General features: G+C 63.6%; 177 protein-coding genes, 6 tRNA genes, 3 rRNA genes and 2 pseudogenes (2 of these 188 running past the window's edge). 71 read left to right on the forward strand and 117 right to left on the reverse strand.

The features are described 5' to 3' along the window. The 3 genes from nadC to R1T44_RS16330 form a co-directional block, all read left to right on the forward strand. On the forward strand, positions 1-168 hold the 3' portion of the coding sequence (gene nadC / locus R1T44_RS16320; protein ID WP_054556845.1) for a carboxylating nicotinate-nucleotide diphosphorylase. It extends 696 nt beyond the left edge of the window; only the last 168 of its 864 coding nucleotides appear in the window; the start codon falls outside the window, past its left edge; its stop codon occupies positions 166-168. Between the two features lie 110 nt (positions 169-278). After that, positions 279-938 (forward strand): class I SAM-dependent methyltransferase, encoded by a 660-nt coding sequence (locus R1T44_RS16325; protein WP_284727261.1) that lies wholly within the window; start codon positions 279-281, stop codon positions 936-938. Between the two features lie 134 nt (positions 939-1,072). Further along, complete coding sequence (locus R1T44_RS16330; protein ID WP_284727262.1) at positions 1,073-1,867, forward strand: SDR family NAD(P)-dependent oxidoreductase; 795 nt, start codon at positions 1,073-1,075, stop codon at positions 1,865-1,867. A 192-nt stretch (positions 1,868-2,059) separates the two neighbouring features. On the opposite strand, the gene R1T44_RS16335 is transcribed toward R1T44_RS16330, so the two are convergent. The 4 genes from R1T44_RS16335 to R1T44_RS16350 form a co-directional block, all read right to left on the reverse strand. After that, positions 2,060-2,581 (reverse strand): GNAT family N-acetyltransferase, encoded by a 522-nt coding sequence (locus tag R1T44_RS16335; RefSeq protein ID WP_052384567.1) that lies wholly within the window; start codon positions 2,579-2,581, stop codon positions 2,060-2,062. A 93-nt stretch (positions 2,582-2,674) separates the two neighbouring features. Next, complete coding sequence (mtnC, locus tag R1T44_RS16340) at positions 2,675-3,355, reverse strand: acireductone synthase (RefSeq protein WP_043333776.1); 681 nt, start codon at positions 3,353-3,355, stop codon at positions 2,675-2,677. Next, positions 3,352-3,948: a 1,2-dihydroxy-3-keto-5-methylthiopentene dioxygenase gene (locus tag R1T44_RS16345; protein WP_052384566.1), complete on the reverse strand. Its 597-nt coding sequence runs from the start codon at positions 3,946-3,948 to the stop codon at positions 3,352-3,354. Before R1T44_RS16345 ends, mtnC begins: the two co-directional genes overlap by 4 nt. Continuing rightward, positions 3,945-4,610: a methylthioribulose 1-phosphate dehydratase gene (locus tag R1T44_RS16350; protein ID WP_317292300.1), complete on the reverse strand. Its 666-nt coding sequence runs from the start codon at positions 4,608-4,610 to the stop codon at positions 3,945-3,947. The genes R1T44_RS16345 and R1T44_RS16350 overlap by 4 nt, the downstream gene beginning before the upstream one ends. Before the next feature lie 359 nt (positions 4,611-4,969). Between R1T44_RS16350 and tsaA the strand changes: the two genes are divergently transcribed. Continuing rightward, entirely contained in the window at positions 4,970-5,710 is a 741-nt protein-coding gene (gene tsaA / locus R1T44_RS16355) for a tRNA (N6-threonylcarbamoyladenosine(37)-N6)-methyltransferase TrmO (RefSeq protein WP_284727272.1), read from the forward strand. A gap of 187 nt (positions 5,711-5,897) precedes the next feature. Continuing rightward, positions 5,898-6,476 (forward strand): NADPH-dependent FMN reductase, encoded by a 579-nt coding sequence (locus tag R1T44_RS16360; protein WP_043333775.1) that lies wholly within the window; start codon positions 5,898-5,900, stop codon positions 6,474-6,476. 161 nt (positions 6,477-6,637) lie between these two features. Here the strand turns inward: R1T44_RS16360 and purC are convergent, their stop codons facing one another. The 4 genes from purC to dapA form a co-directional block, all read right to left on the reverse strand. After that, entirely contained in the window at positions 6,638-7,354 is a 717-nt protein-coding gene (gene purC / locus R1T44_RS16365; RefSeq protein WP_043333774.1) for a phosphoribosylaminoimidazolesuccinocarboxamide synthase, read from the reverse strand. Between the two features lie 194 nt (positions 7,355-7,548). Beyond that, on the reverse strand, positions 7,549-8,331 hold the full coding sequence (locus R1T44_RS16370) for an MBL fold metallo-hydrolase (protein ID WP_043333823.1): 783 nt from the start codon (positions 8,329-8,331) through the stop codon (positions 7,549-7,551). Between the two features lie 155 nt (positions 8,332-8,486). Then, positions 8,487-9,425, reverse strand: coding sequence for a hypothetical protein (locus tag R1T44_RS16375; protein WP_054556839.1), 939 nt, complete (start codon positions 9,423-9,425; stop codon positions 8,487-8,489). After that, positions 9,425-10,309, reverse strand: coding sequence for a 4-hydroxy-tetrahydrodipicolinate synthase (gene dapA / locus R1T44_RS16380; protein ID WP_043336386.1), 885 nt, complete (start codon positions 10,307-10,309; stop codon positions 9,425-9,427). The genes R1T44_RS16375 and dapA overlap by 1 nt, the downstream gene beginning before the upstream one ends. A gap of 447 nt (positions 10,310-10,756) precedes the next feature. Here dapA and R1T44_RS16385 point away from each other — a divergent pair, with 447 nt between their 5' ends. Beyond that, entirely contained in the window at positions 10,757-11,233 is a 477-nt protein-coding gene (locus tag R1T44_RS16385) for a peroxiredoxin (protein ID WP_054556838.1), read from the forward strand. Between the two features lie 134 nt (positions 11,234-11,367). Here R1T44_RS16385 and R1T44_RS16390 read toward each other — a convergent pair whose 3' ends face one another. Beyond that, positions 11,368-12,459 (reverse strand): AI-2E family transporter, encoded by a 1,092-nt coding sequence (locus R1T44_RS16390; RefSeq protein ID WP_043336373.1) that lies wholly within the window; start codon positions 12,457-12,459, stop codon positions 11,368-11,370. After that, positions 12,456-12,722: a sulfurtransferase TusA family protein gene (locus R1T44_RS16395; protein WP_043336423.1), complete on the reverse strand. Its 267-nt coding sequence runs from the start codon at positions 12,720-12,722 to the stop codon at positions 12,456-12,458. The genes R1T44_RS16390 and R1T44_RS16395 overlap by 4 nt, the downstream gene beginning before the upstream one ends. Positions 12,723-12,977: 255 nt before the next feature. On the opposite strand from R1T44_RS16395, the gene R1T44_RS16400 reads away from it, so the two are divergent. Next, positions 12,978-14,480: a M48 family metalloprotease gene (locus R1T44_RS16400; protein WP_284727263.1), complete on the forward strand. Its 1,503-nt coding sequence runs from the start codon at positions 12,978-12,980 to the stop codon at positions 14,478-14,480. A 109-nt stretch (positions 14,481-14,589) separates the two neighbouring features. On the opposite strand, the gene nadA is transcribed toward R1T44_RS16400, so the two are convergent. The 12 genes from nadA to purL form a co-directional block, all read right to left on the reverse strand. Further along, positions 14,590-15,648: a quinolinate synthase NadA gene (nadA, locus tag R1T44_RS16405; RefSeq protein ID WP_248380794.1), complete on the reverse strand. Its 1,059-nt coding sequence runs from the start codon at positions 15,646-15,648 to the stop codon at positions 14,590-14,592. A 317-nt stretch (positions 15,649-15,965) separates the two neighbouring features. Beyond that, positions 15,966-16,040, reverse strand: a tRNA-Lys gene (locus tag R1T44_RS16410). 16 nt (positions 16,041-16,056) lie between these two features. Then, positions 16,057-16,131: transfer RNA gene (locus R1T44_RS16415), tRNA-Lys, on the reverse strand. Positions 16,132-16,167: 36 nt separating this feature from the next. Then, positions 16,168-16,242, reverse strand: a tRNA-Lys gene (locus R1T44_RS16420). 279 nt (positions 16,243-16,521) lie between these two features. After that, a complete protein-coding gene (gene rluB, locus R1T44_RS16425; RefSeq protein ID WP_043336411.1) occupies positions 16,522-17,382 on the reverse strand; it encodes a 23S rRNA pseudouridine(2605) synthase RluB in 861 nt (286 codons plus the stop codon). 332 nt (positions 17,383-17,714) lie between these two features. After that, positions 17,715-18,800: an SMC-Scp complex subunit ScpB gene (scpB, locus tag R1T44_RS16430; protein WP_317292301.1), complete on the reverse strand. Its 1,086-nt coding sequence runs from the start codon at positions 18,798-18,800 to the stop codon at positions 17,715-17,717. Beyond that, complete coding sequence (locus R1T44_RS16435; protein WP_284727264.1) at positions 18,797-19,819, reverse strand: segregation and condensation protein A; 1,023 nt, start codon at positions 19,817-19,819, stop codon at positions 18,797-18,799. Before R1T44_RS16435 ends, scpB begins: the two co-directional genes overlap by 4 nt. A 126-nt stretch (positions 19,820-19,945) precedes the next feature. Then, positions 19,946-21,160 carry a nucleotidyl transferase family protein gene (locus R1T44_RS16440; RefSeq protein ID WP_043336371.1) on the reverse strand — a complete coding sequence of 405 codons (1,215 nt, stop codon included), beginning with the start codon at positions 21,158-21,160 and terminating at the stop codon, positions 19,946-19,948. A gap of 131 nt (positions 21,161-21,291) precedes the next feature. Beyond that, a complete protein-coding gene (locus R1T44_RS16445; protein ID WP_284727265.1) occupies positions 21,292-23,082 on the reverse strand; it encodes a DEAD/DEAH box helicase in 1,791 nt (596 codons plus the stop codon). 233 nt (positions 23,083-23,315) lie between these two features. Further along, positions 23,316-24,137: a crotonase/enoyl-CoA hydratase family protein gene (locus tag R1T44_RS16450; protein WP_131432728.1), complete on the reverse strand. Its 822-nt coding sequence runs from the start codon at positions 24,135-24,137 to the stop codon at positions 23,316-23,318. 213 nt (positions 24,138-24,350) lie between these two features. Then, a complete protein-coding gene (locus R1T44_RS16455; protein WP_284727266.1) occupies positions 24,351-25,997 on the reverse strand; it encodes an FMN-binding glutamate synthase family protein in 1,647 nt (548 codons plus the stop codon). A 438-nt stretch (positions 25,998-26,435) separates the two neighbouring features. Beyond that, a complete protein-coding gene (gene purL, locus R1T44_RS16460; RefSeq protein ID WP_284727267.1) occupies positions 26,436-30,350 on the reverse strand; it encodes a phosphoribosylformylglycinamidine synthase in 3,915 nt (1,304 codons plus the stop codon). Between the two features lie 172 nt (positions 30,351-30,522). On the opposite strand from purL, the gene mltF reads away from it, so the two are divergent. Together mltF and R1T44_RS16470 are read left to right on the forward strand one after the other, a co-directional pair. Beyond that, complete coding sequence (mltF, locus tag R1T44_RS16465) at positions 30,523-32,016, forward strand: membrane-bound lytic murein transglycosylase MltF (RefSeq protein ID WP_082388806.1); 1,494 nt, start codon at positions 30,523-30,525, stop codon at positions 32,014-32,016. Positions 32,017-32,098: 82 nt separating this feature from the next. Beyond that, positions 32,099-34,054, forward strand: coding sequence for a GGDEF domain-containing protein (locus R1T44_RS16470; protein ID WP_284727268.1), 1,956 nt, complete (start codon positions 32,099-32,101; stop codon positions 34,052-34,054). 108 nt (positions 34,055-34,162) lie between these two features. Here R1T44_RS16470 and tadA read toward each other — a convergent pair whose 3' ends face one another. Further along, on the reverse strand, positions 34,163-34,609 hold the full coding sequence (gene tadA, locus R1T44_RS16475) for a tRNA adenosine(34) deaminase TadA (RefSeq protein ID WP_213114018.1): 447 nt from the start codon (positions 34,607-34,609) through the stop codon (positions 34,163-34,165). Positions 34,610-34,816: 207 nt separating this feature from the next. Here tadA and R1T44_RS16480 point away from each other — a divergent pair, with 207 nt between their 5' ends. Next, positions 34,817-35,662, forward strand: coding sequence for an acyl-CoA thioesterase (locus R1T44_RS16480; protein ID WP_317292302.1), 846 nt, complete (start codon positions 34,817-34,819; stop codon positions 35,660-35,662). Positions 35,663-36,479: 817 nt separating this feature from the next. Here R1T44_RS16480 and rrf read toward each other — a convergent pair. The 5 genes from rrf to R1T44_RS16505 form a co-directional block, all read right to left on the reverse strand. Next, positions 36,480-36,595 (reverse strand): 5S ribosomal RNA (gene rrf, locus R1T44_RS16485). Between the two features lie 137 nt (positions 36,596-36,732). Then, positions 36,733-39,618, reverse strand: a 23S ribosomal RNA gene (locus R1T44_RS16490). Positions 39,619-39,860: 242 nt separating this feature from the next. Then, positions 39,861-41,401 (reverse strand): 16S ribosomal RNA (locus tag R1T44_RS16495). The 16S, 23S and 5S rRNA genes sit together here, the layout of an rRNA operon. Before the next feature lie 609 nt (positions 41,402-42,010). Continuing rightward, on the reverse strand, positions 42,011-42,997 hold the full coding sequence (cobA, locus tag R1T44_RS16500; RefSeq protein ID WP_317292303.1) for a uroporphyrinogen-III C-methyltransferase: 987 nt from the start codon (positions 42,995-42,997) through the stop codon (positions 42,011-42,013). Then, complete coding sequence (locus tag R1T44_RS16505; RefSeq protein ID WP_284726934.1) at positions 42,966-45,830, reverse strand: molybdopterin-dependent oxidoreductase; 2,865 nt, start codon at positions 45,828-45,830, stop codon at positions 42,966-42,968. Before R1T44_RS16505 ends, cobA begins: the two co-directional genes overlap by 32 nt. Before the next feature lie 842 nt (positions 45,831-46,672). Between R1T44_RS16505 and R1T44_RS16510 the strand changes: the two genes are divergently transcribed. Genes R1T44_RS16510 through nirD form a run of 3 tightly spaced genes read left to right on the forward strand, consistent with a single transcriptional unit; the run spans position 46,673 to position 51,230 of the window. Next, a complete protein-coding gene (locus R1T44_RS16510; protein ID WP_317292304.1) occupies positions 46,673-48,115 on the forward strand; it encodes an NAD(P)/FAD-dependent oxidoreductase in 1,443 nt (480 codons plus the stop codon). Beyond that, positions 48,112-50,769, forward strand: a complete 2,658-nt coding sequence (gene nirB, locus R1T44_RS16515) for a nitrite reductase large subunit NirB (protein ID WP_284726932.1) — start codon at positions 48,112-48,114, stop codon at positions 50,767-50,769. Before R1T44_RS16510 ends, nirB begins: the two co-directional genes overlap by 4 nt. After that, positions 50,766-51,230, forward strand: coding sequence for a nitrite reductase small subunit NirD (gene nirD / locus R1T44_RS16520; protein WP_284726931.1), 465 nt, complete (start codon positions 50,766-50,768; stop codon positions 51,228-51,230). The genes nirB and nirD overlap by 4 nt, the downstream gene beginning before the upstream one ends. Positions 51,231-51,703: 473 nt before the next feature. Here nirD and R1T44_RS16525 read toward each other — a convergent pair whose 3' ends face one another. From R1T44_RS16525 to R1T44_RS16550, 6 genes are all read right to left on the reverse strand, one after another. Further along, the gene (locus tag R1T44_RS16525; RefSeq protein WP_199852415.1) at positions 51,704-52,633 is read right to left on the reverse strand and encodes a branched-chain amino acid ABC transporter permease; all 930 of its coding nucleotides are present in this window, start codon (positions 52,631-52,633) and stop codon (positions 51,704-51,706) included. Positions 52,634-52,706: 73 nt separating this feature from the next. Then, a complete protein-coding gene (locus R1T44_RS16530) occupies positions 52,707-53,594 on the reverse strand; it encodes a branched-chain amino acid ABC transporter permease (RefSeq protein WP_225347307.1) in 888 nt (295 codons plus the stop codon). 107 nt (positions 53,595-53,701) lie between these two features. After that, the gene (locus R1T44_RS16535) at positions 53,702-54,883 is read right to left on the reverse strand and encodes an ABC transporter substrate-binding protein (RefSeq protein ID WP_284726943.1); all 1,182 of its coding nucleotides are present in this window, start codon (positions 54,881-54,883) and stop codon (positions 53,702-53,704) included. Positions 54,884-55,128: 245 nt separating this feature from the next. Then, complete coding sequence (locus R1T44_RS16540; RefSeq protein WP_457851508.1) at positions 55,129-55,926, reverse strand: ABC transporter ATP-binding protein; 798 nt, start codon at positions 55,924-55,926, stop codon at positions 55,129-55,131. Between the two features lie 8 nt (positions 55,927-55,934). Beyond that, positions 55,935-56,768 carry an ABC transporter ATP-binding protein gene (locus R1T44_RS16545; protein WP_284726930.1) on the reverse strand — a complete coding sequence of 278 codons (834 nt, stop codon included), beginning with the start codon at positions 56,766-56,768 and terminating at the stop codon, positions 55,935-55,937. A gap of 656 nt (positions 56,769-57,424) precedes the next feature. Next, the gene (locus R1T44_RS16550; RefSeq protein ID WP_043334655.1) at positions 57,425-58,807 is read right to left on the reverse strand and encodes an L-serine ammonia-lyase; all 1,383 of its coding nucleotides are present in this window, start codon (positions 58,805-58,807) and stop codon (positions 57,425-57,427) included. Between the two features lie 264 nt (positions 58,808-59,071). Between R1T44_RS16550 and R1T44_RS16555 the strand changes: the two genes are divergently transcribed. The 3 genes from R1T44_RS16555 (at position 59,072) to R1T44_RS16565 (ending at position 61,733) form a co-directional block, all read left to right on the forward strand. Continuing rightward, the gene (locus R1T44_RS16555) at positions 59,072-60,082 is read left to right on the forward strand and encodes a LysR substrate-binding domain-containing protein (RefSeq protein WP_284726929.1); all 1,011 of its coding nucleotides are present in this window, start codon (positions 59,072-59,074) and stop codon (positions 60,080-60,082) included. Between the two features lie 153 nt (positions 60,083-60,235). After that, positions 60,236-60,970, forward strand: a complete 735-nt coding sequence (locus R1T44_RS16560; RefSeq protein ID WP_107335965.1) for a hypothetical protein — start codon at positions 60,236-60,238, stop codon at positions 60,968-60,970. Positions 60,971-61,406: 436 nt separating this feature from the next. Beyond that, positions 61,407-61,733: a S24/S26 family peptidase gene (locus R1T44_RS16565; protein WP_317292305.1), complete on the forward strand. Its 327-nt coding sequence runs from the start codon at positions 61,407-61,409 to the stop codon at positions 61,731-61,733. A gap of 210 nt (positions 61,734-61,943) precedes the next feature. Here the strand turns inward: R1T44_RS16565 and rpoD are convergent, their stop codons facing one another. The 3 genes from rpoD to rpsU form a co-directional block, all read right to left on the reverse strand. Continuing rightward, positions 61,944-63,782, reverse strand: coding sequence for an RNA polymerase sigma factor RpoD (rpoD, locus tag R1T44_RS16570; RefSeq protein WP_043334650.1), 1,839 nt, complete (start codon positions 63,780-63,782; stop codon positions 61,944-61,946). A gap of 326 nt (positions 63,783-64,108) precedes the next feature. Beyond that, positions 64,109-66,205, reverse strand: a complete 2,097-nt coding sequence (gene dnaG, locus R1T44_RS16575) for a DNA primase (protein WP_284726928.1) — start codon at positions 66,203-66,205, stop codon at positions 64,109-64,111. 228 nt (positions 66,206-66,433) lie between these two features. Continuing rightward, the gene (gene rpsU / locus R1T44_RS16580; RefSeq protein WP_024951433.1) at positions 66,434-66,649 is read right to left on the reverse strand and encodes a 30S ribosomal protein S21; all 216 of its coding nucleotides are present in this window, start codon (positions 66,647-66,649) and stop codon (positions 66,434-66,436) included. 425 nt (positions 66,650-67,074) lie between these two features. On the opposite strand from rpsU, the gene tsaD reads away from it, so the two are divergent. Continuing rightward, positions 67,075-68,115, forward strand: a complete 1,041-nt coding sequence (tsaD, locus tag R1T44_RS16585; RefSeq protein WP_043334645.1) for a tRNA (adenosine(37)-N6)-threonylcarbamoyltransferase complex transferase subunit TsaD — start codon at positions 67,075-67,077, stop codon at positions 68,113-68,115. Between the two features lie 192 nt (positions 68,116-68,307). Here tsaD and folK read toward each other — a convergent pair whose 3' ends face one another. Together folK and folB are read right to left on the reverse strand one after the other, a co-directional pair. Beyond that, entirely contained in the window at positions 68,308-68,847 is a 540-nt protein-coding gene (gene folK / locus R1T44_RS16590; RefSeq protein ID WP_284726927.1) for a 2-amino-4-hydroxy-6-hydroxymethyldihydropteridine diphosphokinase, read from the reverse strand. Continuing rightward, complete coding sequence (folB, locus tag R1T44_RS16595) at positions 68,844-69,221, reverse strand: dihydroneopterin aldolase (RefSeq protein ID WP_284726926.1); 378 nt, start codon at positions 69,219-69,221, stop codon at positions 68,844-68,846. Before folB ends, folK begins: the two co-directional genes overlap by 4 nt. A 160-nt stretch (positions 69,222-69,381) precedes the next feature. On the opposite strand from folB, the gene R1T44_RS16600 reads away from it, so the two are divergent. Continuing rightward, positions 69,382-70,002, forward strand: coding sequence for a glycerol-3-phosphate acyltransferase (locus tag R1T44_RS16600; protein ID WP_284726925.1), 621 nt, complete (start codon positions 69,382-69,384; stop codon positions 70,000-70,002). 182 nt (positions 70,003-70,184) lie between these two features. Here R1T44_RS16600 and R1T44_RS16605 read toward each other — a convergent pair whose 3' ends face one another. The 8 genes and pseudogenes from R1T44_RS16605 to R1T44_RS16640 form a co-directional block, all read right to left on the reverse strand. After that, the gene (locus R1T44_RS16605; protein WP_216060519.1) at positions 70,185-71,429 is read right to left on the reverse strand and encodes a polynucleotide adenylyltransferase; all 1,245 of its coding nucleotides are present in this window, start codon (positions 71,427-71,429) and stop codon (positions 70,185-70,187) included. Between the two features lie 91 nt (positions 71,430-71,520). Beyond that, positions 71,521-71,847 (reverse strand): thiosulfate sulfurtransferase GlpE, encoded by a 327-nt coding sequence (glpE, locus tag R1T44_RS16610; protein ID WP_054557228.1) that lies wholly within the window; start codon positions 71,845-71,847, stop codon positions 71,521-71,523. A gap of 78 nt (positions 71,848-71,925) precedes the next feature. Next, a complete protein-coding gene (locus tag R1T44_RS16615) occupies positions 71,926-72,765 on the reverse strand; it encodes a symmetrical bis(5'-nucleosyl)-tetraphosphatase (protein WP_284726924.1) in 840 nt (279 codons plus the stop codon). A gap of 71 nt (positions 72,766-72,836) precedes the next feature. Next, positions 72,837-73,217 carry a Co2+/Mg2+ efflux protein ApaG gene (gene apaG, locus R1T44_RS16620; RefSeq protein ID WP_284726923.1) on the reverse strand — a complete coding sequence of 127 codons (381 nt, stop codon included), beginning with the start codon at positions 73,215-73,217 and terminating at the stop codon, positions 72,837-72,839. A 185-nt stretch (positions 73,218-73,402) separates the two neighbouring features. Further along, positions 73,403-74,191 (reverse strand): annotated as a pseudogene (gene rsmA, locus R1T44_RS16625) (16S rRNA (adenine(1518)-N(6)/adenine(1519)-N(6))-dimethyltransferase RsmA); the annotation flags it as partial. 194 nt (positions 74,192-74,385) lie between these two features. Further along, positions 74,386-75,402, reverse strand: coding sequence for a 4-hydroxythreonine-4-phosphate dehydrogenase PdxA (gene pdxA / locus R1T44_RS16630; RefSeq protein WP_043334631.1), 1,017 nt, complete (start codon positions 75,400-75,402; stop codon positions 74,386-74,388). Positions 75,403-75,429: 27 nt separating this feature from the next. Beyond that, positions 75,430-76,713 carry a peptidylprolyl isomerase gene (locus tag R1T44_RS16635; protein WP_043334629.1) on the reverse strand — a complete coding sequence of 428 codons (1,284 nt, stop codon included), beginning with the start codon at positions 76,711-76,713 and terminating at the stop codon, positions 75,430-75,432. A gap of 82 nt (positions 76,714-76,795) precedes the next feature. Continuing rightward, a complete protein-coding gene (locus R1T44_RS16640; RefSeq protein WP_107336741.1) occupies positions 76,796-79,180 on the reverse strand; it encodes an LPS-assembly protein LptD in 2,385 nt (794 codons plus the stop codon). 381 nt (positions 79,181-79,561) lie between these two features. On the opposite strand from R1T44_RS16640, the gene R1T44_RS16645 reads away from it, so the two are divergent. From R1T44_RS16645 to speD, 4 genes are all read left to right on the forward strand, one after another. After that, complete coding sequence (locus R1T44_RS16645; protein ID WP_284726922.1) at positions 79,562-80,809, forward strand: aminoglycoside phosphotransferase family protein; 1,248 nt, start codon at positions 79,562-79,564, stop codon at positions 80,807-80,809. After that, positions 80,809-81,660 (forward strand): nucleotidyltransferase family protein, encoded by an 852-nt coding sequence (locus R1T44_RS16650; RefSeq protein WP_284726921.1) that lies wholly within the window; start codon positions 80,809-80,811, stop codon positions 81,658-81,660. The genes R1T44_RS16645 and R1T44_RS16650 overlap by 1 nt, the downstream gene beginning before the upstream one ends. Before the next feature lie 178 nt (positions 81,661-81,838). Further along, entirely contained in the window at positions 81,839-82,264 is a 426-nt protein-coding gene (locus R1T44_RS16655) for an OsmC family protein (RefSeq protein ID WP_043334623.1), read from the forward strand. A gap of 313 nt (positions 82,265-82,577) precedes the next feature. Beyond that, complete coding sequence (gene speD, locus R1T44_RS16660; RefSeq protein ID WP_043334620.1) at positions 82,578-83,372, forward strand: adenosylmethionine decarboxylase; 795 nt, start codon at positions 82,578-82,580, stop codon at positions 83,370-83,372. Between the two features lie 121 nt (positions 83,373-83,493). Here speD and R1T44_RS16665 read toward each other — a convergent pair whose 3' ends face one another. The 4 genes from R1T44_RS16665 to R1T44_RS16680 form a co-directional block, all read right to left on the reverse strand. Continuing rightward, positions 83,494-84,378 (reverse strand): ion transporter, encoded by an 885-nt coding sequence (locus tag R1T44_RS16665; RefSeq protein WP_082388934.1) that lies wholly within the window; start codon positions 84,376-84,378, stop codon positions 83,494-83,496. Positions 84,379-84,519: 141 nt separating this feature from the next. After that, on the reverse strand, positions 84,520-85,287 hold the full coding sequence (locus R1T44_RS16670; RefSeq protein WP_284726920.1) for a hypothetical protein: 768 nt from the start codon (positions 85,285-85,287) through the stop codon (positions 84,520-84,522). 79 nt (positions 85,288-85,366) lie between these two features. Continuing rightward, positions 85,367-88,456: a bifunctional [glutamate--ammonia ligase]-adenylyl-L-tyrosine phosphorylase/[glutamate--ammonia-ligase] adenylyltransferase gene (glnE, locus tag R1T44_RS16675; RefSeq protein ID WP_284726919.1), complete on the reverse strand. Its 3,090-nt coding sequence runs from the start codon at positions 88,454-88,456 to the stop codon at positions 85,367-85,369. Positions 88,457-88,558: 102 nt separating this feature from the next. Continuing rightward, positions 88,559-88,930, reverse strand: a complete 372-nt coding sequence (locus R1T44_RS16680) for a diacylglycerol kinase (RefSeq protein ID WP_043334615.1) — start codon at positions 88,928-88,930, stop codon at positions 88,559-88,561. Positions 88,931-89,217: 287 nt separating this feature from the next. On the opposite strand from R1T44_RS16680, the gene nhaB reads away from it, so the two are divergent. Both nhaB and R1T44_RS16690 read left to right on the forward strand, forming a co-directional pair. Next, positions 89,218-90,750 (forward strand): sodium/proton antiporter NhaB, encoded by a 1,533-nt coding sequence (nhaB, locus tag R1T44_RS16685; protein ID WP_043334613.1) that lies wholly within the window; start codon positions 89,218-89,220, stop codon positions 90,748-90,750. Between the two features lie 198 nt (positions 90,751-90,948). After that, a complete protein-coding gene (locus R1T44_RS16690; RefSeq protein ID WP_284726918.1) occupies positions 90,949-91,926 on the forward strand; it encodes an MDR family oxidoreductase in 978 nt (325 codons plus the stop codon). A 304-nt stretch (positions 91,927-92,230) separates the two neighbouring features. On the opposite strand, the gene dacB is transcribed toward R1T44_RS16690, so the two are convergent. From dacB to R1T44_RS16705, 3 genes are all read right to left on the reverse strand, one after another. Further along, positions 92,231-93,781: a D-alanyl-D-alanine carboxypeptidase/D-alanyl-D-alanine endopeptidase gene (gene dacB / locus R1T44_RS16695; protein WP_249330404.1), complete on the reverse strand. Its 1,551-nt coding sequence runs from the start codon at positions 93,779-93,781 to the stop codon at positions 92,231-92,233. Between the two features lie 67 nt (positions 93,782-93,848). Next, on the reverse strand, positions 93,849-94,178 hold the full coding sequence (locus R1T44_RS16700) for a DMT family transporter (protein ID WP_043334608.1): 330 nt from the start codon (positions 94,176-94,178) through the stop codon (positions 93,849-93,851). Between the two features lie 4 nt (positions 94,179-94,182). Next, positions 94,183-94,632, reverse strand: coding sequence for a PACE efflux transporter (locus tag R1T44_RS16705; RefSeq protein WP_215823498.1), 450 nt, complete (start codon positions 94,630-94,632; stop codon positions 94,183-94,185). A gap of 141 nt (positions 94,633-94,773) precedes the next feature. Here R1T44_RS16705 and R1T44_RS16710 point away from each other — a divergent pair, with 141 nt between their 5' ends. Beyond that, positions 94,774-95,700: a LysR family transcriptional regulator gene (locus R1T44_RS16710; protein ID WP_317292306.1), complete on the forward strand. Its 927-nt coding sequence runs from the start codon at positions 94,774-94,776 to the stop codon at positions 95,698-95,700. A gap of 6 nt (positions 95,701-95,706) precedes the next feature. Here the strand turns inward: R1T44_RS16710 and trmB are convergent, their stop codons facing one another. Further along, entirely contained in the window at positions 95,707-96,396 is a 690-nt protein-coding gene (gene trmB, locus R1T44_RS16715) for a tRNA (guanine(46)-N(7))-methyltransferase TrmB (RefSeq protein ID WP_054557238.1), read from the reverse strand. 478 nt (positions 96,397-96,874) lie between these two features. Here trmB and R1T44_RS16720 point away from each other — a divergent pair, with 478 nt between their 5' ends. From R1T44_RS16720 to R1T44_RS16735, 4 genes are all read left to right on the forward strand, one after another. Beyond that, positions 96,875-98,749, forward strand: coding sequence for a beta-ketoacyl synthase (locus tag R1T44_RS16720; RefSeq protein WP_284726941.1), 1,875 nt, complete (start codon positions 96,875-96,877; stop codon positions 98,747-98,749). Between the two features lie 227 nt (positions 98,750-98,976). Beyond that, positions 98,977-99,486 (forward strand): pantetheine-phosphate adenylyltransferase, encoded by a 510-nt coding sequence (gene coaD / locus R1T44_RS16725; protein WP_317292307.1) that lies wholly within the window; start codon positions 98,977-98,979, stop codon positions 99,484-99,486. Positions 99,487-99,496: 10 nt separating this feature from the next. Further along, complete coding sequence (locus R1T44_RS16730) at positions 99,497-99,754, forward strand: YfhL family 4Fe-4S dicluster ferredoxin (protein ID WP_043334597.1); 258 nt, start codon at positions 99,497-99,499, stop codon at positions 99,752-99,754. A 551-nt stretch (positions 99,755-100,305) separates the two neighbouring features. Beyond that, entirely contained in the window at positions 100,306-103,236 is a 2,931-nt protein-coding gene (locus tag R1T44_RS16735) for a sensor domain-containing diguanylate cyclase (RefSeq protein ID WP_284726915.1), read from the forward strand. Between the two features lie 107 nt (positions 103,237-103,343). On the opposite strand, the gene R1T44_RS16740 is transcribed toward R1T44_RS16735, so the two are convergent. Next, on the reverse strand, positions 103,344-103,625 hold the full coding sequence (locus R1T44_RS16740) for a hypothetical protein (protein ID WP_234368090.1): 282 nt from the start codon (positions 103,623-103,625) through the stop codon (positions 103,344-103,346). A 273-nt stretch (positions 103,626-103,898) separates the two neighbouring features. On the opposite strand from R1T44_RS16740, the gene R1T44_RS16745 reads away from it, so the two are divergent. The 4 genes from R1T44_RS16745 (at position 103,899) to R1T44_RS16760 (ending at position 108,955) form a co-directional block, all read left to right on the forward strand. Beyond that, on the forward strand, positions 103,899-105,233 hold the full coding sequence (locus tag R1T44_RS16745) for an MATE family efflux transporter (RefSeq protein ID WP_279839802.1): 1,335 nt from the start codon (positions 103,899-103,901) through the stop codon (positions 105,231-105,233). A 168-nt stretch (positions 105,234-105,401) separates the two neighbouring features. After that, on the forward strand, positions 105,402-106,712 hold the full coding sequence (locus tag R1T44_RS16750; protein ID WP_284726914.1) for a short-chain fatty acid transporter: 1,311 nt from the start codon (positions 105,402-105,404) through the stop codon (positions 106,710-106,712). Between the two features lie 272 nt (positions 106,713-106,984). After that, a complete protein-coding gene (locus tag R1T44_RS16755; protein ID WP_043332919.1) occupies positions 106,985-107,509 on the forward strand; it encodes an acyl-CoA thioesterase in 525 nt (174 codons plus the stop codon). A 150-nt stretch (positions 107,510-107,659) separates the two neighbouring features. Then, a complete protein-coding gene (locus R1T44_RS16760) occupies positions 107,660-108,955 on the forward strand; it encodes a methylated-DNA--[protein]-cysteine S-methyltransferase (protein WP_317292308.1) in 1,296 nt (431 codons plus the stop codon). Positions 108,956-108,968: 13 nt separating this feature from the next. Here R1T44_RS16760 and R1T44_RS16765 read toward each other — a convergent pair whose 3' ends face one another. Further along, positions 108,969-110,420, reverse strand: coding sequence for an aminotransferase-like domain-containing protein (locus tag R1T44_RS16765; protein WP_317292309.1), 1,452 nt, complete (start codon positions 110,418-110,420; stop codon positions 108,969-108,971). 157 nt (positions 110,421-110,577) lie between these two features. Here R1T44_RS16765 and R1T44_RS16770 point away from each other — a divergent pair, with 157 nt between their 5' ends. The 6 genes from R1T44_RS16770 (at position 110,578) to R1T44_RS16795 (ending at position 114,648) form a co-directional block, all read left to right on the forward strand. Beyond that, entirely contained in the window at positions 110,578-111,180 is a 603-nt protein-coding gene (locus tag R1T44_RS16770) for a LysE family translocator (protein ID WP_317292310.1), read from the forward strand. Positions 111,181-111,313: 133 nt separating this feature from the next. Next, entirely contained in the window at positions 111,314-111,919 is a 606-nt protein-coding gene (locus tag R1T44_RS16775; RefSeq protein WP_284726911.1) for a glutathione S-transferase family protein, read from the forward strand. Between the two features lie 44 nt (positions 111,920-111,963). Further along, positions 111,964-112,407: a GNAT family N-acetyltransferase gene (locus tag R1T44_RS16780; RefSeq protein ID WP_107335943.1), complete on the forward strand. Its 444-nt coding sequence runs from the start codon at positions 111,964-111,966 to the stop codon at positions 112,405-112,407. A gap of 86 nt (positions 112,408-112,493) precedes the next feature. Beyond that, a complete protein-coding gene (locus R1T44_RS16785; RefSeq protein ID WP_284726910.1) occupies positions 112,494-112,898 on the forward strand; it encodes a DoxX family protein in 405 nt (134 codons plus the stop codon). Then, complete coding sequence (locus R1T44_RS16790) at positions 112,898-113,482, forward strand: DNA-3-methyladenine glycosylase I (protein ID WP_284726909.1); 585 nt, start codon at positions 112,898-112,900, stop codon at positions 113,480-113,482. Before R1T44_RS16785 ends, R1T44_RS16790 begins: the two co-directional genes overlap by 1 nt. A 50-nt stretch (positions 113,483-113,532) precedes the next feature. After that, positions 113,533-114,648 carry a metal-dependent hydrolase gene (locus tag R1T44_RS16795; protein WP_317292311.1) on the forward strand — a complete coding sequence of 372 codons (1,116 nt, stop codon included), beginning with the start codon at positions 113,533-113,535 and terminating at the stop codon, positions 114,646-114,648. 85 nt (positions 114,649-114,733) lie between these two features. On the opposite strand, the gene R1T44_RS16800 is transcribed toward R1T44_RS16795, so the two are convergent. From R1T44_RS16800 to R1T44_RS16810, 3 genes are all read right to left on the reverse strand, one after another. Next, positions 114,734-116,053 (reverse strand): sodium ion-translocating decarboxylase subunit beta, encoded by a 1,320-nt coding sequence (locus R1T44_RS16800; protein WP_131432760.1) that lies wholly within the window; start codon positions 116,051-116,053, stop codon positions 114,734-114,736. 70 nt (positions 116,054-116,123) lie between these two features. Beyond that, positions 116,124-117,959: a sodium-extruding oxaloacetate decarboxylase subunit alpha gene (oadA, locus tag R1T44_RS16805; RefSeq protein ID WP_284726908.1), complete on the reverse strand. Its 1,836-nt coding sequence runs from the start codon at positions 117,957-117,959 to the stop codon at positions 116,124-116,126. 203 nt (positions 117,960-118,162) lie between these two features. Further along, entirely contained in the window at positions 118,163-118,429 is a 267-nt protein-coding gene (locus R1T44_RS16810; RefSeq protein WP_284726907.1) for an OadG family protein, read from the reverse strand. A 256-nt stretch (positions 118,430-118,685) separates the two neighbouring features. On the opposite strand from R1T44_RS16810, the gene R1T44_RS16815 reads away from it, so the two are divergent. Then, positions 118,686-119,744, forward strand: a complete 1,059-nt coding sequence (locus tag R1T44_RS16815) for a tRNA dihydrouridine synthase (protein ID WP_317292956.1) — start codon at positions 118,686-118,688, stop codon at positions 119,742-119,744. Positions 119,745-120,074: 330 nt separating this feature from the next. Here R1T44_RS16815 and R1T44_RS16820 read toward each other — a convergent pair. The 9 genes from R1T44_RS16820 to R1T44_RS16860 all read right to left on the reverse strand — a co-directional run bounded on the left by R1T44_RS16820 (position 120,075) and on the right by R1T44_RS16860 (position 128,292). Further along, a tRNA-Arg gene (locus R1T44_RS16820) sits at positions 120,075-120,151 on the reverse strand. A 96-nt stretch (positions 120,152-120,247) separates the two neighbouring features. Beyond that, a tRNA-Arg gene (locus R1T44_RS16825) sits at positions 120,248-120,324 on the reverse strand. Between the two features lie 22 nt (positions 120,325-120,346). Next, positions 120,347-120,439, reverse strand: a tRNA-Ser gene (locus R1T44_RS16830). A gap of 463 nt (positions 120,440-120,902) precedes the next feature. Then, entirely contained in the window at positions 120,903-121,094 is a 192-nt protein-coding gene (gene csrA, locus R1T44_RS16835; protein ID WP_043332937.1) for a carbon storage regulator CsrA, read from the reverse strand. Positions 121,095-121,452: 358 nt separating this feature from the next. Further along, a complete protein-coding gene (locus R1T44_RS16840) occupies positions 121,453-122,700 on the reverse strand; it encodes an aspartate kinase (protein WP_284726905.1) in 1,248 nt (415 codons plus the stop codon). A gap of 109 nt (positions 122,701-122,809) precedes the next feature. After that, positions 122,810-125,413, reverse strand: coding sequence for an alanine--tRNA ligase (gene alaS, locus R1T44_RS16845; RefSeq protein ID WP_054556500.1), 2,604 nt, complete (start codon positions 125,411-125,413; stop codon positions 122,810-122,812). 242 nt (positions 125,414-125,655) lie between these two features. Next, a complete protein-coding gene (locus R1T44_RS16850; protein WP_378080276.1) occupies positions 125,656-126,300 on the reverse strand; it encodes a regulatory protein RecX in 645 nt (214 codons plus the stop codon). A 172-nt stretch (positions 126,301-126,472) separates the two neighbouring features. Then, entirely contained in the window at positions 126,473-127,540 is a 1,068-nt protein-coding gene (gene recA, locus R1T44_RS16855) for a recombinase RecA (RefSeq protein ID WP_043332943.1), read from the reverse strand. A gap of 215 nt (positions 127,541-127,755) precedes the next feature. Next, positions 127,756-128,292: a CinA family protein gene (locus tag R1T44_RS16860; protein WP_378080278.1), complete on the reverse strand. Its 537-nt coding sequence runs from the start codon at positions 128,290-128,292 to the stop codon at positions 127,756-127,758. A 166-nt stretch (positions 128,293-128,458) separates the two neighbouring features. Here R1T44_RS16860 and mutS point away from each other — a divergent pair, with 166 nt between their 5' ends. Next, positions 128,459-131,038, forward strand: coding sequence for a DNA mismatch repair protein MutS (gene mutS / locus R1T44_RS16865; RefSeq protein ID WP_284726904.1), 2,580 nt, complete (start codon positions 128,459-128,461; stop codon positions 131,036-131,038). Between the two features lie 299 nt (positions 131,039-131,337). Next, on the forward strand, positions 131,338-131,661 hold the full coding sequence (gene fdxA / locus R1T44_RS16870; RefSeq protein ID WP_043333067.1) for a ferredoxin FdxA: 324 nt from the start codon (positions 131,338-131,340) through the stop codon (positions 131,659-131,661). 1,262 nt (positions 131,662-132,923) lie between these two features. Here fdxA and eno read toward each other — a convergent pair. From eno to pilM, 12 genes are all read right to left on the reverse strand, one after another. After that, the gene (gene eno, locus R1T44_RS16875) at positions 132,924-134,213 is read right to left on the reverse strand and encodes a phosphopyruvate hydratase (RefSeq protein ID WP_043332946.1); all 1,290 of its coding nucleotides are present in this window, start codon (positions 134,211-134,213) and stop codon (positions 132,924-132,926) included. A gap of 102 nt (positions 134,214-134,315) precedes the next feature. Next, positions 134,316-135,167 (reverse strand): 3-deoxy-8-phosphooctulonate synthase, encoded by an 852-nt coding sequence (gene kdsA, locus R1T44_RS16880; RefSeq protein WP_317292312.1) that lies wholly within the window; start codon positions 135,165-135,167, stop codon positions 134,316-134,318. Positions 135,168-135,298: 131 nt separating this feature from the next. Beyond that, positions 135,299-136,939 (reverse strand): CTP synthase, encoded by a 1,641-nt coding sequence (locus R1T44_RS16885; protein ID WP_043332948.1) that lies wholly within the window; start codon positions 136,937-136,939, stop codon positions 135,299-135,301. A 194-nt stretch (positions 136,940-137,133) separates the two neighbouring features. Next, entirely contained in the window at positions 137,134-138,549 is a 1,416-nt protein-coding gene (locus R1T44_RS16890; RefSeq protein WP_043332950.1) for an FAD-dependent oxidoreductase, read from the reverse strand. 77 nt (positions 138,550-138,626) lie between these two features. After that, positions 138,627-143,078: a glutamate synthase large subunit gene (gene gltB, locus R1T44_RS16895; RefSeq protein WP_043332951.1), complete on the reverse strand. Its 4,452-nt coding sequence runs from the start codon at positions 143,076-143,078 to the stop codon at positions 138,627-138,629. 507 nt (positions 143,079-143,585) lie between these two features. Continuing rightward, positions 143,586-144,692: a 3-dehydroquinate synthase gene (aroB, locus tag R1T44_RS16900; RefSeq protein WP_317292313.1), complete on the reverse strand. Its 1,107-nt coding sequence runs from the start codon at positions 144,690-144,692 to the stop codon at positions 143,586-143,588. 69 nt (positions 144,693-144,761) lie between these two features. Further along, positions 144,762-145,304 carry a shikimate kinase AroK gene (aroK, locus tag R1T44_RS16905; RefSeq protein WP_240548638.1) on the reverse strand — a complete coding sequence of 181 codons (543 nt, stop codon included), beginning with the start codon at positions 145,302-145,304 and terminating at the stop codon, positions 144,762-144,764. Next, on the reverse strand, positions 145,304-147,361 hold the full coding sequence (locus R1T44_RS16910; RefSeq protein WP_284726903.1) for a type IV pilus secretin PilQ: 2,058 nt from the start codon (positions 147,359-147,361) through the stop codon (positions 145,304-145,306). The genes aroK and R1T44_RS16910 overlap by 1 nt, the downstream gene beginning before the upstream one ends. Before the next feature lie 152 nt (positions 147,362-147,513). Next, complete coding sequence (locus R1T44_RS16915; RefSeq protein WP_216060542.1) at positions 147,514-148,065, reverse strand: pilus assembly protein PilP; 552 nt, start codon at positions 148,063-148,065, stop codon at positions 147,514-147,516. Next, complete coding sequence (locus R1T44_RS16920) at positions 148,062-148,694, reverse strand: type IV pilus inner membrane component PilO (RefSeq protein ID WP_043332958.1); 633 nt, start codon at positions 148,692-148,694, stop codon at positions 148,062-148,064. Before R1T44_RS16920 ends, R1T44_RS16915 begins: the two co-directional genes overlap by 4 nt. Continuing rightward, positions 148,691-149,281 (reverse strand): PilN domain-containing protein, encoded by a 591-nt coding sequence (locus R1T44_RS16925; RefSeq protein ID WP_064503256.1) that lies wholly within the window; start codon positions 149,279-149,281, stop codon positions 148,691-148,693. The genes R1T44_RS16920 and R1T44_RS16925 overlap by 4 nt, the downstream gene beginning before the upstream one ends. Then, entirely contained in the window at positions 149,278-150,342 is a 1,065-nt protein-coding gene (pilM, locus tag R1T44_RS16930; protein WP_107335932.1) for a type IV pilus assembly protein PilM, read from the reverse strand. Before pilM ends, R1T44_RS16925 begins: the two co-directional genes overlap by 4 nt. Before the next feature lie 247 nt (positions 150,343-150,589). Here pilM and R1T44_RS16935 point away from each other — a divergent pair, with 247 nt between their 5' ends. Together R1T44_RS16935 and R1T44_RS16940 are read left to right on the forward strand one after the other, a co-directional pair. Beyond that, positions 150,590-153,106 (forward strand): penicillin-binding protein 1A, encoded by a 2,517-nt coding sequence (locus R1T44_RS16935; RefSeq protein ID WP_284726902.1) that lies wholly within the window; start codon positions 150,590-150,592, stop codon positions 153,104-153,106. A 224-nt stretch (positions 153,107-153,330) separates the two neighbouring features. Next, positions 153,331-154,092, forward strand: coding sequence for a DUF481 domain-containing protein (locus tag R1T44_RS16940; protein ID WP_043332961.1), 762 nt, complete (start codon positions 153,331-153,333; stop codon positions 154,090-154,092). Between the two features lie 174 nt (positions 154,093-154,266). On the opposite strand, the gene R1T44_RS16945 is transcribed toward R1T44_RS16940, so the two are convergent. After that, the gene (locus R1T44_RS16945; protein WP_284726901.1) at positions 154,267-155,535 is read right to left on the reverse strand and encodes a malic enzyme-like NAD(P)-binding protein; all 1,269 of its coding nucleotides are present in this window, start codon (positions 155,533-155,535) and stop codon (positions 154,267-154,269) included. Between the two features lie 568 nt (positions 155,536-156,103). After that, complete coding sequence (gene rpmE, locus R1T44_RS16950; protein WP_054556509.1) at positions 156,104-156,316, reverse strand: 50S ribosomal protein L31; 213 nt, start codon at positions 156,314-156,316, stop codon at positions 156,104-156,106. Positions 156,317-156,557: 241 nt separating this feature from the next. Here rpmE and R1T44_RS16955 point away from each other — a divergent pair, with 241 nt between their 5' ends. The 13 genes from R1T44_RS16955 (at position 156,558) to tatC (ending at position 169,572) form a co-directional block, all read left to right on the forward strand. Further along, a complete protein-coding gene (locus R1T44_RS16955) occupies positions 156,558-158,816 on the forward strand; it encodes a primosomal protein N' (protein WP_284726900.1) in 2,259 nt (752 codons plus the stop codon). Positions 158,817-159,056: 240 nt separating this feature from the next. Further along, positions 159,057-160,742, forward strand: coding sequence for an arginine--tRNA ligase (argS, locus tag R1T44_RS16960; protein ID WP_043332965.1), 1,686 nt, complete (start codon positions 159,057-159,059; stop codon positions 160,740-160,742). A 3-nt stretch (positions 160,743-160,745) separates the two neighbouring features. Then, positions 160,746-161,399, forward strand: a complete 654-nt coding sequence (locus R1T44_RS16965) for an SPOR domain-containing protein (RefSeq protein WP_043332968.1) — start codon at positions 160,746-160,748, stop codon at positions 161,397-161,399. Between the two features lie 331 nt (positions 161,400-161,730). After that, positions 161,731-162,252: an ATP-dependent protease subunit HslV gene (gene hslV / locus R1T44_RS16970; protein WP_043332970.1), complete on the forward strand. Its 522-nt coding sequence runs from the start codon at positions 161,731-161,733 to the stop codon at positions 162,250-162,252. 1 nt (position 162,253) lies between these two features. Further along, positions 162,254-163,579 carry an ATP-dependent protease ATPase subunit HslU gene (gene hslU, locus R1T44_RS16975; RefSeq protein ID WP_043332972.1) on the forward strand — a complete coding sequence of 442 codons (1,326 nt, stop codon included), beginning with the start codon at positions 162,254-162,256 and terminating at the stop codon, positions 163,577-163,579. Between the two features lie 333 nt (positions 163,580-163,912). Then, complete coding sequence (locus R1T44_RS16980; protein WP_284726939.1) at positions 163,913-164,281, forward strand: DUF971 domain-containing protein; 369 nt, start codon at positions 163,913-163,915, stop codon at positions 164,279-164,281. Between the two features lie 147 nt (positions 164,282-164,428). Continuing rightward, on the forward strand, positions 164,429-165,175 hold the full coding sequence (ubiE, locus tag R1T44_RS16985; RefSeq protein WP_043332974.1) for a bifunctional demethylmenaquinone methyltransferase/2-methoxy-6-polyprenyl-1,4-benzoquinol methylase UbiE: 747 nt from the start codon (positions 164,429-164,431) through the stop codon (positions 165,173-165,175). A 7-nt stretch (positions 165,176-165,182) separates the two neighbouring features. Further along, a complete protein-coding gene (locus tag R1T44_RS16990) occupies positions 165,183-165,851 on the forward strand; it encodes a ubiquinone biosynthesis accessory factor UbiJ (protein ID WP_131432768.1) in 669 nt (222 codons plus the stop codon). Then, entirely contained in the window at positions 165,848-167,476 is a 1,629-nt protein-coding gene (gene ubiB / locus R1T44_RS16995; RefSeq protein ID WP_043332979.1) for a ubiquinone biosynthesis regulatory protein kinase UbiB, read from the forward strand. The genes R1T44_RS16990 and ubiB overlap by 4 nt, the downstream gene beginning before the upstream one ends. Positions 167,477-167,677: 201 nt before the next feature. Next, positions 167,678-168,013: a phosphoribosyl-ATP diphosphatase gene (locus R1T44_RS17000; protein ID WP_043332980.1), complete on the forward strand. Its 336-nt coding sequence runs from the start codon at positions 167,678-167,680 to the stop codon at positions 168,011-168,013. A 109-nt stretch (positions 168,014-168,122) separates the two neighbouring features. Further along, positions 168,123-168,377 carry a Sec-independent protein translocase subunit TatA gene (gene tatA, locus R1T44_RS17005; protein WP_043332981.1) on the forward strand — a complete coding sequence of 85 codons (255 nt, stop codon included), beginning with the start codon at positions 168,123-168,125 and terminating at the stop codon, positions 168,375-168,377. Between the two features lie 5 nt (positions 168,378-168,382). Next, on the forward strand, positions 168,383-168,781 hold the full coding sequence (tatB, locus tag R1T44_RS17010) for a Sec-independent protein translocase protein TatB (RefSeq protein ID WP_043332982.1): 399 nt from the start codon (positions 168,383-168,385) through the stop codon (positions 168,779-168,781). Beyond that, positions 168,781-169,572, forward strand: a complete 792-nt coding sequence (gene tatC, locus R1T44_RS17015; protein WP_317292314.1) for a twin-arginine translocase subunit TatC — start codon at positions 168,781-168,783, stop codon at positions 169,570-169,572. Before tatB ends, tatC begins: the two co-directional genes overlap by 1 nt. A 159-nt stretch (positions 169,573-169,731) precedes the next feature. On the opposite strand, the gene elbB is transcribed toward tatC, so the two are convergent. Then, the gene (elbB, locus tag R1T44_RS17020) at positions 169,732-170,418 is read right to left on the reverse strand and encodes an isoprenoid biosynthesis glyoxalase ElbB (RefSeq protein ID WP_284726899.1); all 687 of its coding nucleotides are present in this window, start codon (positions 170,416-170,418) and stop codon (positions 169,732-169,734) included. 654 nt (positions 170,419-171,072) lie between these two features. Here elbB and hemB point away from each other — a divergent pair. After that, positions 171,073-172,092, forward strand: a complete 1,020-nt coding sequence (gene hemB / locus R1T44_RS17025) for a porphobilinogen synthase (RefSeq protein ID WP_284726898.1) — start codon at positions 171,073-171,075, stop codon at positions 172,090-172,092. Positions 172,093-172,140: 48 nt separating this feature from the next. Further along, the gene (gene ppk1, locus R1T44_RS17030; RefSeq protein ID WP_131432772.1) at positions 172,141-174,426 is read left to right on the forward strand and encodes a polyphosphate kinase 1; all 2,286 of its coding nucleotides are present in this window, start codon (positions 172,141-172,143) and stop codon (positions 174,424-174,426) included. A gap of 206 nt (positions 174,427-174,632) precedes the next feature. Here ppk1 and R1T44_RS17035 read toward each other — a convergent pair whose 3' ends face one another. Beyond that, positions 174,633-176,774 (reverse strand): PhoX family protein, encoded by a 2,142-nt coding sequence (locus R1T44_RS17035; RefSeq protein ID WP_317292315.1) that lies wholly within the window; start codon positions 176,772-176,774, stop codon positions 174,633-174,635. A 255-nt stretch (positions 176,775-177,029) separates the two neighbouring features. Further along, on the reverse strand, positions 177,030-178,190 hold the full coding sequence (locus R1T44_RS17040) for a 3-deoxy-7-phosphoheptulonate synthase (protein ID WP_317292316.1): 1,161 nt from the start codon (positions 178,188-178,190) through the stop codon (positions 177,030-177,032). A 718-nt stretch (positions 178,191-178,908) separates the two neighbouring features. Here R1T44_RS17040 and R1T44_RS17045 point away from each other — a divergent pair. Next, the gene (locus tag R1T44_RS17045) at positions 178,909-179,463 is read left to right on the forward strand and encodes a sigma-70 family RNA polymerase sigma factor (protein ID WP_043332989.1); all 555 of its coding nucleotides are present in this window, start codon (positions 178,909-178,911) and stop codon (positions 179,461-179,463) included. After that, positions 179,442-180,152, forward strand: coding sequence for an anti-sigma factor (locus R1T44_RS17050; RefSeq protein WP_107335921.1), 711 nt, complete (start codon positions 179,442-179,444; stop codon positions 180,150-180,152). The genes R1T44_RS17045 and R1T44_RS17050 overlap by 22 nt, the downstream gene beginning before the upstream one ends. Positions 180,153-180,329: 177 nt before the next feature. Here the strand turns inward: R1T44_RS17050 and folM are convergent, their stop codons facing one another. The 5 genes from folM to trxA form a co-directional block, all read right to left on the reverse strand. After that, positions 180,330-181,043, reverse strand: coding sequence for a dihydromonapterin reductase (gene folM / locus R1T44_RS17055; RefSeq protein ID WP_317292317.1), 714 nt, complete (start codon positions 181,041-181,043; stop codon positions 180,330-180,332). 123 nt (positions 181,044-181,166) lie between these two features. Next, a complete protein-coding gene (locus R1T44_RS17060) occupies positions 181,167-181,961 on the reverse strand; it encodes an FAD-binding oxidoreductase (protein WP_043332993.1) in 795 nt (264 codons plus the stop codon). Between the two features lie 86 nt (positions 181,962-182,047). Next, positions 182,048-183,517: a 4-hydroxy-3-polyprenylbenzoate decarboxylase gene (gene ubiD / locus R1T44_RS17065; protein ID WP_317292318.1), complete on the reverse strand. Its 1,470-nt coding sequence runs from the start codon at positions 183,515-183,517 to the stop codon at positions 182,048-182,050. A 170-nt stretch (positions 183,518-183,687) separates the two neighbouring features. Next, entirely contained in the window at positions 183,688-184,947 is a 1,260-nt protein-coding gene (gene rho, locus R1T44_RS17070) for a transcription termination factor Rho (RefSeq protein WP_043332997.1), read from the reverse strand. Positions 184,948-185,543: 596 nt separating this feature from the next. Then, positions 185,544-185,870 carry a thioredoxin gene (trxA, locus tag R1T44_RS17075; RefSeq protein WP_043332999.1) on the reverse strand — a complete coding sequence of 109 codons (327 nt, stop codon included), beginning with the start codon at positions 185,868-185,870 and terminating at the stop codon, positions 185,544-185,546. A 406-nt stretch (positions 185,871-186,276) separates the two neighbouring features. On the opposite strand from trxA, the gene ppx reads away from it, so the two are divergent. Then, entirely contained in the window at positions 186,277-187,836 is a 1,560-nt protein-coding gene (gene ppx, locus R1T44_RS17080) for an exopolyphosphatase (protein ID WP_394805760.1), read from the forward strand. 41 nt (positions 187,837-187,877) lie between these two features. Here the strand turns inward: ppx and tilS are convergent, their stop codons facing one another. From tilS to rpsB, 18 genes and pseudogenes are all read right to left on the reverse strand, one after another. Beyond that, positions 187,878-189,404, reverse strand: a complete 1,527-nt coding sequence (tilS, locus tag R1T44_RS17085) for a tRNA lysidine(34) synthetase TilS (RefSeq protein WP_317292319.1) — start codon at positions 189,402-189,404, stop codon at positions 187,878-187,880. 159 nt (positions 189,405-189,563) lie between these two features. Then, positions 189,564-190,517, reverse strand: a complete 954-nt coding sequence (gene accA / locus R1T44_RS17090; RefSeq protein ID WP_043333001.1) for an acetyl-CoA carboxylase carboxyl transferase subunit alpha — start codon at positions 190,515-190,517, stop codon at positions 189,564-189,566. Between the two features lie 276 nt (positions 190,518-190,793). Next, positions 190,794-194,294, reverse strand: a complete 3,501-nt coding sequence (gene dnaE / locus R1T44_RS17095) for a DNA polymerase III subunit alpha (protein ID WP_303571048.1) — start codon at positions 194,292-194,294, stop codon at positions 190,794-190,796. Positions 194,295-194,779: 485 nt separating this feature from the next. After that, positions 194,780-195,424 (reverse strand): annotated as a pseudogene (gene rnhB / locus R1T44_RS17100) (ribonuclease HII); the annotation flags it as partial. Positions 195,425-195,525: 101 nt separating this feature from the next. Beyond that, positions 195,526-196,677, reverse strand: coding sequence for a lipid-A-disaccharide synthase (gene lpxB / locus R1T44_RS17105; protein WP_317292320.1), 1,152 nt, complete (start codon positions 196,675-196,677; stop codon positions 195,526-195,528). A 2-nt stretch (positions 196,678-196,679) separates the two neighbouring features. Continuing rightward, on the reverse strand, positions 196,680-197,447 hold the full coding sequence (gene lpxA / locus R1T44_RS17110; RefSeq protein WP_043333008.1) for an acyl-ACP--UDP-N-acetylglucosamine O-acyltransferase: 768 nt from the start codon (positions 197,445-197,447) through the stop codon (positions 196,680-196,682). After that, the gene (gene fabZ, locus R1T44_RS17115; protein WP_043333010.1) at positions 197,444-197,887 is read right to left on the reverse strand and encodes a 3-hydroxyacyl-ACP dehydratase FabZ; all 444 of its coding nucleotides are present in this window, start codon (positions 197,885-197,887) and stop codon (positions 197,444-197,446) included. Before fabZ ends, lpxA begins: the two co-directional genes overlap by 4 nt. A 193-nt stretch (positions 197,888-198,080) precedes the next feature. Further along, positions 198,081-199,118, reverse strand: a complete 1,038-nt coding sequence (lpxD, locus tag R1T44_RS17120) for a UDP-3-O-(3-hydroxymyristoyl)glucosamine N-acyltransferase (RefSeq protein WP_043333012.1) — start codon at positions 199,116-199,118, stop codon at positions 198,081-198,083. Between the two features lie 92 nt (positions 199,119-199,210). After that, positions 199,211-199,723: an OmpH/Skp family outer membrane protein gene (locus R1T44_RS17125; RefSeq protein ID WP_043333014.1), complete on the reverse strand. Its 513-nt coding sequence runs from the start codon at positions 199,721-199,723 to the stop codon at positions 199,211-199,213. 145 nt (positions 199,724-199,868) lie between these two features. Next, positions 199,869-202,205 carry an outer membrane protein assembly factor BamA gene (gene bamA / locus R1T44_RS17130; RefSeq protein WP_172978726.1) on the reverse strand — a complete coding sequence of 779 codons (2,337 nt, stop codon included), beginning with the start codon at positions 202,203-202,205 and terminating at the stop codon, positions 199,869-199,871. Between the two features lie 245 nt (positions 202,206-202,450). Next, positions 202,451-203,806, reverse strand: a complete 1,356-nt coding sequence (gene rseP / locus R1T44_RS17135; protein WP_043333016.1) for a sigma E protease regulator RseP — start codon at positions 203,804-203,806, stop codon at positions 202,451-202,453. Positions 203,807-203,894: 88 nt separating this feature from the next. Continuing rightward, positions 203,895-205,097, reverse strand: a complete 1,203-nt coding sequence (ispC, locus tag R1T44_RS17140) for a 1-deoxy-D-xylulose-5-phosphate reductoisomerase (RefSeq protein WP_394805779.1) — start codon at positions 205,095-205,097, stop codon at positions 203,895-203,897. A 53-nt stretch (positions 205,098-205,150) separates the two neighbouring features. Next, a complete protein-coding gene (locus R1T44_RS17145) occupies positions 205,151-205,954 on the reverse strand; it encodes a phosphatidate cytidylyltransferase (RefSeq protein WP_054556524.1) in 804 nt (267 codons plus the stop codon). Further along, positions 205,954-206,697, reverse strand: coding sequence for a polyprenyl diphosphate synthase (uppS, locus tag R1T44_RS17150; RefSeq protein ID WP_043333020.1), 744 nt, complete (start codon positions 206,695-206,697; stop codon positions 205,954-205,956). Before uppS ends, R1T44_RS17145 begins: the two co-directional genes overlap by 1 nt. 54 nt (positions 206,698-206,751) lie before the next feature. Next, positions 206,752-207,309, reverse strand: a complete 558-nt coding sequence (frr, locus tag R1T44_RS17155) for a ribosome recycling factor (RefSeq protein ID WP_043333023.1) — start codon at positions 207,307-207,309, stop codon at positions 206,752-206,754. Between the two features lie 4 nt (positions 207,310-207,313). Continuing rightward, entirely contained in the window at positions 207,314-208,051 is a 738-nt protein-coding gene (gene pyrH, locus R1T44_RS17160; RefSeq protein WP_225347344.1) for a UMP kinase, read from the reverse strand. A 116-nt stretch (positions 208,052-208,167) separates the two neighbouring features. Beyond that, positions 208,168-209,037 carry a translation elongation factor Ts gene (tsf, locus tag R1T44_RS17165; protein WP_043333025.1) on the reverse strand — a complete coding sequence of 290 codons (870 nt, stop codon included), beginning with the start codon at positions 209,035-209,037 and terminating at the stop codon, positions 208,168-208,170. Between the two features lie 178 nt (positions 209,038-209,215). Beyond that, positions 209,216-209,950, reverse strand: a complete 735-nt coding sequence (gene rpsB, locus R1T44_RS17170; protein WP_043333027.1) for a 30S ribosomal protein S2 — start codon at positions 209,948-209,950, stop codon at positions 209,216-209,218. A gap of 315 nt (positions 209,951-210,265) precedes the next feature. Here rpsB and map point away from each other — a divergent pair, with 315 nt between their 5' ends. The 7 genes from map to R1T44_RS17205 all read left to right on the forward strand — a co-directional run bounded on the left by map (position 210,266) and on the right by R1T44_RS17205 (position 218,445). Then, positions 210,266-211,057 carry a type I methionyl aminopeptidase gene (gene map / locus R1T44_RS17175; RefSeq protein WP_317292321.1) on the forward strand — a complete coding sequence of 264 codons (792 nt, stop codon included), beginning with the start codon at positions 210,266-210,268 and terminating at the stop codon, positions 211,055-211,057. Between the two features lie 5 nt (positions 211,058-211,062). Continuing rightward, entirely contained in the window at positions 211,063-213,774 is a 2,712-nt protein-coding gene (locus R1T44_RS17180) for a [protein-PII] uridylyltransferase (RefSeq protein WP_043333097.1), read from the forward strand. A 195-nt stretch (positions 213,775-213,969) separates the two neighbouring features. Beyond that, complete coding sequence (gene dapC / locus R1T44_RS17185) at positions 213,970-215,169, forward strand: succinyldiaminopimelate transaminase (protein ID WP_317292322.1); 1,200 nt, start codon at positions 213,970-213,972, stop codon at positions 215,167-215,169. Positions 215,170-215,253: 84 nt separating this feature from the next. Then, positions 215,254-215,610, forward strand: coding sequence for an ArsC family reductase (locus tag R1T44_RS17190; RefSeq protein ID WP_317292323.1), 357 nt, complete (start codon positions 215,254-215,256; stop codon positions 215,608-215,610). A gap of 40 nt (positions 215,611-215,650) precedes the next feature. Continuing rightward, positions 215,651-216,676: a 2,3,4,5-tetrahydropyridine-2,6-dicarboxylate N-succinyltransferase gene (gene dapD, locus R1T44_RS17195; RefSeq protein ID WP_077377814.1), complete on the forward strand. Its 1,026-nt coding sequence runs from the start codon at positions 215,651-215,653 to the stop codon at positions 216,674-216,676. Between the two features lie 159 nt (positions 216,677-216,835). After that, positions 216,836-218,035 carry a succinyl-diaminopimelate desuccinylase gene (gene dapE / locus R1T44_RS17200; RefSeq protein ID WP_303593610.1) on the forward strand — a complete coding sequence of 400 codons (1,200 nt, stop codon included), beginning with the start codon at positions 216,836-216,838 and terminating at the stop codon, positions 218,033-218,035. After that, positions 218,032-218,445: a hypothetical protein gene (locus R1T44_RS17205; RefSeq protein ID WP_043333036.1), complete on the forward strand. Its 414-nt coding sequence runs from the start codon at positions 218,032-218,034 to the stop codon at positions 218,443-218,445. Before dapE ends, R1T44_RS17205 begins: the two co-directional genes overlap by 4 nt. Before the next feature lie 96 nt (positions 218,446-218,541). On the opposite strand, the gene R1T44_RS17210 is transcribed toward R1T44_RS17205, so the two are convergent. Beyond that, the gene (locus R1T44_RS17210) at positions 218,542-219,006 is read right to left on the reverse strand and encodes a cold-shock protein (protein WP_043333039.1); all 465 of its coding nucleotides are present in this window, start codon (positions 219,004-219,006) and stop codon (positions 218,542-218,544) included. Positions 219,007-219,590: 584 nt separating this feature from the next. On the opposite strand from R1T44_RS17210, the gene R1T44_RS17215 reads away from it, so the two are divergent. Then, a complete protein-coding gene (locus R1T44_RS17215; protein ID WP_279835865.1) occupies positions 219,591-219,842 on the forward strand; it encodes a SlyX family protein in 252 nt (83 codons plus the stop codon). A gap of 145 nt (positions 219,843-219,987) precedes the next feature. On the opposite strand, the gene trxB is transcribed toward R1T44_RS17215, so the two are convergent. From trxB to R1T44_RS17230, 3 genes are all read right to left on the reverse strand, one after another. Then, the gene (gene trxB, locus R1T44_RS17220; RefSeq protein WP_043333042.1) at positions 219,988-220,944 is read right to left on the reverse strand and encodes a thioredoxin-disulfide reductase; all 957 of its coding nucleotides are present in this window, start codon (positions 220,942-220,944) and stop codon (positions 219,988-219,990) included. Positions 220,945-221,423: 479 nt separating this feature from the next. Beyond that, the gene (locus R1T44_RS17225) at positions 221,424-222,026 is read right to left on the reverse strand and encodes a peroxiredoxin (protein WP_043333044.1); all 603 of its coding nucleotides are present in this window, start codon (positions 222,024-222,026) and stop codon (positions 221,424-221,426) included. A gap of 285 nt (positions 222,027-222,311) precedes the next feature. Next, a complete protein-coding gene (locus tag R1T44_RS17230) occupies positions 222,312-222,677 on the reverse strand; it encodes a CPXCG motif-containing cysteine-rich protein (RefSeq protein ID WP_153636610.1) in 366 nt (121 codons plus the stop codon). Between the two features lie 347 nt (positions 222,678-223,024). Between R1T44_RS17230 and acnA the strand changes: the two genes are divergently transcribed. Then, positions 223,025-225,784 (forward strand): aconitate hydratase AcnA, encoded by a 2,760-nt coding sequence (acnA, locus tag R1T44_RS17235; RefSeq protein ID WP_317292324.1) that lies wholly within the window; start codon positions 223,025-223,027, stop codon positions 225,782-225,784. Between the two features lie 118 nt (positions 225,785-225,902). Here acnA and R1T44_RS17240 read toward each other — a convergent pair whose 3' ends face one another. The 4 genes from R1T44_RS17240 to ald all read right to left on the reverse strand — a co-directional run. Further along, on the reverse strand, positions 225,903-227,582 hold the full coding sequence (locus R1T44_RS17240) for an NAD-dependent malic enzyme (protein WP_043333048.1): 1,680 nt from the start codon (positions 227,580-227,582) through the stop codon (positions 225,903-225,905). 311 nt (positions 227,583-227,893) lie between these two features. Then, on the reverse strand, positions 227,894-229,138 hold the full coding sequence (locus R1T44_RS17245) for a YeeE/YedE family protein (protein WP_244995037.1): 1,245 nt from the start codon (positions 229,136-229,138) through the stop codon (positions 227,894-227,896). Between the two features lie 250 nt (positions 229,139-229,388). Next, positions 229,389-230,402 (reverse strand): tryptophan--tRNA ligase, encoded by a 1,014-nt coding sequence (locus R1T44_RS17250; protein WP_317292325.1) that lies wholly within the window; start codon positions 230,400-230,402, stop codon positions 229,389-229,391. A gap of 185 nt (positions 230,403-230,587) precedes the next feature. After that, on the reverse strand, positions 230,588-230,686 hold the 3' end of the coding sequence (gene ald / locus R1T44_RS17255) for an alanine dehydrogenase (RefSeq protein ID WP_215823535.1). Its footprint extends 1,023 nt past the window's final position; the window shows 99 of its 1,122 coding nt (coding positions 1,024-1,122); its start codon lies beyond the right edge, outside the window; it ends in the stop codon at positions 230,588-230,590.

Genomic DNA, 230,686 nt, shown 5'->3' on the forward strand with positions numbered 1-230,686 from the left:
AAGGCGCATGCCAAGCCGGCCGTGCTGGAAGCCTCCGGCAACGTCAGCGAGGCGACCCTGCCGGGTATCGCCGCCACCGGCGTGGATTGCATCTCGATCGGCGCACTGACCAAGGACGTGACCTCCATCGACCTGTCGATGCGCATCTACACTGTCGAGACCCGCTAGCCAACGACAGGTGAATGCCTTCCTGCTGGCCAGCTCCTGTCCTGCAGAGGTCGCCGCTGACGCCGGCCCTTCTGTCACGACACATTGCCATGCCGCCAGGGAGGCGCCCCATGTCCCCGCCATCTCCTCATCAGCCGCCACCTGAAGCCCCCAGAGCATCAGGCGGCGACTGGCAGACGCGCCGCTGGAGTCTCTACGCGCCGATCTATGACCGTGTGGCCGCCCGCATCCTGCGCTCCGCGCGGCGTGATGCCATCGCGACTCTCGATATCCAGGCGGGCACCCGCGTGCTGCTGCTCGGCGGCGGCACCGGGCTCGACCTGCCCTTCCTGCCCCGTGACATCGAGCTCGAGGTGATCGACGCCTCCCCCGCCATGCTGCGCCGCTGTCGCGAGCGTGCCGAGACGCTTGGCTTCGATGCCAACGTCAAGCCGGGCGACGCCATGGCGCTCGACTTCCCCGATGGCTATTTCGATGTCGTCATCGCCCACCTGATCATCGCCGTGGTGCCCCAGCCCCAGCGCGCCTTCGATGAAGCGCTGCGCGTGCTGGCCAGCGATGGCGAGCTGTCGCTGCTCGACAAGGGCCTGCGCGGCAATCGCCCGGCCGGGCGACTGCGGCGTCTGCTCAATCCTCTGGCCCGGCTGGTGGCGACCAACCTCAATGTGCCGCTGGACAACCTGCTGGAGGGCCATGCGGTGCAGCGACTCGAGGACCGCGATCTCGGCCCCGGCGGGGCGTTGCGCCACATGCATCTGCGCAAGATCTGACCTGCACTGCCGCTCCCCCTTGCATTGCGCGTTCGGCATCGCCACGCAATGAGAACACCCGGATGACGAAAGCGACACGGCTCGAGGCACCCGCCCGGGCTCTCGTCGCCGTCGCTCCCTGCAAGGAGGTTTGCATGCAGATTGATCTACGCGGCCGCAGCGCCATCATCAGTGGTTCCACTGCCGGTATCGGCTTCGCCATCGCCACAGGGCTTGCCCGCGCAGGCGCCAGCGTCACCTTGACCGGCCGCACCCAGGCGCGTGTCGATGAGGCCGTCGCCAGCCTCAGAGACAAGGCGCCCGGCAGCGAGGTACAGGGCGTGGCCGCGGACCTGGGCACACGCGAAGGCTGCGACACGCTGATTCACGCCGTGCCGGACACCGACATCCTGATCAACAATGTCGGCATCTTCGCCCCGCAGGATTTCTTCGACACCGACGACGACACCTGGGAGCAGTTCTTCCAGGTCAACGTGATGTCGGCGGTACGCCTGTCCCGCCATTATGCGCGCGGCATGAAGGAGCGCGACTGGGGCCGCATCCAGTTCCTGTCCAGCGAATCGGCGCTCAACATCCCCAGCGAGATGGTCCACTACGGCATGACCAAATCGGCGGTGCAGTCCGTCTCGCGCGGGCTCGCCAAGGTGCTGTCCGGCACCCAGGTGACCGTCAACGCCATCCTGCCGGGGCCGACCCGTTCCGAGGGCGTGCTCGAGATGCTCAAGCAGAATGCCGAGGAGCAAGGCAAGGCACTTGAGGAGGTCGAGGCCGACTTCGTCAAGCAGGCCCGCCCGACCTCCATCCTGCAGCGCTTGGCAAGCCCCGAGGAAGTCGCCAACATGAGCGTCTACGCTGCCTCCGAGCAGGCCAGCGCCACCACCGGCGCCGCACTGCGCGTGGAAGGCGGCATCGTCGACACCATGGCGTGATCGCTGACCTGTCTGCCGGCCTGATCGATCTGATCTGTCTGCCGGCCTGTTCTGTCTGAGCATGAGGCCAGGGCTTGAAGTCCGGGCTTGATGACCGAACAGAACGCGATGGACATCGTCCCAGATGCAAGAAGCCCCCACCGGGCGACCGGTGGGGGCTTCTTCATGTTAAGCATCACAGTGCTGTGCGCTTCACTCGTCGAGACGTTTCTCGAAGCGCTCGCGCTTGAGACAGATGCCATCGCGCTTGACGTGCTCAAGCCCCAGGCTGTGCCAGCCACGGCGGGCCAGGCCCGGCGACAGCGTCAGGCTGGCCTCCAGACTCATCACGCGCACCTTGCGCTCGCGCAGGTCGCGCTCGGCCGCCGCCAGCAACTGGCTGCCGATGCCCTGCCCCATCAGACTCGGATAGACGTAAAGCATCTCGATGCGCGCCAGCGGCCATTCGGGGGCGTACTCGCAGAAGCCGATGCAGCGGCCATCACGCTCCGCCACCAGCACCTCGAAGCGATGCTGACGCGCGGCCCAGCGTTCGGCGTCGCGCGGGACACGCGCGGCCCACTGCTGGCGCTGCGCCAGATCATAATGACCGGCAGCGCCCTGCATGACGGCCTGGTAGAACACTTCGGCCTGATCCGCGGCATGCTGCGGCTGCGCCGCCACGATATGAACACGTTCCCTGGCCACTTCACGGCTATCGGTCTGGCTGTGCAATCGTTCGTCCTCCTTGTGTCCTCGAACGAGGACGATGTATTCATGGAAAATCTGACAGGCTCACGGCTGACACCTGTCACTGAAGCGTCCTGCTCAGCCGCTGAAGGACACCTCATCGAAGCGGCTGGCCCGGGGGTGATCTCCCGTGACCATGTCCGGCTCCCGCACCAGCTGCCAGGTATGGAAGCCGGCGGCAGCGGCGGCGTCCAGCTCGGCGACGACATCTGACAGGAACAGGATCTCCGCGCCCGGAATGCCCAGCTGACCGGCGATGCGGCGATAGCTCTCGGCTTCCTGCTTGGGGCCCGTGGTGGTGTCGAAGTAGCCGGCAAACAGCGGAGTCAGATCGCCGACATCGGAATGCCCGAACAGCAGCTTCTGGGCCTGGATGGAGCCTGAAGAGTAGACATACAAGGACAGTCCGCGTTCCTTCCAGTCACGCAATCCCTTCACGGCATCGGGATAGACATGGCCGGTGAAGTCACCGTCCGCGTAGCCCTGTGCCCAGACCATGCCCTGTAGCGCCTTGAGCGGCGTGGCCTTGCGGTCGGCGTCGATCCAGCCTTCCAGAATGGCGATCACGGCCTCGAGATCGGCCGCGGGCGCCTCGGCCAGCTCGCGGGTGGCGGCCAGCTGCTCGGCGACGTCCTCACGCTCGGCGTTGGCACGCACGAAATCGCCCAGATTGGCGCGCGCATAGGGGAACAGCACCTGATGCACGAAGCGAATCGAGCCGGTCGTGCCCTCGATGTCGGTGACGATGGCGCGAATCATGCGGACTCCTGGGAATGCGGGGCTGCGGTCTGGGTAAAGTGCTCGGCCAACGCTTCATGACGCGGGAAGCGGGCGGCGATGTCATTGTCGGTGAAGTTGGCGATCCAGCCTTCCGGATTGGTGAACAGGCGGATGGCGGTGAAGTCCGGCGTCGGCCCCATGTCGAACCAGTGCGGCGTGCCGGCCGGCACGGCGATCAGGTCATCCTTCTCGCAACCGACCGCCAGCACGCGCTCGCCCAGATGCAGATAGAAGATGCCGCTGCCGCGCACGAAGAAGCGCACCTCGTGCTCCGCGTGGCGGTGCTCATCGAGGAACTTGCCGCGCAGGGCGTCGCGGTCAGGATGGTCCGGCGTCAGGCCGATCACGTCGGCGGTGACGAAACCGTTCTCGGACTTGAGACGCGCGACATCATCGGCGTAGGCCGCCAGCACCTGCGTCTGGTCGGTGGGATCACTCATCTCGCAGCCCGCCGTCCAGCGCTCGAAGCGAATGCCTTCGGCCTCGAGTTCGCTGGCGATCTGCGCGCCATCATTGGTGATCAACTGCGGACGCGAGGCGTCCTGCTCGGCGTAGATGGCCAGAAAGCTCATCGCTGTCTCCTCAGTTCCAGTTCACAACCCATCAGGAAATCGAGCGCTTCGACATGACGGCGACAGGCCGACATGCTGCTGGCCCAGGTGTAGAGGCCATGGCCGCGGATCAGGTAGCCGTGAAGACCGGCATCGGCGGCCAGGCGGGCGCGCACGTCCAGCGCCAGCGCATCGATATCCTGAGTATTGTCGAAGACGGCCAGACGTACCGCCGTCTCATGACTCTTGACGCCTTCCAGCGCCTTGTTGAGTTCGAAACCCTCCAGGCTCAGGGTGTCGCCCTCATGGCACAGCGACAGCACGGTGGCGGCCCTGGAGTGGGTATGCAGAATCGCCTGCGCGTGGGGCAGGTCTTCGTAGAGCTGACCATGCAGGCGCGCCTCGTCAGAGGCCTTGCGGGAAGTGCCCTGCAGCCTGACGGCAAAATCGCTGACCAGAATGTCGCCACTGGTCAGGCGGCCCTTGAGGCAGCCCGAGGCGGTGACCGCCATCAGGCGATCACTGAGACGACAGGAGAAGTTGCCACCGGTGGCCGGCACCTGCCCGGCAGCGTCCAGCGCCTGACCGGCCTCGATCAACTGTTGGCTCGCCAGTGCAAGGCGGTCGAGGTCCAGTGTCGACGGCAGGCCGTCGGCAGCGGTAATGGCGATAGGGTCTGACATGATCAAAGTTGCCCTCAAGAGTCGCGCGGGGCATTCACGCCCCGTCGCCAGCATCACGATTCAGCGCCACGTGGCGCTGCTCTCGCGGCAGACTACACAAGCCGACCCAGTGAGACCAGTCATGCCGCGCGACGACGGGCATGGCATCATGGCGACCTGGAATGTCACACGACATTCTGCGCCATCATCACTTCAGCCTCTGCCACGGTCTTGCCATGTCCTCTTCCGATCAGCCCGCCAGCCCCCACCCGACCGCCGACACGGCCGAGCACCCGATGAACGATGCCGCACTGGCCAGGCGCCTGCCGCTGCTGCCCCCTCATCTGCGTGAGCAGGCCGCGGCGCTGGGCCAACAGGCCATGCAGCCGGTGGGCATCATCGAAAGCTGCTACCCGGACAAGTTCGGCATTCCCCGCCAGCCGGGGCTGGCGCGCCACGCCACCGCCATCCTGCACCTGCTGCCACCCTTCGATGACCCGGACTGCGTGCGCGACATCGAGGGCTTCAGCCATCTGTGGATCCACTTCCTGTTCCACGCCAGCCCCACACGTTGGATGCCCTTGATCCGCCCGCCGCGCCTGGGAGGCAACGCGCGCACCGGCGTCTTCGCCTCGCGCAGCACCCATCGTCCCAACCGGCTGGGGCAGTCGGTGGTCGAACTGGCAGGCGTCGAGACGGCGGCCAACGCCACGCCGGATGGCAAGCAGTCGGGCAAGCGCAACGGCGTGCGCCTGCTGCTGCGCGGTCATGACCTGCTCGATGGCACACCTGTAATGGACATCAAGCCGTATCTGCCGTGGGTCGATGCGGTGCCCGAGGCGCGTGCCGGCTATGCGCCTGCGCCACCGCCGCGCCACGCCGTCGTCTTCAGCGCACCGGCCGAGCAGACACTGGCGGCCCGGGCCGACAGCGCCACGCTGCGCGCGCTGATCGAGGAAGTGCTCGCCCAGGACCCGCGCCCCGCCTATCACGCCGCCAGGCCCGCCGATGGCAAGCGCCAGTATGGCGTACGGCTGGTGGACGTGGATGTGCGCTTCACGGCCCGCACACAACCCGATGGCTCCTTGACGATGGAGGTCGCGGCCATCGTGGCCGTCTGATCAAGCCCCTGCGCGAGTCAGGGCAGCGCCTTGTCCAGTAGGGGTCAACGCCTTGCATGAAGCGGATCGAAGGATTGCGCGCGCCAGATCAAGACAATGCCAGATTGAATTGGCAAACCGTCACGAGACCTGACCATACTTGGCGTGCGTTCCTTCATCTCCACTCGTTTCACCGGGAGTCCGCCGCATGAGTATCCGTCTGCTTGCCTTTGCCGCCAGTACCCGCAAGGCCTCCGTCAATCGACGCCTGATCGAGCGCCTGGCGCACCACGCCCGGCAGGAAGGTGCCGAGGTCAGTCTGCTCGATCTCAACGACTTCCCGATGCCGCTCTACGATGGCGACAGCGAAGAGGCCAATGGCCGTCCCGCCAGCGCCGACCGCCTGCAGGAGATGCTGGCCAGCCATCAGGGGCTGCTGCTGGCGACGCCGGAATACAACGGCTTCTTCAGCCCGCTGCTCAAGAACACCTTCGACTGGCTGTCACGCCCGGCGGCGGATGGCCAGAGCGGCATGGACGCCCTGCGCGGCATGCCGGTCGGCATCGTCTCGGCCTCACCCGGTGCCATGGGCGGCATGCGGGCGCTGCCCTTCGTGCGCCTGTACCTGAACAACCTCGGCATGCTGGTCGCGCCCCAGCAGATCGCGGTCTCGCGTGCCGCCAGCGCCTTCCACGAGGATGGCAGCCTGGATGACGAAGGCCAGGACCACGCCCTCGCGGCTGTCGCCCGCCAGGTGATCGACCTGGCCAGCCTGCGCGCCTCCTGAAACGCCACGCCTCTTTCCTCACAGCTACATTCCCGGCCAGACACTTGGCGCCTGCCAAACAAGAACGGCCCCCTGCCATTGGCAGGGGGCCGTTCCTTGATGCGCTGTCTGTGACGTCAGAGCGTCAGTGCATCACCTCAGACTTAGACCCAGATTCAGGCTCAGGCCGAGAAATCGATACCGATACGGCGACCGACTTCCTCGTAGGCTTCGATCACGCCGCCCAGGCCCTGACGGAAGCGGTCCTTGTCGAGCTTCTCGCGCGTCTCGGCATCCCACAGACGGCAGCCGTCCGGCGAGAATTCGTCACCCAGCACGACTTCACCCTTGAAGACGCCGAACTCGAGCTTGTAGTCGACCAGCAGGATGCCGCCGTCGAGGAACAGCTGCTTGAGGATGTCATTGACCTGGAAGGTCAGTTCCTTGGCGCGTGCCAGGTGCTTGGGCTCTGCCCAGCCGAAGGTCTCGACCAGCGACTCGTTGATCATCGGGTCGCCCTTCTCGTCGTTCTTGAGGAACAGCTCGAAGGTCGGCGGATTGAGCTCGATGCCTTCCTCGACCCCCAGACGACGCACCAGTGAACCGGCGGAGATGTTACGCACCACGCACTCCACCGCCATCATGTCGAGACGCTTGACCAGACATTCGTTGTCGCTGACCAGACGCTCGAAGTGGGTCGGGATACCGGCCGCCTTGAGTTTCTCCATGATGAAGGCATTGAACTTGTTGTTGACCATGCCCTTGCGATCCAGCTGCTCGATACGCTTGCCGTCGAAGGCGCTGGTATCGTCGCGGAATTCCAGCAGCAGAAGATCCGGGTCGTCAGTGACGAAGACGGATTTGGCCTTGCCAGCGTAGAGCTCTTCACGCTTTTCCATGAGATTCCCCCTGATGACGCTAGACGCGTCGAGTGTTGAGGCGGTCGACGATGAATCGATCACGCTTGAATCTGTCACGCCCAGTCGAGAAGGACTGTGGCGTTGGTGTATGGCGTGATTCGAGAGCTGTCCATCTGGTCAGCTCATCCAGAATCACAAACGCCCGATCGCGAAGCGACCGGGCGTCATGAATATCAGGCGATGGCCTGCCAGCCAAAGCCGCTGTCCTGCGCGGCGATGATCAGGCGACTATCGTCATCCGCAAGCCAGGGGGCCAGTGCCTCCCGGGCCAATGACGGATGGTTGTTGCTCTCCGACAGGTGCGAGGCCACCAGCCGCTGCAGGCGCGCCAGCCCCAGATAGGGCAAGGCGGCACACGCCTGGGCATTGGCCAGGTGACCGAGCCGCCCCCCGACCCGCCGCTTGAGGCTGGGCGGATACGGCCCGCTGGCCAGCATCTGCGGATCGTGGTTGAACTCCATCACCAGCGCATCGCAATCGGCAAAGCACTGCAGCACATGCTCACTGACGTGGCCGAGATCGGTCAGCACGCCGAGGCGACGCGTGGCCGTCTCACCGCGCCGGTTGAAGACGAACTGCACCGGCTCACGCGCATCATGGGGCACCGTGACCGGCAGAATCTCGAGATCCTTGATCGCGAATTCCTGCTGCGGCGTGATCAGATGCCGACTCGGCAGCGCACCGAGCTTCTTGGCACGCCCGGCAAGCCAGGTGCCGGTGGTCAGATGCACCGGCACACCATGACGACGCGCCAGCGGCCCCACGCCGCTCAGGTGATCACCATGTTCATGCGTGACCAGCACGGCGTCCAGCTGCGAGGGATGCACCCCGAGGCGCGCCAGGCGGGCCTCGGTCTCCTTGAGGGTGAAGCCGCAATCGACCAGCACCAGTGCCTCGCGAGTGCGGATCAGCGTGCCGTTGCCCTTGCTGCCGCTGCCCAGCGACGCCATCGCCATCACGCCCTGGGCGCCGTCACTCGGCCCACGGGCGGCCGTCAGGCCAGCCGCCAGCGCCCCACTGCCTGCCACCGGGAGGGGGATCTGAAACGACGCAGCCGCCTCACCCGACGAGTCGTCAGATGAGGCGGCGCAAGGCGTGTCGAGCCACATGCTCAGCGCAGTGTCGACGCCACGGCGTCGAGCAGCTCACGCGCCAGTGCCGGCGTGGTCTCTTCACCATCGGCACGGGTCGCCGTGACCAGGGTGTGGTCATTCTCGGCGCGCAGCTTGAGTACCATCGGTACCGGATCACCATCGCCACCGATACCCAACCAGCCGCCATCACGCTCTTCACGCGGGATGTAATCGACCATGAACTCGCCACGCGAGCGGTCCTGATCGGTCAGCGTCTGGTAGTCGGTGTTGAAGTTCTTCTGCAGCTGATAGAGCAGCTCGGCCCAGCTGCGCTCGGTGTCCAGCGCCAGATCGACCTGCCAGGTGCCATCGCGGCCTTCCAGGCGCACGCGGTCATCACGGCTGAGCGACTGGGCCGCCAGCGAGACACCACTATCGGCGGAAGACGCGGCCAGATAGCCGCTCAGCGCGTTCAGGCAGCTGCCGGCGACATCGCCGCCCTGCTGACAACGCACTTCGGAGGCATCGGCACGCAGCCCCTGGCTGACGCTGATGATGCCCTGGGCCGTGGTGATCTCGCCCTTGCCGGCATCGATGCTCTGCACATCAAGGCCCTGATCGCGCACGAAGGACTGCAGACGCGTCCACACCGCTGCCGGCGCGGCGTTCACGGCCAGCCAGCGGGCATCGCCGCTCTGACGCATGGCGACGAACTCACGCCCGCCCTGCTCGCTGGTCGCCAGCGGCTGGGGACGCGGTGCCTCGAAGTCGTCGCTGGCCAGGAAGTCACTGCTGGCCTGCGGCACTGGCATGGAATCCTGGTAATCACCACGATTGATCGTGTCCGGCAGCTCCAGCGGCGGCGCGATGCTGGCATCGGCATACTCGCTGTTGCGATCGTAGTAGTAGCCATCACTGGAACAGCCTGCGACCGCGAGCGCCGTCAGCAGGGCCAGTGGCACGAAACGCTGACTCATCAGTTGAGCACCTCGGCCAGTTGCAGTGCTTCCTCGACCGTGGAGTGATACTGCTCGGACAGCCAGGTCAGCGGCAGACGCACGCCGGATTCCGGCGACAGGCCCATGCGGTGCATAGCGAACTTGACCGGGATCGGGTTGGACTCGACGCCCATCGCGGAGTGCAGCGGCATCAGGCGCGTGTTGATCTGGTGAGCGCGCTCGGCATCGCCGGCCACGGCGGCTTCACACATCTCGTGCATCAGGCGCGGCGCGACGTTGGCCGTCACGGAGATATCGCCGTGGCCGCCCATCAGGATGAAGTCGCAGGCCGTGGGGTCATCGCCGGAGTAGAGCGCGAAGTCAGTGCCCTTGAGGCGGTCGATCAGTTCCTGACCGCGCTCCAGGTTGCCGGTGGCATCCTTGAGGCCGACGATGTTGTCGAGCTCGGCGAGACGGAAGACCGTCTCGTTGTAGATATCGGAGCAGGTACGACCCGGCACGTTGTAGAGAATGACCGGAATACCGGCTTGCTCGGCGACGGCCTTGAAGTGCTGGTAGAGCCCTTCCTGGGTCGGCTTGTTGTAGTACGGCGCCACGGAGAGGCAGTAATCCGCACCGACTTCCTTGGCGTAGCGAGCCAGTTCGACCGCTTCGGAGGTGGCGTTGGCACCCGTACCGGCGATGACCGGAATCTTGCCGGCGACCGTCTCGACCACACAGCGGATGACATCGAAGTGCTCCGCGAAGGACATGGTGGTCGGCTCGCCGGTAGTGCCGGCGGCGACGATGGCATCGGTGCCATTTTCGAGGTGGAAGGCGACCAGCTGGCGCAGGGCGTCCCAGTCGATCTCGCCGGTGGCCTTCATCGGGGTCGCCAGTGCGACAATGCTACCTGTGATCATCCCTCGAATTCTCCTCTGGTGCCTGATGCGCCAGGCGTGTCCCTGCGCTGTTGAAACAACGGATCTCGGGGACAGACATCTGACATAAATTGGTTGACGCGGGACTCTGATTGCGTGGGCACGCCGACACGCGAGTCGCGTCAAGGGTGATGATGTTACAAAGACCATCGAAGCCTGTACAGACGCCATCTGCACCGGTTGTGCAAAGCGGTGGATTCCCTCGCCTGTCCGTGGGGCAGATGCACGGCGGATGGGCGCGATGGCGCCGGTCGCCAAGACGGTGAAACACAAGAGTTCTGCCCTGTCTTTGACAAGTCAGGACGCCCTGCGTGTAATGCAGGACACACCGCAGAAGCGGGCAAGCGCGATGCCCATCACTGCCGGTTTTTTTCATCATTCAGCACTGTCAGCCGCCACATGGCCGTCAGTCATCGCCAGGAGAGCACGATGAGCGTCAGCCTCGGTCAGCCAATTCCCGACTTTACCGCCCAGGCCACCAGTGACACCGAAGTCACTCCGGCCAGCCTCAAGGGCAAGCAAGCCGTCATCTATTTCTACCCGAAGGACCACACGCCGGGCTGCACCACCGAAGGCGGTGACTTCCGCGACAACCTCGAGGAATTCGAAGCGGCCAACACCGTGATTCTCGGCGTTTCCCGCGACAGCCTGCGCACCCACGAGAACTTCCGCGCGAAACAGGGCTACCCGTTCGAGCTGATCAGCGACCCGGACGAGACCCTGTGCAAGATCTTTGACGTCATTCACATGAAGAAATTCATGGGCAAGGAAAGTCTCGGCGTGGTGCGCTCCACCTTCCTGATCGACGCCGACGGCAATCTGGCGCGCGAATGGCGTGGCGTGAAGGTCAAGGGCCATGTCGAGGAAGTGCTGGAAGCCGCCCGCGAGCTCAACGCTGACCGCTAGTCTCGAATGGCAGCAGCTCGAGTGGCAGCTGTCCGTGTGACAGCAGCTCGTGGAGAAACAGCTGGGCAGAGAGCGCCTGTGCGCCAGCCGCCTCAACCATGAAAAAGCCCCGCCGATTGGCGGGGCTTTTTCGATCAGGCGCTCTTGTCCGCGACCCGATTCTCCTCGGCGCGCGCCCGGCGCGGCCAGGCATAGAGCAGCGACTTCATCAGGGTCGCCAGCGGGATGGCGAAGAACACCCCCCAGAAGCCCCAGATGCCGCCGAAGAACAGCACCGCGAGGATGATCGCCACCGGATGCAGATTGACCGCCTCCGAGAACAGCAGCGGCACCAGCACGTTGCCATCGAGCGCCTGGATGATGCCGTAGGCGATCATCACGTACATGAAGGTGTCGCCCAGCCCGTAATGGAAACCGGCGACGGCGGCGACCGGCAAGGTCGCCCCTGCCGCGCCGATGTAGGGGATCAGCACCGAGAAGCCGACCACGATCGCCAGCAGCGCCGAATACGGCAGCCCGAAGGCGACGAAGGTGACGTAGCTGACGCCGCCGACGATGACGATCTCGATCACCTTGCCGCGCACGAAGTTGGCGATCTGGTCATCCATCTCGTTCCAGACCCGGCTCATCAGCAGGCGCTTGCGTGGCAGCAGCGCCAGCGTGAAGTCCACCAGCCGCTCGCGGTCCTTGAGCATGAAGAACACCAGGATCGGCACCAGCACCAGGTAGATCACCACACCCATCAGGTTGCCCAGCGACGCCAGCGACAGCGATACCGCGCGCTGCCCGAACTGGGTCAGCTCTCGCCCGGCGGCGCCGACCCATTGCTGGACCTGCTCCGGCGTGATCAGGCCGGGGAAGCGCTCCTGCAACTCGCCCAGCCAGCGCTGCCCGGAGGCGAACATGCCGGGAATCTCCTGGATCAGATTGGCCAGCTGATGCCAGACCAGCGGCAGCAGGATCAGCGCACTGGCCAGCATGATGCCCATGAACACCAGCGTCATCAGGCTGACCGCCGCCAGGCGCGGCAGGCCACGGCGCTCCATCCAGCTGACGCCGCTCTGCAGCAGGAAGGCGACGATCAGGGCGGTGAAGAATGGCGCCAGCATGCTGCCGAGCAGAATGACGGCGGCGAACACCAGCACCAGCACCAGAAACAGCACCACCGCTTCTTCGTCGGAGAAATAGCGTTCGATCCAGCCACGCAACAACGTCTTCATGGTCATGACGGATCTTCCTCGCACAGCGCCTTGATCACGAAGCGATAATCGCCCTCTGGCGTCTCTTCACGCGAGACCAGCGCGTGATCGCTCAGCGCCAGATAGGCAGGGATGTCGCCCCAGGCGCCGGCGTCACTGGCGAGGACCTCGAGTTGCTCGCCGGCACTCATGCCAGCCAGTTTGAGCTTGGTGCGCAGCAGCGGCAACGGACAGTGCAGGCCGCGCGCATCCAGCGTCTGCAGGTGGGTATCGGCCGTGGAGTCAGCCATCGGATTCGCAGTCTCAGCGCCAGGTCGTTCGAATGCCATCTGCCCTTCCGTTCTCGTTATGATGTTCTGCCGCACGCCATGGAGGGTGCAGCTTGAAAACGCCCCGATTTAAGGGCACCTTGCCTGACAAAGCAACTTTCCGCCCTGCGCGGCTGCGTCCTGCCCGGACTCGCGCAGGGCCGTCAACGCCAGTGCGGCGCCCGGCAATCCTGCGAGCCGACCGCACCTTGCGCCATATCGAAGAGGATTGCCTGCATGTCGTTGCTGCCCCCCTTGAGCGGACGCGTCCGCATCGGACGCCGCGGGCTTGCCACCCTGTCGAGCGCCCTGCTCGGCCTGTTGCTGATGGGCGCGCCGGTCGCCAGTGCGCCGGCCGCATCCCACAACGACTATGGACTGCCGGACCTGGGGAGTGCGAGTGGCGGCATCTCCAGCAACGATGAATATCGTATCGGTCGCGCCTGGCTGCGTCAGTTCCGCGCCCATGTGCGTGAATGGGATGATCCCATCACTCTGGACTGGATCGGTAGCATCGTGCGTCGACTGGCGCCGTGGAGCGAGCTGGATGAGCGCAATTTCATCATCACGCTGGTCGCCAGCAGCCAGCTGAACGCCTTCGCCGTGCCCGGCGGCGTGGTCGGCGTCAATACGGGGCTGTTCGCCTTCGCGCCGGACCGCGACGCCTTCGCCTCGGTGCTCGCCCACGAACTGGGCCACCTCTCCCAGCATCACTTCGCGCGCAACATGGAGCGCCAGGCCGAGACACGCCTGCCGACACTGGCCGGCTTCCTCGCCGGCATGGTGATCGCGGCAGGCGGAGGCGGTTCAGCGGGCATCGCGACCATGGCCGGCACCCAGGCCGCTGCCATTTCCGACCAGCTGGCCTATTCGCGCCGCTTCGAGCAGGAGGCCGACCGCGTCGGCATCGATGCACTGTCACGCGCCGGCTTCGACCCCGAGGCCATGCCGCGCATGTTCCGCGCCATGCAACGCATGGCCAGCCTGCAGGGCGGCAACGCACCGGAATTTCTGCTCACGCACCCGGTGACCGAGGCGCGCATCGGCGACACCCAGGCGCGTGCCGACGCCATGCAGAAGGTGACACCCGACCCGCTCGCGCAGCTCGCCTACGCGATGATCCGTGCCCGCGCCTTGCTGGCGCTCAACCTGCGCCAGCCCGAGCAGGGGCTGACGACACTGCGCGAAGACAACCCCGACCCCGACGCGATTGCCTACTATCAGGCGCTGGCCGCGGCGGAGCACAACCAGGTCGACAAGGCACTGGCCGCGCTGGATCGCCTGCATGACAAGCATCCTGACCTGACCCTGATCAGCGCCAGTGCGGTCGAGGTCGCGCGGGATGCCCGGCGTTATGAGGAGGCGACCCGCCGCGCCAGACGCCTGCTGCGCCTGCAACCCGACTACCTGCCGACCCGACTGGCCATGGCGGAAGTCGCGCTGCAACAGGACCCCGCCGCCGCGCGCCAGCAGCTGGAGGACATGCGTCGCGATCATCCCGATGACCCCAAGGTCTGGAGCCTGGCCTCCGAGGCCAGTGGGCGCAGTGGCCACACCGCCGAGGCCTTCCTGTATCGCGCCGAATTCGACCAGCTGGAGGGCCGCATGGACAAGGCCTTCGCGCAGCTCAAGCTGGCCGACGAGGCCGCGCGCAAGAACGGCGACTTCAGCATGGCCAACCGTATCAGTTCACGCCGGGAGGACTTCAAGCGCTATCGCAACGCCATCGAGGAGTTCTGAGGCAGCCCCCGCTCGCTTCACCAGGCAAACAAAAACCGCCGCCCCGGGAAATCGGGAGCGGCGGTTCTGGTTCATGCAGACATCAATTGGTGGCGATCAGCGTCAGCGCTCAGCCGCGATTGAATTCCAGCATCCGCGTCAACGGCTTCAGGGCGCGCTCACGCAGGTCATCATCGACGAAGACTTCCTCGGCATTGGCTTCCGATGGATCGCGACGCAGCACGGCGGCCAGATTCTCCAGGCCGTTCATCGCCATCCACGGGCAGTGCGCACAGCTCTTGCAGGTCGCGCCATTGCCGGCGGTCGGCGCCTCGTACAGCTGCTTGTGCGGCGCAGCCTGCTGCATCTTGAAGAAGATGCCACGATCGGTCGCGACGATCAGCTGCTGATTGTCGAGCTCGACGGCGGCCTTGATCAGCTGCGAGGTGGAACCGACCACATCGGCCAGCTCGACCACCGACTGCGATGATTCCGGGTGCACCAGCACCGCGGCGTCCGGGTAGACCTTGAGCAGGTCACTGATGCCCTGGGCGCGGAACTCGTCGTGGACGATACAGGCGCCGTCCCACAGCAGCATGTCGGCACCGGTCTGCTTCTGCACGTAAGCGCCCAGATGCTTGTCCGGCGCCCAGATCAGCTTCTCGCCCCGGGCATGCAGGTGCTCGATGACATCGACGGCGATCGAGGAGGTCACCACCCAGTCGGCACGCGCCTTCACGGCCGCCGAGGTATTGGCGTACACCACCACGGTGCGGTCGGGATGAGCATCACAGAAGGCCGCGAACTCGTCTTCCGGGCAGCCGAGGTCCAGCGAGCAGGTCGCCTCCAGCGTCGGCATCAGTACGCGCTTCTCCGGCGACAGGATCTTGGAGGTCTCGCCCATGAAGCGCACGCCGGCGACGATCAGTGTCGAGGCGTCATGGCGGGCGCCGAAGCGTGCCATCTCGAGCGAGTCGGCCACGCAGCCGCCGGTTTCCTCGGCCAGCTGCTGGATGGCGTCGTCACAGTAGTAATGCGCGACCAGTGCGGCATCACGCTCGATGAGCAGCTGCTTGATCTCGTCGATCAGCGCGGCATCTTCGGCGGCGGGGCGTGTCGGGCAGTAAGCGCGGGCCAGATGCTCGCGCACCTGCTCACGGACGGCATTGTGGGCCTCACGACCCGGCATGGCATTAGTCAGGCTGTTCATGTGTCTCTCACCTAGCCCACAGGGGCTCCCCCTGTGCTGAGTGGGTCAGGACTCGGCCCGGACACGAACGGCCCGTGGCGGCCCTGCCAGCGCTGCAGCTGGGCTCCCCAGACTGCGGCGTGTGCCTTGGGCGTCTATCGCCCGCAGCGTCGTCCGCACTGGGCGGACATGAGCCTTGGCTCGCCCACAAGGATACGCCTGGCGCGATCGCGGCTCCAGTCGACTTGGGGGCAACGGACTCTTTCCTTTCGCGTAACAAAAATTGCCCCGCGCCAATGAAGGCACGGGGCAAGATCTGGTGGGTCGTGAGGGATTCGAACCTTCGACCAATTGGTTAAAAGCCAACTGCTCTACCACTGAGCTAACGACCCAAAACTGGGTGGCGGATGGTGGGTCGTGAGGGATTCGAACCTTCGACCAATTGGTTAAAAGCCAACTGCTCTACCACTGAGCTAACGACCCGCCGCCGGGTGCTTTGCAAGAGACCATTCCAGAGAATGGTGGGTCGTGAGGGATTCGAACCTTCGACCAATTGGTTAAAAGCCAACTGCTCTACCACTGAGCTAACGACCCTTGCGAAGCGGGACGTAAGATACCGCCGATCCCGTTTCGACGCAAGCCTTTTGCAAAAAAACTTCAAGCAAATGACCAGCTTGTCCGCTGGCACCTCGCGAAACGCCCGCGCCAGCGCGTGGCCAGCGCCTGCGCCAGCCCCTGTGACAAAGACACGCAAGCCCGCGATGGGCGCGGGCTTGCGGGTTACCACTTAGGTCGCACGAGCTTGTGGCATGTCCACGAGCTTATGCCATGTCAGTGAATGACGGCATGTTGCCGCCCTCACCGACTGCGCCATCAGCGCGGCTTGCGCGTACGCTGCGGCGGCTTCTTCATGGCGCGCACCGGACGACGCTTCTGCTTGTCGCGGCTCCAGCGATTCTGCTCGTCCGGCGTCAGGGCCGGCGCCTTGCGATGCTCGAGACCTGCCAGCGTGGACAGTTCATCGATCTCGCTCTGCTCCATCTCCACCCACTCACCGGCGCGAGCGCGCTTGTCGAGGAAGATGTTGCCGTAGCGCACGCGCTTCAGGCGGCTGACGGTCAGGCCCTGGGAATCCCACAGACGGCGAACCTCACGGTTGCGGCCTTCCATGATCACGACGTGGAACCAGCTGTTGATGCCTTCGCCACCGAATTCCTGCACATCGGTGAAACGTGCCGGGCCATCTTCGAGCATCACGCCATTGACCATGTTGACGACGTGCTCGCGCTTGACCTCACCCATGACACGCACGGCGTACTCACGCTCGATCTGGGTCGACGGGTGCATCAGACGATTGGCCAGCTCACCATCGGTGGTGAACAGCAACAGACCGCTGGTGTTGATGTCGAGACGACCGATCGCGATCCAGCGCTCGCCCTTCAGACGCGGCAGACGCTCGAAGACGGTGCGGCGGCCTTCCGGGTCCTTGCGCGTGCACAGCTCGCCTTCCGGCTTGTTGTACATGATGACGCGACGCGCCGTCTCTTCCGCGCCCTTCAGGCTCTGCGGGCGATCGTCGAGGCTGACCTGGTCACGCGGGCCGACGCGATCGCCCAGCTGGGCGACCTTGCCGTTGACCTTGACGCGACCGGCGCTGATGGCGACTTCCATCTCACGGCGGGAGCCGAGACCGGAGCGCGCCAGCACCTTCTGCAGTTTCTCGTCCTCGACCAGCTTGTCGCCCTTGGCCTGCGGCGGCAGCGGACGCAGTTCCGGCGCGTCGGCGGCGGCCGACTTCTTGCCGACATTGGCCTTGCTGCCACGCGTGGACTTGCCGGTATCACGGGTCGGGCGGGCCTGCTCGCCACGCTTGTCGGCAGCATCCGCCGCGCTTTTGTCCGCGACATTCTTGTCCGCGAAGGCCTTGCCGGTCACGGCCTTGCCACCGGCGTGCTTGCCGCCAGCCTGCTTGTTGCCTGCCTGGCTGCTGCCGGGGCGAGAGGTCTTGCGCTTATCAGAGTCTGTCTTGCTCATGACATGAACCATTTCATCTATAGGAGTTTCGCCTACGCAGGGTCGTCATCATCGACGGTCCCGGCAGCGGAGGAGTCGTGCGGCTGCGCATCGGCAGCGTCGTCATCCTCGTCTGCACCGCGCAAACGTTGGCTGAGGCGCGCTTCGAGTGTGGCGAAGTCGAACCCCGAGCCGGTGGACGCCATCCCGGCGTGGTCATTTTCCGCCTGTGAGGCGGAGGGTGCTGCTGTGTTCGGTGTGTCAGCCGAGGCGCCGGAGGTGTCGAGTGCGCGCATCTTCAGCGCCTCTTCCAGCTGCTCGGCGGTGACGTCCGGCGGTTGCCAGTCGTCGGGCACCGGGGTGCCGGTGCCGGTGTCGGTCTCAAGATCTGACTCAAGCCCTGTCTCAGCGCCTGACTCAGTCTTTCCCCCAGTCTCTGCGTCAGGTGCTGACTCAGGCGCTGTCTCATGCTCTGGATCAGCCCCCGCATCAGCGCCGTCTGCCGGTGCCTCCTCCGCCTCGCCGTCCGGGTCATCCGGCAATGGCAAGGTCTGAGAGGGCGGCACATCATACAGGTCTGCCTCGAGCTGTTCGAGTCCTTCGAAGCCTTTCAGTTCATGCACCGGCGGCAGCTCTTCCAGCGTCTTGAGCCCGAAGTCATCGAGGAACTGACGCGTGGTGGCGAATACCGCCGGACGCCCCGGCACATCACGGTGACCGACCACTCTCACCCAGCCGCGCTCGACCAGGGTACGCATGATCGAGGAGCTGACCGTCACGCCACGCACCTGCTCGATATCGCCGCGGGTCACCGGTTGACGATAGGCCACCAGCGCCAGGGTCTCCAGCAAGGCGCGTGAATAACGTTGCGGGCGCTCTTCCCACAGCCGCGATACCCAGGGGGAATACTGCTGGCGAACGCGCAGCCGCCAGCCACTGGCGGTCTCGATCAGCTCCAGCGCGCTCTTGTCGGCCGGGTGACGCGCTTCCAGCTTGCCCAACGCCTCGCGCAGCGCAGGCCTGGTCGGGCTTGAATACTCATCGAACAGACCGGCCAGGCGCTCTAGCGTCAGCGGCTCGCCGGCGGCCAGCAGGGCCGCTTCGATGATCTGGTCCAGCGGGACATCGCGCAAACTCATGACGCCGCGTTCTCCTGCTCGTCGGATGGGGGTAAGGAAGGTGACGTCTGCGCATCATCGGACGCTGCGTCATCGAACGCCCCCTGATCGGCCGCCACCTCGTCTTCGTCGGCGAATTCCAGCGCCAGCCAGTCCTCGTCATCCTCGGGGTCCGGTTCCGGCGTGCGGGCGCGCACGTGAATCGGTGACAGGGGGGCGTTCTGGACGATCTCGATCATCGACTCCTTGGCCAGCTCCAGAATCGCCATGAAACTGACCACCACCCCGGCACGCCCTTCCTCGAGCGTGAACAGCTTCTCGAAGGGCGTGAAGTGCTCATGGGTCAACAGATTCATGATCGCCAGCATGCGCTCGCGGGTCGACATCACTTCACGCGAGATGGTGTGCGCCTGGACGAGGTCCGCCTGACGCAGGAGGCCGGACAACGCGCCGAGCAATTCCGACAGGTCGACATCAGGGTGCACCACGCGCGTCTCGAGTTCGGGCAGGTCTGCCGTGGCCACGAACCAGTCGCGGCCCTGACGCGGCATCTCGTCCAGCCCTTCGGCGGCCAGCTTGGTCTGCTCGTATTCCTGCAGGCGACGAATCAGCTCGGCGCGCGGGTCCTCTTCCTCGTCGTCATCACTCGCCTTGGGCTGACGCGGCAGCAGGCTGCGCGACTTGATCTCCGCCAGCATCGCGGCCATCAGCAGGTATTCACCGGCCAGATCGATCTGCATGGCGTGCATCAGCTCGACATACTCGATGTACTGATGGGTGATGGCCGCGACATTGATGGCGAGGATATCGAGGTTCTGGCGACGGATGAGGTAGAGCAGCAGATCCAGCGGCCCCTCGAAGGTCTCGAGAAAGACACGCAGCGCCTCCGGCGGGATGTACAGGTCCTGCGGCATCTCGGTGAGCGCGGTGTCGTTGACGCGCGCCAGCACCGTCGACGCCGCCGCCGGGGGCGTGACGAGAGGTGCGGGCTGATGCCCATCGGTGAGGGCAAAACTGGCGCCATCGAGCAGGTCGCTCATGACATCTCCTGCAGGAGGCGGGTGAAGGTGGGTCTGGGGGACGGGCATTCTAGCGGCTCGCGCCCCATCCCCCAAGTCTTTACGCCGCCGGTGATACGCCGGGGCCGCGCTCGGCGCCGCCCGCCTCTAGCGATAGGTCAGGCCGATCACGCGCCGCAGCTCATCCAGGGTGTCACGCACGGTGTCACGGGCCCGCTCGGCGCCTTCTGTCATCATGGTGCGCACCTTGCCATGCTCCCCTTCCAGCGCCTCGGCACGCTCACGAATCGGCGTCAGCGCCGCGTCGACATGCTCGATCAGACAGCCCTTGCAGTCCAGGCAGCCGATGCTGGCATCACGGCAGCCCTCCTCCGCCCACTGGCGGTCCGAGGCGGGCGTGAAGCTTTCATGCAGCGTCCACAGCGGGCAGCGCTGCGGGTCGCCGGGGTCCTTGCGGCGCACGCGCGCAGGGTCGGTGGGCATCTCGCGCACGCAGGCCGCGATATCGTCGCGCCCACTGCGCAGGAAGATGGCGTCTTCCCGTGCGGCCTTGTGTGTCTTGAGCTCCATGCCCAGCAGCGGCTCGACCTCGCCCTGCCAGTGTTCCGGCTCGCCGAGGATGCGCCGCCCGCCACCTTCCAGATAGCCGAGCAGGCGCTCCTGCTGGTTGCGGTTGAGCTTGCTGGTCTCGGCCAGCAGGCCACGCGCGCGCTCGAAGGCCTCGAGATCGCCCTCTTCCTGATAGTCGCTCAACCATTCGCGATACAGGCGACCGCTCTTCTTGCCCAGGCGCGCGATGGCGCGCTCGGCCTGCTCCTCGAAGCCGGCATCGCGGCCATAGCGATGATTGAAGCGTCGGGCGACCTCACGGGTGAACTCGATATGCGCACGCTGCTCGGGGCCGGCGGGCACCACCTGCCCCCGCAGCGCCAGAATGTCGGCCGCCTGCATCAGGGGCGCACCGAGCATGGCCAGACTGGCGCCCTGCTGCTCACCGAGCCCGGCGACCATCTCGCGGTAGCTGGGCAGACGCTCCAGCCAGGCCTTGGGCGTGACGCTGGCCAGGATCATGTGCACGTCGGTCAGCTCCGGCACCCACGACTGGATGAACAGGGTAGCGACCTTGGGGTTGACCCCACAGGCGAGACAGTCGATCACCATCGCCCAGCTGTATTGCTCGATCTCGTGAGGCGCGTGACCGCTGACCGCCAGCGCGTTCCAGTCGGCGACCAGAAAATAGGCATCGTGATGGTATTGCAGCTCGGTCCAGCGCCGGATCACTGATTGATAGTGTCCGAGTTGCAGGTGTCCGGTGGGGCGTAAGCCGGACACCAGCCTGGCCGAGGTATCGGTGGCACTCACCTTGTGAGTTCTCCCTGAGGCGTATGAAGCCGCCAGTCTAGCAACCCGAGGCCCCGATCAGCATCCCCGCGACGTCGTGTCCCTGACAACATGCGCCACGCGACCGGATCAAGCAGCGGCCAGCGCGCCGCTCAGCCGGCGGCGATACCGGTGCGATAGCGCCCGGCGTAGTCGAACAGCTTGTCGCGGATCTGCCAGTAACGCCCGCTCTTGCGCCCGATGACGAAGTCCGGCGCCTTGAGACGCTCCTCGCCCGCCAGCACCTCGGCGATGTCCTTCGGCGCCCAGTCACTGCCCGGCGCGCGCAGATGACGCGCGAGGAAGCTCAAGCGGAAGGCGTGACGCTGGGCGGAGGTCTCGAGCGCGAACCACTCGGACAGATCGGTGCCATCCTCGTCGTAATAGGTCACCTTCAAGCGTGGCAGGCCGCGCCCGTTGCGCGCCTCCTCCAGCTGCCAGCCGCTGACGCGCAGCACCCGTGCGTCACGCAGCTTGAGCGCATCGCGCAGCTTGTCATCCGGGTCGACCAGCCGTGCCTGACAGGCGTGACAATGGCGTGCGGCGATGTCATTGGCCTCGCCACACTGCGGGCAGGCCTTGGCGCGATAACGGAAGTCGCACTGCACCAGCGGCCTGCCCTCGCCCTCCGGCGACTCGACCAGCCCCTGACACCGGCGCCCGAAGTGCTCGACCACCAGCTCACCATCCTTGCGTCCCCAGAACAGATTGGCATTGCCGCATACCGGGCACTCGACCTGGACGATCTCGGTGTCGCCGGCCGGCTTCGGCGTCGCTACCTCCGGCGCGTAGAGGTCCCAGGGATTGCCGGCGTAGTCGAGAATCAGACAGTCCGTCTTGCCGGGACTCAGGCGCAGGCCGCGCCCGACGATCTGCTGATAGAGACTGACGGATTCGGTGGGCCGCAGGATGGCGATCAGGTCGACATGCGGCGCATCGAAGCCGGTGGTGAGCACCGCGACATTGACCAGATACTTGAGCTGCTGCGCCTTGAAGGCATTGATCAGCCGCTCGCGCTCCTCGCCGGGGGTCTCGCCGGTGATCAGCGCCGCCTCGCCGTCAGGCAGGAGTGCGGTGACTTCCTCGGCATGCTCGACGGTGGAACAGAACACCATCACACCGCGCCGCTCGCGTGCCTGGGCGACGATATCCAGCACGATGCCCGGCGTCGCGCGCGAGCCCTGCACCACCTCGTTGAGCTCCGCCTCCTGGAAGCTGCCACCGATGCCGGGTGCCAGCTGCGAGAAGTCATAGCGCGCCACTGCGACATCGACGCGCCGCGGCTCACTCAGAAAGCCCTGCCGCACCATCAGGCGCAGTGGCTGCTCGAAGACGCAATCACGGAAGAAGCAGTCGTCATCCCCGCGCACCATGCCGTGATAGTGACGATGGAAGATGAAGCCCTGACCGAGACGATATGGCGTCGCCGTCAGCCCCAGCACCTTGAGGCGCGGATTGTGCTCGCGCAGATGATTGATGACCTTGCGATAGCTGGCGTCCTTCTCCAGCGAGACCCGGTGACACTCATCGATCACCAGCAGCGTGAAGGGCGCCGCCTGAGCATCAGTCGTCGGCTCAGCCGGCGTGAAGGCATCGAGGTTGCGCACCACTGACTGCACCGAGCCGAACACCACCTGACGCGAGGCCTGCTTGCGCTTGAGGCCGGCACTGAAGATGTCGGCGTCCTTGCCATAGGATTCATACTTGGCGTGGTTCTGCTCGACCAGCTCGCGCACATGCGCCAGCACCAGCACACGGCCACGCGCGATACGCGCAAGCTCCGCGATCACCAGTGACTTGCCGCTGCCGGTGGGCAGCACGATCACCGCCGCCTCATCACTGCGGCGAAAGTGCTCGACGGTACGCCGCACGGCCTCCTGCTGATACGGACGCAGCTCAAACATGCAGCGCCGTCCAGCGAGACACACGAGTGGGAGCGCAGCCGGCAGGCAGGCCCAGGGAAGTGAGGGCTGACAGGGACGTGAGGGCTGACAGTGACGTGATGGCTGACAGGAACATTGACATCAAGGGGCCGCCGAATCGCAGGAAGGGACAATGCCCCCATTATCCGCATCAGCGACTGCAGCGGCAAAGTGGGTGTGGATAACCTGAGCCCGTCAGTCTTGGCCCGTCAGGATCAGAAGCGCGGCGCGCGTCCCTCGAGCTTGGCCTTGATGCACTCGGTCTGCTCCGCGCGCCCCAGCAGCGAGGACTGCAGCTCTGCCTCAAGCGCCAGCGCCTCGGCTTCCGGCGCAGCGAGGGCCTCGTCATAGAGACGCGTGATGGCGCGGATGGCGCTGGGAGAGCGCCCGGCAATCTGGCGCGCCAGGGCCAACGCCTCCTCCTGCGGGCTGGAGATGATGCGCGTGACCAGGCCGGCGCTCTGCGCCTCGTTGGCCTCGACCTTGCGCCCGCTCCACGTCAGCTCGTGCAGCCAGTCCGGTCGTACGCCACGCGCAGTGACGCTGATGCCCATGTCCGGAATGATGCCCCAGTCGATCTCGAGCACCGCCAGGCGCGCATCAGGATCACACAGCCGGATGTCCGCCCCCAGCGCGATCTGCAGGCCGCCACCGAAGACATTGCCATGCAAGGCGGCGATGACCGGCACCCCGACATCTCGCCAGCCCAGCGCCAGCTGCTGCACGGTATTGCGCTGCGGCGCACAGCCATTGGCCCCCGCGACCAGCAACTGCGGCACGCGAGCGGCGTCGCCCATGATGGCGGCGATATCCAGCCCCGCACAGAAACTGGGCCCCTCGCCCGACAGCACGATGGCGCGCAGGCCTGATTCCCGGGCGCGGGCATGCAACTCCTGCTGTACCGCCAGCAGGGCATCGATCATCTTCCAGTCGATGCCGTTGTGCTTGTCAGGACGATTGAGGCGCACGTCGGCGACATGCTCACTGATCGAGAGGGTCACATAACGTTCAGGCGTGAGGTGGGTAGCGTCAGACATGGCGGTCTCCCTGCGACGGATAACGAGCAAGCACGCGCTCGAACGATTTCACGACAGTGCCGAGCGATGACACTCATCCAGTGATAAACCCAAAAGGCGCAGGCAACCACACTGCGTTCGTCGAGCTGCCCGCGGGCATGACTCGCTACGTCTCAGTGTGACTGCCTGCGCCCGGTTGTTGAACGGTCGTTTGGTCGCAGAGGTGACGATTGTCTACTCGCGCTTGGCGCCCGACACCTCTGACAGTGATCGCGGCTGGAAGCTCTCGGCCTGGGCCATCGCCCAGACACGGCGATAGAAGGGATAGTCATCCCCTTGCGTCAGCAGCGCGCCCTTGGTCAGGAAGGGATGCAGGTGCGAGAACAGCTTGACCTCATTCTCGGAGACACGATGCACCAGGTGGTCCGGGGTGATCTGCCAGGGCGTGTGCAGGCCCGCCGCCGACAGGATCTCGGCCAGCGCATGCAGGGTGTTGTGATGGAAGTGACGCACCTGATCGGCCTTGTCTTCCACGACCAGCGATTTCTGGCGCAGATCATCCTGGGTGGCGATGCCTGTCGGGCACTTGTTGGTGTGACAGCTCAGTGACTGGATGCAGCCCAGCGCGAACATGTAACCGCGTGCGGCATTGACCCAGTCCGCGCCCAGCGCCATCACGCAGGCGATATCGAAGGCACTGATGATCTTGCCGCTGACCCCGATGCGCACCTCATCACGCAGCCCTGCGCCCACCAGCGAGTTGTGGACGAACTGCAGCCCTTCACGCAGCGGGGTGCCGAGGTGGTCGGTGAATTCGGTCGGTGCGGCGCCGGTGCCGCCCTCACTGCCATCGACGACGATGAAATCGGGCACGATCCCGGTCTCGAGCATCGCCTTGACGATGGCCATGAACTCCCACGGCTGACCGAGGCACAGCTTGAAGCCCACCGGCTTGCCACCCGACAGCTCGCGCAGGCGCTGGATGAAGCTCAACAACTCAAGCGGTGTGGAGAATTCACCGTGGTTGGACGGCGAGATGCAATCCTTGCCCATCGGAATCCCGCGCGTCTCGGCGATCTCCTCGCTGATCTTGCTGGCTGGCAAGACGCCCCCGTGGCCGGGTTTGGCACCCTGGCTGAGCTTGATCTCGATCATCTTGACCTGCTCGCTGGCCGCCTGGCGGGCGAACTTCTCGCCATCGAAGCGCCCTTCCTCGTCGCGGCAGCCGAAGTAGCCACTGCCCAGCTCCCAGATCAGATCGCCCTCGAATTCGCGGTGATAGGGGCTGATGCTGCCTTCGCCGGTGTCATGGGCGAAGTTGCCCAGCCTGGCGCCCTTGTTCAGGGCGCGGATGGCATTGGCGCTCAAGGAGCCGAAGCTCATCGCCGAGATATTGAACAGCGAGGCATTGTAGGGATGCGAGCACTGGGAGTTGCCGACGTTGAGACGAAAGCCCTTGGGGTCCGGCACGCTCGAGGTCTGCATGGAGTGACCGATGAACTCATAGCTGTCGGAATAGACATCGAGCAAGGTGCCGAAAGGCTGGGAGGAATTGTGCTGACGGCCACGCGCATAGACCAGCTCGCGCTGCTTGTGGGAAAACGGCAGCTGATCGGTGTCCGACTCGAACAGGTACTGACGCATTTCCGGACGCAGCGCCTTGAACAAGTAGCGCATGTTGCCGATCACCGGATAGTTGCGACGCACGGCGTAATCCGGCTGCTGCATGTCGTAGATGCCGACGGCGACCAGAAAGGCCATCAGCAGCGTCAGCGGCCATATCCAGGGCGTCAGCTCCGACAGCCCCAGGCAGACCAGCAAGCCGAGGACACAGAGCCCGAAGACGGAGTAGCGAGGTAACAGCGACCATTTCAGTTTCATCAAAGCTTCCTTTGCCAGCGAACAGCAATGTCAGGGCTGTCGTTGTGGGAGGGTCAGGGGGTGCGGCCAGGGGTTGTAATCAAGAGTTGCGGCCACGGGTTGCGTCCAGTGCGGCGGCCACGGAACACGCCATGCCTGTCAGGCAGGCATCATCATCGATAGCGATGGCGATGGCGATGGCGATGGCGATGGCGATGGCGATGGCGATGGCGACATCACGATGACGCCAGCCTGCCGCATGCCGCGCCGACTGTCCTGCTCAACGGTGGAACCCGCTGTTGAGCCAGTCGCACCACGATGCTCTCGGCATGTCTATAAACAAGAAGACGCCTTCGTGGCGTGAACCACGAAGGCGTCTCCCGTTACTGCATTTCGCCACTGGCGGCGTGCGCCAGCCTCATCGACCGAGGAGGCCGAGTCGCTGGCGCGTCACGTCGCTCAGTCAACCCAGCGACGGGCATTGCGGAACATGCGCAACCAGGCGCCATCCTGCTGCCAGTCGTCCGGACGCCAGGAGTTGGTGACGGCACGCGCCACGCGCTCCGGGTGCGGCATCATGATGGTCACGCGACCATCATCGGTGGTCAGACCGGTGATGCCGGACGGCGAGCCGTTCGGGTTGGCCGGATAACGCGTGGTGGTCTGGCCGTAGTTGTCGACGTAACGCAGCGCGACCTGGCCGCTGCTCTGCATCTTGCGCAGGTGAGCGCTGTCGCGGAACTCGGCACGCCCTTCGCCATGCGCGATGGCGATCGGCAGGCGCGAGCCTTCCATGCCATCGAGGAACAGCGAGGCGCTCTTCTCGACTTCGACCATCGCGACACGCGCCTCGAACTGCTCGGACTCGTTGCGCACGAAGCGCGGCCAGGCCTCGGCACCCGGGATCAGCTCCTTGAGCTGGGAGAGCATCTGGCAACCGTTGCAGACGCCCAGCGCGAAGCTGTCGTCACGGTTGAAGAAGCGCTCGAACTGTTCACGCGCACGCGCATTGAACAGCACCGACTTGGCCCAGCCACCGCCGGCGCCCAGCACGTCACCGTAGGAGAAGCCGCCACAGGCGACCAGACCCCGCATGGTGTCCAGATCGACACGCCCTTCGAGGATGTCGCTCATGTGGACATCGACGGCCTCGAAACCGGCACGGTCGAAGCTTGCCGCCATCTCGAGCTGACCATTGACGCCCTGCTCGCGCAGGATCGCCATGCGCGGACGTGCACCGGTGTTAAGGTACGGCGCCGCGATGTCCTCGTTGACGTCGAAGGTGGCCTGGGCGGTAAGGCCCGGGTCACGCACGTCATTGATGGACTCGAATTCACTCTTGGCGCAATCGGCGTTGTCACGTGCGGCCTGCATGCGATAGCTGGTCTCGGCCCACAGACGCTCGGCGCTGGCGCGGGTGGTGGAGAGCAGGTTCTGGCCCAGCAGCGTGATGTTGATCTGCTCATCGGCACGCGGCGTGGCGATCACGCCACTGTGCTCGAGGCCCACGGCCTTGAGCTCGGCGAGGATGGACTCGGTATGCTCGCGACGCACCTGCACCACGGCACCCAGTTCTTCGGCGAACAGCGCGCCGGTGGCCTGACCCGGCTCGGCGGCGGTCCAGTCGAGGGAGATGTCGAGACCGACACGTCCCGCGAAGGACATTTCCATCAAGGTGGTCAACAGACCACCGTCGCTGCGGTCGTGATAGGCCAGCAGCTTGCCTTCGACGTTGAAGCGCTGGATGGCCTCGAAGAAGTGCTTGAGGTCTTCGGGCTTGGCGAGATCCGGCGCTTCATTGCCGACCTGACCGTAGACCTGTGCCAGCGCGGAGCCCCCGAGGCGGTGAGCGCCATGGCCGAGATCGATCAGGATCAGGTCCGTTTCCACGGCCTCGCCATTCAGCGTGCGACGCAGCTGCGGCGTGAGGGTACGCATGGCATCGGTGACCGGCGCGAAGCCCGTCATCACCAGCGACAGCGGCGCGGTGATCGACTTGTCTTCGCCGTTCTCGTCCTGCCAGGCGGTGCGCATGGACATGGAGTCCTTGCCGACCGGAATGGTCAGGTCCAGCGCCGGGCACAGTTCCATGCCGACGGCGTGGACGGCCTCGTAGAGCGCCTGATTCTCGCCGGTGTGATCGGCAGCGCTCATCCAGTTGGCGGACAGCTTGATATCAGACAGCTTGGCGATCGGCGCGGCGGCCAGATTGGTGATCACCTCGGCCACGGCCAGACGCGCGGACGCCGCCGGCGAGATCAGCGCGACCGGGGTACGCTCGCCCATCGCCATCGCTTCACCGACATGGCTGTCGAGGGAGCTGGTGGTGACGGCGCAATCGGCCACCGGCACCTGCCACGGACCGACCATCTGGTCGCGCGCGACCATGCCGGTGATCGAGCGGTCACCGATGGTGATCAGGAATTTCTTGGAGGCGACGGTGGGCAGCTGCAGCACACGGGTCATCGCTTCGCGCGGGTCGAGGTTGTCGAGACCCAGCGCCGGCAGCTCCAGCGTCTGGCGCTCGAAGCTGCGTGACATCTTGGGCGGCTTGCCGAACAGCACGTCCATCGGCAGATCGACCGGACGCGTATCGAAGTGACCATCCTTGACGATCAGCTCGTGCTCCTCGAGGGCTTCACCGACCACGGCGTACAGGCAACGCTCACGCTTGCACAGGGCTTCGAAGGTGGCCAGATTCTCCGGTGCCACCGCCAGCACGTAGCGTTCCTGGGATTCGTTGCACCAGATCTCCAGCGGGCTCATGCCGGATTCGGCGCTCGGCACGGCGCGCAGATCGAACAGGCCACCGCGACCACCATCCTTGACCAGCTCCGGCAGTGCGTTGGACAGACCGCCCGCGCCGACGTCGTGGATGAAGCAGATCGGGTTCTTGTCATCCAGCGCCCAGCAGCGATCGATGACTTCCTGCACGCGACGCTCCATCTCGGCGTTGTCACGCTGCACGGAGGCGAAATCGAGATCTTCGCTGGAGCTGCCGGAGGCCATGGAAGAGGCAGCACCGCCGCCCAGACCGATCAGCATCGCCGGGCCGCCCATCACGATCAGCTTGGCGCCGACCGGAATATCGCCCTTCTCGACGTGCTGGCTGCGGATGTTGCCGTAACCGCCGGCGAGCATGATCGGCTTGTGATAGCCACGACGCTCGATGCCGCCGGCACCGAAGGCATCCTGCTCGTAGGTACGGAAGTAGCCGTTGAGGTTGGGACGGCCGAATTCGTTGTTGAACGCAGCGCCACCGATCGGGCCTTCGAGCATGATGTCGTAGGCGGTCTTGATGCGCTCCGGCTTGCCGTAATCGTGCTCCCAGGGCTGTTCGAAGCCCGGGATACGCAGGTTGGAGACGCTGAAGCCGGTCAGACCCGCTTTCGGCTTGGAGCCGACACCGGTCGCGCCTTCATCACGAATCTCGCCACCGGCACCGGTCGCGGCGCCCGGATAAGGGGCGATGGCGGTCGGGTGGTTGTGGGTCTCGACCTTCATCAGGATGTTGATCGGTTCCTGATGGTAGCGATAGATGTGGCCTTCGCCTGTCGGGAAGTAACGCCCGGCAGTCGGACCTTCCATCACGGCGGCGTTGTCACTGTAGGCGGACAGCACGCCATCCGGATGATGCTGGTAGGTGTTCTTGATCATCTTGAACAGCGAGTGCGACTGCGCTTCGCCGTCGATGGTCCAGTCCGCATTGAAGATCTTGTGGCGGCAATGCTCGGAGTTCGCCTGAGCGAACATCATCAGTTCGATGTCGGCAGGATTGCGGCCCAGAGTCTTGAAGGACTCGACCAGATAATCGATCTCGTCATCGGCCAGCGCCAGACCCAGGCTACCGTTGGCCTTGGCCAGGGCTTCGCGGCCACCGCCGAGGATGTCGACATGGGCAAGCTTGGCAGGTGCCTGATGCTGGAACAGACGTGCCGCGTCCTGAGTACGGGTCAATACCGTCTCGGTCATGCGGTCGTGCAGTCGGGAGGACAGCGTGGCGAAGAGCTCTTCGCTCAGGGGCGCGTCCAGCTTGATGCGGTAGGCGATGCCACGCTCGAGGCGGCGGACTTGCGGCAGGCCGCAGTTGGCGGCGATATCCGTGGCCTTGGAAGACCAGGGAGACAGCGTGCCGAGGCGGGGGATGACGAGGAAGAGATGTCCTTCCGGAGCGCTCTCGTCACGACTGGGGCCGTAGTCCAGCAGGCGCTCCAGTGTTGTCCGATCGGAACTGCTCAGTTCACCATCGACCTCGGCCAGATGAAGGTACTCGGCATGAAGAGATTCCACCTCCGGCACCAGCTCGCGTAATGCAGCCAGTAGACGGGTGTGACGGAAGGCGGAAAGGGCAGGCGCGCCTCGCAGTTCGAGCATGGTCAGGGAAAGCCTCTGAAGCAGCGTGAACGGACAACCGCCAAACGGCGGCAGCAAGCGCATATCATACGTGAAAGGCGAGCCTTAACGAAGCCCGCAGGCGACATGCGTTGGATGACAGTGTGTTGAGCTGCCGGTATGGTGGAAGCCCTGCCGTGAATGATGCTGACGCATGCTCAAGACTTCGCCCTCTTCTCTCATTCCGCCCGTGCGACAGCTGCTGCGCCACGCGCGGCGTTTCCTCGTCGCGGCGCTGGCCCTCGCCTTGCTGATACTGCCCGAGCGCACCCTCATCGAGATGCCCACGCGGCTGGACGATGTCCGCGCGCGCGACTTCATTCAGGTCGCCACGCGCAATACCCCCACGACCTTCTATCGTGGCCGTCAGGGGCCCACCGGTTTCGAATACGAGCTGGCACGGGATTTCGCCGATTATCTTGGCGTGAGTCTGTCGATGGATTCCGAGCACAATATCGAGAGCCTGACCCAGAGCGTGCTCAATGATCAGGCCGATCTTGCGGCCGCGACCCTGCCGCTGGATCTCTCCGAACAGGACCTGCGCTTCTCGCGCCCCATCCTCGAATTGCAGGCGATGGTGGTCTATCGGCGCGGCATGCACCCGCCCAAGGAATTGAAGGATCTGGTCGGCAAGCGCATCGGCGTCATCAAGGGCGCCGGCACCAGCCTGGTACTGCGCGAAGTCCAGCAGGACATCCCCGAGCTCAGCTGGAAGGAAACCGGCGAGCTTGAGGTGGCGGACCTGCTGCAACGCATCGAGGAAGACAAGCTGGATGCGGCGGTCGTCTATGCCCATCAATTCAAGCTCAATCGCCTGTTCTTCCCCAATGTGGAGAACGGCTTCGACGTGGGCGATCCGCTGACGCTGGCCTGGGCCTTCCCCGCGCATGGCGACATCTCATTGCTGACCGCCGCCAATGATTTTCTCGAGACACGCCGCCAGGATGGCACCCTCGATCAACTGGTCGAGCGCTATTTCGGCCATGATGACTATCTCGAGTATGTCGGCGCACGGACCTTCATCCGCCAGGCACGCGACCGCCTGCCGCGTTATATCGACACCTTCAAGGAAGCCGCGCGCGAAACCGGCATCGACTGGAAACTGCTGGCCGCCACGGGCTATCAGGAATCGCACTGGCAGCCCAAGGCCACCTCTCCCACAGGGGTGCGCGGCCTGATGATGCTGACCAATGTGACGGCGCGCGAAATGAAGATAGCCAACCGTTTGGACCCCGTTCAGAGCATCGATGGTGGCTCACGCTATCTTGTGAGTATAAAGGGACGCTTGCCGGACGAGATCAAGGAACCGGATCGCACCTGGATGACGCTGGCAGCCTACAATGTCGGCCTGGGTCACCTGTTTGACGCCAGACGGATCGTGAAGATGAAGGGCGGCGACCCGAATCGCTGGAAGGATGTCCGCGAAGCCCTGCCCTTGCTGCAGAATCGTGAGTGGTACCAGAAAGTCCGTTATGGTTATGCACGCGGCGGAGAACCTGTCATCTATGTCCGCAATATCCGTCGTTATTATGAAATACTGAATTATGTTTACCGTAGCCAGCAGCAGTTCTATCAGCTGGATGAGCGTCCGATTACCGACGACGAAGGCGACAGCAATCCCTTCGATACAGTGCCTCCGATTCTCTGAGGATGGAGTTCGGACCGTCAGCACTCCGGTGCCTCAAGTGCACGCATCTTCACCACGCATCAAGAGCCTCTAAGGACAGGGAATGACACGCAGACTCGTCTTGATGTCGCTAAGCCTGATCGCGTTCGGCATCGCCTTGCTGGGGCTCTGGCCGTCTGCCGGCAATGAAGCCAATGCGCTGCTGCTGATGATGTTGACCCTGCAAGCCGCCGGCCAGGCTGCCTGGCATTGGCGCAATACCTCCCTCAGTCAGCTGTTCCTCGGCGCCTCATTGATCCTCAATATCCTGCTGATCTGTACCTTCCTGCTACCGGAAAGCTGGGTGGGGGTGGACCACTGGGGAGACCTGCTGATCAATCTGCCGGGCGATTGGCATATCGCCAATATCCGCCCGCCTATCCTGATCCTGTTTGCCTGTTTCGGCCTCACGACCTGCGCCCTGTTGCGCATGCGACTGGGATTCGGCTCTGCCATCCAGCTGACGCAAGTCACGCTGCTGCTGCTGTTTGCCATGATGTCCGACGCCAGTCTTTCCGTCGCCAGCATGGTGCTGGCAGGCCCGGAACGCATCACGCTGACCAGCTTCGTCAGTCTGCTGTTGATCGCTCAATGGATCGATCTACAGCCGGCATTCATGCAGATGTGGCGCCGCAATCTCATACCGCTGATCATTTCCTCCTCGATCACCCTGGTATGTCTGCTCGCCTGGCAGCAGCAGAGCCAGGACGAGAACAATCGCATCAACCAGTCGACCTACGTACTGGGCGACAAGATCGCCACGGAGCTGTCTCGCGAGATCAACGACCAGCTCAATGCGATGCGACGTTTCGCCGGTTTCTGGAGCCTGATGGGACAGACACCGTCACGCGGAGAGTGGCAACGCCTGGCACGCAGCTATTACAAGGATTTCGATTACTTCCAGAACATCGCCTTCATCGACCCGGACAGCGTGATAACGCGCGTCTTCCCGGACAAGGGCCGCAATCATGACGTGCTGGGCGTACGCCTGCTGGATGCTCAGCCGGACACTCCACTGCGCAACCCGCTGGAACTTGGCATCGAGGGCCATACCGGCATCATCGACCTGATTCAGGGCGGCAAGGGCATGGTGTCCTACCTGCCGGTGCGCGATCCACGTGATGGCACCATCCTGGGGGCGATCGCCATGGTGGTGGATCTGGCCCCTCTGCTCGACAGGGCCATGGACACGGCACGCAATGAGGCATTTGCGGTCACCCTGTCAGAGCGCGGCAACATCTATATCCATGTCGGCCCGGAAAGTCGTCTGGCGCCCTGGGGGCATCGCATCCCCATCGAGCTGCCCGCCACCGACCTGACACTGGGCCTGCAGCCGACACAGCAGTTCCTGGCGGCCACTCGTGGCCGTCTGCCGGAGGTGACGTTGCTGACGGGCATGCTGCTGGCCTACCTGCTCTTCCTCGTGATCTACATGTATCGCCGCGTCTCGCAGGAGCACGGCATCGTCAAGAATGCCAATGATGCACTTCGCGAAGAGATGGTGCGGCGAGAGCGACTGCAGAACGAGATCCAGTGGCTGGCGCGTCACGACGAGCTGACCCAGCTGCCCAATCGTCGCTATTTCCTCGAGCAGGTGCAGAGCTTCAGCGGCAAGATGCCTCTGACGGTCATGATTCTGGATATCGACTTCTTCAAGACGATCAACGACAAGTTGGGACACTTGGAGGGAGATCGCTACCTGCAGAAGATTGCCGCCGTCTCACGGGCACCCGTGGAGTCTGCCGGCGGCATACTGGCGCGCTTCGGCGGCGAAGAGTTCGTGGTGTGCATTCCGGAATGCCCACGCGCGGTAGGCCGCACTCTGGCGGAAGAGCTGCGGCGTGCCGTGCAGGCTGCAGGACTGCCACAGCCCGCCACGGATAGCGTCGTCACGGTATCCGTGGGCATGGCATGCGTGGCGCGCGCTCCGTTGCGGCTGGATGCACTGCTGCAGGCAGCGGATGAGGCGCTGTATCGCGCCAAGTCCAGTGGTCGCAATCAGGTTCAGGTCGCTGCCTGACGGTCCATGGAGACCATCATGAGAGCAACGCCAGGGGATCAGCTCGGGAGGACCTGCTCGGGCGGATCTGAGCGGAGGGATTAGCGCGGGTGGATCTGAGCGAAAGGTTCAGCGCGGAAGCTCACCGCGCCGCTCCGCGAAGAAGGACTTGAGCAAGCGCTTGGCGTGAGCGGCCAATAGTCCCCCTTCCACCTCGACGTGGTGATTATGCCAGGGCTGTGCAAACAGATTGGCACGCGATTCCACCATGCCGGTCTTCGGCTCTGCTGCCCCGTAGACAACCCGCTTCACTCGCGCGTGGATCAAGGCGCCACTGCACATCATGCAGGGCTCCAGCGTCACATACAGCGTGCAATCGTCGAGACGATAGTTGCCGAGTCGGGCCGCCGCCGCGCGCAAGGCCTGCACCTCGGCATGTGCCGTCGGGTCCGGGGTGCTGACCGGCGCATTGTAGCCAGTGCCGATGATGTCGCCCTGAGGATCCACCACCACCGCGCCGACAGGCACCTCGCCAGCCTCGAATGCCAGCCGCGCCTGATCCAGCGCGCGGTGCATATAGTAATGATCCCCACGCGGCCCACTCCGGGCCTGCGGCGCTATCGTCAACTCGTCACTCACCGTTGTTCTCCGGTATCCTGAAGCCATTGTTTCGCTCACCATGATAAATGATAACGACTTGGCGCTCGCGCTTCCTCCTGCATTGCCACCCCGCGCGGTCTGGCACTGCTCCGAGCGCCTGCCTCTCAGCACAAGGATAGATTCATGACCCAAACAGCCACTGCGCCTCTTGAGGCACTGGTCACCCTGCTGGGTCTTGAGACCCTGGAAGAGAACCTGTTCAGAGGGCACAGTCAGGACCTCGGCTTCCCTCAGCTGTTTGGCGGACAGGTACTCGGACAAGCGTTGTCCGCAGCGACACGCACGGTACCGGTCGAACGCCAGGTCCACTCTCTGCATGGCTACTTCCTGCGCCCGGGCGACGCCCACAAGCCTGTCATCTATCAGGTTGATGGCGTCCGTGATGGCGGCAGCTTCACGACCCGACGCATCAGTGCCATCCAGAATGGCAAGACCATCTTCTTCTGCAGCGCCTCCTTCCATGGCAAGGAGGCGGGATTCGAGCATCAGCTCGCCATGCCCGATATCGAATCTCCAGAGCAGTTGATCGAACAGGGGGCACGCATCGAGCGCTACGAAGGCCATCCCATCGAGTTCCTGCGCCTGAAGGCGCCTAGCTCGGCGAGTGATGATGACGCCTGCCCACCGCCACGCCAGCGGTTGTGGTTCCGACTGGCAGGCGAGCTGCCGGAAGATGATGCCCTGCATCGCTACCTGCTGACATATAGCTCCGACTTCAATCTGCTGGCGACAGGCCTCGGCGGACATGGTGTGCGGTTCGGTTCGCCCGAACTGCAAATGGCGAGCCTGGATCACTCGCTATGGTTCCACCGCGATGTACGCGTCAATGATTGGATTCTCTACGAGATGGATAGCCCGTGGGCGGGAGGCGCACGCAGCTTCGCTCGCGGCAGTCTCTACAACCGGCACGGCGAGCTGGTGGCATCCAGCGCCCAGGAAGGCCTGACACGCCTGCGCAAACGTCCCTGAACGAATCGCCCTGAGCGAATCGTCCTAAACAACGATGCCCCTCTTGAGACATTCTCAAGAAGGGCATCGTCATTTTTGGCTGCGTCTATCTACAACCTACAACCCACAACGCTGAGAATAGAGCACTGCGATTCACTATTATCGCGTCAATAGGGGAGTCACTTCAGTGCTGTCCTGACACGCGTGCAGTTTTCATCCCGGTAGCGCTGCTTGTAGTCATTGCGCTGGGACTGCCAACTTCGCATCTGGCCCGACGACCCGCCGCCGCGACGCCTATCGGTATAATATTCGATCTTGTCCTTGATGAACTGACAGCGCTCTATCTTCCTCTCTCGCTCCCCGGCAGATGCCATTTCTGACGACATCAGCCCCAACAAAAGAGCCATCATTCCTGCCAATAGAAGTCTTGATAACGAATATGAAAAGCCCCTCGACATATCGCCTCCTTGCGCCTATTCATGGATAGCTTCAATGAGTGATATTCAATGACAGCGCAGACACCAAGCAGGTGCTGCAACAGTAAAGATATCTCCCGATAAAGATATCTCTCAACAGCGTGGAATGCCTGTCGATCAAGTACACTCAATAGAGAGCCAGCACGCTTTCCCAGTGATACTGATCCATATACAAGGATGCCTCTATCACGATAATGATAGAGGCATCTTTGTATCATATAGCTCATGTAGCTATGTCTTGTGCTTTACGCATTTACCTCAGCACGGCTGTTCTTTTACGCCAACTTTCCTGAGCACCACTTTTCCTGCGCACAAAGAGAACCGCCCCTGTAGCAAGGCTACAGGGGCGGTTCGGGATAAGTGCCTGACGATGACCTACTCTCACATGGAGAAACTCCACACTACCATCGGCGCTAAGCGGTTTCACTTCCGAGTTCGGCATGGGATCGGGTGGTTCACGCTCGCTATGGTCGTCAGGCGAAACGGTGGCATCTTGCGATGCCTGAGTCTCGAGGCTTGTGGCCTCGTGACTCGCAATATGAATCATGCTGACCGATATGTCTCGATCCTGTCGCAATCCCGGCGGTTTGCCTGCGCAAACCCCTTGGGTGTTATATGGTCAAGCCTCACGGGCAATTAGTACTGGTTAGCTCAACACATTGCTGTGCTTCCACACCCAGCCTATCAACCTTGTAGTCTTCAAGGGCCCTTCAGGAGGCGCAAGGCCTCAGGGAAGTCTCATCTTGAAGGGGGCTTCCCGCTTAGATGCTTTCAGCGGTTATCCCGTCCGAACGTAGCTACCGGGCAATGCCATTGGCATGACAACCCGAACACCAGAGGTTCGTCCACTCCGGTCCTCTCGTACTAGGAGCAGCTCTTCTCAAACTTCCGACGCCCACGGCAGATAGGGACCGAACTGTCTCACGACGTTCTAAACCCAGCTCGCGTACCACTTTAAATGGCGAACAGCCATACCCTTGGGACCGACTTCAGCCCCAGGATGTGATGAGCCGACATCGAGGTGCCAAACACCGCCGTCGATGTGAACTCTTGGGCGGTATCAGCCTGTTATCCCCGGAGTACCTTTTATCCGTTGAGCGATGGCCCTTCCATACAGAACCACCGGATCACTAGAACCTACTTTCGTACCTGCTCGACGTGTCTGTCTCGCAGTCAAGCACCCTTATGCTCTTGCACTCAATGCACGATTTCCAACCGTGCTGAGGGTACCTTCGTGCTCCTCCGTTACTCTTTAGGAGGAGACCGCCCCAGTCAAACTACCCACCATACACTGTCCTCGATCCGGATAACGGACCTGAGTTAGAACGCCAATGATGTCAGGCTGGTATTTCAAGGTTGGCTCCACCGCATCTGGCGACGTGGTTTCAAAGCCTCCCAGCTATCCTACACAGACAACATCAGCATCCAGTGTAAAGCTATAGTAAAGGTTCACGGGGTCTTTCCGTCTAGCCGCGGGTACACAGCATCTTCACTGCGATTTCAATTTCACTGAGTCTCGGGTGGAGACAGCGTGGCCATCATTACGCCATTCGTGCAGGTCGGAACTTACCCGACAAGGAATTTCGCTACCTTAGGACCGTTATAGTTACGGCCGCCGTTTACCGGGGCTTCGATCAAGAGCTTCGCGTGAGCTAACCCCATCAATTAACCTTCCGGCACCGGGCAGGCGTCACACCCTATACGTCCGCTTGCGCGTTTGCAGAGTGCTGTGTTTTTAATAAACAGTTGCAGCCACCTGGTATCTTCGACCGGTAAGAGCTTACGGAGCAAGTCCTTCACTCGAACCGGTGCACCTTCTCCCGAAGTTACGGTGCCATTTTGCCTAGTTCCTTCACCCGAGTTCTCTCAAGCGCCTTGGTATTCTCTACCTGACCACCTGTGTCGGTTTGGGGTACGGTCGCATGTGATCTGAAGCTTAGAGGCTTTTCCTGGAAGCGTGGCATCGATGACTTCCTGACCGTGGTCAGTTCGTCTCGCATCTCGACCTCAGAGGAACCGGATTTGCCTGATTCCTCGGCCTACATGCTTTCACCAGGACAACCAACGCCTGGCTCACCTAGCCTTCTTCGTCCCCCCATCGCAACCACATCCGGTACGGGAATATTAACCCGTTTCCCATCGACTACGCGTTTCCGCCTCGCCTTAGGGGCCGACTCACTCTGCTCCGATTAACGTAGAACAGAAAACCTTGGTCTTCCGGCGGGGGAGTTTTTCACTCCCCTTATCGTTACTCATGTCAGCATTCGCACTCGTGATACCTCCAGCAGACTTCTCAATCCACCTTCATTGGCTTACACGACGCTCCTCTACCGCTCATCCAGAGGATGAACCCGTAGCTTCGGTACCTGATTTAGCCCCGTTATATCTTCCGCGCAGGCCGACTCGACTAGTGAGCTATTACGCTTTCTTTAAAGGATGGCTGCTTCTAAGCCAACCTCCTAGCTGTCTGAGCCTTCCCACATCGTTTCCCACTTAATCAGGATTTTGGGACCTTAGCTGACGGTCTGGGTTGTTTCCCTTTTCACAACGGACGTTAGCACCCGCTGTGTGTCTCCCACGCTGCACTCACTGGTATTCGGAGTTTGCCTCGGGTTGGTAAGTCGGGATGACCCCCTAGCCGAAACAGTGCTCTACCCCCAGCGGTGATACGTGAGGCGCTACCTAAATAGCTTTCGAGGAGAACCAGCTATCTCCGGGCTTGATTAGCCTTTCACTCCGATCCACAGCTCATCCCAGCATTTTTCAACATACTTGGGTTCGGGCCTCCAATTGATGTTACTCAATCTTCACCCTGGCCATGGATAGATCGCCCGGTTTCGGGTCTATACCCTGCGACTGGTCGCCCAGTTAAGACTCGGTTTCCCTACGCCTCCCCTATACGGTTAAGCTCGCCACAGAATATAAGTCGCTGACCCATTATACAAAAGGTACGCGGTCACACCACGAAGGTGCTCCCACTGCTTGTACGCATACGGTTTCAGGATCTATTTCACTCCCCTCGCCGGGGTTCTTTTCGCCTTTCCCTCACGGTACTGGTTCACTATCGGTCAGCCAGGAGTATTTAGCCTTGGAGGATGGTCCCCCCATGTTCAGTCAAGGTTTCTCGTGCCCCGACCTACTCGATTTCACGTGACTCAGACTTCGACTACGGGACTATCACCCTGTATCGTCAAGCTTCCCAGCTTGTTCGTCTGTCAGTTGTCACGCTTAAGGGCTGGTCCCCGTTCGCTCGCCGCTACTTGGGGAATCTCGGTTGATTTCTTTTCCTCCGGGTACTTAGATGTTTCAGTTCCCCGGGTTTGCCTCTATAGGTTATGTATTGGCCTATAGATACTCACCTGATGGTGAGTGGGTTTCCCCATTCGGAAATCGTTGGGTCGCAGGGTATTTGCCACCTCGCCAACGCTTATCGCAGGCTATCACGTCCTTCATCGCCTCTGGCTGCCAAGGCATCCACCGTATGCGCTTAATCGCTTGACCATATAACCCCAAGGGGTCTGTCAAGGATTACGAATCTGTCGGACCTCTCCGACATATCGTTTGATAGACATGCGCTTGGCGCACATATCTATCGTCAGCATGATTCACATTGTTAAAGAGCGGCTGTTCAGAGAACAGTGAGAAGCGCGCTTTGTTGAGCACGCTTGCCACTGCCGGCTAAGCCAGCAATAAGATCAGGTAATTCGTTGTGAGCACTTGCCGCGAGCAGTAGACAGTGTCGATAAGGAGGTGATCCAGCCCCAGGTTCCCCTAGGGCTACCTTGTTACGACTTCACCCCAGTCATGAACCACACCGTGGTGATCGCCCTCCCGAAGGTTAGGCTAACCACTTCTGGTGCAGTCCACTCCCATGGTGTGACGGGCGGTGTGTACAAGGCCCGGGAACGTATTCACCGTGGCATTCTGATCCACGATTACTAGCGATTCCGACTTCATGGAGTCGAGTTGCAGACTCCAATCCGGACTGAGGCAAGCTTTATGGGATTGGCTCCACTTCGCAGTATTGCAACCCTTTGTACTTGCCATTGTAGCACGTGTGTAGCCCTACCCGTAAGGGCCATGATGACTTGACGTCGTCCCCACCTTCCTCCGGTTTGTCACCGGCAGTCTCCTTAGAGTTCCCGACATTACTCGCTGGCAAATAAGGATAGGGGTTGCGCTCGTTACGGGACTTAACCCAACATTTCACAACACGAGCTGACGACAGCCATGCAGCACCTGTCTCAGAGTTCCCGAAGGCACCAATCCATCTCTGGAAAGTCCTCTGGATGTCAAGGGTAGGTAAGGTTCTTCGCGTTGCATCGAATTAAACCACATGCTCCACCGCTTGTGCGGGCCCCCGTCAATTCATTTGAGTTTTAACCTTGCGGCCGTACTCCCCAGGCGGTCAACTTATTGCGTTAGCTGCGCCACTAAGTCCTCAAGGGACCCAACGGCTAGTTGACATCGTTTACGGCGTGGACTACCAGGGTATCTAATCCTGTTTGCTACCCACGCTTTCGCACCTCAGTGTCAGTGTCAGTCCAGAAGGCCGCCTTCGCCACTGGTATTCCTCCCGATCTCTACGCATTTCACCGCTACACCGGGAATTCTACCTTCCTCTCCTGCACTCTAGCCAAGCAGTTCCAGATGCCGTTCCCAGGTTGAGCCCGGGGCTTTCACACCTGGCTGACTTAGCCACCTACGCGCGCTTTACGCCCAGTAATTCCGATTAACGCTTGCACCCTCCGTATTACCGCGGCTGCTGGCACGGAGTTAGCCGGTGCTTCTTCTGCGAGTGATGTCTTTCCTCGGGAGTATTAGTCCCAAGGCGTTCTTCCTCGCTGAAAGTGCTTTACAACCCGAAGGCCTTCTTCACACACGCGGCATGGCTGGATCAGGCTTTCGCCCATTGTCCAATATTCCCCACTGCTGCCTCCCGTAGGAGTCTGGGCCGTGTCTCAGTCCCAGTGTGGCTGATCATCCTCTCAGACCAGCTACGGATCGTCGCCTTGGTGAGCCATTACCTCACCAACAAGCTAATCCGACATGGGCTCATCCGATAGCGCAAGGTCCGAAGATCCCCTGCTTTCTCCCGTAGGACGTATGCGGTATTAGCCTGAGTTTCCCCAGGTTGTCCCCCACTATCGGGCAGATTCCCATGCATTACTCACCCGTCCGCCGCTCGACGCCTCCTAGCAAGCTAGGATCGTTTCCGCTCGACTTGCATGTGTTAAGCCTGCCGCCAGCGTTCAATCTGAGCCATGATCAAACTCTTCAGTTGAAAGCTTGATAGTCTGTTAAGCAGACCAAACTTGGTTCAGAGTCAAACTTCTCGTGAGAGGCTTGCTCCGATATTTGGTGACCTTGTCACCACTCATCGGCAAGCGCTCACACGAATTACCTGATCAAATTTTTAAAGAGCGTCGCCGTTAAGCGAGGAGGCATATTCTACCCGGAACGCTTGAGAAGTCAAGCACTTGATGATGAGTCAGTCGACTGCCTCTAAGCATCATCAAGCGGTGAGGAGCATTGCTCGATCACCTGTTCCGTAAGGAGTGCGGCGTATTCTAGCGAATCGCCCGGGATTGTCAATCGATGACTTCGAAGCGGACTTCAAAAACCTCAAGCAAAACAATCACCTGCAAACCTCTTTCACCGCTGGTAACGCCATGCGTCCCCGGCAGCGGATGCGTACTTTACGCACGAACCGCCGTGAGGGCAAGGGCTTTTTGGCAGCAATGCCCAAAAGAGTGCAAAGCGGGCCCATGCGTTTCTCTAATGCCATCAGGACGACAACTCGAAGGGCACCACATGGAGAGCCCTCTATATAGTCAGTTTTCTACCGGTGCTTCCAGCGCCGCCCCATCAAGCGCATCTTCCATTCTCCCCCTCAACAAACTTCTTCAAAAACTTCCCTGCAAGACATGTGAGCCGCTGCCTGCGCGACGGCATCGGCCAGCGCACTCTCTCGCCCCGCCGCCATCTGACAGACACTGCCCACGACGATCAGGCACGGTGTCGGCAATGGATGCTCGGCCAGACGACTCACCATATTGCCGAGCGAGCCGTGAAGAGTCTGCTGCTCGGGAAGGCTGGCATTGGCGACCAGCATCATCGGCCAGTCCGCCGGCAGTCCATGATGCTGCAACTCATCACAGATCACCTCGAGACGATTGAGCCCCATATAGAAGAGAAGCGTTTCATCGCGACGCGCCAGCTGCTGCCATTCAGGCTGTTCGCTCTTGCTGCAGAGCTGAGCGGTCACGAAGCGCAGACGCTGTGCATGCGCCCTGTCCGTCAATGGCATCCCCAGGGCAGCGGCCGCACCGGAAGCCGCGGTGATGCCCGGCACGATATGACGCGTGATGGCGGCATCATCGAGGGCCGCGAGCTCTTCCCCCATGCGGCCGAAGACACCGGGGTCACCGCCCTTGAGGCGCACGACTCGCATGCCCTCCCCCGCCAGGCGAACCATCAGCGCACCGATCTCGTCCTGCGGCACACTATGATTGCCGCAGGCCTTGCCGACGTAATAGCGTTCACAGTGAACCGGTAGCTGAGCGAGAATCTCATCGCCGACCAGTCGGTCATAGACCACCGCATCCGCAGCATTCAGCATTCGCCAAGCCTTGAGCGTCATCAGGTCCGGATCCCCCGGCCCCGCGCCCACCAGCGCGACCTGCCCCGGAAGAAACGCCTCCCAGGCGGGAGAAATCCCGTTGGCATCGCTGCGCGTTGGCGCCTGCCGATTCTCGCCACGCCACTCGCGCCGCGACATCAGGCCGTCGGTCAGCCGTGCCATGAGAATTCCGAGAGACTCTGCACTGCTGGATAGCGACATCAGGTCACGCCATTTCCAACGAATCAGTCCGCTCATCGGATCGCTCCTCTTCCACAAGACGTTTGAGTTCAGGCAGGCAGGAACCGCAGCGAGTGCCGCAGGCCAGTCGCGCGCCCAGTGCTTCCACGGAACCGTCACCGGACTGGATGGCCTGGCGAATGGTCAGCTCGCCGACCTGATGACAGGCGCAGACCATCGCCCCGACATCCGCCTGCCCGGAGAGACGGCCGGCCAGCAGGCTGCGCCGCTCATGCGCGGAGAGCTGCTCTGATGCGAAGCATTCGCCCAGCCAGGCGATATTGGGTTGGCGATCGAGGTGTGCGTCACCCGGCATCACCTTCAGCCACCAGACAAGGCGTCCATCACGAAAGCCCGCTGCGCTGATGCCCCCTTGCGCGGCGTCCTGTGCCCAGAGCCCCGCCGGGACACCCAGATGGCTTTCGCACCAATGCTGCCAATCCGGCTGCCCCTGACCTGCCAGCTGGTAGCGCACCAATGCCGATTGCGGAATACGCGCCCAGTAGCGTCCATCGAGCTGGGCCACGGCATCTGCCAGATCCTCACGCCCGGCCAGAATGGAGGGGGCGATCAATAAGGTGGCCTGCCACTCGCACGGCAATGACTCGACCTCGACCGCGCCATGCTTGGATTCCGGCTGACCGGAGAAGGGATCGACGAGCCCCGCCAGCAGCGCACCGGCTCGGGCATGACTCGCGAAGTGGTCGCTCCAGTGCATCGGAATGAACACCTCCCCGCGACGCTGACCACTGCTGATGCGGACGCGAGCCCGATAATCTCCACGCAGCCCGCCCTGCTCATCACGCCCCTTGAGCCGCGCGAGACCGCCATCCTGCAAGCCACGAGTCGCCGCATCCTGCGGATGGAGCTCCACGAAAGGCTCGGCACGATGATTCATCAGGCGGGCACTGCGCGCGGTGCGCGTCATGGTGTGCCACTGATCACGGATACGCCCGGTATTGAGGCGCAGCGGCACCGCATCGCTCAGCGCCTGTTGCGGCAATTGCGGCACCACGGGCACCAGGCGGGCGCGCCCATTGGGGGTGTTGAAGGTGGCATCCTCGAACAGGCGCGGCGTGCCGATCAGCTCGCCCTTGTCCCCGCGGCGTACCGGCCACTGGATCGGCTTGAGCGCGTCGTAGCCCGCGCGATCCAGCTCCGCCAGCGGCGCGATGTTGAACAGTCGCTTGACCGAGGAAGTCGCCGTTGGCTTGCGACCGGCCTTGAGACGCGGCGCAGAATTGCGAAACCCCGAGAGGCGGGCGTGCTCATGGAAGATCGCATGGGGCCCCGAGTAGTCGAAAGCCTCCTGATAGCCCATGCGCTTGCCGACCTCCGCCAGCTGCCACCAGTCATGACGCGCCTCGCCCGGCGGAGTCAGCAGGCCACGCTGGCGCGAGATGCAGCGCTCGGAGTTGGTGACGGTGCCATCCTTCTCGCTCCAGCTGCTGGCCGGCAGCACCACATCGGCGTAGGCCAGGGTGTCGCTGTCGGCCATGCACTCGGAGACGATCACCAGCGGGCAGACCGCCAGCGCTGCACGCACTCGTGCGCTATCCGGCAGGCTCACCGCCGGGTTGGTCGCCATGATCCACAGTGCCTTGATCTCGCCGCGTCCCAGCGCCGCGAACAGCTCGACCGCCTTGTGACCAGGCCCCTCGGGCAAGTTCGGCGCCTTCCAGAACTCGCTGACCAGCGCCCGCGCACCCGGCGTGTCGTAATCCATATGTGCCGCCAGCTGGTTCGCCAGGCCACCGACTTCGCGGCCGCCCATCGCATTGGGCTGCCCGGTGATGGAGAACGGCCCCGCGCCCGGCAGCCCGATCTTGCCGCCCGCCAGATGGCAATTGATGATCGCATTGCCCTTGTCGGTGCCACTGGTCGATTGATTCACGCCCTGGGAGAACAGCGTGACCACGTGCAACTGGGTGGCGAACCAGTAATAGAAGGTCTCGAGACGCTCCACATCGATATCGCAATCCCGCGCAATCGCGGAAAGCGAGCAGTCGTCACGCTTCGCCTGCTTGAGCGCCGCATCGAAACCCTGAGTGTGGGCCTCCAGATAGAGGCGATCGGTGCGTCCGCGCTCGGCCATATAGGCCAGCAAGCCATTGAAGAGGCGCGCGTCGCTACCGGGGCGAATGCCCAGATACAGGTCCGCGATCTCGCAGCTGTCGGTCAGGCGCGGGTCGATCACCACGATACGCAGCAGCGGATTGTCGATACGCGCCTGCTTGAGGCGCTGGAACAGCACCGGGTGATTCCAGGCAAGATTGCTGCCGACCAGCACCACCAGCTCGGCACGCTCGAGATCCTCGTAGCTGCAAGGCACGGCGTCTGCCCCGAAGGCACGCTTGTGCGCCACGACCGCCGAGGCCATGCACAGCCGCGAATTGGTATCCAGGTGCGGCGTGCCGATGAAGCCCTTGAACAGCTTGTTGGCGAGGTAATAGTCCTCGGTCAACAGCTGCCCCGACAGATAGGCGGCGATGCTGTCCCCACCATGCGTGCTGCGCAGCTCACCGAAGCGAGCGGCGATCAGTTCCAGCGCCGTATCCCAGCTCACCTCTCGCAGCACGCCTGCGGCGTCGCGTATCTGAGGCTGCGTCAGGCGGCCGCTGGATGACAGTGTCTCGGCAAGCGCAGACCCCTTGACGCACAGACGCCCGTAATTGGCCGGATGGTCGTTGTCGCCGCTGACGGCGGTGATGCTGCGCTTGAGCTCACCGCCCTCCTGCGCCCGGGTTTCCAGCTCAAGCGATACGCCACACCCGACACCGCAATACGGGCAGGTCGTCGAGGCGCTGCAGGGGGAAGACTCACTTGTGCTCTGGGGCTTGCTGGCCTGCATCGACATCTCTCCCTGGTGCAGTAAGCATGAAAAAAGGCGCCTGATGACCCGCCACGTAATGTGCGGTCATCAGGCGCCTTTGCCTGTCGTTGTCAGTCCTGCTCTACCCTGCAGACTGACAATGGAAACTGATGGTGAATACGATCTCGTCATGCCGATGGGTGCGCAATCTCGTCTTCGAGACGTCGACATGGCGTGCATGATTGAAGAGCCGCCGTTGGCCGGTTCGCGAGTCTCGCAACAGTGCAGCTTGCCGAGTCGCGAACCCTCAATCAGGTATCACACCAATGACCTGACAGACGCACTTAACAGACCAACCCTGACCAATCATCAGAAATAACAATCACTTGGCCGTCACGAGCTACCGAAGCAGGAGGCGAACAGCGCGAGACGGCCAGCGCCAGGCACTACTGACGCACCAGCCATGTGCATCAGCGCATGCGACTGCACCAATCCCTGCCTTGACGCCTCCCGCAACCGCGACCGGCTCGACCATGCCAGGACCTCACCTCGAGCCTCTTCAACCGCAAGTGAATGAAAAATAGCGACTTTCTCTGAAGCGGCACCGAATTCGCCTGAGTATCGGCAGGTTGGGTCAATGACGACCCCGAATCGCAGGTCTCGCAGCGCATCACTCCGATGAGTGACATGCAGCAGCCAACGGTCCGCCAGACCTGCCGCAGTTGCGGGTGACAGCGACATCGTCACCTGACGCTGCAACTCGCTATCCAATGCTTAGCTCTCATCTTCCAGGCAAAGGCGCCTGCTTGACGTCGTGATCATCACGGCGGCAAGCAGGCGCTTTTTTTTATGCGTCCAGAACGTCAGCGCAAGGAGGCAGAATGCATCCGTCATCTACCACCCGCGAGCCTACGCCAGCACTGGTCATCATCGGCCACGGCATGGCGGCGCAGAAGCTGTTGGAGCAGCTGGTCTCGCTGAGCCCTGATCAGCAGCTGCCCTGGCCGGTCACGGTGATCGGCGAGGAGCCCCACCTCCCCTACAACCGCATTCAGCTCTCGCCGCTATTGGCCGGCGAGACACGAACCGAAGGCCTGATCAGCCAGCAGGCCGACTGGTTCTCGCGGCACGGCATCACACGGATCAGCGGCGACCCCGCCAGCCAGATCGATCGCGCCGCCCGCTGTGTCGAGACCGCCAGCGGTGGCCGCATCCCCTATCAGCGACTGGTGATCGCGACCGGCTCACGTCCGGCGCTGCCCCTGCCTCTGCCCGCTCATCTGCCAAAGGCGTCGTCCGTCAATGACTGGCCGCCGGGACTGATGGGCTTTCGCGATCTGAAGGATGTCGAGCAGATGCAGGCCGCCTGCCTTGCCGGACGGCAGGCGGGCGCCGGCGCACTGGTCATCGGCGGCGGGCTGCTCGGGCTCGAGGCCGCCGAGGGCCTGCGCAAGGGTGGTCTTGAGGTGACGCTGCTGCAGCGCAGCGAGCGTCTGATGAACCGTCAGCTGGATGAGGTCGCGGCCGGACTTCTGGAGCGGGAACTTCGCGAGCGTGGCCTCGACATCATCACCGGCGCGCACCTCGAAGAGTGGCTCGAGTCCCCGGCGGGCCGCATCAGCGGCGTACGCCTCACGGATGGCCGCGAACTGCACGCCGGACTGACCATCGCCGCCACCGGCATTCGCCCCGAAATCGAGCTTGCGCGTGCTGCGGGGCTGGCCTGTCAGCGCGCCATCCAGGTCGATGGCCATCTGCTCACGAGTGATCCGCACATTCACGCGCTGGGCGAATGCTGTGAGGTGGATGGCGAGACCTTCGGCCTGATCGAGCCCATCTGGGCGCAGATCGAAGTGCTCGCCCGCCAGCTTCTCGCGCAACCGACTCCGCCCTATCGCAATGCGCCACTGGCGACGCGCCTCAAGGTCAGCGGCATCGACCTCTATAGCTGCGGCGAGCTTGCCCCCCAGCCGAATGACGAGGTGCTGGTCTATCAGGACCACGCCCTGGGCGACTACCGCCGACTGCTGCTGCGCGAGGAGCGCCTGGTCGGCGTGGTGCTCTACGGCGACGTCAGTGCCGGCAACGCCCTGTTCGAAGCGCTCAAGGCCGGTACGCCACTGACCAGGATTCGCGAAGACCTCCTGCTGATGCCGGCAGAAGCCCTCGCACGTCTGACCCAGGACGGCCCACCGACGGCGCCCGATGACCCCAGTGGCAAGCCGGGCACTCAAGACATGACAGACCAGCATCGTGATCGCGACACCACAGACAAGACCGACAAGACCGACAACACCCCTGACACCTTCGAGGAGGCCGCATGAAACACCTGATCATCATCGGCAATGGCATGGTTGGCCATCACTGCGTCGAGCAGCTGATCGCACTGGGCGCCACCGCGCACTACCAGATTCATGTCTTCGGCGAAGAACGCCACATCGCCTACGACCGCGTGCATCTCTCGGAGTATTTCACCGGACGTGATGCCGAATCTCTCGCGCTCGGCACCGCCGACGACTACCGCAAGGCGGGCGTCACCCTGCACCTCGACGAGTGTGTCACCGCCATCGACCGCGATGGCGGCCATGTCATCACCCCGCGTGGACGCTACCCCTACGACAGCCTGGTGCTGGCAACCGGCTCGACCCCCTTCGTGCCGCCCATACAGGGCCTCGGTGAGCCGGGAAGCGAGGCCGCCGCCAGCAATCGCCTGGTCTACCGCACCCTGGAGGATCTTGATCAGATTCGCGCTGCCGCCGATGGCAAGACACATGGCGTGGTGGTCGGCGGTGGCCTGCTGGGGCTGGAAGCCGCCAATGCCCTCAAGTCACTCGGCCTGGAAGCGCATGTCGTCGAATTCGCGCCACGCCTGATGCCGGTGCAGCTGGATGAGGATGGCGGCCTTGCGCTCAAGCAACACATCACTGCGCTGGGCGTGGGGGTGCACCTCAATCGCGCCACCACCGACATCGTGCCCGGCGAGCAACATCAGTGGCGGATGAACTTCTCCGATGGCGAGTATCTGGAGACCGACCTGATCGTGTTCTCCGCCGGCATCCGCCCTCAGGACGCGCTGGCACGCAGCGCCAGCCTCGAGATCGGCGAGCGCGGCGGCATCATCATCGATGACGAATGCCGCACCTCGGACCCGGAAATCTTCGCCATCGGCGAGTGCGCCCTGTGGCAATCGCGCATCTTCGGGCTGGTCGCGCCGGGCTATCAGATGGCCCGCGGCGTGGCGTCCCTGCTGGCTGCCAGCGCTGGTGATGCCGCAAGCGCCTCTCAGGAGAGCTTCCGCTTCCAGGGCGCCGACATGTCCACCAAGCTCAAGCTGCTGGGCGTGGATGTCGGTTCCATCGGTGACGCCCACGGCAAGACCGAGGGCGCGATCAGCTATCGCTACTGTGACGAGGCCGACGGCGTCTATCGCCGCCTGATCGTCTCGCAGGACCGCAAGCGGGTGCTGGGCGCGGTACTGATCGGCGACAACTCGCGCTACGACACCCTGCTGCAGTACGTCACCAATGGCATCGCGGCGCCCAAGGACCCGGCGGCACTCATCCTGCCGGATGCCAGTGGCGAAGCCATCACGCTGGGCGCGGATGCCCTGCCCGACAGCGCCACGCTGTGCTCCTGCCACAACGTCTCCAAGGGCGATGTCTGCAGCGCCATCGATGCCGGCAACAGTGATCTGGGCGCCATCAAGGCCTGCACCAAGGCCAGCACCGGCTGCGGGGGCTGTGCGGCGCTGCTCAAGAAGGTGGTGGATGCCGAGCTGGAAAGTCGTGGCGTCGAGGTCGATCGCTCACTGTGCGAGCACTTCGCGCACACGCGTCAGGAGCTCTACTCGCTGGTGCGCGTCGAAGGCATCGAGACCTTCGCCGAGCTGATGGCCAGCCACGGCCGCCATCCGGATGCCCTGGGCTGTGAGATCTGCAAGCCGGCGGTGGGCTCGATTCTGGCCTCGTGCTGGAACGCGCCGATCACCGAGTCCTCGCACATTCCGCTGCAGGACACCAATGACACCTTCATGGCCAACATGCAGAAGAACGGCACCTATTCCGTGGTGCCACGCATCCCAGGCGGCGAGATCACGCCGGACAAGCTGATCGCCATCGGCGAGATCGGCAAGCGTTACAACCTCTATACCAAGATCACCGGCGGTCAGCGCATCGACCTCTTCGGTGCCCAGCTGCATGAGCTGCCGGACATCTGGAGCGAGCTGATCGCCGCCGGCTTCGAGACCGGCCACGCCTACGGCAAGTCCACCCGCACGGTGAAATCCTGCATCGGCAGTACCTGGTGTCGCTATGGCGTGCAGGACAGCATGGCGATGGCGCTGACGCTGGAAGACCGCTACAAGGGCCTGCGTTCACCGCACAAGCTCAAGTTCGCCGTCTCCGGCTGTACCCGCGAATGCGCCGAGGCCCAGAGCAAGGATGTCGGCGTGATCGCCACCGAGAACGGCTGGAACCTCTATGTCTGCGGCAACGGCGGCATGCGCCCGCGTCATGCCGAGCTGTTCGCGACCGACCTGGATGACGAGAGCCTGATCCGCACCATCGACCGCTTCCTGATGTTCTACATCCGCACCGCCGACCGCCTGCAGCGCACCTCCGTCTGGCGCGAGGGCCTCGAGGGCGGCCTCGACTATCTGAAAGAGGTGATTCTCGAGGACAGCCTGGGGCTCGGCGAGACCCTCGAAGAGCAGATGCAGCAGGTGGTGGACCGCTACGAATGCGAATGGGCCAATGCGCTCAAGAGCCCCGAGAAGCTCAAGCGCTTCCGCAGCTATGTGAATGACCAGCGCCCGGACCCTGACGTGGTCAATATCGTTGAGCGTGACCAGATTCGCCCCGCCAGCCGCGATGAACTGGCCAGTGGCAATCTGATCACCAGCGACGGTGGCGCCCGCGAAGCAGTGGCAGAACATCAACCTCAGTCAACGACCCACCTGGCCACGGAGGTACGCTCATGACATCGCCTGCACTCGCCACGACATCTTCCACTCCGCTCTCCAGCCCGTCCTCTGCAACACAGGACACCTCTGCCGCGACACAGTCGCCGCTGCGCTGGGTGACACTCTGCCAGCGCGAGGACCTGGTGCCGGGATCCGGCGTGGCCGCCTGGCTTGAGGCGGACGGCCACGCCCGCCAGATCGCCCTGTTCACGCTGCCGGCCACAGCCGATAGCGATGACCTCACGCTGTTCGCCATCGACCATCATGATCCGGTGTCAGGCGCCAACGTGATTGCCCGCGGCCTGCTGGGTGATCACGCCGGAGAGCCACTGGTGATCTCGCCACTCTACAAGCAGCGCTATCGACTCAGTGATGGCCAATGCCTGGACGACGACACACTCGCATTGACGGTGTGGCCTGTGCGTCTGGCTGGCGGCGAGGTACAGGTACAGTGCCAGCGGGCAGACGATGCCTGCTAGCCACACCCGCTATCCACACCCGCTATCCACACCCGCAAGCCACATAAGTTATTGATGACGTACGGATATGCTCGAAAAACGGCACGCATTTGGTGCACAACCATGCTGCAACGCACCATGAATCGCCCAACAGCGCGCACGCCTCGAGTCATCTGACCGCCACTTGGCAGCCCGCAAACAGGCACCAATACCTCAAGCCATTGTTTTTATTGAGGATACCAAAAAGCTGGCATCGGGCATGCAATCTATACAGCGAGATGGCAAATGGCGGCTATCTCGCATGGCGTGCTCATTGCTGAGTCGAGGATCCGGGACCGGCGTATCCCCCTCGATATACAATGGCATTTAAGTCCACCCTATTTGGGGTGGACTTTTTTTATGCCTGAAGTCATCGGCAAGTCATTGATTTCTTTGCTTCAGAGCACGATGGGCCACTCACTCTGTCTCGCTTCCCCCCTCTCGCTTCTCGCCGCTCATTTTTCTTCCCGCTGCTGACGACGCGCGATCCAGCGCTGACATTCCCCGATGATGCCGCTGCGGAAGCTGAGCACGCAGACCACGAAGATGGCGCCCAGAATCACGCTGACCCAATCCCCCAGCGCGGATTGCGCCAACTGATGCTGCAGCCCGATGACCAGCCCGGAGCCCACCAGTGGCCCGAGCAGCGTGCCGACGCCGCCCAGCAATGTCATCAGGATCACCTCCCCCGACATGTGCCAGCTGGCATCACCCAGCGAGGCGAGCTGGAACACCAGCGTCTTGGTCGCTCCCGCCAGGCCCGCCAGCCCCGCGGACAGCACGAAGGCCACCAGCTTGTAGGCATCGGTGTGATAGCCCAGCGAGATGGCGCGCGGTTCATTCTCGCGGATGGCCTTCAGCACCTGACCGAAGGGGGAATGCACGACGCGCCGGATCAGGGCAAAGGCCGCCACGAAGATCGCGAACACGAAGTAATAGAGGGTGTGGTTGTTCGCCAGATCGAACACGCCGAACAGCTCACCGCGCGGCACGCCATGCAGGCCATCTTCCCCGTGGGTGAACGGCGCCTGGATGAAGAAGAAGAACATCATCTGGGCCAGGGCCAGCGTGATCATCGCGAAGTAGATGCCCTGCCGTCGGATGGCCAGCGCCCCGAATAACGTCCCCAGCACTACCGCGCCGAGCGTACCGGCCACGATGCCCAGCGCCGGACTCAGGCCCGGGTATTCCGCGAGCAAGAAGCCGGTGATATAGGCGCCCGTGGCCAGGAAGGCGGCATGCCCGAAGGACAGCAGCCCCACGAACCCGAGCAGCAGATTGAAGGCGCTGGCGAACAGCGCAAAGCACAGAATCTTCATCAGAAAGACGGGATAGGCGACCCAGGGCGCCAGCAACCCGAGCAGGAACAGCACGAGATACAGCATGCCCAGCGGGGTGATTCTGCGCGGCGCGCTGCCTGCACGCGCGGCCTGGTGATCCTGTTGCAGTACGGCCATGTCAGGCCTCCTTTCCGAACAGCCCGGCAGGGCGAAGCATCAACACCATCACCATCACCACGAAGATCACCGTATTGGCGGCCTCGGGATAGAACACCTTGGTCAGCCCCTCGATCAGCCCCATCGCGAGCCCGGTGAGGATGGCGCCGAGAATCGAGCCCATCCCGCCGATGACCACCACCGCGAACACCACGATCAGCAGGCTCGAGCCCATGGTCGGCGAGACGGGATACAAGGGCGCGGCCAGCACGCCGGCGAAGGCGGCAAGCGCCACACCGAGCCCGTAGGTCAGCGACACCATCAAGGGCACATTGATGCCGAAGGCCTGCACCAGCTCGGGGTTCTCGGTTCCCGCGCGCAGATAGGCACCGAGGCGCGTGCGCTCGATCAGGAACCAGACTCCGAAGCAGACCACCAATGCCGCCACCAGCACCCAGGCACGGTAGGTGGGCAGGAACATGAAGCTCAGCTTGAAGCCGCCACTCAGCGCCTCGGGGATCGGATAGCTCGACCCCGAGACACCGAACAGATTCACCAGCGTGCCCTCGAAGATCAGCGCCAGCCCGAAGGTCAGCAACAGGCCATAGAGGTGATCAAGATGCTGGATGCGCCGCAGCAGCAGACGCTCGACCACGATGCCCAGGGCCCCTACCACCAGCGGCACCACGATCAGCGCCGCCCAGTAGTTGAGCCCCAGATATTGCGCTCCCAGCAGCGCCGCGAAGGCGCCCAGCATGTACTGGGCACCATGCGCGAAGTTGATGATGCGCAACAGACCGAAGATCACCGCCAGCCCAAGGCTCAGCAATGCATAAAAGGCACCGTTGATCAGCCCCAGCATCAGCTGACCGAACAGCACCATCAGGGGTATTCCAAAAATCATGGTCATCCGCACATTCCTTTTCAGCACCCATTCGCGTCAGCCGCTCGGCGCTGCCGATCATCCGGCCGGCAGCGCCATGCCATACGCCTCAGCGACTCGACTGACGTTCGGCTTCAGCCCTTGACCAGCTCGCACTGGCTGTCCGCCAGCGGTCGGTAGGCTTCAGCGCCGGGAATGGTGCGGATCACGTCATAGACATCCCACTCGCCTTGGGACTCGGAGGGCGCCTTGACCTTGACCAGATACATGTCGTGCACCATGCGCCCATCGGCACGGATGGTGCCGTTGTTGGCGAACATGTCGTTGACCGGCGTCTCGCCCATCTTGGCGCGCACGGTGGCAGTGTCATCGCTGCCAGTGGCCGCGACCGCATTCAAGTAATGCAGGGTGCTGGAGTAGATACCGGCCTGCACCATGGTCGGCATGCGCTCATTGCGCTCGTGATAGCGCTGGGACCAGGCACGTGTCTCGTCATTGAGGTCCCAGTACCAGCCGGTGGTGAGCTGCAGCCCCTGCGCCACCTCAAGCCCCAGGGCATGCACGTCATTGAGGAAGATCAATAGCCCCGCCAGCGACTGCCCGGCCTGCACCACGCCGAACTGACTCGCCGTGGTCAACGCATTGACGGTGTCCGACCCGGCATTGGCCAGCCCGACGATCTTGGCCCCGGAGCCCTGCGCCTGCAGGATGTAGGAGGAGAAATCACTGGTCGGGAATGGATGACGTACCTTGCCGACGATGGTGCCGCCGTTCTCGTTCACCACCTTTTCCACATCGCCTTCCAGGGCATGACCGAAGGCGTAATCCGCGGTCAAAAGGAACCAGCTGTCGCCGCCTTCATCGACGATCGCCTTGGCCGTGCCGTGCGCCAGCGGATAGGTGTCATACACCCAGTGGACATGATTGGGCGTGCAATGCTCATTGGTGATGCTGGAAGCCGCCGAGCCGGAAACGATACCCAGCGTGTCCTGTTCGGCGAGAATCCGCGTCACCGCGATGCTCACCGATGAGGCCACCAGCCCGGCGACCATGTCGACATTCTGCTGATCGATCCAGCCGCGCACCGTATTGGCACCGACATCGGCGCTGTTGCGGTCATCGGCACTCAATACCTCGATCGGCATGCCGTTGACGCTGCCGCCGAAGTCCTCGACGGCCATCTTGAGCGCATCGAGACCGCCCGGGCCGGCCAGGTCACGATAGGTGCCCGACATGTCGGCCAGATAGCCGATCTTGATCACGCCGTCGCTGATATCGGCCTGCGCGATTCCCGCCGACAGCAGTGACCCCATCATGAGCGCGGACAGCGGCAACAGGCGCCGGCGTGTGGCCGCCGTGATGCGGCGTGACAACGGTGACGCGACAGGGGTGGCGTTGGATGAAACGGTGGCGTTGGATGAAACGGTGGCTTGCATGACATCTCCAGACCGGATTGCCCGGCAATATTGTGATTGTTGTGGCGAGACGTACGGACTTCAGATTGGCGAGTGCAAGGCCGTGCATGGCGGCCAGCCCTGTGCAGCTCAGCCCGAGCGGGAGCTCAGACCCCCAGTACCTTGTGCAGATATTCGTGGCGGGCCGGTAACTCGGCCGCGCTGATCTCTTCCAGAATGGTGCCGTGCTCCATCAGGTAATGACGGTCGGCCAGCGGTGCGGCAAAGCGGAAGTTCTGCTCCACCAGCACGATGGTCATGCCGCGCGCCTTCAGCATCATCAGCACTTCGGCCAGCTTCTGGTTGATGACCGGCGCCAGACCCTCGGTGATCTCATCCAGCAGCAGCAGGTCCGCTCCGGTGCGCAGGATGCGCGCCAGCGCCAGCATCTGCTGCTCGCCACCGGAGAGACGCGTGCCCTGACTGGTGCGCCGCTCATGCAGATTGGGGAACAGCGCATAGAGCTCATCCAGCGACATGCCCTGGCCCTGGCCCTGGCTCCGGCCCTGCCCCTGGCTCTGACCATGTCCTGTGCTCTTGACCAGCGGTGGCAGCAGCAGATTCTCCTCGACGCTCAGGCTGGCGAAGATGCCACGCTCCTCGGGGCAGAAGCCGACACCGAGATGAGCGATGCGATGCGGCGCCAGCCCCATGCTGTCCTGTCCCTTGATGAGGATGTCGCCGCTGCGCCGGCCGACCATGTTCATGATCGCGCGCAGCGTGCTGCTGCGTCCGGCCCCGTTGCGCCCCAGCAAGGTCACCAGTTCGCCGCGCCGCACCGTCATGTTGACGCCATGCAGCACATGGGACTCGCCATACCAGGCATTAAGCTCGCGCAGGCAGAGCTGCTCTTCCCCCAGCGGCGAGTTGGCCGCCGAGGCTTGCCCGTCCGTCGCCTGTTCCATAACCACCGTCATGAAACCTCCTTGTGCTCATCCGCCGTGGACTCGGGCGCTTCACTGCCCAGATACGCCTCGCGCACCTCAGGATTGGCCGATACGCAGGCGTAGTCGCCCTCCGCCAGCACCCGCCCGCGCGCCAGCACGCTGATGCGATCGCACAGACGGCTGACCACGCTCAGATTGTGCTCGACCATCAGCACCGTACGGCCCCGCGCCGCGACACGAATCAGCTCGACCACGCGGTCCACATCCTCGGCGCCCATGCCCTGGGTCGGCTCGTCCAGCAGCATCACCGTGGGCTCAAGCGCCAGCGTGGTCGCCAGCTCCAGCGCGCGCTTTCGGCCATAGGGCAGACTGGCGGTCACACGGTGGGCGTCATCGCGCAGCCCTACCTGCTCCAGCAGATGCAGCGCCTGCTCGTTCAGGCTGTCGAGGCTGCGTTCCGGCTTCCAGAAATGAAACGAGGTGCCCTGGGGGCGTTGCAGGGCGACCCGCACGTTCTCGAGCACCGTCATCTGGGAAAACACCGCCGATATCTGGAAGGAGCGCACCAAACCAAGGCGCGCGATCTCATGCGACTTCATGCGAGTGATGGATTTGCCGCGATAGAGAATCTCGCCGCGGGTAGCCGGCAGAAAGCGCGTCAGCAGATTGAAGACTGTCGTCTTGCCGGCGCCATTGGGGCCGATGAGGGCATGGATATGCCCTTCCTGCACCTGGAGATTGACGTCATCGACGGCCGTGAAACCTCGAAAGTCCTTGCTCAAGCCACGCGTCTCGAGAATCGGGGCTGTCGCTGATGCGCCCCCGCTGGCACGCGGCCCCTGAATGGGCGGTGATGGCATGTCAGTACTCCGTCCTGACCGGCAAGCCGGTGGTCTGTGTCTTCCAAGAGACATGAGGGCTGTTCGTCAGCGCGGATGCCCGCAACATCGCGACTCGTCATCGAACGCAGCATCAACAGGCGCTATTCACTGGCGCCATCAACAGACGCCACTGATAGGTCCTCGATACGCATCATCGTTGCGCTCCATCGTTGCGACCGGCGCAACTGACGTTAACGTAAACTAGAATAGCGAGAGGCGCGCTGCCAGCGGCAAGCGCGCTCACTCGACCAATAGCCGATATATCAGCGACTTCTTTACAACGCAGCCCTCCCGAGACATCTCGAGGCTGACAGATTCCCCCGCCAACCCGAGCCGAACCGTCGAGATGAGCGCTATTTCCGCCATAAAAAAGACGCCTGTCCGTCGCGGAATACCGCGCCGAAGAGGCGTCAACGAGGGTTGCCGAGATCATGACCTCTGGCCGGAGGTCATGTACCTGACAAGAGACAACGGGTTTGGCCGGAGGCGGCAGGCCTCCGGCGGAAAGTCATGGCAGTTCGACTCAGGCTCACATCACACAGGTTCACATAGCGCGGGTTAAATTCACGCAGACTCAATTCAGTCAGACTCAATCCAGTCCAGGTCAGGGAGCCTGCCAGTGGCTAGCGGTCGTATCAGCATTCGATGGCGTTGACCGCGAGACCGCCCTTGGAGGTCTCCTTGTACTTGTCCTGCATGTCGCGGCCGGTGTCACGCATGGTGCGGATCGCCTTGTCCAGCGAGACGAAATGATCGCCATCGCCACACATCGCCATCTGGGCGGCATTGATCGCCTTGACCGAGGCAATCGCATTGCGCTCGATGCAGGGAATCTGCACCAGGCCGCCGATCGGGTCACAGGTCAGCCCCAGGTTGTGTTCGAGACCGATCTCCGCCGCGTTCTCGACCTGTTCCGGCGTCGCGCCCATCAGCTCGGCAAGCCCGGCGGCCGCCATGGCGCAGGCGGAGCCCACCTCGCCCTGACAACCGACTTCCGCGCCGGAGATGGAGGCGTTCTTCTTGCACAGGATGCCCACCGAGGCTGCCGTGAGCAGGAAATCGACCACGTCCTCCTCGCGAGCATCTTCCTGGAATTTCATGTAATAGCTGAGCACCGCCGGGATGATGCCGGCCGCGCCATTGGTCGGCGCCGTCACCATGCGACCGCCGGCCGCGTTCTCTTCATTGACCGCCAGCGCGAACAGGTTGACCCAGTCCATCGCCGAGAAGGTCGAGGTGATGATCGACTTGCTGGATTCCACATCCAGCAGACGCGCATGCAGACGCTTGGCACGGCGCTTGACGTTGAGACCGCCGGGCAGCACGCCTTCGTGCGTCAGGCCGTTGTCGATGCACTCGTTCATCACTTCCCAGATGCGCCATAGCCCACGCCGCACCTGGGTCTCACTGCGCAGCGCACATTCGTTGGCCATCATCAGCTCGCTGATGCGCATCTTGTGCATGCGACACAGCGCCAGCAGCTCATTGGCGGTGTTGAATTCATACGGCAGACGCAGGCTTTCGTCTTCCAGCAGCGGGTCACGCGCGGCCTCGACTTCGTCGACCACGAAACCGCCGCCCACCGAGTAATAGACATTGCGATACAGCTCATCGCGATGGCCGTAGGCGATCAGACGCATGGCATTGGGGTGATACGGCAGCGGCGCATCGTGCCACTGCATGTCACGTACCCACACGAAGGGCACCGCGATGCGGTTGTCGAGCAGCAGTGTCTGGGACTCCAGCAGCTCTTCGATGCAGGGGTCGATGATCGCAGGGTCGATCGTTTCCGGCAGCTCGCCCATCAGGCCAAGGATGGTCGCCTTGTCGGTGCCGTGGCCTACGCCGGTGGCAGACAGCGAACCATGCAACTGCACCTCGATGCGCGCCACGCGCTCCAGCTGGTCACGCGAGCGCAGGGTCTCGACGAACTGCGCGGCAGCACGCATCGGGCCGACGGTGTGCGAGCTGGAGGGGCCGACACCGACCTTGAAGAGATCAAATACACTGATGGACATGACAACACCTCATCTCGGAAACTCGCCGCGCCTGAGCGCCTGCCAGTGGATGAGGCAATGATGATGGATGGGGGCGGGACGCGACAAACCATAAAAATTGGTCGTGGGTTTAGCCTGACTAAACCCTATGCATCAAAAACGGCGTAAACTATGCTCTTCGCGCCACCTTGTGCCCTGATGCCTTTAGCTATCACCGCCATCTGCATCTGGCCATCGCGGCTTCTCCCTCACTATCTGCCTCCAGCGCTTGCATGAGACCCGCCCATGACGTCTTCCCTCGACAACACGCCTGGTACTGGCCCCGCCGTGCCGCCGACGGCGACCGGCACGCCCGCCACCACACCGAGCCTGCGCCACCTGAATGGTCAGACCCATGCCTGGCTGCAGGTCTTCGCCTGCGCCGCGCGTCATGGCTCCTTCACGCGTGCGGCGGAAGAACTGCACGTCACCACGGGCGCGGTGAGTCAGCAGATCAAGCAGCTGGAGGAGCGGCTGGGCTTCAAGCTGTTTCTGCGTCGTTCACGCGGACTCGAGCTGACAGGGGAAGGCGCGCGACTGGCGCGCGTGGTGGAGCAGTCCTATAGCGCGGTGGGGCTGGAGGTCAAACGGCTGCGCAGCGGCTTGATGAGCGGTGTGCTCAGGTTGCGTTCGGTGCCGTCATTTCTCTCCAAATGGCTGGCGCCCCGGCTGCCGCGCCTGCAGGCACGCTTTCCGGATATCGAGCTGCACGTGCGCGCAGAGGACAGTGACTCTCCGCTGCGCGAGGGTGATTTCGAGCTGGCGGTCGACCTCAACGACGGCCACTACCCGGGCATGCAGGTCACCGACCTGATGGAAGAGGAGATCTTCCCCGTCTGCCATCCCGGCCTGATGCGCGGCCGCCCGCCGCTGCGCAGCGCAGAGGACCTCGCCTGGTATCCGCTGCTGCACGACATCACCGCCTGGCGCGGCAGCCACGATCACGCCGAGTGGGAATTCTTTCTGGCCAGCATCGGCGCGCCCGAGATCAACGTTCAGCGTGGCTATACCTTCAACCGCAACCACCTGTCGATGGAGGCTGCCATCGCCGGCATGGGAGTCGCGATGGCAAGGCGCACGCTGATCACCGACGAGCTGTCGCGCGGCACGCTGATCGCGCCCTTCGCGCAACGGGTACTGACCGGCAAGCGCTACGTCATCGTCCATCCCCACGGCACCCTGGATGATGGCCGCATCCAGGCCGTGCATGACTGGATCGTCGAGGAAGCCGAGCGGGATCGGTTACGTCAGAGCTGACGAACATTTCCGCTCGGCGCAACATCGATGCTGAAATGGAATCTCACAGTTTTCTTACCAGAATATTAACTGAGCACCTTTGCATCGTTATAATGAGCAGGCAAACAACACCCTCACCCTGACAGGCAGTCCATGGACTGTCCGGAGAGTCCCTTGTCTCGCCTGACTTCGCATACCCAGCACCATAACGCTGTCCCGCTCCCCATCAGCGCCGAACAGCCGCTGTATGGGCGCAAGCCCACTTCGCTCTTCATGCAAGCCTGCCTGCGCCTGGCCATCTATGCGCCACTGGTGGCCGCGATGATGTCGCTGGTCATGCATGATGCCCACCACTTCGGTGATGTCGGCTTCAGCGAAGCCAGCTGGACAGAACACATGCAGAGCACTCTGCTGGCCTTGAGCGCAGCCACCATGTGGCTGGTGCATTCACGCCTGCCGGACCTGCGCACCATCAGCCTGCTGCTGTTCGGCCTGTTCGCGGCGTCCCTGATCCGTGAACAGGACGCCCTGCTCGACGGCATGATCGGCGATGGCAGCTGGCAGTTCCTGGTCAGCGTGGTCGCGATCCCGGTCATCATCGGCGTATGGCGCAACCGCAGCCGCTTCATTGCCGAGTTCGAGCACTTCGGACGCAGCTTCGCGTTCGGCCTGTTCGGCGCCGGCTTCCTGGCGACCTACGTCTTCTCACGCCTCTACGGTCGCTCGGAATTCTGGGAAACCCTGATGGGGGACTCCTACCTGCGTTCGGTCAAGAATGCCGCCGAGGAAGTCACCGAACTGTTCGGCTACACCCTGATGGCCATCGCCGTGATCGAGATCGTGTTGCTGGCGATCCGCATGGGCCGCCAGCGCCGCGCCCTGCTGCGTGAGCTCAACGCCAACGACTGAGCCCGGCAGCAAGGCTCTCTTGTCGAGCTGCGCGCATGACCTGTCGCATGGCCGTCACTTCGCCCTGCCCCATGAAGTAACGCGAAGTGACATGACATGAAGCACAGCACGAAGCGCAAGAGATAGACAGACCCGTGACTCTCCCAAAAGCCGCTGCTCACCTGAGCCGCGGTTTTTTTCGTTTCTACTCTCAACAGTCTTTGTTCAACTGTCTCTGCTCAACTGTCTCTGCTCGACAGTCTTCTCTCGACAGGCTGCGCTAGACAGCCGTCTCTCGATAGCCATTGCGCGAGGCACTGACGGAAAACGGCTGGACATCAAATGAGAATGATTATATTTTACTAAGCAGTGGATACAATTCAACTATCGCCACTGCCACAGGAAAGCACCGACAGGATCTTGACCGTGTCATGCCCTCATTCTCAAGGAGCCTCACATGCGCTGGTTCAGTAGCTACCGCTTGCACGGTCATAGTCTTGCCCCCCGTCTCCCGCAGCACAGCCTCATCATCAGCATGCGCTGGCCCAGTCGCTGGCGACTGACGCCCGGCGCCACCGTCGTGGTGGAACATCCCAGGCTCGGCCAGCTGGTCAAGCGCCTGCATCGCATCGACGACAACGGCCGCCTGTGGCTACGCGGCGAGCACCCCGACGGCTTGAGCAGCGAGCAGATGGGGCCGGTCTCCCGTCAGTGCATCAAGGGCCGTGTCGTCTTCAGCGTGGCGGCAACGCCTTCGTCTTACCAGCTGCGCCACGGCGCCTGATAGCCCCACAGGGCACATCACGCAGACCTTTAACGACGCAGTTCGAAGGTGGCAAGGTCCGTAAAGAAAAGCCTGAAGGCGACACATCCCGTAGAGAAAGACCCGTAACGTAAAGCCCACAAACGACAACGCCCGCCCCCATTCGCATGGGGGCGGGCGTTGTCTTGTCAGCGGGGCCAGCAGTCGAGGTGTGGCCCCGAGCGCTTCAGATCACTCTTCCATGAAGGAACGCAGTGACTCGGAGCGTGACGGGTGACGCAGCTTGCGCAGCGCCTTCGCTTCGATCTGACGGATACGCTCACGGGTGACATCGAACTGCTTGCCGACTTCCTCGAGGGTATGGTCGGTGTTCATGTCGATACCGAAGCGCATGCGCAGCACCTTGGCTTCACGTGCGGTCAGGCCGGACAGGATACCGCGGGTCGCTTCGATCAGACCTTCGCCGGTGGCGGAGTCGATCGGCGAGACCATGGTGCCGTCCTCGATGAAGTCACCCAGGTGCGAATCATCATCGTCACCGATCGGCGTCTCCATGGAGATGGGCTCCTTGGCGATCTTGAGCACGCGACGCACCTTGTCTTCCGGCATCTCGAGACGTTCGCCCAGCTCTTCCGGCGTCGGCTCGCGACCCATTTCCTGCAGCATCTGACGCGAGACACGGTTCAGCTTGTTGATGGTCTCGATCATGTGCACCGGAATACGGATGGTGCGCGCCTGGTCCGCGATGGAGCGAGTGATCGCCTGACGGATCCACCAGGTGGCGTAGGTCGAGAACTTGTAACCACGACGGTACTCGAACTTGTCCACGGCCTTCATCAGACCGATGTTGCCTTCCTGGATGAGATCCAGGAACTGCAGACCACGGTTGGTGTACTTCTTGGCGATGGAGATGACCAGACGCAGGTTGGCCTCGACCATTTCCTTCTTGGCACGACGCGCCTTGGCTTCACCGATCGACAGGCGACGGTTCACTTCCTTCAGCTCGCTGACCGGCAGCTGGACCATGTCCTGCTCGAAGGCGATCTTGCGCTGGGCACGCAGCACGTCGGCACGGAACGGCTCGAGCTTGTCGGCGTACTTCTTGCTGCCACCGATGAAGCTGTCGAACCAGTCCATGTCGGACTCGTGGCCCGGGAAGGCCTTGATGAAGCTCTTGCGAGGCACCTTGCCGCGCTTGACGAAGATCTGCAGGATGACCTTTTCCTGCTCGCGCACCTGCTCGACGGACACGCGAACCTGGCCGACCAGACGCTCGAAGTGCTTGGGCACCAGCTTGATCGGCGAGAACAGCTCGGCAAGACGGTCCTGTTCGGCTTTCGCCTCGGCAGAGCCGGAACCGTACTTCTCGATGGCGGCCTTGGTCGCCTCGTTCTGCTCACGGATCTGCTCGAAGCGGACGCGGGCCAGCTCGGGGTCCGGGCCACCTTCAGAGGCGGAATCGTCGTCTTCGTCTTCGTCGCCTTCGGACTCTTCGCCCTCGGGAATCTCTTCGACTTCCTCGACTTCGACTTCGGCGACACCCGGCACGCCTTCGTCAGGGTCGATGAAACCGGAGAAGAGATCGGACAGACGTCCGCCGTCTTCGCCCAGAGTGCCGTCGTAGGCTTCCAGGATGGAGTCGACTGCCCCCGGCAAGAATGCCAGCGACGACATCACCTCACGCGTACCCTCCTCGATCCGCTTGGCGATCTTGATTTCGCCTTCGCGGGTCAGGAGTTCCACGGTGCCCATCTCACGCATGTACATGCGGACGGGGTCGGTGGTGCGTCCCACATCGCTTTCCACCGCGGCGAGGGCGGCAACGGCCTCTTCGGCGGCAGACTCGTCAGTGGAGGAATCAGACATCATCAAGGTATCGGCATCGGGCGCTTCTTCCGCGACCTTGATGCCCATATCGTTGATCATGCTGATGATGTCTTCCACCTGTTCGGGATCAGCGATATCCTCGGGCAGGTGATCGTTGACCTCGGCATAGGTCAGGTAACCCTGTTCCTTGCCGCGCGCGATCAACTCCTTGAGACGCGACTGCTGCTGCGCATTACCAGCCATAGAACCCCTATCTCGACGAAGAAGAATGAAGCACCTGGACGCGACGCGGCTCAGCGAGTGAGCATGGCGCCGGTATAGGGACGAAGAGAGCATCAAGCGCACCAGTATAGCGTGCCATCAGGAGATGCTGCCAGCGGCGTATTTGCCGGACCATCCAGGTGTGTTAGCGTTATCGGTTACGTTGCGGCAGTCCGCATCGGGAGCTACCTCATTAAATAGTGGGCATGAGTGCGTCTTTCAAGGCCATGGGGCGTATTTTCCTGCGCCATCGCCTCAGCTCTCACGGCATTTCCACCATTGTCGGCCTTCCTGGCACCGAGACTGCGTCAGCGCCGTGTTGCCAGCTCCATCAGCAGGGCCATCAGCCGCTGCTTCTCTTCTGCCGACAACTTCTCGCCACGCTTTTCCTTGGCCAGCAAGGCCTGATATTCCGCTTCCGGCGTGGTGCGCGCCTGCTGATGCTGGCAATGCTCCACCAGCCCCTTCAGCTCTTCGCTGCGCACGTCACGCGGAATCAGCAATTCGCGGGCCGCCAGCTGCTCAAGCCTCGGTCCCTGTGCGGTACCGAGGAAGTGCGCCAACAGCACCTGTGGCGAACGATACTGCCCCGCCTTCAAGAGACGCACCACATCGTTCAACAGCTGCGCATCCTCGCTGTCGGCCGGCTCGCCCGCTCCTTCGATCCACTCATTGGAGTCAGGCAGCTCGGCGACCAGCTGCGGCTCGTGCACCAGAAGATGCAACAGACGCGTCAGCATGCTGACCGAGGTGCGCTTCTGAGACCTGGCCGGCGTCGCACGCGCGGCTTGAGCGCCCTGGCCCGCAGGCATCTCGCCATGCGACTGCCAGTCATCCGGCTGCCAGCCATCGGGCTCGCTGTCGCCGAAGCCGGCATCTGCCATCGCCTCCAGCGACGACCACTCGTCCTGCGCGTCACTCAGCGTCGCACCGTCCTGAGGACTGGCAGCGGACGCTGAGCGCGGTGCCGAGCGTGTCGCGCCGGGCTGACGTTGTTGCGGTTGCGAACGCTGCTGTTGCTGAGGGTGCTGACGTAGCTGCTGGTGCTGACGCAGCCGTGCCTGCTGGGCTTCACGCGCCGCGGCGCGCTCCACCAGCATGGCATCCAGCCGCTCACGCTCCAGACCACTGCGCCGCTCCAGTTCCTTGAGCAGCAGCGAGCGCAGCACCCCTTCGGGCACGCGCGAGATCCACTCCAGCGCCTGGGTCACGAACCGCTCGAGCTGCTCCATGCGCTTGAGGTCGCGTCCTTCCGCGGCCTGCTCGAACAGGAACTCGGAGAGCCCGGAGGCGCAGGTGACACGCTTCTCGAATGCCTCCTGACCCTCGCTGCGCACCAGGGAATCCGGGTCCTCGCCTTCCGGCAGGAACAGGAAGCGCGCCTGACGCCCATCGATCATGACCTCGAGCACGGTCTCCAGCGCGCGGCGCGCCGCCTGCCGACCGGCCTTGTCGCCGTCGAAGCAGAACACCACCTCATCGACCAGGCGATAGAGGCGCTTGAGGTGCTCCTCACTGGTCGCGGTACCCAGGGTCGCGCAGGCATTGCGAATGCCGTACTGCGCCAATGCCACCACGTCCATGTAGCCTTCGACGATCAGCATGCGTTCCAGCTTGCGATTCGCCTCACGGGCTTCAAACAGACCGTAGAGCTCGCGTCCCTTGTGGAAGACGGGAGTCTCGGGAGAATTCAGGTATTTGGGCTTGGCGTCGCCCATCACGCGACCGCCGAAGGCGATGGTACGGCCTTTCCAGTCACGGATCGGGAACATCACGCGATCGCGGAAGCGGTCATAGCGGCGACCGCTTTCCTCGTGATGGATCAGCAGACCGTATTCGATCTGCACATCCTCGCTGACACCCAGCTTGCTCAGGTGATGCTTGAGGTGCTCCCAGCCTTCCGGCGCGAAGCCGATGCCGAAGTCGCGCATGACCTCACGCGACAGACCACGGCCTTCCAGATACTCACGTGCCGGCTGCGCGGCCGGTTCCGTCAGGCGCTGACGATAGAAGTCCGCGGCCGCCTCGAGCAGATTGACGCCCTCTTCGCGGGCCTGCTCGCGACGCTGGCGCTCACGGCGCTCGTGCGGACTCTGGTTGCCGCCTTCGCGCGGCACTTCAAGCGCCAGCCGCGAGGCCAGCTGCTCCACGGCCTCGGGGAACGGCAGGCGATCGAACTCCATCAGGAACTTGAGGGCACTGCCGCTCGCCCCGCACCCGAAGCAGTGATAGAACTGCTTGTCCGGGATGACGTTGAACGAGGGAGAGTTTTCCTGATGGAACGGGCAGAGGCCGACATAGCTCTTGCCGGCCTTCTTCAGCTGGACGCGCTCACCCACCACCTCGACCACGTCGGTGCGGGCCAGCAGATCGTCAATGAAGCCTTGGGGGATAAGACCAGCCATGATTCGCCAGAAGTCGTGGAAAAACGGACTGACCGCAAGATAGTGACGGCTCAGCAAAGTGAGCGACTACCTTCGGGTCAGGCCATTCCTCGATTTAGCGACATGCGCCAGGCAACGGCACACGGCTCGAGAACAAACGGACCACTAGAGACAAAAACAAGCGGCCACCGTGAGGCAGCCGCTTGGTGTCCTTCCAGAGAGCAGAGTATCACTCCCCAAAAGTACGGATCAGTAGAGACGCTCGAAACGCTTGCGCTCACGCTGAACCTTCTTGGCGTGGCGCTTTACAGCGGCCGCCTGCTGACGCTTGCGAACAGCTGTCGGCTTCTCGTAGTGCTCACGACGACGCACTTCGGAAAGAACACCGGCTTTTTCGCAGGAGCGCTTGAAACGGCGCAGGGCGACGTCGAACGGCTCGTTGTCACGTACTTTAACTGAAGGCATTAAACACTCACCTACCTTGAGATCATGAGTTCGGTTTGAACGCACATCCGGTGCAGCCACTCCTCAGGAGCCACCAGCCAGCGACGGTAAACCGCCACCTGCAGGTCGATCCAGCATCAATCAGTCGCCTGCGACACCACCGGTGAGGGTAGCCGTCGCTGGCTGGAATCATGATTCGGGGAGCTTTTGCGGGGTGGTCGGATGCACGACCCAGTCTTGCAGAGTGCCATATTCTAGACACCCGCCCCCGGCTTTGCAAACGCGGAAACCGGAAATCCTCTCTGCCTCAACGCCAGCTGGCGCGACACCCGTGCTCACAGCCAGTAGAATGTCGCGCATTCACGGCACACACGCCTCTCGGGCTCGCTCAGGCAGCCTCGCTGGCCGTGCCGCCCTCTACTTCTGATATTTCCTGAGAGTCAGCCATGCGTGTGCTCGGCATCGAGACTTCCTGCGACGAGACCGGCGTCGCCATCTACGACACGGACCAGGGCCTGCTTGCAGATGCCCTCTACAGCCAGATCGCCATGCACGCCGAATTCGGCGGCGTGGTGCCGGAACTTGCGTCGCGTGATCACACTCGCAAGCTGCTGCCGCTGATCCAGCAGGTAATGGATGAGGCGCAGCTGAAGGCCGCTGACATCGATGCCATCACCTATACCGCAGGCCCGGGCCTGGTCGGCGCGCTGATGGTCGGCGCGTCCACCGCGCATGGGCTCGCCAAGGCATGGGGAGTGCCGGTGCTCGGCGTCCACCACATGGAAGGCCACCTGCTGGCGCCGATGCTGGAAGACGACGCGCCCGAATTCCCCTTCGTGGCGCTGCTGGTCTCCGGCGGACACACCCAGCTGGTCGCGGTGCGCGGACTGGGCGAATACGAGCTGCTCGGCGAGTCCGTGGATGACGCCGCCGGCGAAGCCTTCGACAAGGCCGCCAAGATGCTGGAACTGCCTTACCCCGGTGGCCCGCAGGTCGCGAAGCTGGCCGAACAGGGCGACCCCAGGCGCTATCGCTTCCCGCGCCCGATGACGGACCGCCCGGGGCTCGACTTCAGTTTCTCCGGCCTCAAGACCCACACCATGGTCACGCTCAAGAAGGCCAAGGCCGCGGATGACCTGGACGAGCAGCACTGCGCCGATATCGCACGCGCCTTCGAGGAAGCCGTGGTCGACACCCTGGTCATCAAGTGTCGTCGCGCACTGGACCAGACCGGTCTCAAGCGCCTGGTCGTCGCCGGTGGCGTGAGTGCCAACACCCGCCTGCGTGAGCGCCTGAGCCATGAGCTGACCAAGCGCAATGCCCGCGCCTACTACCCGCGCGGCCGCTTCTGCACCGACAACGGCGCGATGATCGCCTACGTGGGCGCGCAGCGCCTGAATGCCGGCGAGCAGGACACCGGCCCGATGAAGGCCGTGCCGCGCTGGCCGCTGGACAGCCTGGCGGCCCCGAGCACAGCGCAGGACTGAGCCCTGCCAGACGCCCGCGCCCTGTCAGACGACAGCGCCCTGCCAGACGCCAGTACCCTACCAGACAACAACGCCCTGCCGATGAGAATCGGCAGGGCGTTGTTGCTGAGGGGTCGGTCACACTCACCGCCGGACACTGACACCGGCAACGTGGCGCCTGATGGCGTCAGACCGAGACATCAGAGAGCAGCGTCAGACCGTGACATCGGCGCGCGAGATCATGCGGCAGCGCCAACTGAAGTCCACCGGCCACAACGGCTGCTGTTCGGCGCGCCCGGCGGCCACGAACGCCTTCCAAAGCGAAGCGTAATCCTCGCCGGTGACGGGGTGGCGCTCTTCGCCGAACGACTCGGCCAGCGGCAGCAGCACGAAGGCATTGCGATCGACCTCATCGCGCGGCAGCATCACGCCATCGATCTCCCCGGTCAGGGTACCGACGGTCAGCAGGTCCAGATCCAGGGTACGCGGGCTGAACTTGGCGCTGTTCTTGAGGCGACCATTGGCCAGCTCGAGCTGCTTGCACCAGGCCTGCAATTCGCCGACGCTCCAGTCACTCTCGAAACCTGCGACCAGATTGAGGAAGTTGCGCCCGTCGACGAAGCCCACCGGCTCGCTCTCGTAGACGGAGGACAGCGTCAGGTTGCCGAAGGTCGCCTCCAGCGCATCCAGGCAGACCCGCACATGATGCTCGCGCTCGATATTGCTACCGATGGAGATCAGTACCAGACTCATGCCGGCGCATCCGAGACGGTCTCGAGGCTACCGCGCACGATGCGCACGCCAACGGCGGCGGCTTCCGGCACGGCGCCCGGCTTGCGCACCGTCATGGTCAGCCAGGGAATGCCGAACTCTTCACGCAGCAGCGCTGCCAGGCGCTCGGCGAAGGTTTCCACCAGCTCGAAGTGGCTTTCTTCGGCGAAGGTCTGGATGCGCGCGCTGATGGCGGCGTAGTCCAGGGTGTGCGTCAGGTCATCGTCGGCAGCTGCGGCACGAATATCCGTGGCCATTTCCAGATCCATCACCAGACGCTGGCGAATGGTACGCTCCCAGTCATAGACCCCAATCACGGTTTCCACGACCAGAGCCTCGATCAGCACACGATCCACGGCGTTACCTCTATGCTTGTCGAATGAACGAATAAAACGACGCCCAAGGCCCCGCCATCATGCGACTGATTCTACTGCACCCGGCCCCTGCTTGGCCAAGCTGCCTGCCCCTCTCTGCCTGCCTGTGTGCGACACCTCGGGCACGCAGCGGGTCGACATCATGCTGACGGGCCTGATCGAGTGGGCCGCGCAACTGGCCAGCTGGCAACAGTTGAGCCTGCTGATGGCCGTGGCCTATGCCAGCGGTTCGGTGCTGGGCGCGGTGTGGATCTGTCAGCGACTGGGGCTGGCCGACCCACGCCTGGCGGGGTCCTTCAATCCGGGCTTCTCCAATGTGCTGCGATTGCATGGCGCACTGCCCGCCGCCCTGGTACTGGTCTTCGATGCCGCCAAGGGCATGCCGGCACTCTGGCTGGGGCTGGCGCTCTCGCTGCCGCCCTGGGCACTGGGATTGATCGGGCTGGCCGTGCTGATCGGCCACAGCCTGCCGCTGTGGCACCGTGGCCATCGCGGTGGCAAGGCCGTGGCCGCTGCCTTTGGCGTGCTGCTGATGCTGGCGCCGGGCGTCGCCTTGAGCTGCGCCGCGCTGTGGGTCGGGCTGGCCTGGCGACTGCGTACGGCGGCCATCGCCTCGCTGGTGGCCGGACTGGCGGCGCCCCTGTTCAGCCTGTGGCTGGCGCCGCAGATGAGCGGCGTGATTCTGGTCTTCGCCAGCCTGATCGTGATTCGTCATGCGCTGAATCTGCGCCGCCTGAGCGATGGCAGCGAGCCGCGCCTGTAAGCATGCTTTGCTCATACGCAGCGTACTGCTCATGAAAAACACGCTCTGCTCAAACGCACACTCCGCCTCACAAGGCCCCTTCCTGCGGCCAAGACGCAAAAGCCCCGGCGCAGGGCCGGGGCTTTCGGGGTCATATGCTCAGGTCAGGTGCACAGATCAGGCGCTCAGCAGCGGTCAGGTGCTCAGTGACTGTGTCCGCAGCCGCAATGAGGCGCGTGCACTTCCGGCATGGCCTGCCATTCGCTCAGCGCCTGCTCGATGGCCTGCTGGCGCTGCTCACTGAGCGCACGCCCGATTTCCGCCCCTTTCAGGCCCTGTTCGACCAGAGACTGCGGCGACACCGCCGTCGCGGCTTGCCAGACGGCATTGCCCAGCCGTGCCAGCCCCTTGTCCTCGACCGCCAGCAGGGCCACCAGCACCGACTGGCGCTCGCCACGCCGCCAGGCATCGACACCATCCAGCCAGGCCTTGAGATCGGCTGCGCTCACGCCACCTTCCCGCCGCGAGGCCTCGTTCAATTCCCGGCACAGACGCGCCTGCTGGGCGGCGTCACGCACGGCGCTGGGCAGACGCAAGTCCTGCGCCAGGGCATCGATCTCGTCGCGTGACAGGTGCTCCACCAGGCGCGCCATGCGCCAGCAGACCATCTCCGCCTCATCGACCAGCTGACGCGGCAGGCGGTCCAGCCGCGCCAGCGCCGCTGCGAGCTGTTCGGCATCGCGGGTCAGCGGCGGCATCAGCACCGCCAGCGCCCCCAGTTCATCGAGCAGCTGGAAGTAGGCTTCGGGACTGGCCTCGCCCAGCGCCTTCTCGGTCTCCTTCCAGACCCGCTCGGCCACCAGATGCGAGACCTCGCCGCTTTCGACCATGGCAACCATCATCTGTCGGGTCTCCTCCGCGACCGTGAAGCCGAGCCCCTGATAGCGCGCCAGAAAGCGTGCCACGCGCAGTACGCGCAGCGGGTCTTCGCTGAAGGCGCTCGAGACATGACGCAACACGCGCGCCTCGAGATCTGCCAGGCCACCGTAGGGGTCGATCACCTCGCCCTGCCCCGGCGTGCTGTCGAGCGGTTCGGCCATGGCATTGATGGTCAGGTCGCGACGAATGAGGTCCTCTTCCAGCGTCACATCGGGACTGGCATGCACGCTGAAGCCGACATACCCGTGGCCGGACTTGCGCTCGGTACGCGCCAGCGCGTACTCCTCCTGGGTCTGCGGATGCAGGAAGACCGGGAAGTCCCGCCCGACCGGCCGGAAGCCACGCGCCTGCATGTCTTCCACCGTCGCGCCCACCACCACGAAGTCGCACTCGTGCCACGGCCAACCCAGGCGCGCATCACGCACCGCGCCGCCCACGCGATAGACCTCAAGCCCGCTCAACAGGCGGTCACGCGAATCGGTCAGTGAAGAAGGCGTCGTCTGAGTCATGCGAATGTCCTTGCCCTGCGGCACGAGATACAAAGCTGAATGAGGAAAGCGAGGAAGTACGACCAGTGATGGCAGTCACGTGCAGGCGGCGTCAGCTACCGCTCTCGACGTCATCACCATGCGTCAATTGGTACTGGGTAAAGCCACCATCGAGGGAATAGACCTTCTCGAAGCCCTGCCCCGCCAGCCAGGCGGCGGCCTGCTGACTGGAATGGCCGTGATAGCAGACCACCACCAGCGGCTTGTCGCGCGGGGTGTCTTCCAGAATGGCACCGGCACTGGCGTTGTCCAGATGACGGCTGCCCGGGATACGCCCCTGCGTGAAGCTGAGCGGATCGCGGATATCGAGTACCACGAGCGACGGATCGCGTTGGCGCCAGTCACTGAGGGTTGCGAGATCAAGATGTTCGAAACTCATGCGGGCTCCGCTTGTTGAGTAAGGGAAAGGCATTCGCCAGCGACGGCAGACCTGCTGTCACTGGCGACGGGAGGGCGCTCAGCGCGAGATCAGCGCCGGCTCGAAGACGCGCTCTTCCGTCTCGAGATTGAGCGCCGTCAGGCCACCGCCCCACACGCAGCCGGTGTCCAGCGCCTCGACATCCTGACGCGCCGCCGGTGCCTCGCCTTCCAGAGCAGCCCAGTGACCGAACAGCAGGCGCGGCGAATCATCCCAAGCCCCTTCGGGACGCGGATACTGGAACCAGGGACGGCTCCCCTCCGGCGCGCTGTCCAGCCCTTCCTTGGCCGCGAAATCCAGTCGGCCATCACTGTGCAGAAAGCGCATGCGCGTGAAGACATTGACGATACAGCGCAGGCGCGGCGTGCCTTCGAGATCCTCCTGCCAGCGGTCCGGCGTATTGCCGTACATCTCGCCGAGAAAGCCTCGATAGTCGTCGCCCGCCAGCACGGCATGCGCTTCGCGGGCATAACCGGCCGCCTGGTCCAGCGTCCAGCTCGGCAACACGCCGGCATGGCTCATCACCGTGCGGCGATTGCCGACCAGCGCATCCACCATCAGCGGCTGACGACGCAGCCAGTCCAGCAGCTCCTCACGGTCCGGCGCCTCGAGAATCGGCGTCAGCGTATCGGAGCGCTTGTGACGGCTGAAGCCTTCGGCCACCGCCAGCAGGTGGAGGTCATGGTTGCCCAGCACCACCCGCGCATCATCGCCCAGCGACTTGACCAGACGCAGGCACTCCAGCGAGCCCGGCCCGCGATTGACCAGGTCTCCCGCCAGCCACAGCACATCGCGCCCCGGCGTGAAATCGAGGCGCTGCAACAGAAGTTCAAACTCTTGATGGCAGCCCTGCAAATCGCCAATCGCCCACTGCGTCATGCCCACTCCCTGACCGCCGTGGCGGCCTGACTTGCTGTCTTGAATACGAAACGCTGCGTCACGCGGCCACCCTAGTGAACCTGATGCGGACCGGCGAGACGGAACGGTGCGATGGCGACCTCGAAGGTGCGCGCATGGGTCGCGTCACAGAAGGTATAGGCCCCCTGCATCACGCCGACCGGCATGTCGAGCACGGCGCGCGAGGTATAGCGAAAGCTCTCGCCGGGCGCGATCAGCGGCTGCTTGCCGACCACGCCCTTGCCACGCACTTCCTGCTCATCGCCGCTGCCCTGGGTGATCTTCCAGTAGCGCGCCAGCAGCTGCACGGTCTCATCCGTCCCGTTGTGCACGGTGATGGTGTAGCGGAACACGTGTCGGTTCTCGCTCGGACGACTCTCGTCGGCGCAGTACTCGGGTACGGCGTCGATACGGATGTCCGCCACGCGACTCATGCGTCGTGGTCGCTGGCATTGCGGGCGTCGCCCTTGGCATCGCTCTCGGCATCGAGGCGCTCGCCACTGTCGCTATCACGATGACTATCACTGGCACTGTCGGCTGCCGGCGCACCGTGGCCGACATTGCTGCGCGGACGCTTCTTCGGTGCCTTGTCGGCCTTGTCCACCGTCATGCCCTGCTCACTGAGGTGGTTGCTGATCATCACCAGCTCAGCGACGGTCAGTGTCTGCGGACGACGCGAGGGGTCGATGCCCAGCGCGGTCAGCTGGTCGGCATCGATGCGGCTCTTGAAGTTGTTGCGCAGCGTCTTGCGGCGCTGGGAGAAGGCTTCGCGCACGATGACGGCGAGCAGCTTCTCGTCCTTGGCCGGATGCGGCAATTCACGGTGCGGTACCAGACGCACGATGGCGGAATCCACCTTCGGCGCCGGGAAGAAGGCGCTCGGCGGCACCAGGAACAGATTTTCCACCGCGCAGTAATACTGGGTCATCACCGACAGGCGGCCCCAGTCGGTGCCACCCGGCTCGGCGGCCAGACGCTCGACGACTTCCTTCTGCAGCATGAAGTGCATGTCGGAGATCGCGCCGCGTGCTTCCAGCAGGTGGAAGATCAGCGGGGTGGAGATGTTGTACGGCAGATTGCCGACCACGCGCAGCGCCGGGCCATCACCGACCAGCTCCGGGAAATCGAAGCGCAGGGCATCGCCTTCGTGGATCACGAAGTCCGGGTAGTTGAAGAACTGCACGCGCAGACCCGGGATGAGGTCACGGTCCAGCTCGATGACTTCCAGCTTGCCTGCCGCTTCCAGCAGCGGGCCGGTCAAGGCACCCTGCCCCGGGCCGATCTCGACCAGGCGCTCGCCTTCCGCGGGACGAATGGCATTCACGATGCGGGAGATGACGCCAAGGTCCTGCAGAAAGTTCTGACCGAAACGCTTGCGAGCGCGATGCGCGGGGAAATGTTGGGACATGGGACTGACCTTCCTCCTGGGAATCCGTCGGGATTCCCGACAACAAGACGCCGCCATGGCCTGCAGGGACACAGGCAGACCGGGGCGGCGAGACCATCCTCGATGGTCGAATGACTGGGGTAGCGAGACGCCACGCTGTGGCGCACGCCTGACGTGCCGCCATGCGGTCACGCCCGAGTGATGCGGGGATTATCTCAGGCTCGCGCGGCGGCTGCCATCTCGATGGCGACACGCACGGCCTGCAACAGGCTGCCGACGTCGGCACGTCCGCTGCCGGCGAGGTCCAGCGCCGTGCCGTGATCCACGGAGGTACGCACGATCGGCAGGCCCAGCGTGATGTTGGCGGCTTCACCGAAGCCGGCATACTTGAGCACCGGCAGGCCCTGGTCGTGGTACATCGCCAGTACCGCATCCACGCCCTCCAGATGCCGCGGCGTGAACAGGGTATCGGCCGGCAGCGGGCCATCCAGCTGCATGCCGGTCGCGCGCAGGGCGTCGAGCGTCGGGGAAATCACCTCGATCTCCTCATGCCCCAGGTGCCCGCCCTCGCCGGCATGCGGATTGAGCCCGCACACCGCGATGCGCGGCGCGGCACAGCCGAAGTAGCGCGTCAGATCCTTCGCGAGGATCTTCATCACCCGCGTCAGGCCCTCGGGCGTGATGGCATCGGCCACCTCGCGCAGCGGCAGGTGCGTGGTGGCCAGCGCCACCCGCAGCCCGGGGCATGCCAGCATCATGACCACTTCCTCGACCCCGCAGACATCGCGCAGGTATTCGGTGTGGCCGGTGAAGCCCGCATGCCCGGCCTCGATCACGGCGGCCTTGGACAACGGCGCCGTCACCATCGCACTGGCATGACCCGCCTGGCAGGCGGCGATGGCGACATCCAGCATCGCCAGCACATGATCGCCATTGCGCGCATCGATCACGCCCGGCTCGCTGGGCACTGCCAGCGGCACCGGCCATACGGCCAGCTCACCATTGCGGGCCGGCGGCAGCGGGTCACCCGGCGCCAGCTCATGCACCACCAGCGGCAGTCCCAGCAGGCGGGCACGACTGACCAGCAAGGCGGGGTCTGCCACGGCGACCAGCTGCGCGGGGAACGCTTCCGCCTGACCGGCCAGCATGACCAGCAGTTCCGGGCCGATGCCCGCCGGCTCACCGGCGGTCAGGGCGATGATGTCGGGCGCAGTCTCTTCGCGACGATTCATGACGGTGTCTCGCTGCTCCACTCGGACTTACTGCTCATCGAGACGGTTGTCGACATAGGCCTCGGCACGCACCTGCTGCTGCCAGGCTTCGAGCTCATCATTGAGCTTGCGCTGGAACAGGGTCTTGCGCACCTTGTCACGCTGGCTGGAGTTGGTCACATCCTGCTGGCGACGCTCCTCGACTTCGATGATGTGATAGCCGAAGCGGCTCTTGACCGGCTGGCTGATCTCGCCCACGTCCAGGCCATTCATGGCCGTCTCGAAGGAGGAGACCGTCTGGCCCGGGCTGACCCAACCCAGCTCGCCACCCTTGAGGGAGCTGCCCTTGTCGTCGCTGAATTCCTGAGCCAGCGCGGCGAAGTCCTCGCCCCCCAGCAGACGGCGGCGAATGGACTCGGCACGCTCAAGCGCCTGCTGATCGCTGAGGTTCGGGTTGGGCTGGATCAGGATGTGGCGAGCGCGCGTCTGGGAGATCAACGCCTTGCCCGCGCCACGCTTCTCGATCAGCTTGACGAGGTGATAACCGCTGGCACTGCGCAGCGGCTCGGAGACCTGACCGGCCTGCATGTTCGGGATGACATCGGCGAACACCGTCGGCAGCTCACCGCCGGAACGCCAGCCGAGATCGCCGCCGCTCAGTGCCTGACTGCCGGCGGATTCGGCGGCAGCCAGCTGGGCGAAATCGGTGCCCTGCTCGATCTGCTGGCGCAGGCTGTCGGCCTTGGCGCGCGCGGCCTTGACCTGGTCCGGCGTCGGCTCCTGGGGCAGTGCCACCAGCAGGTGGGCCAGATGGTACTGGACGTCGCTGCCGACATTCTGCTGATTGAGATAGCGGTCTATCTCACGATCCGAGATCCGCACCCGGCTGGCCACGCTGCGCTGCTGGATCTGCTGCACCAGCAGCTCACGACGCACCTGATCGCGCACCTGGGCCAGTGACATGCCGTCCTGCTCGAGCTTGTCGGCGAAGGCTTCCAGGCTCATGCCGTTGTCCTTGGCGATGCCGCGCAGGGTGGCGTTGAGCTGGGTATCGTCGATGCTGAGGTTGGCCTGTTCCGCCAGCTGCAGCTGAATCTGCTCGTTGACCATACGATCAAGAACCTGACGCTCCAGCACGTCGCGCGGCGGCAGGTTGATGCCACGGCTCTGCAACTGCTGACTCGCCTGGGTGACGCGCTGCTCCATGTCGCTTTGCATGATGGCGTCCTTGTTGACCACGGCAACCACGCGGTCGAGCAACTCGGCGGCACCGGCCGGCAGACTCGCCAGCACAAATGCCAGCCCCAGCGGGGCAATCAGGGTCTTGCGCATCACATGTTCTCTCGGCGTAAAAATGTTGATGGCGCCACCCTGCGGCGGCGCCTTGGCGTCATTCACGGCCTGGCGCGGCGACTCAGAAGCCCGCGTTGCGATAGCCCGGTACGGCCTGTTCCAGGTAGCTGTCAGCACTCTGGCCGACGCCTCCCAAGCCCTTGAATTCAAAGGTCAGGAAGATGCCATTCTTCTCTTCGTCATCCGAGATGGTGTTGGCGGTGTCGTTGTCATCCTGCCATTCACGCCAGGTGACCTGCACGCCGTAGCAGCAATCGTTGTACTGCACGCCCAACACCTTCTCCAGTGAACGGGAATTGGTGCTGTCATACATGTAGCGGCCCAGCAGCGACCAGCTCTCGCTCATCGGCGTCGCGAAGGAGAAATCCCACTCGTTGCGGGTATAGCCCAGCACGTCATCCTCGTCCTCATCGTCGTAAGGCACGAAGCCTTCGATCTCACGATTGAAGCCAAAGTTCAGTACCGTGCCCTGTTCCGCACGATAACGCAGCGAGGTCTGGGCACTTTCGGTCACGCCACGATCGAAATCCTGGAACACGGCCTGGGAGGCGGTCCACTGGTCGTTGAGCACCACATCGGCCTGGAAGACCACCGGCGAGCGGTCACGCGTCGCACGATAGTAGTCGGAGTAGCTGTCGAAGTCGGAGCGTGAGGTCTTGTCCGGATCACCGTCCATGTCGATGTTGCGGTCCGACAGGTAGCTCGACTGGCCGACGCCCAGCTTGAGGCGTTCACGGCCGCTTTCATCGCTGATGAAGCGCGAAGACACGCCGTAGGAGACCTTGTTGGTATCGCCGACGCGGTCACCCCCGCTGAAGCGGTACGGAGACCACAGCTGATTCCAGCTGAAGGCGTCTTCCGAGGTGTCGAAGTCGGGCAGATCGGACTGGTCGACCTCCGGCACGTAGGCGTAATAGAGGCGCGGTTCCAGCGTCTGGGTATAGCCGTCGCCGAACCATTCGGTCTCGCGATCGAAGATCAGGCCGCTGTCCAGCGACAGCACCGGGATGGTGGCGGACGGACTGGTACTGCGGTCCGTCTCGCGATCACCGTAGTCCAGGCTGTATGACAGGCTGACCAGCTGCGCGCGCGGCTCGATGAAGCTCCAGCTCTGATCGCTGCGCCAGCCCAGCGCCGGCGCCAGACGCAGGCGCGAACCATTGGCGGCCTGGTCTTCGTCGATGTCGGTATCCGTCTCATCGACATCACGCCAGAAGTAGGTCGCGTTGGAATTCCACTCTTCGTAGAAGCCGTTGGACTGACTCCAGCGACCATCCGCGGTCAGACTCGGCAGACGGTAGAACGGCTTGTCATCGTTATCCAGCGGGTAGTCCATGCGCTGGTAGCCCTGCGCCTTGAACTGCAGGTCCCAGACATCGCCGTGGTAATCGAGCTGTGCCAGACGCTCGAGGCTATCGGTTTCCGTTTCCCCGAAATTGCGCCCGAAGTCGTCGAAATAGTTGCCATCGGAGGCGGCGCCGTACTTCAACTGATAGTCGGTACGGGCGTCATAGCGGCCAGCATGCTGGTAGTTGATGTACCAGCGGTCCTCGCCGATCAGGTCTTCCTCGTCATCGTCGGGGTCGCTGCCGCCATCGTCATCGGCGAGCCAGGCGCCCTCGATGCTGCCTTCATCGCCACGCGGCAATAGATAGCGGAATTCGCCTTCCAGCATCTCGCCACGCTCGGAGATGTAACGCGGCGTGAGGGTGGCATCGTAATTGGGGGCCAGATTCAGGTAGATCGGCTGGGCATAGTCGAAGCCGCTGGAGCTGGTGTAGCTGAACTGCGGCCACAGCAGGCCCGTGTGGCGACGGTCATCGACCGGGAAGCGCACGTAGGGCCAGTAGAAGACCGGCACGCCGCCCATTTCCATGCGCGCATGCTTGGCCGTTCCCCAGCCGGAGTCCTGATCGATGGTGATGTCGCTGCCGACCAGGCGCCACAGGCTGTTGCCCGGCTCACAGGAGGTGAAGCTGGCATCCTTCAGGCGGTAGCGACCATCCTCGAGACGCGCCAGCTGCACCGCGTCGCCGCGCACATGCTGCTCGTGAAAGACGTAGTGGCCGTTGTCGACGCTGGCCGCATCGCTGTTGAGCGAGACCCGCGCGTCGTCGCCGCGCAGCAGGACCCCGGGCTGGCGATAGGTGACAGGTCCCTTGGCGGTGGCGGTGTCACGCGCCTCGTTGACGCTGACCTCGGGCGATTCCAGCTGGGAATCGCCGCGGCGCAGCACCACCTCCCCCATCAGGGTGGCGACGCCATCGTTGCCGTAGTTGGCCTTGTCGGCCGAGGTCGTGACCTGCTCCGGCGTGTCGCCCGCTTCGATACGGTAGGCCGGCGTGACATAGCGCCCGGAGCACAGCTTGCCCTGCGGCACCTCATCATAGGGCTGCCAGTCGAGCTGACTGGCTGACAGGGGCTCGGGCGGAGCGGCCTGTGCCATCAGAGGGGCACCGGCGGCCAGTGGCGCCAGGGTCCACAACAGACGGAAAACCAGTGGCTTGAGCTGCCAGACCGGGCGGTCATCGCCCAATCGGGCTATCGGTGCCTGCCGGGAATGAGCAGACAGAGAGGGAGTCGCGAAGCGACGCTGACGTCGCCCGGGAGCGGTCGTCGGCTTGCCCGGATGGGATGAATGGCTGCGCTGGGCCATGGCTGCTCTGTGTCCTTGGCTGGGGGAATCGGTATTATACAGGCCCAGCAACCGGCCTTCCTGCTTGCCGGTTCCGCCTGCCTTCTCGTCACCACACGACAGCATGCGGGGCCGCGGCACAGGCGTCAACTGACAGCCGGCCCCGCACACGCCGACAGGAGCCCAAGCCCCATGACATCCGACGCCCGCCGCCAGGCGCTGCACGCCTGGGCCGCCGCCCGCCACGACCTCACGCCAGAGGCCGTGCGCATGAGCGCCGTGGCTGACGACGCCAGCTTCCGCCGCTATTTCCGCCTGCACCTCGAGGAACTCGACCCGGCCATGCCGGCGCGCATCCTGATGGACGCCCCGCCCGAGAAGGAAGACAGCCACGGCTTCGTCGCCATCGCCCGCCAATGGCGTGACGCCGGCCTGCCGCTGCCCGAGGTCTTCGCCTTCGACGAGACACTCGGCTTTCTGGAGCTGGAAGACCTCGGCGACACCCCGCTGATGACCGCCCTGACCAGCACCGAGCACGCCGACCACTACTATGGCGAAGCCATCGGGCTGCTCGAGCAGCTGCATCAACTGCCGCCCGGCAACCTGCCTGCCTATGACGACGCCCGCCTGTCCGCCGAACTGGCGCTGTTTCCGGAGTGGTGTCTCGGCCAGCTGCTCGACATGCCGCATGACCGCCGCTACGCCGCCTGGAACAAGCTGACTGACCAATTGCTCGCGGCCGCCAGCGCGCAACCGGTGGTGAGCGTGCATCGCGACTTCCATGCCCAGAACCTGTTCCTGCATCAGTCGGCATCCCAGCACCAGCCCCGGCTGTGGATCATCGATTTTCAGGACGCCGTCAGCGGCCCCGAGAACTACGATCTGATCTCGCTGCTGCGCGACCGTCACTGGCGCTGGCCGGAACCCGCCATGGCACGCTGGATCGAACAGGCGCGTCTGGCCGCCTTGCCACGCTACGCCGCGGCCGGCCTGCCGGCACCGAGCCCGCTGGAATACCGCCAGAGCGTCGAGCGCATGGGCGTGCAGCGCAATCTCAAGATTCTCGGCATCTTCGCGCGCCTGACGCTGCGGGACGCCAAGCCCCGTTACCTGACGCTGATGCCGCGCTTCCTCGGCCACCTGCGCGAAGGTCTGGCCTTCTGCCCGGAACTGATCTCCTTCACCCACTGGCTGGATGAGGTGCTGACGCCGGCGCTGTCGCTGCGGCTGGCCGAGGAATGCGAGGCGCGCGATCTGCGTCTCGCCAATGGCGAGCGCCCCGAGATCAACCTCGATGATTACGATGAGCTGGCAGCCCTCGCCGATCGCGCCGCCCGCCTGCAGCGCAATGCGGCCGCCGCTTCGGCGAAGAGCGCTGCGGCAAGTGAGGAGAATAAGGAAAGCGCAGCAAATACCGACAACGAGTCAGGGAGCCACTGATGCGCGCGATGATTCTGGCGGCCGGTTTCGGCACGCGCATGCGCCCGCTGACCGACCACACCCCCAAGCCGTTGCTGGAAGTCGCCGGGCTGCCGTTGCTGGAGCACCATCTGCTGCGCCTGGAAGCGATCGATGTGGACAGGGTCGTCATCAATGTCGGCCACCTGGCCGACAGGATTCTGAGCCACTTCGCCGCGAAGCCGAATGCCAAGGGCCAGCTCGAGGCTTGCTGGCAGGGGCGCAAGCGCCGCCTGACGCTGATCTTCTCGCGCGAGGAGACGCCGCTGGAAACCGGCGGCGGCATCGCTCGCGCCCTGTCACTCTCCGATGCGCTGACGCAGGACGCAGGCGATGACACGCCCTTCCTGCTGATCAATGGCGATGTCTGGTGTGACGTCGACCTCACGCTGCTGACCATCCAGGCGCTGGCGAGCCATTCACTGGCCCCGCTCGCCGACCAGCCGCAGGCGCTGGCGGGGCTGGTGCTGGTGGATAACCCGCCACATCATCCTCGCGGGGACTTCCTGCTCACCCCGACGGGGATAGTGAAGGATGAAGCCGACGCCGCGAGTGACGAGCAGGACGAGAAAGATGAGCAGGAAGAGCAGGCCGGCAGCCGGCTGACCTTCTCCGGTGTGTCGTGGCTGTCACCACGCCTGATCCGCCGCGCCATCGCCGAGACGCCGGCCTACCAGGGCCCTGACAGCGTCTTCAAGCTGGCGCCGCTGCTGCGTGAGGCCATGCAGCATGGCGAGGTGCGCGGCCTGCATCATCGCGGCACCTGGATCGATGTCGGCACCCCACAGCGTCTGGCCGAGCTGGATGAGCTGCTGAGCCACGCCAGGGCCTGAGCCAGCGCGATATAAGCTCAGCGCTGGACGTTCCTCCGGGCACGCCGATGACAATGCTACCCTGTGCGCCATCGTGCTCACCGCGCCCTTATTCCTATCGCCCCTGGCCTTTATAGCCACTAGCGCCGGGCCGGTGGCGCATCAACGACTTATCAGAAGGAGAAGTTCCGACATGGCAATGAACGCCAGCATCAAATGGACCGATGGTCGCCAGTTCCTCGCCGAATCCGGCAGCGGCCACAGCGTGGTCATGGACGGCAATCCGGACAACGGCGGCCGCAACACCGGTCCGCGTCCGATGGAAATGCTGTTGATGGGTCTGGGCGGCTGCACCAGCTTCGATGTCATCCAGATTCTGGAAAAGGCCCGCCAGCAGGTCACCGACTGTCACGCCGAACTGAGCGCCGAGCGCGCCGATAGCGTGCCGAGCGTGTTCACGAAGATTCACGTCAAGTTCGTGGTCACCGGTCGCAACCTCAAGGAATCCCAGGTAAAGCGTGCCGTCGAGCTGTCCGCCGAGAAGTACTGCAGCGCCTCCCTGATGCTGAGCGCCGGGGGTGTCGAGATCACTCACTCCTACGAAGTCATCGACATCACGGCCTGATCACGCCTCGCCCTCCCGCCGCTCAAGGCCCCACCGACGGCGGGAGGGAACGCACCACTGAGGACGTCTCGCCAGGATCGGCGGGAATTGTCGCTGGCGTGTCAGCCCTGCCTGTGCATAATACGCCCCTCAAACCGGTCGTCTCACCGGTCGTCTCGTGGCAAAGATAGCATGCAAAGCTCCCTGTGAGTCATGCTGCCAGCGCTCGGGACGGGCCTTTCGAGATGTCCTCTTCGGCCCGATGCCTGCCTCTGCCCCATTGCAATGGCGCATCGGATGTCATACCACCCTCCCATTTCAAGGAGGCCTGGACGTGAGCGATCAACTCCGCCTTCACGGGTTCAACAACCTCACCAGTTCGTTGAGCTTCAATATCTACGACATCTGCTACGCGCAGACCGAAGAGCAGCGCACGGCGTATATCGATTATATCGATGAGCTCTACAATGCCGAGCGTCTTACCCAGATCCTCAAGGATGTCACCAACATCATCGGTGCCCACGTGCTGAACATCGCACGCCAGGACTATGAGCCGCATGGCGCCAGCGTGACCATCCTGATCGCCGAGCACGAGCTGGAAGAGCAGGACGTGTCCCAGACCGCGCCGGGCCCGGGCCCGCTGCCGGAAACGGTCGTCGGCCATCTGGACAAGTCTCACGTCACGGTGCACACCTATCCCGAGTCCCACCCGGACAACGGCATCAGCACCTTCCGTCTCGATATCGATGTCTCGACCTGTGGCATGATCAGCCCGCTGAAGGCGCTGAACTATCTGATCCACAGCTTCGATTCCGATATCGTGACCATGGACTACCGCGTGCGTGGCTTCACGCGCGACGTGGATGGCAAGAAGCTGTTCATCGATCACGACATCACCTCCATCCAGGATTACCTGGCGGAAGACACCAAGCGTGCCTACCAGATGGTCGATGTGAACGTGTATCAAGAGAACATGTTCCACACCAAGATGCTGCTCAAGGACTTCGAACTGGACAACTACCTCTTCGGCACCTCGCGTCGCGAGCTGACCTTCGAGGAAGCCACCAACATCGAAGGCCGTCTGCGTCGTGAAATGCTCGAGATCTTCTACTCGCGCAACTTCGACTGATCATCGCCTGCGGCATGCACGGCAGTCGCAGCGCCTGTGCCTGCTTGCCTGAGGCCTGATGACAGTTCGAAAAAAGCCCCTGACACCTCACGGTGTCAGGGGCTTTTTGTTGCCTGCCGGCTCAACGCTCGCCGGCGGGGCCCTCCCTGTCTGGCGGAGCGGCATCCCCCAGGCGCTGTTCCATCTCCTCATTCACCTGACGATGCAGCGCCTCGCGGTGGCGTTCACGCTCAGCCAGCGACTCGCCCCGCTCCTGCGCGACCTGATCCAGCCGCTCACGCAGCTCGCGCACCTCCGTCGTCAGCTCGCTGATCTGATGATAGAGCGCCCGCGTCATGTCGCGCTGAGCACGCGCCGCCCGGGCCTCCTGCTCGCTGTCATCCTCGATGAAGATCGAGCTGATATAGGCGGCGAAACTCCCGAACAACCCCACGCCCCCGACCATCAGCAGCACCGCCACCACGCGACCGAGCGTCGTGATGGGGTAGTAGTCGCCATAGCCGACGGTGGTCACCGTCACCACTGCCCACCACAACGCCTCCTCGGCGGTATTGATGGGGCTGTCGGGATTGGGTGTCTCCACCATCAGCATGGTCAGGGCGCCGAACACCACCAGCAGCACCGTGGCGGTGGCCGCCGAGGCGAAGACCCCCTCGGCCCGATTGCGGAACAGCAGCTTCCAGATCATTTCCATCGACTTGATGGCGCGCAGCACTCGCAGCACCTGCACCACGCGAAACAGCCTCGCGCCCTGGAAGAGTCCCGCCGGGATACAGGCCAGCAGGTCGATCCAGCCCCACTTCATGTACTCACGCTTGCTCTTGGCACTGGCGAAGCGCTTGCAGAAATCGATGAAGAAGAACAGGCAGACCACGTAGTCCATATATTCCAGCAACCGCTGGACCTGCGGTGACAACACAAAGACGAGGTCCACCACCATGGCGCCGATCACATAGATCGACAGCACCAGGATGAACAACTGAAAGGGCGTGACGCGTTCCTGCATCCGAAGACTCTCCGTGAATGGGGCTCTGGAAAGCCTACCCCATCCTCGTCGCCCTGACAGTGTGCAGCCACCGCTGGCGTGCGCCCGGGCACTCATCTGTCCGATGGTTCATGGATTTCTGGCCTCATACACCCGCGCTCATCAAGCCTTGTTGCGCGACTCCTCGTCACTCGGGGGCTGGAAGGTGGACTGCTCGCTGATGTCCTCCCCACTGATGCGATTCAAAAGCTTGCGCAACTTGTGACGCTGTCTGCGTGATGACAGGCGATTGGAATCCCAGCGTTCCGGCACCAGCGCACATTCTCCATTGGCATCGTGCAGGCGGAAGGCACGCTCGACACCGATCGGATGGTCCTCACTGCCGTAGATGCCGATGATGCTCAGCGTCAGGCGCTGGAATTCCAGCTGCTCATTGCTGGGCCAGTGACCATCGAGCGAGATGCCATTGCGGCGCGCCATGCGCTCGATGACTTCAGAGAAAGTCCCGATATGCAGGAAGTCGCCCGAGCCCAGCGGCCCCTGACGCGTGGTATCGGAGATACGCCATTCACTGCTGCTGGAAGCCTCCTGCGCGGGCTGTTCGCTGTCATCGTCCTGCGCATCCTTGCGCTGCTCGTCACCTTCCTGATAGCTGCGTTCGAACTCGGTGACATCCATCAGCAGGCTGCCATGACTGGTATCCAGACGGGCGATGATGTGCTCGATAAAGATCGATTCGGCACTCATGTTGCTGACGATGCACAGACTGTCGATACCCTTGGACTTGCCGCGATTGATCAGCACCCGCGGGCGACGCTGGCGACGGAAGTTGTGATACAGCAGCTGCGCGTAGACCAGCCAGATGAAGAACGAGCCGATACTGGCAATCGCCGAGATGGTTTTCGAGTGATTCGCAATCCACTCCATCATGCTGACCTCCCCTGTCAACGTTGTCTGGTGCACCCTTTCTTGGGGACAGCGACAGGGGATTGCGAGCATTGATTTGGCGTTAAACTTCCTCGTGACTGACCTGATCTTCGCCCAGCAGTGCCTGCCAGAGGGTGATGACCCGTTCACGGTGGGCGGCAATCACCGGGTGCTGCTCCAGCCGCATCAGGCTGCCGTGCTTCTCCAGCGCCAGGCGATGGCTGACATCGCGATAGGCCAGATAGGCCTCGCGCAGCTCACCGGCCTGCTCGCCCGGCAGCCGTCCGCAGGACTCGAGGGTTTCCAGCAGTCGCATGTTGTCGCTCCACTCGAGCAGAGCAGGCACCTGATGACTCAGCGCCAGCACGCAGTACTGGGCGAGAAACTCGATGTCGACGATGCCGCCGGCATCCTGCTTGAGATGGAACTGGCCGGCCTCGCGGTCCTTGGCGCTGCTGCCCAGGTGATCACGCATCTTGTGGCGCATGGCGATCACCTCCTGACGCAGCGCCTTCTCGTCCCGCTGCTGACCGAGCACCTCACGGCGCACCTCCTCGAAGGCCAGCGCCAGCGCCGGGTCACCCGCCACGGCCCGCGCGCGCACCAGCGCCTGATGCTCCCAGGTCCAGGCTTGCGTGAGCTGATAGTCCCGGAAGGCCGCCAGACTCGAGACCAGCAGCCCCGAATTGCCCGACGGGCGCAGGCGCATGTCGACCTCGTAGAGCGCACCGGCCGGCGTCACCGCCGTCAGCAGGTGAATGATGCGCTGCCCCAGACGCGTGAAGAACAGCGGGTTGTCCAGCGGCCGCGGGCCATCCGTCTGGCCCTTGCTGGCCGCATCATGCAGGAAGACGAGATCCAGATCCGAGCCATAGCCCAGCTCGATGCCACCCAGCTTGCCGTAGCCGACGATCACGAAGCTGCCACTCAGGCTGTCGCCGGTGATCGGCTGGCCATCGCGCCCGATGGGGAAGCCATGCTTGCGGGTCAGGGTCTTCCACGCCATCGCCAGCACCTGTTCCAGCACCACCTCAGCGATGAAGGTCAGATAGTCGCTGACCTTCATCAGCGGGCGGGCACCGGCGATATCGGAGGCCGCCACGTGCAGCACCTGGGCGTGGCGGAACACCCGCAAGGCCTCGAGCAACGCCTCTTCATCATCTTCGGGAATGCGCGACAGTGCGGTGCGCAGCTCATCGGCGAGACGCGTCTTGTCGGCGGGTGAGTACAGATTATGCGGGTGGAGCAACTCATCGAGCAGCACCGGATAGCGCGCCAGCTGTTCGGCGATCCACGGGCTGGCCGCACACAGGCGCATCAACTGCGCCAGCGCATCCGGATTCTCGCGCAGCAGCGCCAGATAGGCCGTCCGGCGCAGTACCGCCTCGATCAGCGGCAACACGCGCTCCAGCACTCGGCTGGCATCGTGCTCGCCGGGCTTCTCGGGGTCGCCCGCCGCCGAGCCCAGCGCCTGCAGCAATGGCGGCATCAGCGCATCGAGACGATCAAAGCCGATGCGCTGCATGCCCTGCACCGCACGTGACCGCCGCAGGCTGTCGAGACGCCGGAAGCTCTCGGCGGCACTCTCGAAGCCGCTCTCGGCGAGCAGTGCCTCGCCCTCCTCGGCCGTCAGCTCGCCACGCCACAGTGCTCGCCACTCATCCAGCGCCTGCTGGCCTTCGCCCTGCCCGGCCTCGTCGTCTTCCGGCGCGGCGATCACGTTGTCGAAATGATGGCGGATGCGCGTACGCACCTCTTCCAGACGCGCGGTGAGCGCCTCCCAATCGGGCAGCTTCATGGCCAGAGCGAGGCGCTCGCGGCCCAGCGGGTCCAGCGGCAATGTCTGGGTCTGGCGGTCGGCCTGCGCCTGCAGGGCGTGCTCAAGATCGCGCAGGAAGACGTAATCCGGCACCAGCTCATCCACCACCGCCTGCGGCAGCAAGCCCAGGGCTGGCAGGCGCGCAAAGGCCTGCTTGAGTGAAGTGACCTGCAATTCCGACTCACGCCCGCCCCGAATCAGCTGGAAGGCCTGGGCGACGAACTCCACCTCGCGAATGCCGCCGGAGCCGAGCTTGATGTTGTCGGACAGCCCGCGCCGCTTGACCTCGCGATTGATCATCGCCTTCATCTCGCGCAGCGACTCGATGGCGCCAAAGTCCAGATACTTGCGATAGACGAAGGGCCGCAGGTGCGCGATCAGGCGCTCGCCGGCAGCGACGCTGCCCGCTACCGGGCGCGCCTTGAGCATCGCGTAACGCTCCCATTCGCGGCCCTGATCCTGATAGTAGCTGGCCAGCATCGAGAAACTGCCGACCAGTGGCCCGCCGTCCCCCAGCGGACGCAGCCGCATGTCGACGCGGAACACGAAGCCATCGGCGGTCATCGCGTCCAGTGCGGCAATCAGCTTCTGGCCGAGACGCGTGAAATATTCCTGATGATCCAATGACTTGCGACCGCCCGATGTCTCGCCCTTGTCGGGGAAGGCGAAGATCAGATCGATATCGGAGGAGAGGTTGAGCTCGCCGGCGCCCAGCTTGCCCATGCCGAGCACCACCAGCCGCTGCGGCTCGCCGAAGCGGTCCGGCGCGGGGCGGCCATAACGCGGCTCAAGCGAGGCTTCCAACCAGCCAAGCGCGCCCTCGAGAGTGACTTCGGCGAGGTGCGAGACCGCCGCCGCGGTCTGCCACATGTCGGCGCCGTTGAGGTCGCGCCACACGATGCCCAGCATGCGCAGCTGGCGGAAGCGCCGCAGCACCTGCTGCATCGCCTTCTCATCTTCGGCGCTGGCGAGGCCGGCGGCGAGGCACTCAGTGAGCTGGGCGACCGGCAAGGCGCGCTCCAGCTCGCCACTCTCGAGCAGCTCGGACAGCAGTTCAGGGCGGCGGCACAACGTCTCCAGCGCGAAGTCGGAAAGCGTGATCAGACGTCCCAGCTGGCTGCGCTGACGCTCATCGAGGGCCAGAAAGGTCGCAAGCGGTGAGCTGTCATCGCCACGCATCTCGCTGAGGTTCTCAGCCTGGGTCAGGCTCTCTTCGAGACGCTCCTGGGCTGCGTGCAGGGCGCTCTCGAGCGTGGCACGGCTGTCAGCCGACTGCTCGGCCAGCAGCGATGACGGCGCAAGGAAATCAGCGGGCAACAGTGGGCGGGACTGCGCGGGGGATGGCTGGGGCATGGTCGTCTCCTTCGATCCAGCCCTCAGCATAACGGAGGCCGCAGGCACATGACACGGCCTGCCCGCCGCCCCCTTTCATTGATGTGGTCGTGGCTTGGTCGCTCAGCCGAACAGCTTGTCGTAGAGCAAGGTGCCCCAGGTCAGGCCAGCGAAGATCAGGCTGATCATCACCGCCGCCGAGCCCATGTCCTTGGCGCGCCCGGACAGCTCATGGAATTCCGGGCCGATGCGGTCAATCGCGGATTCCACCGCCGAGTTGAGCAGTTCGACCATCAGCACGATCAGCGTGGAGCCGACCAGCAGCAGCCACTCGACATGCGAGTCGCCAATCCACCAGGCAAACGGCAGCAGCAAGGCGCACAGCACGATCTCCTGGCGGAAGGCCTCTTCGTTGCTCCAGGCGGCCTTGAGGCCCTTGAGCGAGTAACGCGCGGAATGCTTGAGGTGGGTCAAGCCGGTATGCCGTGATTTCATCTTCGGGTCTCGTACAGAAGCAGCACGGAGGCTGCAAAGGCCGATCTTTCAATCGGACGACGTCTGCCAGCAACACGCCTCGGGAGAGCTCGCAGCACACCGGCCAGCGACAGCGCAGCGCTGCCTGCGCGATTTTCACGACCAAAGGCTACCCGAGACCTCATCGACGGGCGTGCTCTAATACCGCCAGGCGCTCGATGACGGCGGCGATGATAGCAAAGCACGCGCTGAAGCGGCATTGCCGATCCCGTCCTCCAACAACAACAAATCAACGCCGGGAACTGCCCATGCCTTCGCTATCACACGACACACGCCAGACGCTCAGCCGCGGACTGGCGCGCAACTTCCTCGGCCAGTCGCCACGCTGGTACAAGCAGCTGATGTGCCTGTTTCTGATCACCAATCCGCTGCTGCTGTGGTTCAGCGGCCCGCAAGGTGGCGTGATCGTCGGCTGGCTGCTGCTGGGGGAATTCATCTTCACGCTGGCGATGGCGCTCAAGTGCTATCCCCTCCAGCCGGGCGGTCTGCTGGCGCTGGAGGCCGTCGTCATCGGCATGGCCTCGCCGGAGGCCATCATGCAGGAGATGGAGCGCAACCTGCCGGTGATCCTGCTGCTGATGTTCATGGTGGCCGGCATCTACTTCATGAAGCCGCTGCTGCTGTATGCCTTCACCAAGATCATCCTCGGCGTGCGCTCCAAGACCTGGCTGTCGCTGATGTTCTGTCTCTCCAGCGCCCTGCTGTCCGCCTTTCTCGACGCCTTGACGGTGACGGCGGTGATCATCGGCATCGCGGTGGGCTTCTACTCCGTCTATCACAAGGTGGCCTCGGGCAAGCATTTCGATACCCAGCATGACCATGCCAACGATGTCAGCGTCGAGGCCGTACACAGTGAAGACCTCGAGGATTTCCGCGGCTTTCTGCGCTCGCTGCTGATGCATGGCGCGGTGGGGACCGCGCTGGGAGGCGTCAGCACCATGATCGGCGAGCCGCAGAATCTGGTGATCGCCAAGGCCGCCGAATGGGACTTCATCGACTTCTTCCTCGCCATGGCGCCGGTCACCGTGCCGACCTTCTTCGCCGGACTCGCCCTGTGCGTGCTGCTGGAGCGTGGCCGCTGGTTCGGCTACGGCCAGCGCCTGCCTGCCAGCGTACGACGCATTCTCGAGGATTATGATCATCATCAGGATTCACGGCGCACGCCGCGGGAACGCGCCGCGCTGATCGTGCAGGCCGTGGTGGCCGTGCTGCTGGTACTGGCGCTGGCACTGCACATGGCAGAGGTCGGGCTGATCGGGCTGGCGGTGATCATCCTGCTGACCGCCGGCAATGGCATCACCGATGAGCACCAGATCGGCCGCGCCTTCCAGGAATCGCTGCCCTTCACCTCGCTGCTGGTGGTGTTCTTCACCATCGTCGCGGTCATCCACGAGCAGCATCTGTTCCAGCCGTTCATCCAATGGGTACTGAGTCTGCCCATCGAGGAACAGGCCGGCGCGCTGTTTCTGGCCAACGGGCTGCTCTCGGCCATCTCGGACAATGTCTTCGTGGCCACGGTGTACATCACCCAGGTCAAGAACGAGTTCGTGGCCGGCAATATCAGCCGCGAGCACTTCCATGCGCTGGCGGTCGCGGTGAACACCGGCACCAACCTGCCCAGCGTTGCGACCCCCAACGGCCAGGCGGCGTTCCTCTTTCTGCTCACCTCCGCCATCGCGCCACTGGTCAGGCTCTCCTACGGGCGCATGGTGTGGATGGCGCTGCCCTACACGGTGCTGATGACGCTGGTCGGGCTGGCCACCGTGCGCAGCTTCATCTAGTCAGCGCCTCCTGTTCCCGGGGCCAGCCGCACCTCCGGCTGGCCCCGGTTGCGTCAGTCTCATCCCAATGTCGATATCGCGAGGCTTCCCCACAGCGTCGCTTGCAGGCACTGTGAGATGACGCGTCTCGATCAGACGCCGTGACACCCTTCAAGCAGGAAGACCGCCAACACCAACGCCATCCACAAGGAGACAGCCATGTCCCGCGCACTGATGCTGCACGAAGAGACACCTCGCGCCCGAGTCGTCGACCTTTCCGACGATCAGCTACCTGACCTGCCTGTCACGGTGGCCATCGAGCGTTCCGGGCTCAACTACAAGGACGCGCTGGCCATCACCGGCCGTGGCAAGATCGTTCGCGAGCTGCCCTTCGTGCCGGGCATCGATTTCGCGGGACGCGTCGAGGCTTCCGACTCGCCGGACTATCAGCCGGGCGATGAGGTCCTCCTGACCGGCTGGGGCGTGGGCGAGCGCCATTGGGGCGGCCTGGCCGAGCGCATGCGCGTCAAGCCCGAGTGGCTGGTCAAGCGCCCCGCCAATCTGAGCGCCGAGCAGGCCATGGCCTTCGGCACCGCCGGCCTGACCGCCATGCTGTGCGTGATGCGTCTCGAGGAGGCCGGCCTGACGCCCGAGCAGGGCCCGGTGATCGTCACCGGCGCCACCGGCGGGGTCGGCAGCTGGGCCGTGCAGATGCTGGCCAGACAAGGTTTCGAGGTTCACGCGGTCAGCGGCAAGGCCGAGCAGCGCGAATGGCTCGAGTCACTGGGCGCGAGCGAGGTCCATCTGCGCAGTGATTTCGAGGACAAGGGCCGTCCGCTGGAAAAGAGCCGCTGGGCAGGCGCCGTGGATACCGCCGGTGGCCAGGTGCTGGCCAATCTGCTGGCGCAGATGAATTACGATGGCAAGGTGGCGGCCGTGGGCCTCGCGGCGGGCGCCGACCTGCCCACCAGCGTGATGCCGTTCATCCTGCGCGGTGTCTCGTTGCTGGGCGTCGATAGCGTCATGATCAATGCCGAACGCCGTCAAAAGGTCTGGCAGCGTCTGGCCGACCTGCCGGACGAGATGCACGCCCAGATGCAGCTCGAGACGGTCGGCCTGGAAAGCCTCGCCGAACGCGCCGAGGCGATGATCGACGGACGCGTCAGCGGTCGTGTGCTGCTCGACCCGACGCGCTGAAGACACTCGACGCACGACCCGCGACGGAAAATTTGCCCTCGCAGCGCCAAAAACGCTTCAAGTCCTTGATTGTTGCGGTGCAATAGCGATTTTGGCGTTAGCCAACGCCGTCACACAACGCTATGCTCTTGTTATCTCGTTGCGCCCTGTCGAGCGTCCCGAGTGCCCTCCCCTCAGCCATGCCGGGCGTGTGGAGGACCACCCCGCCTTCGGGCGGGGTTTTTTGTGTCTGTCACTCAGGCCATGAACACGAAAGCCCCGCCAATCGGCGGGGCTTTCGTGTCGTGCGCTCGCGATCAGGAGCTCAGTTGCGCTCGATCATCGCGGTCAGGTCCTCGGCGACCGGATCCAGCACCTGCGGCCAGGACAGATAAGGCACCGCCGCCCGGCCGTTGACCATCACCGCGAAGGCGCCCCAGCGGCCACTTTGCGTGCGGAAGTATCCCGAGATAGCGCGCACCGGCACCGGGTTGTTGAGCGTGCCCGTCTTGACCATCACGTGATTGCGGAAGGTCTCGCTGCCACGGCGGATGAAGCGCATCGGGCCATTGACCGGTGCCTGCAGGCCCGCCACGAAGGTGGGGAACAGCGCCGGGCGGTGATACATGCTGTCGAGCAACGCCACCAGCCCACTGACGCTGGTGCGGTTCTGGGAGGTCAGGCCGCTGCCGGAATACATCGTCAGCGGGCCGTGACCGGGAATCGCGCTGGCGAAGGTCTCGAGCTTGGCGCCGCCCTGGCGCAAGGTGGCCTGACTGCCGCCGACCAGCGCCAGCGTCAGCTGGTCCGCCATGAAGTTGTTGGAGTAGTTGAGCATGCGCGTCAGCAACTCCTGCATCGGCTTGCCTTCGACACTACCGAGCTGCGCGGCGCTGGAGGGCGGCGCCGTCGAGGTGATGTCCACCCCGCCGGTCACCGTGATCCCGGCGCGCGCCAGGATGTCACGCATCAGCTCACCGGTGTACAGCGCAGGATTGGAGACGGCGCGGTAGATGCTGCGCGGCTGGCTGTCGGCGGCGATGGTGCCGGTGACGACCAGCGTATCGCGACCGTTGCTGGTGGTGCGGCGGGCATTGATGGCGCTCTTGCCCCCCGCGCCGACCGTGGTGACCTGGTTGTCGAAGATCTCGGTGGGCTGGGTGGTGTCGCAGCTGGCCAGTCGCGCCGGCGCCTGACTGCCCGCGCCCGGCATCACCTTCACGCACCAACTGGCATAGTTGCTGGCCGCGGACGACAGCAGCGCATCATAGGCATTGCTGGAACGCCGCGAGGCATTGCAGCGATCGGTACTGATGCAGGGCACCGGCCCGAAGCGCCACTGACTGATCAACAGGCGCCCTTCGACGCGGCGGATGCCCCGAAAGCGCAGCTCCTCGGTCAGACGCCACAGCTCTTCACTGGTCAGCGCCGGGTCGCCGCTGCCCTCGAGCACCAGGTCACCGGTCAAGACGCCGCCGCTGATCGTGCCCGTGCTGCGCAGACGCGTGGAGAAACGGTACTGCGGGCCGAAACGGTCCAGCGCCGCACCGGCGATATAGAGCTTGGACAGCGAAGCCGGCGTCAGTTGCTGGTCGGGGTTGACCGAGGCCAGCGTCTCGCCGGTATCGAGCATGCGCGCCTGGGCACTGACGATGAAGCCCTTGTCAGTCAGTCGCGTCAGGTTGTCAAAGCCCGCCGCCTGCGCCGGGCCCGCCACGACAAGCGTCGCACCGGCCGCCATGGCCAGTCGGCGCAGCGAGCGCGTGAAACGCAGCGACTTGCCTGCTGCTGCGGGGCGCGCTGCCTTCAGCAAGGGCAACAGAGGAGACAGTCGGGAGGGTCGCGCAGAGGTCGGTGCAGTGCGAAATAGGGGCATGAGGCATCCAGTGACGTCGTCGGTGAGCATCCATGTCACAGCCGGGAGGCGCCGTGATGCCCCTAGCTTAATGAGGACTGGCGCTGGAAAACAGATGCAGGACGGCGACACCGCCCACGATCATCGCCAGCCCCAGGATGGCCGGCAGATCCGGCATCTCGCGATAGACCACCGCACCGAACACGGTGACCAGCACGATGCCGAGCCCGGACCACACCGCATAGGTCACGCCCAGCGGCAGATCACGCAGTACCAGCGTCAGGAAATAGAAGGCGATTCCATAGCCCACCACCACGATCACGCTGGGGCCGAGTCGCGAAAAGGACTCGGAGGCCTTGAGCGCGCTAGTCGCGATGACCTCTGCCAATATGGCCACTGCCAGGAAGACATAACTCATCGAATCACCTCGTATTGTGGGGGGCCAGCTGCTGCTCACGCGCGGCCTTGCGCGCCAGCAGACGACTCATCACGGCATCGAACAGCGGATTGAAGATCATGGCCCAGACCAGGAAGAAGGCAACGAAGCCCAGATCCAGCAGCAATGCCTGCCACAGCCCCAGGTCGAGCCAGGCGGCCACGATGAAGACGGTCACCAGTACCAGGCCGAGCTCGAAGCCGAGTGCCTGAGCGATGCGCTGGGTCGCGCTGCGCTGGCGGGTCGGCACCCAGCGGTCGAACATCCAGTTCCAGACCGTACTCCAGATCACCGCCAGTGTGGACATCACCACCGCCAGGCTGCCCATGCTCGCCAGGTCATGCCCCGTGACCAGTGCCGACAGCGGCGCCACGATCAGGATGCCGCCCAATTCCAGCAATCCTGCCTGGGCCAGACGTTCTTTCTTGGAACGCATGTCATACCTCCTCTCGATCACCGCGCGTGATGCCGAATGGGCTGAACGACGCGGATGGAGGAGGCATTCTAGAGAGATACAAGATGGTTTAAAGTTGGTATCCATCTATTATTCAGATAGATCAAGGCGCGAGGCGAGGCAATGAACTGGACACTGGAGCAACTGCAGACACTGCGCTGCGTGGCGGAGGCGGGCTCGTTCTCGGCGGCGGCGCGGCGTCTGGGGCGCGCGCAGTCCGCGGTCAGCACCGCCATCGCCAATCTGGAGCTGGACCTGGGCTGCGAGCTGTTCGATCGCGGCCCTCGCACGCCGGTGCTGACGCCCGCGGGCGAGGCCATGCTGCATGAAGCCAACAGCGTGCTGGTGCAGTGCCAGCGCCTGGAGGCACGCGCCCGCACCCTCAGCCAGGGGCTGGAAGCCAGCCTGACGCTGGCGATCGATGAGGCGCTGGTAGAGATGCCGCCGGTGATGGCGGTACTGGAAAAGATGGCGGTGCAATACCCGACGCTGACGCTGAATCTGCTCAATGGCGCGCAGGATGAGGTGGCCCGCTGGGTGGAGCAGCACCAGGCCAACCTCGGCATCCTGTTCTATCAGCCGCTGGGTGTCATGGCGCTGGAGCGCGAGGCGCTGGGGCGACTGGAGCAGGTGCTGATCGTGGCACGCGATCACCCGCTGGCCCAGCTCGAGAGCCCGACCCACAGTGATCTGGCCGATCACCGCCAGCTGATGATCGGCCAACGCCAGCAACTGGAACCCGGCCACGAGGGACCGCGCTCACAGCGCTTCTGGCAGCTCAACAGCTTCTATGCGATGGCTGAGCTTACGACGCGCGGACTGGGCTGGGCGCAGGTTCCGCGCCATATCGCCCACTACCCGCCCTTCCAGCAACGCCTGAAGATTCTGGACTTGAGTGCGCTGGGCGCCACCGCCGACATCGATATCGAACTGATCTCGCGCCGCGACAGCCCTCGCGGCCCCGCGGCCAGCTGGCTGCGCCAGTCACTGCGCGACACCTTCCACAACAGCCACGCCGCTATCGCCAACCAGAACCTGCCACCGGCGTGAATCGCGTCAGACCTGCAGCGGGTAGCGCTCGGGCGTGTGTTCAAGCTGGCATTCGAGTCGCCACAGCGCCTGGCCAGACTCGTGATACTTGCGCTCGAAGTGCGTCAGATAATCACCCTGCGGCTCGAAGGCGTGCGCCGTCACCTCGACACCGGTGGCATGCCCGATGGCCTGGGCGAATTCCCGGGCGTAGATCTCCCAGTTGGTGCGCAGCTCAAGCTGACCGCCCAGCGCCATGATGATCGGAAACACCGGGTGGCCCTGCCAGCGCATCTTGAGATGGCGCGCCTTGGGATAAGGATTGGGGTACAGCAGGGTGTGATGCGCAGGTGCCCAGCCCGCGGCGAGCGCCAGGCGCCAGAAGTCGACGAGGTCTGCGCGCACCAGCAAGGCGTTGTCCGGCAGCTCGCCATGCTTGCGGCTGAGGCGGTCTTCGCTGCGGTCCACGCCGATGACGGCATGATCCGGATGCGCCAGTGCCAGCTGACGGGTCGATCGCCCGACGCCGCAGCCACTGTCCAGCCACAGGGGCTTCGCCTGAGCCGACAACCACTGTTGCGCTTGCAGGAACGCTTCGCGGGTATGCTCCGCCACGGGTTTGCGCAGCGGATGCGCCATCGCACGGCGCACGCGACGCTCGATATCCTCGTGGGGGCCGGTCTGGGGGGAATCGATCTGGCGGGAGTTGGCGTACATCAGCAGTTCCGATAGCAACGGGCAGGAAAATCACGCGCGGAGTCTAGCAGATGCGCCTGCATCGGGCTGCGCCATGTGGCGTACAGCCCATCCGGGGCTGGCGGCGCAGGAAGGGCTGGGCACAAAAAAAGGCGCCTGCCTCGCGGCACGCGCCTACACCAACTCAAACAGCCACGACAGAATGGCAGCTTGCGATCCGAAAATCAAACAAACGTTTAATCACTGTCATCCCGCGCCATGACGAGTACAAAAACAGGCCGCCGAGACTCGCACTGAGCGCAGAGATATCGCACAGTGTTCGCAGCAAGCGCTCGCTGGCGCGCCCGCGTAGAGGCGGGGGTGCATGACGCCTGTATTGAGGGGGTGTTATCATCCGCCCATCATTTGGACGAATATCCGCAGAGGTATCGCCCAGACCAACGACTCACAGTATTTTTACGAGGAAAGCGGCTTGTCACACTTACCGGTGATCGTCGGCATGGGCGGCGTCAATGCCGCCGGCAGAACTTCGGGCCATCAGGCGTTCCGACGCACGGTGCTCGACTCCCTGCCGGAGACAGACCGTCAAGAGACCCTGCTGGGTCTCGCGTCGCTCATGAACCTCGCCCGCTGCGATGATCAGGGCCAGTGGTTCGATGCCGAAGGCCAGCCCGCCGAGGCTCAGGCGCTTGCGGAGCGTCTGGCAGACCAGGTGCTGTCCCACACCCTGATTCGTCGCATTGAAGACGAGCGCTTCAACGCGACCGGCATTCCTGCCAATCGTCAGTCAAAGCTGACGCTGGGCCAGGACTTGACCTTCACGCTGCGCAGCCGCCAGCTGCCGGAACAGCCGCCCGCTGACTGGCAGATCCGCGAGCTGGATAACCGTCATGTCGAAGTCACGGTACCGGCCGGCGAATTCGATGTCCTGCTGCCCGATCATCGTCAGGCGCTGGTGCGCGCCGCGGGTCAGCTGCCCAGTGGCTTCGCGCCGGAGCAGCTCTATCGCAGCGTGCATCACCCGCGCGGCCTGTCGATGACCATCTTCGGTGCCAGCGATTGCCTCGGCGACAGCGGCCTGGACTGGGATGCGCTGCGCGATAGCCTCGATCCGGACGATATTGCCGTCTACGCCGGCAACTCCATCGGCCAGATGGATGCCGAAGGCTGGGGCGGATTGATGAAGTCCTTCGTAGCCGGCGAGCGCGCCACCTCCAAGCAGATGCCGCTGGGCTATGCCCAGATGCCCGCCGACTTCCTCAATGCCTACGTGCTGGGCAATGTCGGCGGCGCCGGTGCCGCGATGGGCGCATGCGCAAGCTTCCTCTACAACCTGAAGCTGGGCCTGAACGACATCCGCAGCGGCCGTCGCCGTGTGGTGATGGTCGGCACCGCCGATGCGCCGATCACGCCGGAAGTCATCGAGGGCTTCCGCAGCATGGGTGCCCTGGCCGATGACGAGAGCCTCAAGGCCCTCGACGCGCTGGAAGTGCTCACGGACAGCGATTACCAGAAGGCCTGTCGCCCGTTCGCGCGCAATTGTGGCTTCACCATCGCGGAAGCGACCCAGTTCGTGATCCTGATGGCGGATGATCTGGCGCTGGACACCGGCGCTCGCATCATCGGCAGCGTGCCGGACGTGTTCGTCAATGCCGACGGCTGGAAGCGCTCCATCTCGGCGCCCGGCGTCGGCAACTACATCACGCTGAGCAAGGCGGTGGCACTGGCGCGCGATATCGTCGGCGATGAAGGCGTGCGCCAGCGCAGCTTCGTGCACGCCCATGCCACCTCCACGCCGAAGAACCGCACCACCGAATCCCACGTGCTCAATGAAGTGGCTCGCGCCAACGACATCCAGGCCTGGCCTGTGGTGGCAGTAAAATCCTTCATCGGCCACAGCCAGGGCAGTGCCGCGGGCGATCAGGCAGTGTCGGCGCTCGGCAGCATGGCGACCGGCATCCTGCCGGGTATCCCGACGCTGGATGCCATCGCCGATGACGTGCATCACAGCCACCTCGACATCCGCCGCGAGGCGCGCGAGTTCACCGCAGACGTCGCCTTCATCAATGCCAAGGGCTTCGGTGGCAACAACGCCAGTGGCGTGGTGCTGTCGGCAGACGTCACGCTGAAGTTGCTGGCGGCGCGACATGGTGAGGCAGCACTGGCTGCCTGGCGTGAGCGCAGCGGTCTCTGCGAGCAGCGTCGCGCCGACTATCTGGACAAGGCACAGCGCGGCGAATTCACGCCGACCTATCGCTTCGGTGAAGGCGTGCTCGAAGGTCCGGAGCTGGAGATCACGGATCGCGAAATCCGTATCCCCGGCTATGCGAAGCCCGTCTCGCTCAAGGTCGACAACCCCTTCGGTTCGCTGTAAGCCAGGCTCGCTGCAAGACCGGCTCGCTACCCCTCCCGGGTTGCGCACTCGCTGACGAATCCCCTCCCGCGACTGGCAAGCCGCGCGAGGGGTTCTACACTCGGCGTACCGGGGGAGCCGGCGGCGCGACAGCCACTGCGCTCCGGCCTTCTGCGACTCCTCATCCTTCGTCGTCCACTGCAGCCGGTCACCAGGCTGACCCGCTGCCGACAGAGCTCGAGTTCGTCATGCCCAAGAACATTGCCGTCTATCCCGGCACCTTCGACCCGATCACCAATGGCCATACCGACCTGATCGAGCGCGGCGCCCGCCTGTTCGACAAGGTGGTGGTCGCGGTGGCTTACAGCCCCAGCAAACGCCCCGCGCTGCCGCTGGAGATGCGCATCGATCTGGCACGCCGGATTCTGGCGCATCTCGACAATGTCGAGGTCATCGGTTTCAGCTGCCTGCTGACAGAGCTGCTTGAGCAGCAGAATGCGCGTATCATTCTGCGCGGCCTGCGCGCGGTCTCCGACTTCGAGTACGAACTGCAGCTGGCCAACATGAACCGGGCCCAGGCACCGCACGTCGATAGCCTGTTCCTGACCCCGGAATTACAGAACTCCTACATTTCATCGACCATCGTGCGCGAGATATCGCGTCATGGCGGTGATGTGTCGCGTCTGGTGCATCCGCTGGTGGACAAGACCCTCGCCCGGCATTTCTCCGCTACCGACGACGACACCGCCACAAGCTGAGGACAGCATCATGGCCCTGATCATCACTGATGAGTGCATCAACTGCGACGTCTGCGAGCCGGAATGTCCCAATGGGGCCATCTCGCCGGGGGAAGAGATCTACGTCATCGACCCGGACCTGTGCACCGAATGCGTCGGACACTTCGATGAGCCGCAATGTCAGCAGGTCTGCCCTGTCGACTGCATCCCGCTCGACCCGGCCAACAAGGAAAGCCAGGAAGAGCTGATGGACAAGTACCACATCATCACGGCCGCACTCGGCAACTGATTGCCGCCTGCTCCGGCAGCCGTCATGGCGATGACATGGCCTGTACTGCGCCACATCCGTCGTGACGGTTGCTGCTTGCTTCTTGCCTGACACCTCCTGCTTTCTCCGCAAGCCCTCTCTATAAGCTCTTTCCTCAAGTCCTTTCCTCAGGCTCGGCCCTGACTGACGCTTCAGCGCCAGACTCGCCAACGCGGTGCCTCTTGCTGCAAGACACCAACGGGTAACGTAACCGAGTGGCACTAACACCGACGGGCAAAGGCGCCGACGGGCAAAGACGCCGGCTGGCGATACACTTCGTTCGCGATCAAGACCTCCCCCCCGGCGCGCTGCCCGCCATTGCCTGCTCCCGCCGTCCTCCCTGCTGGCCCCGCTGCTGACATGGCCAGACAGCATCGTGGCTCCCAACCTGCTCTCGGCCCCTGCCTAAACGGCTACGCAATTAATACCAAACGCTACGTCAGGTTATTTTCTGTTAGGATAATGTAAACAATCTATTCTATCCTGTAGTTACGCAGTCACCGGTCATCCCCTTTCACGCGCACGGATTGCCCATGTCCTCTCGCTCTCTCTCTACCGTTCTCAAGCGCCCCTTCCTGGGGACACGCACACAGCTGCCCAATGCCGGCACGGCGATGCTGCTTGTCATGCTGGCGATCATGGTGGTCTTGATCGTGGTGCCGCGTCCGCAGCTGTTCAGCTCGGTCGGACATTACCTCGTCCCGCATTCACTGCTGGAAATGGGCGCGATACTGGTCGCACTGATGTCTGCCGTCTCCATCTTCCAGGGGCACCGTCGGACGCTGCCGACCAGCTTTCTGGTCATGGGATGCGCCTTCATGCTCTCCGCCTTCTTCGACATGGTGCATATCTTCAGCTACGACGGCATGCCCGACTTCGTCAGCGAAGCCTCCGTCAGCAAGGCCATCCACTTCTGGCTGGCAGGGCGGACCGCCTTCATCATCGCGCTGCTGGCCCCCTGCCTGCTGACAGCCCGCCCCGTGCCGCGTCGCTATCTGCCCCTGGCCTTTGGCTTGACGCTCGCCATCGGGCTGGCGGTGAGCTGGATAGGCCTCTTTCATCTCGACTTCCTGCCAGAGACCTTCATCGTCGGCAGCGGCCTGACCGCCTGGAAGATCGGCTACGAGTGGGCCCTGGCGCTGAGCGCTGTGCTGGCCGCGGTACTTCTGCTCGGCGCGCGCCGACTGCCTGAAGGCACCAATGCCGGCTGGCTGGCGGTCGCGGCGCTGGCCACGGGGATTTCCGAGCTGTGCTTCACGCTCTATGCCACTGCCTTCGATGTCTTCAATCTGCTCGGCCATCTGTACAAGGTGGTGGCCTACGCGATGATCTATCACGCCATCTATTCATCGCGCATGGTCTACCCCTATCAGCAGCTGCAGAAGATGAGTGACGCCCTGGGCGAGGCCGAACAACGCTGGCAGTTCGCGCTGGAAGGCTCAGGCGCCGGCGTCTGGGACTGGAAGCAGGATACCGATCACGTCTTCTACTCTCCGCAGTGGAAGGCGACGCTCGGCTTCCAGGAACACGAGATCGGCAGCAGCTTCGATGAGTGGAAATCACGCATCCACCCGGATGACATGCCGCGCACCCTCGACGACCTGAAACAGCACTTTGAAGGCCACAGCGCAGAATATCGCAACGAGCACCGCATGCTGACGCGCAACGGTGAATGGAAGTGGATTCTCGATCAGGGACGCGTGGTGGAGCGTGCCGAGGATGGCCGGCCCCTGCGCATGATCGGTACTCACAGCGATATCGACTGGATCAAGGAGCAGCAGCAACGCCTGATCAGCAGCCGTGCCCGCCTGCGCTCCATCTATCACTCCGCCCCGGTGGGCATCATCGTCGCCGACCGGGATGGCACCATCGCGGATGCCAACTCGGCCATGCATGCCCTGCTGGGCAAGAGTGATGCCGAGCTTTTCCAGCAATCGCTGTGGGGGCTGTTCTCACTGGATGAGATCAGTCGCATGAAACGTGCCTGGGGCCAGCTGCAGCGCGAAGGCGGCAGCTTCCAGGACGAATACCACATGCAGACCGACACGGGGCAGATGTTCTGGGCGGAAGTCACCCTCACGCCGCTCGAGGGCGAGGAGCGCACCCTGGTATTGATCAACAATATCGAGGACCGCCGCCGCGCCATCGAGTTGCTCGAAGAGAACGCGACCCTGTATCAGGAAGTCTTCAGCACCGGCAACGCCATCAAGCTGCTGATCGACCCGGAGCTTGCCGAGATCATCGATGCCAACCCGGTCGCCGCCGACTTCTATGGCTACAGCATCGGCGAGATGTGCGGCATGCCACTGGGCCGTATCAACGTGCTGGCCAGCCAGTCGCTCTCCAAGCGCATTCGTGCGGTCGTCAACCGTACCGACAACCACTTCGAGGCCAGCCATCAGCTTGCCAACGGTGAATTGCGTGATGTCGAGATCTTTACCGGCCCGGTGGACCTGAACGGCCGTACCCTGCTGTTCTCCATCGTTCACGACATCACCGATCGCAAGCGTGCCCAACGCGACCTGCAGGCCGCCAACCTCAAGCTGTCGCGACTCTCCGAGAGCCGCAGCCAGATCCATCACCTCGCGGAATGCCTGCTGACCTGCTCCCAGCTCGATGAGATCATCACCCAGCTCAATGTTCGTCTGCCCAGCCTGTTCGCCGGCTGCGAAGGCAACGTGACCCTGCATGACCCGAATGACATCAATCAGACGATGCATATCAACTGGGGAACACCACCCACAGATGCTCGTCACCTCAAGCAGACGCTGACGGTCGGGGATGGCCAGGTGGGGGAATTCGTGCTGCTGATCCCGCCGGAAGAGGACAGCCTGGAGCGCCTGCAGCCCCTGGCGGAAGATGTCAGCCACCTGGTGATGCTGGCACTGGCCGACCTGCAGTTGAAGCGGGGTCTGGCACATGAGGCGCGCAAGGACACGCTGACGCGCCTCTTCAATCGTCGTCACCTCAATGAGGTGCTGCCCCAGAAACTGGCCGAGGCCAGCATCGGCAACCCGCTGTCCCTGGTGGTGCTGGATCTCGACCACTTCAAGCAGGTCAACGATACCTACGGGCACGAGATGGGCGATCAGGTCCTCACGCGTCTGGCCAACCTGATACGTGAGTCGCTGCGCAGCTCCGATGAAGCCTGTCGCTACGGCGGCGAGGAGTTCGTGATCCTGATTCCCGGTGCCAGCGCAGCGGTATCACGTGCACGCGTCGAGGCCATTCTCGAAGCCTTCCACGAAGAAGTCTTCGAGCATGAGACGCTGGGGCCGCTGACCGGCTTGAGCTTCTCCGCCGGGGTCGCCAATGCGCCACATGACAGCCAGGCCACCGACGCGCTGTTCAACATGGCCGACAATGCGCTCTATGAGGCGAAACGCGCCGGACGCAAACGCGTGCTGTGCTTCAACTCACTGCCGCCCGCAGCCGATAGCCACGCCAGGCAACCCGCGCACTGACCCCCTCTCTCACCACCCTTCAGACACGACAACGCCGACCCTCGAGGTCGGCGTTGTCGTGTCCAGCCCTGAGCGGCGCGTGCTCACCAGCCGCGATCAGGACATCCTCAATCCCAATCGACACGCGTGGTCTTGCAACCCAGGCAGCGAGCGAAAGTCGCCTGCGCCGGGGTCGCGACCAGTACGCGCGCCGTCTCATCGATATTCTGCCCCATGGCCGCGAAGGGAGCCGACACGACAAAGATGGCAGCACCCACGACGGTCGTGGCCAGCAACAGTGGACGTCCGATAAGGGCATCGGCCACCATCATGCCTGCGCTGGGTGTGTCGTCACCCTGCTCGCTGGGCAGCTCGATGGCCTGCACCGGCGTCGCCAGCACCAGCGTCATGCCAGCTGCTGCAAGCCCAGTGCGCAATCGCGTGCTTCGCTGAAAAATCGTGCGTTTCATAGTCAGTTCCCTTGCGTCCGGACGCTCCATGCGTCCCTGTTATGGGTCTTCGCGCCAGTGGATCTCTCGGCTGGCGCATGGCAGGCCTTGCCATCAAGTCACCAGAACTAGATTAGCGCTCCAGCGCCATTACGCCCAGCCCTGCCAGGCCTTATCCTGATCAACGCGACCGCTCCCGGCTGACCTTACCTTCACCCCTCATTCGGACCCAACATGCCCGCCCCTTCCCTGAAGACCGCCACACTGCCTTCCGCCGATCGCCATATGTGGCGCCTGGCCTGGCCCATCATCCTTTCCAACATTTCGGTGCCGTTGCTGGGGCTGGTAGATACCGCCGTGGTCGGGCATCTCGAGGATGCTGTGTATCTGGGCGCGGTCACGCTGGGCGCGGTCCTCTTCAGCTTTCTGTACTGGGGCTTCGGGTTCCTGCGCATGGGCACGACCGGCATGACGGCACAGGCCCATGGCCGTGAAGACCACGATGGCCTGCGCACCCTGCTGGGCCAGGGCATCGGGCTGGCACTCGCCATCGGGCTGGTGTTGATCATCGCCGGCTCGCCGCTGATCACCCTGGGACTATCGCTGATGGAGGCCAGCGAGGCCACGCGTGCCCTGGCCCATGACTACGCCAGCATCCGTCTGTGGTCGGCGCCGGCGGTGCTGATCAACTACGTGATTCTGGGCTGGTTCCTGGGGCTGGGGAATTCGCGCGTCACGCTCGGCATCCTGGTGCTGACCAATGGCGTCAACATCCTGCTCGACCTGGCCTTCGTGCCCGGGCTGGGCATGACCAGCGATGGCGTGGCGCTGGCCAGCGTGATCGCCGACTACTGTGCGCTGGCCACGGGCCTGTGGCTGGTCGCCCGCCAGCTCAGACGCATGCCGGGGCGCAGTGACCGCGCAGCGCTGCTGTCTCTCCCCGCCTGGGGCGCGCTGATCCGCGTCAATCAGCATCTGTTCGTGCGCACCCTGTGCCTGCTGGGCGCGACGGCCTATTTCACCTCGCAGGGTGCCAGCTTCGGCGATGATGTTCTGGCGGCCAATGCGGTGCTGCTGCAGTTCGTGATGATGACGTCCTATGCACTGGATGGCTTCGCCCAGGCGGCGGAGTCAGAAGTCGGGCGAGCCGTCGGCCAGAACGACTGGCAACGCTTCGCGCGCAGCGTGGGGGCGGCAACCCGTTTCTCCTTGATCACCGCGACAGCGGCCAGCGGCCTGCTCTGGCTCTGCGGGCCGGCGTTGATCCACCTGCTGACCGACATTCCCGAAGTCCGTGCCCTGGCCACCCTCTATCTGCCCTGGATGGTCGCCATGCCCCTGGTCGCGGTGTGGAGCTACCTGCTGGACGGCATCTTCATCGGTGCCACGGCGACGCGCGAAATGCGCAATACGCTGGTGGTATCCCTGCTGGCCTTCATCGGCCTGTGGCCGTTGCTCGAAGGCTTCGGCAATCATGGACTGTGGCTGGCCTTCCTGCTGTTCACCAGCGTGCGCTCTGCCGTGCTCGGCGGCTACTACCTGCATCATCGCCGCCATCATTGGCGCTGATGCCATGCCCGTTGGAGCCTCCAGCAGGTTGATGCAGCGCTGAAAGGCTTGCCGCTGGCATTGGCGTGCCACTCGACCATCGCGCGATATTCTCCTGATAGTGAATGGACTAATGTGAGCGTGCCAACCCGTTTCCCATACTGATAAAAAGCCGACAGGGACTCTCACATGCTGCAATCGCTATCACGGCCAGCCGTCAAGCTGGTTGAGCGCTATCTGCCTGACCCCTATATCTTCGTCTTGTTGCTGACCGTCGTTGCAGCGGCAGCCGCCATGCTCATCGAGCAGCGCTCCCCCACCGAGGTGATGCGCTATTGGGGCGATGGCTTCTGGAATCTGCTGACCTTCTCGATGCAGATGCTGCTGGTGTTGATCTCAGGCTTCATGCTCGCCAACACCCCGCCGGTGAAGAAAGGCCTGGCCAGCATCGCCTCGCTGGCCAGAACGCCCGGCAGCGCCATCATGCTGGTCACCTTCGTGTCGCTGATCGCCAGCTGGATCAACTGGGGCTTCGGGCTGGTCATCGGGGCACTGTTCGCCAAGCAGCTGGCCAGGATGATCAAGGTCGATTACCGCCTGCTGATCGCCAGTGCCTACTCCGGTTTCGTGATCTGGCATGCGGGCATCTCGGGCTCGATTCCGCTGACCATCGCCACCGCGGGCCACTTCACCGAGGACAGCATCGGCATCGTGCCCACCTCGGACACCATCTTCGCCTTCTTCAATATCGCCATCGTCGCGGCGCTCTTGATCATCATGCCGCTGGTCAATCGCGCCATGATGCCCTTCGAGAAGGAAAGCGTGTACGTGGACCCGGCCATGCTCGAGGAGAAGCACACCGAGATCAGCGACCAGCCTCGTCCCGCCGAGCGTCTCGAGAACTCGCCGATTCTCGCCTGGGTCGTCGGACTGTTCGGCCTCGCCTGGCTGGTGGATCACTTCGTGATTCGTGGCGGCGGACTGAACCTGAACGTGATCAACTTCAGCTTCCTGTTCCTGGCCATCGTGCTGCATGGCACGCCGCGCAAGCTGCTGGACAGCCTGAATGAAGCCATCAAGGGTGGCGCAGGCATCGTCATCCAGTTCCCCTTCTACGCCGGCATCATGGCGATCATGGTGCAGTCGGGGCTGGCCGCCACGCTCTCCGAAGGCTTCGTGTCGATTGCCACCGCCGACAGCCTGCCGTTCTGGTCCTTCATCAGTGCCGGTATCGTCAATCTGTTCGTGCCCTCCGGTGGCGGTCAGTGGGCCGTGCAGGCACCGGTCATGATTCCCGCCGCCCAGGCATTGGGTGCCGACCTGTCACGCGTCGCCATGGCCGTCGCCTGGGGCGATGCCTGGACCAACATGCTGCAGCCCTTCTGGGCACTGCCGGTGCTCGCCATCGCCGGCCTCAAGGCCAAGGACATCATGGGCTTCTGCCTGGTGCAGCTGCTGGTGACCGGCATCATCATCTCGCTGGGTCTGACGCTGCTCTGATACCTAGCTGACGGCGGCGTCAGCTAGCCTTTTCAGCCAGCGATTCAGATAGCCTTTCCGATAACCCCGCAAGCTCCTTGCCCCCACAGGCGACTGTGGGGGCAAGGTCGTTTATAGATAGCTGATATGCCGCTCACGGGGTGCCAAGACGTCACGAATCCCGCAGACTAGCCATTATCCCTCTCTGCGCGGCATGCCAGAGCCATTGCTTCACCTGAGAGCCCCTGACAGCTCCCACTCACCTGACAGGCCCGTGCCTGAAGGACGCCCCCATGAGCGAGAACCAGCCAGAACAGACCGCCCTCAACGAAGCTCTGCCCGGCCAGCATCAGTTGATCATGACCGAGCTGATGACCCCCGACATGGCCAACTTCAGTGGCAAGGTGCACGGTGGCGCCATCCTCAAGAAGCTGGATGAAGTCGCCTACGCCTGTGCCAGTCGCTACAGCGGCAGCTACGTCGTCACCCTCTCGGTCGACCAGGTGCGCTTCAAGCAGCCGATCCACGTCGGCGAGCTGGTGACCTTCCTGGCCTCGGTCAATCACGTCGGCCGCTCCTCGATGGAAATCGGCATCAAGGTGGTCGCCGAATCCATCCAGGGTCGCCTGATTCGCCATACCAACAGCTGCTACCTGACCATGGTCGCGGTCGATTCCAACGGCCAGCCGGTGCCGGTGCCGCCACTCAACCTGGAAACCCAGGAACAGAAGCTGCGCTTCCACAAGGCCGCCATCCGCAAGAAGCTGCGCAAGCAGGCCGAAGAAGAAGAGAAGCGCCAGGAATCCATCGAGTTCTGAGCGACTCCCGGCAAATGCTGCGAGCGCAATCCTGACAGTCAGCACAAGATACGGAGTGCACCGCCCCGAGCGGATGGCGATACTGATCGTGAACCTTGCACAGCGAGATGAACGATGACATCAGTGTCCGGCGAAAAGACAGCGGTAGGCATGACGGCACCACCTGCCGCTGGCGACGCTCAAGGGTGCGATGAGGCCATCTGGCAGCGTCTGCTGGCGCGCCAGCCGATCGCCGGGGAGGCGCTGCGCTACGGCGTGATCACCACTGGCATCTTCTGTCGCATCGGCTGCCCATCCCCGGCGCCACGCCGCGACAACCTGCGCCTGTTTGCCGACGCCCACGCGGCGCGAGCCGCAGGCATGCGCGCCTGTCGGCGCTGTCATCCTGAGCCGCCCGAAAAACCTGATCGCCCTCAGGCCGACAAGCAGGCTCGCCATCCCGTCAGGGCCACGTCTGGAGCACCGACGATGCCGGAATTGAACGCCCCACTTTCACGCGCCTCCACTGCCGCCAGCTCGACACCTGCGATTGCTGACTCAACCCCCGCCTCGCCCTGGCCGCTGACGGTGTGCCGGCAGCTGGAGCAGGCCGTCGCCGCAGGCGAGCCCACCCCGACACTCGCAAGCCTGGCGACGGAGCACGGGATAAGCGCCTCGCATCTTCAGCGCCGCTTCACGACACTGCTGGGCCTGTCACCTTCCGAGTACTCGGCAGGTCTGCGCCAGATGCAGTTCCATGCGCTGCTGGAGGAAGGCCATGGCGTGACCGAGGCGATCATCGCCGCCGGCTATCGTTCCAGCAGTCGCGCCTATGCGCGCAGGGACGGCATCACGCCCAGTGCCCGTCGCTCCGGCGGCAAGGGAGAAGACCTGCTGGCATTGCATTGGCCGTGTCGCTTCGGGATACCGGAACAGTCCTGCTGGCTGAGCGCAGGCCTCAGCGCGCGTGGCGTGGTCGTCATTCAGCTCAGCGACAATCGTGAGGCGGGCCAGCAGGCACTGGAAGCACGCCTGCCCAGGGCCAACTGGCAGCAGATGGAGACAGAGACAGATGGCCAGGACGGCAACGCTCACGCGGCCAGTCGCCTGCTGCATGCCTCACTGGGGGCACGGTTGCTCGCCCTGTGCGAGCAACCGGAGACCAGTCATGCACTGCTGCTCGAACTGCCGCTGGATGTGCGTGGCACCGCCTTTCAATTGAGCGTCTGGCAGCAGCTCAACGCCACCGTGAGCGGCGATACCCTGACCTACCGCCAGCTGGCCGAGGCGCTCGAGCGACCGACCGCCAGCCGCGCCGTCGCCAATGCCTGTGGTGCCAACCCGCTGGCTCTGCTGACGCCTTGCCATCGTGTGGTACGCGGCGATGGCGGGCTCGGCGGCTATCGCTGGGGCGTGCCGCTCAAGCAGGCCCGATTGGCGCAGGAGTCCGGCACCCGCCGGGAGTGAGCGCGGCGAAGCGCTAGAGTGTCATGGGGCGCAGCGCAGGCGGCGCCTGCAGCTGCTCGCGCACGATTTCCAGCGCGTGGGTCAGCGCCTCACGGCTCTCGGCAGCGCTCAGGCACAGCCGGATGGCCTGCGGTGGCGGCTCATTGCCGACACAGAAGGGCTCGGCGCTGGTGACATGCACCCCCCGCTCGGCCAATGACGCGACCATCGCCTGACTGCGCTGCCCTTCGGGCAACTCGAGCCACAGATCGAACGAGGACGGCCGCGCCGCCGGCGACCACTCCGCCAGCAGCGTGCGGGCCAGTCGCTGGCGCGCGCGCATCTCCTCCATCTGCCACTCCACCAGCTGTGTCGCGTTGCCGCTGGTCAGCCAGGCACAGACCGTCTCCATCAACAGCGGCGCCACCATCCAGCTGTGGCTGCGCAGCACTGCGCCGATGCGGGTCAGTACCTCCACCGGCGCCCGCAATACGCCCAGGCGCAGGCCGCCGGCCAGCAATTTGGAGGTACTGAAGACATACAGGGTGCGCTCCGGCGCCATCTGATAGAGCCGCGTGCCGCACTCCTCGTCGGGCAGATATTGCACCCCATCTTCCAGAATCCAGAAGTCATGCTGGCGTGCGAGGGCGACCAGTGCCTCGCGCCGGGCATGAGACAACTGCGCCGCGCCCGGATTGTTCTGCTCGGCCATCACATAGACCATTCTGGGCGCCTGCTGACGACACAGCCGCGCCAGCGCCTCGACATCCATGCCGTCCTTGTCCAGCGGCACCCGCAACAGCTTGAGGCCACGTTCGGCGCTGGCGACGATCAAGCCGGGATAGGTCAGTGCGCCGGTGACCACGGCATCCCCGGGCGCCAGCAGCGCCGACAGCGCCAGCGTGATGCCATTCTGGCCGCCCTGGGTCAGCATCAGCTCCTCGGGGTCAACCGGCATGCCGAGCTCGCCCATCCAGCTCGCCAGCAACTGCCGGTGACTGCCGTCGCCGAATTCATTCTGATACTCGACACTGCGCAACAAGGCCTCGGGTGACTGGCTGATCGCGGCCAGCGCCGCCGCCATTCCCTGCTGCCGCGCGGGGTGAGGCGGTGGCAGGCTCATGGTGAGATCGATCACGCCGGACGCTGCCGGCAGCGCGCCCTCCTGTTCTGGCGCCAATCCATAGGCCTTGCTGGCACGCAGGGCATGCCCGAAGCTGCTGAAGGACCCATGCGCGCTTCGGGTGGCGCCATTGATGTAGGTGCCGCTCCCGACACGCGCCGACACCAGGCCACTCCGCTCGGCCTCGGCGTAGCCTCGCGTCACCGTGCCGATGGTCACGCCCAGCGCATCCGCCAGCCGTCGTTGAGGCGGCAGTCGCTCGCCTTCCTTGAGTTGGCCCGCGGCGATATCGAGGCGGATGGCCTCCGCCAGCGCACGGTAACGCGGCATGGCGGGGTCCAAGGTCGGAATCCACATTGTCATGGTGACAAAAAACCTGTTGACGGTAATTGTCATCAGATTATGCTCAAAACATGCCGCCAACAAGTCACAAAACACGGGAATGTGCCGGCATCCGCAAATTGAACCCATACAATCAGACACGCCACTTCGACAACGCCCACCACGCTGAAGGACACCCATGGAATCCCTCGCCTTTCTGGCCCCCACCACGCTTTTCATGCTGTCGATGACCCTGACACCCGGCCCCAACAACGTGATGTTGACGGCCTCGGGGGCCAACTATGGTTACTGGCGCACCCTGCCGCATATCTTCGGCATCCTGATCGGCTGCCTGGTGCTGTTCATCGCCATCGCGCTGGGGCTGGGGCTGGTCTTCGAGCGTTATCCCATCGTGCAGACACTGCTGAAGGTGCTGGGCAGTGCCTACCTGCTCTACCTGGCCTGGAAGATCGCCACCGCCCCGCCCCCTGACTTCGCCAGCCAGCAGGATGCGCGTCCGATGACCTTCCTCGCGGCGTGCCTGTTCCAGTTCGCCAATCCCAAGGCCTGGGTGATGGGCATGGCGCTGATGGCAAGCTTTCTGCCCGAGGAAGGCCCGGCACTGCTCAACGCCGTATTGCTGGCAGGCTTCGCGGAACTGGTCGCGCTGCCGTGCATCTCGCTGTGGGCGGGCTTCGGGACCGCCATCGGGCGCCTGCTGAATACCGAGCGCGCCTGGAAGATCTTCAACCGCGTGATGGGCGTGCTGACCGCTTCCTGCGTGGTGATGATCCTCGGCTGATCCACAGCCTGCGCCTGGAGCACGCGAATGACGCCGGAGCGTCGAACACTGTTCGAATAATCACTGTTCATGCAGGCGAGGTTGGTTAGACTGTCGAGACGCCAATTCCACGCTCGCACAGGACGCTCCCTGCATGCTGACACTCTACGGTGATCGCCGCTCCGGCAACTGCTACAAGGTCGAGCTGCTGCTGCACCTGCTCCAACGCCATCATCACTACATCGAGGTCGACATTCTGGCCGGCGACACCCGCACACCGGAATTTCTGACCCGCAACGTCAATGGCAAGATTCCGCTGCTGGAGCTGCATCGCGGCGAGACGCTGTCAGAGTCGAATGCCATCCTGAATTACCTCGCCGATGGCAGTGACTATCTGCCGAGTGACCCCTTCCTGCGCGCCAAGGTGCTGCAGTGGCAGTTCTTCGAGCAGTACAGCCATGAGCCGTACATCGCCACCGCCCGCTTCATCAATCGCTACCTTGGCCTCCCCGATGAGCGCCGCGCCGAGTACGCCGCCAAGCAGGATGGCGGCAAGCGTGCCCTGCGCGTGATGGAGCACCATCTCGCCGAGCATGACTGGCTGGTCGGGGACCGATTCACGATCGCCGACATTTCCCTTTATGCTTATACGCATGTTGCCGATGAAGGCGGCTTCGCGCTGAATGACTATCCCGCCATACAGGCGTGGCTGGCACGTGTCGCGGCGCAGCCGGAGCATTTCGATATCCCGCGGGACTGATAGGATATGGCATCCCCGACGACCGCCGCTTGCCAGGACACACGATGCCAACCTTGACCTATCGCCCGATGACACCGGAAGACCACCCTGCCTTCATCGCCATGATGGAGGCGACTCCGGGCGTGGTCATCCGCGATGCCGACCGCCATGCCCCTGTCGCCCGCTATCTGGCGCGCAACCCCGGCATGAGCCACCTGGCCTTTCTCGATGAGCGCCTGGTCGGCTGCGCCATGGCGGGCCATGACGGCAAGCGCGGCTATCTTCAGCATGTGATGACTGCGCCGGACATGCGTGGCCAGGGCATCGCCAGCACGCTGGTCGACCGCTGTCTGGCAGCCTTGGCCAGCGAAGGCATCGACAAGGTGCATCTGGATACCCTGCACGACAACCATGACGCTCATCGCTTCTGGGAGCGTCTTGGCTGGTCCAACCGCAATGCCGAGATCGTGCGCTTCTCGCGCATTCTGGTGGACAACCCCAACGCCTGAGACAGCCGCCTTCTATCCCGACGACCGCCGAGCAAGCCCGGCGACTACTGAGCAAGCCCGACGACCGCTGAGCAAGGAGCTCTACCGTGCAATTTCTCGAAAATGACGACCTCGGCAAGCTGATACTGCGCCTGATGCTGGGCCTGCTGTTGCTGTTTCATGGCCTCTCGAAATTGCTCGGTGATGGCGGCACGCTGAGCTGGATCGCCGGCGAGCTCGAGAATCTGGGCATCCCGGGCGTGGTGGCCTATGGCGTCTACATCGGCGAGATCATCGCGCCCATCATGCTGGCGCTCGGCGTGCACTCGCGCATCGCCGGTCTGATCGTGGTCGCCAACATGCTGTTCGCCTTTGCCGTGGCACACATGGGCCAGCTGTTGAGCCTGTCGCCCTCCGGCGGCTGGGCGCTGGAGCTGCAAGGCTTCTTCCTCGCCAGCGCCCTGGCCATCGTCTTTCTCGGCAGCGGCCGCTTCGCGGTACAGGAGGACTGATGGCCGACGTCGTCACCGCCAGCACCTATTGCGAGAATGCTCCCCGGCACCCGATTCATGGCCCATATCATGATCATGAATACGGCTTTCCGGTCAGCGATGACCGGGTGCTGTTCGAACGCTTCGTGCTCGAGATCAATCAGGCCGGCCTCTCCTGGCTGACGGTGCTCAAGAAGCGCGCGGCCTTCCGCGAGGCCTTCGAGGATTACGACATCGCGCGCATCGCCGCCTACGGGGACGAGGATCGCGCGCGCCTGCTCAACAATGCCGGCATCATTCGCAACCGGCTCAAGATCAATGCCGTGATCCACAACGCAGGCGTGGTGATGCAGCTCAAGGACTCCCACGGCAGCTTCAGCGCCTGGCTGGATGCCCATCATCCACAACCGCTGTCAGCCTGGGTCAAGCTGTTCAAGAAGACCTTCCGCTTCACCGGCCCCGAGATCGTCAACGAGCTGCTGATGAGCTGCGGCTATCTGCCCGGCTGTCATCGTGATGACTGTCCGGTGCAGGCACGCGTGCTGGATGCCGGCCCGCGCTGGGCCGAGCCGGGTGCCCTGGCGGCGATCCGCGCAGATGACTGACGCCTGCTCCCACGCCTTCCGCTCTCTTCTCCCTCACAGGTAGCCCACGCATGGACTCCCTTACCCAGATCTGCCTCGGGGCCGTCGTTGGCGGCGCCGTCATGGCGCCGGCCATTCGCCGCCTGCCCGGCCCGAAACGCGGCTCGGCCATCCGCTATGCGCTGCTCGGCGGCGCGGCGCTCGGCACCCTGCCCGACCTCGACGTGATGATCGACTACGGCGACGCGGTCGCCAATTACACCCATCACCGCGGCTTCAGCCATTCCCTGCCGGTGCTGGCGCTGTTGGGCATCGTGCTCGGCTGGCTGCTGGCGCGCCTGCCACGGCTGGCGAGCCTCGGCCGTGGGCGGCTGATCGCCTACTGCGTGCTGTGCCTGGTCACCCACCCGCTGCTGGACAGCTTCACCACCTACGGCACCCAGCTGCTGTGGCCGTGGCCCAGCCGCCCCATCAGTCTGGCCAGCGTCTTTATCATCGACCCGCTCTACACCCTGCCGCTACTGATCACCGGCCTGTGGGTGGCGATTCGTGGTCGCGCCGGGCATCTGTTGAGCGCGGGCCTCATGCTCTCGAGCCTCTATCTGGGCTGGGGGCTGGCCGCCAAGAGCTGGGTCGAACATCGCGTGGCGCCGCTGCTGGCCAGCCAAGGCTTCGCCGACGCCCCGCGTATGGTGCAGCCGACTCCCTTCAACAGCCTGCTGTGGCGTGTCAGCGCAACCACGCCGCAGGCGGATCACGAGTGGATGGTCAGCGTGTTCGACTCCGACGCGCAGCTGGCGTCTCTCGCACGCCGTGATTATCCGCGCCATCCGACGCTGGATGCCGAGGTCGCGAAGCTGGAGGACGGCCAGCGTCTGCGCTGGTTCGCGGCGCCCTATCTGCGTGCGAGCCGCGAGCGGACACCAGAGGGCGAGACGCTGCTGGCAGTGACCGATACACGCCTGGGCTCACCCGGCTATCACCCCTTCCGCTTTGCCCTCGCACGCCAGAGCGCCGCAGGGGAATGGCAAGGGCTCGAGGACAGCCAGCGGCTGCCCAGCCGGCCTGTCGATCGCGCCGCCCTGCTAAGCCTCTGGCAGGCCGTCCACGACCCGCAGACGCGCATGCAGCCGAATCAGCGCACCGTCTCTGCCACGCTCTCAAATCCCTCGGCCGAGACAAGATAAAGCGCCGCTGATGAAGGCCCGAGATACGATAACGCCCGCCATGGTAGCCATGGCGGGCGTTATCGTATCAGTGCTGTGGAGACGATCAGCCGAGGTACTTGATCATCACCCCCGCGGCAACCGCCGAGCCGATCACGCCGGCCACGTTCGGCCCCATGGCATGCATCAGCAGGAAGTTGTGCGGGTTGTACTCGAGCCCGACCTTGTTGGAGACACGTGCCGCCATCGGCACCGCCGAGACACCGGCCGACCCGATCAGCGGATTGATCGGTGTCTTGGAGACCTTGTTCATCAGCTTGGCCATCAGTACCCCGCAGGCCGTGCCGATACCGAAGGCGACCACGCCGAGGGCCAGAATGCCCAGCGTCTCCACCGCCAGAAACTTGTCGGCCTGCAGCTTGGAGCCCACCGACAGTCCCAGGAAGATGGTGGTGATGTTGATCAGCGCGTTCTGGGCGGTATCCGACAGACGCTCCACCACACCACACTCGCGCATCAAGTTACCGAAGCAGAACATGCCCAGCAACGGTGCGGCGTCCGGCAGCAGCATCGCCACCATGATCAGCAGCACCAGCGGGAAGAGGATCTTCTCGGTCTTGGACACCGGCCGCAGCTGGGTCATGACCAGGCTACGCTCCTTGGCGGTGGTCAGCGCGCGCATGATCGGCGGCTGAATCATCGGCACCAGTGCCATGTAGGAGTAGGACGCCACGGCGATCGCGCCCAGCAGCTCCGGCGCCAGCAGACTGGCGACATAGATGGAGGTCGGGCCGTCCGCACCACCGATGATGCCGATGGCCGCCGACTGCTGCAGGCTGAAGTCCATCAGGCCCATCGAGGTCATCGCCACCGCGCCCAGCAGGGTCGCGAAGATGCCGAACTGCGCCGCCGCGCCGAGGAACAGGGTCTTGGGGTTGGCCAGCAACGGGCCGAAGTCCGTCATCGCGCCCACGCCCATGAAGATCACCAGCGGCGCGATGCCGGAGGCGATCGCCACGCTGTAGAAGCTGTAGAGCATGCCGTTGGAGAAGCCGCCATCCAGCGCCATGTTGCTGGCCTGCTGCTTGAGCGCGGCGGGAATCTCGCCATGCAGCGCCTGCTCCACCGCGTGGCGTGCCTCATCCAGCGGCAGGCTGGCGATGTTGACGTTGAGCAGATTGGCCATCGAAGCCAACAGCTCCGGCTTGCCGAGATGGGCCGCCTGCTCGGCGGCAGACAGCGCCAGCCCGGCTTCCGGGATGTTGGCCAGAATGCCGCCGAAGCCGATCGGCACCAGCAGCAGGGGTTCGAAGTTCTTGCGGATCGCCAGATAAAGCAGGCCAAGGCCGATGACGATCATCGCCAGCTGGCCGAAGCTCATGTTGTAGAGCCCCGAGCCGTGCCAGAGGTTGAGTATCTTGTCCATGTCGTGTCGCCTTGCAGAGGAGCATCACCGACCGGCCCGCCGTGCATGACGACGGGCCGGACACACCGGCTCAGAGGGTGATCAGAACGTCGCCGACACTGACACTGTCGCCTTCCTTGACCTTCACCGCGGAGACGGTACCGGCCTGGTGGGCACGGATCTCGGTCTCCATCTTCATCGCCTCGAGGATGATGACCACATCCCCTTCGGCCACGCTGTCACCGACACTGACATTGACCTTGAAGATGTTGCCCGCCAGCGGCGCACTCACCGGCTCACCGGAGGCGGCCTGTGCAGCAGGTGCCCCCGCTGCGGCGACCGGAGCAGGCGCCGCAGGCTCGCTGGCCTGCACCTGGGTGATGTCTCCGCCTTCGGCGACCTCCACCACATACTGCTTGCCGTTGACGTTCAGGGTGTAAGTCTGCGGACCGCTCGACGCGGTTTGAGCACTGGAGGCAGGCGCTGCGGCGACGGGCGCACTTGCAGCCTTGGACGCCTTGTCATCGACAGCCTGCGGGGCGGGCTCGAAGGCATCCGGGTTGCCACGGTTGCGCAGGAACTTGAGGCCGATCTGCGGGAACAGCGCGTAGGTCAGCACGTCATCGGTCTCGCGCTCGCCGCCTTCCAGGGTGATGCCCTCTTCGCTGGCCTTGCCCTTGAGCTCCTCACGCAGACGCTCCATCTCCGGCGTCAGGTTGTCGGCCGGGCGGCAGGTGATCGGCTCGCCGCCTTCCAGCACGCGGGACTGAAGCTCACTGTCGAAGGGCGCCGGCGCCGCGCCATATTCACCCTTGAGCAGCGCCTGCACTTCCTTGGAGATCGACTTGTAGCGCTCGCCCATCATCACGTTCATCACCGACTGGGTGCCGACGATCTGTGAGGTCGGGGTCACCAGCGGGATATAGCCCAGGTCCTTGCGTACACGCGGAATCTCGGCGAGCACGTCATCCAGCTTGTCACCGGCGCCCTGCTCCTTGAGCTGGCTTTCCATGTTGGTGAGCATGCCACCCGGCACCTGCGCGACCAGGATGCGCGAGTCGATACCGCGCAGACTGCCCTCGAAGGCCGCGTACTTCTTGCGCACTTCGCGGAAATAGCCGGCGATATCCTCGAGCTTCTCGAGATCGAGCCCGGTATCGCGCTCGGTCCCCGCCAGCATCGCGACCACGGATTCCGTCGGGCTATGGCCGTAGGTCATCGACATGGAAGAGATGGAGGTATCGACGTTGTCGATGCCCGCCTCGATGGCCTTGAGGGCCGTGGCGGTGGAAAGCCCTGTGGTGGCGTGGCACTGCATGTGGATCGGGATCGACAGGCTCGCCTTGAGGCGCGAGACCAGTTCAAAGGCGGTGTACGGCGTCAGCAGGCCTGCCATGTCCTTGATCGCCAGTGACTGGGCGCCCATGGACTCGATCTTCTGCGCCAGCTCGACCCACATCTCCAGGGTGTGCACGGGGCTGACGGTGTAGGAGATGGTGCCCTGGGCATGCTTGCCCTGATCCAGCACCGCCTTGAGCGGACGCTCGAGGTTGCGCGGGTCATTCATGGCATCGAAGACACGGAAGACATCGACACCGCTGGTCGCGGCACGCTTGACGAAGGTATCCACCACATCATCGGCGTAATGACGATAGCCGAGCAGGTTCTGGGCGCGCAGCAGCATCTGCTGCTGGGTCTTGGGCATCGCTTCCTTCAAGGCACGAATGCGTGCCCAGGGGTCTTCGCCCAGGTAGCGAATGCAGGCGTCGAAGGTCGCGCCGCCCCAGCTCTCCAGCGACCAGAAGCCGATGTCGTCCAGCTTGGCGGCGATCGGCAGCATGTCATCGAGGCGCATGCGCGTGGCCAGCAATGACTGATGCGCGTCGCGCAGTACCACATCCGTGATGCCCAGCGGTTGCTTGTCCATGAGTGATCCCTTGTTCTTTATATTGTGGATATCGAGTTCTGCGCGCTGCAGGCAGCCTGTTGCGTCAGCCTGCAACACAGAATATTGCACTCGGGGGGAGGTCTACCCACCGTACTGCTCGTGATAGAATCGCCGCCTGCTACTCTTGGCAGTGGTCAGACGCTCGGCAGAGCCCAGACGCTATCGGCGAAGCCGCGAGAGCGTCAGTGCCTGTGCTGGTCCTGCCGGAAGCGGTGAATCGCCGCGGCCATGACGGCCGTCAGTTCGCTGTCGTCCCCTGCCGCAGGTGCCGGGGCAGCCGGCGCCCGCGCAGCACCTGGCGCAGCGGGCACTGGTGCAGGCGCGAAGCGATCCACCAGCCTGGCCATCGCCATCATGGCGACCACCAGCAGACTTAGAAACACGAACACGAACCCCATCCCGAACACCATCAGGTTCAAGCCTTCACCGAGCAGATCATTCTCTTGCATGCCAGTGTCCTCGAGTCTTTCTCGTTATCGAGCCGCACTACGGCGCAGCGCCTGCGCTGAACGCCAATGTCTTCGGTCACGCCGGACACGGCACGACGGATAGGCTCCGCCGCCGATAGCCTCTGTCGGTATGCCCATGCAGCTGCATTCAATGCTTGTTGGTCGCTCTAAAGTGCCTGATTCCACGGCAATTGCAATGACACCATCGTTGACCCCACAGGCCCTCGCGCGGGCCGGCCGCATCGGCATCGCGCCGATGGAAGGCGTGATAGATGACATCACGCGCGAATGTCTCACCGGCCTTGGCGGCTACGACTGGTGCGTGACGGAATTCGTGCGCGTGACCCACGTCAAGTTACCGCCGCGCGTCTTCAAGCGCATCTGTCCGGAGCTGCTCGACGCCTCCCCGACACAGACGGCACGAACACGACACGAGACCCCGGTCGCCCTGCAGCTGCTGGGGGCCGACCCCGAGGCACTGGGCATCAATGCCCGCGTCGCGGCGCGTCTGGGTGCGCCAAGCGTCGATATCAATTTCGGCTGCCCGGCCAAGACCGTCAACCGACATGATGGTGGCGCGGCACTGCTGCGCTCGCCGGAACGTGTCTTCCGCGCGGTGGAAGGCGTGCGCAAGGCACTCGAGGGGACGGGCGTGCCGGTCACCGCCAAGATTCGTCTCGGCTTCAATGATCGGCGCCTGGCGCTGGCCTGCGCTCAGGCGGCAGAGGCAGGCGGTGCGACTCAGCTGGTGGTGCATGGGCGAACCAAACAGGAAGGCTATCGCCCTCCGGCGCACTGGGAATGGATCGGCAAGATCACCTCCGAGCTCTCCATTCCGGTGGTCGCCAATGGCGATATCTGGGATATGCACTGCTACTGGCGGGCGCGCTCTCTATCCGGCTGTCGCGATGTCATGCTGGGGCGTGCCGCCCTGGCTGACCCCTTCCTGGCGGCGCGCATCAAGCATTGGCAAGCGACCGGCGAGCTGCTGCCCGAGACGGACTGGACACAGCGTGCGCAGGTGCTGCTCTCCCATGCCGAGCGCTGCGCCCACCTCCCCGACAAGGTGATGGTGCCGCTGCTCAAGCAGTGGATGAACATGATGCGCCAGAGCGGCAACGCGGAAGCCGAAAGCCGTTTCCAGGCCATCAAGCGTCACAAGGGGCGCGCCGAGTTCTTCACCGGCCTGGTTGCCGGCACTGCGCTGGAGCTGGCGCCAAGCCTTTTGACGTCGGTGACTCGCATGCCGGAACCGGCTCAAGTACCAGAATCGCCTCAGACATCGGAAGCGGATGCCGCGACCACCCCGGCCTGAGCCTGAACTGGAACCTGAGCCGGAACCGAAACCTGAACATCAGCACCGGCCAACACCCGATCCGTTCGCTGCCCCGATCAGTGAACAAAAAAAGGGCGCCCCTCGCGAAAAGGGCGCCCTGGCGATCGTCCGCCCGAAGGCGTGACATCACAGTCAAGGAAAGCGGTAGAACACTCAGATCGTCAGCAATGCGGGGATCGGCGCCGTGCAGGCGGCGATCACTCGGCACTGATCTTGCCTCATAGCCTGGCTCAATAGCCTGGCTTCTTTCATTGCCTGACTTTTCTTCAGACGAAGAAAAACCCGCTTCAGTGAAGCGGGTTTTTCAATTGGCGCGCCCTGGAGGATTCGAACCTCCGACCGCCTGATTCGTAGTCAGGTACTCTATCCAGCTGAGCTAAGGGCGCATAAACCTTGAAATCTGTGGCCTGAGCATTTCAAATGACTTCAGGACTTTATCGTGCGAGTACTGCGTCTTTCCAACTTCATGTCTTGCGTGGCAGTGGCGCGCCCTGGAGGATTCGAACCTCCGACCGCCTGATTCGTAGTCAGGTACTCTATCCAGCTGAGCTAAGGGCGCATCTTACTGCATTTGTACCTAATGGCGGAGAGAGAGGGATTCGAACCCTCGATAGGGCTATAAACCCTATACTCCCTTAGCAGGGGAGCGCCTTCAGCCACTCGGCCACCTCTCCTCATCAGGTACGGCGCATATCTTACTCATTTGATTGGGCTTTGTCCAGCCCCTGTGTCGATTTTTTGGCTTCGATGCTGAACATCTCATCACCACTCGACAACAGGCTCGAGGCTGCGCGCCCCCAAGCAATCTCCCCGCATGAACCAGAACATGACGATGGCTAGCCTGTCGTCGCGTCTCGTTCGAGGGAGCGGGCATATTACCGAACCAGAATCGGCTTGTCTCCCCCTTTTTGAGAAAAAAGCCAAATTTTTCCCTTACGGAACACAGACTTGAACAAGCCGCCCTCTCATCACCCCGCATGAGCCGCTGCTCATGGAGGTAAGTACGCCGTTGTTCATGAGCTAAGCGGGCCGCCCTCGCCTGCGCCAGGCCCACACACGCGAACGCCAGCCATGGGGACAATGGCTGGCGTTCATCGGGTCGTGCAGGGTCGTGCGACGTGCAGGCGCAGCATGCCGTCAGGCGATGGCATCGCCATTGTCTTCTTTCTCACGCTGGATGCGCTGATAGATCTCTTCTCGATGGACGGCAACGTCCTTGGGCGCGTTCACACCGATACGCACCTGATTACCTTTCACTCCGAGAACGGTGACAGTGATGTCGTCTCCGATCATCAGAGTTTCACCCACTCTACGGGTCAGGATGAGCATGACTGATCTCCTTGTCAGAAATTCAAAACAGCTGGGACTTCAACGGGATGTGGAGGCGGCGATCGACCGGGACAAGTCGACCACCCTGATGCATGAAGCTCGAATTATGCGCTATGCATGCTCCGACGGCCAATGCCATACCTTCATCACACCCGATAGACACGTTGAATGAAAGCGCCCGATGCACAGACTGACATTCAGAAGAATGACAGAAAATGCATCGGGCGCTATCGACTTCACGTGCCGCACGTCTGCCAGACCAATATCCCCGGCCTGGGCACCGACGCTTCACGACTTGGGCAAGTCATTGATTGTCGGTGTCTTTACGACTTCCTTGCTGCACGCTCCGTGGTGAGACTCAGGCAGTCTCGTCGCTGATCGCTTCTGCATCCAGCCCGAAAGCAGTGTGCAGAGAGCGAACCGCCAGCTCCATGAATTTCTCGTCGATCAGGACGGAAATCTTGATCTCTGAAGTGGAGACCATGCGGATATTGATGCCTTCTTCCGCCAGTACGCGGAACATCTTGGAGGCGACACCGGCGTGAGAACGCATGCCGACACCGACCAGCGAGACCTTGGCGATGTTGTCATCACCGCGCATCTCGCCACCACCGACGGACGGAATCACCGTCTCGGTCAGGATGCGCTGGGTCGCCTTGAAGTCGGTCTTGGCGACGGTGAAGGAGAAGTCAGTGGTATTGCCGTCCGGAGAGACGTTCTGGACGATCATGTCGATTTCGATGTTGGAATCGGCGATCGGGCCCAGAATCTTGGAAGCGACACCCGGGATATCCGGCGTATTGAGCAGAGTCAGCTTGGCTTCGTTGACATTGAAGGCGATGCCGGAGATCAGCGGTTCTTCCATGTTGTCTTCTTCCTCAGCGACGATCAGGGTACCCGGGCCATCCTCGAAGGAAGACAGCACACGCAGGGGAACATTGTACTTGCCGGCGAATTCCACCGAACGGATCTGCAGGATCTTGGAGCCCAGGCTCGCCATTTCCAGCATTTCCTCGACGGTCACCGTTTCCAGACGACGTGCCTTGGAGCACACGCGCGGGTCAGTGGTATAGACACCATCGACATCGGTGTAGATCTGGCACTCATCCGCCTTCAGTGCGGCAGCCAGGGCGACACCGGTGGTGTCAGAGCCACCACGACCCAGCGTCGTGATGTTGCCCTCTTCATCGACACCCTGGAAGCCTGCCACCACGACCACCTTGCCATCGTCGAGGTCTTCACGCAGGTCATTGGTATCGATGTGCTGGATACGCGCCTTGGTGTGCGCGCTATCGGTGCGGATTCCCACCTGCGCCCCTGTGTAGGAGGTCGCGTCGACGCCGATCTTCTGCAGCGCCATGGCCAGCAGGGAAATGGTGACCTGCTCGCCAGTGGAGACCAGCATGTCCATCTCGCGCGGTGTCGGGTCATCATTGATCTCGCTGGCGAGACCGATCAGTCGGTTGGTCTCGCCACTCATGGCAGAGACGACCACGACAATCTGATGGCCTTCATCGCGGAATCGCTTGACCTTCTCGGCGACGGCCTTGATCCGCTCCACCGAGCCGACCGAAGTGCCTCCGAACTTCTGAACGTATAGCGCCATGTGCGTTTCCGTTATCCGTGTCCGTTTGCGTTGTCCCCACATGAAGCTCATGTGAGCCCAAAAAGAGGCCGGGTCTCCCCAAGAGGAGCCCGGCCTTCATCTTGTACTGTCAGCCCAGCTGGGCGTCTACCCATGATGGCACACCGGCCAGTGCGCCCGGAAGCGAGGCGGCGTCACTGCCACCGGCCTGGGCCATGTCAGCACGACCGCCACCCTTGCCGCCGACCTGCTCGGCCACGTGACGCACCAGGTCACCCGCCTTGACGCGCGAGGTCAGGTCGTCGGTGACACCGGCGATCAGGCTGACCTTGTCACCGTCCGCGACGCCGAGCACCAGGATGCCGGAGCCGAGCTTGGACTTGAGGTCATCCATCAGGCCGCGCAGCTCCTTGCCGGAGACGCCTTCGACCTGCTTGGCCAGCACCTTGATGCCCTGGACATTGGCGATGTCGCTGAGCATGTCGCTGGCCGAAGCGGAGGCCAGCTTGGCCTTGAGGCGCTCAAGCTCCTTCTCGAGGCCGCGGTTGCGCTCCAGCAGGCTGCCGACGCGCTCCTCGACCTGCTCCGGCTTGGCCTTGAGACGCTCACCGAGGCGAGCCAGAGTCGCTTCCTGCGCGAGCAGGAAGTCACGCGCGGCGCGACCGGTGATGGCCTCGATACGACGCACGCCGGATGCGATGCCGGTCTCGGCGAGAATGTGCATCTGGCCGATGTCGCCGCTGCGCTTGACGTGAGTCCCGCCGCACAGCTCGATGGAGAAGGCATCCTGACCGATGGTCAGCACGCGGACTTCCTCACCATACTTGGCATCGAAGAGCGCCGCTGCGCCGCGCGCCTTGGCCTCATCGAGGCTCATGAACTCGATGGTGGTCTCGGCGTTGGCCAGGATCTGCGCGTTGACGATGCGCTCGACCTCGGACAGCTGCTCGGCCGTCATCGCCTCAAAGTGGCTGAAGTCGAAGCGCAGACGCTCGGCCGTGACCAGCGAGCCCTTCTGCTGAACGTGCTCACCCAGCACCAGACGCAGCGCTTCGTGCAGCAGGTGCGTGGCGGAGTGGTTGCGCACGGAAGCCGCGCGCAGCTCGGCATCGACCTGCGGACGCACCTTGTCACCGACCTTGAGAGCGCCTTCGATCAGCACACCGTGGTGCAGGTGATGGCCGGTCTGCTTCTGGGTATCGCTGACCTGGAAGCGGCCGCCATCCAGATGCAGATAACCGGTGTCACCGGCCTGGCCACCTGACTCGCCGTAGAACGGGGTGGTATCGAGTACCACGATGCCCTTGGTGTCCACCTCGAGCTGCTCGACAGCATTGCCTTCGGCGTCGAACAGCGAGGTGACGGTGGCTTCCCCTTCCAGCTGGTCGTAACCGGTGAAGACGGTCTCGCCTTCCAGCACCAGGTTGGCGGAGTAGTCGCCGCCGAAGTTGCTGGCGGCACGGGCGCGATCACGCTGTGCTTCCAGGGCCGCCTGGAAACCTGCCTCATCGAGGATCAGCTCGCGCTCGCGGCAGATGTCGGCGGTCAGGTCATAGGGGAAGCCGTAGGTGTCGTAGAGCTTGAAGATGGTCTCGCCGTCGAGGGTATTGCCCTCGAGGCCAGCGATGGCTTCTTCCAGAAGCTTCATGCCGTGTTCCAGCGTACGCGCGAACTGCTCCTCTTCCTTGAGCAGCACACGTTCGATCTGCTCGCGAGCGGCGCGCAGTTCCGGATAGGCATCGCCCATCTCGCTGTCCAGAGCCGCGACCAGCTTGTAGAAGAAGCTGCCACGCGCCCCCAGCTTGTGGCCGTGACGCACGGCGCGACGGATGATGCGACGCAGCACGTAGCCACGGCCTTCGTTGGACGGCAGCACGCCATCGGCGATCAGGAAGGCGCACGAGCGGATGTGGTCAGCCACCACGCGCAGTGACGGCGTGGCGATATTGTCGTGACCGATGATCTCGGCCGCGGCGGCCAGCAGATTCTGGAACAGGTCGATCTCGTAGTTGGAATGCACGCCCTGCATCACGGCCGCGACACGCTCCAGACCCATGCCGGTATCGATGGACGGCTTGGGCAGCGGGTGCAGCGTGCCCTCGGCGTCACGGTCGAACTGCATGAAGACCAGGTTCCAGATCTCGATGTAGCGATCGCCATCCTCGTCCGGGCTGCCCGGCGGGCCACCGGCGACATCTTCGCCGTGGTCATAGAAGATCTCGGAGGACGGGCCACACGGGCCGGTGTCGCCCATCTGCCAGAAGTTGTCCTCGTCGAGACGCGAGAAGCGGTTCTGATCGATGCCGACCTCGTTGAACCAGATGTCACGGGCTTCGTCATCGCTGACGTGCACGGTGACCCACAGCTTCTCCTTCGGCAGGCCGAGTTCTTCGGTCAGAAACTTCCAGGCGAACTGGATGGCTTCGCGCTTGAAGTAGTCGCCGAAGCTGAAGTTGCCCAGCATCTCGAAGAAGGTGTGGTGACGGGCGGTATAGCCGACGTTGTCCAGGTCATTGTGCTTGCCACCGGCGCGCACGCAGCGCTGCGCGGAGGTCGCACGGCTGTAGCCACGCGGGTCACGGCCCAGGAAGACATCCTTGAAGGGCACCATGCCGGCGTTGGTGAACAGCAGAGTCGGGTCGTTGTTCGGCACCAGGGAGCTGGTGGGAACGATGGTATGGCCCTGCTTCTCGAAATAGGTCAGGAAGGCGTTTCTGATTTCTGCGCTTTTCATAGAGGTTCCGTAGCGATGTGCGTAAAGACGCTCCGGGGGTCTTCTGCATGACTTCCGCATGGTTTCTGCATATTCATCCATGTGGGTATGCATGGAGGTGCAATGAAAAGCATGAAAGAAGGCGCCTGCCCCGTGCCGTCGCAAGACGACCTAGTATAACGCCTGTTCGCGCAAGCTAAAGGGGGGGAAATGTCTTGAAGCGCCGGTTTGCGCGTCATGAGAGCCAAACAGTTGCCCGCCAGCTAGCCTTCTTCGCCCTCATCACTCCAGGCGGACTCCATGGCATAGCGCAGCTGCTCATAGTCGAAGCCGCGCTGGAGCAGAAAGCGTTCGCGCCGTGCGCGCTCCTTGTGCCCCTCGCCGGGGCCGGAGAAGCGCCTGGCCAGCGTCTCCCGCGCCAGTTCGAAGAAATCCACCGCCTCGACATGACCGAAGGCATCCGGCGTCGGGTCACTGGCGGCACGCATCACGGCATTGAGCGTCTCGCTATCGATACCACGCTGGCGCAGCTCCTGCTGGATACGCCTCGGCCCCTGCCCGCGCAGCACTCGCGTCCGCAGGAAGCTGGCGGCAAAGCGCTCATCGGATTGCAGGCCCTCCTCGGCCATGCGCTCCAGCACCTCCTCGATCAGCAGCTCGACCTCATCGCGACTCAAGGCCGCCTGTGCGCCCTCCTCGCCCGCGGCTTGCCGCTCTGCCAACTCGTCATCGCTGACCGCCCGCAGGTAGTCACGCTCCTTGAGATAGTCGTGCAGCTCGCGGCGGCTATGCTCGCGGCGCGCCAGGCGCGCGATGGCATCATTGCGCGCACGCCGTTGCGGCGTCATCGCGCCTGAGTCGAGCGGTTGATACTCAGGCCCACCCATTTCAGCGCTGTCATCGTGCATGGTCATGCTCCCCGGGGTTGAGCAGAAGGACATCGATGGACGTGAACGCAAGGCGCCCGCCTCCGAGTCATCGGGGCGGGCGCCTTGGGATCATCTCACCGGGTCGGAAACGACACGTTGAGATGACGCCAGCCTGGCGGCTGGCGCTCTTGCTCTTTCTTCTGGACGAACCTCAATCGAGATCGATATCCAGGTCGTCTTCACTCTCGGCGGCCGCGGTCTCTTTCGGCTCTTCCTTGGCTTCCGGCGCTGCCAGCAACTGGGCACGAATCTGGGTTTCAATCTCCTCCATGATGGCGGGATTGTCTTCCAGGTACTGGGCGGAGTTGGCCTTGCCCTGACCGATCTTGCTGCCCTGATAGCTGTACCAGGCGCCGGACTTGCCGACCAGACCACACTGCACGCCCAGGTCGATCACCTCACCGGCGTGATAGATGCCCTTGCCGTAGAGAATCTGGAACTCGGCCTGACGGAACGGCGGTGCGACCTTGTTCTTGACGACCTTGACGCGGGTCTCGTTACCGGTGACTTCATCACCGGACTTCACGGAACCGGTACGACGGATATCCAGACGCACACTGGAGTAGAACTTCAGTGCGTTACCGCCAGTCGTGGTTTCGGGGCTACCGAACATCACGCCGATCTTCATGCGGATCTGGTTGATGAACACCACCATGCAGTTGGCGTTCTTGATGTGACCGGTCACCTTGCGCAGTGCCTGGGACATCAGACGCGCCTGCAGGCCGACGTGAGAGTCGCCCATCTCGCCTTCGATCTCGGCACGCGGCGTCAGTGCCGCCACGGAGTCGACGATGATGACGTCAACACCGCCGGAGCGTACCAGCATGTCGACGATCTCGAGCGCCTGCTCACCGGTGTCCGGCTGGGAGACCAGCATCTCGTCCAGATTGACGCCCAGCTTCTCGGCGTAGGACGGATCCAGGGCGTGCTCGGCATCGATGAAGGCACAGACCTTGCCCTGCTTCTGCGCCTGAGCGATGACCGAGAGGGTCAGTGTCGTCTTGCCCGAGGATTCCGGGCCATAGATCTCGACCACGCGCCCGAAGGGCAGGCCGCCGATGCCGAGTGCGATATCCAGCCCCAGAGAACCGGTGGAAACCGACGGGATGGCCACACGCGGGGCATCGCCCATGCGCATGACGGCGCCCTTGCCGAACTGGCGCTCGATCTGGGACAGCGCCGCGTTCAGCGCCTTGGTACGATTGTCGTCCTTTGCCATGTGGCCTCCTGTCGAACGGCGGAGCCACACGGGCTGCCACCTGGAATAGAGAATTCTGTCACCGGGAGCTGAGCAGACACCGTCAGACTAGCGGCTGAGGTGTCGTGGCAAAACCCTGTATACATGGACAGTATAATGCCGCAAGTTGCGTCACTCTGCCAGTCCGGTGATGCGCTTTTTCAGGCAGCACCCTCAACGCGGGGCTTGCATCGGGCTCATGCGTGTTCGGTGCCGATCTGCAAGGCCTCCACGCGCTCGATCAAGCCCTGCAACGCTTCCCGCACCGCGGCGTCACGCACGGCCTGCCGATCACCGGGAAAGTGACAGCAGCGTGCCTGCTGGCGCGTCTCGCTCCCCCACGCCAGCCACACGGTGCCGACGGGCTTCTCGTCACTTCCTCCGCCGGGGCCGGCTACACCGCTGATCGCCACCCCCAGCTCAGCGCCGCTTTCGCGACAGGCGCCCCGTACCATCTCGCACACGACTGCCTCGGAGACGGCACCGAATGTTTCAAGCGATGCCTCACTGACCCCCAGCAGGCGCTGCTTGGTGGCATTGGAATAGGTCACGTAGCCCGCATCGAAGTAGCTGGAGCTGCCGGCAATCGCCGTGATCGCGGCACTCACCCCGCCCCCGGTGCACGACTCGGCGGTGGTGACGCGCACGCCGCGCGCGACTGCCAGCGCCTGCAACTGCTCAGCCAGGGCATTCGCGCACGCAGCCTCAGGGGTCGTACCAGTCAATTGGCTCACGAACTTTCTCCTTGTGGAGGTCATCGGGTGAAAAGGGCAGCGAGCCTGAGACATCACAGGCATTGGAGCCGGCCGCGCCAGTCCGTAGAATATCGCGCATCCCGCATGCCGTGCTCTCGCATGTGTGCTTTTTCCCATTGCAGTGCAGTCAAGGAAGTCCATGGCCATGGCCAAGAACAGCGCGCCCCAGATGACGCCGATGATGACGCAGTACATGAAGATCAAACGCGAGCACCCCGGCGTGCTGCTGTTCTATCGCATGGGTGACTTCTATGAACTGTTTCATGAGGACGCCAAGCGCGCAGCACAACTGCTCGATATCACGTTGACGGCGCGCGGCAGCTCCGGTGGCTCACCGATTCCCATGGCAGGGGTGCCCTACCACAGCGCCGAAGGCTATCTGGCACGCCTGGTCAAGATGGGCGAATCGGTGGCCATCTGTGAGCAGATCGGTGACCCGGCGACCAGCAAGGGGCCTGTCGAGCGCAAGGTGGTACGTATCGTCACCCCGGGAACGCTGCATGATGAGGCGCTGCTGGATGCCAGCCGCGACAACCTGCTGGTGGCGCTGCACCGTGATGGCGAGACCTGGGGCCTGGCCGCTCTCGAGCTCTCCTCCGGTCGCTTCAGCGTGCTCGAGGTCAATGGTGATGACGAGTTGCTGGCCGAGATCCAGCGTCTGTCGCCTGCCGAAGTCATGGTCGGCGAAAGCCGTACCCTCCCCGCCAGCCTGGCCTCGCGCCCGGGCCTGACCCGCCAGAGCGATTGGCACTTCGATCACGAGACTGCCTTGCGCCTGCTGTGCGATCAGTTCGGCGTCCAGGACCTCAACGGCTTCGGCTGCAGCCACCTGACGCGCGCCGTCACGGCAGCCGGTGCCTTGCTCGACTACGCTCGCGACACCCAGCGTACCGGCCTGCCCCACGTGACCGCGCTGGCCGTCGAGAGCCGCGATGACACGGTGGTGATCGATGCCGCCAGCCGTCGCAACCTCGAGATCGATACCAACCTGGGCGGCACCAGCGACAACACGCTGGCCAGCGTGCTGGACGTCACCGCGACCGCGATGGGCTCACGCCTGCTCAAGCGCTGGCTCAACCGCCCGCTGCGCGATCAGCTCCAGATCGGCCAGCGTCAGGCGGCGGTGCAACGTCTGCTGGATGGCGACTATCCCTTCGAACTGCAAGGTCTACTCAAGCGCATCGGCGATGTGGAGCGTATCCTCGCCCGTGTCGCGCTGCGCAGCGCACGCCCCCGTGACATGGCGCGCCTGCGCGATGGCCTCAACACCCTGCCCGAGCTGCGCGCCGTGCTCGCCAGCGTCGAAAAAGGCAGCGCCATCGATGACCTGCGCGATGCCATCCGCCTGTTCCCGGCACTTTCCGCAATGCTCAGCGAGGCGCTGGTCGAGAATCCGCCGGTGGTGCTGCGCGATGGTGGCGTGATCGCCGATGGCTACGACGATGAGCTGGACGAGTATCGCGGCCTGTCCGAGAACGCCGGCCAGTATCTGGTCGCACTCGAGACCCGCGAGCGCGAGCGCACCGGCCTGAGCAACCTCAAGGTCGGCTACAACCGCGTGCATGGCTACTTCATCGAGCTGCCGCGCTCGCAATCGGCCGAGGCCCCGCCGGAATACATCCGTCGCCAGACCCTCAAGAATGCCGAGCGTTTCATCATCCCCGAGCTCAAGGAGTTCGAGGACAAGGCGCTGTCCGCCAAGTCCAAGTCACTGGCGCGCGAGAAGCTGCTGTACGAGCACCTGCTGGACGACCTGAATACCGAACTGGATGGCTTGCAGCAGACGGCCCGCGCACTGGCGTCACTGGATGTACTGACCGCCTTCGCCGATCGCGCCGCCGCACTCGATTTCGTGCGCCCCGAACTCAGCGAGACCCCGGGCATCGATATCGAAGGCGGACGCCACCCGGTGGTCGAACATGTCAGCGATCATCCCTTCGTCCCCAACGATGTGCGCTTCGATGATGCGCGGCGCATGCTGGTGATCACCGGCCCCAACATGGGCGGTAAATCCACCTACATGCGCCAGACGGCACTGATCGCTCTGCTCGCGCAAACCGGCAGCTTCGTGCCGGCGTCGCGCGCCTGCATCGGCCCGCTGGACCGCATCTTCACGCGCATCGGCTCATCGGATGACCTGGCCGGCGGACGCTCGACCTTCATGGTCGAGATGACAGAAACCGCCAGCATCCTGCACAACGCCACTGACGAAAGCCTGGTGTTGATGGATGAAATCGGCCGTGGCACCTCGACCTTCGATGGCCTGTCACTGGCATGGGCCAGCGCCGAGCATCTGGCGCGCACGCGTGCCTTCACCCTGTTCGCGACCCATTACTTCGAGATGACGGCGCTGCCCGAGCATGCCGATGCCGTCGCCAACGTGCACCTGACGGCCGCTGAGCACGGCGATGGTATCGTCTTCATGCACCGCGTCGAGGAAGGCCCTGCCAGCCAAAGCTATGGCCTGCAGGTGGCCCAGCTGGCCGGGGTGCCGCAGAGCGTCATCCTGCGGGCACGCGAGAAGCTGACCAGCCTGGAGCAGCAGGAAGTCGATCGTCCGCAGGTGGCGCGCGAGGATGCGCTGGGCCAGCCGGTACCGCAACAGAACGACCTGTTCGCAGCACCGCCGCATCCGGTCGTCGAAGCCCTCAATGGCCTAGACCCGGATGATCTGAGCCCCAAGCGAGCGCTGGAGCTGATCTACGAATGGCACCGTCAGCGCTGAGCGCCGCCACACCGAGCCAGCGTTGGTGCGCCCGGCCCGAGAATGAGTGGCAAGGCCCGAGAATGAGTGGCAAGGCTCGAGAATGAGTGGCAAGGCTCGACAGCAACCTTCGGGCATAGCACCATTCCAAAACGATCCGCCCCTGCTGATTGCGGGGGCGGCAGAGCGCCACTAGAATAACGCCTTATAACATCTGCGCCGCTTATAACCTGAAGACCATGATGTCGCCGAGACGACACATGGTGGGCGCCTGGACCACGACCTACGAGAGAGACGCCAATCCGCGTCAGGAGACCTGCATGGCATTCATCGTCACCGAGAACTGCATTCGCTGCAAATACACCGACTGCGTGGAAGTCTGCCCGGTGGATTGCTTCTACGAAGGCCCGAACTTCCTGGTGATCAACCCGGATGAGTGCATTGACTGCGCGCTGTGTGAGCCGGAATGCCCCGCCGAAGCCATCTTCTCCGAAGATGAAGTGCCGGAGAACCAGAAGGAATTCATCGAGCTGAATGCCGATCTGGCCGAAGTCTGGCCGAACATCAGCGAGAAGAAGGACGCCATGGAAGACGCCGAGAAGTGGGATGGTGTCGATGGCAAGCTTGAGTATCTGGAGCAGTAAGCCCCTCAAGCAAACCGCATCTCGCGTGGCAAGTGGCTTGCCCGCCCTGACCGGGCAAGCCCGGCTCTCACGACAGAAACGGCAGCGATTCCCTCGGGAGCCGCTGCCGTTTCTGTCTCTGATGCCGAAAGTCGGCGCCTGAAGTCGGTGCCTCAAGCTCATGTCAGGAGCTCAGCCCTCTGACATCCGGGCATAAAAAAGGGCGACCCCGTAAGGTCGCCCGCTCCAAGCGTGTCCCTGTCGATCCATCCTGGATCGCACTCCTGAGTGCTGTCCCTGCCCTTCACGACGTCCTGTCATTCGGGGCGCACCGTCACGCGTGGCGGGCATTGCAGCACTGCTCGCGCAGCTGTCCCACCGCAATGCCCGTTAGTGCATATATTTGCCTGTCCTGCTGTCCTGCCCATGCATTGCCCGGCGTCCTGCCTGTACCGCTCCCTGCCTGTGCAGCTGACAGCCTCACGACATTCCTTGTCCGACCATCCTTGTCGTGGCTTCCTGCCACTTGATGCTGCCGCTGTCTGCCCCATCATTCCTGACGCGGATGATGTCCCGTCATCCGTCACTTCCTGTGAAGGGCAAGCTTCCTGACTGCATATCAGAGCCTGGGGCTCTTCGACACTCCGTGTCGTTATCGTGCTTCCTGCCTGTGTGGCGCTTCCCATCGCCGACGGATCATCCTGATCCAGACACACTCCGGTGTCATGCCTGCCATCCTTGCTTCCCTGGCATCTCTCGCCTGACTCCTTCAAGCGAAGATATGCAGCTCTCTGCTACCGACGTCCATGTCAGGTCCTTTTCCGCCGAGCGTCCTGCTCAGCGGGGCGAAACGTCCTGTCTCGCCATCAAGTCTTTTCTGATCATCCCGTTGGCATCCTGCCGAGACTGCGGTGTCCCGCCGCACCCTCACGTCCATGCAGCCATTCTGGGCAGCATTCGCCGGCGAGGCAACTAGCCAAACCGCTTAACCCGCTATACCTGAACAGGCCGTCAAAGAAAATATATTCAATAAAATCAAATAGATACTGAAGAACATACGTTCATATCCGCAGGCGACTCGCAGCCAGTGTCTCGATTGTCCTGCGGGATTTGTAAGAGATGGCTTACACGAAATCAGTGCCTGAAAGCGGCCTGTTTCCTGCATCCCTCTCAAACGTACGCAATCATCGCCTGCAATGCACAACGGGGCCGTGCCAGAAGGCACGACCCCGTTGCAAGTTACCTCTGCGATGCTGGGCGCTGAGCCCTCACATCACAGGCGATTACTGACCCTTGATCTCTTTCAGGCCGTTGTAAGCCACGTCACCCAGCTGCTGCTCGATCACCAGCAGTCGGTTGTACTTGGCGACACGGTCAGAGCGGCACAGAGAGCCGGTCTTGATCTGGCCAGCACAGGTACCGACGGCGAGGTCGGCGATGGTGGTGTCTTCGGTCTCGCCACTGCGGTGGGAGATGACCGCGGTGAAGCCGGCGGCCTGCGCCATCTTGATCGCATCCAGGGTCTCAGACAGCGAGCCGATCTGGTTGAACTTGATCAGGATGGAGTTGCCGATGCCTTCATCGATACCACGGCTCAGGATGCGCGTGTTGGTGACGAACAGGTCGTCGCCGACCAGCTGCACCTTGTCGCCCAGCTCGTCGGTCAGCATCTTCCAGCCTTCCCAGTCGGACTCATCCATGCCGTCTTCGATGGAGACGATCGGATACTCCGCGGCCAGGCCGGCCAGATAGTCGACGAAACCACGTGCGTCGAAGCTCTTGCCTTCGCCGGACAGGTTGTACTGACCGTCCTTGTAGAACTCGGAAGACGCGCAATCCAGCGCCAGGGTCACATCGGTGCCCAGGGTGTAGCCTGCATCGCTGACGGCCTGCTTGATGACGGCCAGTGCTTCGGAGTTGGACGCCAGGTTCGGTGCAAAGCCACCTTCATCACCCACGGAGGTGCTCAGCTCGCGACCCTGCAGCACCTTCTTCAGCGCGTGGAAGATCTCGGCGCCGGTGCGCAGTGCTTCACGGAAGGTCGGCGCGCCGACCGGCTGGACCATGAACTCCTGGATGTCGACATTGTTGTCGGCATGCTCACCGCCGTTGATGATGTTCATCATCGGCACCGGCATGGAGTACTGGCCCGGCTGGCCGTAGAGCTCAGCGATGTGAGCGTAGAGCTCGATGCCCTTGGCCTGCGCTGCCGCCTTGGCAGCCGCCAGAGAGACGGCAAGAATCGCGTTGGCACCCAGCGATTCCTTGTTCTCGGTACCGTCCAGCGCCAGCATGGCATCGTCCAGCGCGCGCTGGTCGAGTGCATCCATGCCCACGAGGCGCTCGCGGATCGCGCCATTGACGGCTTCGACTGCCTTCAGCACGCCCTTGCCCAGATAACGGCTCTTGTCGCCATCACGCAATTCCAGCGCTTCACGCGAACCGGTGGAGGCACCGGAAGGAGCGCAGGCACTGGCGCGTTGGCCACCTTCCAGCACGACCTCGGCCTGTACGGTCGGGTTACCACGGGAATCGAGCACCTCAAGGGCGCGGATTTCGACGATATTGGCCATCTTGTGTCGTCCTCTACACGGGGGATTGAAACACCACGACGGGCATCTTGCCCATAGTGCAAAAAGGCCGCTCACACAGGGGTGAACGGCCAGTAGTCCTGCTCAACGAATGTCCAGCGGCGCGAAGCCCTTGACCAGCGCATCCAGCGATTGCAGCTGGCGCAGGAAGGGTTCGAGCTGGTCCAGCGGCAAGGCGCAGGGACCGTCACACTTGGCGTTGTCCGGGTCCGGATGCGCTTCGAGGAACAGACCCGCCAGCCCCAATGCGACACCGGAGCGTGCCAGATCGAAGACCTGCTCACGACGGCCGCCAGCGGAATCGGCTCGCCCGCCCGGGCGCTGCAGCGAGTGGGTGACATCGAACAATACCGGCAGGCCGCTATCCTTCATCTCGGCCATGCCGAGCATGTCGACCACCAGGTTGTTGTAACCGAAGCTGGAGCCACGCTCGCACAGCAGAATCCGGTCATTGCCCGCTTCACCGCACTTGGCGACGATATGGCGCATCTCGTGCGGCGCGAGGAACTGCGGCTTCTTGACGTTGATGACGGCGCCGGTGCGCGCCATGGCCACGACCAGGTCCGTCTGCCGCGCCAGGAAGGCCGGCAGCTGGATGACATCGGCCACTTCCGCCACGGCCGCCGCCTGATGCGACTCATGCACGTCCGTGATGATCGGCACACCGAAGCGCGACTTGATCTCGGCCAGAATCTCGAGTCCCTTCTCCATCCCGGGACCGCGGTAGGAGTGCATGGAGCTGCGATTGGCCTTGTCGAAGCTGGCCTTGAAGACGTACGGCATGCCCAGACGTGACGTCACTTCGACGTACTGCTCGGCGACTTCCAGCGCCAACTCCCGCGATTCGAGCACGTTCATGCCACCGAAAAGCGTCATCGGACGATCGTTGGCGACTTGCAGACCCGCAAAATCGATCACGCGTTGTTCGTTGCTCATCTCTGCACCGTCCATCAAATCGTTGTCCATCGGCAGTCTGCCTGAGGATGCTCTGGCGAACATCAAGACATGCAACCACCGCGGAGAAGACCTACGGGCGCCACCCGAGGTGGCGCCCGCTCAACACCCTATCACTCGCCGCGAGTACGCGCCGCCTTGTGATTGAGCGCGGCATTCACGAAGCCGGTGAACAGCGGATGGCCATCACGCGGCGTGGAGGTGAATTCCGGGTGGAACTGACATGCCACGAACCACGGGTGATCCGGCAGCTCGACCATCTCGACCAGCGAGTTGTCGACGCTGCGACCGGAGAAGATCAGGCCCGCTTCTTCCAGGGCCGGCACGAACTGGTCGTTGACCTCATAGCGGTGGCGGTGACGCTCGACGATCTCGTCGCTGCCGTAGGCCTGATGCGCCTTGGAGCCGTTGAGCAGGCTGCAGGCCTGGCCGCCGAGACGCATGGTGCCGCCCAGATCAGACGCCGCGTCGCGGGTCTCGATCTTGCCTTCCGGCGTCAGCCACTCGGTGATCAGACCGACCACCGGGTGCTGGGTGTCATGGGTGAACTCGGTGGAGTTGGCATCGCTCCAGCCCGCCACGTTACGCGCGAACTCGATGACGGCAACCTGCATGCCCAGGCAGATGCCCAGATACGGCACCTTGTTCTCACGCGCGAAGCGCGCAGTGGCGATCTTGCCTTCCACGCCACGCTCGCCGAAGCCGCCCGGTACCAGCACCGCGTCCTTGCCGATCAGACGGTCGGTGCCGTTGCGCTCGATCTCCTCGGAGTCGATGAAGTCGACGTTGACCTTCACACGCCCCTGGATACCGGCGTGGATCAGCGCCTCGTTCAGCGACTTGTAGGCGTCGAGCAGCTCCATGTACTTGCCGACCATCGCGATGTTGATGGTCTTGAGCGGGTTGAGCTTGGCGTCGAGCACCGCGACCCACTCGGACATGTCGGCCTCTTTGGCCTCCAGGCGGAACTTGTCACAGACGATCTCGTCGAGGCCGGCTTCGTGGAGCATCAAAGGAATGCGATAGATGGTGTCGGCATCCTGCAGGGAGACGACGGCACGCTCTTCGACGTTGGTGAACAGCGAGATCTTGCGACGCTCGCTTTCCTCGATCTCGACTTCGCTGCGGCAGATCAGGATATCCGGCTGGATACCGATGGAGCGCAGCTCCTTGACGCTGTGCTGGGTCGGCTTGGTCTTGGTCTCGCCGGCCGTCTTGATGTACGGCACCAGCGTCAGGTGCATGAAGAGCGCACGCTCGCCACCCAGCTGCGCACGCAGCTGACGGATGGACTCCAGGAACGGCAGCGACTCGATGTCACCCACGGTACCGCCGATCTCGACCAGTGCGACGTCATAGCCTTCACCGCCGGCGATCACGCGACGCTTGATCTCGTCGGTGATGTGCGGGATGACCTGCACCGTTCCGCCGAGGTAGTCACCGCGGCGCTCCTTGCGCAGCACGTGCTCGTAGACGCGACCGGTGGTGAAGTTGTTGCCCTGGGTCATGCGCGAGCGGATGAAGCGCTCGTAGTGACCGAGGTCGAGGTCGGTTTCCGCGCCATCTTCGGTGACAAAGACTTCGCCGTGCTGGAACGGGCTCATGGTGCCCGGATCGACGTTGATGTACGGATCCAGCTTGAGGATGGTGACCTTGAGGCCACGGGCCTCGAGAATAGCCGCCAGCGAAGCGGATGCGATGCCCTTGCCAAGCGAGGACACAACGCCGCCCGTCACGAAGATAAATCGTGTCATGGAAACCTGCCGAAAACGTGAGCTGTAGGAGAGATCCGGGGGAACGGATCAGGATGGGTCGCCAGTCTAGCGGAAAGGCTGCTCCGGCTCAATTTGAATGCCACCACCTGCCCATCTCGCGTCGCCATCCGATGCACCCGCCATAACGCATCAGACCCGCCGTGGCGGGCCTGATGCGTGACGTCACATGACCTTTACACTTCCAGGAAATCAAGAATCCCTTCAGCGGCACGGCGACCTTCATCGATGGCGGTCACCACCAGATCGGAACCGCGCACCATGTCACCGCCAGCGAAGACCTTGGCATTGGTGGTCTGGAAGGCATGACGCTCGGCGCTGGTCGCGATGCGGCCACGCTCATCGACGGCGATGTCGAAGTCGGCGAACCACGGCGCAGGGCTTGCCTGGAAACCGAAGGCCACGACCACGGCATCCGCCGGCAGAATCTCTTCAGAGCCCGGCACCACTTCCGGACGCTGACGGCCATTGGCATCCGGTTCACCCAGACGGGTGCGCACGACCTTGACGCCTTCGACCTTGCCATCGCCGACCACTGCCACCGGCTGACGGTTGAAGAGGAAATCGACGCCCTCTTCGCGGGCATTGGTCACCTCACGGCGTGAGCCCGGCATGTTGGCCTCGTCACGACGGTAGGCACAGGTCACGCTTTCCGCGCCCTGGCGGATGGAGGTGCGGTTGCAGTCCATCGCGGTATCACCGCCGCCGAGCACCACGACCTTCTTGCCTTCCATGGAGACGTAATCCGCCGGGTCCTTCTCGAAGCCCAGGCAGTGATTGACGTTGGCGATCAGGAAGTCGAGCGCCTTGTGCACGCCCGGCAGATCCTCGCCCGGGAAGCCGCCGCTCATGGCGTTGTAGGTCCCCATGCCAAGGAAGACGGCATCGTATTCCTCGAGCAGCGCATCGAAGGTCACATCACGCCCGACCTCGACGTTGAGACGGAACTCCATGCCCATCTCTTCGAAGATCTCGCGGCGACGCGTCATCACGCCCTTCTCGAGCTTGAACTCCGGGATACCGAAGGTCAGCAGACCGCCGATTTCCGGATGGCGATCATAGATCACTGGACGCACGCCATTGCGCACCAGGATATCGGCGGCACCGAGACCCGCCGGGCCTGCACCGATGATGGCGACGCGCTTGTCGGTCCAGCTGACCTTGGACATGTCGGGGCGCCAGCCCATCGCGAAGGCGGTGTCGGTGATGTACTTCTCCACCGAGCCGATGGTGACGGCACCGAAGCCGTCATTCAGGGTGCAGTCGCCCTCGCAGAGACGGTCCTGCGGGCAGACGCGACCACAGACTTCCGGCAGCGAGTTGGTCTGGTGCGAAAGCTCGGCGGCTTCGAGGATGTTGCCCTCGGAGACCAGCTTCAGCCAGTTGGGAATGTAGTTGTGTACCGGGCACTTCCACTCACAGTAGGGATTGCCACAGCCCAGGCAGCGATGTGCCTGGCTGGCGGCTTCTACCGGCTTGAACTCGGCATAGATCTCGTTGAACTCACGTGCGCGCACGCGAGCATCTTTCTTCTGCGGGTCCTGACGACCCACATCGATGAACTGGAAGTCGTTGGCGAGCTGATTGGCCATGATGAATCCTCCTTCAAAATCCGGGCACCGTCGCGGTGCGGGCCCTCACCCGAGGCATGCTGGGGTGAGGGATGCGATCACTCCGGCTGACGCCGTGACTGGTCCAGCAGGCCGTTGAGGCTTGCCGCCTTCGGCTTGACCAACCAGAAGTGACGCACGAAGTCAGGGAAATCACGCAGGATGTCGCGCCCGCGTTCGGAGCCGGTCTCGGCCACATATTCCTCGATGACTTCGCGCAGATGGCGACGATAGGCCTCCATGGCTTCGGTATTGATGCGGTGGATTTCCACCAGCTCGTGGTTGTACTTGTCGACGAAGTCGCGATTCTCGTCCAGCACGTAGGCGAAGCCGCCGGTCATGCCCGCACCGAAGTTGACGCCTGTCTCGCCCAGCACGCACACCAGACCGCCAGTCATGTACTCACAGCAGTGGTCACCCGCGCCTTCGATCACGGCGTGCGCACCGGAGTTACGCACCCCGAAGCGCTCGCCGGCGGTGCCCGCGGCATACAGCCTGCCACCGGTCGCGCCGTACAGGCAGGTGTTGCCGATGATGGCAGTCTTGTGGCTATCGAAGCGCGAACCACGCGGCGGCACGATGGTCAGCTTGCCGCCGTTCATGCCCTTGCCGACATAGTCGTTGGCGTCGCCTTCCAGATGCATCTCGAGTCCGTGCGCGTTCCAGACACCGAAGCTCTGGCCTGCCACACCGGTCAGGCTGACCTTGAGCGGCGAGCCTGCCAGCCCGGCCTCGCCATAGCGCTTGGCGATTTCACCTGAGACACGCGCGCCCACCGAGCGATCGCAGTTGGTGACATGGAAGCTGAACTCGCCACCGCTGCGGCTGTCGATCGCCGACTCCATCGCGGCCAGCATCTCGAGGTTCTTGGCACCGGGATCATGCGGCTCGTTGCGGCTGACCTGGCAGAACTGCGGCGCGTCCTTGGGCACGAAGTCATTGCCCAGCAACGGCGTGAGGTCGAGACGACGCTGCGCGTTGGTCTCACCTTCCAGCACTTCGAGCAGATCGGTACGACCGATCAGGTCGGTGATCTGACGCACACCCAGCAGTGCCATCAGCTCGCGCACTTCCTCGGCGATGAAGCGGAAGTAGTGCTTGACCATCTCGACGGTGCCGCGGAAATGCTCGTCACGCAGCGCCTGGTGCTGGGTCGCGACACCGGTGGCACAGTTGTTCAGGTGACAGATACGCAGGTACTTGCAGCCCAGTGCGACCATCGGCGCGGTACCGAAGCCGAAGCTCTCGGCGCCCAGGATCGCGGCCTTGACCACGTCCAGGCCGGTCTTGAGGCCGCCATCCGTCTGCAGACGGATCTTGTGACGCAGCTGGTTGATGCGCAGCGCCTGATGCACCTCGGGCAGCCCCAGCTCCCACGGGGAACCGGCGTGCTTGATCGAGGTGATCGGGCTGGCCGCGGTGCCGCCGTCATAGCCGGAGACGGTGATCAGGTCGGCGTACGCCTTGGCGACACCGGTGGCGATGGTGCCGATCCCCGGCTCGGAGACCAGCTTGACCGAGACCTGCGCCGACGGGTTGACCTGCTTGAGATCGAAGATCAGCTGCGCCAGATCCTCGATGGAATAGATATCGTGGTGCGGCGGCGGAGAGATCAGTGTCACCCCCGGCACGGCGTAGCGCAGACGTGCAATCAGGTCGTTGACCTTGCCGCCCGGCAGCTGACCGCCTTCACCGGGCTTGGCGCCCTGGGCGACCTTGATCTGCAGTACCTCGGCATTGACCAGGTACGCCGGCGTGACACCGAAGCGACCGGAGGCGATCTGCTTGATCTTGGAGGAGCGCACGGTGCCGTAACGCGCCGGGTCTTCACCGCCTTCACCGGAGTTGGAGCGCCCACCGGCCTCGTTCATGGCCTGGGCCAGCGCTTCATGTGCCTCGGGAGACAGGGCGCCAAGCGACATGCCGGCGCTGTCGAAGCGCGGCAGCAATGACTCGACGGACTCGACTTCCTCGATCGGCAGCGGCTCGGCGACCGGCTTGAGGGTCAGCAGGTCACGAATGGTCGCCACCGGACGCTCGTTGACCAGGCGCGCGAATTCCTTCCACTTGCCGTAGTCACCCTGCTGCACGGCCTGCTGCAGCTTCACCACCACATCCGGGTTGTAGGCGTGGTATTCGCCGCCATGCACGTACTTGACCAGCCCGCCCTGCTTGATGCGCTTGCGCGGCAGCCAGGCTTCACGGGCCAGCAGCTCCTGCTGGAACTGCAGCTCGGCAAAGCCGGCGCCTTCGATGCGCGAAGCCATGCCGGTAAAGCACATGTCCATGACTTCACTGTTGAGGCCGACCGCCTCGAACAGCTGCGAGCCACGGTAGGAGCCGATGTGCGAGATGCCCATCTTGGACAGGATCTTGTAGAGGCCCTTCTGCATGCCCTTGCGATAGTTCTCGCGGGCATCTGCCGGGTTGCCGGACAGCTCGCCGGTGCGATGCATGTCAGCCATCACCTGATAGGCAAGGTACGGGTAGACCGCCGTGGCGCCCACCCCGAACAGCACTGCCATCTGGTGCGCGTCACGCGCATAGCCGGTCTCGATCACCAGGTTGACGCGCGGGCGCAGGGCCAGTGCACCGAGGTGATGATGGATGGCGCCAGTCGCCAGAGCGGCGTGGATCGGCAGCTGCCCCTTCTTCAAGCCACAGTCGCTGAGTACCAGGATCACCTTGCCATTGCGCGCCGCTTCCTCGGCCTGCTGGCAGAGGCCCTTGAGCGCCTGCTTGAGGGAGTCCTGCGCCGGATCGTAGTGCAGCTTGAGCGTCTGCGAGGTGAAGGCCGGATCTTCGTGATTGACCAGCGCATTGAACTTGCGCGGTGACAGCACCGGCGTGGTCAGGATCAGGCGATGCGCGTGCTCCGGCGTCGCGTCGAAGATGTTGAGCTCGGCGCCACAGCAGGTCTCCAGCGACATCACGATCGCTTCGCGCAGCGGATCGATCGGCGGATTGGTGACCTGGGCAAACTTCTGACGGAAGTAGTCGGTCAGCACGCGGTTCTGGCGCGACAGCACGGCCATCGGCGTGTCATCGCCCATGGAGCCGACCGCCTCCTGACCGCTCTCGGCCAGCGGGCGCAGCAGCTGATCGCGCTCCTCGAAGCTGACCTGGAACATCTTCTGGTAGACGTCCAGCTGATCGGCATCCATCGGCTGGAAACGCGCCAGCTCGGTCAGTGCAGACTCGAGATAGTTGGCGTTCTCTCGCAGCCAGCGCTTGTAGGGATGTGCGCCCTTGAGGCGCTCGCTGACCTGATCGGTGTGCAGCACTTCACCGGTCTCGGTATCGACGCCCAGCACCTGACCCGGCCCGACGCGCCCCTTGGCGACGACATCTTCCGGCTTGTAATCGTAGGTGCCGATCTCGGAGGCCAGGGTGATGAAACCATTGCGCGTGATGACCCAACGCGCCGGACGCAGGCCGTTGCGGTCCAGCATGCACACGGCGTGGCGACCGTCGGTGAGCACGATGCCCGCCGGGCCGTCCCAGGCCTCCATGTGCATGGAGTTGTATTCGTAGAAGGCACGCAGATCGGAGTCCATCTGCTCGACGTTCTGCCATGCCGGCGGCACCATCATGCGGATGGCGCGATAGATATCCATGCCACCGGTCAGCAGGACTTCCAGCATGTTGTCCATGCTGGAGGAATCGGAGCCGACAGTGTTGACGATCTCGTCCAGCTCGGCGATCTCGGGCAGCTGCTCGGAGACGAAGTTTTCCTTGCGCGCGTTGGCCCAGCCGCGGTTGGCCTCGATGGTATTGATCTCGCCGTTGTGGGCGAGGAAGCGGAACGGCTGGGCCAGCGGCCAGCGCGGCGCGGTGTTGGTCGAGAAGCGCTGGTGGAAGACACAGATCGCGGTCTCGAGGCGCGGGTCGCCCAGGTCCTTGTAGAAGCGCGGAAGGTCTTCCGGCATCACCAGGCCCTTGAAGGAGATGACCTTGCCGGAGAGCGAGCAGACGTAGAAGTCCTCTTCGCTCTTCAGCGCCTGCTCGGCATAGCGACGCGCCATGAACAGATCGACATTGAAGGCGATGTCGGTGCGCTCGTCGGCAGCGCCGACGAAGACCTGACGGATGCGCGGCAGGCAGTCGCGGGCCATCGGGCCGCACACGCTGTCATCTACCGGCATGTCGCGCCAGCCCAGCACCTCGAGATTGCGCGCGCTCAGCGCCGACTCGAAGGCGTCACGCGCGGACTGTTCACGCGCATCATCATCAGGCAGGAAAAGCGTGCCGACGGCATAACGGGCGCCCAGTTCCAGCCCGAGGGTTTCTCGAGCGATCTGGCGCATGAAGCCGTCCGGCATCTTGAGCAGCAGGCCACAGCCATCGCCGGTCTTGCCGTCAGCGGCAATCCCGCCACGGTGGGTCATGCAGGTCAGGGATTCAATGGCGGTCTGCAGCAGTTCGTGGCTCGCCTGCCCTTCCATATGGGCGATCAGACCGAAGCCGCAGTTGTCGCGGAACTCTCCCGGATGGTGGAGACCTTTGTTCATGGGGCGTGCCTCACGGAGAAATCATGTGTCCAGATGCTTTTTTTCAAGCATTTTCCCGGTTATAGTTATCGGTTATCTTTATTTTTATACCTGCCGATAGTGGCGCCATCAGTGTCGCTACACGACGCCAGATTTCCCTCGAGCATATCCCCCAGCTTCCCGCCTGCGCAATTCTCCACAGGTCGCCCATCGACCAAAAAAACCTGACAAAACCGAAGGTTAGAAGAACCTTCAACCAAAAAACCCTGTAGGCTCAAGCGCTTAGCGGGTAGACATGCCTCATGAATTTCGCCTTGCAACTTTAGTATTGGTTAAATAAAAAACAGCGTTTTTATTCGATTTACCCCATACCGATTACGCATACGGCATACCAATTCAGGAATCACGCTCCACCAATGACTCCGTCACGGCGCGCTGACACCCGCCAAAAGAAAAGCCGCCACCCAGAGGGTGACGGCTTGCGTGGTCGTGCAGCGCCCATGAACCAGCCGCTGGCTGGCCGGGATGTCAGCGAGAGCTGCGTGGCCAGTGCTCCAGCATGTCGGCCAGCACACCGGCTGGCGCCTCTTCGGTAATCACCGCTCGGCCGATGCGCTCAAGCAGGATCAGGCGCAGACGACCGTCGACATTCTTCTTGTCCAGTTGCATGTGCTTGAGGAAGTCCTCGACGCCCATGTCTTCCGGAGCCGCCAGCGGCAAGCCTGCCTTGGCGATGATGTGCGAGACACGCTCCACATCCGCACTCGACAGCCAGCCCATGCGCGCCGAAAGCTCAGCCGCCATCAGCATGCCGGTGCCGACGGCTTCGCCGTGCAGCCAGACGCCATAGCCCTGGTCCGTCTCGATGGCATGCCCGAAGGTGTGGCCCAGATTGAGCAGCGCACGCACGCCCTGCTCGGTCTCATCCTGCGCCACGACATCCGCCTTGATGGCACAGCTGCGGCGAATGGCTTCACCGAGCAGGGCCTCGTCCAGCGCCATCAGGGCCGTCATGTTGTCTTCCAGCCAGCTCAGGAAGCTTTCATCCCACAGCAGACCATACTTGATGACCTCGGCCATGCCCGCTGACAGCTCACGCTGCGGCAATGTCTTGAGACTTGCGGTATCGATCAGCACCAGACGCGGCTGCCAGAAGGCGCCCAGCATGTTCTTGCCACGCGGATGGTTGACGCCGGTCTTGCCGCCCACCGAGGAATCCACCTGCGACAGCAGTGTGGTCGGCACCTGGATGAAGGCTGCGCCCCGCTGATAGCAGGCCGCCGCGAAGCCGGTCATGTCACCGATCACGCCACCACCGAGGGCGATCAAGGTACAGCGGCGATTGAAGCCGGCCTCGAGCAGGGCATCCCAGATCAGGCCGATGCTGGCCATGTGCTTGGTCTGCTCACCGTCGTCGAGGATGACCTCGCGGATATCGAGCCCCTCGCCCAACGAGGCCTTCAGTGCGTCCAGATACAGCGGTGCCACCACGGTGTTGGTGACGATCATCACCTGACGCCCCGCAAGGTGCTCCCGAATCAGATCACCACGTGCGGTCAGGCCCGGCCCGATATGAATGGGGTAACTACGCTCGCCGAGCGCGACATCAAGACGATGAGCAGGTGCCAGGGACATCAGAATTCTCCTTGGGCGAAACAGATGACAGCGACTGATGCCCGCCAGGGCCACCAGCCGCTGATGAGACTAGCCAGGGGCGTGCAACGGGTCCGCCAGCGCCTTGATGCGGCGACGGATCTCGTTGGTGACCGCCCGAGGGCTGCGCCGATCGGTACGCACGATGATATCGGCCGTCTCGCGGTAGAGCGGGTCACGCAACTCGAACAGGCGCTTGAGCACCCGCCCGGGGTCATCCTGCTGCAACAGCGGACGATTGCGATCACGGCCGGCTCGCTTGAGCTGCTGTTCGACAGGCGCGTAGAGATACACGACAGTGCCGCGTTCGCGCAGTACGCGCCGATTGGCCTCCGCCATGATGGCGCCACCACCGGTGGCCATCACGACTTCCTTGAGCGAGGTCAGCTCATCGATGACAGCCTGCTCACGTTCACGAAAGCCGGACTCGCCCTCGACGTCGAAAATCCACGGAATGCTGGCTCCGCAGCGGTCTTCAATCACATGGTCGCTATCGCAAAATTCACGATGCAAGTCGGCCGCCAGCAGGCGGCCGATAGTGCTCTTGCCGGCCCCCATGGGGCCGACAAGGAATACGTTGGGAATCACATGCATCAGCGCACCGCCAGGCCGTCCTCGATGATCTTCGGGGTAATGAATACCAGCAATTCTACCTTCTCGTTGGACTCTTCGGTATAGCGGAACAGATTCCCGATCACCGGCAGGTCCCCGAGGAAGGGCGTCTTGAAGACACTGCGGATCTGCTCGGAGGTCAGAATGCCGCCCAGCACCACGGTTTCGCCGTCACTGACCAGCACCTGCGTCTCGATTTCATTGGTATCGATGGCCGGTTCGCCATTGAAGCTGTCATCGGAGACATCGTCATTGTTGATCAACAGATCCATGATGATGCGGTTGTCAGGCGTGATCTGCGGCGTCACTTCCAATGCCAGCACCGCTTCCTTGAACTCGATGTTGGTCGCACCGCTGGAGGTCGCCTCCTCGTAGGGGATTTCCTGACCCTGCTTGATGACGGCCTTCTTCTGGTTGGCGGTGATGATCTTGGGCTGGGAGATGGTCTGGCTCTTGCCTTCGCTTTCCAGCGCCGAGAGTTCCAGGTCCAGCAGGATATCGCCGGACAGGTAACCGAAGCTGAAGGTACTGCCCGGATCACTGTCATCGCCGAGATTGACACTCAGGCCGCCATCACTGGTCGTACCGGTCGACGCGCCTTCCAGGCCGAACTTGCCGTTGCTGCTGTTGGAAAGCCCCCAATTGACACCGATCTCGCTGGAGACGCTGCTGCGCGCGATGACGATGCGCGCCTCGATCTGCACCTGACGCACCGGGATATCGAGATATTCCAGCGTGCCGCGAATGGACTCGAGCGTATCGCGGGTATCCTGGATCAGCATGGTGTTGGTGCGCTCATCGACCATCACGCGGCCCCGCTCGGACAGCAGACCGATACCGCCTTCACCGCGCAGCAACGCCGCCAGATCCGCCGCCTTGGCATAACGCACCTGGATGTATTCGGTGGTCATCGGCGCCAGCTCCTTGACCTGCTGGTTCGCCTCGAGCTCCTTGCGCTCCAGTGCCGCCAGCTCTTCCGCCGGCGCGACCATCAGCACGTTGCCCATGCGACGACTGGCCAGACCATTGGACTTGAGCACCAGATCCAGCGCCTGATCCCAGGGCACTTCCTTCAGGTTCAGGGTCACGTTGCCGGTGACGTTGTCACTGGCGACCAGATTGAGCCCGGTGAAGTCAGCGATGATCTGCAGCACGGAGCGCACTTCGATGTTCTGGAAGTTGAGCGAGATCTTCTTGCCGGTGTAGGGGAACTTGTCCTTGATGCGCTCCGCCTGCTCTTCGCGCGTCAGCGGCTTGACCTCGAGCACCAGCTCGTTGCCTGCCTGGGTGGCCAGCTGGGTGTAGTAGCCACTGGCGTCCACCACCATGCGCACGCCATCACGGGTACGCTGCGGATCGATACGCGTCACCGGCGTGGCGAAATCGCCGACATCCAGCACCTGATTCATCTCCGGCGGCAGCTTCACGCCCTTGATGTCGACGTAGATCTTGCGCCCGCGCTCGGTGACGCGCGACTCGACGTTGGAGCGGTTGAAGTTGATCACGACGCGACCTTCACCGTCCGTGCCACGACGGAAATCGATGCCACTGACGGCCGGCTCGCTTGCCACTTCCAGGGCACGATTGTCAGGCGGCACGTTGGCGGCGTTCGCCTGGGAGGCAGCCGCAGGCTGAGCGCCCGGCGCACCGCCCTGCTCGCCGATGATGACGTAGAGGCTGTTGCCCTCGGTGCGCGTGACGTACGGCTTGGACTGGTTGAGCTTCATGACCAGACGCGTGCGCGAGCCGGCCTCCAGCGCCACCAGTTCGTCCACGCCGCTGAGCCCCAGATCGAAGCGACGCTTGTCGAGCTGACTGCTGGTATCCAGGAGGTCGATGGTGATTCGCGGCGGCGTCTCGATACGGTAGCCCTTGACCTCCGGCACTCCGCCGACGAAGTCGAGCTTGAGCTCCATACGGTCGCCCCCGAGGGCGGTGAAGTTGAGGTCCTGCAGCGACGACGCGGCCATCGCCACATTCGCCATCAGGCTACCGACTGCCGCCAGCCCCAGCAGACTCATTCGTTGCAATCGCGTCATGTTCCCTAGTCCCCTGTCTCGCCGTGGCTCCGTTCAACCGTCGGGCTGATCGCGCCTTATTCTTATCGAAGCGTTATGGTGTCGGTCGCCAACTCTTGCGGGTCGACCGTTCGTCTTCCGTGACAATATGGCTACTGCCAACGCCAGTGATCTCAACCACCTTGCGACACGGGCTCTTTCAGCGCCATGGCGCGAGACCGCTCTATCCAACCGCCCTGACCATTGGGCACGATTTCCACCATATCGATCTGCGTATCACCGATACGGGTGATCCTGCCGAAGTTGCTGCCCATGTGATTGCCGACCCGCACACGCTGGACTTCCTGCTCAGGCGTCAGAATCAACGCCGAACGCGCGCCATCGACATCCAGCGTCCCGACCATGCTGAGCTGCTCCATCGGCCAGGCTTCCAGTGGTTCACGAGGGCGATCGAGGTCCGGTCGCACACCGTTGTCGACGGCCGTCAGCTCCTCTTCGGGCTCCGGCAGGCGTGACTGGAAAGGACTGCGCGCATCCGCCATGTCATAGGTGACGGGATGATACTCGGGTTGCGGCGGCAACTCCTGCACCTTGCCGGAAGGACGCCCTCTCAAGGACTCGAGCTCCCCCTCCAGCGCGCCCAGCTGCGGATCCCCACACCCCGCCAGCAGAGTGACCAGCAACGCACTTCCCAACACGGTATTTCGACGTGTCATCAGGCTCATTGCTTGCCTCCTGATGTTGCCGGGGTCTGACGATAATTGTAGGTCTTGGCCAGCAGCGAAAGCTCGAGATCATCGCTGTTGGCGACCGGCGTCAGCACGAAATCATGCAGCGTCACGATGCGTGAAAGCCCCGCGACACCGGAAATGAAGGCGGCGATACGATGATAGTCGCCACGCACCTTGATATCGAAAGGTTGTTCGACGTAGAAGTTGCGATTCTCCGCCGGCTTCAGACGAATGTACTCGACCGCCAGCTGGTTGTTGATCGCCGTCTCGCTGATGTCATCCAGCAGCGCCGGGACTTCCGCGTCGGTGGGCAGCATTTCCAGCAGCTGGCCCATGCGGGACTCCAGCTCCACCATCTGCTCGCGCATGGCCGGCAGGTTGGCGGCCTTGAATGCCTTGCTCTCGAACTGCTGGAGCAGCTGACTTTCCTGGGCACGCAGACGCTCGAGGTCTTCCGCCTTGGGCGCCGCAAGGAACCAATGGGACGCCCAGAACAGGGCACCCAGCACGATGAGTGCCAGCACGGCCTGCAGCGTGACCGGCCAGATGCCGGCTTCCTTCAGATCAAGATCACGAAAATCCGTCGACTTGAGGCGGCGGATTTCAGCATCGATGAAACTCATCGCCGACCTCCTTTCTTGTCATTTTCCGCATCGGCAGCGCTCAGCGCCGACCCCGTCGGGCGCTCCGGAATCATGATATTGAAACTGCGCTGATCGTCGTCATTGCTCTGCACATCGGAGAGCGTCGGGGTGCCGAAGGAATCCGACAGGGCAATGGCGCGCATCAGGCCGGAGACCTGACGCGTGCTTTCCGCCGTGCCATTCGCCTTGAGCTGGCGCCCGCTGCGACTGATGCTCTGATACCAGGCGCCGTCCACCAGAGACGTCACCAGCTGATTGAAGACCCGTACCGTTTCCGGACGCGAGAACTGCAGACTGCGGATCAGCTCTATCTGGTCGAGCATCTGGGTGCGGCGTGCCTCTATGTCCTCGACTTCCTTGATGTCACGATTGAGGCGGGCCATTTCCTTCTCGATGAAGGCATGGCGCTGCTGCTGCGCCTCGAGCTGGCTCTGGTAATACTCGCTCATGCCATAGCCACCACCGATGCCGATGACGGCCGCCAGCGCCAGTATGCCCATGAAGCGCTTGCTGCGCTTCTCACGCCGGTCTTCACGCCAGGAAAGCAGGTTGATCTCGATGGTCATGAGCGCTTCCTCATCGCAAGACCGCAGGCCGTGAGCATCGCCGGGGCATCGCCCGCCAGCGCCTGGATGTCGACGCGCGGATTGACGCTCATGTGAGTGAAGGGGTTGGCCATGATCACTTCAAGCCCGGTGTGTTCCGCCAGGCCTTCACGCAGCCCGACGATGGCGGCCGTACCGCCCCCGAGCAGGATACGCTGCACCTCGCGGCGCTTGCCGGCGGTGTAATAGAGCTGCAGTGAGCGTGCGATCTGCTGGATGAGCGTCTCGCGGAACGGACCCAGCACTTCGCTGTCATAGGTATCCGGCAGACCGCCCCGCTTCTTGGCCAGGCCCGCCTCATCATTGGAGAGATCGAAGCGATTCATGATCTCGTCCGTCAGCTGACGCCCACCGAAGACGGCGTCGCGACTGTAGACGATGCGGCCATTCTGGATGACGTGGAAGGCGGTCATCGTCGCGCCGATATCGACGACGGCAACGCACTCTTCGTTGTCGTAGGTCGGCGGCAACTGATGACGCAGCTCGCCGAAGGCGCGCTCGAGGGAGAAGGTCTCGACATCGACGGCAGCCGGCTCGAGGCCGGCCTGGGACAGTGCCGAGGTCAGCTGATCGACGTCCAGGCTGCGACACGCCACCAGCAGCAGATCCTGCTGATCGGGATTGCGCGGATTGACGCCCAGATGCTGGAAGTCGAACGCGACATCGTTCAGCGGAAAGGGAAAGTGCTTCTCGGACTCGAGCGCGATGCGCTGCTCGATCTCGTCATCGGCGAGATTGGCCGGGAAGCTCAATGTCTTGGTGATGGCAGCGCTCGCGGGAACCGCGACCACAGCACGCTTCGAGCGCGGCTGTGCCTGCTCGACCGCGCGCTTGATGGCCAGCACGACTTCGTCCATGTCCCGTATACGTCGCTCGACGACTGCGCCTTCCTTGAGTGGACGCACCGCATAGCTATCGATCTGGTATCGATTTCCTTGCCTGGACAGCTCCAGGAGCTTCACCGTGGCCGACGTGATATCGACCCCGATGAGTCCCTTGCCGGCGGATTTGAGTCCCAGCAATTGGCGTTCCCCTGCTCTGATGACGATCTTGCCAGACTGGCTGGCCGCCGGTTCCCTGACGACGTTGCCGCGACACCCTCTATCATTCCAGGATGTTACATTATGTTTCCCAGAATAACACAACAGACGCGCAAGTCAGGGTTCAACGCTGGCCGCATCTGAACCCGCTACTTATAATGCCCCAGCAATGGAATTGCCAATCCCCGCGCAGCCACTCGCTTTTCTTACCCACGGACCCTGTCTTGCCATGAAGCTATTGAGACGACTATTTTCGCCAGTGTTCTGGCTGCTGCTATCACTATGTGCCGCGGGACTTCTGGCCATCGTTGGCGCTTCGCTGTACTTCTCGCCGGGCCTACCCGACGTCCATCAGCTTCAGGATACCAAGCTGCAGACGCCGCTGCGCATCTATACCCGCGATGGCAAGCTGATCGGCGAATACGGTGATCAGCGCCGCATCCCGGTCACCTACGACGAGATCCCCGAGACCTTCGTCGACGCCCTCCTCGCCGCCGAGGACAGCAACTTCTTCTCCCACCCGGGCATCGACCCCAAGGGGCTGGCGCGCGCGGCCGTGCAGCTGGCCTCCAGCGGCAGCATCCAGTCCGGTGGCAGCACCATCACCATGCAGGTAGCGCGCAACTATCTGCTGACGCTGGACCAGACCTTCACGCGCAAGATTCGCGAGATTCTGCTGTCGCTGCAGATGGAAGAGATCCTCTCCAAGCAGGAGATCATGGAGCTCTACGTCAACAAGATCTTCCTGGGCCATCGCGCCTACGGGATCGCCGCCGCTGCGCGTACCTACTACGACAAGTCCCTGGATGAACTGACCCTGGCCGAGCAGGCCATGCTGGCCGGCCTACCCAAGGCGCCATCGAGCTTCAACCCGCTGACCAACCCGCAGCGCGCACTGATCCGTCGCAACTGGATCCTGCTGCGCATGAAGGAGCTGGGCTACATCGAGCCGCAGGCCTATGACGAAGCCGTCAAGGCACCGATCACCGCGGCACGCCACTATTCCAGACCGGAAGTGCAGGCACCCTATGTCGCGGAAATGGCACGCAGCTTCGCCGTCGACCGCTTCGGCGACAAGGCCTACACCGACAACGTCCGCATCACCACGACGCTGGACAGCTCGCTGCAGCCAATGGCACGTGATGCGCTGATCAAGGGACTGATCGCCTACGATACCCGCCACGGTTGGCGCGGGGTCGAGGAATCCGACATCGCCGCCTCCCTGGCGGAAGCTCAGGACCAGACCGATCAGGCCGGCCTCGAGGAAGAACTCTCCAAGTCACCGGAAGTGCTGGAAACCGCCAAGCAGGCGGCCCAGAAAAGCGAGAAGCGCATCGCCGGCATCGACCGTGATGTCTCGAACTGGCTGAAAGTGCTCGATCGCACCCCGGATTACGGCCCGCTGAAGGCCGCCATCGTGGTCGAAAGCACCGGCAAGCAGATGAAGGCACTGCTGGCCGACGCCACGGTCGTGACCCTCGACTGGGATGGCCTGAAGTGGGCGCGCGAGTACAAGAGCGCCAAATGGCGTGGTGGCGTGCCGGGCTCGGCCGCCGAGATCGCCAAGGCCGGTGATCTGGTACGCGTGATCAAGCAGGACGACGGCTACCGTCTGGGCCAGCTGCCGGACGCGCAATCCGCCATCGTCTCGCTGGACCCGGAAAGTGGTGCCATCCTCGCCCTGCAAGGTGGCTTCAGCTATTCCGCCAGCAAGTTCAACCGCGCCATCCAGGCACGCCGTCAGGCAGGCTCGATCTTCAAGCCGTTCGTCTATCTGTCCGGGCTCGAGCAGGCCGGCATGTCGCCGGCGACCATCATCAACAACGCCCCTGTCGTGCTTCAGGACGGCGGCAAGGTGTGGCGTCCGGAGAATGCCGGCGGCAAGTTCACCGGCCCGACCCGTATCCGCGTTGGCCTGTATCGTTCGCTGAACCTGGTCTCCGTGCGTCTGCTGCAGACAGTCGGCCTCGACAAGACTCTCGACTTCCTGGTCAAGCTGGGCTTCCAGCGTGACGAGCTGCCCAATGGCCTGTCACTGGCCCTGGGCAGCGCCTCGCTGACCCCGCTGGAGATGGCACGCGGCTATGCCGTGCTCTCCAATGGCGGCTTCCGTGTCGAGCCCTGGTACATCGATACCATCACGCGTGGCGATGACGAGACCGACTATGAAGCGCATCCGCCGGTTGCCTGCGCCAACTGTGCGCCGGGCATGGTCACCGTCAATCGTGACGGTCGCCAGTACCCGCTGGCCGAGCGTGTCGCCTCCCCCGAAGCCATGTATCTGATCCGTGACATGATGCAGGATGTCATCAAGCGCGGTACTGGCCGTGGCGCCCTGGCGCTGGGTCGTGATGATCTGGCCGGCAAGACCGGCACCACCAACGACCAGCGTGATGCCTGGTTCTCCGGCTTCAACAGCAAGCTGGTGGCCACGGTCTGGGTCGGCAAGGACTCCAACGACACCCTGGCCGAGTATGGCGCCCAGGCCGCCCTGCCCATCTGGGCCGACTACATGCGCGGTGCCCTCAAGGGCATGCCGTCCTCCACCATGGAGCGTCCGGACAACATCGTGACGGCGACCATCGACCCGGACTCTGGCAAGCGCCTGCGCAGCGGTCAGTCCGGCGGCATCAGTGAGCTGTTCCGCAAGGATAATCTGCCGCCCTACCAGGAACGCACCATCCGCAAGGAACTGGAGCAGGAAAGCGGTTCGGAAGGTACCGGAACTTTCGAGGCCATCTTCTGATCTGATCTCCAGACCTCGCCTGCCAGCCTCATCGGCAGGGGGAGAGCCCAAGGAAGAGCGGCCGCTGGTCGCTCTTCTGCCATCTGAGCATTCGCAAGGCTCCCCCATATCGCGATCCACTGGTAGCGTCCGGATGACGCGCCAGGCCGCCTCGCTCAGCAAGCGTCATCTCGCAAGCCACATTCCCGATGATGATGTCATGCCTCAAACATGCCGGAGTTCGCATGCTTCACCCATTGCCCACACTGCGCAGGACCGCGTTTCTGTGCCTGGCCCTGCTTCCCCTCGACACGGCTGTCGCAGACGACCTCTTCTATGCACCGCCACCCGCCAGCGAGGACTCTGAGCCCTTCAGCGGCCAGGCCGAGCTGGGCTTCACCAAGCTGTCGGGCAACTCGAACAGCGAGACCCTGCTGGGCAAGACCAGCCTCTCCTGGCATCTGAAGCCCTGGACTCACACCTTCCGTGTGGAGGCCAAGCATGTCTCCAGCAGTGGCGAGACCACGACCGACAAGTACCTGGTCGGACAGCGCGAGCGCTATGATCTCAGCGATGATCACTACGCCTTCGGGCTGCTGCGCTGGGAGAAGGAGCGCTTCTCCGGCTACAACCACCAGGTCACCTCCATCGTCGGTGAGGGCATCACGATACTGGATGGCCCCGAGCACAACCTCTCCCTCGAGGCCGGGCCGGGCTATCGCTTCGATGACATCACGGCGGGGGATCACGAGAACTACCTGCTGGGCTATGGCGCGATGGACTACCGCTGGCAGCTGTCCGACACCTCCAAGTTCGAACAGCAGTTCTCGGCGGAGGCCACACGCGAGAACGTGATCAGTCGCAGCTATACCGCGCTGACGGTCGCCATCAATGCAAGCCTCGCTCTCAAGCTCTCGCACGAGATCGAGAACAACACCAACCCGCCCGACGAGTCGGATGCCAAGACCGACACCACCACGGCGGCCTCCATCCTCTACAGCTTCTGAGCACAGGCCTGACGCCTGCCTGCCCAGGTGCCAGTCGCTGATGGCTCATGGCTCGCGGTTCATGACTGAAAGCAGCCACCAACAAAAAGCCCTCGCCGGAATCTCCGACGAGGGCTTTTTCATGTCCTGCGTCGCTTCAGCGACGCCGCCAACCGGCCATTCGACCGCTGACGCTTAACCGTAGACCTGATCCGTGCTGGTCAGCGGGTAGTGCGCCGGGTACGGCTTGCGTGCGACACCGGAATCGATGGCCGCCTGGGCCACGGCGGCCGGCAGACGCTCGAGCAGACGCGAGTCCATCGGCGTCGGGATGATGTAACCCGGGCCGAATTCGAGGCTGTCGATCTCGTAGGCATCCAGCACATCCTGGCTGACCGGCTCACGCGCCAGGTCTTTCAGGGCGTGAACGGCGGCCAGCTTCATCTCTTCATTGATGCGCGTCGCACGCACATCCAGCGCGCCACGGAAGATGAACGGGAAGCCCAGCACGTTGTTGACCTGGTTCGGGTAGTCGGAGCGACCTGTCGCCATGATGACGTCCGGGCGTGCTTCGCGAGCGGTATCCGGGTGAATCTCCGGGTCCGGGTTGGAGCAGGCGAAGACGATCGGATTGACGGCCATCTTCTTGAGCTGCTCTGCCTTGAGCAGGTTCGGGCCGGACAGACCGACGAAGACGTCGGCGCCATCGATGGCATCGTCCAGGGTGCGCAGCTCTGTCTCGGTGGCGAACATCGCCTTGTACTGGTTCAGGTCGTCACGACCGCTGTGGATCACGCCCTTGCGGTCGAGCATGAAGATGTTCTCGACCTTGGCACCACTGGCCACCAGCAGCTTCATGCAGGCGATGGCGGCAGCGCCGGCACCCAGGCAGACGATGCGCGCGTCTTCCAGCTTCTTGCCGGCGATATCCAGGGCGTTGAGCATGCCGGCCGCGGTGACGATGGCGGTACCGTGCTGGTCGTCATGGAAGACCGGGATGTTGCACTGTTCGATCAGCGCCTGTTCGACTTCGAAGCACTCCGGTGCCTTGATGTCTTCCAGGTTGATGCCACCGTAGGTGGTGTGGATGCGACGCACGGTGTCGATGAAGGCCTGCGGGCTTTCCGCATCCACTTCGACATCGACGGAGTTGATGCCAGCGAAGCGCTTGAACAGCACGCCCTTGCCTTCCATGACCGGCTTGGAAGCCAGCGGCCCCAGGTTGCCCAGGCCAAGGATGGCAGTCCCGTCAGAGATGACCGCGACCAGGTTGCCCTTGCCGGTGTACAGGTAGGCATTTTCCGGGTCGGCGGCGATTTCTCGGCACGGCTCGGCAACGCCCGGGCTGTAGGCCAGCGCCAGGTGCTTGGCGGTCTCGGTCGGCTTGGTCAGCTCGATGGAGAGCTTTCCGGGAATCGGTTCGGCGTGATATTGCAGTGCTGCTTTCTTCATGGCATCAGACATGCGTGTCATCCGGTATTTTGGCGGGGGGTTGGCTGCTCCAGAATATAGAAAAAGACACCTCTGAACAACCGACGCAACTTGCTGTTATGCATGACTTTAAAACGATTGTTTAAAAAACATTTTAGCCATTCGTCTAACGTTATGGATGCCCTGCTCAGCCATAAACCTTTCCTTATCGCTGACCGGCTTCCACGCCGATTTCGCCCCGAGATGACGCCACGATTCGTGCAAGATCCTCGATTTTCGACCTATCACTGACGCAACCCGCCATTCCGGCGCGCTTGATGCAGAGGCAGAGCAGAAAAAGTGCCAAATCGGAAACAATCTTTCCTTTCAGCAAGCGCAGCGCCGGGGTGACATCTTCGCAAGGGCATCACGGCAGACCATCACATCAGACCATTACGACCAGAACATCACGACAAGGGCATCCCGGGCCGGCTGCCATGGTCGTGGCTCTCTTCAGAGCGGCCTGAACGACAGGCACAAAAAAACCCGCTCGTGAGCGGGTTTTTCGTCCATGACGCTGCAAGATGCGCAGCGCCATGAAAGCGACAAGCAGCTGAAGGTATCAGCGCTTGATGGCAGCACCGAAACGCTTGTTGAAGCGCTCGACGCGACCACCGGTGGTAGCCTGCTTCTGCTTGCCGGTGTAGAACGGGTGGCACTCGGAGCACACGTCAAGCGCGAAAGTCTGCTTGGAAGTGGTACCGATTTCGTGCTGCGCGCCGCAGGAGCAAGTTGCGGTCTGGCGCTGGTAGTCCGGATGGATACCCTGTTTCATGATGTGTAACCTCAGGTCGCTGTGCACCGCCACCTGATCACTTGCCAGGCACCGTACACGGGTTTTGGATTGAACCGGTCATTCCGCCGTTTCCGACGGAAGGCCGCGCATTTTACCAGTCATCTGCCGCAAGACCAAACTTTGTGCCGTTTATTGCGGGCAACACTCTGTAGACTGCGTGCCACGGCGTACACCCGTTTTTCCTGAATGCTTCATATCACCTCATATCCGGATACCTTGCGTGCCTGACACTACCGACAAGACTGCGACTCACCTGCCGGGACGTGTGCTGGGCATCGCGATTCCCGGCCCGCTGCGCGATCTGTTCGACTACCTGCCATCCCGCCAACCGCCCCGCCACGGCTGGCAGGTGGGCCTGCGCGTGCGCGTCGAATTCGGGCGTCGCCAGCTGGTCGGGGTGATCGCCGAGCTGCGCAGCGACTCAAGCTTCCCCATCGACAAGCTCAAGCCTGTCAGCGAAGTCATCGATGACGAACCGCTGCCGGCCGACTGGTTGTGGATATGTCAGTTTACCGCGCGTTATTACCAGCACTCGCTCGGCGACACCTTCGCCCAGGCGATGCCCTCGCTGCTGCGTCAGGGGCGCGCCCTGGAGGCGCGTACCCGTGAGCGCTGGACGCTGACCGACAAGGGCCGCGCCACCGAGCCGGCAAGCCTGGGGCGAGCCACCCGCCAGATCGCCTTGCTGGAGCTGCTCGCTCAGCATCGTCATGGCCTGGTGCACAGCGCCATCACCGCCCAGGGCTTCACCCGCCAGCAGCTGGAGACCCTGCGCGGTCGCGGCTATATCGAATCCCGTGAGGAGCCGGTGACCGGCGCCACGCCGGAGCAGGCCAACAAGGGCGTGCTCGCCGAACCCGGCCTGGCCCTCAATGATGAGCAGGGTCGCGCCCTCTCGCGTCTGCATGAAGGCCTGAGCCGCTTCTCGCCCACGCTGCTGGAGGGCGTGACCGGCTCCGGCAAGACCGAGGTCTATCTGCAATTGATCGAGGCGGTGCTGGACCGCGGCGGCCAGGCGCTGGTGCTGGTGCCCGAGATCGGCCTGACGCCCCAGACGCTGGAGCGCTTCCGCAGACGCTTCCGCGTGCCGCAGGTGATGCTGCACTCCGGCGTCAGCGATGGTGAACGCCTTGATGGCTTCGAAGCCGCCCGCAGCGGTCGTGCGCGCATCGTGATCGGCACCCGCTCCGCCATCTTCACGCCGATGGCCAGACTCGGCGTGATCATCGTCGACGAGGAGCACGACGGCTCCTTCAAGCAACAGGACGGCCTGCGCTATCACGCCCGCGATCTGGCGCTGGTGCGCGGCAAGCAGGAAGGCATACCCGTGGTGCTCGGCAGCGCCACGCCGTCTCTGGAAAGCCTGCGCCATGCACGCGAGGGGCGCTTCACGCATCTGCACCTGCATCAGCGGGCCGGTCGCAGCCAGCCGGCCCGCCTGCACCCCGTCGACCTGCGCGGCCGCATGACGCTGGGCGGCCTCTCGACCCAGAGTCTGGAGGCGATCGAGAAGCGCCTCGCCCAGGGCGATCAGGTGCTGGTGTTCATCAATCGGCGCGGCTTCGCCCCGACCCTGACCTGCCATGCCTGCGGCTGGATTGCCGAATGCGACAACTGCGATGCCCGCATGACCCTGCATCGCCATCCGCCCCAGCTGACCTGCCACCATTGCGAGCGCACCCGCCCGCTGCCGGATGCCTGCCCGGCCTGTGGCAGCGGGGATGTGCGCCCGCAGGGCGCGGGCACCGAGCGCACCGAAGAGCTGCTCGGCGAGAAATTCCCCGACGTGCCGGTGCTGCGCATCGACCGCGACAGCACCCAGCGCAAGGACGCCATGAGCGAGGCGCTGGCGGTGATTCGGCGTGGCGAGCCTTGCCTGCTGGTCGGCACCCAGATGCTGGCCAAGGGCCACCACTTCCCCCACGTCACCCTGGTGGTGGTGGTCAACGCCGACAGCGGCCTCTATGCCGCCGACTTCCGCGCGCTGGAGCAATCCGCGCAGCTGCTGGTGCAGGTCGCGGGGCGCGCCGGACGCGCCGAGCGCCCCGGCGAGGTATTGATCCAGACCCGCCACCCGGAAGACCCCAACCTGCTGACGCTGATTCAGGCCGGCTACCCGCAGCTGGCGGGGGAATTGCTCGAGGAGCGCCGCATCGCCCAGCTGCCGCCGTTCAGCCATCTGGCGCTGCTGCGCGCCGAGGCCAGCGACCAGCAGCAGGTCGAGCAGTGGCTATTGAAGGTCGGTGGCGCCCTGCGCCAGCACGTCGAGGCTGCCAATCTCAAGGTGGATTGCCTCGGCCCGGTTCCCGCGCCGATGGAGCGCCGCCAGAATCGCTATCACGCCCAATTGCTGTTGCGCTGTGCGAAACGCGGCCCATTGCATGAAGCGGCGGCCTGGCTGGTGACGCTCTGCGAGCAGGACCGCGACGCACGCCGCCTGCGCTGGTCGCTGGATGTCGATCCCATCGGCATGGCCTGAGCGATACGCAAGCGGTGTGACAGCCCTTCACACCGCTTGCGATGAACTGACCACTATCCCTGCAGGGCGCGGAATGCGGCGCGATTGATCACGACGGTTTATGCAAGCCGCAGGATCGGTGATAATGCCCGCCATCGTGCAGCGACATCCGCACTCCCCCATTGCCCGCAGGCCTGATGCCTGCAACCGCCTGCTGTATGGCACGCGGTGCGACCCGAGCCGTGAAGAGACCGATATTCCATGAAAGAGACGATCATCGAACTGCTGGGCCAGGCCCTGGAAACCCTCAAGGCCGACGGCACCCTGCCCGCCGACGCCAGCCCGCAGATCAAGGTCGACCCGACCAAGGACAAGAGCCACGGCGACTACGCCAGCAATCTGGCGATGATGACGTCCAAGGCCGCCGGCATGAAGCCGCGCGATCTGGCCGAGAAGCTTATCGCGGCGCTGCCGGCCTCCGATGCCGTCTCCAAGGTCGAGATCGCCGGGCCCGGCTTCCTGAACTTCTTCGCTGACACCGGTGCGGTAGCCGATATCGTGCGTCGCGTCTTCAGCGAAAGCGACAGCTTCGGTCACAGCGACGTGGGTGCCGGCGAGAAGGTGCAGGTCGAGTTCGTCTCCGCCAACCCGACCGGCCCGCTGCACGTCGGTCACGGCCGCGGTGCCGCGGTCGGCGACGTGCTGTGCCGCCTGCTGGCCGCCACCGGTCACGACGTCACGCGCGAGTTCTACTACAACGACGCCGGCGCCCAGATCAACAATCTGGCGCTCTCCGTCCAGGCGCGCGCCAAGGGCCTGGGCCCGGACGATGCCAGCTGGCCGGCCGATGGCTATCGCGGTGACTACATCAGCGAACTGGCTGCCTCCTATATGGCCGGCGACACCGTCGAAGCCGATGGCAAGCAGGTGACCGGCGCCGCGGACCCCGATGACCTGGAGGCCATCCGCGTCTTCGCCGTCGCCTACCTGCGCCATGAGCAGGATCTCGACCTCAAGGCCTTCGGCGTCGAATTCGATGTCTACTTCCTCGAGTCCTCGCTCTACAGCGACGGCAAGGTCGAGGAGACCGTCAAGCGCCTGGTCGACAACGGCTACACCTATGAAGACGACGGCGCCCTGTGGCTGCGCACCACCGACTTCGGTGATGACAAGGACCGCGTGATGCGCAAGCGTGACGGCGGTTACACCTACTTCCTGCCCGACGTCGCCTACCACCTCGACAAGTGGCAGCGTGGCTTCACCCAGGTCATCAACGAGCAGGGCGCCGATCACCACTCCACCGTGACCCGCGTGCGTGCCGGTCTGCAGGCTCTGCAGGCGGACATCCCCAAGGGCTGGCCGGACTACGTGCTGCACCAGATGGTCACCGTGATGCGCTCCGGCGAGGAAGTGAAGCTGTCCAAGCGTGCCGGCAGCTACGTGACCCTGCGCGACCTGATCGAGGAAGTCGGCCGCGACGCGACCCGCTACTTCCTGGCCGCACGTCGCGCCGACTCCCAGCTGACCTTCGACATCGACCTGGCGCGCTCCCAGTCCAATGACAACCCGGTCTACTACATCCAGTACGCTCACGCCCGCGTGCACAGCGTGCTGCGCAAGGCCAGCCGCGAAGAGAAGCCCTTCGACGAAGCCCTGGCCATGGCGCAGCTCACCCTGCTGACCAGCGACCAGGAAAAGGCCGTGATGAATCGCATGGCGCAGTTCCCGGACGTCGTCGCCCACGCCGCCAAGGTGCGCGAGCCGCAGCAGGTCGCCCAGTACCTGCAGGACCTCTCCTCCGACTTCCATACCTGCTACAACGCGGTGAAGGTGATGGTCGAGGACGACGCGACCCGCAATGCGCGCATGGCGCTGGGTCTGGCGACCGCTCAGGTCATCCGCAACGGCCTGGCCCTGCTGGGTGTCAGCGCTCCCGAGGAGATGTAAGCCATGGCTGCTCGCCGCCCCGCCAACAAGAAGCCCGCCTCCCGCCAGGGGGCGAGCCCCCGTCGGCAACCCGCTGCCAGCCAGAGCCGTGGTCTGCCCGGCTGGCTATGGGGCATCATCGGCCTGATCGCCGGCTTCGCTCTCGCGCAGTACTTCGAGAAACAGGCCCCGCGTCTACCGGTCGCGGCCATCGTGCCCAAGGCCAACACGCAGCAGAACGGACAGCAGAACGGGCAGCAAGCCGCCAAACAGGGCAACCAGCAGCAGAAGGAAGCCCCCGAAGAGTCCGCCGGCAACATGCCGACCTTCGAGTTCTACACCCTGCTGCCGGAAACCGAGGTGATCGCTCCCAAGGTGGATGAGTACAAGTCCACGCCGCGCCCGGGCAGCGCCGAGAGCACCAAGAAGTCCGAGGCCTCGCTGACCAACTACATGTTGCAGGCCGCGTCCTTCCGCGAGATGAGCGATGCCAAGAAGCTGGCCGGCAAGCTCAAGGACCTTGGCCTGCTGGCCAAGGTCAGTGACGTCAATGCCTCCGGCGGTACCGTCTGGCACCGGGTGCAGGTCGGTCCCTACAAGGACACCCGCGAGCTCAATCGCGCCCAGGACCTGATGAACACCCAGGGCATCGAGCCCTTGTTGATCAAGCTGCAGTAAGCCAGGCGTGAGCCTTGCGACAGACGGGCCCGCTCATTTTTGAGCGGGCCCGTTGCATGAGGGCGCAGACCAGGGCCGATCGCAGTCAACGCTGAGTCGCCGATGACTTGAAACCCGTATCGGCGCCCCCATCTACAGCATTCCGGTGAGATATCAGGCCCGCGTGCCGCCCGTCAGGCGGTGCAGGATCGCGGCAAGCAGTGGCAAGCGCCAGGCTGACGATCACCACCCGTTTTACGCGACGAGGCCACGGCCTCGTCTGCCCAGAAATGCCATGCCCGGCCCCGTTCACCTTATTCCAATCGCCGGCATGCTCTCTCAGGAGTTATCCATGACCACGATCGTCTCCGTGCGTCGCAACGGCCAGGTCGCCCTGGCTGGTGACGGCCAGGTATCCCTTGGCAACACTGTCATGAAAGGCAACGCCGCCAAGGTGCGTCGTCTGTATCGCAATCAAGTGCTGGCCGGTTTCGCCGGTGGTACCGCCGATGCCTTCACGCTGTTCGAACGCTTCGAAGCGCAGCTCGAGAAGTATCAGGGCCAGTTGGTGAAGTCCGCCGTGGAGCTTGCCAAGGAGTGGCGCTCAGACCGCGCCCTGCGCAAGCTTGAGGCCATGCTGGTGGTCGCCGACAAGCACGCCTCCTTGATCATCACCGGCAACGGTGACGTGGTCGAGCCCGAGCACGGCGTACTGGCCATCGGCTCCGGCGGCAACTACGCCGAGGCCGCTGCCCGCGCCCTGATCGAGAATACCGAGCTTTCCGCCCGCGAGATCACCGAGAAGTCCATCTCCATCGCGGCCGATATCTGCGTCTTCACCAACCACAATGCCATCATCGAGGAGCTGTCCTGAGATGTCCCAGATGACCCCGAAGGAAATCGTCAACGCCCTCGATCAGCACATCGTCGGCCAGCCTGAAGCCAAGCGCGCCGTGGCGGTTGCCATGCGCAACCGCTGGCGCCGCATGCAGCTCGATGACGATCTGCGCCCGGAAGTCACGCCGAAGAACATCCTGATGATCGGCCCGACCGGTGTCGGCAAGACCGAGATCGCCCGTCGTCTGGCCAAGCTGGCCGGCGCGCCCTTCCTCAAGATCGAGGCGACCAAGTTCACCGAGGTCGGCTATGTCGGCCGTGACGTGGAATCCATCATCCGCGACCTGGTCGAGGTCGCGATGAAGCTGGTGCGCGAAGACGCCATGAAGGAAGTGCGCGACAAGGCCGAAGATGCCGCCGAAGAGCGCATCCTCGACGCCCTGCTGCCGCGTGTGCGTGGCGAAGAGTACGACGCTGCCGCCAACAACAGCAGCACGCGCCAGATGTTCCGCAAGAAGCTGCGCGAAGGTCAGCTGGATGACAAGGAAATCGACATCGAGCTGAGCCCGGCCAGCCAGAGTCTCGATTTCGCCACCCCGCCGGGGATGGAAGAGATGACCAGCCAGCTGCAGTCCATGTTCTCCAACATGGGCAAGCAGCAGAAAGAGAGCCGTCGCATCACCGTCAAGGAAGCACTCAAGCTGGTTCACGAGGAAGAAGCGGCCAGAATGGTCAGCGATGAAGACCTCAAGAGCCGTGCCATCGAGGCCGTCGAACAGAACGGCATCGTCTTCCTCGACGAGATCGACAAGGTCGCCAAGCGTGGCGAATCCGGCAGTGGCGGTGACGTGTCCCGCGAAGGCGTGCAGCGCGATCTGCTGCCGCTGATCGAAGGCTCCACCGTGTCCACCAAGCACGGCATGGTCAAGACCGACCATATCCTGTTCATCGCCTCCGGTGCCTTCCACCTGTCCAAGCCGTCGGACATGATTCCGGAGCTGCAGGGCCGTCTGCCGATCCGTGTCGAGCTCAACGCCCTGACACCGGAAGACTTCAAGCGCATCCTGACCGAGCCGTCCGCCGCCCTGATCCGTCAGTACAAGGCATTGCTGGCGACCGAAGGCGTCGAGCTGAGCTTCGCGGATGACGCCATCGAGCGCATCGCGCAGATCGCCTATCAGGTCAACGAAGGCACCGAGAACATCGGCGCCCGTCGTCTGCACACCGTGATGGAGCGTCTGCTGGAAGAGATCTCCTACGAGGGTGGCGATCAGCCCGGCGAACTCAAGGTCGATGCCGCCTACGTCGATGCCCGTCTGGGTGATCTGGCGCGTGATGAAGACCTGTCGCGCTACATCCTCTGACGACACGCTCACGCGCCTGACAGCCCCTCATGGAAGCCAGTCCCGTTCCTGAGGGGACTTCTGACGCCCGATCCGGCTTGGCCCGGATCGGGCGTCAGTGCATCATGCGCACAAGACACATCGACCGGCCAAGCGCCGCGCTCGACGCCTATTGCCTTCGCCATGCCGCCCTGCGCCCCACGCCACCGCGCGGCATGCAAGCCCGAGGATGCCCCGATGAGCCACGACACTCCCAAGGACGCCGCCGCGTCCCACGACGCTGATACCAGCGGCCAGCAGCGCGACTACCGCCTCAATGAGCGCCATGCCCGCGATGGCGAAGAGGCCCCGGTACTGACGCGCGTGCACTACCACAAGTCAGAGCGCGAACTGGAGCTGGGCTACGCCGATGGCCAGAGCTTCCGCCTGAGCACCGAATTCCTGCGCGTGATGTCGCCGTCGGCAGAAGTGCGTGGCCACGGTGTCGGCCAGGAAACCCTGCAGGTCGGCATGCGCTACGTCGGGCTGACCAACATCACCCAGAGCGGCCGCTACGCGCTGAAGCTGCACTTCGATGATGGCCATGACAGCGGCCTGTATACCTGGGAATACCTGTGGGAACTGGCCAATCGCCGCGACGCCATGTGGGCCTACTACCTGCGCCAGCTGGAAGAGGCCGGCGCCTCGCGCGAACCACTGGGCATTCCGCTCAACCAGCTGTAAGCCACTGATGCCACTGGGCGCGGCAAGATGTCCGAGTCGACGTCTTGCCAAAAGACAGCCCGCTGGCCAGCGGTTACAATCGAGCCACTGCGAAAGCTCACCATATTGTGCTGACGTCGCCACGGCGGCGTCACAACAGGGGAAGTCATGGACAAGCGTACGACTCACTTCGGTTATCAGGAAGTTGCCGTGGACGAGAAGGCAGGCCGCGTCGCGGATGTCTTCCACAGTGTCGCCGCCAAGTACGACGTGATGAATGACCTGATGTCGTTCGGCATCCACCGTCTGTGGAAGCGCATCACCCTGGAGCGTGCCGGCGCCCGTCCCGGCCAGTCGGTGCTGGACATCGCCGGCGGCACCGGTGACCTGACGCTGAAGTTCTCGCGTCTGGTTGGCCCGAAAGGCCGCGTGGTGCTCGCCGACATCAATGCCTCGATGCTCAACGTCGGCCGCGACAAGCTGCTCGACCGTGGCGTCGGCGGCAACGTCGAATACGTGCAGGCCAATGCCGAAGCCCTGCCCTTCCCGGACAACACCTTCGACATCATCACCATCGCCTTCGGGCTGCGCAACGTCACCGACCAGGCCAAGGCCCTGCGCTCCATGCAGCGCATCCTCAAGCCGGGTGGCCGTCTGCTGGTGCTGGAATTCTCCAAGCCGGTCAATCCGCTGCTCTCCACCGCCTATGACCAGTACAGCTTCCGGCTGCTGCCCAAGATGGGCGAGATGGTCGCCGGCGACGCCGACTCCTACCGCTACCTGGCCGAGTCCATCCGCATGCACCCCGACCAGAAGACGTTGGCCGGCATGATGGAAGAGGCCGGTCTCGAGCGCGTCGAGTACACCAACCTGACGGGCGGCATCGTCGCGTTGCACCGCGGCATCAAGCTCTGAGGCTGTCATGGCATTGCTGACCCCCCTGCTGTTGGCTACCGCTGAGCGGACGCTGAATCAGCTGCTTGCTCGCGACCCGGCCTCGACGTCGCGCCTGAATGCACTGGCAGGCCGACGCCTGCTGGTGCGTGTCGAACGCCCCGCCTTTGACCTGCTGGTGCATTTCGACCTGCAGGGCCTGCACCTGTTGCGCCTGCCCCAGGCCAACGAGAGCGATGGCGATGTGGTGGTGGAGCTCGACATGGAGACCGCCGCCGCCCTGCTGTCCGGTGAATCCATCGAGCGCCTGATGTTCGAGGGCCGTCTCGCCGTGCGTGGCCGTATCCATCTGCTGGAGAGCGCCCGAGACCTGGTGATGGACCTCGACCTGGACTGGGAAGGCGCGCTCAGTGAATGGTTCGGCGAAGCCCCCGGCCATAGCCTGGCCAGCGGTCTGCGCAGCCTCGGGCGTTTCGGCCTGATCAGCCGCCGTGAGCTGGAGCTGGACCTGCGCGAATACCTCACCGAGGAGGCGCGCTGGCTGCCCGGTCAGGCACAGATGCGCGTCGCCCGCGACGAGCTGACCGAGCTGACCCAGTGTCTGGATCGCACCGAAGCACGTCTGGCGCGGCTGCGCCGTCATCTCGAGGCCGCCACCTCCCATCAACCTGCCGAGCGGGAGTGCCAGCCGTCGTGAGACTCTATCGCCTGCTGAGCATCCTGTGGGTCATCGCCCGCTACCGCCTCGACGACCTGGTGCCGCCGGGGCGCGTGCCGGCCCTGCTGCGCCCGCTGCTCAAGCTGTCGCCGCTGCGTCTGTTCCCCATCGGCAGACGCACGCGTGGCGAACGTCTGCGTCTCGCGCTCGAGGCCCTCGGCCCGATCTTCATCAAGTTCGGTCAGATGCTCTCGACGCGCCGCGACCTGCTGCCGCCGGACATCGCCGACGAACTCAAGCGCCTGCAGGATCAGGTGCCGCCGTTCGAGAACCAGGTCGCGCGGGAGCTGGTCGAGCAGGAACTCGAGATGTCGGTCGAGGAAGCCTTCGCCGAATTCGAGGCCCAGCCTCTGGCCTCCGCCTCCATCGCCCAGGTACATGCCGCACGACTGCACGATGGCTCGGACGTGGTGGTCAAGGTCATCCGGCCGCGCATCGAGGAAGTGATGCGCAAGGACATCGGCCTGCTCTACATGTTCGCGCGCCTGTTGATGAAGGTCTCGCCGGAAGCCCGTCGCCTGCGCCCGGTCGAGGTCGTCGCCGACTACGAGGCGACGCTGTTCGACGAGCTCGACATGCACAAGGAGGCTGCCAACACCTCCCAGCTCAAGCGCAACTTCCTCGACTCGCCGCTGCTCTACGTCCCGGCCATCCACTGGCCACTGACGCGCCGCCGCGTGATGGTGCAGGAACGCATCCGCGGCATTCCGGTCGCCGATATCGAGGAGCTGACGGCGCAGGGCACCGACCTCAGGAAGCTGGCCGAGCGCGGCGTGGAGATCTTCTTCACCCAGGTATTCCGCGACAACTTCTTCCACGCCGACATGCACCCCGGCAACATCTTCGTCTCGCGCGAGAACCCGCACGACCCGCAGTTCATCGCCATCGACTGCGGCATCGTCGGCAGCCTGACCCGCGAGGACCAGGACTATCTGGCCCGCAACCTGCTGGCCTTCTTCCGCCAGGATTACTACGAGGTCGCGGCGCTGCACATCGAGTCCGGCTGGGTCGGCGAAGGCACGCGCGCCAACGAGTTTGCCGCTGCCATACGTGCCGTCTGCGAGCCGATTCTCGAGAAGCCGCTCAAGGACATCAGTTTCGGCCAGGTCCTGCTGGGGCTGTTCCAGACCGCGCGCCGCTTCAACATGGAAGTCCAGCCGCAGCTGGTGTTGCTGCAGAAGACCCTGCTCAACATCGAGGGCCTCGGCCGCCAGCTGTATCCGGACCTCGACCTGTGGGCCACCGCCCGCCCCTATCTGGAGCGCTGGATGAAGGAGCGCGCCGGCCCCAAGGCGTTCTGGGCCGAGATGGTCAAGCAGGCGCCGGAGCTGTCGCATCAGCTGCCACAGCTGCCGGCGATGGCCTTCCAGGCCATGGAGCGCATCGAGGACGAGCATCGCGCCCGTCAACGCCAGACAGAGGCCATCACCACGCTGCGCGACCGGGTCAATCACGCCTCCAGCACCAGCTGGCGACTGCGCGCGGGCCTGCTGCTGGTGGCCGGCGCGTTCGGTTGGCAGCCCTTGATGGCCTGGGCGGAGACCCAGCCCGTGGCGGTACTGGTGGGCGCAGGACTGGGAATCGTGTTATTGCTGTGGCGCTAGCCGCAGGCAGACATGATGGCCTGACTGGCCCGGCGCGCAACGACACTTGCCGCCCCATGGGACGCAGTGCAATATGAATGACATATAACACTTGCATCCTGAGTCGCCTGCCCGCGCCGCGCCGTTTGCCGTGCAAGGCGTGCCGTCAGCGCAGAACTCGATGACTTAACGCAAGACCCAAGCTTTCAGGAATGATGATTCATGAGTGATATTCTCAACCGTCTGTCAGTGGTACTGGCAGAACGGCGCGACGCTGACCCGACCTCCTCCTATGTCGCGAGCCTGCATCACAAGGGCCTCAACAAGGTACTGGAGAAGATTGGCGAAGAGGCGACCGAAACCGTACTGGCCGCCAAGGATTTCGCTCACGACGACGTGGACTCGCAGCGTGCCGTGATCGGTGAGACCGCTGACCTGTGGTTCCATTCACTGGTCATGCTGTCGCACCTGGGGCTGGATCATCAGGAAGTGCTGGATGAGCTGGCACGCCGCTTCGGTGTTTCCGGCCATGATGAAAAGGCCGCTCGCGGCCAGTGAAGGACCCGTATTCTTCCGGCGCAAGTCGGCTTTCCGGCAGCGGTGCCAGCACCCTGCAAGTCTCAAGGCCCAATGACCCGGTGTCAGCGGCCCAAATGGAGAATTTCCCATGTTAGGTGGCATCAGTATCTGGCAGCTTCTCATCGTGCTCGGCATCATCATCCTGATCTTCGGGACCAAGAAGCTGCGCAACGTCGGCTCTGATCTCGGCGGTGCCGTGAAGGGCTTCAAGGGCGCGATGAAGGAAGAAGAGAAGAAGAGCGACGAGCCGACTGCCCAGCAGAAGGTCGCGCATGAGGAAAAGCGTGGCGACACCATCGATGTCGAGGCCGAGAGCCGCGATACCGCTGACAAGCGCTCGTAACCCGCATGTTCGATATCGGCTTTTTTGAACTGGCATTGATCGCGCTGCTGGCGCTGATCGTGCTCGGCCCGGAGCGTCTGCCCCGGGCCGCCCGCACTGCGGGATTGTGGCTGGGACGCATCAAGCGCAGTGTCTCGGGCATTCAGCAGGAAATCAGTGCCCAGCTGGAAGCCGAGGAACTGCGTCAGACGCTCAACGAGCAGAAGAAGCAGCTCGATGAGACGCTCGCTCATGCGCGCAACGAGGCACGCGATGTCGAGCGCGGCATCACCGAGTCCAGCACGTCCCGCGATGCAGGCGCCTCCGGCGCTGAGACCAGCCCCCGCCCTGCCGAGAATGGTGCGCCGGCCACCGAGCCGAGCACTGCTTCCGACACCCGTGAATCACGAGAGCCACGTTCCTGATGAGTGATCCACATGCCTCACCGTCAGGTGGTCAGGGCGACGCCGCACATGCGCCGCTCATCGAGCACCTGATCGAGCTACGCTCGCGCTTGCTGCGCGCCACCCTGGTGGTGCTGGTGGTATTCGCCGCGCTGTACGGCTTCTCCAACCAGATCTACCTGTATGTCGCCGAACCGCTGATGGCATTGCTGCCACCGGGTTCGCAGATGATCGCCACCGAAGTGGCCTCGCCCTTCCTGGCGCCTTTCAAGCTGACATTGGTGGTGGCGCTGTTCCTGGCGATTCCCGCCGTGCTCTATCAGGCCTGGGCGTTCATCGCGCCGGGCCTCTATGAGAACGAGAAGGCGTTGGCCCAGCCGCTGCTGGCCTCCAGCATCCTGCTGTTCTATGCCGGGGCGGCCTTCGCCTACTACGTGGTGTTCCCGCTGCTGTTCCAGTTCTTCACCACCACGGGCCCCGAGAACGTGGCGATCATGACGGACATCAATCAGTACCTGAATTTTGTCCTCAAGCTGTTCTTCGCCTTCGGGGTGGCCTTCGAGATCCCCATCGCCACCTTCCTGCTGATCTGGACCGGCGCGACCACGGTGGAGGCACTGAGCAAGAAGCGCCCCTATATCGTGATCGCCTGCTTCGTGGTCGGCATGCTGCTGACACCGCCGGACGTGATCTCGCAGTCGCTGCTGGCGATTCCGATGTGGCTGCTGTTCGAGGTTGGCATTCTGGCCTCGCGCCTCTTCAAGCGCCGTCGTGCGGCCTCAGACGATGAGGCATCGCAGGAAGCGCCCTGAACGTGGCTGCCTGCAATCGAGCATCAGAATCAGAGCATAAAAACAGAAAGCCCCGCCGGGTCACCGGCGGGGCTTTCTGTTTCTGGGGGCTTTGTGCTTCCAGGGAACTTGCTCACACCAGCCACGCGCTATCACGCCAGACGCACCGGCGTGTCAAGGTCAGTCCTGCTCGGCGGCACGCGCCTTGTCGTCCTCGATCCAGCTATCGATGCGCTCGACCAGCTTGAAGATGCCCTGGGCCGCTTCGCTGATGCGCTCCGCCAGCAGGTAGGCCGGAGTGGTGACGACACGGTTGGCGGCGTCGACGACGATGTCCGTCACCTCACAGCTCTTGTGCAGGCCGCCCTGGGCACTGATCGCCCCGGAGACACTGGCGTCGTTGCCGATGGTGACCGAGATGCCTTCCCCCAGCAGCTTGGGCACCATCACCGGCGCGATGCACATCACGCCGATCGGCTTGCCGGCCGCGTGGAAGGGCTGCACCGCTTCCTGCAGGCCCGCGACGAGTTCGAGGTCCTCACCCTTGACGGCAAAGTCACACAGATTCTTGGCGGCGCCGAAGCCGCCGGGCAGGATCAGCGCATCGAAGTCGTCCGCTGACAGCTCTTCCAGCGGGCGCACCTTGCCACGTGCCAGACGCGCGGACTCGACCAGCACGTTGCGGGTCTCCTCCATCTCGTCGCCAGTGCCGTGATTGATCACGTGGTGCTGCGCGACATCCGGTGCAAAGCACTCATAGGCAATGCCCAGCTGATCGAGACGCAGCAGCGTCAGGGTAGTTTCATAGATCTCGGAGCCATCAAAGACACCGCAACCGGAAAGGATCAGGGCTACCTGCTTGGTCATGGGTTACTCCATTGACGATGAGCTGTGCGCGGCGATTGCCGGACAGGTCAGAAAAGACTAATACAAGCGCGTGACTGATTCGAATGCCGAGCCTGATTTCATGCCCAGCGTCATGCCAGGCGCGAGACGCTTCAGCGGCACCGAAGATGCGCGACCGCCACGCGGCAGGACAGTGACAGGCGTGCAGGCGAGGCATGTCACTGCGCATCCTCTCAAGACTATGGGCGGCCCTGGCACAACTCAAGTGCTGCTCCTCGTCCACTCGCATGTCATCAAGGCTCTGGTGCCGGAGGCTTGCCGCGGTTGTCCGGCGGGGTCTGTCAGGCCCCACACCCGCCCCATACGGGGCGTGCATGAGGCGCGACACCGCGACACATCTCCTGCGCCTGTGGCCACAAGTCAACGCTGATATACTCAATTGACCCTGCCACAGGGACGACGGCTCCCGTCACGGGCCACCCACTTGCAGGCCGCAAGCCAGGCCTTCTCGTCGCCCGACAGACGCCTTGTCGTCATGTTCAGCCCCTGCTGGCACCTCACGTGACCGGCCTTGCCCCATGACCGCTGGCATCACTGTAATATTAATGAAATATTATAGACCTAGACTGCCTGCGACCATCACGGGAGCGGACCACCCGACCCGGAGAGCATTTCTTGAGCCAACGTACCCCGCGCCAGTTTCCTGCGACTCGTATGCGCCGTATGCGCAAGGACGACTTCTCTCGCCGCCTGATGCGTGAAAATCAGCTGACGGCCGATGACCTGATCCTGCCGGTCTTCGTTCTCGAAGGCTCCCAGCGTCGTGAAGCCGTGCCCAGCATGCCGGGCGTCGAGCGCCTGTCCATCGACCTCATGGTCGAAGAATGCCGCGCCGTCCACGCTCTGGGCGTGCCGGCCATCGCGCTCTTCCCGGTGGTCGATGCCGAGGCCAAGACGCTGTATGCCGAAGAATCCTACAACGCCAACGGCCTGGTGCAGCGTTGCGTGCGCGCCTTGAAGGAAGCGCTGCCGGAGCTGGGCGTCATCACGGATGTCGCGCTCGACCCCTACACCGTTCACGGTCAGGACGGCATCCTCGACGAAGACGGCTACGTGCTCAACGACCGCACCGTCGAGACCTTGATCAAGCAGGCGCTGTCACACGCGGAAGCCGGTGCCGATGTCATCGCGCCCTCCGACATGATGGACGGCCGCATCGGCGCCATCCGCGCCATGCTGGAACAGGAAGGCCTGATCAACACGCGCATCATGGCCTACTCGGCCAAGTACGCCTCCAACTACTACGGCCCGTTCCGTGACGCGGTCGGTTCGAGCGGCAATCTGGGCAAGGCCGACAAGCAGACCTACCAGATGGACCCCGCCAACAGCGACGAAGCCCTGCATGAGGTGGCGATGGACATCGCCGAGGGCGCTGACATGGTGATGGTCAAGCCGGGCATGCCCTATCTTGATGTGGTAACGCGTGTGAAGCGCGAGCTGGAAGTGCCGACCTTCGCCTATCAGGTCAGCGGTGAGTACGCCATGCACATGGCGGCTTTCCAGAACGGTTGGCTGGATGCCGACAAGGTCATTCTCGAGTCGCTGATGTGCTTCAAGCGTGCGGGTGCCGACGGCATCCTCACCTATTTTGCTCGCCAGGCGGCCGAATTGCTGGCGCAGAAAAACCGCCTTTGACAACCCCGGCCATTGCGGATGCGGCTGACCGGGATCATGGAGTTGATGATGGAACAGACGCCCAAGCAAGACACCGACAACAACACGGCGACCCTGCCGGAAGTCGCTGACAGTCGCGACAAGGATGCTGCCCCCAAGGCAGCATCCACCCCACGGGAAGGCGAGATCGAGCTGGCGGCGGATGAGCCGCCGGCTCAGGAGCCGCTGCCCCTGCGCGTCAACCGGACGCGTACCGGTATCCATGCCAAGGCCACTCCCTCCCCCGAGGCTGATCTCGCTGATCCGGCGCTGTACTTCAATCGCGAGCTGTCCAACCTGCAATTCAACATCCGCGTACTCGAGCAGGCCAAGGATACCTCGCATCCGCTGCTCAACCGCTTGATGTTCCTGCTGATCTTCACGTCCAACATGGACGAGTTCTTCGAGATTCGCGTGGCGGGTCTCAAGCATCAGATCGCCTTCGATCGCACCGACCCCGGCTGTGACGGCATGCTGCCGAGCAAGGTGCTCGATGAGGTGTCCCGCATCACGCATGAGCAGGTCGAACGCCAGTACCGCATGCTCAACGAGGACCTGATCCCCGCGCTGGAAGAGCAGCACATCCGCTTCCGTCGCCGCAATCAGTGGAACGATGCCCAGAAGGCCTGGGTGCGCGATTACTTCGAGGAAGAGATCCAGCCGGTCATCAGCCCGATCGGTCTCGATCCGTCGCACCCGTTCCCGCGCCTGGTCAACAAGAGCCTCAACTTCATCGTCGAGCTGGAAGGCAAGGATGCCTTCGGTCGTGAAGGTGGCCTGGCCATCCTGCCGGCCCCGCGCTCGCTGCCGCGTCTGATCCGCATCCCGGATGGCCTCGTCGAGCCGGGGTACACCGAATACGTCTTCCTGTCCTCGATGATCCACGCTCACGCCCAGGAGCTGTTCCCGGGGATGAAGATCAAGGGCTGCTATCAGTTCCGCCTGACCCGCAACGCCGACCTCTCGGTGGATGCCGAGGATGTCTCCGACCTGGCCTCCGCGCTGCGTGGCGAGCTGCTGGCGCGCCGCTACGGCGACGGGGTGCGTCTCGAGGTGGCCGACAACTGCCCGGAAGCGCTCTACACCTTCCTGCTCAAGCAGTTCGACTTGGAAACGCGTGACCTCTATCAGGTCAAGGGCCCGGTCAACCTCAACCGCCTGATGGAAGTCATCGGCGACGTCGGCCGCGAGGACCTGCTCTACGCCCCGTTCACTCCGGGCATTCCCAAGGCGCTCAAGGGCGACAACAGCCTGTTCGATGCGATCCGTCGCGAGGACATCCTGCTGCATCACCCCTTCCAGTCCTTCTCCCCGGTCGAGAACCTGCTCGCCGAGGCGGCGCGCGACCCGAACGTGCTGGCCATCAAGCAGACCCTCTATCGCACCGGCGCCGACTCCAACATCGTCTCCTCGCTGGTGGAAGCCGCACGTCAGGGCAAGGAGATCACCGTGGTGATCGAGCTGCGGGCGCGCTTCGATGAGGCCGACAACCTGCAGCTGGCCTCGCGCCTGCAGGAAGCCGGCGCCATCGTCATCTACGGCGTGATGGCCTACAAGACCCACGCCAAGATGCTGCATATCGTGCGACGTGAACACGGCGAGCTGCGTCACTACGCACACCTGGGCACCGGTAACTACCATGCCAAGACGGCGCGCCTGTATACCGATTACAGCCTGCTGACCGCCAACGAGACGCTGTGCGAGGACGTCCACAAGGTCTTCCAGCAGCTGACCGGCATGGGCAAGCAGCGCAATATCGAGAAGCTGCTGCACGCGCCCTTCACGCTGCATGAGCGCATGGTGGAGATGATCGACCGTGAAGCGCGCAACGCCGAGAAAGGCAAGCGCGCCCACATCATCATCAAATGCAATTCACTGACCGAGCCCAAGCTGATTCGCGCCCTCTACCGCGCCTCGCGGGCTGGCGTGCAGTGCGACCTGATCATCCGCGGCGTCTGCTGTCTGCGCCCGGGCGTGCCGGGGATTTCCGACAACATCCGCGTGCGCTCGGTGATCGGTCGCTTCCTCGAACACACGCGCACCTTCCACTTCCACAATGCCGGTCAGCCGGAAACCTGGTGCTCCAGCGCGGATTACATGGAGCGCAACATGTTCCACCGCGTCGAGACCTGCTTCCCGCTGCTCGACAAGAAGCTTGCCCAGCGTATCCGCAAGGACCTGGACACCTATCTGGTCGACAACTGCCAGAGCTGGCGTCTGGAAAGCGATGGCCACTACACCCAGCTGGATGCCGGCGACGCGGAACCGATCAGCGTGCAGGAAACCCTGCTGTTCGCCTACGCCGCCAAGGCCTGATCGCGCTCGACGAGGTCAGGACAGAACAAAGTTCATGAACTCTCGGCCCTCACGCTTGCGTGGGGGCCGTTGTCGTTGGCCCTCCCCACCCGCTTGATCGACCAAGCACCCTCAAGCGAAGCGGGGCCAGATTCAGGCGCATGAAAAAGCCCCCGTATCATCGATACGGGGGCTTTGCGTTCACACCTGACGCGCGGCGGCTTACATCAGACGCCGACCTGGCCGCCATCTTCGCGCTGGATGACCACGGTCGCGGCGCGGGCACGCACACTGCCGTCAGTTTCGGCGGTGGCGTCATCGCTCTGCGGCCAGTTGGCCGGGTGCTGGATGTTGATGAACATCGCGGTCTTGTCCGGGGTGGTGAAGATCCCGGTGACTTCACAACCGTTCGGGCCCACCGCGAAGCGCTTGAGCTGCGCCTGGTTGTCGGCACCGATTACGGCCGCGTCTCCCTCGGCCTGCTCGAGACCTGCCGGCACGACCGCCAGCAGCTGGTCATTGGTGACCTCGGTGATGCCTTCGTAGCCATTGTCCGTCTGGATCCACAGGATGCTGTCCTGACCTTCGCGGCCGTCGAAGTAGAGGCCATCGGGACTGGCGAACTCGTTCATCTCGGTCAGGCCGGACAGGTTGTCGGCATCGCTGGCCGCTGCGCCGAACACGAAGATCTCCCAATCGAAGGCCTTGTGATCGCCCGCTTCACGCCAGCGGATGATCTGCCCCGCCTCGTTGTTGCCACGCGGATTGGCCGCGTTGGTCGGCGCGGTCTTGTAACCGACACCCGGCTCCTCGATGGCGGTGCCATCGTTGGTGAAGGCGGCGTCAGTGCCTTCCTCGGTGCGCTTGGAGTTGTTGGTCAGCGTCATGTAGACCTCACCGGACACCGGGTCCACCGCGCCCCACTCCGGACGGTCCATCGGGGTCGCGCCCATCAGGTCAGCCGCATCGGTGGTGTGGATGATGATGCCAGCCAGGTCATCGGCCGCCAGCCCCAGTGCCTCGGCCAGGGTGCGGCCATCCTTGGTCACGGCGTCCGGGGTCAGCTTGAGCCACGTGCCGGTGCCATCGGCGGAGAACTGGGCGACATACAGCGTGCCCTTGTCCAGGTACTTGTCGCCGATCGCCAGGCGGTCCTTGAAGTCACCGGCGCCACGGGCATCAGCGGCGTCCCACTTGGCGTCTGACACGAACTTGTAGATGTACTCGTTGCGCGAATCGTGACCGGAGTAGAAGACCACCGGCTCACCCTCGACCAGCTTGCCCGGCCAGCAACCTTCGTGACGGAAGCGGCCCAGCGCGGTGCGCTTGATGGCCTGCTCGCCGGTGTAGGGGTCGATCTCGACGATATAGCCGAAGGTCCGCGGTTCGTTGCGGTAATCCTTGTCGGCGCTGTCTGCCGTCGGCGTGTTGTCGAAACGCGCGAATTCGCCATCGACTTCACTGGCATCCCCGGCGGCGGTTTCCCAGCCATAGCGGCCACGCTCGGTCTCGATGCCGATGCGGTTGTCATCGAGCTGACGATCGCTGCGCTTGACGAAGTAGCCCGGCCAGTTCTCTTCGCAGGTCAGGTAGGTGCCCCACGGGGTGTAGCCGTTGGCGCAGTTGTTGTTGGTACCACGGGTGCGCATGCCGTCCGGCGAGAAGGCCGTCTTGACGTAATCGCTGCCCGCTACCGGGCCGCTCAGCTTCATTTCGCTGGCGCTGGTGTAGCGGCGGTTGTAGCGCGAATCGCCCACCACTTCCCACTTGCCATTGCTGGCCTTCTTGACCTCGACGATGGTCACGCCGTGGGCATTGATCTCGGTGCGCACTTCATCGGCCGGACGCTTGCCGGAATCCGCATTGGTCGCACCGCCCTTGGGCGCCCACAGAGCATCCTGATCGATGTATTCGTTGTTCATGACCAGCAGGAAGTTGCTGGAGGCCGTGTCGTCGCTCAAGGCGAAATTGTGCATGCCATCGTGATGCATGCCGACGGTGTTGAGCTGGATCTCCGGCGTCATCGCCAGGTCCTTGCTCCACTTGGGTGCCTTGGCATTGAGCGGCGTGCCCCATGGCGCCAGCACCTGTGCGGTATACCCCTTGGGAACCACGACTGCATCCGTGCGTGAACCCTTGATCGATTCGAAGGCCAGTGCCAGAGCCGTCTTCTCGCCCGCAGCATTGCTGGCGGCGTTGGCCGTGGTGCTCAGCCCCGCAAGACCGAAACCACCCAGCATGCTGGCAGCCGCCATGCCCAGGCCACCCTGCAGGACACGACGACGCGAGATGTGTCGTTCGATGACGGATGAGAACGTCTCGTTGCTGCTGGGATTAAGCAGGCGATGGTCTTCGATTTCCTTGCTCATGTCGCTTCCCCGTAGTCAGGTTTCGGGTTGTTCTGTTCAGGCATGCCCCTTGAGGGCATGCCGAAGGCAACAAGAGTGATACGCGAGCCCGATGACAATTCCGTGACGAACGGGCAACAAAGGCAAGAGACGACAGCGCCCAACGGCCTTTCGACCGTTGGGCGCTGGGGACTTCAGGACAAGCCGACAAATTCAGCAAACATCAGGCAAGCGCGACGTCATCCTCCCACCGAGACGCGAGTCTGGCGTTTGATCTCAGGCCTCGCGCAGACGCTCGGCGGCCAGGCTCAGCAGGTGCTCGGTGGTTTCCCAGCCAAGGCATGCATCGGTGACGGACACGCCATGACGCAGCTGGGAGAGCTTCTCCGCTGCCGGCAAGGCCTGCTTGCCTTCATTGAGGTGACTCTCGAGCATCACGCCGATCAAGGCATCATCCCCCGCCAGGCGCTGAGAGAGCACATCCAGCATCACTTCGCTCTGGCGGCGGTGGTCCTTGCGGGAATTGGCGTGGCTGCAATCGACCATCAGACGCGGCGTCAGGCCAGCGCCTTCCAGCTCACGCCGGCAGGCGGCCACCGAGGCGGCGTCATGGTTGGGCTGGCCATGGCCGCCGCGCAGCACCACATGGGTATGCGGGTTGCCCGCGGTCTCGATCAGCGCCGGACGTCCGCTGTCATCCATGCCGAAGTGGCGATGCCCATGCGCCGCCGCCCCGATGGCCTGCACGGCGACCTCGACGCCTCCGTCAGTGCCGTTCTTGAAGCCCACCGCACAGCCGAGGCCGGAGGCCATCTCGCGATGGATCTGCGACTCGGTGGTACGGGCGCCGATGGCCGCCCAGCCGAGCAGGTCTTCCAGGTAGGCGGCGGTCAGCGGCTGCAGCAGCTCCGTCGCCACCGGAAGGCCCAGCTGGTTGATCTCGCGCATCAGCTCGCGTGCCTGACGCAGGCCGGTGGCCATGTCATCGCTGCCATCCAGATGCGGATCATAGGCCAGCCCCTTCCAGCCCACCGTGGTGCGCGGCTTCTCGACATAGACACGCATCACCAGCTTGAGGCGATCACGCACCTGCGGCTCGATCACCGCCAGGCGCTGGGCGTACTCGCGCGCGGCCTTGAGATCATGGATGGAGCACGGCCCCACCACCACCAGCAGGCGATCATCGTCGCCGGCGAGAATGGCGTTGATCTCATCGCGATGCTGGCGAATCTGGCCGGCCAGGTCGGCGTCCACCGGCAGCTGCTCGCGCAATTCGCTGGCGCTGGGCAGGGCTTCACGACTGATGCGTCCGGGTGTGGTCGGTGTCTGGGCGGCATCAGAGCGGGTCACGGTGGCGTTCTCGGCAGTCAAGGGGTCAGCAGTGGCGTCGGCAGTGTGCGGGTTGGCGGTCAACACGCGTTCAAGGCTGGCGTTCATGGTCTTCTCTCCTGTGATGAAGCATCGGCTCCATCACGCAATATTCATTCTGACAGACAGGGACTTCGCGAATCGTCACCCCGGTGTTGCTCGCCCTGCCCCGCGGTGACAGCGGAAAGAGGCAGGACGCCGCTAAATCGCCAGCGCCAATAACCATGCACGACCCGAGCGGAGGCAAGAGAAAAGCGGGTAGTCAGGATAGTGGTGCGCATGGTCATTCCTCTCGTCATTCATGCTGCAATCATTGTCGGCACGTTAGGGTGACATGCCTCTCGTCATGGATTTCGCAAGGCCCGAAACGCAAGAACCCCCGGCCGTAGCTGCGACCGGGGGTTCTTCAAGGTGGTGGCAGCCCGTACGAGACAGGCGCGCCGTAACCTCAGGCGCGCCCCTGTGTAAACCAATACCAATAGCCGGCCGCACACGCCGCCTGGCCCGAAGGGCAGGCAGCGACAGTGAACGGGCGGTGGCTGGTGGTCTGATTCATGGGTCGGGCCGGTATCCAGTGGTGACGATGAAAAAGGTGATAGGCCTATCCTTGCACTCCAGATCGTCCTGCGCAAGCGTGAACCGGCAACAAACCGTTGCCCGCACGCATAAAGAAGGGCTATCAGCCTGAAGTGGCATCAGTATAATCTTTGGTTGTCGAGCAACATGATCGGCAACACGCATTCGTCCAGCGGTGCCTGACACCGCGCCCACAGCTTGGAATGCATGCATGCAGGATTCCCGAAATGATGCACTGATTGAGTATCTGTCGGGATGCGCCCGGCAGGATGCCAAGGCACTGGATCAGCTCTATCGAGCGACCAGTGCGCATCTATACGCTCAGTTGCTGCGTATCTTGAGACATGAGGCATCCGCGCAGGATTGTCTTCAGCAGGTCTACATCCGGGTATGGGCCGCCGCCGCCCAGTATGACGCCGGCCGCGCCCGCCCGATGACCTGGCTCGGCACCATGACCCGCAACATCGCCATCGACTGGATACGTCGACAGCGACCCAGCGAGCATGACAGCGATGAATTGATCGCCGCCATGCCGGGGCGGAGTGATATCGAGGCAGATGTCGACCTGGCCCAGCACAGTGGTGAACTCCACCAGTGCCTGGCCGAGCTGAATGACGATCAACGCCGCGCCCTGGAACTGGCCTACTTCGAAGGCCTCACCCACCAGGATCTGGCCAATCAACTGGACCAGCCCTTGGGCACCGTCAAGAGCTGGGTCCGTCGTGGACTCGAGAGGTTGAAGACATGCATGAGTCATTTGATCTGAGCGACCCGGAACTGCGCGAAGCCGCAGCGGGCGAATATGCGCTCGGCACATTGACACGCGACGAGCGCGCGGCATTCGAGTCACTGCTGGCCGTCAGCCACGACCTGCAACGTGATGTGGAGCGCTGGCGCGAGCATCTCAACGTGTTCAATGAACAGCTTCCCCCCGTCACGCCACCGGCCCATGTCTGGCAAGGCATCGCCGAGGCGACGGGCACCGCCCGTCAGCCCTGGTGGCGTCGCCTGGGCCTGTGGCAGGGCATGACCGCCACGGCGTTCAGCCTGGCGCTGGCAGTCACCCTGACCTTCAGCCTGGGGCACAACGCGGGCATGGAGAGCGACTACGTGTTCGTGGTCAACAACTCTGACAGCAGCCCCGGCTGGATCGTCAACGCCTCCCACTCGGGCGAGATGATGGTGCAGGCCGTCAGGCCCGAAGCGCCGGCCCCCGGCAAGGTCTGCGAGCTGTGGCTGATGGCCAAGGATGGCAAGGAGCCGATGTCACTGGGCATCCTGCCGCACTCCGGCACCATGAAGGTCGAGGTGCCCAAGGAGTATCTGGCCGCCTTCCCCGACAGCGACCTGGTGATCACGCTGGAAAGCCCGCAGGGCGCGCCCTCCGGCAACCAGATGGGCCCGACCCTCAAGAAGGGTCAGCTGACGCCGGTCGAAGGCCGCCACATCCTGTAAGCGCTTCGCTAGTGCACGATGTCGCAGCAATGATCGCAACAACGGTCGCAGCAACGGTCGCAGCAACGAAAAAAGCCCCCGCTTTTCAGCGGGGGCTTTTTTTGTGCAGTGCTCAGGTCTCGAATGTCACGCCTCGGAAGTCGAAAGCGATAACCGAAAGACCACTGACAGAAGCTATCAGCGCAGGTGGCGGCCACCATCCACCGGCAGGGTCGTGCCCGTGACATAGGGACTATCCAGCAGATAGCGCAGCGCCTGCCAGATGACGCCTGGCCCGGGTACCTGCTGCATCAACGACTTGGCGCGCGCACGCTCGGCATAGTCGTCATCATCGTCCGGGCGCAGCATGATCAGCGCCGGCGCGATGGTGTTGACCTGGATGCGTGGCGCGAACATCGACGCGAACGACAAGGTCAGGTTCTCGAGTCCCGCCTTGCTGGCCGCGTAGGCCGCATGCTTGCGCGAGCCCTTCTGGACCACGAAGTCACTCATGTGGACGATGTCCGCCTGCGTCTCGACTCCGGCTTCCAGCAGATCGCGCAGCGCCAGATTGATCAGGTACGGCGCCTGCATGTGGACACGGAATAGGTGCTCGAACAGCTCGCCCTGCCCCTCGCCGTCGCCATCCGGCGCCCAGTCGCCGGCATTGTGCACGATGGCCCGCAGCATCGGAGTCAGCTCACGAATCGCCGCGATGAAGGCCTGGATGCCTGCCTCGCTGGAGAAATCCGCCTGCACGGTGCGAATGCCCAGCGCGCGCAGGGCATCGAGCTCTTCCCGCTCGCGTCGATAACTGATGATGACCGGATGACCATCATCGATCAGTCGCTCGGCACAATAGCGCCCCAGACGCTGGGCGCCGCCGGTGATCAGTATCGGGGACTGACTCATTCACTCGACTCCTTCAGGCAATGTCAGGCAGCTTCAGGCAGCTTCAGGCAATGTCAGGCAGCTTCAGGCAATGTCAGGCAATGTCAGGCAATGTCAGGCAGCTTCAAGCAATGTCAGGCTGCTTCAGGCCGAGACCAGCGCCGGGTCCAGCAGCGGCTCGCGTGGTGCATAGCTGAACACATCGGAGCTCAGCGCGCTGGCCTCGACACCCAATGGCGTCAGCGCATCGACACAGGCATAGACCATGCCCGGCGAGCCGGACAGATAGACGCGCTTGCCCGCCATGCTGCCCGCGTGCTTGCGCAGCGCCTCATCGATACGCCCCAGATGGCCATTGAAAGCGGCCTCGACACCGGCCGCTTCCAGCGCGCGATGGTGGGCATCACCGACTTCCGGCGCTTCTTCCAGCACCGGGAAATAACGGAAGTTGGGCTGACTGGCGGCCCAGTTGAGCGCCGCGCTCTCCAGATACAGATCACGCCGCTCACGCGCCGCCCACCACAGCTCGATGGGCTGGGTCAGGCCACGCGCGAAGGCGGCCTGCAGCATGGCGTGCATCTGCGAGAAGCCGGTGCCGGCACAGATCAGCACGATGGGGCTGGGGTCGTCGAGGTCCAGTACGCACTCGCCACTGGGCAGACGCAGCTCAAGTTGATTGGCCGCGACCAGCAAGCTGCGCAGACGCGCGGAATTGCTGCGCTCCGGCCAATGCTGGATATGCAGCTCGAGCACGCCATCATCACTGGCGGCATTGGCGATGGAGAACGGTACCCAGGTGGTGTCATCGAGCTTCATCTCGAGATACTGGCCCGGCGCGTGCGCCAGGGCCTCGGGACGTGCGGCGAAGCGCACACGAAACACGTCCGGGGTCAGATCTTCCACACTCTCGACATGACAGGTCAGGGTCCGCGCCGTCATCGTATCCTCTTGTTATCTGATGCCTGCCGCCAGCGCGCCGCGCAACGACAGGGTAAATGCATGGGTGTTGATGGTCTGTCGCGGAATCAGTCCAGAATGCCCAGACTGTCCCAGCGTTCATCGACACGGGATGTGATCTCTTCGCTCATCACGATGGGCTCGCCCCACTCGCGGTCCGTCTCGCCGGGCCACTTGTTGGTCGCGTCCATGCCCATCTTGGAGCCAAGCCCCGCCGTTGGCGAGGCGAAGTCCAGATAATCGATCGGCGTATTGTCGACCAGAACGGTATCACGGCTCGGGTCCATGCGCGTGGTGATGGCCCAGATGACATCTTCCCACTTGCGGGCATCGACATCGTCATCCAGCACGATCACGAACTTGGTGTACATGAACTGACGCAGGAAGCTCCAGACCCCCATCATCACGCGCTTGGCGTGGCCGGGGTACTGCTTCTTCATCGTCACCACCGCCATGCGGTAGGAGCAGCCTTCCGGCGGCAGATAGAAGTCGACGATCTCCGGGAACTGCTTGCGCAGAATCGGCACGAAGACTTCATTGAGCGCCAGGCCGAGAATTGCCGGCTCATCCGGCGGACGCCCGGTATAGGTGGAGTGATAGATCGGGTCGCGCCGATGGGTGATGCGCTCGATGGTGAAGACGGGGAAGGTCTCCACCTCGTTGTAATAGCCGGTGTGATCGCCGTAGGGGCCTTCCGGTGCCACGTCACCCGGATACAGATAGCCTTCCAGGATGATCTCGGCGCTGGCCGGGACTTCGAGATCCGACAGGCCGCATTTGACCAGCTCGGTGCGCGAGCCGCGCAGCAGACCGGCAAAGGCATACTCGGAGAGTGAATCCGGTACCGGCGTGACAGCGCCGAGGATGGTGGCCGGATCGGCACCCAGTGCCACCGCGACCGGGAAGGGCTCGCCCGGATGGGCCTTCTGCCACTCGCGGAAGTCCAGTGCGCCGCCACGGTGTGCCAGCCAGCGCATGATCAGGCGATTCTTGCCGAGCTTCTGCTGACGATAGATGCCGAGGTTCTGGCGCTCCTTGTGCGGACCACGGGTGATCACCAGCGGCCAGGTCACCAGCGGCGCGGCATCCCCGGGCCAGCAGTGCTGGATCGGAATCATGTCGAGATCGACATCCTCCCCTTCCAGCACGATCTCCTGACAGGGCGCACGCTTGACCTTCTTCGGCCCCATGCTCATCACCTGCTTGAAGATCGGCAGCTTGTCCCAGGCATCACGGAAACCCTTGGGCGGCTCCGGCTCCTTGAGGAAGGCCAGCAGCTCGCCGACTTCGCGCAGCGCCTCGACGGATTCCTGGCCCATGCCCAGCGCCACGCGCCGCGGCGTGCCGAACAGATTGCCCAGCACCGGCATGCTGTGGCCCTTGACGTTCTCGAACAGCAACGCCGGACCACCCGCCTTCAGGGTGCGATCGCAGATCTCGGTCATCTCCAGATAGGGGTCCACCTCGGCACGAATGCGCTTGAGTTCGCCCTTCTCTTCCAGCGCCGCGATGAAATCGCGTAAGTCTCGATACTGCATGGGAGTTTCCGCTCGGCTTGATCAAGTCCCGAGCATACCATTGCCAGCCGGCACTCGGCAGGTCAGCAACGCAAGACGCCCACTTCCCGGGCGGGAAGTGGGCGTCCTGGCAAGCACATGGCAAGCACCTGTCGAGAGCATGGCCAGCCAGCCGGCTGGGCCAGAGTCGATCAGCGGCGCTTCATGGCCTCGAAGAACTCGAGATTGGTCTTGGTATCTTTCAGGCGATCGATCAGGAACTCGGTGGCTGCCACATCTTCCATCGGGTTGAGCAGCTTGCGCAGGATCCACATGCGCTGCATTTCATCCTCGGACGCGATCAGGTCTTCACGACGCGTGCCGGAGCGACGGATGTTGAGAGCCGGGAAGACACGACGCTCGGCCAGCTTGCGGTCGAGGTGAGCTTCCATGTTACCGGTGCCCTTGAATTCCTCGAAGATGACTTCGTCCATCTTGGAACCGGTATCGACCAGCGCCGTGGCGAGGATGGTCAGGCTGCCGCCTTCTTCGATGTTGCGCGCGGCACCGAAGAAGCGCTTCGGCTTCTCGAGCGCGTGAGCGTCGACACCACCGGTCAGCACCTTGCCGGAGGACGGCACCACGGTGTTGTAGGCACGCGCCAGACGGGTCACGGAATCGAGCAGGATGACGACATCCTTCTTGTGCTCGACCAGACGCTTGGCCTTCTCGATCACCATCTCGGCGACCTGGACGTGACGGGCCGGCGGCTCATCGAAGGTGGAAGCCACGACTTCGCCACGCACGGTGCGCGACATCTCGGTCACTTCCTCGGGACGCTCATCGATCAGCAGCACGATGAGGTGACATTCGGGGTTGTTGCGCGTGATGGAGGCGGCGATGTTCTGCAGCATCATCGTCTTGCCCGCCTTGGGCGGCGAGACGATCAGACCACGCTGGCCCTTGCCGATCGGTGCGGTCAGATCAAGGATGCGCGAGGTGATGTCTTCGGTGGAACCGTTGCCGATTTCCATCAGCAGGCGCGACTGCGGGAACAGCGGCGTCAGGTTCTCGAACAGGATCTTGTGCTTGGCATTCTCGGGGCGGTCAAAGTTGATCTGATTGACCTTGAGCAGCGCGAAGTAACGCTCCCCTTCCTTCGGCGGACGAATCTTGCCGGAAATGGTGTCGCCCTTGCGCAGATTGAAGCGACGGATCTGGGACGGTGAAACGTAGATGTCATCAGGGCCCGCGAGGTAGGAAGAGTCTGCACTGCGAAGGAAGCCGAAGCCGTCCTGCAGGATTTCCAGAACGCCGTCGCCGTAGATGTCCTCACCGCTTTTCGCGTGCTTCTTGAGGATGGCGAAGATGATGTCCTGCTTGCGCGAACGTGCCAGATTATCGATGCCCATCGTCTGGGCAAGTTCCAGCAGTTCGGGGACAGTATTTTGCTTGAGTTGGGTAAGATTCATCGGCTTTGTTTGAACGTGGCTCAGGTCAGCAGGGCTGATAGATAAGAAGGGAATCGAGAAGACGGGCAGAAGGCAAGGACCGGCACTGCAAAGGTGCAGACAGAGCTCGACAGCATTCCCGGAGGCAAGCGCCTGAGCTGGATGAAGACAGGTGCCAAAAGTTCAGGAAAGATCACTCACCACGGCCGAACAACGAATTCAGCAACGGAGTGTCGAGCTACGGATGTCTAGCGACGACGGACCGGTCGAAGGGACACGGAGCGTCATGCTTCCTGACAGAAAAGTCTTCTCGATATGGAATCTAGCGGTATGAATCGCCTAGTGGCTGGCCGGCGTGTCGCGGGCAGCATTACCAGAGGGCTGGCTGACAACTGGGGGACCGTGGGACGGTCGACATGACGCAATCAGAGAGCGTGTAATCAGGCGAACGCCTCGATGGTAGTCAAGCCGGCCCCTGAACGCAAGCCCCGGCGGCCTGGTGGCGCTCCCGGCGCTGCCTGAAGCGCTCGCTAGCGGCCAGTCAGCGCTGCGATAGCCGCCGCTGACGTGGCGCTTTCACTGACGGCTCAAGGCACCCGGCGGCGGCAAGGCCCGACTCACAGATTGGCATCCAGAAAGGCTGCCAGCTGCGCGCGCGGCATGGCGCCCACCTTGCTGGCTTCGACATTGCCGCCCACAAACAGCATCAATGTCGGCACACCGCGCACGCCGAAGCGGGCGGCGAGTTCAGGGGCTTCATCGACATCGACCTTGACGATCTTGAGCTGCCCTTCGTATTCCTCGGCCAGGGATTCCAGCGTCGGTGCCACACTCTTGCACGGCCCGCACCAGGAAGCCCAGAAATCCACCAGCACCGGATGCTCGCTCTCCAGCACCACGGATTCGAAGTCCCTTTCTGCAATCGGTACCACACGTTCGCTCATCGCGACGTTATCTCCCAGACCCGGTTGGTCTTGCTGATTGTGCTGCGTGATGGCTTGCGACTCATTGAGCGTGATGGTGACCCGCGACTTCGTCGTTCTGTCATATCACGCCGCTAGAATAGCATGCCCCATGCGCTGAATGTGCCGCCAGCCCCTCGTGGTGATGGCGCCGTGTATGCCACCGGTTTGACACCTCTGGCCAGTCGCCGCAATCTTGCGAGAGTCGCCGCCGCGACCTGCTGCCAGCGTCATCTTCCCGCAGCAGGCTCGCGTCCGGTGGCCGCCCACGCTCACGACAACTTCATTGCGCCATGGTCGCTACGCAAGGAAGCCGTCGCAGGAGTTGGCGTGAAGGAGGCAGTGCATGATGCCTGCCATGAATGACCCGCCGTAAAGGACTCCGCCCTTGAGTGAATCAGCACCCTCCCAGCACCCGCAACCCACCGCCTCTGATGAAGGCAGCGCCGGCAATGAGGCCCCGCTGCTGAAGCTGGCCGCCATCGATCTGGGTTCCAACAGCTTCCACCTGTTGTTGGCCAACCACCAGGCGGGGCAATTGCAGGTCGTGGCCAAGCAGGGTGAGAAGGTCCAGCTGGCTGCAGGGCTGGATGAAGACGGCATGCTCAGCGAGGAAGCCATGGAGCGCGCCCTCAACTGCCTCGCCCAGTTCGCGCCCTTCATCGATGGCATCGAGGCAGACCATCTGCGGGTCGTGGGCACCAACGCCCTGCGCGCCGCGCATAACAGTGAAGAACTGATCGAGCGTGCCGAGGCTCTGCTGGGGCATCCCATCGAGATCATCGCCGGGCGCGAAGAAGCCCGCCTCATCTATCTGGGCGCGGCGCATGCACTGGCCGATGTGCACGGCAAGCGCCTGATCGTCGATATCGGCGGCGGTTCCACCGAGTTCATCATCGGTGAGCAATTCGAGCCCCAGCTGCTGGAAAGCCTGCACATGGGCTGCGTCGCCTATACCAAGGCCTTCTTCCAGGATGGCGAGATCAGCGAGAAGCGCATGCGCCGCGCCGAGCTGGCCGCACGCTCGGAACTGGCCAGCATCCAGCGCACCTATCGCGAGATGGGCTGGGATGACCCGGTTGGCTCCTCCGGCACCATCAAGGCCGCCGCCAACGTGCTGGAAGCGCACGGCTGGGCCCCGCATGGCGTGGTCACACGTGAAGGGCTGCACAAGCTGCGCGCGGCACTGCTGGAGTTCAAGCGCCTCGACAAGGTCAGCCTGCCGGGCCTGAAGAGTGATCGCGCCACCGTCTTCCCGGCGGGCATCGCCATCCTGTGCGGTGTCTTCGAGGCACTGGGGCTGGAGCAGATGCGCTACTCCGACGGTGCGCTGCGTGAAGGAGTACTGTTCGATCTGATCGGGCGCAACACGCCGGAGGATTCACGTCTGTCGGCCATCGAGTCGCTGCAGCGTCGTTACGGCATCGATACCCGCCACGCCAGCAATGTGCGCGACACCGCCCTGCAGCTGTTCGATCAGGTCGCCGGCGACTGGGCGTTGGGGGCGACGTCACGTCAGCTGCTGAGTTGGGCCGCTGACCTCCACGAAGTCGGCCAGGCGATTTCCCACAGCCAGTTCCATCGCCATGGCGCCTACCTGCTCGAGCATTCCGACCTGCTCGGCTTCTCGCGCCCGGAACAGCGCGCGCTGGCCTTCCTGGTCCGCGCCCACCGTCGCAAGTTCCCCAAGAACGAACTGGCGTCGCTGCCGGAGCCGCAGCAACCGCGTCTGGCGCGTCTGGCACGCCTGCTGCGCATGGCAGTGATGCTCAACCATTCACGCTCGGAAGCGCCGGTGCTCGGCATGCATCTCAGCGCCGAAGGCGACGACCTGACGCTCAACCTGACCGAGGAATATCGCGATCACAGCCTGATCAACGATGACCTCAGTCAGGAAAGCGAGCTGCAGAAGGCCGCCGGCATGACGCTGACACTGGCCGATGCCTGAGCGAGCACTGCGCAAGACATCGGCGAGACCGCCCGCTGGCCTCACTGCTGTGTGAGTGCGGCCAGTAGCCACCAGCCCAGCGAGGGGTGCCATAGCCCCGCGACAGTCCCGTCGTGCATGCGTGCCACACGCAACTGGTCACGCTGCCACGGCGGGATATCGGCTTCCTGCAGCAAACGCTTGATATCGCGCCGCCCCCGCCCTGCCACTCGCAGTACATCTCCCGGCTGACGCGAGGTGAAGGCAACATGCTGCTCGTCCCTTCCCAGCGCCCGCCATGCCTTGCGCGCCTCAGCATCCCACTCACAGGAAGGCGTCTCGCCAGGTTGGCGACCACTTCTCGCGTAGCCGGTATCGCCTTGTCGATGACGCACACCCTGCTCAATAACGGTATCTGACACCTCCCACCACAGCTGGCCGCGCCACGCGCGCACGCTGACGGTGTATTCGGCGTTGGCCCAGTGCACCTCGGCCACCGAGTCGGGCGGCGTGGCGATCAACTGCTGCAGGCTCATCAAGCGCCCGCGCGGCGGTACCGGCCAGCCACGCGACTGGCATAGATGGCGCAGGACCAACCGCTGACGTGACTCACTCAAGCCTGCCAGCTCCGCCAGTGACAACTGCGTCTCGTGCGCCCGTCCCTGATCCAGGCCCTGATCCAGGCCCTGCCCCTGCCCCTGCCCCTGCTCATGTCCTTGAGCCAAGCGCTTTGCGCCTGACACCTGAATCTTCGCCAACAGCTCGGCCGCCAGCTCATCAAGCAAGGACTGCTCTTCCTGCAACTGCTGCGCCGAACGCGCCAGGCTGGCCACGGCCTGCGGCCAGCGCGCCTGCAGCAGCGGCACGACACTGCGTCGCAAGTAGTTGCGATCAAACTGCTGATCGACATTGCTGGGGTCTTCGCACCAGTCGTGCCCGGCCTGCAAGCCCTGCTGGCTCGCCAATGTCAGGATTTCATGGCGCGGGATGCCCAACAGCGGCCGGAGTAGTCGTGCCCGCCCATGGGCGGACTGGTCTCGCCCGGGAGACGCCTCGCCCACGGCCAGCGCCCGCTCAGGCGGCATGGCCGCCAGCCCGCGCCCGCCGCTGCCACGCAATGCGTTAAGCAACAGCGTCTCGGCCTGATCATCCTGATGCTGCGCCAGCCACAGGCTATCCCCCGCCACCAAACAGGCGCTCAGTGCCGCCAGCCGCCCTTCGCGCGCTGCCGCCTCCAGCCCTCGCGACTTGAGTGCTGTCTCCGCCAACGCCAGATGACGCACGCTAATCGGTAGCCCGAGGCGCGAGGCCAGCCTGCGCGCCAGCTGCTCGAAATCATCGTTGGCCGCCTGCAGGCCGTGATGCACATGCACCAGCCGCAGTCGACGCGGGCAGTCCTTGACCGCGCGAGCCGCCAGCCGCGCCAGCATCACCGAATCCAGCCCGCCCGAGAGCGCGATCCACACCGTGCGCCTGGCATCGCTGGCCTCGAGCGCTTCTCGCACGGCGACGAGTGCTCGCGACTCTGCCATCTCGCTCAGCGGTTGAGCACGCAGGCACAGCGAATCCAGCGAGGGGGACAGAGACATGTCGGGCTCCTGTCGCGAAGCGGATGAAGGAAGTGGTGGAGAAAAGGAAGTGGAGAAGAAAACGCCGGCCCTGAACGCAAGAACGCCCCCGGAAGAATCCGGAGGCGTCCTGGTCACGCGGGCATGAGCCGATCGAGCATCACGCGAGAGGCACCGGGATCATGCCGGGGCGCCGTAGCTCATCAGGCGCTGGTAACGACGCTCCAGCAGGGCATCGGTATCCAGGGCGCCAAGACGCTCCAGACCTTCGCCCAGCGCGGCCTTGATGCTGTCGGCAGCGGACTGCGGGTTGCGGTGTGCGCCACCCAGCGGCTCCTTGATCAGGTTGTCGACGAAGCCCAGCTCCTTGAGGCGTGAGGCAGTGATGCCCATCGCATCAGCGGCGTCGGCGGCACGCTCGGCGCTCTTCCACAGGATGGAGGCGCAACCTTCCGGCGAGATCACCGAGTAGGTGGAGTACTGCAGCATGTTCAGCTCGTCACACACGCCGATGGCCAGTGCGCCGCCGGAACCACCCTCACCGATGACGGTGGAGATGATCGGCGTCTTCAGGCGAGACATCACCGCCAGGTTGTAGGCGATGGCCTCGGACTGACCGCGCTCCTCGGCACCGATACCCGGATAGGCACCCGGAGTGTCGATGAAGGTCAGGATCGGCATCTTGAAACGCTCGGCCATTTCCATCAGACGGCAGGCCTTGCGGTAGCCTTCCGGACGCGGCATGCCGAAGTTGCGACGCACCTTTTCCTTCACGTCGCGGCCTTTCTGGTGACCGATCACCATCACCGGCTTGTCGTCGAGACGCGCGATACCGCCGACCAGCGCTTCGTCGTCCGCGTAGTGACGGTCGCCGTGCAGCTCATCGAAATCCGTGAACAGATTCTCGAGGTAGTCGAGGGTATACGGGCGCTGCGGGTGACGTGCCAGCTGAGATACCTGCCAGGCGCCGAGGTCCTTGAAGATGGACTCGGTGAGCTTGGTGCTCTTTTCCTGCAGGCGAGCGATCTCGTCAGACAGGTTGACCTGGGAGTCGTTACCGACCAGACGGAGTTCCTCGATCTTGGCCTGCAGCTCGGCGATCGGCTGTTCAAAGTCCAGATAATTGGGATTCATAAGGCGTTTCGTTCGTCGTCTCGGGCAGCCAGGAAAGCGAGTCGGCCGGGTCACTCCCCCTGAGCACACGCTCAGGCGATCTGTGGCTCGCGGCGGTCACAGTCGGCATGGAATTGGGTACGGAAAAGATGGACAGGCATTATCGCACCCTGTTCGACAGGTGCAAACCTTGCCCGCCTGTTAGGCGTGGATTAACTCTGCGCCCACGCCGCTCATCTCGGTGCTGCGCCTGCCCCGCCGCTTGGCGAGGCAGGCACCATCCTGTCGGCCAGCACCTCAGTCACGGTACTTGAGGCGCACACCGCGCTGGCCTTCCACCTCACCCAGCTGGATCAACAACTCATCACTGGGCGCAACGCGCCATTGCTCGCCCAGCTCCAGCCAGGCCTCCGCCGCGGCGTTGCGATAACGCAGGCGCATCGGCAGGCCTTCACTGGCCAGGTGTGGCGTCAGCAAGGTGGTCAGCTGCTGGGTGAAGCGACCGCCGATGTCCTCGGCGGCGATACTCATCTCGACCGCCTCACCGAAGCGCGCCCGCGCATCGATGATCGGCGTGACGTCCTTGCCGCGCAGACGCAGGCCACCGGAGTAGTCATCCTGGCTGACCTCACCCTCGACGATCACCACGCTGTCAGGTACCAGCTTGTTGCGCACCTGATCGTAGAGTTCACCGAACATCGAAGCCTCGATGCGTCCGGTGCGGTCATCCAGGGTCACGAAGGCCATGGTGTCGCCACGTTTGGACTTCATGGTGCGCATGGCGATCACCAGCCCGGCGATGCGCTGCGGTTCACGCGACGGCTTGAGGTCACTGATGCGCGCATTGATGAAGCGCTTGAGCTCACCCTCGTACTCATCGATGGGATGGCCGGTCAGATAGAGCCCCAGCGTGTCCTTCTCGCCGGTGAGGCGCTCCTTGTCAGTCCACTCGCGCGCCTTGCGATAACCGGCGTAGACATCGGTTTCCGGCTCGCTGAAGGCGTCGCCGAACATGTCGGTGATGCCGACATCGTTGTTGGCGTGATTCTGGGAGGCGGCCTTGAGCGCATCCTCCACCGCCAGCATCAGCACCGCACGCGACGGGCCGATGTTGTCCAGCGCGCCGGAGCGGATCAGCGCTTCCAGGGTGCGCTTGTTGATCTTCTTGGCGTCGATGCGCTTGCAGAAGTCGAAGATGTCGCTGAACGGGCCACCCTCGGCGCGCGCGCTGACGATGGCATCGATCGGGCCCTCGCCGACGCCACGGATGGCGCCCAGGCCGTAGACGACGCGCCCTTCCAGATCGACGGTGAACTTGTAGCCGCCGATGTTCACATCCGGCGGCGTGACCGTGAGGCCGATATGACGGCACTCCTCGATCAGCGGCACCACCTTCTCGATGGTCTGCATCTCGGTCGAGATCACCGCGGCCATGAACGGCCCCGGATAGTGCGCCTTCAGCCAGCCGGTCTGGTAGGAGACGAGACCATAGGCCGCCGAGTGCGACTTGTTGAAGCCGTAACCGGCGAATTTCTCCACCAGGTCGAAGATGTTGCCGGCCAGGTCCTTGTCGATGCCCTTGCCCGCACAGCCTTCCATGAAGCCGGCGCGCTGCTTGGCCATCTCTTCCGGCTTCTTCTTGCCCATCGCGCGGCGCAGCATGTCGGCCTGACCCAGCGTATAGCCGGCCAGCACCTGCGCGATCTGCATGACCTGCTCCTGGTACAGGATGATGCCGTAGGTCGGCTCCAGTACCGGCTTGAGCAGCTCATGCTGGTAATCCGGGTGTGGATAAGACACTTCGGAACGGCCGTGCTTGCGGTTGATGAAGTCATCCACCATGCCGGACTGCAGCGGGCCGGGGCGGAACAGGGCCACCAGGGCGATCATGTCTTCCAGGCAGTCGGGCTTGAGCTTCTTGATCAGCTCCTTCATGCCGCGGGATTCCAGCTGGAAGACGGCCGTCGTCTCCGCCTTCTGCAGCATGTCGAAGGTCTTGGCGTCATCCAGCGGGATATCATCGATATCCAGCGGCGCCAGCCCTTCCCGCTCACGGATCTTGTCGACCATCTCGGTCGCCCAGTCGATGATGGTCAGAGTGCGCAGACCCAGGAAGTCGAACTTGACCAGCCCGGCCTCCTCGACGTCGTTCTTGTCGAACTGGACCACCAGACCGCTGCCGTCTTCATCACACAGCAGCGGCGCGAAGTCGGTCAGCTTGGTCGGCGCGATCACAACGCCGCCGGCGTGCTTGCCGGTGCCACGTGTGGTGCCCTCGAGCTTGAGCGCCATCTCCCAGATTTCCTGGGCTTCCTCGTCGTTGTCGATGAATTCCTTGAGCTGCGGCTCCTGCTCGATGGCCTTCTCGAGCGTGATGCCGACCTCGAAGGGAATCAGCTTGGAGAGCTTGTCGCCCAGCGAGTAGGGCTTGCCCTGGGCACGCGCCACGTCACGCACCACGGCCTTGGCGGCCATGGTGCCGAAGGTGACGATCTGCGAGACCGCGTTGCGCCCGTAGCGCTCGGCCACGTAGTCGATCACGCGGTCACGTTTTTCCATGCAGAAATCGACGTCAAAGTCGGGCATGGAGACACGTTCCGGGTTCAGGAAGCGCTCGAACAGCAGGTCATATTCCAGCGGGTCCAGATCGGTGATCTTCTGGGCATAGGCCACCAGCGAGCCGGCACCGGAACCACGCCCCGGACCGACCGGCACGCCGTTGTCCTTGCCCCACTGGATGAAGTCCATGACGATCAGGAAGTAACCGGGGAAGCCCATCTGCAGGATGATGTCGAGCTCGAAATCCAGCCGCGTGCGATAGCGCTGCTCGATCTCGGCCCAGGCCTCGCTGTCGCGCGGATGCCTGGCGCGGGGATACAGCTTGTCGAGGCGCTCCGTCAGGCCATCATGTGAGACCTTGCGGAAGAACTGGTCCATCGTCATGCCTTCCGGCACCGGGAACTCGGGCAGGAAGTAGGTGCCCAGCTGCACGGTCACCGAGCAGCGCGCCGCGATCAGCACACTGTTCTCGAGCGCTTCGGGAATGTCGGAGAACAGCTCGCTCATCTCCTCGGCGCTCTTCAGGTACTGCTCATCGCTGTAGCGGGTCTCGCGCCGCGGGTCATCCAGCGCCTTGCCTTCGCCGATGGAGACGCGCGTCTCGTGGGCCCAGTAGTCCTCCCGCTTGAGGAAGCGCACATCATTGGTGGCGACCACCGGCGTATCGGTGGCCTCGGCCAGCGCCACCGACAGGTGCAGGCACTCTTCCTCGTACTGTCGCTGGGTGCGGGTCAGCTCCAGATAGAAGCGATCCCCGAACACCGCCTTCCATTCACCGAGCAGCGCCCGAGCGCTGTCTTCGTGGTCCGACAGCAGATGACGGCCGATCTCGCCTTCACGGCCACCGGACAGCACGATCAGGCCCTCGGCCTGCTCGAAGATCCACTGTTTCTCGAGGTAGGCGCGGTCCTGCTTCTGGCCATCGGTCCAGCCGCGCGAGATCAGCTCGGTGAGGTTGCGATAACCGGTGTCGTTCATCGCCAGCAGCGTGAGGCGATACGGGCGCGTGGCATCCTGGGGATTGATCAGCCACATGTCGGCCCCGATGATCGGCTTGATGCCGGCAGCGCGCGCATTGGAGTAGAACTTGACCAGCCCGAACAGGTTGGCCTCGTCAGTCACCGCGACAGCCGGCTGGCCCGCCGCGGCGGTCGCCTTGATCAGCGGCTTGACGCCGGGCAGACCATCGACGAGGGAGAACTCGGTGTGAACGCGCAGGTGAACAAAGGGCGTGGTCATGGAATCGGCTCGTGAAGTCGGCGTGACGGTGAAGGATTCGGTTGCGGCTGGTGCTGTCGTCGCTGCGGGTGCCGGCGGCGGCTGCGAGGCTGAAGGCTCGGGCTCGGGCTCGGGCTCGGGCTCGGGCTCGGGCTCGGGCTCGGGCTCGGGCTCGGGCTTCAAGGATAGCCTGTCAGCGCCATCGCCTGAAGGCATAGCATCTGAAGGCGCAGCATCCGCCCGGGCAGGCTCGACTGACGGGGATGCCGTGGTCTCACTGGCATCAGTCAGACCACGGCTGGCGGCTTTTTTGCCGTGGGCTGCTGGCTCGGCTCGCTTGCCTCGCTCGGCGCGGTCGTCTCTGGCGTCGGCTCAGCCTGCAGCCCTGTCTGCGGCGCTGCCGGCGCGGCGCTGTCATCCAGCTCTGGCGTCGCTGCCTGCGGGGCCGGAAGCGCGATCAGCGCGTCCGGCGGCACGGCCTGTGGCACGTGCCCCGACATGAACAGCCGCTTGACCGGCCCGAAGCTCTTGCGGTGCAGGGTGAGGATGCCATGTTCCTCGATGGCGGCCTGATGCTCGCGGGTCGGGTAGCCCTTGTGACGCGCGAAGCCATAGGCGGGGAAGTGTGAATCCAGCGCCGCCATCTGGGCATCACGATGCACCTTGGCCAGAATCGAGGCCGCGCCGATGGCAGCGTGGTGCAGGTCGCCCTTCACCACCGCCATGCCGGGGATGTCGTGTCCCGGCAGGCGATTGCCATCCACCAGCAGGTATTCCGGGCGCACGCCCAGTGCATCGATGGCGCGCCGCATGGCCAGGTGCGTGGCCTGATAGATGTTCAGCTCATCGATCTCGTCGCTGGTGGCCTCGGCGATCGCCCACGCCCAGGCACGGGCCCGAATCTGCTCGTAGAGGGCCAGACGCTTCTTCTCGCTGAGCTTCTTGGAGTCCGTGATGCCCTCGATAGGGTCATTCGGGTCCAGAATCACCGCTGCCGCCACCACCGGGCCGACCAGCGGCCCACGCCCGACCTCATCGATACCGGCCAGCAACTGCCCCTGATAGGGAATCACCAGCGGCGGAAAATCATCGGCGGGTTTACGCTTGCGCACAGAAGGCGTGGTGGCGTGGCTGTCGGCAGAGTCGGTCATGATATCTCGAAGCGTAAGACAACAGGCAGAGCGCCAATGCGATCTGCCTGTCGAGGTGATTCAATCAAGGGTAGCGCAATGTCTGGCGGCGACACGCGGGATCAGCGTCCGGCCAGTTCACCGATGGCGATGGCGGCCGCGGCGCTGGCATCACAGGTCAGTTCACGATGCATGGCGGTGAAACGCTCACGCAGTTCTCGTTGGCGGGCGACGTCACCGGCGGCACGCGACAGCAATGGCGCAAGGCTTTCCTCGATGGACTCCGGCGTGGCGGCGTCCTGGATCAGCTCCGGCACCAGCGTCTCGCGGGCGATCAGGTTGGGCAGGGAAATCCACTCGGTCTTGACCATATGCCGCGCGATGCGATGCGTCATCGGCGCCATGCGATAGGCCACCACCATCGGGCGATGACAGAGCAGACACTCGAGCGCCGCCGTGCCGGAAGCCAGCAGCACGGCATCGGCGGCGGTCATCGCTTCACGCGATTGGCCATCCACCAGATGGATGCGACTGCGATCCAGCCCTTCGCGCTCCGCCATCAGGGACTCGAGCTCGGTGCGCCGCAGCGGCGTGGCCGCCGGGATCACCACCTCAAGGCCGGGATAACGCTGACAGAGACGCTCGATGGCGGCCAGGAAGGTCTCGCCGAGAAAGCGGATCTCGTTGGCGCGGGAGCCCGGCAATACCGCCAGCAGCTGCACTTCCGGGTCGATCCCCAACTGCCCACGGGCAGCAGCGCGATCATCCTCGAGCGGCAACTCATCGGCCAGCGGATGGCCGACGAAGGTCACCGGCACCTGATGCTCACGATAGAAGGCGGCCTCGAAGGGCAGGAAGGTCAGCATGCGATCGACGGCGCGGCGAATGGTCTTCACGCGCCCCTGACGCCAGGCCCACACGGAGGGGCTGACGTAGTGAGCGGTGGTGATGCCCTGCTTGCGCAGGCGCAGTTCGAGTCCCAGATTGAAGTCCGGGGCATCGATGCCGATCATCACGTCGGGTTGCCACTCAAGGGCCTCGCGCAACAGATGGCGACGCACCTTGATCAGCGCCGGCAGATGCTTGAGCACCTCGACCAGCCCCATCACCGACAGGGTTTCCAGCGGATAGAGGCTGTCGAAGCCCTCGACCTGCATGCGCGGGCCGCCGATGCCACGGAACTCGACATCGGGATAGCGCGCCTTGAGCGCGCGCATCAGGCTGGCACCGAGGATGTCACCGGAGAGCTCCCCGGCTACCAGGTAGATGCGCATGCTCAGCGAGTCAGACCGCGAGTGGACGCCTTGAGCGAGGCGATGAAGACATCGCGCTCGGCCAGCGGCGGCTCGGCTTCCAGCTGCTCGAGGGCCTGGGCCAGCGTCAGACCCTGACGGAAGACCGTCTTGTAGGCCGTGTTCAGCGCGGAGATGGTCTCGCGGCTGAAGCCACGACGCTTGAGGCCGACGCTGTTGAGACCATGCGCTTCCGCCGGATGGCCATTGACCATCACGAAGGCCGCGATGTCCTTGGTGATGATGGAGCCACCACCCGCCATGGCATGTTCACCGATATGGCAGAACTGATGCACCGCCGACAGGCCACCCAGGATGACGTGGTTGCCGAGATGGACATGGCCACCCAGCGTCGCCTGATTGGCCATGATGCAGTCGTCACCGATGATGCAGTCATGGCCGACGTGCGAGTAGGCCATGAACAGGTTGCGACTGCCGATACGCGTGAGGCTGGCATCCTGGACGGTGCCGCGATGCAGGGTCACGCCCTCGCGGATGACGTTGTCATCCCCGATTTCCAGACGCGTCGGCTCACCGGCGTACTTCTTGTCCTGACAGTCCTCGCCCACTGACGCGAACTGGAAGATACGGTTGCGCTCACCGATGACGGTGGTGCCCTTGATGACGACATGCGGCCCCACCACCGTGCCAGCGCCGATCTCGACATCAGCCCCGATCACGCAGAACGGGCCGACCTCGACATCATCGGCCAGGCGGGCGCCGGGATCGACAATGGCAGTAGGATGTATCAAGCGACCTTCCTCTCGGCACAGATGATTTCGGCCTCGCAGACCAGATCGCCGTCGACCTTGGCCTGACAGGCGAATTTCCAGATGCCACGCTTCTCGCGCAGCACGCGGGCGCTGATCTCGAGCTGGTCACCCGGCATCACCGGGCGCTTGAAGCGTACATTGTCGCTTCCGACGAGATAATAGATGTAGCCATCGGCGGGACGTTTGTCGACGGTCTTGAAGCCGAGAATACCCGCCGCCTGAGCCATGGCTTCCACGATCAGAACGCCCGGCATGATCGGGTGCTCCGGGAAGTGACCATTGAAGAACGGCTCATTGATGCTGACGTTCTTGCGCGCGACGATGAACTCGCCAAGGGTCAGGTCCATGACACGATCGATCAGCAGGAAAGGATAGCGGTGCGGGAGATACTCACGGATCTCGTTGACGTCCATAACCATTGGCTTGCAACCTCTGAAATAACGAAATGCCTGCCGCTCGCGGGCAGGCATGTAATGACGGTCCGGACCGCCGTTCGGGCAATGGCGCGCATTATAGCGTCCTTGCGCGTGGCTGGCAGCCGCTCATTGCCCGACAGTGCGCCAAGCAGGTGCGAGACTCTGCTCTGGACAGGTACTACCCGGGCTTGCAGTACTACTTGTCCTTCAAACTCTTCTCGACCTGATTCAAGCGTCGCGCCAACTGATCCAACTGCTTGAAACGTACGGCATTTCTGCGCCACAGGCCGTTGTCCATCGCGCCAGTGCCGGAGGAATAGACGCCCGGCTTGGTGATGGAGTTGGTCACCAGACTCATGCCGGTCACCTGCACGCCATCGGCGATTTCCAGGTGGCCCGCCAGACCCACGCCACCGCCCATCAGACAGTAGCGACCGACCTTGGTGGAGCCGGCGATGCCGACACAGCCCGCCAGCGCCGAGTGGTCACCGATCTGCACGTTGTGCGCGATCTGGACCTGGGAGTCGATCTTGACGTCATTGCCGATGATGGTGTCACCGAGCGCACCACGATCGATGCTGGTGCAGCTGCCGACCTCGACATCATCGCCGATCAGCACGCCGCCGAGCTGGGCGATCTTGTGCCAGCCCTTGCCATCGTGGGCGAAGCCGAAACCATCGGCACCGATCACGCAGCTGCTGTGGAGTACCGCACGCGCCCCGATCACCACGCCATGATAGAGCGTGACATTGGGGTGCAGCAGACAGCCCTCGCCCAGCACGCTGTCAGCCCCGATCACGCAACCCGCGTGAATGCGCGTGTTGTCGCCGATGCTGACGCCCGGACCGATCACGACCTGCGGGCCGACCTCGACATTGGCCCCCAGGGTTGCGGTCTCGTCGATGACGGCACTGGCGTGCACGCTCGCCTGAGGCTCGACCGCCAGCGGATCGAACAGACGCGACAGCTCAGCGTAGGCCAGATACGGATTGTCCAGCACGAGGGCATTGCCCTTGCACTCTTCAAGATGGCTTTCATGCAGCAGCACGGCAGTCGCGGCGGTTTCCCCGAGATACTTGAGGTAGGCGCGATTGGCGAGGAAGGCGATATCGCCGGGCTCAGCATCGACCAGCGTCGACAGGCCGGTGACCCGGACAGCCGGGTCACCGACGAGACGAGCGCCCAGCCGCTGAGCCAGATCCTCGAGAGTGTAAGAGAATTGTCGCTTTTTCATTCTGTCTCTGGGCGCTGAGCGCCTCTGGCTCGCATTCGCGTTGGCATGCTCGGATGCAACACATCCCGCACGCTTGCGCGCGCGGGATGCACTCAGTTGAGCGAGTTGAACACCTGAGTCACTTCATTGGTCAGGTCCATACCGTCCTTGCTGTAGACCGTCGCATTGCGGTCGACCAGCAGCTCGATGCCATGCTTGTCGACGACCTGCTGGATGGCCTTGTCGAGCTTCGGCTTGGACTGCTTGAGGAAGGTCTGCTCCGCCTGTTGCTGCTGCTGCTGGACCTGGCCACGCAGCTGCTGAAACTGGCCGCCCTTCTGGCGCAGCTGCTGCTGCACGGACTGACGCTCGGAATCGGACATCACGGCGCCGTCCTTCTGCAGCTTGGCCTGCAGGGACTCCAGTTCCTTGGCGAGTGCCTTGGCCTGGTCCTGCTTGCCGGCCAGCTGATTCTTGAGCTGGTTCATGGAAATCTTGGCCGAGTCGGAACTCAACAGCGCCTGGCGCCAGTCGAGGACCGCGACTTCGGTGGCCTGTGCCAGCATCGGAGTCGCCATGGCGGCAAGGCCACCAGCCAGACACAGGGCGCGGGTCAATTTACGCATCACACAAACTCCTTGTAGGCCTGTTGTTCAGTCACTGATGGCTCAGCGACCGACGGTGCGAGGACCGGCGACGGAACAGGGACAGCGCCGCCGGTGGTCGTGACGAAGGCCGCACCGGCTCAAGCGGGTGCGGCCTCGTACGGCCTTAGAAGGTCTGGCCCAGCGAGAACTGGAAGATCTCGGTGTCATCGTCGTCATCGTCACCGATCGGCTGGGCGACACTGAAGGTCAGCGGGCCCACCGGCGTGATCCACGACAGGCCGATACCGGCACTGTAATTCAGCTCACCCAGGTCGACACCGCTTTCACAGCTGCTGGTGTCACTGGAGCTCACGTCGTAGCACGACGTCAGATAGGTGTTACCGGCATCGACGAAGAACGACGGCTGCACAGAGCGCTTGTCCTTGATGAAGGGCATCGGGAAGATCAGGTCCACCCCACCTTCGATCAGGATGTTGCCGCCGATGGTATCGTCGTCGCCATCGTTCTGTTCGGTGGTGGCCTGCCCCAGGGTATTGGAGCTGTAGCCACGCACGCTGCCCAGACCGCCGGCATAGAAGTTCTTGAAGAACGGATAGGTATCGCCGGAGAACGAGTTGGCATAGCCCAGCTCGGTACGGAACTTGAGTGACCAGTCCTGACTCAGCTCGAAGAACTTGGATCCCTTGTAGCGGAGCTTGTAGTAATCCGCATCGGAGCCCGGCACCGCCACTTCCAGCGACAGCAGCTGAGAGCTGCCCGCCGTGGGCAGGATGCCACGGTTGAGGTTGTTGCGTGACCAGCTGGCCGTCAGCTTGTAGAGGTTGAAGTCTTCGCCTTCATCCTCGATGAACTGGGTGACCTCCGCCGGGCTGTCGTCGAAGTCCTTGACGCGCACGAACTCGTAACCGCCGCCGAAGTTCAGACGTGACAGCTCGTTGATCGGGTAACCGAAGTTGATCCCGCCACCGAAGCTGTCGGTCGCGTAGCTGGCGACGTCGTCATCATCGTCGTAGTCCACCTTGCGGTAGAACATGTTGTAGCCGCGCGAGATGCCATCCAGCGTCCAGTACGGGTCGGTATAGCCGAAGCTGACGTTGGTGTAGTCATCCGACTTCTGGGCGTTGATGTTGACTTCGTTACCGGTGCCCAGGAAGTTCTTCTGCGACAGGCCCACCCCGTAGATGACACCGTCACCCTGGGAGAAACCGACCGACGCCGAGATCGAGCCCGACGGCTGCTCCTCGACGTTGTAGTTGACGTCCAGCTGGTCCGGCTCGCCGGCGACAGGACGCGTGTCGACATCGACCTGCTTGAAGAAGCCGAGGCGCTCAAGCTTCTGCTTGGACTGCTTGATCTTGTCGGTGGAGGCCGGTGCACCTTCCAGCTGGGTCATCTCACGACGCAGCACTTCGTCTGCGGTGGTGGTGTTGCCCTTGAAGTTGATGCGACGCACGTAGGCGCGCTTGCCGGGGTCGACCGCGAAGGTCAGATCGACGGTATCGCTCTCTTCGTTGACCTCCGGCACCGCGTTGACCTTGGCGAAGGCGAAGCCGTCGGCACCCAGTGCCTGGCGCAGTGCCTCACTGGAAGCGGTCACATCACGCTGGGAATAGAGGGCATCCGGGGCGAGCTTGACCAGATCGCGGGCACGCTCTTCCTTCATCTTCAGGTCACCGGCAAAGCCGATATTGCCGATCTTGTACGGCTTGCCTTCATCGACGTTGATGGTGACGAAGATCTCGGACTTGTCCGGCGAGATGGACACCTGGGTCGAGCGCACCTGGAAGTTGACGTAACCGCGATCGAGATACCAGGACTTGAGGGTCTCGATATCGCCGGTCAGCTTCTCGCGCGAGTATTCATCATCGGAGAACCAGCCGAAGAACCAGCTCGGCTTGTCTTCCAGCTCCAGCTGTTCGCGCAGGGTCTCGTCATCGAAGGCATCGTTGCCGACGATGTTGATCTGATGAATCTTGGCGATCGCGCCTTCCTTGACGTCGATGTTGACCTGTACGCGGTTGCGCTCGAGCTCCTCGACGGAAGTCTCGATACGCGCGCTGTAGCGGCCCTGAGCCTGGTAGACACGCTCGAGCTCACGCTGCATCTCTTCCAGCGTGGAGCGCTGCAGAACCTGACCCTCGGCCAGCCCTGCTTCCTTGAGGCCCTTGCGCAGGTCTTCGTCGGGAATCTGCGAGTTGCCGTCAATCTCGATCTTGGAGATCGTCGGGCGCTCGACCACATCGATGATCAGGACATCGCCATCGCGCTTGAGGCGGATGTCGTCGAACAGGCCCGTATCGAACAGCTGACGCGCTGCCGAGGACAGGTCCTCTTCTTCCACATTCTGATCCGCGGAGACGGGGAAGGCGTTGAAGACGGTGCCCGCAGACACGCGCTGGAGGCCCTCTACCCGGATGTCCGAAATTTTAAAAGATGCGGCCAAGGCGCCCTGACTGGCCCCGAGCAGCGCAGCTGCCAATCCAATGGTCTTGAGTTTCATGCAGTCGCTTCGCTTCTCTGGATTCCGCCCGCTTGGGTGAACAGGCACCTTATACACAACCCCCTGCAACTGACAAGACAGCTACGAGTGAGGATCGGCAATCGGGGCCGAAGTCGTGTGGGCATGATGACGGGAGTTGATCGCATTGACCAGCCCGTGCAATGAATTGACCCCCATGGGCATCGACAGTTCAGATTCGGTTCATCCTGCGGGAGCCATCACGTGCTGATGGCTCCCCGAATCCGTCACCAAAGACGCATGAGATCGAAGTAGATGGCCATCAGCATGAGGGAACCGACCAGCGCCATGCCGATCTTCAGCCCCGCATTCTGGACCTCTTGCGAAAGTGGTTTGCCGCGCACGGCTTCCACCAGATAGAACAGCAGGTGACCGCCATCCAGCACCGGAATCGGCAGCAGGTTGAGGACACCCAGGCTGATGGAGAGATAGGCCATGAAGCCGAGGAAGGCCTCGAGGCCGGAGCGCGCCGTGTCGCCGGCGATACGCGCGATGGTGATCGGGCCAGACAGATTGGACGGTGCGATCAGACCGACCAGCATCTTGCGGATCGAATCCAGCGTCAGCACCGTCATCTCGCCGGTCTTGCCGACGGCCTGGCCGACTGCCGCCAGCGGCCCGAAGCTGAGCTCGCGCTGATACTGCTCGGGCCAGCTGACGTTCTCGACGCCGGCACCGACCTGCCCCACCACACGCCCGTCATCGAGCGAATTGCTGGCGGGGGTCAGTGACAGCGTCTCTTCCTTGCCATCTCGTGCCACCAGTACCGACAGTGTCTCACCCGGCGCACCGCGCACGCGCTCGACGAAATCGATCCAGTCGACCACCAGGGTGCCATCGATGCTGACGATGCGGTCACCGGCCTGCAGGCCTGCCGCCTGGGCGGCACCACCGTCCAGCACACGCCCCAGCACCGCCGGCAGCTGAGGACGCCAGGCCGTGATGCCCAGCGTCACCAGCGGACGCGGCGGATCCTGATCGACCAGGAAGCGTGTCACGTCGAGGGACTGCTCGCGCGTGGCGCTGGCACCCTCGGCACGTGTGGTGAGCGTCAGGCTGTCATCGCCGATCGCACCGATCAAGCGCAGGTTGACCTCATCCCACGAGGGAGTGGCCTGACCATTGATGGCGACGATCTCGGTCTTCGGCGCAAGGCCGGCGCGGCCAGCCGGCGAGTCCGGTGCCACGGCACCGACCATCGGCACCACCGTGGTGGTACCGGCGACGAACAGCGCCCAGTAGGCGACGATGGCCAGCAGGAAGTTGGCCAGCGGGCCCGCCGAGACGACGGCGATACGCTTCCACACCGACTTGGTATTGAAGGCCAGATGACGCTCGGCCGGATCGACCGGCCCTTCGCGCTCATCCAGCATCTTGACGTAGCCACCCAGCGGGATGGCGGCGACCCCGTACTCGGTGCCGTGGCGATCGGTCCACGACCAGAAGGGTTTGCCGAAGCCGATGGAGAAGCGCAGCACCTTGATGCCGCAACGACGCGCGACCCAGAAATGACCGTACTCATGGATGGTGATCAACACCCCCAACACGACGATCACGGCAAGAATATTCTGGATCACACCCATCACGCGCTCCTGGAGATTGGTGCCCGAGATGGGCAGCCTGCCTTGCCACGCTCACGAAGAAAGTGACAAGACAGTGCAAGATAGGATTTCAGGGCCCGGCGAGGGCCAACTCGGCGGCGGCCAGCTCACGCGCCGCCGCGTCTTCGGCGAGAATCACCTCGAGGCCATCCACCGCCAGTGGCGGACGCGCCTGCATGACGGCCTGCACCACTGCAGGGATTCGATCGAAGGCCAAGCGACCCTCGAGGAAGGCGGCCACTGCCACCTCGTTGGCGGCATTCATCACCGCAGGCCAGGTACCGCCTGCCGCGATGGCCTCGCGCGCCAGCCGCAGACACGGGAAGCGCGTCTCGTCGGCGGCACGGAAATCGAGGCGCGCGACCTGAAACAGGTCCAGCGGCTCGACGCCGGCATCGATACGCTCCGGCCACGCCAGCGCATAGGCGATCGGCGTACGCATGTCCGGATTGCCCATCTGGGCCAGCACCGAGCCATCGCTGTAGGCCGCCATCGAGTGAATCACGCTCTGCGGATGCACGACCACCTGAATGTCGTCCGGCCCGCAGGCGAACAGCCAGCAGGCCTCGATCAGCTCCAGGCCCTTGTTCATCAGGGTGGCGCTGTCGACGGAAATCTTGCGCCCCATCGACCAGTTGGGATGCGCGCAGGCCTCGTCCGGCGTCACCGTCGCCAGCCGCTCGGCAGGCCATTCGGCATCATCGCGGAACGGGCCGCCGGAGGCGGTCAGCAATAGCTTCTCGACGCCGATCGGCGCCAGGCCATCACGATGCTGGGCCGGCAGGCACTGGAAGATGGCGTTGTGCTCGGAATCGATCGGCAGCAGGGTCGCCCCGTGCTGCTTCACCGCATCCATGAACAGCTGCCCGGCACACACCAGCGCTTCCTTGTTGGCCAGCAGCACGCGCTTGCCAGCCCGCACCGCCGCCAGTGTCGGCAACAGGCCAGCCGCACCGACGATGGCGGCCATCACGCTATCGACTTCAGGCGCCTCGCTGATGTCGACCAGTGCCTGCTCACCATGGCGCACCTCGATGGGCGTGCCCTGATAGCTCTCGACGCCCTTGAGCGCCTCACTGAGCCACGCAGCCGCCTCGCACGAGGCGATCACCGCCACCTGCGGGCGATGCGTCAGGCACAGCTCCAGCAGCGCCTCGTGACGCGTGGCAGCGCTGAGCGCATGCACCCGATAGCGCTCGGGATGGCGCGCGATCACATCCAGGGTGCTGGACCCGATGGAGCCGGTCGCGCCAAGGATGGTGATGCGCTGCAACGCAGGCGCCTCATGAGGAGTCTCGTGGTTCACGCTCACGTTCACGTTCGTGCTCACGCACCACCTCCCAGCACCCACGGCAACAGCAGGGCAAACAGCGGCACCGCCGCGGTCAGGCTGTCGATGCGGTCCATCACGCCACCATGACCGGGCAGCAGATGGCTTGAGTCCTTCATCTGACGCTGGCGCTTGAACATGCTCTCGAGCAGATCACCCAGCACCGAGACGGCCGTCACGCCCAGCGTGACCAGCAGCAGCGGCAGCCAGTCGGCCAGCCCCGCCAGCGCATAGCCGGTCGCCAGCAGGCCGGTGGCCACCAGACCACCGTAGACGCCCTCCCAGGACTTGCCCGGGCTGACGCGCGGCGCCAGCTTGCGCTTGCCGAAGCGCTTGCCGGAGAAGTAGGCACCGATATCCGCCGCCCACACCATCAGCAGCACATACAGCAGCCACTCGCCGCCACTGGCCTTGAGCTGCACGAAGCCGAACCAGGTCGGCAGCAGTGCCAGCACGCCGACGCCCAGCCGCACGCCGGTCGCCTGCCATTCCTGACTGGCGGCCGGATAGCGCATCACCCAACGCAGATTGACCAGCCATGCCAGTGCCGCCAGATACAGCGGCCAACGCGCGAGAGCGCCATCGAACTGCCAGACCAGCAGCATCAGCACGCTGAGCACCAGCGGGAACAGCAGGCGCGCCATGCCGGCACGCACGCCAGACAGGTTGGACCACTCCCAGGCGGCCAGCGCAACGACAGCCCCGGTGAAGGTGGCAAAGGCGGCACCGTCGAGGCCGAACAGCCCCCACAGCGCCAGCGGCGCGAGAATGAGCGCGGTGATGATTCGTTGTCTGAGCACTAGAGCCCCTCGGCGTCGAGTTGTTCGCTGGTCATGCCATAACGACGCTGACGCAGGGCGTAGGCGCTGAGCGCTTCATCGAAGGCCGCCGCATCGAAATCAGGCCACAGCACGGGCGAGAAATAGAACTCGGCATAGGCCAGCTGCCAGATCAGGAAGTTGGAGATGCGCTGCTCACCGCTGGTGCGGATACACAGATCCACCTCCGGCAGTTCGCTCAGGCACACTTCCGCCCCGAGACGTGACTCGTCGATGTCCGCGGCCTTGAGCTCGCCGCGCTCGACCTGCTCCGCCAGACGGCGAGCGGCCTCGGCGATATCCCAACGGCCGCCATAGTTGGCGCAGATCACCACGTGCATGCCGCGATTGCCGCGCGTCATGTCTTCGGCGCTCTGGATATGCTTTTGAATCGAATTGGAAAAACGACTGCGCTCGCCGATGACCGAGAGTCGGATATCGTGGCGATGAAGCTTCTTGACCTCACGCTTGAGCGCCAGCAGAAACAGCTCCATCAGCGCACTGACTTCATTGGCCGGGCGCTTCCAGTTCTCACTGGAGAAGGCGAACAGGGTCAGCACTTCCACGCCCTGCTCGGCAGCGCGACGGATGGTACTGCGGACGGTTTCGGCACCGGCGCGATGGCCGCGTATGCCAGCCCAGCCGCGGGACTTCGCCCAGCGGTTGTTGCCGTCCATGATGATCGCCACATGGCGTGGCGTGGAGGGGGAATTCGGTGACGTCATGGGGTCTCGCTACGAGCACCGGATGCCGCCGGCAAACGCCGGCGGCAGACCCGATCAGACCTGCATCAGGTCGGTTTCCTTGTGCTCCAGAGCACTGTCGACTTCCGCCACATACTTGTCGGTCAGCTTCTGGATCTCGTCTTCTCCGCGACGTGCATCGTCTTCGGAGATGTCCTTGTCCTTGAGCAGGCTCTTGATGTCGCCATTGGCGTCACGACGCACATTGCGGAGCGCCACGCGGGCGTTTTCCGCTTCTGCACGCGCCTGCTTGGTGTAACCGCGACGCGTCTCTTCCGTCAGCATCGGCATCGGGACGCGAATCACGTCACCGGCGGTGGACGGGTTGAGACCCAGGTCAGAAGTCATGATGGCCTTCTCGACCTTCGGCACCATGGGCTTTTCCCACGGCACGACAGTCAGGGTGCGCGCATCTTCGGTGGTGATGTTGGCCACCTGATTCAGCGGTACCTGGCTACCATAGTAATCGACCGTCACGGCATCCAGGATGCTGGGATGCGCACGACCCGTACGGATCTTGCCGAAGGCGGCACCGAGGGACTCGATGGTCTTCTTCATGCGTGATTCGGCGTCTTTCTTGATGTCGTTGATCACAGTCTTACCCTCTATCAATCAGCGTGCCTTCCTTGCCACCCACCACCAGGTTGAGCAGCGCGCCTGCCTTGTTCATGTTGAACACCCGCACCGGCATGTCATGGTCACGTACCAGGCAGATGGCGGTCAAATCCATCACGCCAAGCTTCTGGTCCAGCGCATCATCGTAGCTGAGGCTGTCGTACTTCACGGCATCCGGGAACTTGACCGGGTCCTTGTCGTAGACACCATCCACCTTGGTTGCCTTGATGACGGCATCCGCGTCGATCTCGATACCGCGCAGACAGGCAGCGGAATCGGTGGTGAAGAACGGGTTGCCGGTACCGGCGGAGAAGATGACCACATCGCCAGACGTCAGATAACGGATGGCGGTACGGCGATCATAATGTTCTACCACGCCACTCATCGGGATGGCAGACATCACGCGTGAACGGATGTTGGAGCGTTCCAGAGCATCACGCAGCGCCAGACCATTCATCACGGTCGCCAGCATGCCCATATGGTCACCGGTCACACGCTCCATGCCGACTTCCTGCAGGGCTGCGCCACGGAACAGGTTGCCGCCACCGATGACGATGCCGACCTGGACGCCGATGCCCACCAGCTGACCGATTTCCAGCGCCATGCGATCCAGCACCTTGGGGTCGATGCCGAAATCGCCATCGCCCATCAGGGCCTCACCGGAAAGCTTGAGCAGTATGCGCTTGTACTTGGCATTGCGTTCAGCGGAAATGGTGGCCATGCGAATCTCTCCTGATACTGACATACGGGGAACGGGGCGGCCCGAAGGCGGGGGCCAGATACACGATGGCGTGCGACTATGCGCACGCCATCATGAGAAGCGAAAACAGTCAGCCCTTACGCGCGGCTGGCCTGCTCACGGACTTCAGCTGCGAAGTCGACTTCTTCCTTCTCGATACCTTCACCGACTTCCATGCGTACGAAGGATACCACTTCACCACCGGCCGCCTTGACGAACTCGGCGACGGTCTGGTTCGGATCCTTGACGAACGGCTGTTCGGTCAGGCTGTTCTCAGCCAGGTACTTCTTCAGACGACCCTGGGACATCTTCTCGGCGATTTCCGCCGGCTTGCCTGCCATGTCCGGCTGAGCAAGGATGATGGCCTTTTCAGCGTCCATCTGTTCCTGCGGCATGTCGGACGGACGTGCACAGACCGGGTTGACGGCTGCGACGTGCATGGAGACGTCCTTGGCTGCTTCACCAGTACCGCCGTTCAGCAGGGTCAGCGCAGCGATGCGGCCGCCGTGGACGTAGCCACCGACGACCCCGCCAGCCGGCGCTTCGACCAGCTCGGCACGACGAACGGAGATGTTCTCACCGATCTTCTGAACCAGCTGACCACGGGTGTCTTCCAGCTCGCCTTCCATCAGGGAAGCGATGTCGGTGTTCTTGGTAGCGAACACACGATCGGCGATCAGCTGGGTGAAGGCCTTGAAATTGTCATCACGAGCGACGAAGTCGGTCTCGGAGTTGATTTCGACCATCACGCCGTAGCTGGCGTCGTCGGCGACCTTGATGACGATGGCGCCTTCAGCGGCCACGCGGCCAGCTTTCTTGGCGGCCTTCAGGCCGGAGTTCTTGCGCAGGTTCTCGATCGCCAGCTCGATGTCGCCACCGGCTTCGGTAAGAGCCTTCTTGCATTCCATCATGCCGAGCGCAGTACGCTCACGCAGTTCCTTGACCATAGATGCGCTGATAGCTGCCATGGGATGAAACCTCTGTCGTGTCGACGTCTTTGAATACGGGAATTCGGTCACGACCGCTGAACGGTCGCAAATAAGGGGGCCGTGGCCCCCTCATTGCCTGACCTGACTGCCACCTGGCTAGGCCATGCCGCACTTAGTGTAGCGCAGCGTTTGTGACAGTCAGATCAAGCCGCCAGGATCACTCTGCTGCGTCTTCTTCAGAAGCAGTTTCGACGAACTCACCGGCCAGCTCTTCTTCCTTGTTCTTGCCACAGGCGCCTGCAATTGCCTGGACATAGATCTGGATGGCGCGGATGGAGTCATCGTTACCCGGGATGACGTAGTCCACGCCGTCCGGGTTGGAGTTGGTATCGACGACGCCGATGACCGGGATGCCCAGCTTGTTGGCTTCGTTGATCGCGATGCGCTCGTGGTCAACGTCGATCACGAACATTGCGTCCGGCAGGCCGCCCATGTCCTTGATACCGCCGATGGAGCGCTCGAGCTTGTCCTGCTCACGAGTGGCCATCAGGACTTCTTTCTTGGTCAGCTTCGCGAAGGTACCGTCTTCATGCATCTGCTCGATTTCACGCAGGCGCTTGATGGACTGACGGATGGTCTTGAAGTTGGTCAGCATGCCGCCCAACCAGCGATGGTTGACGTACGGCTGGCCAGCCTTGCGAGCTTCTTCCTTGATGATCTTGCCGGCAGCGCGCTTGGTGCCCACGAACATGATCTTGTTGCCATTGGCAGCCATCTTCTCGACCACTGACACGGCTTCGTTCAGCGCCGGCAGGGTGTGCTCGAGGTTGATGATGTGGATCTTGTTGCGAGCGCCGAAGATGAACTTGGACATCTTCGGGTTCCAGTACTTGGTCTGGTGACCGAAGTGTGCGCCTGCCTTGAGCAGATCGCGCATGTTGACTTGCGCCATGTGAATATCTCCTGGATATCGGGTTGGGCCTCCACGTCCCCCATGGATCCGACCGCTTGCGCGGCACCCGGGACCATGTGACGGAACGTGTGTGGATTGGGGTTATGTACGTCAGTCCTTCAATCTCGCCTCGGCCAGGCGCCCGGAGGTGGCTGATCGAGGAGAATTTGCAGGAAAGCGCGCGGCTTTATACCATAGCTCGACCACGATATGAAGTCGCCACTGCCCGACGCGGCATGCGATGCGTCGCGCCATTCCCCCGTCACGCGCGGCCTGGCGGCGTTTCATCCCTCTTATCTCCTGCCTCGAGTCCTCATGAACATTCCCATCAAGACAGCTGAAGAAATCGACAAGATGCGCGTCGCCGGCCGTCTGGCGGCTGAAGTGCTGGAGCTGCTCGACGAGCATGTCCGTCCCGGCGTCACCACGGGCGAGCTCAACCGCATCGCGCACCACCACATCACCGAAGTTCAGGGCTGCATTCCGGCGCCGCTCAACTACCACGGCTTCCCGAAATCGATCTGCACCTCGATCAATCACGTGGTCTGTCACGGCATCCCCGATGACAACAAGAAGCTCAAGAAAGGCGACATTCTCAACATCGACATCACCGTGATCAAGGACGGCTATCACGGCGACACCTCGAAGATGTACATCGTCGGCGAGCCGAGCATCCAGGCCGAGCGTCTGTGCCGCGTCACCCAGGAATGCCTCTATAAAGGCATCGAGCTGGTACGCCCGGGCGTACGCCTGACAGAAATCGGTCGCGCGATCCAGAAGCATGCCGAAGCGGCAGGCTACAGTGTCGTGCGTGACTTCTGCGGCCACGGCATCGGCGCCGGCTTCCATGAAGACCCGCAGGTGCTGCACTATGACGGCTACGAAGCCCGTGCCGACGCCGAGCTTCTGGAAGGCATGTGCCTGACCATCGAGCCGATGGTCAATGTCGGTGGCTACAAGGTGAAGGTCCTCAAGGACGACTGGACAGCCGTCACCAAGGACAAGAGCCTCTCGGCCCAGTGGGAGCACACCCTGCTGGTCACCGCCACCGGCGTCGAGGTACTGACACGTCGCACGGAAGAGGACCTCTCCTTCCTCGAGGGTTGATCAAGATGCTCCTGCACCACTATCACTTCGTCGAGCGTGAAGCGCTCTACGATGCCGTCACCTTCGACGGCGAGCTGGCCACGACGAAGACACCCATCCCGCTGTTCAAGCGGGCTCTGGCACAGGTACAGGAGCGTCTCGAGGCTCGCTTCAAGGCGGGCGCCGACATCCGCGACCTCATCCATGGTCGTGCCCGCGCCATCGACCGCCTGCTGGCCATCGCCTGGCAGCGCCAGACCTGGCCGGATGACGGCATCGCCCTGCTCGCCGTGGGCGGCTACGGCCGCGGCGAGCTGCACCCGCATTCCGACATCGACCTGCTGCTGTTGCTGGAGCAGGACGACGACACGCCCTACCGTGAGGCGCTGTCCGACTTCATCACCTTCCTGTGGGACATCGGTCTCGAGATCGGCCAGTCCGTGCGCTCGCTGAGTGACTGCGAGCGTGAGGCACGCGCCGATGTCACCGTGATCACCAACCTGCTGGAATCCCGTGTCATCGCCGGCCCGCAGCGGCTGCGCGAGGCCATGCGCGAACGTCTGGCCACCGACCGTCTGTGGCCGGCCGAAGCCTTCTTCGAGGCCAAGTGGCAGGAGCAGATCGCTCGCCACCACAAGTTCGCCAACACCGAATATCACCTCGAACCCAACATCAAGTCATCGCCCGGCGGCCTGCGCGATATCCAGATGATCGGCTGGGTCGCCAAGCGCCACTTCGGGGTCGAGCGCTACGACAATCTGGTCGCGCTGGGCTTCATGAATGATGCCGAACTGCGCATTCTCAGCCAGGGCCAGGCCTTCCTGTGGCAGGTGCGCTTCGCGCTGCACATGCTGGCCGGACGCGCCGAGGACCGGCTGCTGTTCGACCACCAGCGCACCATCGCCGAACTGTTCGGCTTCCGCGACACGCCCGAGCATCTGGCGGTCGAGCAGTTCATGAAGCGCTACTACCGCCATGTCACCGCCCTGGCGGGCCTCAACGACATGCTGCTGCAGCACTTCGACGAGGCCATCCTGCGCCATGACGAGCCGGTCAACATCGTGCCGCTCAATCCGCGCTTCGAGATCCGCAGCGGCTACATCAGCCTGCGCGAGGAAGGCGTGTTCCGCCGCCGCCCCGCCGCGCTGCTGGAGCTGTTCCTGCTGATGGCGCAGCACCCGGAGATCGAGGGCGTGCGCGCCGACACCATCCGCGCGCTGCGTGATCATCGCCACCAGATCGACGACGCCTTCCGCGACGACGTGCGCCACCAGAGCCTGTTCATGGAGCTGATGCGCTGTGGCGGCAACGTGCCCCGCGTACTCAAGCGCATGGCGCGCTACGGCATCCTCGGCAAGTACCTGCCGGCCTTCGGTCGCGCCGTGGGGCTGATGCAGCACGACCTCTTCCACGTCTACACCGTCGATGCGCATACCCTGCGCCTGCTCAAGGTAGCCCAGGAATTCCGTGCCCCCGATGCCGAGGAGGAATTCCCGGTCGCCGCGACCCTGATCCGCGAGCTGCCCAAGCTGGAGCTGCTGTGGATCGCCGGGCTCTATCACGACATCGGCAAGGGCCGTGGCGGCGACCACTCCGAGATCGGTGCCGAGGAAGTCGAGGACTTCGCGCGCCGTCATGACCTCAGTCCGCGCGACACCCGCACCCTGAGCTGGCTGGTGCGCCATCACCTGCTGATGTCGATGACCGCCCAGAAGCAGGACATCGCCGACCCCGAGATCATCACCCGCTTCGCCGAGATCGTCGGCGACGAGACGCACCTGGATTATCTCTACGTGCTGACGGTGGCCGACATCAACGCCACCAACCCGTCGCTGTGGAACGGCTGGCGTGCGGCATTGCTGCGCCAGCTGCACATGGAGACGCGCCGGGCGCTGCGCCGTGGCCTCGAGCATCCGCCGGAGCGCCACGAGTGGATCACCGAGACCCGCGAGGAGGCGCTGTCCCTGCTGGCCGGCATGGGCACCACCCGCACTGACGCCGAGGCGCTGTGGGCCAGCCTCGGCGACGACTACTTCGTGCGCTATGCGCCCAGCGAGGTGGCCTGGCACACCCAGGGGATCCTCGCGCGCCAGGCGGCCCCGCAACTCGACGAGCATGGCGAGCCGCTGCCGCTGGTACTGACCAGCGCGCCCACCGAGGAGATGACCGAAGGCGGCACCAAGGTCTTCATCCACACTCGCTCGGTGGACAACCTGTTCGCGGCCACCGCCGCGGCGCTGGAGCAGCTGGGGCTCTCGATCCACGATGCGCGCATCGCCACCTCCAGCCACAACTGGACGCTCAACACCTTCATCCTGCTCGACGATGACGGCGAGCCGATCCGCGACGCCGCACGCCTGGCCGATATCCGCACCCATCTGGTCGAAGAGCTGGATGACCCGGATGACTACTCGGTGATCGTCAATCGCCACACGCCGCGCCAGCTCAAGCATTTCCGCATCGCGCCGCGCATCACGCTGAGCCAGGACTACACCAACGGCCGCAGCGTGCTGGAAGTGATCGCCTCGGACCGCCCGGGCCTGCTGGCGCGCATCGGCCGCGTGTTCATGGAGCACGAGATCGCCATCGATGCCGCCAAGATCGCCACCCTCGGCGAGCGCGTCGAGGATATCTTCTTCATCACCGACCGCGCCGGCGAGCCCATCACCGACCCCGAGCGCCAGACACGTCTGCGTGACGCCCTCACCGAAGTCCTCGAGGTCGGCGAGCGCGGCTGAGACGCGCGACGGCGCGTGACGGCACGTGACGAGAGTACAGAGGGAAAGCGCCGGCCGGCACCCCGCGATTGAGGGGACCGGCCGGCTTCCCTATAATCGCGAGTCGACCTGCATGGCAGTCCGGTGACTCGCGGACGCCTTCCTCCCTGCTCGGCCGGCAGCCTGGCTGCCACGGCCATCACCCATGGAACGTGCATGAACCCGGATCTCGACCAGCTCAAGCCCTACCCGTTTGAAACCCTGGCCAAGCTGCGCGAGGGCGTCGTGCCCAACCCCGCCCTGGACCCGATTGCACTGACCATCGGCGAGCCGCGTCATGCGCCGCCCGAGTTCGTGCTCGACACCCTGCGCGAGCACATCATGGGCGTGGCCAAGTACCCCGCCACCGGCGGTCTGGGGGAATTGCGCCAGGCGATCGCCGACTGGCTCGAGAAGCGCTTCTCGCTCAACGCCACGCCGGATATCGACCAGCAGGTCCTGCCGGTCACCGGCACCCGCGAGGCACTGTTCGCCTTCATCCAGGCCTCGCTGGACAGCACGCGTCCGGCGCGCGTACTGGTGCCGAACCCCTTCTATCAGATCTATGAAGGCGCGACGCTGCTGGCCGGCGGCGAGGTCACCTACCTGCCCTGCCCCGCCGAGAATGGGTTCCGCCCCGACTACGCGGCGGTGCCGTCCGAGGTGTGGCGTGACACCCAGATCGTCTTCGTCTGCTCGCCGGGCAATCCCACCGGCGCCGTGACACCGCTGGCCGACTTCCAGCAGCTGATTCGCCTCGCCGACGAGCACGACTTCCTGATCGCCTCCGATGAGTGCTACTCGGAGCTCTATCTCGATGAGTCGACGCCGCCGCCGGGCCTGCTGCAGGCCTGTGCCGCCATGGGCCGCGATGACTATGCGCGCTGCGTGGTCTTCCACTCGCTGTCCAAGCGCTCCAACCTGCCGGGTCTGCGCTCCGGCTTCGTGGCCGGCGATGGCGAGGTGATCCGTCGCTTCCGTCACTACCGCACCTATCACGGCTGCGCGATGCCACTGCATCACCAGCACGCCTCCATCGCCGCCTGGAATGATGAAGCCCACGTGCTGGCCAATCGCGATGCCTACCGCGAGAAGTTTGCCGCCGTGACCGAAATCCTCGCACCGGTGATGGACTTCCCGACTCCGGAAGCCAGCTTCTACCTGTATCCCGCCGTGCCCGGCGGTGACGACGCCGCCTTCACCCGCGAGCTGCTGCGTGAAGAGGCGGTCGGCGTGCTGCCGGCAAGCTACATGGCGCGCGAGGTGGACGGCGTGAATCCGGGTGCCGGACGCATTCGTCTGGCGCTGGTGGCCGAACTGGAACAGACCGTCGAAGCCGCCCAGCGCCTGCGTCGCTTCGTCGAACGCCTGCGCTGAGCGCCAGGCCTGCACGGGCTGACAGCAGCCCAACACTGGATGACAGCCTCGCCCGGCGGGGCAGATTGGCTCAAGGAGACCGCCATGCACGTGCTCTACGGCATCAAGACCTGTGATACCTGCCGCAAGGCGCGCCGCGCCCTCGACACCCGGGGCGTGCCCTATCGCTGGCATGACCTGCGCGAGGATGGCCTCTCCGCCAGCCTGCTGGAATCCTGGCTGGAGCAGACCGCCTGGAGCAGCCTGCTCAACAAACGGAGCACCAGCTGGCGCAACCTGAGCGATGAACAACGTGACAGCCTCGATGCCAATTCGGCACGTGCATTGATGCTGGAGCACCCGACCCTGATCAAGCGTCCCATTCTCGAGCGTCATCCCGCCGACAATGAGATGGATCTGGTGATCGGCTATGACAAGGCGGTCTACGAACCGCAGGACTGAGTTACCCCTTACACCACTGGACACCCCGGAGATTGACACGATGTTGAGCCTTGCCCTCGGAATCGGCACCCAGAACACCACCGGCGACTGGCTGGAAGTCTACTATCCTGCCCCGCTGTTCAAGCCGACCGCTGCCGTTGCTGACGCCGCTCGCAAGGCACTGGACGCACCGGCTGGCACCACCGCCACCAGCTTCCTGCCGGAACACTGCGCCGCCCTGGCCAGCGCCCTGCGCGACGCCGGTGACAGCGCCCAGGCCGAACTGGCCGAAAGCCTGGCCGCCAGCCAGCGCCCGCTGGTCGCCATGTTCATCGAGGAAGACGCCGCCCCGCAGAGCGTGCCGGAGGTCTACCTCAAGCTGCACCTGCTGTCTCACCGCATGGTGCGTCCGCACGGCATCGACCTGACCGGCATGTTCGGTCTGCTCAAGAATGTCGCCTGGACCAGCGAAGGCGCCATCGACATCGAAGAGCTGCCGGCGCGTCGCCTCAAGGCCCGCTTGGAAGGTCGCACCCTGTCCGTGGACTGCGTCGACAAGTTCCCGAAGATGACCGACTACGTGGTGCCGACCGGCATTCGTATCGCCGATACCGCGCGTGTGCGCCTGGGCGCCTACCTGGGCGAAGGCACCACCGTGATGCACGAAGGCTTCTGCAACTTCAATGCCGGTACCGAAGGCCCGGGCATGATCGAAGGCCGCATCTCCGCGGGCGTCTTCGTCGGCAAGGGCTCTGATCTGGGCGGCGGTTGCTCCACCATGGGCACCCTGTCCGGTGGCGGCAACATCGTCATCAAGGTCGGCGAAGGCTGCCTGATCGGCGCCAATGCCGGTATCGGCATCCCGCTGGGCGATCGCTGCACCGTGGAAGCTGGCCTCTACATCACCGCCGGTACCAAGGTCATGGTCTTCGACAACGAAGGCCAGGAAGTCGAGACGGTCGCGGCCCGTGAGCTGGCGAGCCAGGACGACCTGCTGCTGCGTCGCAACTCCGTCACCGGCCGTGTCGAGTGCCGCACCAACAAGAGCGCCATCGCGCTCAACGATGCCCTGCACGCCCACAACTGAGGCGCGTGACGATGGCCTGTCAGGGGCTGCACCTCTGGCAGGCCGTCGTGGCATTTCCCGGCTCGGGCAGCAGTGTCCGGGCCGGCGTGAAGACCCTTCGTCTCTCCCCCCCGAATTTCGCGCTGTCGCTCCTCGCGATGACGCCTGCAGCGATGGCCCATGATGACTGATTCAAACGCACCGCTTCCGCCACGCCCCGCCGATCTGTCTCCGACGCTGGAGCTGGCCTTCGATCTCATCTCACGCCCCTCGGTCACGCCGGACGACCTGGACTGCCAGACCCTGATGATCGAACGCCTCGAGGCGCTGGGCTTCACCATCACGCGGCTGCCCTTCGGCGATGTCGACAACTTCTGGGCGGTGCGCGGCCATCATGGTCCGGTGCTGGCCTTCGCCGGCCACACCGATGTCGTGCCGACGGGCCCGGAAGCCAACTGGCAGTATCCGCCGTTCTCGCCGTGCATCGATGATGCCGGCTTCCTGTGTGGCCGTGGCGCCGCCGACATGAAGGGGTCGCTGGCCGCGATGCTTACCGCCACCGAGCGCTTCGTGACCGCCAACCCGGACCACGAAGGCCGCATCGCCTTCTTGATCACCTCCGACGAGGAAGGCCCGGCGGTTCACGGCACCCGTGCGGTGGTCGAGTATCTGCGCGAGCATCACGAGCGCCTCGACTACTGCATCGTCGGCGAACCGTCCTCCACCGATTACGCCGGTGACGTGATCAAGAATGGCCGTCGCGGCTCGCTGGGTGCGGTCATGCACGTCAAGGGCATCCAGGGCCATGTGGCCTACCCGCATCTGGCGCGCAACCCGATCCACGAAGCCGCCCCGGCGCTGGCCGCCCTGGCCGCCGAGCATTGGGACAACGGCAACGACTTCTTCCCGGCGACCAGCTTCCAGATCTCCAACATCCGTGGCGGTACCGGCGCGACCAACGTCATCCCAGGCGAGCTGGAAGTGGTCTTCAACTTCCGCTATTCCACCGAGCTGACCGCCGATGACCTCAAGCGTCGCACCTATGAGATCCTCGAGAAGCACGGTCTGGACGTCGAGATCGAGTGGAACCTGAGCGGCGAGCCCTTCCTGACGCCGGAAGGCGCGCTGGTCGATGCCGCCGTGCACGGTGTGGAACGCGCACTGGGACGCAAGCCGGTGCTGTCCACCTCCGGCGGCACCTCCGATGGTCGCTTCATCGCCACGCTCGGCACTCAGGTCGTCGAGCTGGGGCCGGTCAACGCGACCATCCACAAGATCGATGAACGCGTCATGGCCAGCGATCTGGACCGACTCTCCAGCGCCTACGAGCACATCCTGGAATACCTGTTTGTCCCCGCGACCCAAGAGACCACGGCATGAGCGACACCCCGCACAATGACGCCGATGAGCAGTACCCGGACATCGAGATCTACCTCAAGCCCTTGAGCCTGGAGGCGCTGGGCGCCTGGCTGGGCGAGCAGTTCGGTCAGGTCGTCGTCTTCCAGCCGGCCGGCAAGCTGCAGCACCGTACGCGCCTCACGCGTGATGGCGCCGAGATCGCGGTGCTGGTGGTCGAGAAGGTCGCCGATGGATTCGCCAGCCTGTGGTTCGACAGCGCCAGTACCCCCTGGGCGCGCGATGTCGACTGCGCACGCGCCGCCGCCCGGGCCCTGCAGGTCGAGACGCGCTGCTCGCTGGGCAGCTGGCAGCCCGGTGATGAGCCGGACCGCTTCTTCCGCGTCATGGCCGACGGCAGCGAAGAGGCCTTCACCTGGCCGGACAAGGGCTGAGTGACCCGCCTCTTCTGGTGAGACAGACCATGAGACGACAACGCCCCGCAGGCTAGCCTGCGGGGCGTTGTCGTCTTTCACTGAGCGAGTCAGCGATCAGGTGATGACTGTCACGTCATCCGCCTGCAGGCCACGCTCATTGCTGATGACGTGGTAACGCACTTTCTGACCTTCGGCCAAGGTACGGTGGCCCTTGCCACGAATGGCACGGAAGTGAACGAAGACATCTTCACCACTTTCACGGGTCACGAAACCGTAGCCCTTGTTGACGTTGAACCACTTGACCTCGCCGATCTCACGATCGTCGTCCTCGACTTCAGCCAGTACTGCAGAGCGCGGAGACAGCACCGGAATGGCAAGCGTCGCGATCAACAGCAGGATGAACACGGCCGCGACGGCAGCCGCGTACGCCAGCTCGAAGCCCTCGACGCTAAGCGCCTGGCTCAGGGTGTCGGCCAGCTGGCCGCCGGTCAGGGTGATGAAGACAGCAATCAGCAACGGTGCCGGCAGTGCCAGCAGCAGGCTGATGATGAAACAACGGAAGAACGTCTTGGAACTCATCAAGATAAACTCTCTAGGTAATGGGTGGAGGTGTAACGCGAGGGCAGAAATGAGTGCTTCGGATGATCCCTATCAGAATGTTCTGCCCTTGATCGCAATGGGCAGCGCCTGACCGCACGACAGGGTTACAGCAGCTATCGTCAGTCGGGAAACTGCCTGAATGCAGCGCCTCACGGCGGTGCCCGTCACCATCACTGATACACGCGAAGATGCCTGTGCATCGCTCTGGTGACGTCGTGGCTCGTGATGCAGGTAACTCCACATCAGTCGATGGAACCGGCCCTGTCAATGACGCGCGAAGCGCAGGCAATCGAAGGCCGTCAATGGGTGCGATATACGAAAAATAAGTCAATCGCACTGTCAACAGTCTATCACGCCTCTTCCTGATGCGTCTGAGGCAACTCAGTGACAATCCTTCAACACTTTGCGGTAATTCGACAACGATCCAGGCAACGGCCGCAGCGATGATTCGGCGTGCCATCGCTTAAGAATCGTGGCATGAGTCGTCATCCAACGGCGGCCACCTCACCCTCCTCCCCCATTGCTAACGCGGACCATTCCCTCACTCTCTGGAGCCCAGATGCATGACAACCTCGACTGATCCCAGCCTGGAAGCCCGACTGGAAGCACTGGAGTCGCGCCTCGCGCATCAGGATGACTGGCTCGAGACCCTCGATCGAACCGTCATCACCCAGCAGCGCCAGATAGAGACACTCGAGCGCCTGACCGCGCTGATGGCCAGCCAGCTCCGCACCCTGCGCGAACAGCAAGGCGATGCCGACTCGACAGCACCTTTCAGTGCGCAGCCACACGACGAGCTGCCGCCCCATTACTGAGCCGCCGGCGGCACTCAGCTCTCCCGGCGCAGCCGTGGCAGAGCCTTGAACGCAAACCGGCCCCGCAGCGAGGCTGCAGGGCCGGTCGGGCAGTGCTGAATCAGACTTTCTCGAATCAGACACTGTTGCAACAGACAGGGCGATCTCAGGCGATGAGGCCGTCCAGATAACGCTCGGCATCCAGCGCCGCCATGCAGCCGGTACCGGCAGAGGTGATCGCCTGACGGTAGACGTGGTCCATTACATCGCCACAGGCATAGACACCGGGGATGCTGGTCTGGGTGGCATTGCCTTCCAGGCCCGACTGTACCTTGAGATAGCCGCCCTGCATGTCGAGCTGGCCTTCGAACAGGCTGGTATTCGGACGGTGGCCGATGGCGATGAACACGCCCATCGAGCTCAATTCCTTGGTGGCGCCGCTCTCGACATGACGCAGACGCACGCCGGTGACACCGGAGTTGTCGCCCAGCACTTCGTCGAGGGTGTGGTGCCATTCGACCGCCATGTTGCCGTTCTCGACCTTGTCGAACAGCTTGTCCTGCAGGATCTTCTCGGCACGCAGGCTGTCACGGCGATGCACCAGCGTGACCTTGGAGGCAATGTTGGACAGGTACAGCGCTTCCTCGACAGCGGTGTTGCCGCCACCGACCACCACGACTTCCTGATTGCGATAGAAGAAGCCATCGCAGGTCGCACAGGCCGAGACGCCCTGGCCCATGAACTGCTGCTCACTCGGCAGGCCCAGATACTGCGCGCTGGCGCCGGTGGCGATGATCAGGGCATCACAGCTGTAGCTGCCGTTGTCACCCTTGAGCAGGAACGGACGCTCGCCTAGGGTCACTTCGTTGATGTGATCGAACAGGACTTCGGTCTCGAAGCGCTCGGCGTGACGACGCATACGCTCCATCAGCTCCGGCCCCTGCACGCCAGCATCGTCGCCGGGCCAGTTGTCGACGTCGGTGGTGGTGGTCAGCTGACCACCCATCTGCATGCCGGTGATCAGGAGCGGCTTGAGATTGGCACGTGCAGCGTAGACGGCAGCGGTGTAACCCGCCGGGCCGGAACCGAGAATGATCAGACGTTCGTGACGGACATTGCTCATGGATGACCTCAGTGACAGATGAAGGCGGAGGATTTCACCAGCAGCAATGGCGGCTGCTGGCGATCAATGTACTGAACGATACCGACAGCGCTGCAGACGGCGCATGCGATCGACATGGTTCAGGACACGGCATGATGATCCGGGCCGGCTGGCGCCCGTGCAGGCTTCCCGCTGGAAGCACTTGTACTCGCTGTACTCGCTGGCTGACTGGCTCGCCGGGCTGGTTGAGGCGAACAAGGACTGCGCAGAGTAGCGCAGACGCCGCCAGCTTTCAGCACCGGACTCAGACCGGCATCGCAGAAGCTTATGCTCAAGCACGCCCCCGCAGGATGGCATTGCCCAGATGCGCGGAAGCCGCCGCCAGGGGGCGACGGCTTCCGGTTCGCCTACCTCTCGAGACACTCATTACCGAAGGTTCGAAAGGCAGTCGCGGGATCAGTCAGCGCGAACGCGTGAGCTGATCTCGTCCAGGCAGCGACTTACAGGCTGCTGGAGTGGCCTGCCAGGTACTTGGCAACACCTTCAGCGGTGTCCTTCATACCTTCCTGACCTTCTTCCCAGCCTGCCGGGCATACTTCGCCGTTGGTCTGGTGGAACTGCAGGGCCTTGACCATGCGGACCATCTCGTCGACGTTACGGCCCAGCGGCAGGTTGTTGACGACCTGGTGCTGAACGACACCGTCTTCGTCGATCAGGAAGGAAGCGCGCAGAGCGACGCCAGCTTCCGGATGCTCGATGCCGTATGCCTGGGTGACTTCGTGCTTGACGTCAGCCACGATCGGGAAGCCGACTTCACCGATGCCGCCAGCGTCCGGAGAGGTCTTGCGCCATGCGTGGTGAGTGAACTGGGAATCGATGGACACACCGATGACTTCGACGCCGAGTTCCTTGAACTTCGCCAGACGGTTGTCGTGGGCGATGATTTCAGACGGGCAAACGAAGGTGAAGTCCAGCGGCCAGAAGAACAGCACGCGCAGCTTGCCGTTGGAATCAGACAGCTTGTAGTTGTCGACGATGGTACCGTCGCCCAGCACTGCTGCGGCTTCGAAATCCGGGGCCTGACGTCCGACCAATACGCTCATGGTGATCTCCTGAGGAATAATGATGATAAAGGCAGCGGACCGCCTTTGTGATGAATCGCCACACAGACTAATCGCCACGTGTGGCAGATGCCAAATGTTTGCTGCAATCACCACCATAGAGATTGCCTATGGCAGCTCGATGACGCCAACAGCGGGTGTCGGGATCATAAGTGACCTTGACCGCAGAATACAGCATCTGCCGCGCCCTGCCCCTGCAAGCCTGTCACTTTGCGTCACTGATGCCTGCCGGCGCCGGTGCCAGCGTGCCGAGCAGGTGAGATTCCGTCACAGCACGTCGTCATCCTGGCCGATATCCAGCCCTTCGAGCTCACCACTGACCGGGTCGACCTGCTGGCGCACCTGGATCGGCTGACAGCAACGCTCGCAGTCGATGATGTTGGTCAGACTGCCCTCGTCCAGATCCAGGAACACCGTGAAGGGCGTGTCGCAGTAGGGGCAGTTGATTTCCGCCTCATGCAGCGCCTCATTGACCACTCCTTCCTGCTTGTCTTCCAGCAACTCATGGCCCGGCCATTCATCGGACTGCCCCGAGGAATGCTCCGCCAGCCACTGCTCGACCGCCGCATCCAGAACCTCATCATCTTCCGGCAGCTCGCCGGACTCGCTCGGCCTGCGCCCTTGTTCGTTCATGACAGCCTCCGTTGTGCCTGATGGTGAACGCGACGGACGTTGCGGGTGACACCGTCTGGGGTGCCATTGCATTGGATACCTTAGAGGCCGCATTCACGCCGCGCGAGAGTCGTGGCGGCAATCTCTATGGCAGCGAACGCGACGCAGGGTTCCTTGCTTCACACTATCCTCGATGATGGTGTGCGCTTGAATTCCTGTCACATGATGACCATAGCCTTATGTAGGCAACCATCCGCGACCTGGCAGTCGCTCTCGCGACGCGTCGCATCCGGCCAAAGCACCTGACGCGCCTGTTGAACGACACTTCAGCAGTCTGGCCGGTGAAGACAACGACAAGGAGGAGAATCATGGGTTCCCAGCGCTCTCAGTCACTGGATTCGCTTGACACCCTCTCCGAGCTGGAAGTCGGAGACAAGCGCTATCACTACTACTCGCTCAAGAAGGCGGCCGACACGCTTGGCGACCTGACGCGACTGCCCTTCACGCTCAAGGTGCTGCTGGAGAATCAGCTGCGCTTCGAGGACGGTGAAACCGCGACCAAGGAAGACATCAAGGCGCTGGCCGACTGGCAGAAGACCGCCTCCAGCACCCACGAGATCGGCTATCGTCCGGCGCGCGTGCTGATGCAGGACTTCACCGGCGTGCCCGGTGTGGTCGACCTGGCCTCCATGCGTGACGCCGTCAAGAAGCTCGGCGCCAACCCCGAGAAGGTCAATCCGCTGACTCCGGTGGACCTGGTCATCGACCACTCGGTGATGGTGGACCACTACGGCGATCCGAGCGCCTTCAAGGACAACGTGCGCATCGAGATGGAGCGTAACCGCGAACGTTACGAGTTCCTGCGCTGGGGCCAGCAGGCCTTCGACAACTTCTCCGTCGTCCCGCCGGGCACCGGTATCTGCCACCAGGTGAACCTGGAATATCTCGGCCGCGCCGTCTTCCCCCGCGAGGAAGATGGCAAGACCTTCGCCTATCCCGACACCCTGGTCGGCACCGACTCCCACACCACCATGATCAACGGCCTCGGCGTGCTGGGCTGGGGTGTCGGCGGTATCGAGGCGGAAGCCGCGATGCTCGGCCAGCCGGTCTCGATGCTGATTCCGGAAGTGGTCGGCTTCAAGCTGACCGGCAAGCTCAACGAAGGCATCACCGCGACTGACCTGGTGCTGACCGTCACCCAGATGCTGAGAAGCCGTGGCGTGGTCGGCAAGTTCGTCGAGTTCTACGGTGACGGCCTGGATGACCTGCCGCTGGCCGACCGCGCGACAATCGCCAACATGGCGCCGGAGTATGGTGCTACCTGTGGCTTCTTCCCGCTGGATGACGAGACGCTCAACTACATGCGTCTGTCCGGTCGCTCCGATGAGCAGGTCGCGCTGGTCGAAGCCTACGCCAAGGAGCAGGGCCTGTGGCGCGAGCCGGGCCACGAGCCGGTCTTCTCCGATACGCTCGAGCTGGACATGACCGAGGTCGTCGCCTCCCTCGCCGGCCCCAAGCGCCCGCAGGACCGTGTCGCCCTCACCGACATCAAGCAGACCTTCGAGAAAATCCTCGGCGATCAGCTGGGCGAAGTGCCGGACATCGAGGACGGCAAGTGGCTGTCCGAGGGTGGCCAGACCGCCGTCGATGTCGAGCAGAGCTACGACAAGCAGAGCGAGGTGAAGAACGGCGATTACAGCGAGCTGAATGGCGAGACCTTCCGCCTCGATCACGGTGATGTCGTCATCGCCGCCATCACCTCCTGCACCAACACCTCCAACCCCAGCGTGATGCTGGCGGCAGGCCTGGTGGCGCGCAAGGCGCGCGAGAAAGGCCTGAGCAGCAAGCCGTGGGTCAAGACCTCACTGGCGCCGGGCTCCAAGGTCGTCACCGACTACCTGGCGACTGCCGGCGTGCAGGATGACCTCAACGAGCTGGGCTTCAACCTGGTCGGCTATGGCTGCACCACCTGTATCGGCAACTCCGGCCCGCTGCCGGAACCGGTCGAGGACGCCATCAACACGCGTGACCTGACGGTCGCCTCGGTACTGTCGGGCAACCGCAACTTCGAGGGTCGCGTGCATCCCAACGTGCGTACCAACTGGCTGGCGTCGCCGCCCCTGGTGGTCGCCTATGCCCTCGCCGGCACCGTGCGGGTCGATCTCTCCAAGGAGCCGCTGGGCAAGGACACTGACGGCAATGACGTCTTCCTCAAGGACATCTGGCCGAGTCAGGCCGAGATCGCCGAGGCCGTCGAGCAGGTGCGTACCGAGATGTATCGCAAGGAGTACGCCGAGGTCTTCGACGGTGACGAGACCTGGCAGGCCATCGATGTGCCGCAAGCCGAAGTGTATGAGTGGAAGGACTCCACCTACATCCAGCATCCGCCGTTCTTCGAAGGCATGCAGCGTGAGCCGGAAGCCGTTCAGGATGTCGAGAATGCCCGCGTGCTGGCGATGCTCGGCGACTCGGTGACCACCGACCACATCTCTCCGGCCGGTGCCATCAAGCCGGACAGCCCGGCGGGTCGCTACCTCAAGGAGAACGGGGTCGAGGTCAAGGACTTCAACTCCTACGGCTCGCGTCGCGGCAACCACGAAGTGATGATGCGCGGCACCTTCGCCAACGTGCGTATCCGCAACGAGATGCTCGATGGCGTCGAGGGCGGCGAGACCCGCCACGTGCCGTCCGGCGAGCAGATGGCCATCTACGATGCCGCCATGAAGTACGCCGAGGAAGGCACGCCACTGGTGGTCGTCGCCGGCAAGGAGTACGGCACTGGCTCCTCGCGTGACTGGGCCGCCAAGGGCACCCTGCTGCTGGGCGTGCGCGCGGTGATCGCCGAGTCCTACGAGCGTATCCACCGCTCCAATCTGATCGGCATGGGCGTGGTGCCGCTGCAGTTCCCGCAAGGCGAGAGCCGCCAGTCACTGGGGCTGACCGGTGACGAGGAAATCAGCATCAGCGGCCTGAATGACCTGACGGCCGGCGGCAAGGTCCAGGTCACCTTCAAGAGCGACAAGGGTGAGCAGAAGATCGAGGCGCTGTGCCGCATCGATACCGACAACGAGCTGGAGTACTACCGTCACGGCGGCATCCTCCACTACGTGCTGCGCGGCATGCTGTAACCCGCCAGCCGCTCACCGCAGCGCTGACTGCAACACAAAAGCCCCCGCAGGCATGGCCTGCGGGGGCTTCTTCATTTACGCACTCTGCTTCATGCGCTCAATGACGGCGCAGGCGCGATCAGAACGCCTTGCGACGGTAGGCGCGGTAACGCGGCTGCCAGAAGTTCTTCTCGATGTTGGCCTGGATGATCTCGTCGCTGGAGGTCAGCGCCACGCCATCGGTCTGGGCCTGACGCGCCACGTCGAAGGCGATCTGACGGCTGATGTCCTGGATGTCGCCCAGTGACGGCAGCAGCGCGCCCTCGCCCTTCAGGACGATGGGGGCGTTGTTGGCCAGCGCGTTGGCGGCGGCCATCAGCATGTTGTCGGTGATGCGCGAGGCGTTGGACGCCAGCACACCCAGACCGATGCCCGGGAAGATGTAGGCGTTGTTGCACTGGGCGATCGCGTGGGTATGGCCGTTGTGCTCGACCGGCGCGAACGGGCTGCCGGTGGCGACCAGCGCCTTGCCGTCGGTCCACTCGATGACTTCCGCCGGTGTCGCTTCGACGCGTGAGGTCGGGTTGGACAGCGGCATCACCAGCGGGCTCTCGCAGCCGGCCTGCACGGCACGGATCACGTCTTCGCTGAACAGGCCACGCTGGCCGGACACACCGATCAGCACGCTCGGCTTGGCAGCCTTGACCACATCCAGCAGACCGCGGTCACCGAAGTCGGCCACGCTGTCGATATCGTGAGCCAGGCGGCTCTGGAAGTCGTAGAGGCCTTCCATGTCGCTGGTCAGCAGACCGAAGCGATCGACCATGAAGACGCGCTTGCGGGCCTCGGCCTCTTCCATGCCTTCCTTGACCATCGCCACCACGATCATCTCGGCGATACCGCAACCGGCGCTACCCGCACCCAGGAAGGTGACGCGCTGGTCGGAGAGCTTCTCGCCCTTGGCCTTGCAGGCCGCCATCAGGGTCGCGACCACCACGGAGGCAGTGCCCTGGATGTCGTCATTGAAGCAGCAGACTTCATCGCGGTAACGCTCGAGCAGCGGCATGGCGTTGGCCTGCGCGAAGTCCTCGAACTGGATCATGGCCTTCGGCCAGCGACGCTTCACGGCAGTGATGAACTCGGCCACGAAGGCGTTGTAGTCATCACCGGTGACGCGCTCGTGACGCCAGCCCATGTAGCGTGGGTCGTCGAGCAGCTTCTGGTTGTTGGTGCCAAGATCCAGCGAGATCGGCAGGGTGTAGGCCGGGCTGATGCCGCCACAGGCGGTGTACAGCGACAGCTTGCCGATGGGGATGCCCATGCCGCCGATGCCCTGATCGCCCAGCCCCAGGATACGCTCGCCATCGGTGACGACGATGACCTTGACGTTGTCCTTGGTCGCGGAGCGCAGGATGTCATCCATGTGCTCGCGGTCCGGGTAGGAAATGAACAGGCCGCGGTGGTTGCGGTAGATGTTGGAGAACTCCTCGCACGCCTGACCGACGGTCGGGGTGTAGATGATCGGCATCATCTCCTCGAGGTGTTCCTCGATCACGCGGAAGAACAGGGTCTCGTTGTCGTCCTGCACCGAGCGCAACAGGATGTGCTTGTCGAGGTCGGTGGCGCACTGCTGATACTGGCTGTAGACGCGCGCGACCTGCTCTTCGATGCTCTCGACATTCTGCGGCAGCAAGCCCATCAGATTGAAGCTGACACGCTCCTCGAGGCTGAAGGCGCTGCCCTTGTTGAGCAGCGGCATCTCGAGCAGGCTCGGGCCGGCGTAAGGAACGTACAGGGCGCGCTTGGAAGTATCCGTCATGGCGAGACTCTTGAATCAGTGGGGACGACCTCACGCTCGGCAAGCTTCTCGGCATGCCGGCAGACAAGCGCAGCATGCCCGCTGAAGCACCGCAGAAGACCTGCTGGCAACCGGGCGTCCGAGGGACCTTTCGACGTGCAGTTTCCACGTGCGAACAAGGCATGATGATAGCACGCGCGGTGCTATCTACGGCAGCCTGTGCAAGGTCGGCGTGCGTTGCGCAGACAAGGGTACTGCATGACGAGAAACGTCCCGCTCATCCCCCTGACGGGGAAGGAGCGAGGCGTTCGCGGTCACGTGCGGGGAATGGCTCAGGCCAGATCGGCACGCGATGCCGGCTTGCGCGGCGCAAGGGCGAAGAAGGGGCGCAGCTTCACGCCCAGCATGTTGCCGGCGAAGGCCATCACCAGCCACAGCCAGCCATGCAGGCTGCCGGAGGAGATGCCGCCGAAGTAGGCGCCGATGTTGCAGCCGAAGGCCAGGCGCGCGCCGTAACCCAGCAGCAGGCCACCCAGCACGGCAGCCACCAGCGAGCGCAGCGGAATGTTCCACTTCGGCGCGAACTTGCCGGCCAGCAGCGCTGCCGCCAGCGCCCCGACCACGATGCCGATGTTCATCACCGTGGTGATGTCCGTGTAGAGCGGTGCCGCCAGTGCCTTGGCATTGCCCGCCGCCTGCCAGTAACCCCAGTCACTGACATCGAAGCCCAGCGTGGTGTAGACCTTGGTGCCCCACAGCGCGAAGGCCGAGGTGATGCCCCACGGACGCCCGGCCAGCGCCAGGGTGGCGAAGTTGAGCAGCGCCAGCGCCACCGCGCCCGCCAGCAGCGGCCAGGGGCCGCGCAGGAAACGTGACAGGCCGCGCGGCTGGCTGTCGGTCACGGCGGCCTTCTCGAGCTCACCGTGACGACGCTTCTCCAGCGTGCGCGTCACCAGCACGATGATGGCGAACAGCGCCAGGCTGACGATGATGCCGCCCAGCGCGCCGAAGCTGTCCACCAGCGAGACGGCGGGCAGTGACGGCAGGCTCTGCCACCAGCTGAAGTGCGCGGTGCCGATCACTGAGCCGACGCAAAAGAAGATCAGGGTGATCACCATGCGCGCATTGCCGCCGCCGACGGTGAACAGCGTGCCCGAGGCGCAACCGCCGCCCAGCTGCATGCCGAGGCCGAACAGGAAGGCGCCGACCACGACGGAGGTGCCCAGCGGCGAGACGAAGCCGGAGACGTCCTGCCCCCACAGGCTGCCTGCTGCCAGTACCGGGAAGAACAGCACCACGGCAATCGCCAGCATCAGCATCTGCGCGCGCAGGCCGCGGCCACGACGCTCGGTAATGAACACTCGCCAGGCGGAGGTGAAGCCGAAGGCCGCGTGGTAGAGCACCACGCCCAGCGCGCCGCCGATCAGCAACAGCAGGCCCTGGCGCCAGCCGGCGACCAGGCTCAGCAGCACTGAGGCAATGACCAGCAGCCCACCCGCCCAGACGGCGCGAGGGTTGATGGTGGTAGATGGCTGGGCAGGCTCACTGGCCTTGCCCGGCATCGCGTGTTGACTCATGTCGTACCCCCTTGTGTATTCAGCATGCTTGAAGCATTGATGCGGCAAGCCTAACGCGTCGCTTTATAGCTGTGAATGAATTTCCAGCACGCTTTTCATTCCCCGCAGATATATGCCTGACATCACGTCCCGGGCGCCATCAGCATGACAGCCCCGATGACGCCCCCCTCTGAAACGACGGTGCCAGCAACAGAAACCCCCGCCATCCGGGAAGATGACGGGGGCCGATCGAGCAGCGTGGACGGGCGACCTAGAGGAAGTTGCCCAGGCCGACGGCGCGACGCAGACGCTCCATCATCGGTGCGGCCTCTTCGCGGGCCCGCTCGGCGCCACGCTTGAGGATCGCCTCGACATGCGCCGGGTCTTCCATCAGCTCGACGTAACGCTCGCGTGGCGCCTTGAGGTGATCATTCAGGTATTCGAACAGCTGGTTCTTGGCGTCGCCCCAGCCGATGCCGGCCGCGTACTGCTCACGCATGGCGGCGACTTCCGTCTCGGTGGCGAAGGCCGAATAGATCTGGAACAGCGAACAGGTATCCGGGTCCTTCGGCTCGCCCGGCTCCAGCGAGTTGGTCTTGATCTTGCGCACGCTCTTGAGCAGCTGCTTCTCGGTGCCGAACAGCGGGATGGTGTTGTTGTAGCTCTTGGACATCTTGCGACCGTCGAGGCCCAGCAGCAGCTGGGATTTCTCGTCGGTCACCGCCTCGGGCATGGTGAAGTAGTTGCCCTTGAAGAGGTGGTTGAAGCGCCCGGCCATGTCGCGCGCCATCTCGATATGCTGGATCTGGTCACGCCCCACCGGCACCTTGTGCGCATTGAACATCAGGATGTCCGCCGCCATCAGCACCGGATAGCTGAACAGGCCCATGCTGATACCGCGATCGAGATCCTCGATGCCGCTCTCTTCATTCTCGGCCACGGCGCCCTTGTAGGCATGCGCGCGGTTCATCAAGCCCTTGGCGCACACGCAGTTGAGCAGCCACATCAGCTCCGGGATTTCCGGCACGTCCGACTGGCGATAGAAGATGGCGTTGTCGGTGTCCAGACCCAGAGCCAGCCAGGTGGCGGCGATCTCACGACGCGACTCCTGCACGCGCTTCGGGTCCTGACACTTGATCAGGGCGTGGAAGTCGGCGAGGAAGTAGAAGGACTGGACCGTCGGGTCCTGACTGGCTTCGATGGCAGGCTTGATGGCGCCGACATAGTTGCCGAGATGAGGGGTGCCGGTGGTCGTGATGCCGGTAAGAACGCGGGTCTTGGTCATGGATGCACTTCTTGGGCGTCTGGGTCGGGAGGTCGTGCCGCGGGGCTGCACTCGCTCACAATGGATCACGACAGGTCGCGGCAGCGCCGCTCGAAGTCCTCGAACGCAGCCACCATGACCTGTCGCTATATGCCCCACATCTTACCCTGAGGCGTGCAGCCTTCGTAAGGGCCGGCGCGCCCGGCTCACTCCTTCGCCAGTGCCTCGGCGAGCGCGGTGACCGGCATGTCGAAGGCCTCACCGACTTCCGGCAGGATCAATTGCCCCGCGTGCACATTGAGGCC

Source organism: Cobetia amphilecti, from assembly GCF_032923285.1.
Lineage (GTDB): Bacteria > Pseudomonadota > Gammaproteobacteria > Pseudomonadales > Halomonadaceae > Cobetia > Cobetia amphilecti.

Excerpts from the sequence above, each read along its gene's own strand:
- R1T44_RS16325 (WP_284727261.1), top strand. The coding sequence starts at position 279 with ATGTCCCCGCCATCTCCTCATCAGCCGCCACCTGAAGCCCCCAGAGCA.
- R1T44_RS16330 (WP_284727262.1), top strand. The coding sequence starts at position 1,073 with ATGCAGATTGATCTACGCGGCCGCAGCGCCATCATCAGTGGTTCCACT.
- mtnC (WP_043333776.1), bottom strand. The coding sequence starts at position 3,355 with ATGATTCGCGCCATCGTCACCGACATCGAGGGCACGACCGGCTCGATT.
- R1T44_RS16345 (WP_052384566.1), bottom strand. The coding sequence starts at position 3,948 with ATGAGCTTTCTGGCCATCTACGCCGAGCAGGACGCCTCGCGTCCGCAG.
- R1T44_RS16350 (WP_317292300.1), bottom strand. The coding sequence starts at position 4,610 with ATGTCAGACCCTATCGCCATTACCGCTGCCGACGGCCTGCCGTCGACA.
- tsaA (WP_284727272.1), top strand. The coding sequence starts at position 4,970 with ATGCAGCCGGTGGGCATCATCGAAAGCTGCTACCCGGACAAGTTCGGC.
- R1T44_RS16360 (WP_043333775.1), top strand. The coding sequence starts at position 5,898 with ATGAGTATCCGTCTGCTTGCCTTTGCCGCCAGTACCCGCAAGGCCTCC.
- purC (WP_043333774.1), bottom strand. The coding sequence starts at position 7,354 with ATGGAAAAGCGTGAAGAGCTCTACGCTGGCAAGGCCAAATCCGTCTTC.
- R1T44_RS16370 (WP_043333823.1), bottom strand. The coding sequence starts at position 8,331 with ATGGCGATGGCGTCGCTGGGCAGCGGCAGCAAGGGCAACGGCACGCTG.
- R1T44_RS16375 (WP_054556839.1), bottom strand. The coding sequence starts at position 9,425 with ATGAGTCAGCGTTTCGTGCCACTGGCCCTGCTGACGGCGCTCGCGGTC.
- dapA (WP_043336386.1), bottom strand. The coding sequence starts at position 10,309 with ATGATCACAGGTAGCATTGTCGCACTGGCGACCCCGATGAAGGCCACC.
- R1T44_RS16385 (WP_054556838.1), top strand. The coding sequence starts at position 10,757 with ATGAGCGTCAGCCTCGGTCAGCCAATTCCCGACTTTACCGCCCAGGCC.
- R1T44_RS16390 (WP_043336373.1), bottom strand. The coding sequence starts at position 12,459 with ATGACCATGAAGACGTTGTTGCGTGGCTGGATCGAACGCTATTTCTCC.
- R1T44_RS16395 (WP_043336423.1), bottom strand. The coding sequence starts at position 12,722 with ATGGCTGACTCCACGGCCGATACCCACCTGCAGACGCTGGATGCGCGC.
- R1T44_RS16400 (WP_284727263.1), top strand. The coding sequence starts at position 12,978 with ATGTCGTTGCTGCCCCCCTTGAGCGGACGCGTCCGCATCGGACGCCGC.
- nadA (WP_248380794.1), bottom strand. The coding sequence starts at position 15,648 with ATGCCGGGTCGTGAGGCCCACAATGCCGTCCGTGAGCAGGTGCGCGAG.
- scpB (WP_317292301.1), bottom strand. The coding sequence starts at position 18,800 with ATGAGTTTGCGCGATGTCCCGCTGGACCAGATCATCGAAGCGGCCCTG.
- R1T44_RS16435 (WP_284727264.1), bottom strand. The coding sequence starts at position 19,819 with ATGAGCGACCTGCTCGATGGCGCCAGTTTTGCCCTCACCGATGGGCAT.
- R1T44_RS16445 (WP_284727265.1), bottom strand. The coding sequence starts at position 23,082 with ATGTTTGAGCTGCGTCCGTATCAGCAGGAGGCCGTGCGGCGTACCGTC.
- R1T44_RS16450 (WP_131432728.1), bottom strand. The coding sequence starts at position 24,137 with ATGTCTGACGCTACCCACCTCACGCCTGAACGTTATGTGACCCTCTCG.
- R1T44_RS16455 (WP_284727266.1), bottom strand. The coding sequence starts at position 25,997 with ATGAAACTGAAATGGTCGCTGTTACCTCGCTACTCCGTCTTCGGGCTC.
- purL (WP_284727267.1), bottom strand. The coding sequence starts at position 30,350 with ATGCTCGAACTGCGAGGCGCGCCTGCCCTTTCCGCCTTCCGTCACACC.
- mltF (WP_082388806.1), top strand. The coding sequence starts at position 30,523 with ATGCTCAAGACTTCGCCCTCTTCTCTCATTCCGCCCGTGCGACAGCTG.
- R1T44_RS16470 (WP_284727268.1), top strand. The coding sequence starts at position 32,099 with ATGACACGCAGACTCGTCTTGATGTCGCTAAGCCTGATCGCGTTCGGC.
- tadA (WP_213114018.1), bottom strand. The coding sequence starts at position 34,609 with ATGCACCGCGCGCTGGATCAGGCGCGGCTGGCATTCGAGGCTGGCGAG.
- R1T44_RS16480 (WP_317292302.1), top strand. The coding sequence starts at position 34,817 with ATGACCCAAACAGCCACTGCGCCTCTTGAGGCACTGGTCACCCTGCTG.
- cobA (WP_317292303.1), bottom strand. The coding sequence starts at position 42,997 with ATGAGCGGACTGATTCGTTGGAAATGGCGTGACCTGATGTCGCTATCC.
- R1T44_RS16505 (WP_284726934.1), bottom strand. The coding sequence starts at position 45,830 with ATGCAGGCCAGCAAGCCCCAGAGCACAAGTGAGTCTTCCCCCTGCAGC.
- R1T44_RS16510 (WP_317292304.1), top strand. The coding sequence starts at position 46,673 with ATGCATCCGTCATCTACCACCCGCGAGCCTACGCCAGCACTGGTCATC.
- nirB (WP_284726932.1), top strand. The coding sequence starts at position 48,112 with ATGAAACACCTGATCATCATCGGCAATGGCATGGTTGGCCATCACTGC.
- nirD (WP_284726931.1), top strand. The coding sequence starts at position 50,766 with ATGACATCGCCTGCACTCGCCACGACATCTTCCACTCCGCTCTCCAGC.
- R1T44_RS16525 (WP_199852415.1), bottom strand. The coding sequence starts at position 52,633 with ATGCTGTATCTCGTGCTGTTCCTGCTCGGGTTGCTGGCGCCCTGGGTC.
- R1T44_RS16530 (WP_225347307.1), bottom strand. The coding sequence starts at position 53,594 with ATGACCATGATTTTTGGAATACCCCTGATGGTGCTGTTCGGTCAGCTG.
- R1T44_RS16535 (WP_284726943.1), bottom strand. The coding sequence starts at position 54,883 with ATGATGGGGTCACTGCTGTCGGCGGGAATCGCGCAGGCCGATATCAGC.
- R1T44_RS16540 (WP_457851508.1), bottom strand. The coding sequence starts at position 55,926 with ATGGAACAGGCGACGGACGGGCAAGCCTCGGCGGCCAACTCGCCGCTG.
- R1T44_RS16545 (WP_284726930.1), bottom strand. The coding sequence starts at position 56,768 with ATGCCATCACCGCCCATTCAGGGGCCGCGTGCCAGCGGGGGCGCATCA.
- R1T44_RS16550 (WP_043334655.1), bottom strand. The coding sequence starts at position 58,807 with ATGTCCATCAGTGTATTTGATCTCTTCAAGGTCGGTGTCGGCCCCTCC.
- R1T44_RS16555 (WP_284726929.1), top strand. The coding sequence starts at position 59,072 with ATGACGTCTTCCCTCGACAACACGCCTGGTACTGGCCCCGCCGTGCCG.
- R1T44_RS16565 (WP_317292305.1), top strand. The coding sequence starts at position 61,407 with ATGCGCTGGTTCAGTAGCTACCGCTTGCACGGTCATAGTCTTGCCCCC.
- rpoD (WP_043334650.1), bottom strand. The coding sequence starts at position 63,782 with ATGGCTGGTAATGCGCAGCAGCAGTCGCGTCTCAAGGAGTTGATCGCG.
- dnaG (WP_284726928.1), bottom strand. The coding sequence starts at position 66,205 with ATGGCTGGTCTTATCCCCCAAGGCTTCATTGACGATCTGCTGGCCCGC.
- rpsU (WP_024951433.1), bottom strand. The coding sequence starts at position 66,649 with ATGCCTTCAGTTAAAGTACGTGACAACGAGCCGTTCGACGTCGCCCTG.
- tsaD (WP_043334645.1), top strand. The coding sequence starts at position 67,075 with ATGCGTGTGCTCGGCATCGAGACTTCCTGCGACGAGACCGGCGTCGCC.
- folK (WP_284726927.1), bottom strand. The coding sequence starts at position 68,847 with ATGAGTCTGGTACTGATCTCCATCGGTAGCAATATCGAGCGCGAGCAT.
- R1T44_RS16600 (WP_284726925.1), top strand. The coding sequence starts at position 69,382 with ATGCTGACGGGCCTGATCGAGTGGGCCGCGCAACTGGCCAGCTGGCAA.
- R1T44_RS16605 (WP_216060519.1), bottom strand. The coding sequence starts at position 71,429 with ATGACTCAGACGACGCCTTCTTCACTGACCGATTCGCGTGACCGCCTG.
- glpE (WP_054557228.1), bottom strand. The coding sequence starts at position 71,847 with ATGAGTTTCGAACATCTTGATCTCGCAACCCTCAGTGACTGGCGCCAA.
- R1T44_RS16615 (WP_284726924.1), bottom strand. The coding sequence starts at position 72,765 with ATGACGCAGTGGGCGATTGGCGATTTGCAGGGCTGCCATCAAGAGTTT.
- apaG (WP_284726923.1), bottom strand. The coding sequence starts at position 73,217 with ATGAGTCGCGTGGCGGACATCCGTATCGACGCCGTACCCGAGTACTGC.
- pdxA (WP_043334631.1), bottom strand. The coding sequence starts at position 75,402 with ATGAATCGTCGCGAAGAGACTGCGCCCGACATCATCGCCCTGACCGCC.
- R1T44_RS16635 (WP_043334629.1), bottom strand. The coding sequence starts at position 76,713 with ATGCGCAAGACCCTGATTGCCCCGCTGGGGCTGGCATTTGTGCTGGCG.
- R1T44_RS16640 (WP_107336741.1), bottom strand. The coding sequence starts at position 79,180 with ATGGCACAGGCCGCTCCGCCCGAGCCCCTGTCAGCCAGTCAGCTCGAC.
- R1T44_RS16645 (WP_284726922.1), top strand. The coding sequence starts at position 79,562 with ATGACATCCGACGCCCGCCGCCAGGCGCTGCACGCCTGGGCCGCCGCC.
- R1T44_RS16650 (WP_284726921.1), top strand. The coding sequence starts at position 80,809 with ATGCGCGCGATGATTCTGGCGGCCGGTTTCGGCACGCGCATGCGCCCG.
- R1T44_RS16655 (WP_043334623.1), top strand. The coding sequence starts at position 81,839 with ATGAACGCCAGCATCAAATGGACCGATGGTCGCCAGTTCCTCGCCGAA.
- R1T44_RS16665 (WP_082388934.1), bottom strand. The coding sequence starts at position 84,378 with ATGCAGGAACGCGTCACGCCCTTTCAGTTGTTCATCCTGGTGCTGTCG.
- R1T44_RS16670 (WP_284726920.1), bottom strand. The coding sequence starts at position 85,287 with ATGATGGAGTGGATTGCGAATCACTCGAAAACCATCTCGGCGATTGCC.
- glnE (WP_284726919.1), bottom strand. The coding sequence starts at position 88,456 with ATGCCCCAGCCATCCCCCGCGCAGTCCCGCCCACTGTTGCCCGCTGAT.
- R1T44_RS16680 (WP_043334615.1), bottom strand. The coding sequence starts at position 88,930 with ATGAAATCACGGCATACCGGCTTGACCCACCTCAAGCATTCCGCGCGT.
- nhaB (WP_043334613.1), top strand. The coding sequence starts at position 89,218 with ATGCCTTCGCTATCACACGACACACGCCAGACGCTCAGCCGCGGACTG.
- R1T44_RS16690 (WP_284726918.1), top strand. The coding sequence starts at position 90,949 with ATGTCCCGCGCACTGATGCTGCACGAAGAGACACCTCGCGCCCGAGTC.
- dacB (WP_249330404.1), bottom strand. The coding sequence starts at position 93,781 with ATGCCCCTATTTCGCACTGCACCGACCTCTGCGCGACCCTCCCGACTG.
- R1T44_RS16700 (WP_043334608.1), bottom strand. The coding sequence starts at position 94,178 with ATGAGTTATGTCTTCCTGGCAGTGGCCATATTGGCAGAGGTCATCGCG.
- R1T44_RS16705 (WP_215823498.1), bottom strand. The coding sequence starts at position 94,632 with ATGCGTTCCAAGAAAGAACGTCTGGCCCAGGCAGGATTGCTGGAATTG.
- R1T44_RS16710 (WP_317292306.1), top strand. The coding sequence starts at position 94,774 with ATGAACTGGACACTGGAGCAACTGCAGACACTGCGCTGCGTGGCGGAG.
- trmB (WP_054557238.1), bottom strand. The coding sequence starts at position 96,396 with ATGTACGCCAACTCCCGCCAGATCGATTCCCCCCAGACCGGCCCCCAC.
- R1T44_RS16720 (WP_284726941.1), top strand. The coding sequence starts at position 96,875 with ATGGGCGGCGTCAATGCCGCCGGCAGAACTTCGGGCCATCAGGCGTTC.
- coaD (WP_317292307.1), top strand. The coding sequence starts at position 98,977 with ATGCCCAAGAACATTGCCGTCTATCCCGGCACCTTCGACCCGATCACC.
- R1T44_RS16730 (WP_043334597.1), top strand. The coding sequence starts at position 99,497 with ATGGCCCTGATCATCACTGATGAGTGCATCAACTGCGACGTCTGCGAG.
- R1T44_RS16735 (WP_284726915.1), top strand. The coding sequence starts at position 100,306 with ATGTCCTCTCGCTCTCTCTCTACCGTTCTCAAGCGCCCCTTCCTGGGG.
- R1T44_RS16740 (WP_234368090.1), bottom strand. The coding sequence starts at position 103,625 with ATGACGCTGGTGCTGGCGACGCCGGTGCAGGCCATCGAGCTGCCCAGC.
- R1T44_RS16745 (WP_279839802.1), top strand. The coding sequence starts at position 103,899 with ATGCCCGCCCCTTCCCTGAAGACCGCCACACTGCCTTCCGCCGATCGC.
- R1T44_RS16750 (WP_284726914.1), top strand. The coding sequence starts at position 105,402 with ATGCTGCAATCGCTATCACGGCCAGCCGTCAAGCTGGTTGAGCGCTAT.
- R1T44_RS16755 (WP_043332919.1), top strand. The coding sequence starts at position 106,985 with ATGAGCGAGAACCAGCCAGAACAGACCGCCCTCAACGAAGCTCTGCCC.
- R1T44_RS16760 (WP_317292308.1), top strand. The coding sequence starts at position 107,660 with ATGACGGCACCACCTGCCGCTGGCGACGCTCAAGGGTGCGATGAGGCC.
- R1T44_RS16765 (WP_317292309.1), bottom strand. The coding sequence starts at position 110,420 with ATGACAATGTGGATTCCGACCTTGGACCCCGCCATGCCGCGTTACCGT.
- R1T44_RS16770 (WP_317292310.1), top strand. The coding sequence starts at position 110,578 with ATGGAATCCCTCGCCTTTCTGGCCCCCACCACGCTTTTCATGCTGTCG.
- R1T44_RS16775 (WP_284726911.1), top strand. The coding sequence starts at position 111,314 with ATGCTGACACTCTACGGTGATCGCCGCTCCGGCAACTGCTACAAGGTC.
- R1T44_RS16780 (WP_107335943.1), top strand. The coding sequence starts at position 111,964 with ATGCCAACCTTGACCTATCGCCCGATGACACCGGAAGACCACCCTGCC.
- R1T44_RS16790 (WP_284726909.1), top strand. The coding sequence starts at position 112,898 with ATGGCCGACGTCGTCACCGCCAGCACCTATTGCGAGAATGCTCCCCGG.
- R1T44_RS16795 (WP_317292311.1), top strand. The coding sequence starts at position 113,533 with ATGGACTCCCTTACCCAGATCTGCCTCGGGGCCGTCGTTGGCGGCGCC.
- R1T44_RS16800 (WP_131432760.1), bottom strand. The coding sequence starts at position 116,053 with ATGGACAAGATACTCAACCTCTGGCACGGCTCGGGGCTCTACAACATG.
- oadA (WP_284726908.1), bottom strand. The coding sequence starts at position 117,959 with ATGGACAAGCAACCGCTGGGCATCACGGATGTGGTACTGCGCGACGCG.
- R1T44_RS16810 (WP_284726907.1), bottom strand. The coding sequence starts at position 118,429 with ATGCAAGAGAATGATCTGCTCGGTGAAGGCTTGAACCTGATGGTGTTC.
- R1T44_RS16815 (WP_317292956.1), top strand. The coding sequence starts at position 118,686 with ATGGAAGGCGTGATAGATGACATCACGCGCGAATGTCTCACCGGCCTT.
- csrA (WP_043332937.1), bottom strand. The coding sequence starts at position 121,094 with ATGCTCATCCTGACCCGTAGAGTGGGTGAAACTCTGATGATCGGAGAC.
- R1T44_RS16840 (WP_284726905.1), bottom strand. The coding sequence starts at position 122,700 with ATGGCGCTATACGTTCAGAAGTTCGGAGGCACTTCGGTCGGCTCGGTG.
- alaS (WP_054556500.1), bottom strand. The coding sequence starts at position 125,413 with ATGAAAAGCGCAGAAATCAGAAACGCCTTCCTGACCTATTTCGAGAAG.
- R1T44_RS16850 (WP_378080276.1), bottom strand. The coding sequence starts at position 126,300 with ATGCACGATGACAGCGCTGAAATGGGTGGGCCTGAGTATCAACCGCTC.
- recA (WP_043332943.1), bottom strand. The coding sequence starts at position 127,540 with ATGGCAAAGGACGACAATCGTACCAAGGCGCTGAACGCGGCGCTGTCC.
- mutS (WP_284726904.1), top strand. The coding sequence starts at position 128,459 with ATGGCCAAGAACAGCGCGCCCCAGATGACGCCGATGATGACGCAGTAC.
- fdxA (WP_043333067.1), top strand. The coding sequence starts at position 131,338 with ATGGCATTCATCGTCACCGAGAACTGCATTCGCTGCAAATACACCGAC.
- eno (WP_043332946.1), bottom strand. The coding sequence starts at position 134,213 with ATGGCCAATATCGTCGAAATCCGCGCCCTTGAGGTGCTCGATTCCCGT.
- kdsA (WP_317292312.1), bottom strand. The coding sequence starts at position 135,167 with ATGAGCAACGAACAACGCGTGATCGATTTTGCGGGTCTGCAAGTCGCC.
- R1T44_RS16885 (WP_043332948.1), bottom strand. The coding sequence starts at position 136,939 with ATGACACGATTTATCTTCGTGACGGGCGGCGTTGTGTCCTCGCTTGGC.
- R1T44_RS16890 (WP_043332950.1), bottom strand. The coding sequence starts at position 138,549 with ATGGCCAATCAGCTCGCCAACGACTTCCAGTTCATCGATGTGGGTCGT.
- gltB (WP_043332951.1), bottom strand. The coding sequence starts at position 143,078 with ATGAACAAAGGTCTCCACCATCCGGGAGAGTTCCGCGACAACTGCGGC.
- aroB (WP_317292313.1), bottom strand. The coding sequence starts at position 144,692 with ATGTCCCTGGCACCTGCTCATCGTCTTGATGTCGCGCTCGGCGAGCGT.
- aroK (WP_240548638.1), bottom strand. The coding sequence starts at position 145,304 with ATGCATGTGATTCCCAACGTATTCCTTGTCGGCCCCATGGGGGCCGGC.
- R1T44_RS16910 (WP_284726903.1), bottom strand. The coding sequence starts at position 147,361 with ATGACGCGATTGCAACGAATGAGTCTGCTGGGGCTGGCGGCAGTCGGT.
- R1T44_RS16915 (WP_216060542.1), bottom strand. The coding sequence starts at position 148,065 with ATGAGCCTGATGACACGTCGAAATACCGTGTTGGGAAGTGCGTTGCTG.
- R1T44_RS16920 (WP_043332958.1), bottom strand. The coding sequence starts at position 148,694 with ATGAGTTTCATCGATGCTGAAATCCGCCGCCTCAAGTCGACGGATTTT.
- R1T44_RS16925 (WP_064503256.1), bottom strand. The coding sequence starts at position 149,281 with ATGACCATCGAGATCAACCTGCTTTCCTGGCGTGAAGACCGGCGTGAG.
- R1T44_RS16935 (WP_284726902.1), top strand. The coding sequence starts at position 150,590 with ATGAAGCTATTGAGACGACTATTTTCGCCAGTGTTCTGGCTGCTGCTA.
- R1T44_RS16940 (WP_043332961.1), top strand. The coding sequence starts at position 153,331 with ATGCTTCACCCATTGCCCACACTGCGCAGGACCGCGTTTCTGTGCCTG.
- R1T44_RS16945 (WP_284726901.1), bottom strand. The coding sequence starts at position 155,535 with ATGTCTGATGCCATGAAGAAAGCAGCACTGCAATATCACGCCGAACCG.
- rpmE (WP_054556509.1), bottom strand. The coding sequence starts at position 156,316 with ATGAAACAGGGTATCCATCCGGACTACCAGCGCCAGACCGCAACTTGC.
- argS (WP_043332965.1), top strand. The coding sequence starts at position 159,057 with ATGAAAGAGACGATCATCGAACTGCTGGGCCAGGCCCTGGAAACCCTC.
- R1T44_RS16965 (WP_043332968.1), top strand. The coding sequence starts at position 160,746 with ATGGCTGCTCGCCGCCCCGCCAACAAGAAGCCCGCCTCCCGCCAGGGG.
- hslV (WP_043332970.1), top strand. The coding sequence starts at position 161,731 with ATGACCACGATCGTCTCCGTGCGTCGCAACGGCCAGGTCGCCCTGGCT.
- hslU (WP_043332972.1), top strand. The coding sequence starts at position 162,254 with ATGTCCCAGATGACCCCGAAGGAAATCGTCAACGCCCTCGATCAGCAC.
- ubiE (WP_043332974.1), top strand. The coding sequence starts at position 164,429 with ATGGACAAGCGTACGACTCACTTCGGTTATCAGGAAGTTGCCGTGGAC.
- R1T44_RS16990 (WP_131432768.1), top strand. The coding sequence starts at position 165,183 with ATGGCATTGCTGACCCCCCTGCTGTTGGCTACCGCTGAGCGGACGCTG.
- R1T44_RS17000 (WP_043332980.1), top strand. The coding sequence starts at position 167,678 with ATGAGTGATATTCTCAACCGTCTGTCAGTGGTACTGGCAGAACGGCGC.
- tatA (WP_043332981.1), top strand. The coding sequence starts at position 168,123 with ATGTTAGGTGGCATCAGTATCTGGCAGCTTCTCATCGTGCTCGGCATC.
- tatB (WP_043332982.1), top strand. The coding sequence starts at position 168,383 with ATGTTCGATATCGGCTTTTTTGAACTGGCATTGATCGCGCTGCTGGCG.
- tatC (WP_317292314.1), top strand. The coding sequence starts at position 168,781 with ATGAGTGATCCACATGCCTCACCGTCAGGTGGTCAGGGCGACGCCGCA.
- elbB (WP_284726899.1), bottom strand. The coding sequence starts at position 170,418 with ATGACCAAGCAGGTAGCCCTGATCCTTTCCGGTTGCGGTGTCTTTGAT.
- ppk1 (WP_131432772.1), top strand. The coding sequence starts at position 172,141 with ATGGAACAGACGCCCAAGCAAGACACCGACAACAACACGGCGACCCTG.
- R1T44_RS17035 (WP_317292315.1), bottom strand. The coding sequence starts at position 176,774 with ATGAGCAAGGAAATCGAAGACCATCGCCTGCTTAATCCCAGCAGCAAC.
- R1T44_RS17040 (WP_317292316.1), bottom strand. The coding sequence starts at position 178,190 with ATGAACGCCAGCCTTGAACGCGTGTTGACCGCCAACCCGCACACTGCC.
- R1T44_RS17045 (WP_043332989.1), top strand. The coding sequence starts at position 178,909 with ATGCAGGATTCCCGAAATGATGCACTGATTGAGTATCTGTCGGGATGC.
- R1T44_RS17050 (WP_107335921.1), top strand. The coding sequence starts at position 179,442 with ATGCATGAGTCATTTGATCTGAGCGACCCGGAACTGCGCGAAGCCGCA.
- folM (WP_317292317.1), bottom strand. The coding sequence starts at position 181,043 with ATGAGTCAGTCCCCGATACTGATCACCGGCGGCGCCCAGCGTCTGGGG.
- R1T44_RS17060 (WP_043332993.1), bottom strand. The coding sequence starts at position 181,961 with ATGACGGCGCGGACCCTGACCTGTCATGTCGAGAGTGTGGAAGATCTG.
- ubiD (WP_317292318.1), bottom strand. The coding sequence starts at position 183,517 with ATGCAGTATCGAGACTTACGCGATTTCATCGCGGCGCTGGAAGAGAAG.
- rho (WP_043332997.1), bottom strand. The coding sequence starts at position 184,947 with ATGAATCTTACCCAACTCAAGCAAAATACTGTCCCCGAACTGCTGGAA.
- trxA (WP_043332999.1), bottom strand. The coding sequence starts at position 185,870 with ATGAGCGAACGTGTGGTACCGATTGCAGAAAGGGACTTCGAATCCGTG.
- tilS (WP_317292319.1), bottom strand. The coding sequence starts at position 189,404 with ATGTCTCTGTCCCCCTCGCTGGATTCGCTGTGCCTGCGTGCTCAACCG.
- accA (WP_043333001.1), bottom strand. The coding sequence starts at position 190,517 with ATGAATCCCAATTATCTGGACTTTGAACAGCCGATCGCCGAGCTGCAG.
- dnaE (WP_303571048.1), bottom strand. The coding sequence starts at position 194,294 with ATGACCACGCCCTTTGTTCACCTGCGCGTTCACACCGAGTTCTCCCTC.
- lpxB (WP_317292320.1), bottom strand. The coding sequence starts at position 196,677 with ATGCGCATCTACCTGGTAGCCGGGGAGCTCTCCGGTGACATCCTCGGT.
- fabZ (WP_043333010.1), bottom strand. The coding sequence starts at position 197,887 with ATGGTTATGGACGTCAACGAGATCCGTGAGTATCTCCCGCACCGCTAT.
- lpxD (WP_043333012.1), bottom strand. The coding sequence starts at position 199,118 with ATGAAAAAGCGACAATTCTCTTACACTCTCGAGGATCTGGCTCAGCGG.
- R1T44_RS17125 (WP_043333014.1), bottom strand. The coding sequence starts at position 199,723 with ATGCGTAAATTGACCCGCGCCCTGTGTCTGGCTGGTGGCCTTGCCGCC.
- bamA (WP_172978726.1), bottom strand. The coding sequence starts at position 202,205 with ATGAAACTCAAGACCATTGGATTGGCAGCTGCGCTGCTCGGGGCCAGT.
- rseP (WP_043333016.1), bottom strand. The coding sequence starts at position 203,806 with ATGGGTGTGATCCAGAATATTCTTGCCGTGATCGTCGTGTTGGGGGTG.
- uppS (WP_043333020.1), bottom strand. The coding sequence starts at position 206,697 with ATGACGTCACCGAATTCCCCCTCCACGCCACGCCATGTGGCGATCATC.
- pyrH (WP_225347344.1), bottom strand. The coding sequence starts at position 208,051 with ATGGCCACCATTTCCGCTGAACGCAATGCCAAGTACAAGCGCATACTG.
- tsf (WP_043333025.1), bottom strand. The coding sequence starts at position 209,037 with ATGGCAGCTATCAGCGCATCTATGGTCAAGGAACTGCGTGAGCGTACT.
- rpsB (WP_043333027.1), bottom strand. The coding sequence starts at position 209,950 with ATGGCGCAAGTCAACATGCGCGATCTGCTCAAGGCAGGCGCACACTTC.
- map (WP_317292321.1), top strand. The coding sequence starts at position 210,266 with ATGAACATTCCCATCAAGACAGCTGAAGAAATCGACAAGATGCGCGTC.
- R1T44_RS17180 (WP_043333097.1), top strand. The coding sequence starts at position 211,063 with ATGCTCCTGCACCACTATCACTTCGTCGAGCGTGAAGCGCTCTACGAT.
- dapC (WP_317292322.1), top strand. The coding sequence starts at position 213,970 with ATGAACCCGGATCTCGACCAGCTCAAGCCCTACCCGTTTGAAACCCTG.
- R1T44_RS17190 (WP_317292323.1), top strand. The coding sequence starts at position 215,254 with ATGCACGTGCTCTACGGCATCAAGACCTGTGATACCTGCCGCAAGGCG.
- dapD (WP_077377814.1), top strand. The coding sequence starts at position 215,651 with ATGTTGAGCCTTGCCCTCGGAATCGGCACCCAGAACACCACCGGCGAC.
- dapE (WP_303593610.1), top strand. The coding sequence starts at position 216,836 with ATGATGACTGATTCAAACGCACCGCTTCCGCCACGCCCCGCCGATCTG.
- R1T44_RS17205 (WP_043333036.1), top strand. The coding sequence starts at position 218,032 with ATGAGCGACACCCCGCACAATGACGCCGATGAGCAGTACCCGGACATC.
- R1T44_RS17210 (WP_043333039.1), bottom strand. The coding sequence starts at position 219,006 with ATGAGTTCCAAGACGTTCTTCCGTTGTTTCATCATCAGCCTGCTGCTG.
- R1T44_RS17215 (WP_279835865.1), top strand. The coding sequence starts at position 219,591 with ATGACAACCTCGACTGATCCCAGCCTGGAAGCCCGACTGGAAGCACTG.
- trxB (WP_043333042.1), bottom strand. The coding sequence starts at position 220,944 with ATGAGCAATGTCCGTCACGAACGTCTGATCATTCTCGGTTCCGGCCCG.
- R1T44_RS17225 (WP_043333044.1), bottom strand. The coding sequence starts at position 222,026 with ATGAGCGTATTGGTCGGACGTCAGGCCCCGGATTTCGAAGCCGCAGCA.
- R1T44_RS17230 (WP_153636610.1), bottom strand. The coding sequence starts at position 222,677 with ATGAACGAACAAGGGCGCAGGCCGAGCGAGTCCGGCGAGCTGCCGGAA.
- acnA (WP_317292324.1), top strand. The coding sequence starts at position 223,025 with ATGGGTTCCCAGCGCTCTCAGTCACTGGATTCGCTTGACACCCTCTCC.
- R1T44_RS17240 (WP_043333048.1), bottom strand. The coding sequence starts at position 227,582 with ATGACGGATACTTCCAAGCGCGCCCTGTACGTTCCTTACGCCGGCCCG.
- R1T44_RS17245 (WP_244995037.1), bottom strand. The coding sequence starts at position 229,138 with ATGAGTCAACACGCGATGCCGGGCAAGGCCAGTGAGCCTGCCCAGCCA.
- R1T44_RS17250 (WP_317292325.1), bottom strand. The coding sequence starts at position 230,402 with ATGACCAAGACCCGCGTTCTTACCGGCATCACGACCACCGGCACCCCT.